Genomic DNA, 180,190 nt, shown 5'->3' with positions numbered 1-180,190 from the left:
CAACACAAGAGAAGATTGATTCCCGCTTTCGCGGGAAAGAAAGGTCCCACCCGAGAGGTGGGGCACAAAGAGGTTTCGATGTACAGTTGCCGTCACCACGCGTTGCGCCGATTGGCGGCACGCTGTTTTCTACTCATAGCCAATATATTGCCTCTTTCGTTTACATACTCGCTCGCCCCCTCCACCTCCACAGTTCTTGTGGTCTTTTTGCAATTGCCTCCCCCTTGCTTTTTTCGCATCGGAGCCTTACTTTGGACTGCAATTGGGAGATACAAAGCTATTACCGCGCGAGCGGGAGGAGCCATGCCGCGACCGAACAACCCGACTTGCTCACAAGCCGATCCGCATGGGGGGATATTCTGACTGTGGCTAGCCAACTCCATTCGCGCGTCAGATCCAAGACTCGAAACCGATAACAAGCTAGCGAACACCTTGGTCGTAACGCTTGATGATTTAATGAAGTGAAGATATGCCACGAGTAAAGAAAGAGAAAAAGAACAACAACGAGCGGTTCGAGAAGACGCTCTTCAAGGCGGCCGACAAACTCCGTAAGAACATGGACGCCGCCGAGTACAAGCATATCGTCCTTGGGCTGATCTTTCTGAAGTACATCAGCGACTCGTTCGAGGCCCTGCACGCCAAACTCGAAACGGAAGAAGCCAGGAATGAAGGGGCCGATCCGGAAGCTAAAGACGAATACACGGGTGAAAACGTCTTCTGGGTACCACAGATCGCCCGGTGGTCGTACCTCCACTCCCGCGCTAAACAACCCACTATTGGCAAGGATGTCGACAATGCGATGGAGGCCCTCGAAAAGGAGAATCCCACACTCAAGGGAGTTCTACCGAAGGTTTTTGCCCGTCCCAATCTAGATAAGGCTTCGCTTGGCGGGCTGATCGACCTGATCGGTAATATCGCATTGGGTGACGAGGCCTCGAAGAGCAAAGACCTGTTGGGGCGCGTGTATGAGTATTTCCTCGGCGAGTTTGCCTCCCTCGAAGGCAAGAAGGGCGGCCAGTTCTATACCCCGAAGTCGATAGTCCAGACGATGGTCGAGATGATTGCGCCGTACAAGGGCCGTGTCTATGATCCCTGTTGCGGTTCCGGCGGCATGTTCGTCATGAGCGAGAAATTTGTCAAAGAGCATCGGGGCAAGATCGACGATATCTCAGTTTACGGTCAAGAAAGCAACCAGACGACCTACCACCTGTGCCGGATGAATCTGGCCATTCGTGGTATCGACGGCTCGCAGGTTAAATGGAATAACGAAGGATCATTCCTCAGAGATGCCCATCCGGACTTGAAAGCAGATTTTATTCTGGCTAATCCACCGTTCAACGACAGCGACTGGAGCGGCGAACTGCTTCGCAAGGACGCTCGCTGGAAGTACGGCGTCCCTCCGACCAGCAACGCTAACTACGCCTGGATGCAACACATGGTCTACCACTTGTCGCCGAAGGGGATCATGGGGTTGGTACTGGCTAACGGGTCGCTTTCGTCCAACACCTCGAGCGAGGGTGATATGAGGAAGAACATTGTCGAGGCCGACCTGGTTGATTGCATCGTGGCTCTCCCAAAACAATTGTTTTACAACACCGGCATACCGGCCTGCCTGTGGTTTCTGTCCCGCAAGAAGGCGGGCAACGGAGACCGCAAGCGTCAGGGCGAGATGTTGTTCATTGACGCCGGGGATGTTGGGCACATGATCGACCGCACCCACCGTGTCTTTACCGATGAAGATATCGCCCGCATTGCCGGCACTTACCATGAGTGGCGCAATAAAAGCGGCAAGTACGAAGACGTAAAGGGTTTCTGCAAGTCGGCCACGCTGGATGAGGTCCAGAAGCACAAGTACGTGCTGACTCCGGGCCGTTATGTCGGTGTCCCAGATGGTGTCGATGACGGCGTGCCTTTCGATGAGAAGATGAAGAAGCTGACCGGCGAATTGACGGCCCAACTGGAAGAAGAACAGCGGCTGAATGCGGAGATGAAGAAACAGCTCAAGAAAGTTGGATATGATTTACGATAATAAATATTCCGTTGTCTTTACTATCAATTATGAGGGGGGAAATAACTATGGCTAAGAAGAAAGCTGTACAACCCGCGCGCTCTAATAACGAAATTCGCCAGCTACTACTCCAGTATTTCTACGACCGCAACAAGAATGCAACGAGTAGCATGGGCAAGAAAGGTTCCGCGATAAAGATCAGCGATGTCAAGGCGGAATTGAAAGCCCAACACATGCTTTCTCAACAAGAGGTGCAGAGCAATTTAACCTACCTTATCAGTCAGGGCTGGGTGGAAGAAAAGGAAGTGGAAAAACAGTTCCAGTCAAAGAGAGGGACGATGATACCCTCTACCACTACGTTTTATCAAATCACTGCTGCAGGTATCGACAAGATTGAGGGGCCGGGTGAGTTCACAAGATCGACGTTTCACGGCATTAAAATCGAAGCAACTGGTCAGAACATCATTACGCTTGGTGACGGGAATCAGATCAATGCCCAGTTTAGTGACTTGGGACAAGCGCTCGCCGACCTTCGAGACGCAATAACCAACTCAGATGCACCTGATGCTGAAAAGATCGGCTATGCTGCGGATATTCAGACCATTCAGACGCAACTGGCTAAACCTGAACCAAACTCGGGCATAATTCAAGCCGCTTGGACGGCGGTGAAAAGTGCGGCCGCCATAGGCGGTTGCGCGTCGCTGGTTAGCAAAGTTGGAGAGCTTATACAGGGCTTTATCTCATGATGGTAATGCGATGAATCAAAAATGGCAACAATGTGAATGGGGAGATATTGCCACACTCGAGTATGGTAAGTCACTTCGTGACTATCGTGCTCAGCAGGGCAGGTATCGTGTTTACGGAACGAATGGTCCGATCGGTTGGCATGATAAAGCGCTTTGCACTCACCCCGGCATTGTTGTCGGTCGCAAAGGTGCCTATCGCGGGATCCACTACTCCCCCGAGCCGTTCTTTGTCATAGATACGGCATTCTATCTTGAACCTAAGCAAGCATTCGACTTGCGCTGGGCGTATTACTGTCTGCTTACGTATGACATCAACAATATGGATAGCGGATCAGCTATTCCGTCCACGAGTCGGGAATCCTTCTATCAGTTGCCAGTTCTATTACCTTCGCTTCCGGAGCAGAAGGCGATTGCGGCGGTGCTGTCGTCGCTGGACGACAAGATCGAGTTGCTCCGCAGGCAGAACGAAACCCTTGAGAAGATCGCCCAGGCCATCTTCAAAGAGTGGTTTGTCGAGTTTAACTTCCCGGACAAGAACGGCAAGCCCTACAAGGCCAGCGGCGGCAAGATGACCGACTCCGAACTTGGACGAATCCCGGCTGGCTGGCGAGTGGGACCGATAGGCGATTCCGTTAAGTGTGTCGGCGGCTCCACCCCGAGTACCAAGAATCCCGATTTCTGGAATGGTGGGGCTATTCCGTTCTTGACTCCGAAGGACCTATCGCAGTTATCGGTCCCAGTTGTTATGGGCGCTGAGAGGTGTGTAAATGAATTGGGTGCAAGTCAAATTAGTTCGGGAGTATTGCCTGCGGATACTATTGTGATGTCATCCAGGGCACCAATCGGATATCTGGCCGTTGCTACCATTCCATTAGTAATAAATCAAGGGATCATAGGAATGATCTGCAATGGAGCGTTTCCGCAATCATACGTCTATGGTTGGGTACAACAGAATATGAGGCGCATCAAAGCCAGTGCAGGTGGCAGTACATTTGATGAGATCAACAAGTCCAGTTTCCGGGCACTAAACGCGGTCGTGCCCGATACACACGTCTTATTGGAACACGCTACCATAACAAAGCCGCTTACGTTGAAGCTGGCTACGAATGCCAGGCAAACCGCAATCCTTGCCAAGCTGCGCGATTCACTGCTTCCGAAACTGATGAGCGGGGAAATAAGAGTTGGGGTGGCATAAATCTATGGCTAAATCCACACTGATCAAAGTAAAAGTCACAAATGCTAAATCCTTCGGCAAGCTAGGTGATATTGAAGTTTATCTGACACCCGAACTTAAGAAGGAACTAAGCAAGACCAAGTCAAAGCGAAGCGGTGACACGCTGCTCTCTTTGTTTGAGCGTGGTATGGCATTAAGGGGGTTCAAGCATCTATATGAGAAGATCAGAGAAAAAGACAGAGTCATCAAGATCGTTTTTACTCATGATGACCAAAGCAGTAAGACGACAAAGCAGATTACTATAAGTTATAAGAAATACAGGGAAGCCACTAGTTCTCGGTTTTTCGCAATTTACCGAGAGACAGGATTGGACGGTGCAAGTTTCTTCCTGAATCAGAACTTCCCAAAGGATTACCAATATGATAAAGCCAGAGTTTCTGATAAGGATTTAAGAAAGATAGGAAAGCAATTACCGGAGGTATTGAAAGAACTATCCCAAAAGGAAAAGAACAAGAAAGCAATAATCCAAGAGACCCAGAATGTCATCAAGGACTTAAAGACCAAGGAGACCGTGCTCAAGAAAGATGTAGCCCAGCTTGAGCAGCTGCAAAGGCAGTCGAATATCTTTGTATTTCAGCAGAAACTGAAGGAATGCATGGACAGAATGGGCAGGAAATACAAAGAGACGGCCGGGAAGAATTCATGGCAGAGTTGGATATATGCGAACAACTGGATGTTCGGTGTCAATTACCAATCAGCCATCGAGAAGCAGAAGATTAACATTACCGGCAGCATGCCGGACTATTTGTTCCCTACCATCGATGGCTTTCTTGACATACTTGAGATAAAGCTCCCTTCGCATAGCGTAATCGAAGATGACGCATCTCACCCCGGTTCGTATCGATGGTCTACGGAAGCCAACAAAGCAATTGGCCAAGTCGTAAACTACCTCAACGATATTGAGTTGTATCAGCTACAGCTGAAGGAAGAGATCAAAGACAAGTATGGTCTTGAACTGCACATTATCAAGCCGAGGGCTTACATTCTGATTGGAAACAAGAGCAACTGGAAGTCACAAAAGCTGAAAGCTCTGCGGAAACTTAACTACTCGCTACACGGTATTGAGGTGCTGACCTATACGGATTTGATGCAACGTGGTAGCGAGATTGTGGCAATCTATAACAGAGATTTATCTGAAGACGAATGACAAGTAAGATATCAGAAGACGCGGTCGAACAACTCGCAATAGAACTCCTCGAAGAGCAGGGGTATTCCTACCTGTCCCCTGAAGAGTGGGAAACCGAGCGAGGCGATTCATCCGTTGTGATACTTCGGCAAAGACTAAAGGCGTCCATCGACCGGCTGAATCCGGCGGTACCCGACGAGGCACGCGAGCAAGCTCTGAAGATGGTTGCTAATCTGCCCACGCAGAACCTCGTCGAGAACAACGAGGCGTTCCACGCCATGCTCACAAATGGCGTCGATGTCGAATATCTCGCCGAGAGCGGCGTCAAAGGTGATAAGGTGTGGCTGGTGGATTTCGCCGATCCGGCGGACAACGACTTGGTCGTCTGTAATCAGTTTACGGTTATGCAGGGCACGGCCCACAAGAGACCGGACGTGGTCCTGATGGTAAACGGCCTGCCGCTGGTTGTGATCGAACTCAAGAACCCAGCCGATGAGAACGCCACCGTCAAGAAAGCTTTCAGACAGCTTCAGAACTACAAGGATGCCATCGGTAATCTGTTTCATTACAACGGCATTCTGGTGGCGTCTGACGGACTGGACGCTAAGGCCGGTTCCCTGACGGCGGATTGGTCGCGCTTCATGACATGGAAGACATCGGATGGTAGCCAGGAAGACGCGAAAACGGTCCCACAGTTGGAGACCATTATCAAGGGGATGCTTCGCCCGGACGTCCTGCTCGATCTTATCAAGCAATTTACCGTATTCGAGAAGACCAAGCGCGAGGATCCCAAGTCCGGCTTGACCGTGATTGAAACCGCCAAGAAGATCGCCGCCTATCACCAGTACTATGCGGTGAAGAAGGCGGTTGCCTCGACTAAAACAGCGGCGAGTGACTCCGGCAGTAGAAAGGGTGGCGTTGTTTGGCACACTCAGGGTAGCGGCAAGTCGCTTTCGATGGTTTTCTATTCCGGCCTCGTAGTCCTCGAATTGGACAACCCAACGGTCGTGGTTATCACCGACCGAAACGACCTTGACGACCAACTTTTCGACACTTTTGCCGGATGTAAACAGTTACTCCGCCAGGACCCCGTACAGGCCGAAAATCGCGAGCACCTGAAGAAGCTGCTGAAGGTCGCTGGAGGAGGCATCGTCTTTACGACTATCCAGAAATTCTCTCCCGAGGGCGACTCGGAGCAGTTCGACCAGTTATCCGACCGTAAGAACATCGTAGTGATAGCCGACGAAGCCCACCGGAGTCAGTACGGTTTCGGGGCGAAGACCGTAGTACGCGGAGACGACGCCTACACGACCTACGGTTTTGCGAAGTATCTCAGGGACGCTATACCAAACGCGACGTTTATCGGCTTCACCGGTACGCCCATCGAGAAGGAAGACAAGTCCACTCCAGCCGTTTTCGGCGAGTACGTGGACGTGTACGATATTGCCCAGGCGGTCAGGGATGGCGCGACTGTCCGGATTTATTATGAATCCCGCTTGGCCAAAATCCATTTGAAAGAGCAAGAGAAAGAACAGCTTGATGCCGAGGTCGAGGCCATCACTGAAAACGAGGAATCGACCGCCAAGGAAAAAGCTAAGGCCAAGTGGACTCAGCTTGAGGCAATTGTCGGTCACCCCGACCGGTTAAAGACGGTCGCCAAGGACATCATCAAGCACTTCGAAGATCGTCAGCAGGTATTCGAGGGCAAGGCGATGATCGTCGCAATGAGTCGAAGGATTGCGGTCGCCCTGTACGAAGAAATCGTGGCTTTGCGCCCCGACTGGCACGACGGCGATAAGCGCAAGGGTGCGGTGAAGGTGATAATGACCTCGAATTCGAGCGACTCCGCCTCTTGGCAGCCTCACCACACGACCAAGGAAGACCGCAAAGCGATTTCCGAGCGGTTCAAGGACCCGGAAGACGGACTGAAGCTGGTCATAGTCCGGGATATGTGGCTAACCGGATTCGACGTGCCCTGTTTGCACACGATGTACGTCGATAAACCAATGCGCGGCCATAATCTGATGCAGGCTATCGCTCGCGTCAATAGGGTATTCAAGGATAAGCCGGGCGGGTTGATCGTCGACTATATCGGCATCGCATCGGAACTCAAGCAAGCTATCGCAACCTATACTGAGAGCGGCGGCCAGGGTGCGCCAACGCTGGACATCGACGAAGCTATAGCGACGATGCTTGAGAAATACGAAATCGTCTGTCAGTTGTTCAACGGTTTCGATTTCAAGCGGTACCATTCTGCTGATACCAAGCAGAAGATGACTATTATTCTTGAAGCTCAGGAGCATATTCTCGGACTGCCGGACGGCAAAGACAGGTTTATCCGACAGGTTTTGCTGTTATCCAAGGCGTTTGCGCTTTCGGTCCCGCATGAAAAGGCAATGGCAATCAAGGACGATGTTGGATTCTTCCAAACGGTCAAAGCACGCCTCACGAAATTCGAGCGAACAGGCCGCGGCAAGTCGGATGAGGAAATCGACACGGCTATTCGGCAGATTGTAGATAGAGCGGTCGTTTCGGAAGGTGTGATCGATGTATTCGACGCCGCCGGTATCAAGCGGCCGGATATCGCGATCCTATCCGATGAATTCCTTGAAGAGATCAAGGGAATGAAACGCCGTAACTTGGCGTTTGAGCTACTCAAGAAGATACTTGCGGACGAAATCAGGATTCGCTCGAAGCGGAACATGCTTCAAGGGAAGAAGCTGTCTGAGATGCTCGAAAATGCGATCCGGAAGTATCAGAATAACCTCTTGTCCGCCGCGCAGGTAATCGAGGAACTGATCGAACTGGCGAAACACATTAAAGCTGAAGACGAGCGCGGGAACAAACTGAATCTGACGGAAGACGAGATCGCTTTTTACGACGCACTGGCCAATAACCAGAGCGCACGGGATGTATTGGGTGATGAGACGCTAAGAGAACTGGCCCGTATTCTTGTCGAGAAGGTGCGGAGTAACGCTTCAATCGACTGGACTATCAAGGAGAGCGTTCAGGCGAAACTTCGAACTATAGTAAAGAGAACACTAAGAAAGTTTGGCTACCCACCAGACCAACAGCTCTTGGCCACAGAGAATATCCTGAAACAGGCAGAGTTGTTCGCTGGGGATTGGGCGGCTTAGGGCTGGCGGTCCGGCATTGCCCAAGATTTCCCCGAACCGCATTGCTCGTGCTCTCCCCCCTCTTCACATTCCATACATGTTCCATGTAAGAACCGTCGCGAGTCGGTCCTATAGGTCAGTGTCAGGACCGCGAGGGTCCTGACCCACTCCCGGTTGAAAAACGAAAAGCGTAAAACGAACCCATTTCGCCACAACCGCCATGACACAAGATGGTTACAAGGATATCGCAAACGCCAAATGTGGATAACCAATCGTCGAAATCCCCTGCCCGCCGAAGGCCTGGTGCCCCACCCCTCGGGTGGGATTCGCGAAGGGGGCAGTGTCAGGTTGCTTGCAACCTGACCTCCCAAGACTGCCGCACACGAAGAATACCGCGGGATCACGGGGATCCCGCGCTACGGCATGACTTTTAAGAGACGGATCGTAAGAACGGGGAATCTGTCCTCTGGCCACCTCTCTCGGAATCAATGTCCCGCTCAAGCGGAAACAAATACCGGGGCATCATCGGACCGTCGGCGGGCTCGTTGAAACGGCAACTCGTTTCAAATTGCAACACCTGAAACAACAACGAGTTACAAGACTCAAAAAAGCTGCTCAATTCCTGCACAGTTTGGCATCGTGCTTGCAATACTGAGAATCGGACGACCAGGATCAAAAATGTGACAAGGAGGTCACTTACTATGATCAGTCTCAATGCCTTTGACCACGTGCACTCGAGCGACCTGACGGCGATTGTCGCCCGCTCGGTGATGGCGCGGAAGTCGATGGTCATGCCTTATGCTGATTTCACCGACATGGTTTGTGAGTTACTGATGCTGTTCGCCTCTCCCGAGGCGCATCTGGTTGCAGCCGGACCGATTCCGTCTCAGACAGCCCAGGCCGCCGACCGAGCCGGGATGGAACTGATCGAACAGTCCGGTCATTCACCGTTTGTCGGGGAAGCCGCCACCGTTATCGCCGGTCTGCAAAGCAAACACGATATTATTTATGTGGGCAATCCGAATCGCATTACCGGGGCGAATTTCTCTCTCAGCGATATCGAGGAACTGACGGCAGCGGTACCCAACGGTCTGCTGATCCTGGACGAATACTACTACGATTATTTCGGTATCACCGGCTATCCGCTGGTCGACATGTCGCGCAACGTGGTGATTCTTCGTTCTTTCACGGCGGCTTATCCGCGCCGCAACACCGAGGCGGGATATATCATCACCTCGCCGAATCTGCTCGGAGAAATCCAGCAATCTTTCGAGAGTCGCGGTTTGTCTCAAGCGGAGCGGCGGTTCATTGTCGACAGCATGATCAACCACGAAGCCACCGCCGGGAGGTTGTACCAGCTTCACCAGGAGTCGTTGCGGTTGTCGACCCGATTCGCCCGGATAGGAGTCCAGTGTCGAATTTGTGCTTCGGATTTCCTGCTTATGCGGGTGGCCGATCCGACCGCCGTTCTCGAAACTCTGGCGCCGTTGAAATTGCCGTTGCAAAGCCTGGCGGTTTATCCCCGGTTAAGGAAATATCTCCGCTATGAGGTTCAGGAGCAGGCGACCAACGATTCTCTGCTTCAGGCCGTCGCGAATCTCCCGGAAAATATTCTCCTGGCCGAAGGGATCGACTGTCAAAAGGCCAGGATGAATCGGCCGGGAGAAGGCTTACCCGTGCCCGAGCCGCCTGACGAAGAGGACGAATAATAAACCCTGATAGAAGCCATGATGCACCACCTCTGCATATCGACTGTTGTCTGCCGGGCGCTCTTTACAAGTCCCGGTAAAGCCAACCGGATGCAGGTCGATAATTCTAGACAAGGTCAAAAGGTGGTGCTAACCGATATCCGCAAAGAGTCCTTGCTGCCCGCAAGGAGTTCGTTGTGGTTTGTCCAGACTGATTTAGCATGAACAGCAACGTCAAGAAGATCATTCTCATGCTTACCGGCCAGGTCGGCTCGGCCCTCCTGTCGGCGGTGTCGTTGGCAGTAGTGCTGACTCTGACCGGTCGGCTCGGCTTGTATCTCTGGGGGATGATCGGCGCTTTGGTTGTTCTGCGAATTCTCAACCAGATCCTCCGTAAACCGCGTCCGGTTTTGATTACCCATTCAATCGCCATGCGCTCTCGTCGGGTGATCGAAAACGAATTGCTGATAACGGCCGGATTCATGGCGACGATCTATCTGGTCGGTTGGCCGATTGATCGTTTTACTCTCGGCCTTTTTGCGGCGGTCAATATAACGTTGAACCTGCTGTTGATGCTCGGCGCTCGATTGTTTCTCTCAATCATGGGCGAACGCGCTCGAACATCCTGGAAAACCGGTTACGAGAAACAGGCGCTGGTGATCGGGACCGGCCCGCGAGCTCGTAAAGCAGCCGATATGGTTCTCGATTCACCCGAAATGCAAACGCTCCTGATCGGTTTCATCGATCCGCGCAACAAGGGACTCTGGCGTTATCGCGATGTCCCGTTCCTCGGCAAGCTCGATGCTCTCCGAGAGATTATTGCCACCTGCCAGATCGACGCGATCCTGATTGCGGTGGAACCGGACGATCTCAAATATGTCCAGCCCGCCTTCGATGTTGCCGAACAGATGGGAGTGACGATCTGTTTCATGCCTGAAATGTTCGGCCCCAAACTGGCCCGGGTCCGGCCCGGTTTTCTCAAGGGTCTCCCGATTCTCATGTATCGCGCTGTCCCGGAATGCCGGACACGGCTGTTCGTGAAAGGACTGATGGATCGAATCGGCGCTTTGGTGGGAGTCATTCTTTCGGCGCCGTTGATGCTCGCTGCCGCGATCGCTATCAAGCTCGACTCGCGCGGGCCGGTGCTGTTCAAACAGGTGCGCTCCGGTCTTAACGGCAAGCCGTTTAGTTTTTACAAATTCCGCACGATGGTCTGCAATGCCGAAGACCTCAAAGAAGAACTTAAAGAGCACAATGAGATGTCCGGCCCGGTATTCAAGATCAAGGATGATCCTCGGATTACCCGGGTCGGACGGATTCTTCGTAAATACTCGATTGACGAATTCCCGCAGTTTTTCAACGTTCTCAAGGGCGACATGTCGCTGGTCGGCCCGCGCCCGCCGCTGCCTAAGGAAGTGGCCGAGTACGAGCCCTGGCAGCATCGCAAGCTCTCGGTGCGTCCCGGTGTGACCTGTCTCTGGCAGATCAACGGCCGTAACAAGATCGACTTCGAGGACTGGATGAAACTCGATCTGGAATATATCGATAATTGGTCGCTCTGGCAGGATGCCAAGATTCTGGCTCGAACGGTACCGGCGGTGCTTAAAACCGATGGTGCTTCATAGGAGAATATATGTCCCGGAACTTTCTCAAGAAGATCCTCATCGCGCTGGTCTTTTTAGCGCTTTAGGGATTATTCTTAACGACCTGATCACTTAACCACCCCGTGATCTCACGTACAGCCTGATTGGATTATTCGCTTGTTGCCGGGCCTGTCTCTGTTGGAGGAAGTGGTATTTTCAATACTCCTCAACGGAAGCGATACGAGGCCGTGCCGGGGAATTCCCATTCCGGTGTCTTTAACACCGAACCATAATCAGTAGAATACCAGGGGGACAGGTTATCGTCCTCACCGTTCCTGAGGACGTGCAGGTCTTGTGCGGGAGTGAATCCCTGCACGAGCAGGAATAGTCGACCGTGATCGGCGGTGTCGATAGGTTGCGCTACATCTACTACGATCACCACGTGCCCCGGGAATCCTCCCTCGATAAACATATCTCCGGGCTGGATTTGGTTTTGGTCGGACACGCGCTTCAGTTCCCGGCTCAATGAGTATGATCCGGCATAGCTGTATACCGTGGTCAGGTATTTCTGAAATGAATCGTATGAGGAATCGATAGCGGCGGTTTTTGACCAGGTCACTTCGTTGCCGTTTATCTTCGGTCGGTAACCGTTGATCCAACGGCGAAAGGATGCCGTATCGCCGGAAGTGAAATTAAAATGGATGCGGTCGAACTCACCTTGTTGATAAAGATACTCGGCCCGCAGGCGGATCGCGGCATCGGCGCATTGCAACAGGTCCTTATCGCCGATATTCATGTCGATCACACGGTGTGCTACCCGGGGATTATACTTGGGCAGGCCATTGTACATCCGGACAAGGGTTCCCTTCTTTCGTAACGGCAGCCCGCGTAGCCAGGCGGCAAAGCTATTCGGCTCGACCTCGGAGCGAACGAATCCTTCCGGTGGTTTGATCTCTGAGGCAATGGTCTGTGTGCTGTCGTAATTATCGAGCCATTGGTATTTGCATGCTACGACGGAGGCAGCCATGAACAAGTAAAACACGATAACTGTGAAACAGCGTAAGCCCATATCAATTCCGACATCCTGTTCGGATGAAATGTTAATATCACGCCCATGAAAGGACAGGGGTGATTCGTTCTCTTACAAGGACTAAAAGTACCGGAAACTAACGGTTCCGTCGGGTTGAATCTTCAGACGCAGAGTGATTGGCTCGCCGTAGTTGAAATCAGCCGGTATCATGTAGCTTTTGATAACGGGATCTATCTTATCGCGATCGACATAACCGGGTTTTGGATTTGCAAAGACGCGGATCCCCACCACCAGGCTGTCGTCGGACGGAATATCGATCCGACCTGTCAGCAGGGTGTCTTTAACCTGTTTCTCAGTCGGGAAACCGCGGTGATCGAATTTGATATCCTGCTCGGAAAGATTGTTATGGGAAAAATCGAGCGTGTCCTGACCGGTTGCCAGACGCACGGTGACATCGCAGCCCTTGATCGCGATATTGGTTCCCTCGGGATGTTTGTCGTAGTCGCGGCGGTAGAAACAAGAGGGAATTTCAATTTCATAGTCGAGGGGGACTGCTTTGATCGCCTCCCGGGGATTCCCGGATGCCAGATCGGCGAATGAGGCCTGCACTATCGTCACCTGACCCGGTTCGACCGATACCACGGTATCATACATCATGCTCCCAAGCTGTAACACGACCTGATGCAGTCCGGCGGCGACATTGTCCAGTGTTACCGGGGTACGGGGCTCGACCGAGTCGCGGTCGAGGTAGATTTTTGCATCGGGGAAATCGGATATCAGGGTCAGGGAGCCATACTGCTGAAAAACGGTCAGTTTGCCGGGTGGTTCGACGGAAAGTTGGTTGAGGCTGACGAAATCAACCTGCTGACGGGTAACCTCACCGGCAGTTATGGCGACGGTCACCGTTTCAGGACGGTAATGATCCATCGAAAGCATGAGTCGATGTGACCCGGCAGAGAGAGTGCAGAGCGCCGGGGTCATGTACGCGGTTTCGGCTGCGCCATCTATGACCAGCTTGGCGCCGGGCGGTTGTGAGGCGACATAGAGAAATCCCCAGTCCTGCGGAGCGGCACCAAGACCGGTCGCAAGCAGAATCACCGTTGCCCAACAGGCCATTTTTATCCAAACATTCATCGCCGGGAAGAAATGTCGACCGGGACCGGCATTCAACAAAAAAGAGGCGCCGCTGGCGTCCCGAAATTAAACATCCCGGCCGGATAATCCGGTCGGGATGTTCTTCTTACGCTTCAAACAGGATCAAATATCCCTGTAGGGGGGACAAGTTTTTACTTATGCTGGTCCTCATGCAGTTCGCTGATATCCTCGGCCAGCTCGATTTTGTTCTCATTGACCTGCCGCTTAACGACACTGACGTAATCGCCCAGCAGACGGAATCGATTCGAAAACGAGGTTCCGCGATTGATGCTCGAAAAGAGCCGCTTCTTTGCCTGATACAGGTCTCTGATTCGATGGAGATCGGCACGGTCATCGACCGCGTCACGATGGTCGTCAACGCGCGTGTAACGTGACTCCTGGGGATCGCTCTGTTCCTGGTTGGAGGCGGTCTTCTCTTGCTGTGCCTGTTCCAATTGCTTCTGAGAATATGCCAGGTCGGCTTCGATAATCACCTGGATCTGGGTCATATACTGGCGAGCGAGTTTTTCCTCGTTCTTGAGATTGGCGTCGTGCCAGAGATCTATTGCGTGCTCCAGAGCCTGAAGCGTCCGTTGGTTTTGATCTAGAATTTTGCCGTCTTTTTTTAGCTCTTGCCGATCCTGTTTCTTTTCAGCCGCTTTGGAGCCGGCCAGGGCCGTTACCGACAGACCCAACAGGACTACGAGAATCCCGACAAAAAGGACTCGCCGAATCATAATTACTCCTTTCGAAGCAGTCGTTTCATCTTGCCTGCCATATACCGGATCAAATTTCTTGCCGGACGCAAACTGCTTATACGGCAGCATGTTAACTGTGACAGCCCGGTCGGTAAGGTATGGGATATAGCCAACAGTCAATAGGTCATAGACGGCTGTCGGCAAGACCGACCTGGTTTATATCACGTTAGCAATGAAAGGCTAGTGCGAGGAAGATCCTCCCTGTCGGGTGCGTGTATCCTGGAGCATCTGAAGCATCTGAAATCCCATGGTGGAATCGACGCTGAAAAGTCGTGTAAGAATGGAATCCGATGCCGCGAGATCGTTGAGCATACCGCGGCAAACGCCGAGGCCTATAAATGAAGGGTAGTAATCAGGATAATCTATGGCAATCGATTCAAACCAACCGGCGGCATCGCTGAACTCACCGCGGTTGAAAAGGATCATGGCGAGGGCTTGTTTACAGTCACGCTGGTTGGGATCGATGTCGAGAGAGCGTTGGAAACTCTCGACGGCATCATCGGTCTTACCGAGTTTGCGCTGCACGGTTCCAAGGCGATAATATAGTTCGGCGTCCGTCTTCTTCTTTTCAAGAGCCTTGTTGTAATAGTACAAAGCGCTGTCGTTTATTTCCGCCGCCGCGAAGCAGTTCCCCAGCAGATAAGCAATGATGGGTTTCTCCGGCTCAAGCGGAAATGCTCTCTGGAGCAGAGGGATCGCTTTACCGACCTGGCCCAGTTTAAGATACTCCTGTCCCATATTGGTCATGAGCAGGGCGTTGGCGGTATCGATCTGATAGGCTTGCTGATAAAACTCGAGGGCGCGGGTCGATTGCCCCAGGTTCGAGTAAAGGGCGCCGAGGTTATTGCAGATATCTTTATCCTTGGGATTGATCTGGTAGGCCTTCTCGAACAGTTTACGGCCATCTTCGGCTTTCCCGATATTGATCGCCGAGACCGCCAGCATTTTGATCGCCTCGTAGGAAGTCGGGTCGTATCCGAGAACTTTCTGCAGAGATTCATACGCTTGTTCGTAATGGCGTTTTTTAAACTGATCACGACCCTGGTTAAGATAGAATTTAAGGGAATCCGTATTCTGCGTGAAACCGGAAGCGGCAATAAGCAGCAACAATCCAGTCAGTAAAATCGATCTCATGTTCTTCTTACCTTTATAAAGTCTGATTCGTTCGCGTGTAATTTGCGCTTTTTCAGGTTTTTTCCAATAAAAAAGACGACCCGCCGGTCGACGGGCCGCCGGCTCTCCAGGGAGAGCGTGAAAAAAGAGGAAGCCTCCTGTCATCCGTGACAGAAGGTTATTTAGCGCTGCCGCCGCGGCGGATGATCGTTGACCATGCCGAACGACAGGTATTCCAATTCCATTGCCATATTCTCGTTACGAACATGGATATCCGGTGGGACTTTCAGGTTAATAGGGGCGAAATTGAGAATAGCCTTAACTCCTCCCGCCACGACGTCATCGACAATGTACTGAGCCACGGTAGCGGGAACAGCGATTATCACCATCTCGATTTGATCTTCCTGCAACTCAGTTACGAGATCCTTGATATCCGAAACGATGATCCCCTTGTGATTCGACCCGATCTTGCGCTGATCGTTGTCGAACAATTTCACGATATGAAAACCCTGCCGGATGAATTCTTTGTAACTTACCAGCGCTGAGCCGATATTGCCGATACCGATCAGAGCGACGCGCCAGATGCGATCGATGCCGAGAATCTCGGCGATTTTCGCTTTCAGTTCTTTGACCGGATATCCGAGGCCGCGGGTGCCGAATGACCCGAAAAACGACAGATCCTTGCGCACTTGAGCGGGAGTGAGTTTTTCACGCTTGGCCAGCTCTTTGGAGGAGACGGTCTCGAAATCTTCCTTCTCCAGCAGCGACAAAGCCCGATAATAAAGCGACAACCGATGGATCGTTGATTCGGAAATGCGCTTCTTGGGTATTGGGGCCGGACGGCCGTCCATCTATTCACCTCAGAAAATAATAGTCATAGTCAAATATGTGAAATGCTTCACAAGTCGATTATACCCAGCGGCTAAAATCATGTCAAGGAAAAATATGTCGCGAGCGTTTTGGGTAAACATTTAACTTGTTGAACTACAATCTATTGTCAATTGCCAATAAGCACTACTCGTGTCTTTTTTGCCGGTTTCTGAAAAACCCTGATGATCCGTTGTGAAATATCCGGGTTCCCCTCAACTGTCGGCTTGGCAGTCTATTTAGTGCCAAATGTAACAAGCGCATCGGCTCGAAGTTGACTCTTGTGAAAAATCAAACTTAATTGAAATGTGACTTCGAACAACGGCATTAGCCCTCGTGGTATCGTCATCACCGGCGCACCGGCTTCGGGTAAGAGCTTGTTCCTTAAGAGACTGATGCTTGAGCCTTGTTGTGAGGATTTTGTTTTCATCGGTGAAATCGCACGCCGCCTGCTTGAGGATAATCCCTCATACAGACAGAACTGGGGAGAATTCCATAACGAGGTGTATCGTCTTCAAGTCGAAGCAGAGAAAGCGGCTGAGGGGAATATCTTCGTTTCTGATCGCGGTACGGTCGATGCCTTTTCGTTTCATCCTGAGACGGCCGCTCAAATGGGAACGAGTATTGAAACCGAGTATGAAAGATATTTTGCGGTAATACAGTTAGGCAGCTCCGCGGTTTTGGGGCAACCTTACTATCGAACCGATGAAATCCGGACTGAGACGGAAGCTGAAGCACTGGCGTTCGAGCTGGCCACTACTCGGGTGTGGAAGGCCCATCCCCGGTATTATTATGTACCCGCTGAGATCGACATCGAAAAGAAATACCGGACATTTCTTGTAATAATAGAGAAGATCATTCTTGAGTTGACGGAGGGACGGCAAAATCGATAGCGACCGCTACAATAAAGATGCAGGTTGGTAATTGACAAACCGTAACAAAACTCCGTCCATATAAGTAATATACCGCTTTCAGGAGGACTTGATAAATGACCGCAAGAAGCTGGACTGTTATTCTGTCTGCGATACTGCTGTTGGTCGGCGCAGTTCATGCCGAGTCGACGTTCAAGAAAGAGTTCGACGACAATTACGACCAAATCAACCGTGATCTGCTCAATCATACCGGCCAGCGGGCCGAGATCGCCGATTTCGTTTACCAGAAAGATCTGGCGACGATCACTTTCAAGAAAGGATCGATTCACCTGCTGCGCTATGTCAACGACCGACCGACTACGGCCATTTTCATCGGTCAGGGGCATATCGATGTCGCGGTGCCTTCACACTCCGAACGAATGACGCTGCTGAGTGCCTCCGGCGACAGCACGGTCAGTCAGGATTTCGAAACCTGTTTCATTCGCTTCGCCGACAACCTCGATCTCAAGCTTGAAGAACTTTTTGCCTTTGAGCCAAAAGAGCTCTCCTGGAAGGAATTTAACGTTGGAGCCAAGAAGCCTCAGGGAGAGGTGTTCTTCAAACCGAAGATGACCCATACTTACGATAATTATTTCCAACTATTGCGATCCTGTTATGAACGAGCGGACGATGGTTATTTCTTCGTAGATTTCAATCGCTACATATACACTTTCGATCCCAATCGGCCGGAAGAGTCAATCATATCCTATGAATGGCACGGCGGTGATCTGGATGCTTTCGAGGCTTGTCGCATACCGCGGGCCGAGAGGAACAACTACGATGACTTGGGGCTTTCGCACATGAACTATCCGACCACAGCCCTTAGTCGTTCGGGTGTGATCAATATCGCCGGACTCGACGGTAAGAGCCTGGATTCGGCGCGGGTGGATTTCGAGGTACAGATCGACCGCGACAGCCTCCGTTTCATTTCGCTTTTCCTGCATAATAACCTCAAGCTGGATTCGCTCTATGCGAACGGCGTCTCGATAGATTTCAAGCGTCGCAACGATTTCGATTTTACGGGAGTGGTATTACCGGAGTACGCTCACAAGGGAGATGTAGTCAAATTCACATTGTTCTACCATGGAAACGACTTCGACCAGCTGCTGCCCTGGGTGGAAAATCCGATACCGACGACTATCGATCTCTCGTTTGTGACACCACGAGGTTACAATTATTTCATTCCCGGAAAAGAAGAGGTGGTTGAGACAAGCGCAGGACAGCAGTTCCGAGTAGCGCCGACAGACCTGTATGATCGCCTGGATTTCGAATGCTTCGCCTCCGGTGTCGACACCATAAGCGTGGTATCGGAATCGGGAGCCGCGATCGACTTTTTGGACTGGGAATTGATGGATAAGAAATACTCGGACTGCTATATCCCCGACGAAGTATATCAACCGTCGGTAGTCAGCGCGGTTGATTACATGGTGACCACTTTCGGGCCTCGTCTCTGGTCGTCTCATTTCTGGGTAAGTGCTTCGGGTAATTTCGATATGCCGGGCATCCTGACCGTGCCGCAGATTTCATGTGTTTCCGAGGGACAGATGGCGGCGTTCGGCGGAGTCGATATGCTGTCGGGACGGGCGGCGGCGGGGCAATGGTTTGCTGCGACGCTTCAATATGCCTCCAATAGAGATAAGTGGATTCTGGAATCAATGCCGGAGTATGTGGGGATCATGTATATCCAGGACAAACTGGGGGCAGCGGCCTATTCCAACCTTATCAATCGCCGAGATTCATTGTACTTTGTCGAGGAACGCGGTGAAGAAGTGCCTCTTTCCGCAGGGGATCGGGTTTCGGTAACCCAGCGGACGAACAAAGGGCTGTGGGTGTTTCACATGTTGCGCGGAATGATGACCGATCTGGAGAGTTTCTCGGATCGACCCTTCCGCAGTTTTCTCCACCAGGTGTCATCGATCGCAGGAATGCAGCCGATCGACGTCGCGATGATGATGCAACTGGCTGAAAAGCAGTATGGGCAATCGCTCGACTGGTTTGCCCGGGAATGGATCTACGATTTCCGAATACCGGAGTTCGATGTTTCTTACTCCGTTAACAAGGCGGGCGATCAATGGATGGTCACCGGCACGGTCGAGATCAAAGGCGTTGCGGATGAATTCAAAATGCCGGTGGTGATCCAGGTGGTGAACCAGGCCGGCGGAGCGCTGGCGTTCGTCCGGGAAGAGATAACCGGCCCGAAGGACAGCTTCGAGTTAGGACCGTATCAGTTCGAGCCGGACAAGATCGTATTCGGTGAATTCTACAGCGTCTTGGGACATATCAATACGAACAAGAAATAGTTCCCCTGTCCCCGAACTCGAACCAATCAGATAAAAACAGGCAGGTCCAAAAAAGGGCCTGCCTGTTTTTTTATGAGTCACTATTGCAATGATATATTAGAGATTTGTCCGAACCGTCTCCTTAACGCAGATCGCGGATCTTCTGGATGTCTTCGATTTTACCGAGCATGATCAGAATATCCTCGGCACGGATGATGTAATCAGCCGAAGGTACCAGGCGGAACGCCTCGGTGCCGGAGTCCTTGATAGCGATGACATGAACGTTGTACTTGTGCCGAAGGTTGAGGTCCTTGAGTGTTTTCCCGAGAAACTCCGCAGGCGGACCGACCTGAATCAGCTCGAAATCCTTTGACAGCGGAATGAAATCGAGAATGTTGGGCATCGAAAGGGAATGAGCGATACGCAGAGCCACGTCGCGCTCCGGATGAATCACCTCAGTAGCGCCGAGCCGTTGCAGAATAGTGGCATGGTCGTCGTTGATCGCCTTGATCATGATCCTTTTGACACCCAGTTCGACCAGGTACTGGCAAAGGAGAATACTCACCGCGATATTGGTGCCGGTGGAGACAATGACTCCGTCCATACGCTCGAGACCGAGTGCCTGGAGCGCTTCCTTATCGGTGGAATCCATCACGAGCGCCTCGCTGGAATAAGGATCGATCGCCTGAACCCGAGAAGGATCGGCGTCAATCGCTACCACCTCGTTGTGGTCTTCGTACAGCGCCTTGGCGACATGGAAGCCGAATTTGCCCAAACCTATTACAGCGAATTTTTTCATCCTCTATCTCCGGTTAACCGATCATAACGTTTTCTTCGGAATAGACCTTGCCGCGCAGAACCCCCGCAGCTCCCACTATAATGTAGGAGAACGACAGTACGCCGAGTCGGCCGATCAGCATCAGCAGCATGATCATGATTTTGCCGAAACCGTTCAGGTCGGCAGTGACCCCCATCGACAATCCCACCGTACCGAAAGCCGACACGGTCTCGAACAAATAAGCAAGGAACGGATTATGGTGATCCTGCACGCCGGGGGCATCGCTGGCGTTGCCGATCAGGACCACGAACAGGACCAGCCCGATGATGGCCAGCGAAAGAACGATCAACGAGATACTGCGCGTGACCGTCTCCTGCGGGATGCTTTTGTGAAACATGTTTACCCGTTTCTTGTGGTAAATACGGCTGACGGTAAAGACGGCCAAAACGGCCAGGGTGGTGGTTTTTACGCCGCCGCCGCAGGAGCCGGGGGAAGCCCCGAAGAACATCAGAAACATCATCATGGCCAGAGTGGCTTCGCTGAGCGAGCCGATATCGACCGAATTGAATCCGGCGGTACGACAGGTGATCGACTGAAACAGAGGAATCAGCAGTCGTTTGAACCAGGAGCTTTCCTCGGCGATTATATTCCATTCCAATACCCCGAACAGAACAGCGCCGATGACAATCAATACGGCCGAGGTAACCAGCACGGTTTTTGTCTGCACCGCCAGTTTAGGACGGCGGACCGATTTGTCCCGGCTCCAGCAGTAAAGATTGTAAACCACCGGGAAGCCGATACCGCCTACCACGATAAGCAGGCTGAGTGTTCCGGTTATCAGCAGGCTGTCGTTGTAGCGAACGAGCGAATCCGAAAAAAGTGAAAAACCGGCGTTACAAAAAGCCGATACCGAATGAAAGACAGACTGATAGATCGCCTCACCGACCGGATAATCGGCGATAAAACCGGGGAAAAGCAGAGCGGCGCCGACCAGTTCGCTCAACAGTGAAAACAGGATCACCGTCCAGACCAGGCCATAAATATCCTGACGCGGCTTATGCGAAAGAAGGTCCTGCATCAGCATGCGATTCTTGAACGATATGTCCCGTCCGATCAGGTTGAACAACGCCACCGAAATGGTCATGACGCCCAGTCCGCCTACCTGGATCAGGATAAGTATTACAACCTGTCCGAAAGTGGTGAAATACGAGCCGGTATCGACCACGATCAATCCCGTGACACAGACCGCCGAAGTGGCCGTGAAGAGAGCGTCGACAAAACCGATCGAACCTGTACGGGTAGCAATCGGCAGAGCCAGTAATACTGCTCCCGCGGCAATCGCGGCCAGGAACGACAGGCCCAGCAAAGCTGCAGGATGCATCTTGAACCAGGGTCGGCCACTGACCGGCTGTGATGTTTGATCGAGGGACATAAAAAAGTCTTCTTTCTAATCAAAGGATACAAACGAGTAACGAAAAAGTTGAATCAAGTTTTTACAGCTTCGAGAGACCTGTTGAAAAGATCATGCCGAGCTTGTTATATCATTATGGAGGGAGTCTGCATCAAATACCCGGGATGAAAGAGTGTCCGGGATAAAATGAGGATGAAGGGGAAACTCTAAATGACTTAGCGGCGCATGGAGGCTTTGTAAAGCTGTCGCTCGATTGACAACGCCCCCTGATTGGCGATGGAGGTCATCGAACGCAAAGTCTCATCGTGGATCGGCGTATCTTTATCCGGTCGATCGGCGATAATGACGTATTGGACTTCATCAAAAACCTTGATTGGGATGGCGGCAAAGGCTTTGGTCTCGAGTCGCTCGGCTTCTTCCTGGGAGATGATCTGCCGGTATATTTCACGGGCGTCGGAGTCGACCGTCAACGGTTTGCCTTTTTCGCACAAGTGTTTGAACAGCCCCTGGTCGACCGGGAAACTCAACTGCTGAACGGCGTCCTGTGATTCCAGTCCGAATCCTACCCGTCCGTTGAACGCCGCTTTCTTTTTGTCAAAAGCAAAAATCAGTACTCGGCCCATCTGAAGACCTCTGAATACCGTTTCACAGAGGATCTGGAGGATTTCGTCGATCGTTTTCGCTTCCAGCAGGGCGGTCGTGGTGTTCTGAAGGAAGGCCAGTTGTACTTCTTTATTGGTAAGCTGTTGCCTGATATCATCGGCGCCTTCCTCGACCGATATCGAAGCTCGCTCGAATTCCTTTTCGATATTAATATCGAGGTCGCCGGCTATCTCGGCAATCTGCTCACGGCAGATTTCCACCAGTTCGACCATGCTCTGCTGCGACACCCCGATCAATTGATTAGCCGTGTTGGTTATCTGGGTGTATGCCTCGGAATCCGGTTTGGAACCGGCCATCATGTGGGCGTAGAGTCGATCGGACAAGAAGACCAGGTCGACAATCAGTTTGGACGATTTTTCATCGGGACGTAAACCAAGACGATGGTGCTCGGTGATAGATGCGATGAGTGTTTCCGGAAGATTCCATTTCCGGGCCACCAGGCCACCCGCTTCCATGTGGTTCATGCCCAGGAGGATCTTCTCGGTTTTATGCACATTGGGAGCTTCGAGTTCTTCCTTGCCGACCGAGCCGTAGTCGTCCGGGAACAGACCGGCAAGAATCACCTGACCGATATCGTGCATGAAACCGGCGATAAAGGCGGCTTCGATGAGTTCCTTTTGACCGATTCTCTCGGCCAGGTATTTGGCAATCACACCACAGGCTACCGACCGTGTCCAGAAAGCGGTGATGTCGAAATTGGTGTTCTTGGTCAGGTTGTTCACGACACCGTAAACCGACATGCTAATAGCGATATTGCGCACTGCCCGGAAACCCATGAGGACAATGGCGTGAGTTACGGTGGTTACCCGTCCGGCAAAATCACCGTAATAAGGAGAATTGGCCATGCGGAGAATCCGGCTGGTGAGCTGATGGTCGCTCAGGATACAGTTAGCCAGATCCGCCACGTTCGATTTCGGATCCTCGGATATCTGTCTTATTTTGACAATAATCTGAGGAATCGAAGGCAGCGAAGTGAACTTCTCAAGCCGCTGATTTATGTCCTGTGTTGCAGAGCTAGCCATCATTCCTCGAAAATTTTAATCTCGGCCTGGTAATGGTTCTCGATAGAGGTCATCAAGTTGTCTATAGTCGACTCGTCGAGACCAAGCGCCCTGGCCGCTTCCGTATCGGCGAAATTATCGGGACGCCAGTCGGCAAAACCGATACCCAGTCCCTTGGCCATGTAATTGGCCAGGAGAATTACCTGTGAGGGTGGTGCAACCTGATCTTCCGAGATCGGCGGCGGGTCATGGTGCATCTGAATGGCGGCACACAAATTATCCGGGAAAGACCACTTCTCAAGGAGCAAAGATGCCACGTCACAGTGGGTGAAGCTGTATTCGCGAGCCTCGATGTCATAGATGCGAATCTGCTCATCGATCGCCTGCTCAATCAATTGCGCATAGGCGTCCGGGAATTTCTGCAGAAGCACCAGTTTGCCAATGTCGTGCATCAGCGCCGCAATGAAAATTTCATCCTTGTTGGGATGTTTGATATGAGCTGCGATCTGCCGGGCTGCCACCGCGGTCGAGAACGAATGCTCCCAGAGAGCTTTACTGATCTGGTCTGCCTGCCCCTTCTGGAACATGGTGTGAGCCGACGAGGCGATGACCATTGACCGCACGGTGAAGAATCCCAGTACCATGATCGCCTCGCGCAAGGTGGTAACTTCTTTGGAGCGGCCGTAGTAGGACGAATTGGAGAGTTTCAACACCCGGGCCGTAAGCGACTGGTCGCTTGAAAGCAGCCGGGAGACATCCGCTACCTTGGCATCGAGGTTGGAGGTCAGCCCCATGACGGCGCTGACGGTAGCCGGTGATGCCGGCAGATCCCCGATGGTTGATATCAGACGGTCTACGGATGATTTGGTTGAAGTCTCTTTTTCCATACCTTTTTCGATCAATAGCACACCCTTTGCTATCCTGTATTGTCGGCAAACAAGCACATTTCGTTAGAGTCCGGCAAAGAAACAATGAGTGAAAAATGATGATAAGGAACCGATACAGCTTCATGCCCCCGGATCGCCATTCCGATTCGTCTGATACGGCCCGGTTGAGGATCCGGACCGGAAAAACTAGGGAAACTCAAGACGATGTCGATAATTATGTTAGCGGTATCGATGAAGAGTCGATCAAGGCTCTTCGGCCGGATATACAGCTTGGCTTCTGGCGCGGATTATGGTGGCCGGAATGAAAGGGACTGTTACGAGGCCTGATCAAATAGTGAACAGGTTTGCTTTGTATCGGATTAGTAATTTGCAGGGCATACGCAATATGAATCATAATAAATGCACTTCCAAACCGGTCCTTCGGACCTTATTAAAAGTCTGTTAGGAAGGGTTAATGTGCTGATACTGAACAGCTTGTAAGGGAGAAAATTTTTCTTATTTCCTATTGACAGAAAAGGACCTTAACCGTATATTGGGCTCGGACGTTAGGTGAGTTGACACAACAACACGGCTCTTGAAGGGGTCGTATCTTTCCGATTCCGAGCATAAACTTTCAAGTACTTCATTCCTGGACTGACCCAAGGTTGGCTAAAGGAATTACAAACAGACTGCTTTGACAAGAACGCCAGTTAACGTGACGGTCTGAAGGAAACTTCCTCCGCTCGCTCCCCCTCTTGGTTGCGACTTTATGGGGCGCGGTTGGAGAGTCCGTTTCTAAGGAGAGTATCTTATTGATATACGGCTAAGGGACACTGCCTTGAGAGACATTGAACCTGAAGCTGAATTAGGAGGAAAGGATGGCTCCTGACATCCGCTCTCCGAGGTTATCTCACCTCGTGATATTGTTTGCTGCTCTTGCCTTTATGTTGGTCGTCCCCGAGACCAATGCTCAACAGCCGAATCTGGTCGTCCGGGTAGGCGATACTACCGCTGCGCCAGGCGCCTTAAATACTGTAATTAGTGTTTATTTAACGAATTACAGGGATGAGGTAGCCGGTTTTAACCTCTGGTTGCAGTTGGATCGACCGGATATCATGATTTTCCAGACAGATATTGATTCCGTTGTGGATACCACCCGCTGGTTATGTAATAGCTGGGATGGGGATAGTTGTACCGACTCGGTATTCGTATACGGCGATACACTGTTTTTCCTTTGCCAGGAATGGGATCAACAGACTTGGGAATGTATTGATTCCACCCTGGTTCCGGCTGATTCAACCTGGGACTTCTTCCATGAGGCGGAGTGGGATTTCTCGCACATTGACACCACTGAGGTGTTGATCGGCAGCTATGATGTATCCGGGACTTTAATTGAGGACTGGGAATGGGTTGAAGCTCGCTCACTGTCGGGGTATGGAACAGATTTGAACATTGCGGGTATTGCCGATTTACCGAATCCGCCAACGATTAGTCCGATTCAACCGCAGCAGGGCGGCGTCCTGATCAAGCTGCTGGCCGATGTTTATGATATTCCCGACACCACGACCGACCGAACCGTGAATATCATGATCCAGTCGGACTATCTGGCGCACTTCAACTTCTCGCGTCCGGATGGTTCCTCGATCGGTATCGTGACTCAGGAAGTCCCTGATACGAATTGCTGGATTTGCACGGCCTGGGCCGGTGATGTCTGCTTGAACTGGAAACGGGTTTCGCTGCCGCCGGGCGGCGGGTGTGACTCGACCTCAATCGAGATGGACACGGTAGCGGTTCTGGACTTTGATTCAGTTTGGTTGTTCGATGGCTCACTGACGGTCGATGAAGCTGTCTGCGGCGACATGAACGGTTCCGGAGCCGGTCCGGATATTGCCGATTTGGTTTATCTGGTGGCTTATATGTTCACCGGTGGTCCGGGAATTGAACCGATCTGGGTGGCGGACGTAAACTGCAGCGGAGCTGGTCCGGATATTACCGATCTGGTCTACCTGGTGGCTTATATGTTCCAGCAAGGACCGTGGTGCGGCTGTCAGTAAATTGTACTTAAGGTGTTGTGAAATAAGAAAATAAACATAAAAAGAAACGGTTGCCCCGGCACAGGCCAGGGGCGACCAAAACCGTAAACCCCCAAACGGAAGAAAGGAGAGCGTGAAAAAAGAGGGATTTTAACACGCGCTCAAATGAAAAGACCTGACACAGATTCATTCGATTATCGCCTGGCGGACCTGGGATTTGTTGGCTCTCATTCCGGGAACCTTACCATGCGAGATCCTGAGGGGGATGAACAAATGAATTTGCGTTATGTCACATCTCAGACAATTGCTAACGAAGTAATTAGGAGACTAAAATGAAACGCATTCCATTGCTTATCGCTTTGGTCTTGACCTTTTCATTTGGGCTGGCCTATGCACAGGGTGGCTCCGTAACTGTTGACCACATCACCACTACCTGGGTTGACAATTCAACTCCGCCAGAATATGGCGTTGCTGGTGCTACGTACTTGGCCCCTGGCGATGTTACCTATTTCATCCGCTACACCAATGCTACTGGTGACTATGTCAAAGGTATGACCAACGGTTTTGTCGTCAATGGTCCGGCTTCTTTCACTCCGGCTACTGGCGCTGAACTCGAACTCACCGGCGGTGGCTTTCTGTCCGGTTTGTTCGACTTAGTTCACACTGTTGGCACCGTCTCTTCTGACGGTACCGGCGACGACCAGGTTACCTTCAGCTATTCAGTTATGACATTGCCCGGTATTGCTGATGGCTTTGATGAGATCATCGGCGCCATCTACACCGGCTGCGACACTGATGGTGAAACCCTGTGTCTCGACTCGATGTACTACCCGCCGTCAGGTCTCTGGCTGTGGGCTCCGGGCGGCGTCCCGGAATGGGATGGTCCGTACTGCTACACGATTCACCCGATTCCGAACCTGCCTCCCGAATTCACCAACTGCCCGGGCACTGCCTACACTGGTTCGCACTGCTCCGTGGTTAGCTACACCTTCACAGCTACTGACGAAGAAAGCGATCCTTTCACTTTCTCCGTCACTGATGGTGTTGGTACGATCAACGCTGCCTCCGGCGCCTGGAGCTATGCTCCGTCGCTGGCCGACGTGGGTGCCTCGCTGTATGTCGAAGTTATGGTGACTGATGCTTATCATGACGCGACTACCGCCAATCACTGCACCTACGACCTGGCTTTCACGAACATCGGTCCGTCCTTCACGGGCGGCTGCGGCACCACCTACTTCTCCGGTGCTGACATGGCTACGACCGTTGCCGTTACCGCCGCTGATGGCGATTGCGACCCGGTTACGATCACCTTTGTCGGTATCCTCCCGGTTCCGGTTGGAACGGTTGTCGGTACTGGTGCTTCGGTTATCTTCACACCGAACATCGTTGACACTGGTGTTGTTTACACTCTGACCTTTGAAGCCACCGATGGCGTCGACGCTGCCACCTGTGAGGCTTATGTCGACGTTAAGGGTGAAACCAACTTCGAGATCATGATCGAGAAGAACCATGGCGACGATTACTATCCTTATGGTGTAATCCAGGGCCAGCACGCTTTCGTGGATGTTACCATGAATGCCGGTTCCGAGATCCCGGCTGGTTTTGACCTGTTGATGGCCTATGACGCCTCGGCTCTGACCTTCCAGACTGCCGTGGCCGGTGCTGCGTTCTACGATGGTGGCTGTGGCTGGGAATACTTCAGCTATCGCTACGGTCCCGACGGCAACTGCGGCAACGCCTGCCCGAGCGGCATGATTCGCGTAGTCGGTATTGCCGAGACCAACAATGGCGCCAACCATCCGTCCTGCTTGAAGCCGAGCCTCCCGGCCGTCATGTTCACTCTGGACTTCCTGGTCACCAACGACCGGACTTTCGAGTGTCAGTTCGTGCCGATCCGGTTCTACTGGATGGATTGCGGCGACAACTCCCTGGCTTACTACCCGCTGACCGCTCAGGACAGCGTTGTTCAGGGTATTGAGAATTCGGTTTGGAACTACTACGGTGGTTACGATCCGGACGTGTACACTGAAGTCACTTCTACTCCGTACTTCCCCGGCTACTTTGGTGCCCCGGACGACTGCATGAACCCGGTCGAGGGCAAGCCGGATCCGAAGCGGATCATCGACTTCTACAACGGTGGTATTGACATCATCTGTGCCGACGACATCGACGCTCGCGGCGACATCAACCTGAACGGTGAGTCGAACGAAATCGCTGACGCGGTTCTTCTCAGCAACTACTTCATTCAGGGCCTGGATGTCTTCAAAGTCAATATCGACGGTCAGATTGCCGCTACCGACGTCAACGCTGACGGTCTGACTCTGTCGGTTGCCGACCTGGTCTACCTGATCCGTGTGATCGTTGGCGATGCCGAGCCCTACGACAAGCTGAGCACTGTTAATGTCAACTACACCATCGACAACGGTGTGGTGGCTGTCGATCGCGAGATGGGCGGCGCCTTCCTGACCGTAGCCGGCGATGTTACCCCGACTCTGTTGGCCGACAACATGGAACTGAAGTATGCCTCTGACGGCGACGTCACCCGCATCCTCGTTTCCTCGCTGAACGGCAACACCTTCAACGGTGAGTTCGTGGACGTCAACGGCCAGGTCCTGTCGATCGAGTTGGCTTCGGCTAACGGTTCGGTTGCTAACCTGACTCAGATGCCGACCAGCTTCAGCCTGGCTCAGAACTACCCGAACCCGTTCAACCCGACCACCACGATTGGCTTCTCGATGAAGGAAGCCGGTCAGTATGAACTGGCCATTTACAACGTGACTGGTCAGAAGGTTGCCACCTTTGCGGGTACCGCCGAGGCCGGTAACTTCACCATTGAATGGGATGCTTCCAACGAAGCCAGTGGTGTTTACTTCTACAAGTTCTCGACCAACAACTTCACCGACACCAAGAAGATGGTGCTCTTGAAGTAATTAAGCTGGATTGAGGCTTATAAACTCCGGAGAGGTTAATCCCTCTCCGGGGGATTATTAAAAGGAGAAAACATAAGATAAGTCGATAACGAGCAGAACGAACCGACAGCGAAAATAGCAGGAATAAAAAGCGATGACCGGGTACGAAGGATAGGGCTAAAACTCCTTGCCAAATGGTCATCTTTTTTTATCTTATGATGATAGCTGTAATCTTGAGAGAGCCTGAAACAGCAACATGTTGCAAAATTGCATAGAGATCAAGTCGGCTGCAAAAAAGTTACAACCTTCTTCGCCATACGCCGCGCTGGATACTACAAGGGGACAATTATCGTCCGACCGCTAAGCGCAAAGTGATTTTGTCATCGGGACTTCAAGTCCCAGCGTTACATACCGTTAAAAGGAATTGACGGAAACATAATCGACGGCTTTTGATGATTCCAGCCCGATTTGGACAAAGTGGCTTGAATTACAAAATGTCTGCAAATGGGTCCGGTTATTGCTCGAAGACAGTGTGGCATGAACTCTCTAGACCAACAAACCTCTGTTCAAAAACAGAGCAGGGAGATATCTCGACCGTTTCGGTTGGTCCAGAGAGTGCATCCGCAGGTGGCGGTAAAAAAAGCACTGCCCCCGGTGTCTTACAGTCGTGAAATATATCCAGCGGCGTTCCGGATGAGAACGTCGGTGATAATAGATATGCTCCGTTGGAGCAGAACGGGTCAGATTATAATTCGTTTTCCGGAGGTATATTGATGAGATCTCTGAAGATTCCCCTTGTAGCGGTGATCTTTGTGGTTTTGGCGGCCGGCGCGGTCATGGCCGATTCCAACGCCCTGATGTGCAATAGCATTACCGAGTCATCTGAGGACACAATCAAGGTAGAGACGTTTATCGGGCGACCGGGCGATACGGTTTGGCTGCCGATCATGATTGCCTCGGACTCGATCGTGTCCGGTTTCAAGGCCCTGATTCGTTACGAAGACGACCTTATGACGCCGGCGCTCGATCCGAATGACCCTACGTACGTTCTGTATGAACTGGTAGGGCGTTTTGCCGATGCCCAGTCCGGTCTGGAGGACGATATTTTCTCGGCTGCGATTTCACAGAACCCGTTCGACTCCGGCGCCATCGTAGCCGGATTCAATATCGGTTTCGGAGAGAATCTCGTTACCATGGATCCCGGCTCCGGAGTGGTTTTCCGTCTGGCTTTCGTCTCCAACGCATCGATGCAACAGAACGATCTGGCCGCTTTCTGGTTCCATCAGGTCAACGAGTTCTGGTTGGATACGCTGGGCGAAATTCATTATGCCGACTGTCGTCGCTCCGAGGTCAGTCTGGATTTTAACAATACCTCAGATTCGACGACGGTGGTTCATTACCCGACGATGATTGACGGTTATTTCCGGGTGGATACGGCCCCGGCACCGATTATCGAGGATTATTATGCCTCTCCCGATACGGTTCCGGTCAGTAATACTTTCTCGCTGAACTGGGCGGTTCAAAACGCCGATTGGGTCAAGACTTCCGGCCCCAACATTACTACCGACAGCACCACCAGTGTAACGGGAATGAGAGTGGTGCAGGCGCCTTCGACCGAGGGTGATTATCAATACATCATCGTTGCCGGTAACGAATGGGCGACGGCTGAAGACACCACGATTCTCACTGTAGGCAGTGGAGGTGGAGGCGGAGGTGATGAAAACGCGCCTACTATCTCAGTGAACTCGGCCTATTCGGTCGATGTCGGAACGACGCTGACGTTCACCGTTTCTTCTACCGATGCCAACGGCGACGTAATTACGCTGGAGGCAACCAGCCTTCCGGCCAACGCCACCTTTACGACCGTTACCGGGACTTCGCCGGTATCTTCAGTGTTCAGTTTTACCCCGACCATAGCCCAGGCGGGCAATGTATCAGCCAGTTTCAAGGCTACCGACGCCGGGGGGTTGTATTCGAGTCGAACGGTCAGTATCGTGGTCAATGAACCGGAGTACGACCGGCTCTTTACCTCGTCGGTGTACGGGGCGGCGGTAGGCGGCGTGCCGAGCAAACAGGGGCTGACGCTTCCGATCAACCTGGTGACCTCACAGACTGTCTACGGTGTCCAGTTTGATTTTCTCTACGACTCCGAAAACTTTGAGGTAACCGACGTTTCAGTCACGGAAAATACTGCCGAATATGTGGTATATGAGGATATTGGCGCCAATCCCGGGATCGTACGGTTTGTCACGTTCGGGATGGGCAATCAATCGATAGGATCCGACGGAACGGATATTTTGAATCTTGAAATAGCGATCGATGAGAACGCTCTGCCGGGACTTTACCCGGTCTATATCGAGGAAGGCTGGGAGTCGATTGACCCTGATCCGCAGTCATCTTCGCTGCAGTTGGTGTCCGATTCGGGTCTGCTGCAGGTTGATGCTTTCGGCGATGTCAACCTCGACACGAGAATTAACGTGGCCGATTTGGTCAGTATCGTCGGTTGTATCATCGGTGATTATACCTTCAACGAGCGAAGGATGGATATTGCCGATATCATAACCGATTCGGAAATCGATGTGTTCGATCTGGTCGCGGTGGTTAACCTGATCTACGATATCGAGGTATCGCCGACTCCGGGATATTTCGACGAATCGAAGTTTGCCACGATCAGTCTGGATTACGACGATATGTTCAGCGGCGCCGAGGATGTCATGACCGTTCGTTCGGAACTCCCCACCGACATCGCCGGTGTGGAGCTGGAGATACAGTATGATCCTTATTCGGTAGAACTCGGAGCGCCCACGTTGAGTGATGATATCTCCGGAATGGCTCTTACTTCTCGCGATGACGGCAACGGTGTCATGAAAGCGCTGGTTTATTTCACCAACCCGTATCGAGTCGATGATCAGATCGGTGCGGGAACGGTCAATATGCTTCAGGTGCCGATCAAGGCTCGCAGCGATATCGAAGCGGGTGATCTATCCAAGGTGTCCCTGCATCGGGCGTTGCTGTCAACTTCGAATTCAATGGCGGTCAAGGTCGAAGGAATCGACACTCCTCTGCCGGGTTCATTCGTGTTGAGCCAGAACTATCCGAATCCGTTCAACCCGACGACCACGATCCAGTTCTCGATCGATGGCTCCTCCGGCGGTAGTAATGTGAAACTCGATGTTTACAATATATTAGGGCAAAACGTGAAAACACTGATAGACGAGGTAATGTCGGCAGGACATCACCAGGTAACCTGGGATGGCTCCGATCACCACGGGAAAAGGGTTGCCTCGGGTGTCTACCTGTACAAACTCACGGTTGGACAGGACAGCCAAACCAAGAAGATGTTGCTGCTTAAGTAGCTCCGGGAGGTATGCGGATAATGTATAGCAAAACCCTGACATTTATCGTTGCGTTACTCCTGCTGTCGGCCGGAACGGCGCTGGCGCAAACAGCCGCTCCGGAACTTTCTCCAATCGGAGCGCAGACAGTGAACGAGAACAGCAACCTCAATTTCGGAGTGTCGGCTTCGGATGCCGATGCAACCATTCCGACTCTTACGACATCAACGTTGCCTACCGGTGCAAGTTTCACCGATAACGGTGACGGCACCGGGACGTTCGACTGGACGCCCGGATTCTCCGATGCCGGCGATCACGAAGTGCGCTTTTACGCCAATGACGTTGTCACGTCTGATGTCGATTCAGAAATAGTGATTATTACGGTCAATGACGTGAATCAGGCCCCGGTCCTGGCGGCGATTGGCGCGCGCTCGACTGATGAGGGCGTGAACCTGAACTTCACGGTTTCGGCCTCTGACGCCGACGGGACGACACCCACGTTGAGTGCCACGAATCTCCCGACCGGTGCGAGCTTTACCGATAACGGTGACGGAACGGCGACCTTTGACTGGACTCCGACCTTCACCGATGCCGGTCCTTATAGTGTGACGTTTACGGCAAGCGATGGTTCGCTCACTGATGATGAGATTGTTGCTATTACAGTCAACGATGTGAATCAAGCCCCGGTCCTGGCGGCGATTGGCGCTCGCTCGACTGATGAGGGCGTGAACCTGAACTTCACGGTTTCGGCTTCTGACGCCGACGGGACGACACCCACCTTGAGTGCCACGAACCTTCCAACCGGTGCGAGTTTTACTGATAACGGTGACGGAACGGGGACCTTCGACTGGACGCCGACCTTCACCGATGCCGGTCCTTATAGTGTGACATTTACAGCTTCAGACGGCAGCCTGACCGATGATGAGATCGTTGCGATAACGGTCAATGACGTGAATCAGGCTCCGGTTCTGGCGGCGATTGGTGCGCGCTCGACCGATGAGGGCGTGAACCTGAACTTCACGGTATCGGCTTCTGACGCCGACGGAACGACTCCCACCCTGAGTGCTACGAATCTCCCGACCGGTGCGAGCTTTACCGATAACGGTGACGGAACGGGGACCTTCGACTGGACGCCGACCTTCACCGATGCCGGTCCTTATAGTGTGACGTTTACAGCTTCAGACGGCAGTCTGACCGATGATGAGATCGTTGCGATAACGGTCAATGACGTGAATCAGGCCCCGGTCCTGGCGGCGATTGGCGCGCGCTCGACCGATGAGGGCGTGAACCTGAACTTCACGGTATCGGCTTCTGACGCCGACGGGACGACACCCACGTTGAGTGCTACAAATCTCCCGACCGGTGCGAGCTTTACTGATAATGGCGACGGCACCGGGACTTTTGACTGGACCCCCGGCTACACTGACGCCGGATCGTACGATGTTACCTTCACTGCGAGCGATGGTTCGCTCACTGATGATGAGATTGTTGCTATTACAGTCAACGACGTGAATCAGGCTCCGGTTCTGGCGGCGATTGGCGCTCGCTCGACCGATGAGGGCGTGAACCTGAACTTCACGGTTTCGGCTTCTGACGCCGACGGGACGACACCCACCTTGAGTGCCACGAACCTTCCAACCGGTGCGAGTTTTACTGATAACGGTGACGGAACGGGGACCTTCGACTGGACGCCGACCTTCACCGATGCCGGTCCTTATAGTGTGACATTTACAGCTTCAGACGGCAGTCTGACTGATGATGAGATTGTTGCTATTACGGTCAACGACGTGAATCAGGCCCCGGTTCTGGCGGCGATTGGTGCGCGCTCGACCGATGAGGGTGTGAACCTGAACTTCACGGTTTCGGCTTCTGACGCCGACGGGACGACACCCACGTTGAGTGCCACGAATCTCCCGACCGGTGCGAGCTTTACTGATAATGGCGACGGCACCGGGACTTTTGACTGGACCCCCGGCTACACTGACGCCGGATCGTACGATGTTACCTTCACTGCAAGCGATGGTTCGCTCACTGATGATGAGATCGTTGCGATAACGGTCAATGACGTGAATCAGGCTCCGGTCCTGGCGGCGATTGGCGCTCAGTCAACTACTGAAGATGTTAATCTGAACTTCAATATCTCAGCTACCGATGCTGATGGAACTATCCCGAGCTTCACGGCTGACAACCTTCCGACCGGCGCGACCTTCACCGATAACGGTGACGGAACGGCCACCTTCGACTGGACTCCCGGCTACACTGACGCTGGATCGTACGATGTTACCTTCACTGCGAGCGATGGTTCGCTGACAGATGATGAAGTCGTCACGATTACAGTCAATGACGCCGGTAACCAGGCCCCGGTCCTGGCGGCGATTGGCGCGCGCTCGACCGATGAGGGCGTGAACCTGAACTTCACGGTATCGGCTTCTGACGCCGACGGAACGACTCCCACCCTGAGTGCTACGAATCTCCCGACCGGTGCGAGCTTTACCGATAACGGTGACGGAACGGCGACCTTTGACTGGACTCCGACCTTCACCGATGCCGGTCCTTATAGTGTGACGTTTACGGCAAGCGATGGTTCGCTCACTGATGATGAGATTGTTGCTATTACAGTCAACGATGTGAATCAAGCCCCGGTCCTGGCGGCGATTGGCGCTCGCTCGACTGATGAGGGCGTGAACCTGAACTTCACGGTTTCGGCTTCTGACGCCGACGGGACGACACCCACCTTGAGTGCCACGAACCTTCCAACCGGTGCGAGTTTTACTGATAACGGTGACGGAACGGGGACCTTCGACTGGACGCCGACCTTCACCGATGCCGGTCCTTATAGTGTGACATTTACAGCTTCAGACGGCAGCCTGACTGATGATGAGATCGTTGCGATTACGGTCAATGACGTGAATCAGGCCCCGGTCCTGGCGGCGATTGGCGCTCGCTCGACCGATGAGGGCGTGAACCTGAGCTTCACGGTTTCGGCCTCTGACGCCGACGGGACGACACCCACGTTGAGTGCCACGAATCTTCCTACCGGTGCGAGCTTTACTGATAACGGTGACGGAACGGGGACTTTTGACTGGACGCCGACCTTCGCCGATGCCGGTCCTTATAGTGTGACATTTACAGCTTCAGACGGCAGCCTGACAGATGATGAAGTCGTCACGATTACGGTCAATGATGTGAACCAGGCTCCGGTCCTGGCGGCTATTGGGGCTCAGTCAACTACTGAAGATGTCAATCTGAACTTCAATATCTCAGCGACTGATGCTGATGGAACGACGCCGAGCTTAACGGCTGATAATCTCCCGACGGGTGCTACTTTCACCGATAATGGCGACGGCACAGGGACATTCGACTGGACACCGGGTTACACTGACGCTGGTAGTTATGATGTTACCTTCACCGCGAGCGATGGTTCGCTGACTGATGATGAAGTTGTAACGATTACAGTCAACGATGCCGGTAACCAGGCTCCGGTTCTGGCGGCGATTGGCGCTCAGTCGGTAACTGAAGCAGTCAATCTGAACTTCAATATCTCAGCTACTGATGCCGATGGAACTACCCCGAGCTTCACGGCTGACAATCTTCCGATCGGCGCGACGTTTACTGATAACGGCGACGGCACTGGAACTTTCGACTGGACTCCCGGCTACACTGACGCCGGTAGTTATGATGTCACCTTCACTGCTTCAGACGGCAGTCTGACTGATGATGAAGTAGTCACGATTACGGTCAATGACGCCGGTAACCAGGCTCCGGTCCTGGCGGCGATTGGCGCTCAGTCAACTACTGAAGATGTCAATCTGAACTTCAATATCTCAGCCACCGATGCTGATGGAACTACCCCGAGCTTCACGGCCGATAATCTCCCGACCGGTGCGACCTTCACCGATAACGGTGACGGTACCGGGACTTTCGACTGGACACCGGGTTACACTGACGCCGGTAGTTATGATGTTACCTTCACCGCTTCAGACGGCAGTCTGACTGATGATGAAATCGTCACGATTACGGTCAATGATGCCGGTAACCAGGCTCCGGTTCTGGCGGCGATCGGGGCTCAGTCAACTACTGAAGATGTCAATCTGAACTTCAATATCTCGGCGACCGATGCTGATGGAACTACGCCGAGCTTCACGGCTGACAACCTTCCGACCGGCGCGACGTTTACCGATAACGGTGACGGTACCGGGACCTTCGACTGGACTCCCGGCTACACTGACGCCGGTAGTTATGATGTTACCTTCACTGCTTCAGACGGCAGTTTGACGGATGATGAAGTCGTCACGATTACAGTCAGTGACGCCGGTAACCAGGCCCCGGTCCTGGCGGCGATTGGCGCTCAGTCTACTACTGAAGATGTCAATCTGAACTTCAATATCTCAGCCACCGATGCTGATGGAACTACCCCGAGCTTCACGGCTGACAATCTTCCGACCGGCGCGACGTTTACCGATAACGGTGACGGCACCGGGACCTTTGACTGGACTCCCGGCTACACTGACGCCGGTAGTTATGATGTTACCTTCACTGCTTCAGATGGCAGTTTGACGGATGATGAAGTCGTAACGATTACGGTTAATGATGCCGGTAACCAGGCTCCGGTCCTGGCAGCTATCGGAGCTCAGTCAATTACTGAAGATGTCAATCTGAACTTCAATATCTCAGCGACTGATGCTGATGGAACTACCCCGAGCTTCACGGCCGATAATCTCCCGACCGGCGCGACGTTTACCGATAACGGTGACGGCACAGCGACCTTCGACTGGACTCCCGGTTACACTGACGCCGGTAGTTATGATGTTACCTTCACCGCTTCAGACGGCAGTCTGACTGATGATGAAATCGTCACGATTACGGTCAATGATGCCGGTAATCAGGCCCCGGTCCTGGCAGCTATCGGTGCTCAATCAACTACTGAAGATGTCAATCTGAACTTCAATATCTCGGCCACTGATGCTGATGGAACGACGCCGAGTTTCACGGCTGACAATCTTCCGACCGGCGCGAGCTTTACCGATAACGGTGACGGAACGGCGACCTTCGACTGGACCCCCGGCTACACTGACGCCGGTAGTTATGATGTTACCTTCACTGCTTCAGACGGTAGTCTGACTGATGATGAAGTCGTCACGATTACGGTTAACGATGCCGGTAACCAGGCTCCGGTCCTGGCGGCGATTGGCGCTCAGTCAACTACTGAAGATGTCAATCTGAACTTCAATATCTCAGCCACCGATGCTGATGGAACTACCCCGAGCTTCACGGCTGATAATCTCCCGACCGGTGCTACTTTCACCGATAACGGTGACGGAACGGGGACCTTTGACTGGACCCCCGGCTACACTGACGCCGGTAGTTATGATGTCACCTTCACTGCCTCGGACGGAAGTCTGACTGATGATGAAGTCGTCACGATTACGGTTAACGATGCCGGTAACCAGGCTCCGGTCCTGGCGGCGATTGGCGCTCAGTCAACTACTGAAGATGTCAATCTGAACTTCAATATCTCAGCCACCGATGCTGATGGAACGACGCCGAGCTTTACGGCCGACAATCTCCCGACCGGTGCGAGCTTCACTGATAATGGTGACGGTACCGGGACTTTCGACTGGACACCCGGCTACACTGACGCCGGTAGTTATGATGTCACCTTCACTGCCTCGGACGGAAGTCTGACCGATGATGAAGTTGTCACGATTACGGTCAATGATGCCGGTAACCAGGCTCCGGTCCTGGCGGCGATTGGCGCTCAGTCAACTACTGAAGATGTCAATCTGAACTTCAATATCTCAGCCACCGATGCTGATGGAACGACGCCGAGCTTTACGGCCGACAATCTCCCGACCGGTGCTACTTTCACCGATAACGGTGACGGTACCGGGACTTTCGACTGGACTCCCGGCTACACTGACGCCGGATCGTACGATGTTACCTTCACGGCCTCAGACGGAACCGCTACAGACGATGAAGTAGTCACGATTACGGTCAATGATGCCGGTAACCAGGCTCCGGTCCTGGCAGCGATTGGCTCGCAGCTTGTGGTCGAGGCAATCAATCTTAACTTCACAATTTCAGCCACTGACCCGGATGCTACGATTCCGAGCTTCACGGCTGACAACCTTCCGACCGGAGCTACTTTCACCGATAACGGTGACGGCACCGGGACCTTTGACTGGACTCCCGGCTACACTGACGCCGGATCGTACGATGTTACCTTCACAGCTTCAGACGGAAGTCTGACTGATGATGAAGTGGTCACGATTACGGTTAATGATGCCGGTAACCAGGCTCCGGTCCTGGCGGCGATTGGCGCTCAGTCAACTACTGAAGATGTCAATCTGAACTTCAATATCTCAGCCACCGATGCTGATGGAACGACGCCGAGCTTCACGGCTGACAATCTTCCGACCGGCGCGACGTTTACCGATAACGGTGACGGCACCGCCACCTTCGACTGGACTCCCGGTTACACTGACGCCGGTAGTTATGATGTCACCTTCACGGCCTCAGACGGAACCGCTACAGACGATGAAGTAGTCACGATTACGGTCAACGACGCCGGTAATCAGGTCCCGGTCCTGGCGGCGATTGGGGCTCAGTCTACTACCGAGAATATCCTGTTGAACTTCGCGATCTCGGCCACTGACCCGGATGCTACGATTCCGACGCTGACCGCTACGAATCTCCCGACCGGCGCTACTTTCACTGATAATGGCGACGGCACCGGGACTTTCGACTGGACTCCGGCTTTTGGTGATGCCGGGACTTATAATGTCACTTTTACCGCCTCCGACGGTGAATTAACAATCGATGAGATCGTTGAAATAACGGTGCTTGACAACCAGGCGCCGGTCCTCGATGAGATCGGCTCACAATTCGTAGTTGAAGGCGCGACGCTGTCGTTGCCGACTTCGGCCAGCGATCCCGACGGCACTATTCCGGTTCTAACCGTCTCAGCGTTGCCTTCCGGGGCGACTTATACCGACAACGGCGACGGCACCGGCCTGTTCGAGTGGATTACCGATCCGACTATGGGTGGTGTCTATACGATTACTTTCTATGCCTCCGACGGTGAACTTGAGGACTTCGAGGATGTGGTCATCTCGGTATCCGAAAGCGGTAACCATCCACCGACCATTACCGCGATCGACGACACCACGGTGTTTGAGAACGGTACGCTGGCTGTCGCCGTTACGGCTGAAGATATCGATGCCGATCCGCTCGCGTTGAGTGTCAGCACCCATCTTCAGAATTACACTTTCGTTGACAACGGCGACGGTACCGGTTTGTTGACTTACACCCCGGACTACTTCGATGCCGGACTTGACACGGTCAAGATTTACGCGACAGAGCTGGGTTCACAGGGTCTGGTGGCGCTTGAGATATTCTCAATTACCACGGTTGATGTCAACCAGCCTCCGGTAATCGATTCCGTCGGTCCGTTTACGGTCGATGTCGATGATGTTCTTGAATTCGAAATTGTCGCGACCGATTCGGACGAGGATTCCACGGCGGTGGTGTTTCTGTCCATTGTTGGCAGTCTTCCGACCAACGCCTCTTTCGTCGACAACGGCGATAATACCGGAAGTTTCAGTTTCACCCCTGAATACGGTCAGGAAGGGGACTACACGATTACGTTCCTGGCCATCGATCAGGGCTCGCCTCAGCTCAGCTCGACTCGGGCGGTAGATATTACGGTTAACGGCATTAACATCCCGCCGGTGCTCGACTCGATCGGTACTCAGAAACTGTACGAGGGTGAGACTCTGCTGTTGAACCTTAGTGCTACCGATATTGACGGCACCGAACCGCCGACCTTCAGTACCGACACTCTGTATGAGAACATGAGCCTGGTCGACAACGGCGACGGTACCGCGGTCTTCACTTTCACGCCGTCGTTCCTTCAGGCTGGTCTTTATTCAATCAAGTTCCGGGCATTCGACGGCCATGATTACGACCGCGAGGTGGTTCTGATCCAGGTTCGCGAAGCCGGTAATCAGGCGCCCTATTTCGATCAGATCCCGGCAGGTCTCCAGGTTGTTGAGGGAACAGTCCTCACCGATGTAGTGTATGCCGTTGATCCCGAACTCGGTACGATCTCGATCTCCCTGGTCGATGGTACCGTTCCGAATAATTTCTACCTGATAGATAACGGCGACGGTTCGGCCGGATTCCAGTTCAGTCCGGATTACACCCAGCAGGGTGTCTATGATATCGGGCTGGAGGTGACCGACGGTGAATTATCTTCACAGTCTACATTGTCGATCGAGGTGGTCGACGCCGGTAACCAGGACCCGGTGCTTGATCCGATCGGTGATAAGACCGTTGATGAGCATGTCGCGTTGACTTTTTCGATAACCACCAGTGATCCGGACGGTGATTACCCGGTGATTACATCCTCGACCTTGCCGGGTACGGCCACGCTGGTTGACAACGGCAATGGTACGGCTAATTTCGCCTGGACACCGACCTACGATGACGCCGGTGAGTACCCGGTGACATTCTATGCTACCGATGCCGCCGAGCCATCGGATGTTGTATCGGAGGAGATTACTATCACGGTGGTAGATATTAACCGTGCGCCGTGGTACTTCATGTCGCCGTTCCAGCAGGATACCCTCCAGGAATCAGAGACCTTGACTTATGAAATATCCGCCTGGGACGATGACGGCACGCTTCCGGATATCGTAGTGACTCTCGACGGAACCGACACTCTGGCTACCAATATGGAATTCACCTCGACGATCAACGGCACGAATCGTGAGGGTACGCTGACCTTCTCGCCCGATTACACTCAGGGAGACAACGATCCTGACTTCTATTATGTCCGCTTCAGTGTACACGATGAGATGAACTACGAGTTGACCCGTTCAGAAGTGGTGACGTTCCGCGTGTACGATAAAAACGAGCCGCCGCATATAACGGTCAATGATCCGGGTCCGATCACGATCAATGAGGGAGGCTCGGTTGACAACCTGGCGGCGCTGGCGGAGGACAACGACGGTACCGTAACGCTGACCGTTGACGGTCTTCCGGACAGCAACTATACGTTGTCACAACCGGCCACCTATGCGCTTGTTTTCAACTTCTTCCCGGATTATAACCAGGCCGGTACTTACCAATTGCGTTATATCGCTGTTGATAACGACGGCGCTGCTGATACGTTGTTCGTAGATATTATCGTCCTCGAAGCAGGCAACCAGTCTCCATACTGGGAAGAGTACCTGCCCTCTACGGTCACTGTATATGTCGATCAAACCTTTGATACGACGCTGGTGGCAATTGATCCCGAAGGTCTGCCGGTGACGCTTACGATGGATGTATCAATACCGAACGCCAATTTTGTTGTCACGGACAACACCGGTGTGTTCAGCATCACCGCTGATCCGACTCAGAACGGCGAAAGCTACCCGGTCACTTTCACCGTAACCGATTCCGAGTCGGCCACTGATGTGATGACAACCACTTTTGTGGTGGCAACCTACTTGCGGGGTGATACCGACGGTAACCTCAAGTTCACCATTAACGATGTTATCTACTTGGCTGCCTATATGTTCCGGCAGGGAACAGCGCCGGCACCGCTGGAGTCTGCCGATGCCGATGCGAGCGGGCAGGTGGATGTCTCGGATATTGCGTACATGGTGAATTTCCTCTATCATTCCGGTCCTCGCCCACCGCAATAATTGCGACGCTTCCGGGTTTGTTTTTAAGAATGCGAAAAGGCCGCTGAAAAGCGGCCTTTTTTTACGTAATTTAATATAGGACGGGAACTTGCAGGTGGAACATTTTGCCTAGTGTTTCCCAAAAAGTCTTGACAACTCCACTCTGCTACATTATACTGATTTAGCCTGAGCCTGTGTAGACAGGCTTAGCATTCACGGTCTTACGTTCTGTCTCGCCTGATGAGTGTGGCAAATCATTAGGCATAATGGGAACCGATGGCTATAACCGGAACCCGGAATTAAGAAGTAAACGAAGAACGTTTCTTGGCTATTTTATTGAACGCTTGCATTTCAATCTACAGTGATTTTTGGGATGTTTCAACCCGGAACAAGACAACCTATTTGCCGCGTATGTCGGCTAAGTGACGAGAGGAGGTGCATCCAGGAACAGACGAGTAAGAATTTTACGGTTGCGTTTTTCTTGGTTCGAAATTTCTGCAGACAAGAACCGCTCAATGCGACGGAGCGGTAAACTGGTCTGTCTTTGAACCCAAAGGAATAAGTTGGGAACTTGTTAACCTTTCGAAAGGAGCTATTGAATGAGGAGATTTTCAGTACTGTTGGTACTCTCCTTGCTGGTGGTAGCCTTCATGGCCATGTCGGTTACTGCTGCTAAGGCCCCGAATACGTCGCGCGTAAAGAATCCGTTGCTTCTGAAGCAGACGGAGTATGCGTTCCCGAATGAGAACGACTATACGCGGACTACTCGCATGACGGCCGACGAACAGTCTTCGGCCCTGGGCCAGGTTAGCGCTGCTACGGCCTCCCCGGGCGTTGCCATTGGTGACACCTGGTATGATTATCAGCACAACGGCAGAATGACCCGTATGGTTGACTGGGGTACCAGCGCCGGTGAGGGTTTCATTGTCCACTTCCTGTGGATGTATCTGCCGGGTCCGGTTATGGAAAATCGTGAATATTGCTACAATGCTTATATCGCCGACGACGGTGCTTTTGTGGACCCGACTGGTGTCCAGGCGACCGGCGACTACGGTGGCTATGTGGCTTTGGATGTGACTAACGACAACCGTGCTGTTGCCGGCGGTCATAACAACCAGGGTGCCGGCATTCAGTGCCACACTTACTGGGATTATTCACCTGCTTTCGCGTTCTTCGGCAGTGGTTCCCGCGTTGAGGATTCTACCTCGGCCTGGGCTACCGGTCAGAACTTTCAGGTCGACTCCCTGAAGTCGATCATTTGGCCGTCGATGGTCTACCAGGAAGTTCCCGGTCAGACCCCGGTCCTGCACCTGTTTGCTCAGGTGTCCGAGCCGGACGCCGCCGACCCGCAGGCGATCGTTTACTTCCGTAAGGTTGGTGTCGATGCTGCCAACGCTTACGATTATCCGCCGTACGTCGTTGACACTGTCTTCGACATCGCTCAGGATGTTTGCGCTTCCTCGACCACCGGTAAAGTTGCCCTGGTCTGGATCGGCAACCGTCCGGACGACGGTGACTGTGACACCTGCTCCTCGAACGATGGTCAGCAGTATGTCCAGTGGGATAACGATATTTACTATCAGACTTCCGATGACTATGGTGTCACCTTCAACAATCGCGTCAACCTGACGATGAACGTTGATGGTGTTGACGGCTATCGTCCGTACACCGACCTGCAGTCATTGATCGACAGCGACGACTACCTGCACATCGTGTGGAGTGCTCGTTTCTGGCCGGCCGACGCCAACTCTGGCGGAAGTGCCGGTTTGTATCGCTGCCGCATGTTCCACTGGGGTGAAAACCTCGGTACCGGCGGCTTTAGCGGCGGTTCTGCCCTTATCCGTACCGCTGCCAACCTGGAATGGGATCAGACGACCTGTACTCCGGGCGCCTGGCAGCTCCAGGGTTCCAAGATGAGCATCTCTGAATGTGATGGTAAGTTCTACTACCTTTATGTTCAGTACAACGACATCCCGGCCGGCATCGAAGATGACTGCTCGGCTCGTGGTATTGACCAGTCCGACATCACCGGTGCTGCCAACGGCGAACTGTACGTGGTTGTTTCCGATGACGGTGGTCTGACCTGGGATAAGGCTCGTGACATCACCAACTCCCGTACCCCCGACTGTGACTCCGCGACCGGTGTCAACGGTGCCTGCGACTCCGACAACTGGCCGTCAATGGCCCGTTTCGGTACCAACCAGACCGGCGCCTACGGTTTCCCGTCAGGCGTTGTGGTTGACCCGTCTGGTTCCTACACTGGTGATTACTACCTCGACATTCAGTACATTCACGACCTTGATCCAGGCGGAGTTGTACAGGATGAAGGTACTTGGCAGTTGGCTGACGTTATGTGGATGCGTCTGGCCTGCGTTGAGCCGATCCCGGTGGCTCTGCTCAACACCTCGATCACTCAGATCGACTTCCCGGCTTACACCAAGCACGGTATTCCGCTCGATACTCCGCTGGTTCTGGAGAACTCCGGTAATACCGACATGAACGGTACTTTTGCCGTTACCGAGACGGTTGGTCCGGTCAGTGGCTGGTTGACTTCTAGCTTCACCGGCGCCGTTACGGTTCCTTCCGGTCAGAACAACACCGTTTCCGGTACTGTTACCCTGAACGCCGGCGGCGCAGTCAACGCTCCTGGTACTATTGTGTACCTCGAGGGTGAACTGAGCATCACCGGTAACCAGGAAGATTCCCCGACCATTATCCCGGTCAGCTTCTGGGTTGCGGATACGGTCATTTCTCCTGAATGGGATACTATCAGCACTGGTTGCTTCTCGCTGGCCGTTGCCTCTAACGGTAACTTCGGTCTGCAGGGCGAAGGTGGTGTGAACCTTGACTTCTTCAACTACGGTGACTGCGACTACGTGGATGCCGGTGTAACCGACTCAGTCCCGGGCGATGCCTCGGTTTATCTGTTTGACGGTTCCCCGATCATCTGCTGGCTGGATGAGACCGACACCGTTCGTTGTAACTACTCGATGTTTGGCGAAGGCTACCTGTCCGATCACGGCTTCTTCCCGATGGGACACGTCGAGCCGACCAACATGGGTGATTATGACCTGTATCAGTCTTCATTCGTCACTCGTGACACCGGCATCATGCTCGAGAAGAACTGGATTGCCCCGCATGAAGGCGACTCCTGTGAGTTCATGATCGAGCACCTCAAGATCTATGTGGTCGACGGTGAAACTCACGCCGGCCTCGCGATCGGTGAAGGTATGGACTGGGATATCCCGTCTGACTCCGGTTCCTGGAACCGCAGCGGCTTCGATACCGGCCGCAAGCTGATCTATCAGATCGGTTCCGAGATTGAGGACTCTCTGGGCGATGCTCTTGAGTGCCAGGAAAACGATCTGCGCTATGGTGGTATGGCTCTCATCGCTGTACTCGAAAACAGCACCATGAACAATACCTACCGTAACGCTTACACCATGGACAACTCCACGCAGGTTTACGATTTCGGTTATTTCGCGGATGACTCGCTGTGGAAGTACATGGGCGACAACCTTGGCTTCACGGCCTCCGACTCGGTTGATGCCGACCTGCACATGGTCTGGACCTTCCGGTGGGATTACACCCTTACCCCGACCGACACTCTCGAAGTCTACAAGCTGTTCACGACTTCCAAGGACGGCGAAGCTGACTTCTTAGCCAGAGTCGATAAGGGTATGGTTTGGTCTGAGAATAACCTCGGCCTCACCTTTGGTTGCTGCCAGGTCGTTGGCGATATCAACCATTCCGGCGCCGGTCCCGACATTTCGGACCTGGTCTACCTCGTGACTTACATGTTCTCGGGTGGTCCTGAGCCGCCGTGTATTGAAGAGGCTGATATCAATGGTTCCGGTTCCGGTCCGGATATTTCCGACCTGGTTTACCTGGTAACCTACATGTTCTCGAGCGGTCCTGCTCCGGCAGACTGTCTGTAAGGCTTGAATTATAAAGGGATCCGAAAGGATTCCCTGGCAATAAGCCTGAGGCCGTTTCCACCTAAGTGGAGACGGCCTCTTTTTTGTTTGGAAAATCCCCGTAAGTTACTATATTGTAAACGAGTCATACCGCCGAGGGCCGCCTGAATCAGTCGGTTCTCACTTTAGTTCCTACACGGCAGGCATTTGGGCAGAGAGCCTGATATCGGTTGCAGACGTGCAGTCCAGTGGATTTCGCAATCCTGTTGTTAATGAATGAGTCAAAAAAGCCATGCCTTGTCGAGTTAGGCTAAATTACTGACAGACTTTGACGTAAATAGATAGTAAGGACATACGAGAGCTAATATCTTTATAGAATTGGAGAGCATGTGATGCAAATGATGGGCAAGGCTTTCCTCGCTGCCGTATTCTTGGCTGCGCTGACCCTGATTTTTGCCGGATCGGCTACAGCAGTGGTAGTTGAGGGAGCGGATCAACCGGAACCTCATATCATGCCCGGGCTGGTTACGGTCGTTCTTGAGGATGACGTAAACGTTGCCAGTCTAAGCACTTCTTTTGGTCTGGCCAGTTTTGCTGTACCGACCCTCGATGATGTCATGGCTAAATATCAGGTTAGTCAGGCACGCAGCATTTTCCCCTGGGAGAAGGAGCGTCCCGATAAGAACTCCAATAAGGTGGATTTTACTCGGTATTACGAGTTGAAGTTCCCCGAGAACATCGACCTCAATGAGGTGATCGATGCTCTCATGCAGAATCCGCATATTCGTCAGGCTGAGCCGGTCTGGGCCATGCCGCTGGCGAAAGATCCTAATGATCCGTCATGGACCAGTCAGTACCACATTGTCAGCACCAATATGAATCTCCGAGGCGCCTGGGACATTGAGACCGGTTCTGATTCAATTATCTTCGCCATAGTTGATTCCGGTGTTGGTTATTTGCACCCCGACTTGACCGACAACATTTGGGTCAATCCCGGTGAAGATGTGGACGGCGACCATGTTGTTTATGATACCGATGATCTGAACGGTATCGACGATGACGGCAACGGAGTTGTCGACGATCTGATCGGTTACGATTTCTTCACGGGATTCACCGGCATTACGGTTCATCCCCTTGAGGACGGCGGTACCCCCGATCCGGATCCGATAGACTTCAACGGTCACGGTACGCATTGTGCCGGTATTGCGGCCGCAGCTACCAACAACGGCGTCAATGTTTCCTCCATGGCCGGAGGCTGGTTCGGTGGTCATCGATCATTCCGGGGCATTCGCATCATGTGTCTGAGAGTTGGCGCCAGCGCCAGCGACGGCAGCGGTTATGTTAACTCGAACAATTGTGGCTCAGCTATCCAGTACGCTGCCCGTAACGGCGCTAAGATAGTATCCTGCTCCTGGGGCTCTTCGAGCACCACAACTATGAACGCAGCTATGACTTTAGTTGACTCCGCCGATGTGACTATCTGCCATGCCGCCGGAAACGATAACTGCAACTGCCCGGATTACCTTGATTATGATCCGAGCGGTATCGAAGTTCTTTCAGTGGCTTCGGTTGGTAGTGGCGATGTGAAGTCCAGTTTCTCCAATTACGGTGTCTGGGTGGATGTTTCGGCCTTTGGTGAATCTATCCTTTCGACCTACACCTATGGTGCTTCGCACACGAACACTGTCGCAACCCAGGGTGGCACCTCGATGGCATGCCCGATGGTGGCTGGTCTGGCGGGTCTCATTCGTTCGACAATGCCTTCGCTGACCAAATCTCAGGTGGACTCTCTGATCGAGAGTACGGCCGATGATATCTATGGAGTAAATCCGAGCTATGACCAGCTCCTTGGCTCCGGTCGTATCGATGCCTACAACGCCTTGGCCGATCTCGGCAATGCCAAATTCAGCGCTGATTACACTGAGGGTCAAGCTCCGCTAACCGTTAATTTCACCGACCTTTCTCCCAACTCACCGACTTCCTGGGAGTGGACTTTCAGCGATGGAGGCAGTTCGTACGATCAGAATCCGGTTCACACCTTCAACGATCCCGGCATCTATGATGTCTCGCTGGTTGTAGACGATGCTTCGCTCCTTGGTCCCGGTGAAGAACATCTGAAAAACTACGTCTGGGTAACGGCCGACACTGCTCATATGGACTCGATCGTGGCCGCCAAGGGTGAACATATCATGCTTCCGCTAAATCTGACCAACACGGTTCAGATCAAGGAAATCCAGCTCAATTTCGATATGACTAACTCCATGGGCATCACCTTTGATTCTTTCTCCGTGGTCGGAACACGAACGGAGTATTTCAATTATGTCCAGAAGAACGTTGAACTGAGCAATCAATACTACGGTATTCTCTTCCGCACGGATGCCACCGGAGCCGGTTCGAATTATCTCCAGCCGGGAAGCGGACCAATCGCGAATCTCTATTTCTATGTCAGTCCGAGCGCCTCGGCTGGCGTGCTGGAGATCGACACGCTCAAGCTGGGTTCCAAAGTTCCGCGTATGACCACGATCTGGGGTGACTACTACCCGGTCAATATCGCCGGTAAGATTGTCGTTCCGTCCTGCCTGCGCGGCGATATGAACTGCGACGGCGCCATAGCGATCGATGACCTTGTTTTCATGGTTGCCTACATGTTCAGCGGCGGCCCGGCCCCCGATCCGTTCTACGTGATCGACGTCAACGGCTCGGGCGGATTGCCGAACATCGAAGATCTGGTTTATCTGGTCGACTACATGTTTAATGGCGGACCACAGCCACCGGCGTGAGCCGAGTAACATGCTTCGAATAATCGAAGGCGGATCGTTTACGATCCGCCTTTTTTGTTTCCAAAGGCTTGATTTTTATTGACTCGTATATAGGGTGCTCGTATAATTTAGGAACGTGTGGAGTGTGTACTTCATCGGATGCGGGTGTATGCCTGTAGCATCGTAAGGAGGTGTTTTTAGTAAAGGGAACTTGCTAATTTTGATGGCATCTTAAACATTGGAAGACAACAAAACGTTTTTTATAAGAAGATAGGAGTTTCGAGATCTTATGAAGAAAATGCTAATTGTTTTACTTGGACTTATGGTCCTTTCCGGAGTTTCGGCGTTCGGTCAGAGTATCACCCTTGATCAGGTGGTTGCAGAAACAGCCAGCCCCACTTCGACCGACTCTCTCAAGACCGGTCAGGAAGTAGTTTTCTATATCAGGTTTACCAACAGTACTACTGAAGCCATCTCTGGAACAACCAACGGATTTCGCTTTTATTCTGAAAACGGCGCTGAATGGTCGGACGTGTCCGGGGATACACTTGGGACGCTGACGAAAACTATGATGGACGGCGGTCTGTTCATAGACGATACTACTCGTGTCACTGGCAACGCCTCCGACACGGTTGGTTTCAGTACTTTCAAAATGTTTGGATCAGGTATGGCCGTTGGCTTTGATGATAGAGTAATAACGTTGACGATTGGCCCATTGGATATCTCCAACCACGGAAAAACGATCTGTCTCGACTCAAGTTACTATCCGCCTTCGGGTCTCTGGAAATGGGCGACATCTGTTGACTATTTCCCGACATGGGATGGCCCGCATTGTTATACTATTATTGATCCGCTCAATATATCTGATCGCCCCGGCTCAGGTCTTCCGGAAGCCTGGTCACTTGGTCAGAACTACCCGAACCCGTTCAACTCTTCGACCCAGATTCAGTTCGACGTGAAATCTCGCGCCAACGTATCACTGGTCGTTTACAACGTTTTGGGACAGCAGGTCGCGACTCTGGTCGATGAGACCATGGCGGCCGGTTCCTACACGGTTGACTGGGACGGCTATTCCGACGGCGGCAGTTCGGTCTCTTCGGGCATTTATTTCTATCGCCTGCAGACCGACAACTTCGTTGACACCAAGAAAATGGTATTGATGAAGTAACCTGTTGGTTACGATAGATTATCAAGCCCCCGGCGCTCTTGCCGGGGGCTTTTTATTGTCGAATCTTCGTGATTCCGGCGAGTGTGACAATGACCGTGAGACAAAAGGGAATGTTGAAGAGGCACACCTCCCGGACATTCAGTAAGACACAACTGCAATGCGGGCGACGCAAGGCCGCCCACTACACGAGATCAAAACTTTCATCCGTACAGTGACGGGATTTAGTCTCTGCCGAGTCCGTGCCGGGTCTATTATGTGCCGGGTGTGGTGTTCGTTGGGCTGTGTTTGTAACCGGCAGTCCTACAGTTGGTTAGGTGAATAATGTTGACTTTATAGGGTGATTATGGTATTATGAAAGACTGAAAAAAGCCCTGAAAAACATTAAGTTGTTGATAGATAAGGCGTTATATGTTAGGTGTTATAGGCAATAAGTTCTCTATCGGTAAGGAAACCTATCATCCGTTTTCGGCGGAACTGCACTACTTCCGGATCGACAAACGCTATTGGTCGATCTGTTTTGAGCGGATCAAGCGTGCCGGATTCCGGATCATTTCCACCGCCGTGCCATGGAATGTTCACCAGGACGCCTCAAAGCATGTGGACTTTAGCGGATTTTCCGATCCAAAGAAGGATCTTGTTGTATTTTTAGAGCTGGCCCGCGAGTTCGGCTTCAAGGTGATTCTTCGTCCCGGTCCCTGGGTTTGGGGGCAGCTTGAATATGGTGGCCTGCCTAAGTACTTGTTCAACGACATTAAGCTGCTGGCGCGTGACTGTAATGGACAGGAGCAGAAGTTCGAGAACGACCACGGCGTGGAAACCGGGTATCTTCCAAGTTATTTACACAAGACCTTCCAGTTCCATCTCAAGACTTTTTTCCGCAATTTCATTGAGGTGACCAAGAATTACGTTCACCCGCGCGGTCCGGTGTTCATGGTGGAGCTTGATTATGAAACATCGTTCGGACGGCGCCTGGATCCAGGTTCAGCCGATTACAACCCCGATGTTGTAGCAGAGTATTATCCGCGGTTTCTTGAGGATCTCTACGAAGATATCAAGAAACTCAACGCTGTTTACCGTGAGAAAAATGAGACTTTCGATACGGTAGAACCGCCGCGTAAGTTTACGGATTTGGAGCAGAAGGATTTCTGCAAGGTGCTCGACTGGATGCGTTTCCGGGAGTATATGCTCCGTGAGTATCTGGAGATACTGGAAGACGTTTTTACGTCCTATACGGTTGAGCCGCTGATTTATCGTTCGCTCTATTTCCAGCCGGGGGATATCCTTCCAGCCTTCAACCTTGTTCCTGATGACCGTCAACCGTTCCTAGGAGCCAATGTATTCCCGGATCAGGGGAATTATTTCGATCTTAGCGTTCGGGCGCGGTTTCTTAAGGCCGAGTACGGATTTGCTTTCGCGACGTCGTTCGTGTCAGGCGCAGCGGCGGCCGATGCCAAGCGCGAGCAGCTTATCGCGCCGGTAACCAACAACAGTCGGCGGTTCTATCTGGCAGCAGCGTTATCCTCCGGTTTCAAGGGACTGAATCATTACATGTTCGTTGATCGTGACCATTGGTACGGTGCTCCGCTTCATAACGATGGAACGATTTCAGACGGTTATGATGTTGCTTCTAAGTTTAACCAGGCTATTACCGAAGTCGGTCTCGAGGAGATGGACACTAAGTCGGATATCGCCGTAGTTGGATCACGCCTTTACTATTGGCTGCGCGGATTGTCTCATGAGAAAATCATGCCGTATTTGCCCCAGTTACTTAACGGATCCACGGTTGGTTTCTGTCGTGACCTGATGCGCCTTAAGCTAAGTTACGGTATTCGCGAGAATCGTGATTGGGAGTCGATCAAGAACTACCGTCTTGTATTCGTACCAACCTCGGAAGTTATGCCCGAGGCGGACCAGGAAGCTATAGTCGAGTTAGCCAAAGCCGGTTGCACGGTGGTGCTTTGCGGTTTGATGCCTCGTTATGACGAGTATTTCAGAGACTGTCAAACCCTGGCCAACCATTTCAGGATCAGGACAACGGTTGATTATCATATCAACACCGTCTCTCATAAGAACGGCGAATTCCCCTGTAATGTCTACGGTTCAATCCGCTCCGGTGATGAGTCGAAGGTTAAGAAACTTTGTAAGGCCGGCTCCAAAGTAGTTGGTGTTTGTTCCTCGCGTTTCAAAGGACAACTTTTCCTGTTCAGCTTCGACATTGCCTCAGGCGGCAACCATCAGAAACTGGCTTTCCTCGAATCGGTGCTGGAGAGTACCGGAGTGGTATCATATCTGTATTGCAGTGATCCTTCGGTCGATATCTCCTTCCATGTGGGCGAGAAGAAGAGTCTTCTGTTCGTGGTGGCGCCGCCGCCCGGACAACTGTCCGATGGTTTCGAGTCCGGCAACAAGGATGTCATCATAAAGGCGGATCTCAAAGCGGCCGGTATGAAAGCGGCCAAGGTCAAACTGACCAACTTGTTCGACGGCGAGAACGCTGTTCCGATCAAGACTACCGCCAAGGATTTGAAGGGAGGCATTCAGCTCAATGTCACTTTCCCGGACGGTCATATCTATCTTGTCGAAAGACGACCGTAACAGAGTCAATCTCAGTTCCAAGCTCATAATAGCATCGATAGTGACCGTCGCCGTTCTGGCGACGGTCGCCTTTGCCTTTTTCGGATGCTCCGGTGTCGGCGTTTCGCATCTTCATGAGAACGGGGTGGTGGCGACATCATCGCCGGTGGCGACACGTATCGGACTTCAGGTGCTGCAGCAAGGTGGAAACGCTTTCGATGCCGCCGTAGCGGTTGGCTTTGCCCTGGCGGTGGCTTACCCGGAAGCGGGTAATATCGGCGGCGGGGGATTCGCGCTGGTCTATGAGGCGGAATCGGGACAAGTTCGAGCGCTTGATTTCCGCGAGACCGCCCCGGCTGCGGCTACGGAAAAGATGTACCAGACACCTAAAGGGGATGTGATTCCAAATGCTTCCACACTTGGGGCTAAAGCTGCCGGTGTGCCCGGTACGGTCGCCGGTTTGCATGTTCTCTGGAAGGAGTATGGAAGTCGCACCTGGGAAGAGCTGGTTACCCTGGCCGCGGAATTGGCTGATTCCGGATTGATTGTGGATAATCATCTGGCGGCTTCCCTGGATGATTATCAAGATAGCCTCACAACTTTCACTTCGACTGCGGCAATCTTCGCCCCCGGAGGTCGGATACTTAAAGCTGGAGACAGGCTTGTTCAGACCGATTTGGCCAATACCCTATCGGCAATTGCAACCGATGGTCCCGATGGCTTCTACAGCGGGGAGACAGCTCAAAGGATCATTGACTGCATGAAGGAGCACGGCGGGATCATCTCTGCTGAGGATCTGACCGGTTATCAACCGGTGTGGCGCGAGCCGTTGAGCTTCGATTTCGGCCCGCTGAAAGTGTACTCGATGCCGCCGCCGTCATCGGGTGGAATATGTCTGGGACAGATATTGAAACTGCTTGAGCCTTATGATTTTTCGGTATACTCCGCTACTTCTCCGGAGTATATCCATCTTTTCTGTGAGGCGGCCAAGCTGGCTTACGCTGATCGGTCGGAGCATTTAGGTGATCCGGAGTTTTGGACGGTACCGGACAAACTGCTGGACAAGAACTACCTTGACAGCCGTCGCAGACTGATCGATTCCACCCAGGCGCGTCCATCGGATCAGGTTCGTCCCGGTATCTTTGGCAGTGAATCCGACCAGACCACCCATTTCAGCATTCTTGACGCCGACGGCAACATCGTCTCCATGACCTACACGATTAACACTACGTTCGGCTCTAAATTGGTGGTAGACGGCGCCGGATTTCTGCTCAACAACGAGATGGATGACTTCTCGATAAAACCGGGTGAACCGAATGTATTCGGTCTGGTCGGCGGCGAAGCGAACAAAATCGAACCGGGCAAGCGAATGTTGTCGTCAATGTCGCCGACGATCGTGTTCCGTTCCGGCAAGCCCTGTCTGGTATTGGGATCGCCGGGTGGGTCCAAGATCATCACGACGGTGGCACAGACGATTATTAACATCGAACGTTTTGGAATGTCGCTGCAGGAAGCGGTCGATCAACCTCGTTACCATCATCAATGGCTGCCTGATATTGTCTACCTTGAGGAAGGCAAGTTTTCCATTCAGACCAAGCAGGGTCTGATCGGAATGGGGCACGTTATCAAGGAACGAACGCCGTTCGGTGATGTACAGGCGATCATGATCCGGAGTGACGGCCTTTATGAGGGAGCTTCCGATCCGCGCGAAAACGGGCTGGCGCTGGGATACTAGTTTTCTTTAAGCCGTAACTAAATCTATGGAAGCGGTGTCGTATTCGGCACTGCTTCTTTTTCTGCTTTAATCCCGATCATTCAGGGGAGGAGTTGTTATCGGTCTGGTTGGAGAGCGGTTCGTTTGTCGGTAAGGTAACGGTCTGGCGACAATGGCGAATGCCGAGCACTATTCCTCCGGCCCCGAGAACGGAGAAGATCAGGTAGATGGCGGTCCCGATGTACGGAATCCAGCTAAGCAACGCAATCACGACCAGGCCCAGCAGGAGCGGTAGTTTTCCGATGGGGGATGGTTCTTTTCTGGCCAGGCGCATCAGGAGGCAACCCAATACCGGAGCGAAAGCGATTGTGCCGAGGTAGCAGAGCGCGCCGGAGAAAAGACCGGCGAAAGTGGATATTGGCAACATAAGAATCGATACGACCAGCAGCATAGCGCCAATCACAGCCATTTCTCCCGACAGCATGACCAGCCCGATGATTAAAAGCATCAACGAGGTGAACAGCGCTAAAAGCGAGAGGATTCCAACCAGCACAGTCAGTAAACCGACTGCAACGGCAATGGTGGGACGAGTACGAAGTTGTTTGGTTGTTTCTTCGGCATAGCGCCCGAAGAGGAAGATGATGATCAAGCCGAGCAGAAAAGAAGCCAGAATCCGGGAGATTTCAATCAAACTATTTTTCAGGCCGGCTGTTGGAGAAGATTCTTCTTCGAGTTTTTCTTCTTTGCCGGGCAATTGCCAGACGATGTCGCCAAGCACGACTACACCCCCGGCGGTGTCGATTTCCATCTGATGTTCGCAGGTGTAGGTCAGGTTGCCTTTGATGACGGCCGGTGGTGCAATCACCAGTCTTTTCGCTTCGACTTTGACATCACCATCAATCGTGCCGGTGATATGCACATTTTCAGCCTCGGCCTTCAAGTTGCCCATGAGTCGTCCGGCGAAATCGAATTTGTATCCCGAAGCGACTAAATCGCGTCGAATAACTGCGCGGCTGCCGACGCGAGTTTCAAAACCGACCAGAAGCAGCGAACGACCAATGTATCCCTCGATCTCAGCTTGATAAGCAAATGCCCGCAGAGAGCCATCGACCCGGCCTCCCTGACGGTAATTATAAGCGCAGATGTTCTCCGACGCCGCTACTTCTCCGTTGGAGTTGACGGTGTTGGAGAAACAACAGAAATCACCGCCGATGTAACCGTCGACCGTGACAGTGTTGCCGGAAGCGTATAAGTCTCCCTCGATCCGATGGAGATTAGTAATGTGGACTTCGTCGCCGTGTTCGAATACCGCTGCTCCGGCTGCTCCGGTGAGCAGCAGAATCATGATCCCAATAATGACAAGACCGGTTGAGCGAAAATGGTGAGCGGTGTAAGGCAACTTAGAGTCCTCCTAATGACAGATACGTGTTGACTTGTCCTAAGTTACCGGAATAATACGATGAGCCAACCATGATGCCAATGAAAAAAGAGCTTTTAGTTTGGTGCCTGCAATCTCCAACGTCGGCAAGACTCTCAACTGATTGTAGAATTAAATGATTCGACGGATCCGGCCAGAGGCGGTACAACAGCAAGTGATTGAGTCTGCTATGTTATTGTCGGACAGGAAAGTATGCGGACAATTGGGGAACATATATAGATATCGGAACTGAGGTAGGCCGATTCTAAATCAGCCTGAAACATTCATAATTTGTATCTGGCAACCTCACTCGCATGAGCTATTTCTGTAAATCGTTTGGGTACAATAAACAAACTCAAGTATCAGCCGATAAAAAGAGAAGTAGCATGGGAACGTTTTAATGAAACTCTTTTTAGATCGCCATAAAACTCTCCTGCCGAGGATTGATACGATCTATCTGCTGGCGCGAATAATCGTGCTGGTAGGGATTGCCTGGTTTACTCTGGTAGGTAATTATGAGGAAAATGGGAGGATTTTCTTTTATGCCGCGCTGGGGACGTTCGTGCTACATCTTGGTTTTTTCTACTGGGCGATGAAGGGACATTTCGATATCAAGCTGGCATATCTTTCCTCGGTCATATACGATCTTCTGCTCATCCCGACAATTATCCTTTATACCGGCGGCTATCAATCATCCTTTTTCCTGTTGTTTTATCTGACTATAGCTATTGCCGCTTATGTGCTTACCCTTTGGTTCGCCTCGGTCGTAACTTTGCTGGTCTGCGGAGCCTATATTGCGGTAATTTTCCCCGATCTGAATATGTCGCTTTCGTTTGATGTCGCTCTTCGCGTCGGGCTCATGGTCGTAAGTTTTCTGACTATTCATTATGCCTCGGATTATATGCGTCGGTCCGAGAAACGACTCCTGAAGCTGTTCAACACCTTGAACATGCGAACGTCTGAGTTGGAAAAATCTCAGGCTTTAATCGAGATGATTTATGAAAACACCCGTATTCTTGCCTCGATTCTTGATGCCAACGGTGTTGTCAAAGAAGTAGCCCGGATCATGGGAGACGTGCTGGAATATGAGTGTTACAGCATGATCATCCATGACAAGGGGAAGGACTGTATATATCGGATCAGAGCCCAGGGGAACCGCCCGAACTTCCAACTCAAACGAGTACCGGAGGAGGGCATGGGACTGGTTGCCAAGATCTGCGAGCTGGGTGAATCGGTGCGTCTCAAGGATGTTCGTCAGCGCAACGATTACAAGCCGCTTTCAGAAACGGCGCGTTCCGTGATGATTGTCCCGCTGGTTACACACGGAGCTATTAAGGGTGTGCTTACGACGGAGTCTGATGAAATCGATGCCTTCGGCGACAAGGATGTGCAGCTTCTTTCGGTGGTAGCGCGATCGGCAGCGTTGGCTCTGGACAACGCCGAACTGCATCGTAAGACCGAGGAACTCACTATCATTGATGAATTGACGCAGGCGTACAACTACCGTTATTTCGTACAAAAGCTTGAAGAAGAACAGCGGCGTGCCGTTCGTTACGACCTGCCGTTGTCATTGGTAATGGTGGATATCGACTGGTTCAAACGTCTGAACGATACGTTCGGTCATGAACACGGTAATAAAGTTCTGTCTACCTTGTCCGGGATTATTAAACAGTGTATTCGTGATGTAGATATATTCGCCCGCTATGGCGGTGAAGAGTTTGTGATTATTCTACCGCAAACACCCCTGGCTGAGGCAACCCAGATTGGCGAGCGCATCCGAGCTCAGGTTGAAGCCGCCGGTATTGATCTGGGAGCCAAAGAACCGGTGCATATCACCGTCTCTGTCGGTGTCAGTTCATATCCCGAGAACGGCAAGTCACATGAGGAGCTGATCTCAATCGCCGACAAGGCTCTCTACAGAGCGAAGGACGAGGGAAGGAATCTGGTATGTGTAATGTAGTAAGAGGAAATAACTCCATACAGCGGAGGGGATACTTTGAATGACCTGATTTCGCGACTTGGCCAGCTCTTTGTGGTTGGTTTCGCCGGTGAGCAGCCACCGGTGGACTTGCTGAATTTTCTGGCTGAGGAGAGGATTGGGGGCGTTATCTTATTCGGTGAAAGCTGTTCCAGCCTGCAACTGGTACGCGAAAACATCGAACAGATCCGGGAGGCTCTCCAGGGAGCCCGGTCGCCGTTCATTGCGATTGACCAGGAAGGCGGCCGTGTCAGCCGTATCAAAGGTGCTCCGGCTCAGATTCAGGCAGCATCGGAATACGGCAACAGCCTGGGACTGGAAAAGTTTGAAGAGGATTACCGTCGCTCAGCGGTATATCTCGAATCGCTTGGTTTTAATCTTAACCTGGCGCCGGTGGCTGATATCGGGTTTAACCCGAACAATAACTGTCTCCAGGGGCGCACTTTTGCCGACAGCCCGGAGAAAGTGGAGCCATTCGTTCGCAAGGCCGTACAACTGTCCCGTATTGCCGGATTGATATCTTGTCTCAAACATTTCCCGGGTCTGGGGGCGGCGGAGATCGATCCTCATCTGGGGATCGCCGAAGCTTCCTACGACGAGTTGATCTGGCAACAACGGGAGATGCTTCCGTTCCAGGCCGGGCTTGAAGCCGGAGCCGACCTGGTCATGAGTACGCATGTTCGTATCGACGGATTCGGTGATGAAATAGCCACCGCCAACGGTGAGATGATTCAAACGCTTCTGCGCGATCAACTCGCTTTCGATGGTCCGCTCATCACCGATGACCTGACTATGAAAGGGGCTGCCGGTCTTGGACCGTATGGTGAACGAGCAGTCAAGGCGTTCATGGCCGGGCATGATATGTTGCTGTTCGGACCTAATCATGAAGCATCTATGGAGGCATTCGATTTCTTCGAGAATGCCGTTCGTCATGGGGAAATCCCTGTCGAGCGGATTAAGCGCTCTCTGGAAAGAGTGGCATCGGTCAAGTTGAAGCTGGACAGTACGGTTATTCGCTAGTTAATAATCGCCATGTTGCCGACCAGACTCACAGACAGGAAACGACTCAACGTCGTCGGCCTGAATTCAGGGACATCGGCTGACGGTTTAGATCTGGCAGCCATGGCGATTGACCGGCGCCGTATCAGTTTCATTGCCGGGACTAAACGGAAATTTCCGTCTGAGTTGCGGCGGATGATTCATCGCATTGCCGACGGCAAGAATGTCGCTCTGGATGAACTGGTATATCTGGACAACTACCTTGGGGATTTTATCGGTCGCGCCGCAGCAGGATTCATCAAGCGACTGGCCGGCAAGGGAACCACGGTTCATCTTATAGCCTCGCACGGTCAAACGGTGCGACACCTTCCGACCGGAGGTAACTATTTGGGTCGGCTGTTTCGCGGTTCACTCCAAATCGGCTCACTGGATATGATCGCCGCCCGGACCGGTCTGCCGGTGGTCGGTGATTTCCGCCAGGCGGATATCGCCGCCGGGGGTGAGGGAGCACCGATTACCACAGCCGCGATGGGACGATTGTTTAGCTCTAAGACGGAACCGCGACTGATCGTCAACATTGGCGGTATGTCTAATTTCTTTTATTTTCCCGAATCCCCCGGAGGGAAAATTAAGCTCAAAGCGGCCGACTGTGGACCCGGTAACGCCCTGCTGGATTTACTGGCCCAAATGTTGTTCGATCAGCCTTTCGACCGAGGCGGCCGACTGGCTGAGCGGGGTAAACTATCGCAACGATTATTGGCGCTGTTGCTGGGGCAATCGTTTTATTCGGCGCGGGAGCGTTCTACCGGTCGTGAGCAGTTCGGTCTGGAACTGGCACGAACGATCGTCAACCAGGGGAAACGACTCAAACTCAGCCGGTATGATATAATGCGTACAGCGGCGGAATTGACCACCCTGAGTATCGCTTCAGCCGTCTGGCCGCTGGTGAAGAAGGATCTATTCCTCGACAAATTGTATTTGACCGGAGGCGGGCGGAACAACAGATTCTTTGTCAAAAGACTTCAATATCACTTGCCGGACTTGCAGGTAGAGAAAATAGACAGCTTGGGAATTGACGGAGACCTGGTTGAGGCCGCGTGTTTTGCACTACTGGGGGAGAGTTGTTTGCGATCAGAGCCGACTCGACTACCGGGTGGACCGACACGCTCACCGGTGCTGGGCCATTTCGTACAACCTCCGTCGGAGACAGGGAGTCGTAAAAGAAAGTGATGATCGAAAAATTGGCCAAACCGATTAAATGGACGGCTCGCCTTGGAACCGGCCTGTTGTTGATAGTGCTGGTTTTTTCCTGTGCTACCGTTCCCGGCCTGCGTGATGAGACCGGGGGAACTTATATCCGTGTTCCGTTCGTGCGAGTTCTTCTGGAGGATTCCCAGCCGAATGCCACGATAAGCGGTGACGGCCAGTTCGCGGTGGAATGTCTGCAGGACGGTGTCCAATCGGTTTATTACTCGACACGCCCGGTAAAAGTTACGGTTTACAGCGGCCGGCTCGATGTGGAAAACGACCGTGGCCAGGTACTGGCTTCCAGACAGGATGAAATCAATCTTATACCGCGTGGTTCCGGGAATCTGCTTCGTCTTGACAAAGAGCGTTATCGCGGTTTGATCAAAACACTCCCCGCCGGGCAGAATGTTAAGGTTATCAACGTGCTCTATGTGGAAGATTACCTCTATGGCGTAGTACCGCCGGAGATCGGCCCGCGTGAAGAAAGCGAACTGGAGGCGATCAAGGCTCAGGCGGTGGCCGCCCGGACCTATACGATTTCACATCTGCAACAATACCCCAACGAACCGTATGACCTGAAAAACACCATTATCGACCAGGTATACAATGGTGTCGAGGCGGAGAACCGGTTAGTTGACCGGGCTGTCAATGAAACCGCCGGGCAGGTTATGACTTACGAGGGTAAGTTCATTGATGCTTATTATCATTCCACCTGTGGCGGGATGACCGACGCCATTTCAGCGGTCTGGGACCGTAAAGAAATTCCCTATCTCAAGGCGGTGTCCGACAGCGGGGCATGTTCCTGGTCCAAGTATTACACCTGGAAAGAGGTTTTCACGGAAAAGCAACTTCGTGGACGGTTAGAGCAGTATCTGTCGTCGGATCGCGGTCGCGACATGGTAATCGGTAAGGTAAACGATATCAAGATCATGGAGCGTACCCCCGGCGGCCGGGTAGCGAAGCTCATGGTTCGCACCGATAACGATGTCTACCGTTTCCAGAAAGACCGGATCCGCTGGGTTATCGGTCGGACCTCCAACCCGGATCTGATTCTTCCCTCCGGCCGATTCGACGTGGATATCGAGCGTGATCCCCTGGGCAATCTGGTCTCCGTTACTTTTAACGGTCGGGGTTACGGCCATGGTGTGGGGATGTGTCAGTGCGGGGCTATCGGCCTGGCGCGTGATGGTTGGTCTTATGATCGTATCCTGAAACATTATTACACCGGTGTCGAAATCACCAAGCCGTATTAAGCGGCGATGTTTTTATTGCATTCCATTCGAGCGCCTCGAATCTTATGGACAATGAAGCGAGTTATTATCATTCTGCTCGTTGTGCTGTTTTCTGCCTCGGTCGGCGCCGTGGAACACAGGTTCTATCTCGGCGCTCAGGGCGGGGTGATTAGAATCGACGGCGGCGACGAAGGCCTCTTCCCGTACCAGTCCGACATGGGCTTCATGTTGGGTTATCGTATCGACGATCATTGGTCCGCGGAACTGGGGCTAGGTTTCAATTCCATCTACAACGATACCACTTACGGTTCATCGTTGCAGTTCGGTATCGACAAGAATCACGCCGACCGGGTGTACAAAGTCACCCGGGTATACGTGACGGTCGGTCGCCTCTTGTTCAATCCGGTTAACAAGTTCAATCTGAGACTGGCCGGCGGCGGCGGTCTGGCGTTATGGAAGGTGAAAGATGCCGAAGCGGATACGTTGATTCGTGTAATGGGAACCCGCGAACAACTGGTGGATTATCAGGCTTCGGAAGTAATGGCTTCAATACAAGCACAGTTGAAATATCGTCTCTCCAACCGCTTCGATTTCGGCTGGAATTTCCAATACGACTATCTCACCGGGCTCGGGGTAGAGTTTGCTCCGGAAACCAAGAGCCGTCGACATCGGACTATCCTGAGCAGCATGATTTCACTGACGTTCTCGTTCGGTCGGCGATCCGAATGGCGTTCCTCCACTAACTGGGCCGCTCGTCCCGTGTCATGGGAGCAACCGGTTAAGGTCGACGAGGACGACAGCGACGGTGACGGGGTGCCCAACGGTCGTGATGACTGCCCCGACACCAGAGCCGGAGTGATCGTGGATCGGCGCGGCTGTCCGATCGATCTTGATATGGACGGTATCCCGGACGGTCTCGATGACTGCCCGCAAACCGACCTCAAAGCACGCGGCGCCGTTGATATTCACGGTTGTCCGGTCGACTCCGACTATGACGGTGTTCCCGATTACCGCGATAATTGTCCGTTTAACCCGGTCGGTGCGGCGGTGGACGCCTCCGGATGTCCGCTCGACTCGGACGGTGACGGTGTTCCGGACGGTCTCGATGACTGTCCGAACAGTCTTTTTGGAATCAAGGTCGATCACAACGGCTGTATCGATCTGTCGATGCTGGACAAACCGATGGTGTTGAATATCGACTACGTACCCGGTTCGTTCGAAGTCGATCCCCATAATCGTGAACGACTGAAAGAACTGGCTCGCTTGCTCGTCTTTGTATCCGACGTGAAACTTGAAATCAGCGGCTACACCGACAACATCGGAACGGCCACGGCCAACAAGCAGCTTTCCGAGAAACGGGCGCGTCGCGTACGTGACTATCTCGTCTCGCTGGGCGTGGAAACGGATCGTATCAAAGTGTTTGGCAAGGGTGAAGTGGATTTCGTGGCTTCCAATCAAACCGCAGCCGGACGAGCTCAGAATCGTCGGGTCGAAATAGTATTTTACCGATAGGATAATTGGTTGTGATGTTCAACCATTTTAACGAACGACGTCACCATAAGTTCGCACTGGTGATTTTCCTGCCGACGGAACTGGAAGGAATGATTGCTCATTTACGCGAGAAATACGATCCCCTTTATAACCTGGTAAATCCCCACATTACGGTTGTTTTTCCCTTTGAATCACAACGAACGCTAGAAGAACTGGTGGCAGCGCTCGGCTCCGAACTGACTCTGGAAACGAGATTTCATCTTGATCTGGATTCGATCGGAGATTTTTATCCGACGGCACCGGTTATTTACTGGGAAGTAAAAACTTCCGAGCGCCTGTCGCAATTATACTATCGACTTTATTCCCGACTCGGTCTGGCGGTTCCGTTTTCCGACTATAGACCGCATGTAACGGTCGCTCGTGAGATTTCACATCATCGAATTATGTTCGTCAAAGACAAGATTGTCGACTACCTTCCAACCGAATCGTTCGAGGTCAAAACGATCGATCTCATCACCGCCCTCCCGGAAAGTAAATGGGTCTCGGTGCGAACTTTTACTCTCCTCGGCAACGGTTCCGAATAAATAAAAAAAGGCGACCTGAAAGTCGCCTTCTTCAACGGTATCGGAAAAAAAGGCTTATTTGCCTTCCTCGGTGTTCATCACATGAACCTGGGTTTTGCGCTTAGCAAAATCGAACGGCACGAAATGCGGATTGCCTTCCTTGGTATGGCAGCGAACACAGTTTTCTTCTTTCGGATAAATCAAACCGGCTTCGATAGCCATACCTTTGTATGTCTCAGGATCAGCGGCCCATTTGCTCTTGTTCATGATTTTGGGTGATTTGAAGTCGCTGCCCGGACCGTGACAAGCCTCACATTCGACGTTGTTGATGACAGTACCGTCGGCCATTACGCCGGTCATGTGGCATTTTACGCATTCCGGTTTTTTCTGGTCTTCGGCGGAGAGTTTCTCAAACGCCTTGGCGTGACCGGTCTCGGCCCAGCTTTCATACTGAGCTTTGTGGCACAGTTTACACTTACCGGCGCCTACGTACTCGTGTTTGGGAGTTTCTTTTTTCTCGGCTTGTTTGGCTTCCTCGGAGAAGACCATGCCGGTTAACATCAGGCAGGCCAAGGCCAGTAGAATACCTAAAATACCCAGTTTTCTCATACATCCACCCTTCTCATTGGCTTGTCCGTTATACAGCCCCGTTTTTTAAGTTGAACCACCTTTTTTCCATCGGGCGAAAATAGTGAAACGCAACCCGATTCATCGTGAAGTTATGACAATGATGAAAATCAGTCAAGCACTTTACCGGGCTTAAATCGTTTGCCGTGCATGGTGTTGTGTTCCGTATAAAACCGCTTGCAATTTATGCACAAAACCGGTAGTTTTGAGTCGGTAAATTATGAAAGTTCTTATTATTACTCAGCATTTTCCGCCTGAGAGAGGGGCGGTACGCCGTTTATTTGAATTTGCACGATACTTCGTGCAGAACGGTATCGATGTGTCCGTCATGACGGCTATCCCGAACTATCCGGATGGCATCGTTCCGGAGAAGTATCGAGGCAAGTTTTTCTATGCCGAGGAAATGGACGGCATTAAGGTCTACCGCAGTTGGGTTCTTCCGGCCGCGAACAGCCAGCCAACCAAACGTATGGTAGGTTTTATTACCTTCCTTGTTTCGGTATTGATCAACCAATTCAAGCTGAAGCAGCAATTCGACCTGGTGCTGGCTTCCACACCGCCGGTGACGTCTCCGGTGATCGGCTGGATGCTGAGTAAAATCCGTCGTTGCAAGTTCGTGATCGAAGTCCGTGATTTACAGCCGGAGTCGGGTGAAGATTTCGGCAATCTGAAAGGCTCGATATTTACCCGAATGATCCGTTGGGTCATGCATAAACTCTACCGTAAAGCAGACCGGATCGTTTCGGTAACAGACGGCATCTCGCGCTACATGGATGAAGTAGTGGGAATCTCCCGCGCTAATATCGCCACGATTAAGTCGGGCGTCGGTAAAGAGTTTATCGATTCCGACTCCAACGGTATCCGCCGTCGTTTTGGCTGGGAAGAGAAATTTCTCGTCCTTTATTCCGGTACGCTCGGTTGGGTGCGTCCTCTGGAGACGGTTATCGAAGCTGCTCGGCAGTTGGTGGATCAGCCTAATATCCATTTCGCCTTTATAGGTGACGGTCAGAAGCGTGAAGCGCTCCAGCAGATGGTATCCGAATACGGTCTCAAGAACGTCAGTTTCATCGGACTTCAACCACTGGAAACGATTCCCTATTTTCTGAAGGCGGCCGATGTTCTGATCGAGAGCCTCAAAGAAGTCAACGTGGCCAAGATGGCTTTCCCGTCGAAGATGTTCGAGTATATGGCTTCGGGGCGACCGATCGTGTTCGGTTCTCGTCGCGGTGAGGCAATCGATGAATTGCGTCTGGCCGGCGGCGCCCTTACTTATGCCTCCGAGTCGCCCGAAGAGCTGGCGCAATTGGTTCTGAAAATGTACTCCGGTGAGATCGAAACCGACCAGCTCGGCGCGAAGTATCGCCTGCATATCATCAACCACCATCGGCGTGAGATGTGGGCCGGCCAATATCTGAACTTCCTCGAGAACGTCTGATCTTTCGTTTTCCCGCTATTATTATTGGTGACACTCTTTCTGTTAAATCCGGGGAGAAAGCCGTGCAATTTCCTCAGACAATGGATCTGACCGGTCTAATAAAAGAGAGTCCCATAAGGCGTTTGTTTCACGGCGGTTTTTTGTTATATTGGCACCGGGTGCTGATCTCTCGTATCAGCGTCCGGAGCATTGAGAATGAAGAGAGACACATTTATCTTATAATCGGAGATCGCTTGTGGAAGACCTGATCTATCTGGACAACGCGGCGACCTCCTGGCCCAAACCTGCCAAAGTCTACGAGTTCATGGTGGAATTCTACCGGTCATGCGGTGTGAATCCCGGACGGAGCGGCTTTGACAAGGCAATCGAGGCCGGGAACATTTTGGAGGATCTGAGGGGACGGCTCACGCGCTTTTTCGGCGGTGATGAAGCCACCCCCGAAAGATGTTGTTTTGGTTACAACGCTACCGATGCCCTCAACCTGATCATTCAGGGATCCCTCACAACCGGTGACCATGTCGTGGCCACCAATGTCGAACATAATTCCGTAATCAGACCGATCAATCATCTTGTCCGCGACCGCGGTGTCGAAGCGACTTTCGTTCCGTTCAACAGTGATGGCTTTGTCGAACCGGATGAGATCAAGAAAGCTATTCGACCCAACACGAAACTGGTTATCGTTAATCACGGCTCTAATGTGATCGGGACGATTCAACCGGTTGCTGAGATCGGTTATATCTGCAGGGAGCTTGGTGTACGGTTTGCCGTTGACGCTTCCCAGACAGCCGGGGTAGTACCGATCAACATGCGTGAGATGAACATCGATGTACTGGCGTTCACCGGGCACAAGTCGTTGCTGGGTTGTACCGGCATCGGCGGTGTAGTGGTGCGCAACGGTGTCGAGTTGCGTCATACTCGCGCCGGGGGCACCGGAGTACGCAGTGCATATCCGTACCATCTCGATGAATATCCTTATCGGCTCGAATACGGCACGCCCAACATGGTCGGCGTTGCCTCGCTCTGGGCCGCCCAGGATTGGATCAATGAATACGGCGGCACCGAGAGAATTTTCGCAGAAGAACATCGTCTCGCCTCTAAACTTGTCCGTGAGTTGAAGGAAGTTGAGGGAGTTACGGTTTATTGCTGTGACAGTATGGATAACCATCTGTCTACCGTTACGATCAATGTCGACGGTCTCGAGGCCGGTGATGTCGGCATCATGCTCGACGTAGATTTCAATATCGCCACCCGTACCGGTTTGCATTGTGCGCCATTGGTGCATCAGCAACTCGGCACCATGAAAATCCACGGCGGAACACGTTTCTCAATAGGAGCTTTTAACACTGAGGAACATATCGATCATGCAGTGGAGGCGGTGACGGAAATCGCCAAGCGTGCAAAAGAAATGAAAAATGTAGGGAGCGCCTCGAAATAGCGCCGCCCGACGAAGGACAATGTAAACGGTCGGATGGAGAATCGTCCGACCGTTTTTTTAATAGGTGTTTGACAAATAAGAAAGGCCACTCTCGATAGAGAGTGGCCTTTTCGATTGGATATAACGACGGTGCTTAATAGGTACAGATGTCCAAAGCGGGGCCGCCCTGGAACATGTAAGCCACGAGGTAAACGAGGTCCTCGATGGTGTACAGGGGATTGCCGTCGTTGTTGATATCAGCCGCCTCGGCGCACATCGGAGCCGGACCACCCTGGAACATGTAGGAGACCAGGTAGATCAGGTCTTCGATCGTAATCAGAGTGCCGCCGTCATCGTTGATGTCACCACGGGTGATACAGCAGCAGGCATCGCCGATGCCGTCGCTGTTGTAGTCGGCCTGGTCCTCGTTGTCGACGGTAATGCAGTTATCGCAGGCATCGCCGTACGAGTCGCCGTCGGAGTTGGTCTGATCGAGATTGGAGTGAGACGGGCAGTTGTCACAGACATCACCGACATTGTCCAGATCGAGGTCTTCCTGTCCCGGGTTGGCAATGGTCGGACAGTTGTCGGTTTCATCCGGAATACCGTCTTCATCAGCATCGGGCAGCGGAGCCGTCAGTGTGGTATAGTTGAGATAGATGGAGCTGTCCGGATCTTTATAGGTCTGGTATTCCCAGGCCACTATATTACCGAATTCGGAAACATCGATACTGCGAAGTGCTCCATGCACGAAGTAATCAGAACCGAAAGTACCTACGTTCGGTCCGGCGATAACTTCTTCGGTACCCCAGGTAGCGCCGCCGTCCTCGGTTATGATCGAGAACAACGAGTCACCGCGAGTGAAGGCTACGATAAATGTTTCACCATAAACCCAGGCAACATCGGGATACATTTCATCGCCCTCGGTGGCTATGACCGTCGATGTAACCAGATTGCCAAGACCCGAATCGGAGGCGTGGAAACAAACCAGGTCGAAGTCGGAAGGTGTTCCGGTGCTGGTTGACCAGTATTCACTGACGATAAGAACATTACCACCATTGGCGTCAACAGCCGGGTGCTGAACGTTATCGCCGTTCTCCACACCGGGGCTGAGCAGGAAGCCGGCCTCGATGCTGTCGGGATCCTGTGAGTTATAGAACGGGTCCATACGGCAGAAGATCTTCCAGACGGTGTCGGTCGGGTCGTACCAGTCGTACACGGCGTAGGAACGACCGGTCTCATTGTCGATGTCGGCGCGGGTCATTTGACAGCCGTCGGCCTGGCTTCCGTTAAGCGTGTCATACCAACTGATGGTAGCCCAGCCGGAACCGGCAGTAGTGTCGAATGGATACAGCAACATGGGGATGTCGACATAGCTACTGGGGGTGTAGCTGTTAACCATGGAGATTACCCCGAACTTGCTTTCATCCGGGAAGTAAAAATAAGGGTAGTTGTTATCACAGGCAATATCGGCCATTTTCGCGTCGGTCAAACCATACTGACTCCAGTTCCAATAAGTACCGGAAACCGTGCTCATGTCGCCCGGATTCGAGACGAACATACGGTAGGTATTACCTGAACCGGACAGCACTTCGGTAGCGTAGAACAAAGTGTCCTCACCCCAGTATTCAACGGAACCGAAGAGACGTACACCGGAGTAATAAATAGCGCCGCCCCAGGTGTCGCCGTTGTCGATCGAACCCTGCCAGTAAAGGGCGGTGTCGTCCTGACCGGTGTATTTGAAACCGAGGACGAGATTATCGGTGCCGCTGCTGGCAATGGCCGGGGAGATACTAATCGGGATGACCGGTTCACGGGCATCCATCTCGACTACATAGGTACCTTCCTGAGATTCACGGCCGTCAATCACGAAATAATAAGTATGACCGGCCGGAATGGTTACGTCGTAGAGAGCTGAGCGCGGTAGTGAGCAGGTGTTGTCGAACTGGTTGCAGTCCCAGAGCGTCGTCTCGTCATCCTGGTAGATCCAGATGTAGGTCATGTAATCGGATTCACAGGTAATGAAATCGACCACCAGATCAACGGCCGGAGTGTACTGATAAACGACATCGGCGGCGGTGCTGGTAGCGTTCTGAGTCGGGCAAACTTCCTGATAATCATCGGTATAACCGACTGTCGTGCCGGTATCGATGAACGGAAAGCCCGGAATCACCGTAGCTGTTGAGATGTCGTCACCACCCTGAAGGGTGGAAGTAACGAACTTGTCAGGAATGTCATTTTGCGGAACCGGGGCGCTAAAATCCCAGTCCTGAGCACGAACCGAAATGGTCCGAGGCGTGTCTTTGATTTCCTGGGCGGTGGCACGACCTGAGGGGGGAGTGCCGGCGCTGACTCCGATTGCGGAGATCAACAAAGCCAGGATGGCCAAGAGAACTACTGAGCGCTCAATTCTCATGGTTTTCTCCATTCTCTAATCTGTTAATTTGCGGACAATCCAAACGCAACATAATCCTACCCGGGGGGTTTTTTGGGGCTGGGATCGGTGGCGTTGAGATTGCCTCCAAAAAAGTTGTATCTTTGGCGGCTCTAAATATGTATGTACACTCGCTAATATAACAGAAAAGTGTTGTTTGTCAACGACTTTGGAAGATGTAAGAATACTGTTAAGACAACTAATGACTCTCAACACCTTTTGTAATCAGGCTAAGTTACTCTCCAGCAAGCAGAATCCGAAAAAAGCAGTTTTTGCGCCGATTCGTTTTTTAAGGATTGTCTGCTACAAAAAAACGCCCCGACCATCGGTCGGGACGTTACGCGCAGTCCGCCTGGGAAGGCGGTTCAGCTAGTTACTAATAGACACAGGCGTCAGGAGCCGTGCCGCCCTGGAACATATAAGCCACGAGGTAAACAAGGTCCTCGATGGTGTACAGGGGATTGCCGTCGTTGTTGATATCAGCCGCCTCGGCGCACATCGGAGCCGGACCACCCTGGAACATGTAGGAGACCAGGTAGATCAGGTCTTCGATCGTAATCAGAGTGCCGCCGTCATCGTTGATGTCACCACGGGTGATACAGCAGCAGGCATCGCCGATGCCGTCGCTGTTGTAGTCGGCCTGGTCCTCGTTGTCGACGGTAATGCAGTTATCGCAGGCATCGCCGTACGAGTCGCCGTCGGAGTTGGTCTGATCGAGATTGGAGTGAGACGGGCAGTTGTCACAGACATCACCGACATTGTCCAGATCGAGGTCTTCCTGTCCCGGGTTGGCAATGGTCGGACAGTTGTCGATTTCGTCCGGTACTCCATCGTCGTCGGCGTCCGGAACCGGCGCCGCGAGGTCCATCCAGTTGATCAGGATAGTACTGTCGGGGTCTTTGTACTGCTGATAGGACCAGATCAGCTTGCGGCCTTTGTCGACCAGATCGAAGCTGCGGTATTCACCGACAACATAATATTCCTGTGGAAACAGGTCGACATTGGGCCCCACGACCGGCGTCGGTTCTTCCCAGGTAACACCCGCATCTTCGGTCGTTACCGAGAACAAGGAGTCACCGCGCCAGAAAACGGCAATGAAAGTGTTACCGAAGACATGAGCTATCTCAGGGTAACGTTCATCACCGTCGGTGACAATTACATCCGATGAGACCAGACCGGCCACGCTGCTGTCGGAGGCGTGCAGGCAGATAATGTCATGGTCGGATTCGACGCCGGAAGTGGTGCTGTAGTATTCGGCCAGAATGAGTACGTTTCCGTTATAGGCGGCCACCGCCGGATTGACCAGATTTTCACCCGGATCGCCCGCGCTGTATGACCACATTCCCTCAATCCCGTCGGGATCGGCCGAGTTGTAGAACGGGAATTGCCAGATCAGGAGATTCCAGGAGGTGTCGGCAGGATGATACCAGTCGTAGAGAGAATAGGAACGGCCGGTCTGCGGATCGATGTCGGTTTTAGTGGTGGCGCAGCCATTGGTGGAATAATCTCCGATCGAATCGATGAAACTCAACGTTGCCCAACCGGGACCGGCTGTGGTGTCCTTGGGGTAGAAAAGCATCGGGCCGTCGGTGATTCCTCCCGGGGCATAGCTGTTGACCATAGAGATCACGCCGAAACGGCCGGAGTCGGGGAAATGCACCAGCGGATAATTGTTGTTTACTCCGATATCGACCATGCGTTGATCGTCGACACCGTATTGAGTCCAGTTCCAGTAACTGAAATCGTAAGAGCCGCTCGGATCGATTGGATTCTTGACATGAACAAGATTGGTGTTGCCGGAACCGATTTCGAGATGAGTGCCGTAGAACATCGTATCCTCCCCCCAGTACTTGATGGTGGGATAATCCCATAAACCGCTCAAGTACACGGCGCTGGAAAAGCTGCCGCCGTCGTCGTCGGAGCCCTGCCAGTAGAGGGCGGTGTCGTCCTGCCCGGTATAGGAGAACGCCAGCACGAGATTATCGTTGCCGCCGTCGCCCAGAGCCGGATGTTCGTTCAGCGTAATGACCGGTTCGCGGGCGTCCATCTCGACTACATAAGTTCCTTCCTGTTCAGCGCGACCGTCGATCACGAAATAATAGGTGTGACCGGCCGGAATGGTTACGTCGTAGAGAGCTGAGCGTGGTAGTGAGCAATTGTTGTCGAACTGGTTGCAGTCCCAGAGCGTAGTCTCGTCATCCTGGTAGATCCAGATGTAGGTCATGTATTCGGACTCACAGGTGATAAAATCAACCACCAGGTCCTCGGTCGGCGTGTAGGAATAGACGACATCGGCTGCCGTGCTGGCTGTGTTCTGGGGCGGACAGATTTCCTGATAGTCGTCGGTATACCCGACCGTCGTGCCGGTGTCGACGAACGGGAAACCGGGGATGGTGGTGGCGGAGGCAATGTCGTCGCCTCCCTGAAGAGTTGAAGTGTAAATTTTGTCGGTGGGTTCAGCGCCGGTTTTCATAGCTGTCAGCGGCATCTCACCGACTTGAGCCGGAAGACTGAAGCTCCTGGTTTTTATTACGGCCTTCTCACCGGATACGGTCGTTGCTCCGGCAACAGCCGCAAGCAGCAAGAGCAGTCCTATCAAAAGGCCGGTGGTATTGATAAGTCTGGGTCTCATCATATCTTCTCCGTTTTAGGGTCTTTATCAGGCACGAATATATTCCTGGTTCGTTTTGCGGCGGGCGATGATGAGGTGGGGGAGGGGGTAATTCTTTGGTCGATAAGCCTCCTTATAGTTTGTCGGTTTACTCTCTGTTATTCAAGGTTTGCTCACCTATGTACTGCAGGTCGTAATTCACCATTCGGTTCGACACCCGGAGCGATCGAAGACTGTCGCGATCCACTCGATAGACAAACCCTCGGACTACGCAGGCGATACCCTGCGCACGGATAGTCTGATGCAACGGGTGCCGGTCTCGTACCGGTCAGGGCGTACCTCACCGTTGGCGGTATAAAAACCGGTGAGAAGAGAATAATTCTGGGCGGTTTTTTGAATCGATGCGTATCGAAAATCGACACTGAAGCTCGGATGGAATCCTGGCGGGAAAACCGAGCGCCGACCGGATGTCTCCGGCCGCAGTGCTTTGTCTGTTCTGATACAGAAGACGAACGAAAACGGCAAATGTTCATTATTCGATCTAGAATTCGTTTCGTTCAACAAAATCGGGAAGAAATTCGTTATTACCGTGTAACCCCCTCAAAAGGAACAAACCAGAGATTGACGCCGCGTCCGATACGGCACTTTCGGCCGGCAGCCTTTTGAAAGGAGGTTCGCTATGCGTCCCCGTAAAGTTCTCACCGTCCTCACCCTCATGTTTCTCACGACAGCCGTCGCCATGATTATCCAGGCCGCCGATACCGGACAGATCAAGGGTAAAATAACCGACAAAGATACCGGCGATCCGATTATCGGTGCTTCCGTTCTAGTGCTCGGTACGAAGTATGGCGCCATGACCGGGATAGATGGAACTTATCTGATTAAACGTGTCCCCCCGGGCATTCACACCTTGCGGATTTCCAACCTGGATCATAATACCCTTGAAATCTCGGATATAAGAATTGTGGCTGATTCCGCTATCGAGGTCAATGCCGTTTTGGAGAAGAAGATCGGCGATATCGGCAAGACGATCAAGGTGGTCTGCGATCAGGACATGATTGACAAATTTCAGGTTTCCAATCAAGTCGTGATTACCGCGGACGCCATCAAGATACAGCCGGTGACTTCGGTCGATGAACTGCTGGAGACATCCGGGAAGGTGGAGGAGAATAAGAAAGACAAGGAAACATTCATTCGTGGCGGCCGCGCCGGTGAGGTGACTAACGGAGTAGCCGTGCCCGTCGGTGATCCTCTTGGAGGAATCAACTATAGTGCTGTCGCAAGTCCGCAATGTGCCCCTTCACCGCAGCCCTATCCGCCGGCCCACGGCGGCAACGCGATCGTCAACGGCAAGCCGTTCGATGCCATGTTCTTCGAGAACTACGGCGTAAATCCGTTCGTCGACACCGAGGACGACCACCTTTCGACTTTCGCTATCGACGTCGATGATGCCTCTTATGTCCTCGCCCGCTCCTATCTCGAACGCGGGGCGCTGCCGGACAAGGATGCCGTGCGCACCGAAGAGTTCGTCAATCATTTCGATTACAACTACGATTCTCCGGAAGAAGAAGCTTTCTCGGTCAATATCGAAGGCGCTCCCAGCCGTTTCGGGCAGAATTGCAGCCTGGTGAAGATCGGCATCAAAGGGCGAGAGGTCCGTCCGGAAAACCGCAAGCCGGCTAATCTCGTGTTCGTGGTCGATATCTCCGGCTCGATGGCTCGGGAAGACCGTCTCGGTCTTGTTCGTAAGGCGCTGCGTTTGCTGGTCGATGAACTCACTTACGAGGATAAGGTCGGGATCGTGGTTTATGGTTCGAATGGTATGGAATGGCTGCCGCCGACTTCGCTTCATGAAAGAAATCTGATCATTAACGCCATTGAGATGATGCACAGCGGCGGCTCCACCAACGCCGAAGAGGGAATTCGGCTCGGTTATAATATGGCCGACCGTATGTTCCGGCAGGGGTATATCAACCGTGTGATCCTCTGCTCCGACGGCGTGGCCAATGTCGGCCAGACCGGCCCGGACGATATTTTGAAGATGATTAAAATGTACGCCGACAAAGGTATTACTCTCACCACGGTCGGATTCGGCATGGGCAACTACAACGACGTTCTCATGGAGAAGCTCGGCAACAAAGGGAACGGTTTTTACGCCTACGTGGATAATCTCCAGGAAGCTCGCGGCATTTTCGTCGACAACCTGACCGGGACGCTGCAGGTGATCGCCCGCGACGTGAAGATTCAGGTCGATTTCGATCCGCGGGCGGTGCGTTCTTATCGCCTGCTCGGGTATGAGAATCGCGACGTAGCCGACAACAAATTCCGTGACGACAAGGAGGACGGCGGTGAAATCGGCAGCGGGCACGAGGTCACGGCGCTGTACGAGGTGAAGCTCCAGCATGCGGAGCGGCCGGTCGACCGCATCGGTACCGTCTACGTGCGCTACAAGGACCCGGATTCCGACAGGGTGACCGAAGTGGCAAAGGCCGTTAACACCGGCGGGTTCGCTTCAACGTTCAGCCGAGCCTCGGATGATCTCAAGCTGGCGGCGGCGGCGGCGGAGTTCGCCGAGATCCTGCGCAAGTCCTACTGGGCTAAGGAATCGAGTTTGGCGGATGTTATGGACGTGGTCAAGGGGATCGCGGTCGAGAGCGAGTCGAGCGAGGTGATCGAGCTGATGTCTCTGATCAACAAAGCTCAGCAGTTCGATGAGCAGTTGACGCAGCGGTAATACCTCCCAGCGCAGTAAAGGGCCGGTGATCCCGGCCCTTTTTTTGTGGGGAGAGCTTCTACTTAAGCATTTGTCAAAGAATCACCGATCCTCGGGCGGTAAATGTCTCTTCGGTTCCTATATCTACGAAGTCTCCGCCTCAGGTTTCATCAGCCGTTTTTGTCCGAAGCGAGTGTGAGTAAAATCCCGCAAGGCAGAGAGAATTCGAGATATCTCCGGTCGTCCGATCAATAAAAGTCCAACTCATACAACAGCTTATGAGATTTAATGAGGTAGAGGACAAGTTTTACATCAAAAAATGTAAATAAATTCATTTAATAATGAACTTTTTTAATATCTAACCGTAATGTAAATAAAGATTGGTGATAACTCGGGAGAAAAACATGAACAAAGACTGGCGAGAGCTAACAAAACTTACCGATGGACAGAAGCTCATCGTGGAACGCATACGAATGGAGAGCTCCGGTATCTCCATTGAGGGCTCGTTTGAACTTCCCGAGCTGGCGGCGCTCTCGGCCGAGGACCAGGTGTTCGTGGCGGCATTTGTCAAGAGTCACGGATCGATCAAGCAAATGGAGAAGTATTTCGGGGTGAGTTACCCGACCGTCAAAAACCGGCTTAACCGAATCGGCGAAATGCTGACTTTCGTCCAGATCGAGTCGGATCCCGATGAGCCGGTTCTTATAGATAAAATACCGGACCTGAACCGGGAGACCAAAGAGTCGATTCTGGAGGATCTGGAGGACGGTGAAATAGATTTCGACGAGGCAATGAGAAGACTTAATGATAAGAGGTGATGCTGTGAGTGAAGAGAAACACAAAATACTCCAGATGCTTTCCGATGGAAAGATCACTGTCGAACAGGCGGAAAAGCTCCTGAAGGCGGTGGATGTAGCCGATCAGACCGGCTGGATCAGAGACGATCCGGTGCGCGAGCCGGGCAGTAAACCCCGCTGGCTGCGGGTGCAGGTGGAGGGACATAAGAAAGACGATGAAGATGACGACCATGGCTGCCGCCGTCGCCGCCACGAACATGTTAACATCCGGGTACCGCTCAGTCTGGTTCGAGCCGGCGTTAAGCTAGGATCGCTTATGCCCGGGAAATCGACGACCAGGATCAACCATGCCTTGAGCGAACACGGGATCGAACTGGATATTGAACACCTCGACCCGAAATCGCTCGAGGAGTTGATCGATGCCCTCGCCGACACCAGCATCGACGTCCAGGACGGTGAAGAGAAAGTCAGAATTTTCGTAGAGTAATCACCGGGCAAAAGCTCCGGTGCATCGAAAAACAGGGTCATTCGCGGCGGAATGACCCTGTTTTGATTTGGGTGATAATCAGAAGGTCAACTGCAGTTGACTACGAATTTCATAATCGTCGGTGGAGCCTTCGGAATCGTAATTACGAAGCCAGCCGAAATCGGTCTGGAGCTTGCAGATGTGTTCGTCGATGTAAACGTTCAGACCGATAGTAGCCTGGCGCTGACTGCGCAGGATAGTGCGTTCTTCGTCATCGGCCAGGGCCTTGTTCACAGCGCCGCGGTAAAAATTATCAGAGGCATCGGCCGCCGCGAATCGGGCCGCCAACTCCCAGCGTTGATCGATCCGATACGCCGCCTGAAGCAGACCGCCGTAAAGAATCGGATCATGGTCGTTGCCCTCATAGATCTCACCGGTTGCGCCATAGCCGATTGCCGACAACGCCCAACCGGAGTATTTAACCAGCAGTTCGGGCGCCAGTCGAAGACGGCAATCGTAGTAGGGATCGGGGTCCATATCCCAGGCAAAGCTGACCGCGGTCATGTAACGCAATCCGGTCCGAGAAGCATCGGTGTCGGATCCTACATTGATGTTGCCGTGATGATGGGCCAGGTGAACGAACAGTTCCGGATGGAACTCCGGGCCGGCGGCCGATTCGGTAAGGTCGGAGGGATTGGTACGAGGCAGGTCATATACCAGCGATGTTCCGATGGCATGACTGGCGCGGGCGTTGACGCCGGAGCCGAACATCACCACGTAAGAGAACGGGGCCGGTTTGGTGAAGCCGTTATGAATAGCGAGACCGCGCTGTCGTTCGGCGCCGAACCAGCGTGTTAACACCGACCAGTCGACGAATGTCAGACTTTGAAACGACTGCAGGCGATAACGCGTGAATGGAGTTTTGAATTGGCCGATACGAAAACGAAGGTTCTTGCGGTAACTGTAGTCACTGTACAGATCAAGCAACTCCAATGATCCGGATACGGTGCTCAACTGTAACCGGAAAGTGAGATGTTTTTTGGGCAATCCGACTGCAATCGCAGGACGCACCCGGCGTAATTCCATAGTGAAGCGGTCATCATAACCGTCGTCGCCGCGAAGATCGTCCGCGATATACTTCAACTGTACCTGGGTGGCCAGATGGAACTCCAGGTAGCTCGAGTCGGCTCCGGTGATCCGGAACGGTCCAACCGCTGCCGTACTTTGCCCGGCAATTGACAACAGCGCGGCTAGAGCGATAATGATCATTAGCACATTTTTGTTCATATCTCCTCAACCTTTCTCAAAAGGCCGAATGGTTCAAGTCCTTGGTCGCCAAATCTGGACTTCTCACCTCAAAATAGCAAGCACGTTCTTACGGTTTTAGCGATTATTATTCAAGAGGATTAGTCTTTCAATAGTGTCCGTTTGTGCGTTATATAGACTTATGCGTGATCCTGCATTTTACCGGTATCGTTTGGGCGTACGTCTGGCTCATGCCGCGACTGTGCTGCTTCTCGGTCCGCTCTATCTGACGGGTATCCGACTCGGTTCGATTATGGGCGAACAGCCGACGCTCGAACCGGGATCGTTGTTCGACCGGCTGGCGCCGACCGGGGACATATTCGCCTGGCATGCCGCGTTCGGGTATATTCTGACGGCGGTTGGAATTTTCTACTTCGCGCATTTGCTGCTGACCGATCAACTTCGACGATTGACGAATATCTTCACCCATCTCCGCTATAAACTCGGCAAGAAGCTATTTTATCTGACCATGCTGTTTCTTGGGGCAACCGCCGTACTCAGCGGGATTACGCTGCAATTAGGATTGTTCAGCGCTCCGGATGGTTTTGTCCTGATGCACTGGCTGCACCGATACAGTGCCGGGATTCTCCTGCTGATGACAATAGCGCACATTGTCGAGACGATCGCCAACAAAGAGTCGCGGGTGAACTCGATCTTTTTCGATCCGGTATTTCCCGGATTCGTGCAAACGCGGGCCTTGGTTTTATCCGGGATTCTGGGCTTGACTATCCTGGTCGGTCTGTTCATGATCCCGTCGACATACAGTCGACTGACCCTCAAAAACATACCGGGTATAGTTGAGATCGATGGAATCGTCAATGAGCCGCAATGGGCTGAGGCCGACTCGGTGACGATCGGATTGATCGGGGGCGCCAATTTTGAGTCTTCGGCCTCAATGGCGACGGTTAAGGCGTTTGTCGACCATGCCAACCTGTATCTGTTGCTGACCTACAGCGATCCGGACTATTCCTCGAATCGTCACCTGATCAAGACCGACACCGGCTGGATCGTTCAAAAAAGTGCCTATCTGAACCTTTTCGATGAGTCGATCTATTGGGAAGATCAGGTTGCTTTGTCTTTATCGCGCGATGCGGGTGGTTGTGCCGCCACGTGTCACATCGGCAACAAGGGTGCATACGGCAATCATGATGCTGTCGATGACACCCTCGACCTGTGGGTCTGGCAGGCGGTCGGGACTAATCCGGTGGCGCAGGCGGACGATCGTTTCATGGCGATGGCAACGGATTCGAACAGCAACGGTATCTTCGTGGACAATCCTGCGGCCGGATCAACTCATTCCAACTTGAACGAAGATTGGCGGCAGCCATATTTACTCGATCTTACCACCAACAAACACAGTTGGCTGCGGGTAGATTCGTATAATGCCGTTCCTTATTTCTCCGGAGGCGACTCTTTGCCCGTTGGGGCAATCCAGCCGGCGGTCCTGGTAGGTGAATTGCACGGAGATCGCGGAGATATTCGAGCGTTCGGGCGCTGGCACGATAATATCTGGACGATCGAGATGCGGCGGCGGCTCCGGACCGGTTCGCCGCACGACCTTGAAATAAACGACCCGATCCGACTCAACGTAGCGTTGTTCGACAACGCCCGCAAGAAGCATGCCTTTCATCTTCAGGCTATCCGTCTGGATTTAGAACAATAAAAACAAGGAGCGGTCTTACGACCGCACCCTGTTAATGTCCCCCTGCGTTTTGGGATTGTTGACAAACTTCAATCGCGGCGGAGACAAGCCCCGCCGCTACGCGTTTGAGAGCCATAACCTCGCGTAGCGGGCAGCCTTATGTCGCCCGCATTATAGTTGTGCCCAACTAAATATCAGAACGTATGGCTTTCTCAACACTCCCGTTTGTTAGAGTCAGGCAATTCCCCCGGCGCGATTTCGACGGACTACCCAGACTGCTGCGCCCAGCAGCAGGAGCACGAGGGTAATCAACGCCCAGGTAGACATTGAAGGAACGGCTACCTGACCGTATTCCGGAGCCGGCAGCTCGCCCGCTACGAATTCCACTCCTTCATAGTCCTCGACCTCACCCCAGTCGTATGCTCCGCCCGGAGCAGCCGGGCGCGGCGCATGCGACCAGTAAAGACGAATGCGGACGTTATAGGTTCCCGGTGCGCCACCGGCCGCTCCAAGAACCGCGTCGTCATGGGTGTCGGTGCCACCCCAGGTTTTGGGAGAACCGTTCCAACCCAGGCCAACTCGCTCGGACGGTTCGAAGGTCAGGTTGTTGTTCCAGTCCACCCACGCTTCGACGAACTCACGAGTACCGAGCGGAAAAGCCCCCGGGTGCGCGGAGTATGACGTGGTAATTCCAAACCGGATCTGTACCGCGCCGTTGGTTGGATCGATCACCGCACTGATGAGACCGTCGTCATCCGGTCCATCATCAGTAACGTTTACCCCGGCTTCCTGGTCGACAGTCGCTCCCAGCCACTCATAGTGCTGATAGAGATGACTGGCTGTCGGCAAGAACGGAGAATCGCTCCAGTCGGATTCCTGATCGTCGATATTCCAGTTGACGGTGTTGGGGTCATCGTGTTTGAGAGTGCATTGGCGTTCGGGCGGCACCTTGCCGTCGTCGGCCATAACGCTTATGGCCACGAAAGCCATCAGCGAAGCTAGAATGAACAGCCCTAGTAGTTTCTTTGACATCAGTCCATACCTCTTCAGTAAATGACTCAATGGTGTCTCGTCCGGCCGGCCCGGCATCTCCGAAGGTTACAGGAACTCCTCGAAGCAGCGACAGGCATAACCGGCTGTTTCAAATGCCTCGTGTGACAATTGAGGATCATAGAAGACGGAGCAAAAAGCTCTGCCTAAGACACCCGAACATGTGAGCCTGTCATTAATGAAGGGAACGACATCGCATCAATATGCGTTTGCCCTTCGCATATTCTGCGGTGCGTCGTTATACCCTGATGACAGGTCTCAACTTCAAGGACAATTGGGTTTGACGTGATACCGATACGATGATGTCGTACGATGGAGAATAGCATCATGCGACAATCCCGGCTGCGGGCGTCCCTGCGACGACAGACAGCGAGATTTTGCTAATTATCCGAACCGTCACGCCGACAACGTAAGGTTCCGATCATGATTGTCACACCAAGCTATAGGACAATAGCTAAAAAGCCTCTCCATGTTGCATGACTGAAAACGTAGATCCGTTATATGCAAACTACTGATGCCGGACTGTTTTGTCAAGCACTTTGGCCGGGTCGGTTACAGGTTCAGCGCTCCGTGGTGCGGAGCAGTTTCAAGTGGGCGAAGATAGGGCCCTGATTGCACACGGCTTCGAGTAATTCGTGAAACTGCCGGGTATGGAGTGTCTGATTATGCCGGGCTTCGGCGGCTTCATCTTCGAAAGACATCAGGTGGACGAAGGAATTGTCATCCTCTCCCTGAAACGACTCATAAAGCAAACAATCAGGTTCGTTATCTCTTACTGCATCGATAAACCGGCCAATCGCTTCCCTGACTTCTGCCAGTTTATTCGGTTTGACTATGAAGGTCGCCATGACGTGAACCATTCCCTGCTCCTTATGAAGTCTCAGCGGTCGGCCGAGACGATGGCTACGACCCGGGTTTACTCATTGTTATTTATTGAGCTGCTTGCGCATTATCAATCTCGTCGGTGAAGGCTGGGCTACCTTTTTGAACCCGGCCTTGCGGAAGGCACTTGCGGTACCGGTGTATAGAAATGCGTCAGCCCATTTATTTTTCGGTTCGTTGGGGTATCCTTCGATTATTGCAACTCCCTGCGAAGCGGCATATTCGGATGCGGCGCCCAGCATCTGTGTACCGACACCCTGATCTCGACGACTTTTCTTTACATATAGACAGACAATCGACCAGACCGGTTGATCGTCGATCGGCTTAAGAGTCCGTGAGCGCATCAGTCTTGAATACCGCTCGCGTGGTCCTACGCTGCACCAGGCGACCGGTTCGTCGCCGTCGTAAGCCAGCAGGCCGGGAATCTCACCGGAGAGGATGATTTTTTTAATCGCTCGTTTATTGGCTGTCCCTTTGTTCTGTTTATATTCCTTGCCGGTTTGACGCCAAAACATACACCAGCATCCGGCGCAGGCGCCGCGCTGACCGAATAATGTTTCAAAATCTTTCCACCGGTCGGCTGTTACAGGTTCAAAGGTGAGCTGCATATCCTCGCGTACCCCTGTTGGTTAGGCTTCCTCTAATACGAATAGTACGGAAGCTCAAGGCGGGCAGGCAACAACTATCTTGGCGACCGTTCGGCTCAGAGAATCGATGGAAATGAAACAACTGTTAATTCGATTCGTAATAAAGAACCCAGACGCGCAGTAGTAAACCAACTGGAGCATAAAATATGATAAAGAAGTTGATTCTGAGTGTTTTGGCCCTTACGGTCGTTGCCCTGGTGGCTTTTTTTGCCATAGACGGTTCAGCCTCAAAAGGCGGGGAGAGTAAAACTTTTGCGGTAAGCCGTGGTTCGATTATCGACAAGGCTGTGGCCGTGGGGCAGATAGAACCTCGCAAGGAGATCGAGATCAAATCGAAAAACGGCGGTATCGTCCGCCAGATCTTTGCCGAGGTGGGCGATGTCGTCAAGGCCGGGGATCCTCTCTTTGACATCGCTCCCGATCCTACACCGCTGGAATTCGCCGAAGCCAACCGGCAGGTCGAGTTGTATCAGGTGGCTTACGACAATGCTGCTCGCGAGTACAAACGCTTCGAGGCGCTGGCCGACAAACAACTGGTTTCACACCAGGAATTTGAGGATAAAAAAGCCGTATATGATGAAGCCGAGTTACGCCTGAAATTATCGCGCGAAAAACTGGCTCTGATCGAATCGGGTAAAACCACCATCGCCGATCGCCAGGTAAGCAATATCATCCATGCTCCAACCGCCGGTATGGTTTTGAGCCGGTCGGTCGAGGAAGGTGATCCGGTCGTACCGTTGACTTCCTACCAGGAAGGAACCCAGCTCATGACGCTGGCTAAAATGGATGATCTGATCTTTCGGGGTAATGTCGATGAAATCGACGTCGGCAAACTGCACGAGGGCATGGGCACCGATATTGAAATAGGCGCTATGCCGCAGAACCAGTTAACCGGTATGCTCGCGAGAATCTCGCCAAAAGCTCATCAGGACCAGGGCTCGACGCTGTTCGAGGTCGAGGTGCAGTTGGATGAACTGACCTCCAAGCTGCTGCGTGCCGGGTATAGTGCCACAGCTTCCATTATCATCAACAAGGCGGAAGATATCCTGCTGGTACCGGAACGGCTGATCCATTTCGATGACTCCGTGGCGACGGTCGAAGTACAGGATACGCTCGGAGTGATTACGACCCGCGAGATCGAATGCGGTCTCTCCGACGGCATCAATATGGAGGTGATTGCCGGTCTGGATGAGGGAGATCTGGTCGTCGAGCGCCCGCCGCGTGAAATAACCGCCGACTGATCGAAAGAGTGAGTAACACGATATGGTCCCCCTGCTGTCCATAAAGCAATTCCTCAACGATATGCGTCGCCAGAAATTGCGAACTCTGCTCACGGTGTTCGGTGTCTTCTGGGGCACCGCCGCAATCGTGCTTCTGTTTGCCTTTGGCGATGGGATGAAAACCGCTCAGTTGAAATCACAGAAGGGACTCGGGGATAACATCGCCATCATCTGGCCGGGTATAACCGGCAAGGAGTTCAAGGGGCTTCCGCGAGGGCGTCGAATTCACTTCACGGCTGATGACGTAGAAATGATCAAGGTACGCTCAGAGACCATCAAGAGTATCTCGCCGGAGTTCACCCGGTGGGGGGTATCGGTCAAATACGGCAAGAACCAGTTCAAACGACAGCTAATCGGTATCTGGCCGGAGTTCAATGAGATGCGTAATATCATTCCGCAGATGGGCTCGCGGTTCATTAACGATCTCGATATCGCCAAGCGCCGCCGCGTGGTGTTTATCGGCAACCGTCTCGCCGATGACCTGTTCGGCAGCGAAGAAGCGGTGGGCAAAACGATTCTTGTCGATGGTACGCCTTTCGTTGTGATCGGGGTGATGAAGGAGAAGGATCAGGACAGCTCTTACAGCGGGCGGGACCATTCCAAGCTGATCATTCCGGTTACGACCTTCCGTACCATGTTCTCCAACCGTTATCCCAACAATCTGGTGGTACAGGCTAAGGATGATCATGTTTCTTCCGAATCGGTTGATGAAATCTATGAGATGCTGGGAAGCCGCTATAAATTTGACCCGACCGATCGAGAGGCTCTCATGGTGTGGGATGTCACCCAGGGCTTCGAGTTCCTGAAGATATTCTTTACCGCTTTTCAATGGTTCCTCACCGGGATCGGTATTGCCACCCTGATTACCGGCGGTATCGGGGTGTCGAACATCATGAATGTGGTGCTCGAAGAACGAACCAAGGAAATCGGCATCAAGATGGCCCTGGGGGCACGGCGGAGCACGATTCTGGCGCAGTTCATTCTGGAAACGCTGACCATCACGGGGGTGGGCGGCATCGCCGGATTTCTGTTCGCCTGGGGTATTGTCGCGTTGGTGCCGTTGTTTAACATCGGTGAATTGGTGGGTGAGCCGACCGTGGATCTGACCGTGGGGTTGATTGCCACGGTGCTGATCGGTATTGTCGGTTTTACAGCCGGTATTTTTCCTGCCCGGCGGGCAGCCCGGCTGGAACCGGTAAAAGCTCTCAAGCTGTATTAGGACAGATATGAATCCGACCGTAATGTACAATGTCTTCGTTCGCGATTTTCGCAAGCAGCGCAAACGTATCCTGCTGACTCTTATCGCCCTTGCCTGGGGTACTATCAGTATTATGCTGCTGCTGGGATTCGGAGAGGGGATTTACGAGCAGATGATGACCAACCGTAAGGGCCTGGGAGAGAATATCGTCATCATCTGGCCGGGTAACACAACGATTCCCTACCAGGGATTACCCAAGGGACGCGGGATACATTTCTACCCGGAAGACCTGGAATATCTACGGGCAACCGTACCGGGGATCAAGGACATCGGGGCCGAATATCAGCGCTGGAGCGTTGAGTTGGTCAACGGGACCACTGTCAAGTCGGAACTGATCGCCGGGATCACTCCCAACTTCACCACAATGCGGAACCATATCGCGCAAATGGGCGGGCGTATGATCAACCAGAGCGACTGCGACAACAAGCGCCGTACGGCCTTCCTCGGGTACCGCATTGCAGAGGACCTGTTCCCCGGCGAGAACCCGATCGGCAAGCAGTTTCTGTTGCAGGGACTTCCGTTCACGGTGGTGGGAATCGAAATTGAAAAGCAGCAAATGAACATGTACAGTGGACCGGATGCCGACAAGGTTTCGATACCCTGGACGACCTTCAAGGCAATTTTCGGCGATCCCTGGCTGGATGATATAATTTATCAGCCTGTGGACCCGGCGAACGTCAAGGAGGTACAGCGGCAGGTCTATGAGGTTCTGGGAGCGAAATACCGTTTCGATCCCAATGACGAAGAAACCCTGGGGGTATGGGATACCGTTTCCGGGACCAAAGAATTCGACAACATAATGCTTGGTATTCAGGTGTTCCTTGGCATAATCGGCGGATTGACATTGCTCATCGCCGGGGTGGGAGTGGCCAACATCATGTATGTTTCCATTCGGGAGCGTACCCGCGAGATTGGCATCAAAATGGCCGTGGGGGCACGACGTTCGGTCATTCTTTTTCAATTCCTGATCGAGGCGCTGATGATCACTTTCCTCGGCGGCATCGGCGGGATGAGTATCAGTTACATTTTAACCGAGGGATTCAAACGAGTGCCGATCGAGTCGGATGTCCTGACCTTCATGGGGCGCCCTACTATTTCGCTCGAAATTGGTATCATCGTGACGGTTATTCTCGGTGTCATGGGCATCCTGGCCGGATTCTTCCCGGCCCTGCGGGCGGCATCGGTCAGCCCGGTGGAATCATTGCGATACGAGTAACGACAGCAGGCTGGAGTTAAACTATGGTTGAAATGAAACAGGTTCGCAAAGCATACACGACCGGCAAGGTCACGTTCGAGGCACTCAAGGGGATCGACCTGACTGTCGAGGATAACGAGCTGGTGGCGGTGGTGGGGCCGTCGGGATCGGGCAAGTCGACGTTAATGAATCTGATGGGCTGTCTGGATACGCCAACCGACGGTGAATACCTGCTGGATGGAAAGCCGGTCAATAAGATGACCTCGAATCAACTGGCCGATATCCGCAACACCAGGATAGGTTTCGTTTTTCAGGCGTTCAATCTGTTGCCTTACGCGACCGCCTATGAAAACGTCGAAGTTCCTCTTTTATTCGCCCGGGTCAATGCTAAGAAACGACGTGAGCGGATCACCGAGCTGCTCGCGCGAGTGGGACTGGCCGACAAAATGGCCAATAAGCCGACCGAGATGTCCGGCGGCGAAATGCAGCGAGTGGCAATCGCCCGCGCCCTGGCCAACGAACCTGATCTGATTCTGGCCGATGAGCCGACCGGCAACCTCGATTCCAAGTCCGGCGGGGCGATCATTGACATTTTTCATGAGCTGCATGCCGCGGGCAAGACGATCGTTATGATTACTCACGACATGAACATCGCCAACAGCGCCCAGCGGACGGTCAAGCTCAAGGACGGCCTGATCCAGTGCAACGGCAACCTCGTCGCCGCGTAGCTTTCTTTTTATCAACGAATTATCTGCAGACGATTGTAGGGCAGGTCTCCCCGAGACTTGCCCTACAGGCTGCGAGGCCTGAGTTACGGCATCAGTCATTCCCCCGAATTGGATGGGCCATATACGCTTGGAGCGAAATGGGTTCGTTTTGTGCTTTTTGTTTTTGCGTTCCACGTCTTCTCCCGGTGACGGTTTTCGGCGGCCGGTTCGAAGAGAGACCCGGCCGGTACTTCAGGGTTCGGTAAACGTGTTACGCCGAATAGTTGCCTCGGGGTTGTTGAGAATGTCTCTGCGGGGCAGGCGGATGACAGCGGCCGGGACCTCGGGCGTCCCGGCCGTTGGACTATTCCTGGCCGGCATCAGGTGAAAGTGCACCCTCCTGAGGCAGGGTTATTGCGATACGACCTCTGCCGGTTTCGCTGTCAACGACCACCCGCAGATGAGAGAATTCGCCCCCGTAGCCATGCGCGTGGACAATCCACGAAGGCGCAGTGCCCAAGTGGAAGTGTTTGTGCACAACATATCGGACCGAGACCCAACTCGCGGCCGGGATCGAGCAATCCCATATCGAGTCCATGACGCTCAACATATTCAACTTAGGCATCTCCTCGGGATAGCCGAGATACTCCTCGCCGCTGATGTCCGTCATCTGCTTCTCCGCCTGATCCCGGGGGCACTCTCTTACGGCGGAGCGATCCAGCCCGGTGTCCAAAACTAGAGCCTTGATGAATTGCCCCGTGGTAGAGTCGATGTAGATATCAACGTCTTTAGGGTGAGCCTTCTCAACGCTGTCGGGAGTGCCGCTCAGATCAAGGATCATGTCGTGAATTGATACAAGCCACATCGGTCGCGGCGACTTGGCCAAAGTCACGAAAGGCGCCGTCGAGTCGGACATTTCGACGCGATGCACGCTAACCTGCGCATCGCCTTTCTTGAGGCCTTCAATCTCCGAGAAACCTGTATAGGCAGCAGCCTTCTCCAGGGCCATCTCAGCCGAAGTGACAGGTTTGAGAGAGTCGGGCCGTGGAGCCTGGCTAGTCTGAGCATAAGCCGTCCCGACGAGGACCAAAGCAGCCACAATGATAGCGAACGTCTTCACGAACATACGCGTTTTTGCCATTCGCAAACTCCCGCCTTCCTGACGAAGATTTTCTTCCCGCGTCACAATATAGACGAAGGGGGGTGGCGAATCAACCAATGAAATCAGCCCTCTTTGTCGCCGCAAGCCCCTGGCCATAACCGACCTCCGATCACAGGACATTATCAGATGATTCCAGGGTGTCGGGTTTCTCCGTTCGCGGGGCGATGCCCCCGCTCACTCCGGACGCCCGACCTACGACTTCCGGGCACATTTCGTCACGTCAGCCCCCCCGACAAACAACAACGGCGCGTTGCCGAAACAACGCGCCGCTACGCTCATCCTTAAGCAGTGTCCGTCGTCCGATGACGGTTCTAGAACACAGCCCAAGGGGGCTACCGCTTTTTCTCCAGTCCCGGACCTTTGCGATCCCATCTCACCTGTTAACGCCAAACCGAGGTTGAAGTTACTTCGTATTCGGCGTCGCCTGCCGCTCGGAAAGTACTTATCCCGAACTCATCACAAGCAGTACCTCAAACCGTTTCCGGTCTGCGCACGATAGCCCTGATGTCGCATCCCGGTCATTTAACCGGAATTACGTTTTTTATCCGACCGTGAAAGGACGGGCACGGTCGATTATAAGAAAGACCCCGTAAGGCCTCTCTTAATTTTTAGCTGCAACCACTCGTGGCGCCGCAGGTGTCACATTTCAGGCAAGTGCCGTTGCGGACCATCGTGAACTGGCCGCACTCACTGCACATGTCGCCTTCGTAACCCTTCAGTCGCGCGGCGCGGATGGCCTGGTGGAGTCGTTGTCCTTCCTGGTCAATTGTAGTGCTCTGTGCGCTGACATACTCAAGCACCTTCTTCGTCCTCGCAGATTGCGTCGCTGCAATCGAATTCTCCACCTGCTTACCATGACCGTCTCCTCCATGATTGCCGTTGGCTCCATTGCCGTTTCCGTTGCCATTGCCGTTACCGTTCCCACGGCCGTGTCCGTCACCGCTGTGACTTCCCGGGAAGAGGTGATCGCTGTGGATATCGCCGGCTTTGCGACTGCCGTCGGTAACCTGTCCGGTAATGGCCGCGCTGGCCGGTTCCTCGCCTTCCCATTCCGTGGAGTCCTCGGGAGTACCGAGAGTGTCGCCGCGCAGGTCCTCGTCGGAGACATGGGCCAGATCGTTGCGACCGAGGTAAGTAATAGCCAGTTCGCGGAAAATATAGTCAATGATTGAAGTTGCCCGTTTGATGTTGCGATGTCCCTGTACCAGGCCGTTCGGCTCGAAGCGGGTAAACAGGAAAGCATCGGCGAATTCTTCGAGCGGCACACCGTGCTGCAGGCCGAGTGAGACAGCGATCGCGAAACTGTTCATGAGCGATCGGAACGCGGCGCCTTCACGGTGCATATCGAGGAAAATTTCACCCAGCGTGCCGTCGGAATACTCACCGGTCCGAATGTAGACCTTGTGTCCGCCGACCATGGCTTTCTGGGTGTATCCGCCGCGGCGATAGGGAATCTTGCGCCGCTTGGCGATGTAACGATAGACGACTCGCCGCGCCATCTTCTCGGCGGCGGTGGAAACGGTCATCTCATGATCGTCTTCTTCTTCATCGTCGGTCAGGAGCGATGCCGTCAACGGCTGGCTCAGTTTCGAACCGTCGCGATACAGCGCCACGGCTTTGTTCATCGTCTCCCAGGCGAGACGATACGCTCCCTTGACATCCTGCAGGGTCGACTCCGCGGGCATATTGATCGTCTTGGAGATAGCGCCCGAGATAAACGGCTGCGAGGCGGCCATCATGCGAATGTGCCCCTCGACCCGGATCAAACGCTTCCCTTTCCGACCGCAGCGCGAGGCACAGTCGAATACCGGCAGATGTTCTTCCTTGAGGTGCGGCGCGCCCTCGAGCGTCATGGCGCCGCAGCAGAACTCGTTGGCCAGATCGATCTGCTCGCGAGTGAAACCGAGCTCTTTTATGAGATCGAAATCCCAGGAATTGATCATCTCTTTGGAGAAGCCGAGAGTCTGTTCGATGAATTCGTCACCGAGATCATTGCGGTTGAAAGCGAACGAAATGTCAAAGGCGTTGGCTAATTGTCTCTCGACCTTGTTCAGTTCCTCGTCGGTGAAACCTTTCGCCTGGAGCGACTCATGGTTGATATACGGAGCGCCTTTGAGAGTTTTATGGCCGGTGGCGTAGAGGGTGATGTCCTTGATTTCCTCGGTGCCGTAACCGAGCCGCTTAAGAGCCTCGGGGACGGAGGCGTTGATGATCTTGAAATAACCGCCGCCGGCGAGTTTCTTAAATTTCACCAGGGCGAAATCCGGCTCGATCCCGGTGGTGTCGCAGTCCATGACCAGACCGATCGTGCCGGTCGGCGCGACAACCGAAACCTGGGCGTTGCGATAACCGTAAATCTCGCCCATCTCCTGAGCCTGATCCCAGACTGAGCGAGCTGCACGGACAACTTCATCCGGCAGGTAGTTCGGATTGATTCCGGTCGGTTTGACCGTCAGATCTTCGTATTCAGAGCGATCGGCGTTGTAGGCCGCCCGGCGGTGATTGCGCACTACCCGCAACATGACATCACGATTGCGATAGAAAGTCGGGAACGGCCCCAGTTCCTTGGCCAGTTCGGCCGAAGTAACATAAGCCTGCCCCGTCAGGATAGCGCTCAGAGCGCCGCACCAGGCGAATCCTTCGGAGGAATCGTAGGGGATGCCCATCCGCATCAACAGCGAGCCAAGATTGGCATAGCCGAGACCGAGCGTGCGATAATCGAAACTGCGCTGAGCAACCTTAGCCGATGGATACGACGCCATCAGGACTGATATTTCCAGCGTCATGGTCCATAAACGACAGGCATGCAAAAGCCCCTCGACATCGTAATGTCCGTCTTTAAGCAGAAACTTGCCGAGATTGATCGAGGCCAGGTTGCAGGCGGTGTCGTCGAGGAACATGTACTCGGAGCAGGGATTGGAGGCGGTAATGCGACCGTCGGCCGGACAGGTATGCCACTCGTTGATAGTGGTGTCGAACTGTACGCCGGGATCGGCGCAGGCCCAGGCAGAATGACAGATGCGCTCCCAGAGCTCCTCGGCCGAAACGGTTTCGGCTACGGCGCCGTCGGTGCGACGAATCAACTGCCAGTCACCCTTTTCCTTCAGGCGCTCGAAAAACTCGTTGGGGACGCGAACGGAGTTATTGGAGTTCTGCCCGGACACCGTGGCGTATGCCTCGCCTTCCCAGTTGGTGTCCAGATCGATAAACTCGATTTCGCGCACACCCTGTTCGACCAGTTCGAGAATGCGTTTGATGTACTGAGGCGGGACACAGTAATGGCGTGCTTCTCTGAGAGCCTGCTTCAGTTTGGTGTTCTTGGCCGGATCGGTTTCAATGACAGGTTCCTGGCCGTTTTGGTTCACCCGGGCTGCCTCGAAAATGTCCTTGAGCTGACGGCGGATAATTTTGGAGCCGGCCACCATCGCGGCAACCTTCTGTTCCTCGACCACCTTCCAGCTAATGAACTCCCTGATGTCCGGATGGTCCAGATCAAGACAGACCATCTTGGCGGCGCGACGAGTGGTGCCGCCCGATTTGATCGCTCCGGCGGCCCGGTCGCCGATTTTCAAAAACGACATCAGGCCGGAAGACTGCCCTCCGCCCGAGAGCGGTTCCTTGGATCCGCGCAGACGGGAAAAATTGGTTCCGGTGCCGGAGCCGTATTTAAATAAACGTGCTTCGCGTACCCAGAGATCCATAATGCCGCCCGGGTTGACGAGGTCATCGCCCACCGACTGAATAAAACAGGCGTGCGGTTGTGGATGCTGGTAAGCGTTCTGAGCTTCGGTCAGGGTGTGCGTCGACGGATCGACGTAGAAATGGCCGTTCGCCACGCCGTCGATACCGTAAGCGAAGTGCAGACCGGTGTTGAACCATTGAGGAGAGTTTGGCGCCGCGATTTGGCTGGCCAGCATGTAGCACATTTCGTCGTAGTAGATACGGGCGTCTTCGGGGGAATCGAAGTATCCATACTTCTCACCCCAATATCGCCAGCATCCGGCCAACCGATGGAACACCTGGCGGGCGTCGGTTTCGCCCCCGAGGATCGGCTTTCCGTCCGAATCAACCTTGATTTTGCCTTGCTCGTCTTTCTGAGGGACTCCGGCCTTGCGGAAATACTTCTGGGCCAGAATGTCAACGGCCACTTGCGACCAGCTCTCAGGAACGTTGATGTTGTCCGCTTTGAAAACAACCGTGCCGTCCGGATTGCGGATCTCAGAACTACGCTTGACAAAGTTGATACGGGTGTATGCGGTTTCTCCTTCACGCGTAAAATAACGCTGAAACTTCAAGGATGTACCTCCTGTACTATCGAACAGGCAAAGCGACCCCTGGCGGTAGCTGCACTACTAAACTGAGGCTCCGCTTGCCGTTTTTTCCAATAAAATCACATAAATCCGGTAAGCAGTCAGACGACTGCGTAAATATCTCCCTGTATTTCGGACAGCGGCCACAAGATATTGTGTTTGAATCCCATTTCCATACCAAAAATAGTGTTTATTTTTTGTTTTTCATAGCTTGTTGGTATTCAGTATAGTAGCTTAAAACAGGGTGCCTGGTGTTGTTCTGAATGTGGCATTCTCAGTCGGAATTGAAAAAACTAATGAGCGTAATCTAATGTCAAACAATGTGTTGCTGGGAAGTGAGTTCTTAACGCAATCTTAATATGACATTGTCAACATTATTGTATTATGTTATGCATTGAATATCAATAACTTATGAGTATTTTCACACAGCTCAACAAGGTTGTCCACACGCGGTGTGGATAAGCTCACCTGGATTGCTCTTGTAAATTGTTGTATTTCAAATCGTAATGCTCGTTTTTTATGTCGAAAGAGGGGAAATTAATGGTGTGATAGCGGAAAAATAGGGGACGGGGTGTGACGCGATTATTGCGGATGTCTCATGATATGTCAAAGGTGATTACCAACCACTCCGGAGATAAGAGACAAGTGCTGATGGAGTTTGATCTTAGAGCAATTTCCTGGACGTCAACATTAAAGTTTTTTTGAATAAGACTAAGTTTTTCGCTTGACAATATACAGTTAATTATTACATTGCTGTTGCAATCGGAAAGTGTTACTCTTTCTGTGGATTACCTAATATCGTCCACCCAGGCAGGATTACCACCTGCTTGGGTTTTTTTTTGAGCTAGTTTTATCGGGAGTAATAAAACCAGGTTCCGGGGAATTCTTCCGGTTGAGATCTGCAGGGTGTCTTTTATTCCGGCTTGAACTATAGCTTTGAGATAGGTAATCCTTAGCTATGGTAGCACTGCGCGGAAAATGATTTTATGGGCATACGACTTTTCAACAAGCTATGAGATCGGCCACCGGGGAGGGACCCATCGCAAGTTGTCGGTTTGGTCTTAGTAGTTGTGTGTGCCGATGACCAGTTCCTTGTCGAAATTCTGTTTGACCAGGTTCTTGATCAGGTCGAAATCCAGCGGACATTTTCCGGTCTTACTGGCTTTGACTACACAAGTACCGAGGTGAATAACGTCAAAGTCGCGATCCAGCATCGTCGCGATTTCTTTCATCAGGGTCAGCTTGGGCATGATCAATCCGGGGCAATCGCCGCAGTTGCCCAGCGCCACCAGCTCGAGGTCATCGTCGTAACGGGCGAACTCCCCATCTTTGAGACTGATCGCCTTCAGGCATTTCGCACAAGCGATACAAAGCTGATCCTGGACTCGTTTGCAACCGATAATCGCGATTTTTGTCATTGTTCACTCCTTACCGTAGATGGGTACAATGAAGATCGTTTTGTCTCAGTTTAGAACAGAGTCGGGGTGAGGGCAAGTTTGAATGAACGAAATGATATGTCACAAAAGATAACGGGCCGCGCCCGAAGGCCGCGACCCGCTTGTAATCCATAGGGAGGATAATCGAGTGCCAAAGCTCGATTCACGCAGGGTAACTCACTCTCCTATGGTAAGGCTAGAGTCAGAAGACTGATTTTCAGGGTGTCTCCATCGAGCGCATAACCTTTGACCGCGACATAATCGCCAACCGCCAGATCGCAGAAAGTCAGGCTGTTGCCGTCGCTGTCGAGAATAACGGCGCCGGGACAGATCCAACCGATCCATGCCTGGTTCTCGAAAGTAACTATCCGAGTCTCGTTATCTGTCGATGCCAGGTAGTCGCTGAACTCGAGGCACTGACATACCGCGTCACCGCAATTAGTCAGTTTAATCATGCCGGCGAGCAGGCTGGTTGCATCGATCTGCCAGGCACGCAGTTCAATTACGTCGCCCTCTTTCAGATCGGTAATGGTCAACAACGTATCGTTGCGCACTACTCGGTAGCCGTTTCCTTCTCCGGTAGCCATACCTGAAGTGTTTTCCTGTTTCAGAGGGCTGCCGTCGACTATACTACTAGTCACTCCCCAGATGACCGTGTTCTCATCCACATTCACGGTCTCAGTGAGGCTGCTGACGGTCAAAGTTCCGGCGGCGTAGTCGATCGTAGTAATAGTATCACGGATCGCAATATCAAAACCAAGCGGACCGCCGGCAGGTTCCAGATCAATAACAGCGCTGGTGAGTTCGGTGGTGGGAGAAATAGACTGATCCCCGGAACAGCCTAAGCCAAACAACACCATTAATAGGGTTACCAAACCGAACATACAATACTTCATCCAACGTCTCCTTACGGGTTTGGTAAAGAGGTTGCATACCGAAATCAGATTAAACTCGCCTTTGATTCAGGCGACTTTACCCTGGCTGACCCTCTTTATGAAGTCGGGTTTCTTTTTGTTACAGGTTATTACAGGGTTTATTCCCACCTCCGATGTGTTAACCCAAAATAGTCCTGCAACGCTCCTTACGTTTAGTTTTACATCAGTCCGTGGAGTTAATAACTCCGCATTTCCAAGGGATAGAGAAGCCACCATGCTGTTTTAATACTAGATGATTTATAGGAATATAATTGTAAAATCCCCCCTGATCGTGGAAGGGAAAACCCTGACTACCCGGTTAGGTCCGGTTCTACTGAGTTTTTAGTGATATCAACAAATTTGGAACCTGAGGCGGTCACCGGTGGTTCTTCTGCCAAACCTGAAAAAGGGGCGTTATGATACAACAACAAATAGAACACAGAGTACCGCTTACCATAAAGATCGAACCACTGCCGAAACAGCGTATGCCGGAATGGATTAAAGTCCAGGCCAAAGCCTCACCCAACTATTCCCGGGTTAAAAATATCCTCGAGGAACACAAACTACACAGTGTCTGCCAGGAGGCGGCCTGTCCCAACATACGCGAGTGTTTCGGCGAAGGAACCGCGACGTTCATGATCCTTGGCAATCATTGCACACGCGGTTGCCGGTTTTGCAACGTCAAGACGGCTGTGCCGCTCGGTCTGGATCGCGATGAACCCCGCCGCCTGGCCGAGGTGGTGGCCAAACTGAACCTGAAACAAGTGGTGGTGACTTCGGTCACCCGCGATGACCTCCCCGACGGCGGCGCCGAGATATTCGCCGACACAATTCACGAACTGCGCCGTCGTGATCCGAAGATGAAGGTCGAAGTGTTAATCCCCGATTTGCAGGGAAACGCCGAAGCGGTCGATATCGTGCTGGCGGCCCGGCCTGATGTGTTCGCCCACAACGTCGAGACGGTCGGTCGACTCTATCGCCGAGTACGTCCGGGGGCCGAACAGGAGCGCTCGCTCGATATCCTCCGGCAGGCGGATCGTTATGCCGCGCGACCGGTGGTTAAAACCGGTTTCATGGTCGGGCTGGGAGAACGGCGCGAGGAAATCGAGGAGTTGCTGCGGCAGATTCTCGATACCGGCTGTGAGATCGTCACGGTCGGGCAATACTTGCGACCTTCGGGTGTACATTTGCCGGTCGAACGATTCGTGCATCCGGACGAGTTCAAGGAGATCGCCGCCTACGGTCACGAGATCGGTTTCAAGCATGTCGAGGCGGGTCCGCTGGTTCGGTCGTCTTATAAGGCGTTCAGCCAGTCGAAAGATATCATCGAAGCGAAAGAATCACTGTTGGAGAAAAAGAAAAATGTCTGAAACAGTGCGAGTGGTCCGTCGCTGGGAACCGGCGCGGCACAAAATGGCGATTCAGGTGGAGCGACCGCAGGGATTCGTTTATAAAGCGGGACAAAACGCCGATCTTCGGTTACCGCAGATAGCAACCGATGATCAGTTCGACGGCAGCCGGAGTCTTTCTATCGCCAGTGCTCCTTGTGAAGAACTGCTGACTTTTGCGGTGCGTGACCGCGAGTCGATATATAAGAAGGCGTTCAAATCACTCAGGGAGGGGGACCGGGTTACGGTCGACGGTCCTTTCGGGACGTTCGGCGACAAACTCAATTACGATGAGCCGGTGGTTTTTTTGGCAGGGGGAATCGGTATCACCCCGATCCTCAGTTTGATTCGCCAGATGGCTCATGAGGACAAAACACCGCCGACCTGGCTGTTTTATTCCAATCGGACGCCGGATCAAGCAGCCTTTCTGGACGAACTGAAGCAATTGCACGATGAAACCGATTGGTTCACGCTGGTGCCGACGGTAACGCGTGTCGACCGCTCTGAGTTGGACGGTTCGTTCGAGCACGGCCGGATCGACGCCGCGATGTTGAAGCGGCATCTACCGGAAGGAATCGATCCGCAGTTTTATCTATGTGGTTCTACCGATATGGTCTGGGGAGTACTGGCGGAACTGGACAAAATCGCCCAGCGCAGCCGGGTGCATATCGAGGATTTCACCGGGTTCGAGTGAGGAGGAGGGTATCGCTCCTACAACCTAAATCATGGCGTCAGCAATGTACGTGGGCGGCAGACGGCCTCATCTGCCTCATATTGCAATTCATTGGCAGTCCTTGTAGGGTATGTCTCTCCGAGACCTGCCGCATCTTCATCTCATCTACGATCCATGGCACGTCTCGGAGAGACGTGCCCTACAATGTCAGGTTGCAAGCATGTACAGTATCATGAGATCCTTTACAAGTTGTGTCAGGACATCCTTTACATATTGACGGTATGTATGGCTTCCATGTTAGGAGCATGCCGTAGGGCGAATCAATGAAAAGGAGCAGGCACAGGAGCAGACCAGGAGGTCTGCCGCCCACCTAGAATTCCCCACCCAAGATTGGGTGCGCCACACGGAGCTACAGGGGCGGAGACAGTCATTGGGCGTAGTCGCCGGACGGCATTGGCAAAACAGCCCGGGATCGCGGGGATCCCGGGCTACGAAATAGACTTGTTTTCTAGCAGATCTCAGGGAGTCCTGATCTACGAGTACGGAGAGTATTCTTTGTGAACAACGGTTTATCGAGCAAGCGATAATCGACTCAGGCGTCGCGGCCGTGGCACTTTTTGTATTTCAAGCCGGAGCCACAGGGACAAGGATCATTGCGACCGACCTTGGGTTGTTCGCGTTTGAAAGTACGATCCTGCTTACCGGCCTTGGAAGCGGCAGCCATCGGATTGGAACCGGTCGGACCACCCTGTGGTGTTACTCCGCCCGGAGCCGGGGGCGGCGGCGTTCCGGTCATGCCCATGCCGGTCGAATCTTTTTTGGTGGCAACCATGTCACTGCGGCGTTCGGCGCGAGATTTCTCGGGCATGTTGACGCGCAGTTTGAACACCAACCCGACAATCTCCTTGTCGACCGTATCGACCATGTTCTGGAAGATGGTGAACCCTTCCTTCTTGTAGATGTCGATCGGTTTGCCCATTTGCCCGTGGTAAGCGCGCAGACCGATACCGGCGCGGAGTTCTTCCATCTCGGCCAAATGATCGCGCCAATGGCGGTCGATCGTCGACAATACGGCGTAGCGTTCGAGTTGGCGCATGATCTCTTCGCCGTACAAAGCCTCCTTCTGACCGTAGAAATCCATCACCGCGCCGAGTATCCGCTCCTTGAGCGACTCGCGCGACATACTGATGATGTCTTCCGGTGAGAATTGGAGATTCAGCAGATATATCTGGCGTAGTTCGTCAACCAGGCCGGGCATGTTCCATTCTTCGGGATGCTGGTCCTCGGTGCAGTAGGTATCGAGCAGGAGTTGCAGGATATCCTCGATCAACTCGACCACTTCTTCCTTGATTGAGGGCCGCTCCAGCGCCGCCAGGCGGCGTTCGTAGATCCACTTGCGCTGGACATTCATGACGTCGTCATATTCGAGGGTGTGTTTGCGGATGGCGTAGTTCTGGGCCTCGACCTTCTTCTGCGCACGTTCGATCGCCTTGGTCACCATGGCATGAGTGATGACTTCGCCCTCTTCAACGCCGAGCCGGTCCATGATGCCGCCGAGGCGGTCACCGCCGAAGAGGCGCATCAGATCGTCCTCAAGCGAGAGGAAAAACAACGATGAACCGGGGTCCCCCTGACGACCGGCGCGGCCGCGCAGCTGGCGGTCGATCCGGCGGGATTCGTGCCGCTCGGTGCCGACGATATGCAGGCCGCCCACCTCGCGAACACCCGAACCGAGTTTGATATCGGTACCACGACCGGCCATGTTGGTGGCGATTGTAACCGCTCCCGCTTCACCGGCGTGGGCCACTATTTCCGCTTCACTCTGGTGATGTTTGGCGTTGAGGACATTGTGGCCGATGCCGGCTCGTTTGAGCATGCGCGATAACGTCTCGGATACCTCGACCGATACCGTACCAACGAGCACCGGGCGTCCTTCCTTGTGTTTCGTCTCGATTTCGTTGATAACCGCGGTGTATTTCTCGTGGCGCGTTCGATAAATGCGATCCTCCATATCATCGCGGATTACCGGTACGTTGGTCGGGATAACCATGACATCCATCTTGTAGATGTCGAAAAACTCCTGCGCTTCGGTTTCGGCGGTACCGGTCATACCGGACAGCTTGTCGTACATACGGAAGTAGTTCTGGAGGGTGATCGTGGCCAGGGTTTGCGATTCGGCCTCGATAGTAACTCCTTCTTTGGCCTCGATCGACTGATGGAGACCGTCGGAATAACGTCGTCCGGGAAGAATACGGCCGGTAAACTGATCGACGATCATTACTTTGCCGTCCTGGATGACATACTCGACATCTTTCTCGTAGAGCGAGTATGCCCGCAGAAGCTGATTGATGGCATGCACTTTCTCGGACCGTTCGGAGTGTATCTGGTACACCTCGTCGGTCTTTTGCTTGCGTTGCTCGTCATCGAGTGATTTGTCGCCGTCGATCTCCGACAGCATGGTCGATATGTCGGGGATTTCGAACAGCTTCTGCTCCTGCGGCGACAAGAGTGCTTGCCCCTGGTCGGTCAGCACGATGGTATGCTCACGCTCGTCGATGTAGTAGTACAGACGATCATCGATCTCGTGCAGCTTTTTATCGCGCATGAACTGCGCCTCAACGTCGTTCATGAGCTGTTTCATGCCGGTCTGGTTTAACAGTTTCATGAGGCGCTTGTTCTTGGGGGCGCCGCGGTTGGCGGCGAGGATATTGATACCGGCTTCAAACTCGCCCTTGCCGTCGTCCTGTTCGAGCAAGTGCTCGGCTTTGGTGAGCATGTCGTTGACGAGTTGGTTTTGCTTGGAAACGACCCGCTTGACGGTATCCTTCATTTCACGATAGCGGTCATTCACGGAGGACTCGACTTGCCCGGAAATGATCAGCGGAGTACGAGCCTCGTCGATCAAAATCGAGTCGACCTCGTCGATAATGGCGTAGTTATAATTGCGATGAACGCGGTCTTCGGCGGTTTGAGCCATATTGTCGCGCAGGTAGTCAAAACCGAACTCGTTGGCGGTGCCGAAGGTGATGTCGGCTTTGTACATCTCACGCCGTTCGGCGTTGGTCATCTGGTTCTGAATCACGCCCACGGTCAGGCCGAGGTATTCGTATATCCGGCCCATCCATTCGCGGTCACGACGGGCAAGGTAATCGTTTACCGTGACGACATGGACACCTTTGCTCGAGAGGGCGTTGAGGTAAACCGGCATGGTGGCGACCAGCGTCTTACCTTCACCGGTGGCCATCTCGGCAATTTTCCCCTCATGCAGGGCAAGCCCGCCGATCAACTGCACGTCGAACGGCACCATGTTCCATTCGGTCTCGATCCCGGCTACGTCCCAGGATACTCCGACATGGCGGCGACAGGCTTCTTTGACCACCGCAAACGCCTCGGTGGCGATATCATCGAGCGTCTCACCGGCTTCGAGCCGTTGCCGGAATTCATCGGTTTTAGCCTTTAGTTCGTCCTCGGACAGGTCGGCCAGGCGGGCGAAATGTTCGTTTATTTCTTCTACGAGCGGCAGCATTTTCTTGACGGCACGCTCGTGGGCAGTTCCGAAAATCTTTGTTACTAAATTCCACATATCTCTTATAGCGTTTAACCTTCGTATTTATTCAACATACTAAATTCAAACAAACGCCGCAAATGCTGCTTTACCCCGGTATTCAGGTCGCAACAGGATAATGCCGGCAGGGCTTTGATTGACAGTTTCTTACTTTAAGTTATATTGATATGACCGATATTTCAGGATAGTGTCTCTGATCCTGACAAGTATCGAGGAATTACAGCGTAAGGTTGACACGACCGAACGTAAGATGAAACCTAGTACCCGCCCCGGAGTTGTATGAAAATGAAAAGTTATCTTCGTGTACGCTGTCTTCCGACGGCAGTATATGCAATGTTAATAGCAATCATTGCCGTTACCGTGGCTTTTGCCGACACCAATCCTCCCAATCTTAAGACCGTAACAAACAACAACATCCCTATCACGCATTGGGCCGATCCAGGCGGATCACAACCAATGACCTATGCCGACTACCGGGCCGATCACCCTGCTTCCGGTTCTTTCTCGTTCAATCTGATTACGACCGCTCAACCATTGTCTCGAATACGTGATGCCGTCAAGTTTACGATCGTAATTAACAGCGATTTGCTTTCCCAGGTTACCCCGGCGATTGACCAATATGTTATGGACCTGACCGGTGAGGGGTATGAGGTAGAGGTATACTCCAGCATTGGCGGTAATCCCGAGGACCTTCGCGCGGCGCTGTATAGCCGTTATCAGGCGGGTATGGCGGGGTGCGTTTTTATCGGTGATTTACCTGTAGCCTGGTATGAAACCGATTTTGGTGATCCGCCAAGTCATGCCGAGTTTCCAACGGACTTGTTTTACATGGATCTTGACGGAGTCTATGAAGACCTGGATGTGGACGATATCTACGATTCACACACCGGTGATGTCGCTCCTGAAATCTGGATGGGGCGGTTGACTGCCTCGCCTCTCACTTATTACGGCAATTCCGAAGCGGAGCTAATAACCCGGTATTTCTATAAAGATCATCGTTATCGCTCCGACTGTCTGCCGGTCAACAACCGGGCTTTAGTTTATGTTGAGGACGACTGGTTTGACTGGTCCGATTCATGGGACCTGGATGTTGGTCTGGCCTACAACCAGAGGACGTTCGTGAAGGATAAGTACGTAACCTTCGCACCGGATTATGAGAGTCGGCTTGATGACAACTACGAACTGGTGGAAGTATGTGTTCATTCCTGGTCGGGCGGTCATCAGTTCAAAAATCCGATACCGCAGTACAGCTACACGTATTTCTACGAGTTGCACAACGATATTCATCCGGTTGGTCATTTCTACAACTTATTTGCCTGTTCCAACGCTCTGTACACCGCGACCGACTATATGTCTGGTTGGTATATTTTTGGCCCTGACTACGGTCTGGCGGCGGTAGGCAGCAGCAAATCAGGATCGATGCTGGAATTCGATGATTTTTACGGTCCGTTGGGTGACGGTAAGGTAATCGGTGAGGCTTTTTACGACTGGTTTGCCGCCCGAGCCGCCGGAGGATTTGACGAATCGGAAATTACCTGGCATTACGGCATGACCCTCAACGGTGATCCGACCCTGAAAACACAGTCTCTTGGCTCAACTGATTTGCTGACTTATGACAACGGCGCCGCTTATGTTCTTAATTTGCCGGGTGGAGACTGGACGAGTTATGCGATGAGATTCACCGCGGAAGAGGATATAACGCTCGGTCGGGTAATAGCTTTGGGATCGTTCCCGGACAGTGCTGCCGGTATTGTCTATGTTTATCACAGCGACGGGACAAATCCAACCGATGTCATTGACTCGGTTCTGGTAAGCGGCGGGGATATCTCCTCAGTTGATTTTTCTAGCCGCTCAATTTCCTTCAGTACCGGTGAAGAATTCCATATTGCCTATAAACATCAACTGGCCAATCCGACCGACTCATTCCAGGTCTATATGGACGATGGAAGCGGCGCCGAAGATCGCACTAGTATTCTTGACAACGGCGTCTGGCGCAGGATGACCGATATCTACAGTTTGCCTTACAATCTGTGTGTCCATGTCGAGGTAATCACGGCGCCGGAGCCGTCAATTGAGATTACGACCGACAGCCTTGATGATATCGATGCCGGTCGAGAGGTTGATATCGAGTTGTTGCTGGAAGGCGGCACGCCACCGTTTGTCTGGAGCTTGACGGCCGGGGCATTGCCCGACGGCCTGACGCTCGATAGTTCATCCGGAAAGCTCTCCGGTACTTGCAGTGAAATGGGTCATTCTTATTTTTCGATCAGAGTCGATGACAACTCCTCGCCGTCGTTGTATGATGTGCAGCATCTGGATTTGATCGTTCTTCAGCCGTGTGGTGATGTCGACGGCAACGGGCAGGGACCCGATATCGCCGATTTGGTCTATCTGGTCACTTTCATGTTCCAATCCGGTCCGGAACCACCGGATATGAGTCTGGTCGATATTGACGGTTCCGGAACCGGTCCGGATATCGCCGATCTGGTCTATCTGGTTACCTACATGTTCCAATCCGGTCCGCCGCCTCTGTGCAGCCGCTGAGCATTGGAATCCGATTCGTAGAATAGTATCAATTGACTCTAAAGCTGTCGCCGCCCCCTCCGAAATAGGAGATAGGGGCGGCGTTTGGTTTAATATGCCGGGGGATTGATTGTTTCCGGACCCGGTCAAGCAGAGAGTTTTGCTGCCCTGAACAGAAGGGCTATCTATTGGAATTGACCGGTCGTGATATGCGGCATCTCGACGAACGTATCGTTGAGCTTCGCCAGCAGGCAAGCACCCTGGTACGTTTGGCGCTGGGTGATCTGGACCAACTGGCCCGGTCGATTTTGATCGTGGCCTCATCGGCGCTTCAAGCGGATCGGGCGGTACTTCATATAACGGATGCAAAATACGACATCGACCGTCTCTGGCATTACGGCCTTTCAGAGGCTGAGGCAGAGAAGGTTGACTCTTTCCGGTTGGTTTTAAGGGGATTGCCGTTGTTGGGCGGCACCAGCTTGCTAGAGCTAAGTCAAGCCGACCATGAAGCCTTCCACAGACTCGAAACGATAGGCATCAGCGATAAAATTCTAACGACCCACATGATCGGTCCCTCGGCCGGACTTGACGGCCTTCTGGTTCTATCGCGAGACGATAAAACAGTCGAATACGACGAGATCGACCTGGTTGTATTGGATGTCCTTTCCTCGATTTCAGCGGGAGCCCTGGTCAACTGCCTTCAGCAGAACCAGTTAACTGATTTGGTGAATAGCCAGAAAGACCTGGTATCGACCTCCCGGGCCAGATCGGAGCAACTTCAGCGAGAATTGCTGGAGCGCCGTCGGATTGAACAGGAACTGCAACAGGCAGCAGCTTTCGCCCGTTATAATCCCTCGCCGGTTATGCGAACCGACCGGAGTGGTATGGTACTTGATGCCAATCCACAGGCGAAGAGGGTGTTTGGTGATGATCCCGTCGGTCAGTCGCTGTATGATATATTCGTCCATCTTAACCGTAATCGAATCGAACGCCTGACCGAGAACGAGCGCTATCAATTCGAACATTTAATCGGCACCGCCACTTTCCTGTTTACGGTCAGACTCGATGTCGTGTCCGATTCGTTCCTGCTGTTCGGCACCGAGATAACCGACCGCAAAATCGCCGAGCGCGTTTTACAGGCGCAGGAGGAACGGTCGCGTAAGCTGCTCGATACCGTACAAGCCGGGCTGGCGGTAGTCGACATGACCAGCCATGAAATTATCGAGGCCAACCGCCTCGGCATACAGCTACTCGGGGGGCAGAAGAATATAATAGTAGGCAGCCCGTATAGTAAGCATTTCGGTCGACTCGACGGTCTCGATATCGCGATGGGAGCGCAGGGGAAAGATGCTCAGCCGGTCGAGGCTTTTCTGATCGATCTCAACGGACGTGAAACACCTATTCTTCTCACCGTCACCAGTGTCGATTTCTCTTCTGAGATATTCCTGCTTTTAAGTTTCGTGGACATCACGAATCTGAAACGAGCGGAAGAAATCAAGGCGTCTCAGTTCAAGATTTTTCAAGCGGCCGTGACTACTACCAACATGGAAGAACTGCTGGGAACGATTCATCAGATTCTTTACACGTTGATGGATGCCGCCAATCTTTATATCGCTCTTTACGATAACGAATCGGGGCTGTACAGCTTCCCGTATTGTGTCGATGAATATGATCCGGTTGGACCGGATCCGGTCGATCTCACGGGAAGTCTCACGGAGTATGTCCGGCGTACGGCACAGCCGGTTCTGGTAAACGAAGAATCCATGAAAAGGCTTAAAGAGTCGGGCGAGATTACCCAGGTAGGGCAGGCTTCCCCGATATGGCTGGGAGCACCGCTGACTGTCAGTGACGAGGTTATCGGTGTCATCGCAGTACAGGATTATCACGATCCGGAGCGATATACTCATGCCGATATGGAGATTCTGTCGTTCGTTTCCGGGAATGTCGCCATGGCCATCGAACGCCTAAGGTCACAGCAACAGCAGCATAGGCTGGAAGAAAAACTCCTGAAAGCGGAGAAAATGGAATCGCTCGGCATGCTGGCGGGTGGTGTGGCTCATGATCTTAACAATATGCTCGGACCCCTGGTCGGCTATCCGGAGTTAATACTGCGCAAGCTCGAAAAGGATAATCCGATTCGCAAACAGATAGAGCGAATTCAACGTTCGGCAGTTGATGCTGCCGAGGTAATACAGGACCTGCTCACATTGGCTCGTCGCGGTCGCTACGAAATGAAGTCGTTGAATCTCAATGAGGTAGTTGAAAATTATCTTGATTCGCCGTCGTATCTCAAGCTTTCCGAGCAACGTAACGAAGTCCGTTTAGAAAACTCACTTGATCCGGCTATCGGTTTGATTAACGGCTCAGCACCACATTTAGCCAAGGTAGTGATGAATCTTATCGTCAATGCCTATGATGCAATGCCGGACGGAGGCAATCTTCGGGTCAGCACTTCCGTGGAACATCTAAGCAAGGCTGCGGGAGTCAGTGAACAGATTGAGCCGGGTGACTATGTCGTTCTACGAGTGAAAGATACCGGCAGCGGCATCCCCGAGGATGCGATCGGGAAAATTTTTGAACCGTATTTTTCCAAGAAAGCTATGGGCGCCTCGGGCAGCGGTATCGGATTGGCAGTAGTCTATGGGATCCTGAAAGATCATCATGGCAGTTATGATATCATTTCTGAAGTCGATGTGGGAACGGAGTTCGTATTATACTTCCCACTGACTGAAATGCCCAGGCAAGCTGAAAAAGCGGATGATGATATTCAGGGTGGAGATGAGACCATCCTGATCGTCGATGATGTTGAAGAAGTACGGGAAATGGCCTGTGCACTTCTGGAAATGCTTGGCTATATAACCGTCCCGATGGAAAACGGACATAAAGCTCTTGATTACCTGAAGAATAACAAGGTTGATCTGGTGGTTTTAGATATGATCATGGAGCCTGATTTCGATGGCCTGGACACCCTCCGTGAAATTGTCAAACACTGTCCCGATCAGAAATCTCTGATTGTGTCCGGTTACTCTGCCACAGAGCGAGTTCAGGCAGCTTTAGAGTTGGGAGCCGGCGGCTATGTGAAGAAGCCCTTTACCGTGGAAGCGATTGGTGCCGCCGTTAGAAAAGTGCTTGATAAGACCGTGACAGAGAAGGCTGTTTCTATGTGACGACAGCAACGGTACACAACAGATTTGATAATAAAAAGGTGCGGCCAGAGGGGACCGCACCTTTTGTTTTTACAACTTTTATTCCAGGTTTATCGATGCGTATTGGATGATCAATTTATTACGGTTTTTACAGATTGAGTGTGACTCTTTCCGCATCGAAGTCATTTATAATTGTTTGAGCCAAGTAAAGGGCTTGTGGAAATCCACAAATGGCTGTAAATCTGGGCCAGACGGGCATAAAACAGGGCATGAAACGTCAGTTTTCTCTTGACTAAATGGAGAAAACTTAGATATTTTAGACTAGCCCTCGTCTAGGTACAATCAGGGGTCCCCCCCCGGATTATACCTAGGCTGGCAGAGAGGAAAACCGACTATACGTCATGTACAATCCAAATTGTAGTACTTACATATAACCAACCGTTGGCCTTAAACTTATAAGGAGACGCTTATGAGGTGATCCCTTTCCGACTTGCATTGAGGTAATTTAATGTACAGTGCGAGAAACATAGTTATTCACGCAGGGTAACTTACTTTCAATCCATCGGGGGATATGGCCTTTCTTTATGGCCTTCGGTTCCCTCGATAGGGAGGTTTTGAATGGCAAATCTCAGAACGACGATCAAAATCCTTGTCGCCTTGGCGATGTTCGGTGGTTTGTGTATTGCCGTAGTAGGCGATATTGGCACCACCAGCGTACAACCGGTCGGAATGGCCGATGACGGCGCCAACTGGGCTCTCAAGGAGCAACTTGCGCCGGTTCATACGGAACCCGGCGAAGACAACCAGGGTATTGATGATCCTTTCAATCCGCCTGCTGAGGAAATCGCTGCTAAGGAAGCGGAGATGCTCCTCCTCACTAAGGCTCATCGTTATGGTTTGAGTGATCGTGTCAGCCCGGTGCAAAGCTCTCCCGGCATGACTTACGATCCGTTGACTCGGGTGGATCTTCTCTATGAAGGTTTTGAAGACGGCTTGGTACCGCCGACCACCTGGACGACCGTTGTCAACAATGCTTTCACCTGGGAAGTGTCGACCTCGTCACCGTACGAAGGCACTTACTATGCCACGTGCTATTATGACGAAGACTACACCGGCAATCAGGATGAATGGCTGATCACCCCGGCTGTCGATCTGACCACCGATGGTGTCACCTGGTATCTCGATTTCTGGTGGAACGGCAGCTATTACTGGTCTGTCGATCCTTATGCGAACTGCTCTCTCACCGTTTACATCTCCACCGATGGCGGTTCCAACTGGGACTTCCTGTGGGATAATAACCAGGTTGGGGAGTTCACTAACTGGACCTGGTACGAGCAGCAGATAGATCTTACCTCGTACAACACCGCGACGGCGGCTCAGTTCGCTTTTGTATATACCGGATACGACGGCGCTCAGTTCAGCATTGACGCTGTTTCGATCAACGACGCCGCTCCGCCGGTCGGTCGTTGCTGCTACGGTACCGATTTCCTCACCTGTGAGGATCTGACCGAAGCCGCCTGTGGCGAACTTAGCGGCCATTGGAGCGCCGGTCTTAACTGCACCGACAATCCATGTCCGACCGTTCCGGAAAACGACGAGCCGGAAGGCGCTATCACGATCGAGCCGCCGGCAACCGTTACCGGTTCCACTGCAGCCGCCACGATCGACTGCGAAGGCGTTCTGGATTGGGAAGCGATCTGGTATCGTTTTGATGCTCCGTATGGCGAGAACGAAGTCCACATCGACTACTGCGGCACCGTGGGTGATATCTACACGGTTGGCGTTGTAGTTTATGAAGAAGCTCTTCCGCTCGACTGCGAAGCTTATATCATTGCCGACGACTATGAGTTTGTCGACTGCGGCGATGGTTACGAGAACCCGAACATGACCTTCAACCGTCTGCCGGGTCCCGCGACTTACCTGTTCCCGGTCTATACCGATGACGGCAATAAGACCGGCATGGACTTCCAGTTCAGCATCACGTTGAGCGAAGCCGAACCGCTTCCTCCGGGTGCGAGCTGCGAAGATCCTTACACCCTCAGCTTCGGTCTGGCTGATCTGCCGACAACTATCTCGGGTATGACCACCTGCGGTATGGAGAACGTCTATGAGAACTCCTGCCTCGGCTACTACGATGGTGGCGAGGACTGGATTCTTGAGTTCACCCTTACCGATGATGCCAACCTGAAGATCACGCTTGACCCGAAGGGGACTACCTATAGCGGCATGTTGGTTGCCGATGCCTGTGGTGATGTCGATCCCTGCATCGACTACATTACCGGTTCCAGCGGTGATCCGAAGTCGATTACCGGCCTGGTGCTGACGGCCGGCACTTATTACCTGATGGTCGACACCTGGCCGACCCCCGACTGCATCGATGAATTCGACGTTACCTTTGATGTAATGCCGGAAGGCGGTGCGGGTGACAACTGTGAAGACCCGATTTCAGTCAAGCTGCCGGACGACATGACCGGTGGTGACGGTTCACAGTATGTCGATGTTAACTTCACCTGCGGTCGTGTGAACGACTACGAGAACACCTGTCTCGGTTACTACGACGGTGGTGAGGATATTATTTACATGCTCGACGTCGGCACGGAGATGGCCTTCAACTTCCTGATGACTACCTCCACGACCTGGACCGGCATGATGATTGCCGATGCCTGCGGTGATGTCGAGACATGTGTCGCTTATGTTACCGGTTCTTCCAGTGACAAGGGAATCTACAACCAGACACTGTCACCGGGTATCTACTATCTCATGCTGGATACCTATCCGTCTCCTGACTGTATCGATGAGTTCACCCTGACGATCGAAGAAGCGGTCATCGTGGAGAGCAACGATTCCTGGGAGTACTGTGAATCGATCGGCGATGTGGACTCGCTGCCTTTCACCACTACCGATGCTACTCCGGACGGTCCGCTGTCCTGCCAGACGGCACCGAATAAGTGGTTCTGCTATACGGCCACCTGCGATGGTCAGGTGACTGTCAGTCTGTGCGGTTCCAGCTACGACACTAAGCTGGCCGTCTATGAAGGCTTCGATCCATTAACCGGCACTCAGGTTGGCTGCAATGACGATGCCTGCAGTCTGCAGTCTGAGATTACCGGTATTCCTTGCGCGGTAGGCGACAACTTCATCATTGAAGTCGGCGGCTACAGCACCAACACCGGTGACGGTATTCTCACCGTGTATTGCACCCCGTGTGAAGCTCCGGAGAACGACAACTGTGAAGATGTCACTCCGGTCGTTCTTGCGGACGGTGTACCGGTCACCTTCTACGGCGACAACACCTGTGCTACCAACCAGTGTGCTTCGTTCGAGGGTGGTCATGTCTGGGAAGCCTTCACGATCGAAACCATGGCCGACGTGACGCTGGATTACTGCGGCACTTCGCCGGCCTTCGGCAACGTTTGGCTGAACCTGGCCATCGGTTGCCCGTGTGCCGACTTCACCACTGCCGGTACTTATAATACCGACGACTGCGGTGACGGCAATATCACGATCGTTTGGGAGAGCCTCGAAGCCGGCACCTACTACTACCCGGTTTTGCTCGATCCCGACTACGACGCTGAAGGTCCGTACACCATCACCGTGGTGGCGGGTGCTCCTTCGACATTCTCGACCAATCCGACTTCAATCGACTTCGGTCTCCAGGCTCCCGGCTCGACCGGTAACACTGACCTGACGTTGATGGCGGTTGGTAACTTCGATATTAACTACTCAATTTCTTATCTGTACGGCTCCAAGGGTCGCGGAACGTTGCCTTACACCGATCTCGACACCCAGGGTAAGCCGAAACCGGAATTCGAAGGTCCGGAAAACATTCCGATGACGCAGCAGGGTGGCGATGATATCTCCACCGCCTATGTGATCGGCAGCATTCCGTTCTACGATGAAGGCAGCACTGAAGGTTACACCGATGACTATGAAGAGGTTTGCCCGTACTCCTCGACATCTCCTGATGTCGTCTACGAGTACACACCGGCTACCGACATCGTCGTCACGATCGACCTCTGTGCCTCCGGTTACGACACGAAGTTGTTCCTTTATGAAAACGCCGTAACTCAGGATGATCCGTTTGCCTGTGACGATGACGGCTGCTCCGGTAGCACCTATCGCTCGATACTCGAGAATCTGGCGCTCACGGCAGGTAATACCTATTACATCATCATTGATGGTTACGGTGGCGATTATGGTGATTACGTCCTCGATATTTACGAATACGAGGAACCGGATCCGTTTGCGTGTCCCGAAGGCGCCGGCACCGAAGCTGAAGCTTGCGGCGACGACACCAACGGCGGCTGCAACATGGATACCCCGGCGTTCGAGCCGATCGAATGCGGCACGACCATCTGCGGTACCGTTTGGGCTGACGGCAGCACCCGTGACACCGACTGGTATCTGCTGACCCTTTACAGCACCGTGACAGTGACTCTTAACGCCAGCGCGAACTACCCGTTCATCGTTGGTTTCGTAGACACTGCCGACTGCTCCCTGGCTTCTGCTCTTGATCCGTATTCAAGTGGTAGTGCCGACGATGTCGTGGCCGTTTCCCGCGAAGCCGGCCCCGGTATCTACTATGTCTTCGTAAGCGCCAGTGTTTACGAGGGTTATCCGTGCGGCACCACTAACGACTACTGGTTGAACGTTGACTGCCCGCCTGGACCGGTGCTCTGGCTGAGTGCTTCTCCTGAAGTAGGCACTATTCCGGCCAACGGCTCCACTCCTATCACGGTCAGCTACGATGCCGCTGAGCTCGATGAGGGCATCTACACGGCCGACCTGGTATTCACGCACGACGGCGTCAAGGGTACGACAGTTAGCACTGTTCCGGTTACTTTGGAAATCGGTCAGTCGGAACTGGATACAGTTTCCTGCTCCCCGGCTATCTGCAACGTCTTCATGGAGAATGCTGTCGAACCGCAAACGGGATATATCTATATTTCCGATGAGTTCGATGCCTCCTACGGTGTTGCCGATATCGATCCGACCACCTGTGTTATCAACGGCTCGATCGTCCCGACCGAATACGAAGTCGGTGTCTATCCGGGCTTCAACGGTGACGTGTTGCGCCTCGGCTTTGATCTGGCAGCCTTCTCCTACTACTACTCCGGTGGTGGCCTGGTTTGGGATTGCACCGAGGAAACCTATACCGTTACCGGTGATTACTACAGCAGTGGTTCTTTCTCGGTTAGCGATGTCATCCAGTACTGTGGTCACATTTCCGGTGACTTGAACATCGACGGCAGTGTTGATATCACTGACCTCATCCTGCTGGTCGACTACATGTTCAACGGCGGCGCTGCACCGCAGTACCAGGAATTGGCTGATGTAAACGGCAGCGGTGGTCCGGCGGATATTTCCGACCTGGTCCACTGGGTTTCCTGGGCATTCCAGGGCGGCCCGGCGCTTCAGCATCCGTAATGAACTGAGTTACAATAAGCACCTTGAAACCCGTCGGCTTCGGCCGACGGGTTTTTTTATGATCGTGATGTTTTGTATTGCTAACCTGCTTTCCAGGAAGTAAAATTATTATAACGGTACAGGCATGTGGCCAATGACACCAATTTCGAGGAAGCCGGTTAGACGGCTTTGGTTGTGTCTCGATATTGACCAGGTTGTTGCTATGACTGTACTGCTTCTCTGATGGACACGGCTACGCTGGTTGTCTAAGATTCAAGCGACACCATTATGATTTCGCTGAGGGTATGGTACGTTTTTAGACGGTTTTCTTCTTAGGAAGAAGCCTATCATTTAAGTGGGGAGCTACATCATGAACTGCACGCCTGATTCCGATGGACCGTTTCGTCCGGACAGGGAGCAAGCATCCGCAAGAGACCTGATTCAACGAGGTTTTGATGCGTTTGACCGTCTTCCCGTCATGGTTTTTGAGGTCGATCGCGCCGGTAACCTGACCGACGCCAATCAATACTGGTTACACGTTCTGGGGTACGAAAGAACCGAGGTTATAGATCGGTCATTACGTGATTTCGTGGCCGATGATTCATCTGGTCAGACTCTTCGTCTTTTACTAACTCTTAATCAGGAAGTCGAAGCTATCCGGGAGATTCCCGTCAGATTCGTTCGATCCGATGAATCCGTGATCGAGACAATGGTGTCGGCTATCGAGCTGGGTGACCGCGATCGGGCGGTTTGTATGGCTCAAGCAATAACCTCCCGATCTTATGCCGAAACCATGCAGGCTACGTTGGTTAGTATTTGTCGCGCTGCCAACGGCAACGCCGGAATCGTTTCCTTCTTCGATACGGTCCGTCATCAGATGTCTCACCTAATGGATTCGAGTAGTTTCTATATAGCTCTGCAAGATGAGACTTCCGGTGAATTCACCATTCCATATTGTTATGATCGCGGCATTGCCTGTCACGATAAGGGCCTTGAGCCAGGTGTCGCTGAACTCGATCGGCTCGTGATCAACGATGCCGCCCCCAGACTCGTCGATCGTGATGCGTATCGTGACCTGTTGGAGAAGGGGCATATTGTCACCCCGGCGGAGCCGACTTTTTGTTCCTGGATGGCTGTCCCATTACTCATCAGGCAGGATTTTATCGGTTTGGTCGGTATGTCTACTTACTTGCCGGGGGAATCCTTTACTGAACATCACCTGCAGTATTTAAGCTATGTTGCCGAGCATATCGCTTGCGCAGTCGATCGTATCAAGCGGGAGGAGTGCCTACGACAAAGTGAAGAAAAGTACCGTTTAATTTTCGAACGTGCCGTATCGGTGATTGCCCTGGTTGATCCGGACGGCACGATTGTCGACTGCAATACTCGCGTAAAAGAGATAGCCGGATATAATCGTGAAGAATTGATTGGACAGCCGATGTCTCGGATCGTTCATCCCGATTACCTTCGTCGCGCTGAATCTTCGCTTCAGGATGTATTGACCAAAGGAGCTAACAAGGGCTGCGACTTCAAGATGGTGCATCGAGATGGCCATGAACTCGACGTTGTAGTTTATTCGTCCGGTCTGACGGATGCCGGAGGTGATTATTTCCGGTCTATTTGCGTAATTGACGATATAACCGGTCGGATGGCGACGGAGGAAGCGCTGCGAGCCAGCGAGGAGACAAACCGGGCGTTGTTCCAGGGTTGTGGTGACGCTATTGCCATCAGTGATCTTAACGACAATTTCATTGCCATGAATCCGGCCATGGAGAAGTTGTTCGGTTTTCAACCCGATGAACTCCTCGGTCACACCTTTCCCGGTCTGGACAAAATCGACACGGGGAAGTTTAAGGCATGGGTAAAATCGTGTCGAAAGGGTGAACCGGTTTCCAACTATGAAACGGTCCGACCCCATAAATCAGGACAACTCATCCCGGTAAGTATCACCGTATCACCGGTGATGAATCCGGATGGAACATTACGGGCGTTGTCGTTCTTTTACCGTGATTTATCGATGCGTCGCAAGACCGAACTCAAACTGGCTGAAATGCAGCAACTCAAGTCGCTGGCCCTGCTCGCCGGTGGAATCGCTCATGATTTCAACAACATCATGACGGCCATTCTCGGGAATATCAACCTGGCCATGCTCGACGTAGACGACAATAATGAAGCTTACGATCGTCTGCGGGATGCCGAAGCTGCCCTGGTGCGGGCTCAAAGTCTCACTCATCAGTTGCTGACCTTCTCGAAGGGGGGAGCGCCGATTCGAACGACGGCTGCGATTCCTGAGATAATTGCCGATTCAGCCGGATTTGCCCTGACCGGCTCTCGCACACGATGTGAATTTGACTTCGCTGCCGACCTGAGACCGGTCGAGGTGGATCGCGGTCAATTCAGTCAAGTGATCCATAATCTGATTATCAACGCCGATCAGGCTATGCCCGGGGGAGGCGTGGTCAGGATCAGAGCCGCCAACATCGAGGTCGGGCCCGGGCAGATCGATGATATCGCTCCGGGGCAATACATTCGTATTTCCATCTCAGACCAGGGTTCCGGTATTCCCAAAGAATACCTTAAGAGAGTATTCGAGCCATTTTTCACGACTAAGCAGACCGGCAACGGTCTTGGTCTGGCGACCTCGTTCTCGATAATCAAGCGTCATGACGGTCATATCGACATCGAATCGCAAGTCGGACAGGGTACAACATTCAACATATATCTGCCGGCTTCAAGAGGTGGTGCTCTGAGTGAAGCGATGGACAAATCCGAGGAATGTATTTCGACGGCATCAGGGCGTGCACTGGTAATGGATGATGAAGAAGCAGTACGCAAGGTCGCAGGATCGGTTTTATCGAGGATGGGATTTAAAACCGATCTTGTCGATGATGGTCGGAAAGCGGTGGAACAGTATACGGAAACACTGGCTTCAGGGCAGTGTTATGATATTGTAATTCTGGATTTAACCGTACCCGGTGGTATGGGCGCCGAAGAAACGATCAAGCAATTAAAGGAAATAGATCCGGATGTCCGGGCAGTTGTGGCTTCGGGTTATACCAACGATACGTGTTTGATCGACCATGAAAAATACGGTTTCGCTGATTATATCATCAAACCTTTTCGTGTTCAGGAACTAAAGAGAATTGCGCTCAAAGTCGTTGCCGGGAACGCCAGCCGAAGTTGAGGTAAACGTTGAAAAACATCCGCACACCATTGTTTTACCAGGGAGGCAGATCTTCCGGAGGACTATAGCAGCGAACTCCTGAAAACAGTTTATAGCAGAACGAACATTCAGTAATAATGATTCAATAAACGACACGGACGAGTTCTGGCCGACTTTCACATTGACATCCGGAAGTTGTCAACCTACTATAGAGAGAGGTCAGTAACTCTAAGACACCCTAGGAGATACCGCACTATGCGGTTGGCATCATGAGTCCAAGACCCAAAGAGTTCAATCCCGATAAAGCCTTAGACGCCGCTATGAAACTCTTCTGGCGCAAAGGCTATGAAGCGACCTCGATCCAGGATTTGGTCGAGGCGATGAATATCAATCGATTCAGTCTCTATGATACGTTTGGCGACAAGCACCAGCTATACATGGCTGCATGTGATCGCTATCGGCGGTGGATGGACGAACGAATGCTTTCGTCACTCACCGAAGCTGCGTCCGGTCTCGATGGTCTTCGGAGTTTTTTTAATAAGCTCGAAGGTCACTACTCTTCACGGATGGGGCGGCGAGGCTGTTTTATTGTTAATTCCATAGTGGAAAGGGCGCAAGTTGATCGCCAGATAGCCAGGTGCAGTCAGGAGTTTATCTGTCAACTTGAGGCAGCTCTGGAGCACTGTCTGGTTATGGCCGTTGAAGCGAAAGAGATCAGCCCGTCGGAAACGCCGCATGAACTGGCTCAGCACCTCGCCGGGATCGTCCAGGGGATTGGTGTGGTAGGTAAGGCGTTTCCCGATATCAACCGCGTCAGGACCATGATCCGCTTCGCTCTTCGGATAATCGAATAGCGTCTACTTTTCTCATTAATCTTTTTCGATGTAATATCGTAGCCAATCAGGGCCAGGGTATTGCCGTTTTCATGTAAAGAAAAGCCAAAGAGCTATATGTACTGTGTCTGAAGCAACCTGTCCGGTGCGAAGCCAGATTCCAAACGGGTGGAATTATCACAGGGTAAGTTGCCCGTCAAAGACCAGGGCGGAGCCTAACATGATAACGGTAAAGATCTTACAAAAAAGAGAGTATGAGTTATTACCCTGATGAGACTAATTGAGAAAATCCTTCCGTACAGAAAAGACAAGCGACACTTCTACAAATTTCCAGGCTTCGACTCCACGTAGCAGGCGAATCTCGCGTCGTCCGATTGATTCTTCAATATATCTGACTGATTTAGATGCATTTATGGATGTCATGTCAGATCGACTTGCTTATAGCCAACTGTAACCAATTGCGCAACGGTAATGCAGGGTTGTTAGTCAATTCATCGCAAGGAATGCCGATAACAAGGAGAAAAGAGGAAGAATATCAGAAAGGGCTCCGATGCCTGATACGATTGATGAAAAGACAGCCACCAGAAATGATGACGCGATTGAGAATGTAATATCAGCAGTGGGTGAATTGCCTGCGTCACCGGCTATTGTAAGCTCTGTCATGGGTCTGACATCTGATCTCGATTCCAATGTAACAGACATCTCAAGAGTTCTATCCTCAGACCAGTCGCTTACGGCCAAGGTTCTGAAACTTTCCAATTCATCGTTTTACGGTCGTTCCAAGGGTGTACGGACGCTTCAGGAGGCGGTGCTGATTCTGGGATTTTTCACCGTCCGTTCACTGGTCGTGGCCACTTCGACTCACAGTATGTACATGAAAGACGATGAATACGGGCTGAAAAAGAAGCTCTGGCAACATTCGTTATCGTCGGCAGTTACGGCTCGCCAACTGGCGGAGCGAATCGGTTATGACGATGGGGATGAGTTGTTCATTGCGGCTTTGCTGCATGATATCGGCAAGCTGGTAATGATGCAGAAGATGTCCAAGCAGTATGAAGAAATCGTTGTCCGTGTTCAGGATGAACAACGTGAATTTTACGATGTGGAACATGAGGTTTTCGGTTTCTCGCATGATCAGGTAGCGAAGGTATTGCTTGAGAGTTGGTCGTTCCCGGAAAGTATCATCGAGAGTGTTTGTTGGCATCATCAACTTCCTCCCATCGAGGAAGGGATTCCCGTCCCAGGGGCATATTTAATCAATTTGAGCAACTCTGTGGCTAAAAGTTTTGGCGTAGGTTTCAACAATCCGGTACCGGAGAACATAGCTGATCTGGAATCGGCACGGGTGTTCGGTCTTAACGAAGATGATATAAATGAAATTGCCGCCAGAGCGTTCGAGCAATACCAGTCAGAAGTGGGGATATTCGAGGAAGCATGACTCATGCTATTCCGCAGGAGATGCAGGCCAGGCTTGGGAAGTTTTCGAAGCTGCCTTCGGTGCCCCAGATCGTGGTCAAGATTCGACAGGTATCCGAGGATCCCAAAGCCTCTGCCGCCGACCTGGCCAATTGCATTCTTTCCGATCATCAATTGACAACCCGCATTCTCCGCACGGCAAACTCGACCTATTACGGTTCGTTTGCCGGGAAGATCAACACCGTCACACACGCCATCGTGTTGGTTGGTTTTCGCGCGGTGCATAATATCGCGATTTCGATGGCGGTTTACGAGGTGGTGAACCATGTCTCCGACAAGACGTCGTTTGACCGGGTTGGATTCTGGACTCGCTCGCTCGCCTCGGGAGTGATAGCGAAATATATCGCTCACGAAATACGGCAGGAAAAACTGATCGAGGTGGCTTTCATTGCCGGTTTCCTGCATGATATCGGTCAGGCGGTGCTGGCGGCGTTGTACCCGGAAAAATACGAGAAGATATCGCAACTGAATCCCGATTCCTCCAACGTCTGGGAAACCGAGCGGGTGATTATCGGTACCGACCACTGTGAAGTCGGCGGCTATATGGCCGAAAAATGGAATCTGCCGCGCGGACTGGTCCGAGCTATCAAGGATCACCATCGCACCGATCTCATGCCGGAGGAGCGTTCGAGTCATCTGGTGGTCGATTTAGTTTACCTGTCCGATTTAATTCGACCGTTCGTTATGGCTTCGGCCGATCCCGAATCAGCCGAATATCGTGAAGTGATTGCCAAAGCTCGCCGGTTGGTCAATATATCCGATGAAGCTATGGTGAACCTGTTGGTAGAATGCCGCAGGCAGGTAGCGGAAATAGCTCAGGATCTTCAGATCGACATTCAAAGCGAACTGGAACCCAATGCCAACACCAACGCCATCCTTGCCGAAATGCAACAGCAGCTTACGGCTCAGGACGTACAACTGGCCTTTCTGCGTAATGCCACCGGCGCTTTGCTTGAAGCCAGAAAGCAGGATGAGATTCTTCAGGTTGTATGTGAAGCCGTATATCGAGGGCTCCAAATGGGACGGGTGGCGGTATTCGAATATGATCCCCGGAAATCGCTGTTCACCGGCAATGTCGGATTCGGTTTCGAATCGCAGCAGACCGTCCAGGCGTTGCAGTTCACGGCCCGGGAAGGATTTTTCCAGCAAATCCTGAACGAGGGCCGTCCATTGTTTTATGATGGAGAGGGATCAACCGTCCCGGTTACGTCGGATGAGTTGAAGCGTTTGAACAGCAACGAGTTCATTGCCGTACCGATAACCATTCTCGACGAAGTCAGATTCGTAGTTTTTATCGATGCCACCGAACCGCATCTGCCCGTCGACGACAACCTCCTTGCTTCGATTATGTCGTTGGCCAACCAGGCGGCGGTAGTCCTGGAACGAAATCTTCTCAGAGCCAAACTCGGTCGGTCATAACGGCACTGGCCATCCTGAGCTGGATCAACACGAATCCAATTATACAATCTGAAGGAGGGGATGCGGACCAGCTGCAATCGATTGGAAATTCGTTTCCACTTCGAATAATGCAACCTCAACCAGAGTAATCCGTATTGACAGATGGGTAAAAGGCTCAGGGTGCTTGACACCCGGGATTAGAAGGGGACAAAGCCATGTTAAAAACTCTTGGGTTGATGTTCGCAGGTTTGATTCTGATCGGCCTCCTGTGCAGCGGCGGATTAGGACTGATCGGCGGCATTATAGGCGGGGTGGCAGGGATCATCGGTGGTCTCATCGCCGGTATCTTCGGGATCATAGCGGGTGTGCTCGGCGCTGTGGCCGGTATCCTGGGAGCACTGTTCGCCGTTTTTCTGCCGGTATTGATTGTTGTTGCCGTGATTGTCGGCGGACTCAAACTTCTGACCGGAATCTGATCCACAACCGACATCTTTCTTATTCGAGCGGTTTCAACCGCAATCGTTGGACTATGTCCGGTTCGCTCTATCAATTGACTTGTCACATTCACTTTCTCTCTCTACATTTGGCCTCATAGAAACGGAAGCATGCAGGGAAAAGGTTCATTGCAACCTTGACTTGACAGCGCAATCCGGACGGGGACAGATCAACACACCTATTAAAGGACTGGCCGATGGCTGATAAATACATTTTCACGATGCTTCGCCTGAATAAGTTCTACGGGCAGAAGCAGGTGCTTAGGGACATCAACCTCTGTTTTTATCCGGGAGCCAAAATCGGAATCGTGGGTGAAAACGGCTCAGGCAAGTCAACGGTGTTGAAAATCATGGCCGGGCTCGATGATAATTTCCAGGGGCAGGCGTTTATCACGCCGGGATATCGAGCCGGAATCGTACAGCAGGAACCGGTGCTCGACGACAGCCTGACGGTCAAGCAAACCATCAGTCTTGCGTTCGGTGAATTGTCACGGATGCTCGATGAATACAACCAGCTCGCCGAGAGTATGGCTGAACCAATGGACGACGACGCCATGCAGAAAGCGATGGATCGCATGGGCGAGCTTCAGGACAAGCTCGATACCGCCGATGCCTGGAATCTTGATCAGATGATCAACAAGGCTTCCGATGCGCTCTGTTTGCCCGATGACGATCGCATTGTCGGCACTCTCTCCGGGGGCGAGCGACGACGCGTGGCCCTTTGCAAAGCCCTCCTGGAGAAGCCCGACCTGCTGTTGCTCGATGAGCCGACCAACCATCTCGATGCCGAGACGGTGGTCTGGCTTGAGGAACAGCTCAAGGAATACCCCGGGACGGTTATTATAGTTACTCACGACCGCTATTTTCTCGATAACATCACGCGCTGGATTCTGGAGCTGGACGGCGGTCACGGTGTCCCGTGGGAGGGTAATTACAGTTCCTGGCTGGAGCAGAAGCTGGCCAAACTGGCCGAGCAGGAAAAAGACGACAGCGCCCGGGCCAAAGCTCTTCAACGCGAGCTGCAATGGATCAAGATGAGCAATAAAGATCGCCATCAGATGGCGCGTTCGCGTATTGCCGAATACGAGCAGTTGGTGGCGCGGGAATCAGCGGCCGGTAAGCGGGATGAAGCGGTAATCCGCATAGCACCCGGCCCGCCGCTCGGGGACAAAGTGATCGAGGTCAGGGACCTGTTCAAGAAGTACGACAAAGCGGAGCTTATTAAAGAGGCCGAATTCTCAGTTCCCAAGTCGGCCGTAGTGGGGCTGGTTGGACCCAATGGAACCGGCAAGACCACTTTACTGCGCATGCTGATCGGTGAAGAGCAGCCTGATAACGGCCAGATCGATTTGGGCAGCACGGTTCAGTTCGGGTATGTCGATCAGGAACGCACCGGATTGTCCGGCGATACCCCGCTGGTCGAGGCCATCGCCGACGGTGCTTCAGAGATACCGGTCGGTACTCGAACCGTGCCGGTGCGGCAATATCTGTCCTGGTTCGGATTCCGTGGGGCGGATCAACAGAAAAAGGTGAGTGATTTTTCGGGTGGTGAGCGCAACCGCTGCAACCTGGCTCGTACCCTCAAGCTCGGAGGGAACGTATTATTGCTCGATGAGCCAACCAACGATCTCGATGTCAACACCTTGCGGATGCTTGAGGAAGCGATTCATCATTTCAGCGGCTGCGTTTTGGTGGTCAGCCACGACCGGTTTTTCCTTGACCGCATCTGCACGCATCTGCTCGTGTTCGAGGGAGAAGGAAAAGTCCGCTGGTTCGAGGGCAATTTCCAGCAGTATGAGAAATGGCGGATGGATAACCTTGGCGATAAACTGTACGAAAATCGCCGTCTGCGTTACCGCCGCCTGACCTGATCGGTAATCCGGATTGACCCGGAACATAGGGGCTTGTTGAAGAAGTCATACACCTGGTCATTCAGTAAGACACAACTGTAATGCGGGCGACTCAAGGCCGCCTGCTACGCGAGATTAAGGTTCTTTAACGCGTAACGGCGAGGCTTGTCTCCGTCGTAGAAGAGGTTTTTCAACAATCCCTTAGTGAGAGTGGTTGAGAGGAGAAAGTATGGCCGAGGACAAACAGGACAAAATCGAATGGTCGAAGGGACGCCATCGTGAGGCACTGATCCAGCAGCGCAAGTTCATGTGGCCGGAGGATTCGGTTGAAAAGCTGGCCGCCTGGTTCGAGTTGAGCCCCGGCATGATATTGGCGGACATTGGTTGCGGTCTTGGCTATATCGGATTGACTTATTTCAAATTCTTCGGACAAGGCGGGGAGTATCTCGGTATCGACAACAACGAGACTCTTCTGCATGAGGCCGAGGAAATCTCGAAAGACTGGGCAATCGGCGGCACGGCTCGATTCATGAAAGCCGATGCCTGCTCGCTACCGTTGGCGGATGAGTCGGTCGATGTGGCCGCTTGTCAGACTTTGTTGATGCATCTGCCCGAACCGGAGCGGGCGCTGAAGGAGATGATCCGGATCGTGAAGCCGGGCGGGTTGATAATCTGTTTCGAACCGGACAATCTCTCGAATATGCTGATAGAGGGGAACAACTCCTTCCCGGAGCAACCGCTCGAGGTAAAGCTGTTCTTGCGTAAGATTTCCTTTTTGACCTACGAGGGACGAAAAAAACTCAGCAAGGGAGATCTTCAAATTGGGTCGAAAATCCCTCTTATAATGTCGCAACTTGGCTTGACCGATATCGGCATTCGCAACTGTGATCGGGTGGGGATGGTTATCCCGCCGTACGAGGGAGAGGAACAGCAACATCGAATTAAGAACATTCGGCAGCACATGGGAAGGGAACACCATGAGGAGGAGCTGGCCGAGATGGAGGCGGAGTTCGAGGCGGGCGGCGGTGATCCTGAAGAATTCCGGCGGTATCGTGAAATCGTGGAGGAGATTCGCTGCGTGGCCAGGGAACAGCTAGATCGGGACGAGTTCTGGGCAGTCATGCCACCGTTGTTCTACGCTATCAAAGGGCGGAAGGCGAGTAGTAGATAGCTCCTATGAACCTCCTTGCCTTTGAGCCGTACTACGGGGGGAGCCATCAGGCCTTTATCGACGGCTGGATCAAACACAGCCAACACAACTTCACCCTGCTCACGCTTCCGGCCACGAAATGGAAATGGCGCATGCGCCATGCTGCCATCACACTGGCCGAACAAGCAGCGCATCTAGTCGATCAGGGCGCCAAGTTCGACCTGATTTTCTGCACCGACATGATCAATTTAGCCGAACTCAAAGGTCTCCTGCCGCCGTTGTTACAGCAGGTCCCGACCCTGCTGTATTTCCACGAAAACCAACTCACCTATCCGGACCCGAATTCTTCGGAGAAAGATTTTCATTTCGGTTTTACCAACATCGTAAGTGGTATCGCCGCCGATGCGATCTGGTTCAACTCGGAATTTCATCGACGGGTGTTTCTCGATGCCGCCGCAGCGTTCGTACGGCGCATGCCCGACTGTGAGCCGACTAGACCGGTGGCACAACTTGAAACCAGGGCAGCGATTCAGTCGCCGGGTATCGAACCGCTCAATCCACCGCCGAAACGCATTCCCGGACCGTTGCGGATTCTCTGGGCCGCCCGCTGGGAACACGACAAAAACCCCGCTCTTTTTCTTCAAGCCATGGAGAGGCTCAGGAAGGCCGATACACCTTTCCGCCTCAACGTAATCGGGCAGACGTTCGAAAGTCAGCCGGAGGTGTTTGAACAAATCCGGGAGAAGCTGGCCGATCACATTGATCACTGGGGATTTATCGAATCACGCCGGGAGTACGAACAAATTCTGGCCGAATCGGATGTTTTCGTATCTACCGCCAATCATGAATTTTTCGGGATCGCTGCGGTGGAAGCAATCGCCGCCGGTTGCATCCCGCTTCTACCGAATCGACTGGCTTATCCGGAACTGCTGGTTGATTTGTCCGAAACGGAGCGAGCCTTCTGTCTTTATGATGGCTCAAGCGAACAGTTGACCGAACGTCTGAAACAATTGGCTGAAGTCAAAACCAACGATATAAACCTACCGCTTAATGCCGCACGTCTCTCAGAGATAATGAGACGATTCTCCTGGTCCCGACGCGCTTCCGAAATGGATGCCGCACTTGAATTTTTACAACGCTGACAACAGCTTTTTTCTGCGTGCCATCATAATGCAGTACAATCAGTTAGCTGTAGGGCCGGAACGTTTGTTCAGGTTTGACTAGTTGTAACCGATAACTAGGTTAAGGACAAAGGGAGCTAGAAAATGTCGACCGATAACAGCGATCCGGATATACCCCGGCGGCTGGCAATCCATCGGGGACCAGAGAACGAAATTCACTCGCGGCAGAGCGCAAGTTCCAGCCGCATTCTTAAAATTCTGCTCATTGAAGACGAAGAATCCCATGCTGCGCTGGCGCTTGAGGGATTTGCCGTTCAATCCGAACGTTTTCAAGTTGAAGTAGTCTCCAGTCTGGCGCAGGCGAGATCATCCCTGACCGAGTTCAATCCCGATCTGGTGATTTGTGATCTGATGCTTCCCGATGGCCGCGCCACTGATTTTTTGTCCGGTTCCGATATAGCCTATCGCTTGCCGGTTGTGGTGATGACCAGTCAGGGAACCGAACAGGCAGCGGTTGAGATCCTGAAACTCGGCGCGATTAACTATGTGGTGAAATCGGTTGCCACTCTGACCGGTCTTTACCGTGTAGCCGACGATGCTATGCAGGAGTGGAATACCAAATTCGTATGTCGCGGTCCGGCCGGAGGGCACATTGACTGTGCTCTTAAGGGACAAATGGATCGCTTGCGTCAGGATGTTCAGATGACTCGCGGTGAACTTCAGACACAGCGACTGATCAACCGTTCGCTGCAACAGCAGGTGGTGCACCTGCGAACAACGCTGGAACTGGCAAATCTGGCGGCAGCCTGGATCGATTCCGACGGCCAGGTCGTGTTCGTGAGCGATAAAATGCTTGATCGGCTCGGTCCGGAAGTCGACGCCGCCAGAATCAGTGATGTCGAGAATCTAAGCCCGGATCTGAACCTCATGCACTGGCCCGATCAATGGGAGAAGTTACGTCATTACCGCATCCTGGCGGTCAAACTGACGCTGGGGAGTCGTAAGGAGAAAGTATCGGCGACGGCATCGCTAATTTCGACTGAGTTGGGAGAGTTCTGTTTCCTTCAAATAACCGACCGTCCAACTGTTCTTGAGGAACAACCAGCGATATCCGGCGGACGAGTAGTTGCGGTGGAAACAAACTGACGTCAAAGAACCAGTTATGGAAGCCGCTCCCGGTGCTGACGTTAATTAATGAACTCTTCACACGGCGAAGATAAAACTATCGCCGCTTCGCGTTTCATCTCTCTATTCCTGCTTAATGAGTGCTCGCAGCGTGTTCATCGTACATCCCAATCCGGAAATCCTGAAATAGCAACTCATTGTCCGACGGACAAGGGCGATGTCCGAAGGATTTATTATTTTGAATCGTATTCACACCTCTTATTGTCTGTTTTTATACGATAGTGTATTATTGAACGAAAGATATATAGGCGGCATGAACGGAGCGAAATGGACAAACTCAGAGAGCTTCTGGATAAATATGATTCCCTCGATCAGGCGGCTCATAAGGAAGCAGCAGCCGAGATACTAGCACGGGCCGAAAGTCTTATTGCCAAAGGAGCCGATCAGGTCGATCCGGATCTCTGGCATTATTATCTCGATGTTACCGGGCGGCATGTTTTTGTCGATTGTTTGTCGGAACGTGAGGCGCGGTATCGCTGGGCCGAAACGACTTTCAAAGCCATCGCCGCTTCGAATTACGGACCGCTTCAGATGTTCGAACAACGGGTGCGCCGTCATCCGGATCATACGCTTTTCCAGGACATGTCCACCCAGCCTCCGGCTATGCTCAGTTATAAGCTGATTGCCGATCGGTTGCGTTCGATTGCCTCGGCCCTTTATCATATCACTCCCGAGCCAAGAGTAGCGATTTTTTCGGAGAATTGTGTCGACGGCGCCTGCACCGATTTGGCCTGCTTGTTCTATGATATTCTGGTAACGCCGATCAATGTTCATACCGACCCGGAGTCGCTGGCCTGGATGTTCGATCTGCTGAAGATCAACATCGTCGTAACCGACGGCGAGATACGTTATCAACGTCTGCTCAAGGCTCGCGCCAAATGTAACGATAGCTTCAAGATCCTGACTATGACACCCAACACCGGTATGTCTGAGGCACAGTCGCTGACCGAAGCCACCCTGGCTGTCGCTCCCAGTGAGGGGCGTGAACTGCTCAAAAATCGCCGGCGTCGACCGCTCGATGAAGTTGCCACGGTGATGTTCACTTCCGGCAGCACCGGTCGTCCCAAGGGTGTTTCGTTTTCGCTCTATAATCTGATTACCAAGCGTTTCGCGCGCAGCGCCGCATTACCGCAAGTGGGAGACAATGAAGTTCTTCTTTGTTATCTGCCGTTGTTTCATACTTTCGGGCGGTTTTTCGAGATGATGGGGGCGATCTATTGGAGTGGAACTTATGTCTTCCCCGGCAATCCGTCTTCGGAAACACTCATGGCGCTGCTCAAACAGGTCAATCCGACCGGTTTGATCTCGGTCCCTATCCGCTGGGTTCAGATTCACGAACGATGCGAACAACACATGTCCTCGGCTACCTCACTCGAGGGGCAGAACGATCTTTTCCGTGAAGTAGTGGGAGGCCGCCTTCGCTGGGGGCTTTCTGCCGCCGGGTATCTGGCTCCGGCCGTGTTCAAGTTTTTCAATCGTTATGGGGTGAGTCTCTGCAGCGGTTTCGGTATGACCGAAGCGACCGGCGGCATCACCATGACTCCCCCCGGCGATATTCCGGATAACTCGATAGGCATCCCACTGCCGGGAGTCAAAGCACGCCTGAGCAAAAAAGGGGAGTTGAGCATAGCCGGGCCGTATATCGCTCGTTATTACGACGATGCTCCGGTGGGAGGGACGATACCGATCGATCCGAAACCGGAGGATGAGCCCTGGATTGCGACCGGAGACCTTTTCCATCGGCTGGAAAACGGCCATTATGAAATTGTCGATCGCCTCAAGGATATCTACAAGAACAGTCGGGGACAAACGATTGCGCCACGCAAAGTCGAAAAGAAACTCGAGGGAGTAGCCGGAGTCAAAAGGTCGTTTCTGGTGGGGGATGCTCGCGAGTTCAACGTGCTGTTGATCGTTCCCGATCTCGCGGACCCGGTGGTGGTTGGATTCCAGGACCAGGTTGCCCTGCGCGACTATTATCATCAGATCGTGACCAATGCCAACACCGATCTGGCGCCGTTCGAGCGGGTGATTAATTTTGCCGTACTCGATCGCGATTTCGATGTCGATAAGGAAGAACTTACCCCCAAAGGCTCGTTCCGCCGGAAAGTGATCGAGAAAAATTTCGAGACGGTGATCGGCGAGCTGTATCAAAGCAAGTATGTTGAGCTGTACTGGCAGGGTTACACGATTCGTATTCCGCGCTGGTTCCACCGGGACATCAGCGTGCTGGAGGATGACATCATTGTCGACAGCGAAGGGCTTACCGCAGCAGGACGTCCGGTCGGACTGCGGCTGGCCAAGACGGCTGAAAATCGGGTGGTTATCGGAGATCTCAGCTATGAGCTTACGGGGCGGATGATTGATCTCGGTCTCATGGCGCGACAACCGCTGCTCTGGATCGGAAATCCTTCTTTGATTGCGTTCGGACCCTGTCGCGAAGGATGGGACCTGCCGCCGGAGCCGTTCTCCGGACAGGTGCAAATACCCGATCGTGCGGAGATTTCGGCAGAATCGCTCCTGAATCTCCCGTCGCGACCGGTGCGTGATCAGGAACTGGCGGTGGTCAACCAATTGATTCTCCAGGCGCAGTTCGGGCCGGTCGAATCGGCTTCATGGGCTGTAACCAATCTCGGTCGAGCGCTGGAGGAGTCGGACGAGCGAGTGGCGCGGGTGATCCGTCGTCGTCTCGAAGGCCTCGCTTATCATCCGGAATTCAAGATCAGATCGCTGGCTTATCGCACGCTGTTGCTGGATGAACCTTCTCCCGACTACGGCCGGGTGTTGCCTTCATTCATTGAATCCGGACTGGCTTTCCTCGACGAGGACTCGATCCGCGAGGTGGCTCAATCGAACTTGAAGCATCGTCGCCTCCAGGCGTTGCGTCAGCGCATGTATACTTATCGCACACAACTGACCTGGCCGGCATCCGAGGTAACCCGCCACCAATTCGAGCACATGCTGGCTCTGCTGGCCAACTTCGCGCGGGTTCATCCGGAATACTACAACACCGCTCGCGCTGAACTGGCCGGATGGATTCTTCATAAGGACGATCCCAGACTGGCCACCTTTGCCGAGGTCTGTTTTGCCGAATTGTCGCACGACTACGAAAAACAACTGCTGAAAAAACTCCCCAGTTTCTCGGAAGAAGTCTGGGATGCGAAAATAGAGTTCGGTGAAGAACTCACGGCCTCAGAGAAATACGTATTGCGCCAGGTGCTGGTAGGAACCGGTTTTCTCGAAGAGTCGATCATTCTGGCGTTCGATGAACACGAGTTCGATCTGGGAGATGTGCCCGACAAGGGGATCTGGATATCGCGAATTATATCGCGGCGTCATTATCTCCGCTATCGGGTGAGTGTCAACGCCTCAAGCGGCAAGCATTACGATCTGCAGTTGATCATCAACGAAGATGTCACCGATGCCCGCGTGCTCGAAACGATCTACTGGTTGATGTCAATCTCAAGCTATCCATACGGTTCTCCGGTGCTGCCGCGCCTGGGATGCTGTCGTCTCGAATTGAATGCCCGCTCGCTGGTTTATCAGGGCGAGTTGACCGTTTGGGAGAAGATTCGTGAGTTGTCATCGCAGGAACACCGCACTGATCATCAGAGCGGCCGCTGGCGCAAACTTTTCATCGAGGCGCTTGGTACGTATTTCAAAGGTTGGCTGGTCAGCGGACGGAGGATCGTGACGGGTGCGGTTACTCCGGAAAATGTCATGGTGCCGGAACAGGATTTTCGCCAGGGAGCGGCAGTGCAGTCGATAACCGGCTGGCGGCCCTATGAGAATACACTTTCGCTGATCCGTCCGATGGTCCAGAATTTCTTCCGTCGCACCGAGGCGCATTATCCCTGGTATCGCTCGATCCTGAATACCGATTGGATTTTCGATGCCTGTGTGGAGAAGCTGGGTCTGGAGGAAGGGCAGAAATTTTTGACACAACTGCGCGAGGACCTGCACCGCGAGGTGCTGTCGCACGATCAGGATAACTTCTGCAAGAGGCTTGATGATTACCTGATCAAGCTATCATCGGTTTATTATGTATCGTTGCCGCTTCAAAACGCGATTGATCGTTACCATGAATGGGATAAAATCAATCCAAGCGCCTCACCTCAGGCCCGCGAGCAGATTACTATCGAGCTGTTACGGTTGTATCGGCTGGATCGCCTTCCCGAGATTGCTCGCTATCATCTCTATCGACACACTTATTTTGCCAAGGCCGAAGGCAATGTTCGGGAGGCTTTCGATACTCTCCTGCGCAAAATGTTCAAGAAAACGACCACCCCCGCAATTCAATTGATTGAGTTGTCTGATTTACAATCGACGATTGAAGATCTTTTCGATCGACAAGTTTTCAGCCAGTTGATTTTCCCGAAAGCCCAGAAGACGCGTCAGATGGATATCCTGACGGTCGGCGATTCCGAGCATAAGCATGTTATTCTACGCACCAGTTATGCCGATCAACACGGCGAGGTGTACACCTTCCGCGAACCGATCGAACCGGCCGAGATTGGCCAGCTTTATCGGTTATTTTTCAAAGAAGGTTATCCCAAGACCGTCACCGAGCGAGATCGGTTTTTGGTTGTGGCCGATGCTCAGGAGCAACTGGTCGGCGGGCTTTGCTATCGTTTTGAGGGAGACGATGTGGTCCACCTCGATGGTTCAGTGATCGCTCCGCCGGTGATGGGGCGGGGAATCGGCTCGGCGTTGGTGGAAGATTTTTGTAACCGCATGGCCAACCAGGGTATGCGGGTGGTCAAGACGCATTTCTTCCTGAGAAGATTTTACATGTCACGCGGTTTTGTCGTCGACAAACGCTGGGGTGCGCTGGTGCGATTCCTCAAGCCCTCTGAGGAAGCGGAGTAGATTAATCGCACGGCAAGTCCATCTTTGGACCTGCCGTGAAATCGCATCAGTTGTTCTCGATCGTGACTGTGTAGTGCACCATGTCCTCTCCACCTATCTTGTCAACTAGCTCCCAGGCCTTGGTGTTGGACAAGCCGGTCGGAATCATTGCCATGGCGTTGTCGGTAATGGTCACGGATTCCAGCACATAGCCGGTAGCCGAGTTGGGAAGCAAGCCCCAGAGGCCCTCGACACTCGTCAGTCGCCAGCAGTTGGTGATGCGAAGACTCCCTTCGACGAAATCCAGTTGAGCCAGAGCGTCAACATTGTCCAGGTGTTGGAGCAATTGCAGATAGAGATTGCCGCCGACATGGGTGACGGCGTCTAGCCCCTCGAGACTCCTTAATGAGTCACAACTTTCGATGTACAGGTTGGCGCCGACGGTAGTAACGAATTCCAGGGCCGAGATATCGGACAACTCGTCGCAGTTTTCGATTTGAAGGCTGCCGTCAACGATCTGAAGCGTGCCGAGGCCGTCGAGACTCTCCAGCGAATTGTTATCGATCATGAAGAAGCCGCCGACCGAACTCAACATGCTCAATCCGGTCAAGTCGGTCAGTGCGCCACAGTCCTCGATCTCGAAACTCCAGCCGACCGTTTGCAGGTTTTCCAAACCATGGAGGTCCTCGAGACCGTCACAGTTTCTTATAATGGCATGTTCTTCGACCGACCGGATGTTCAGGCCGACAAGCGTGGTCAACAAGCTCTGATAAGAGATGGTCAAGGATTTGGCGCTCGAAATTCCCTCCAGACCGACAAGGCTCGTGAGCAACGCGTTCGATTTGATCGTCAGACCGTACGCCGCTCCGGATATGCCGCCAAGGCCGAGCAGGCTGGTCAGGGAGTCGTTGTCGTAAATGTAGAGACTGCCGTAGCTGCTGTAACCGCTGGGATTCAGGGTTGTGAGTGAGAACAGGCTATCGACATTCTGCAGAGACGGATTCCGCTGGATAACGATCGAACCGGCTGACTCCAACGAAGGCAGAGCGACCATGCGTAGTGAATCACATTCCTCTATCTTCAGTAAACAGTCAATCGAGCTAAGGTTTGGTATGCTGACATGGACTATGTTGTGTTCGACGGAAGGGTAGTCCCTGATGTACAGTGTGCCGTCAATCGTCAATAGGTTGGGAAGCGAGACCGTGTCGGGAGCGCAGGTCCAGATCTCGAGTTCGCCGTCAATTGAGGTGTAATCCTGGAAATCAGCCAGGGTCGCGCTGTCCTTGATGGCATAGTCGCCCTCGTACACGTTGCCGCCGGTGCTGACGGTACCGACAATGCCGTAGCTGGAAAAACTGTTTACCGGTGCGCTTACGTAATTACTGTCGGTACAAACGGAATAACCGGCAACCGGTGACCAGGCGTTGTTGACAATCTTACACAGGCGAAGACTGCTTTCGTCGACGCCGGAGGGAAGATTACTCTCGCTGTATTTGATGGATATGGTGATCGGAGTAAGAAACTGCTGGCCGTCAGGCGAGAAATCGTAACAGGACCCCGGGACATAACCGTCATCAGCCGGGTAACTACTTTCGACTTCGACCGCGACTTCTATCGCGGAATCGACCGCGTTCCGGGGAAAGTTCAATCCCACAGCTCCGCTTACGAAGGTGAAAACGCCGCCGGCAGTGTCGACCGTGGTGCCGACTGTGCTATCGTCCCCGCCGTCGTTGGATGAAGATACGGAGTCGTCACCGCAGCCCCAGAATGGTATGAATAGTAATGCTGTTACCAGTACTAAGGTGAGAAATCTAGTGCTCATGATAGTCCCTGTATAAATCTTATGGGTCTGTAATTTACAATGCTATGGTAGTAAGTAAGTCTTATTATGGGAGGGTAACACGGTATCGTCAAGGGATTTGTGGGAAATGATGTATAAAAGGCATGACTTTGTGTTCCATTTTTGCAAATAAACGCGATATCCTCTACGAGAGAGTGTTCGCATAGCGAGCAGCCTTGTGTTGCCCGCATTACAGACATGTTTTGCTGAACATGTGTGCGTGCGGCCTTTTCAACAGTCCCCTCCGCCGGGATTACTTTTTTTTCGTGGTACAATTATACAAAGAAACGGAGGCAGACCGGAAGGTCTGCCTCCACGTACCAACATCCCGCCCGTCCATGGGTGAGAAGCTCGGGGATACTCGGACTTCAGCCGTTGGGGCCGATCATATTCTCCGGGGAAAGCAACTCATCGAGTTTTTCTTTCGATAACAGTCCCCGTTCGAGCACGAGTTCATACAACGACCGGTTCGTTTCCAGCGCCTCTTTAGCGAGTGAGCTACATGTCTCATATCCAAGCACGGGCGAGAGGTTCGTTACGAGACCGACACTGTTCTCGACCATCCGGCGGCAGCGCTGTTCGTTGGCGGTGATGCCGTCGACACAGCGGTTTTTGAGCGTGATCATCCCGTTTCGGAGCATCTCGATCGACTCGAAAATAGACTGGGCAATCACCGGTTCCATGACGTTCAGTTCGAGCTGGCCCGCCTCGGCGGCGAGGGTTACGGTGAGATCGTTACCGATCACCTTGAAAGCGATCTGGTTAACGACTTCCGGTATAACCGGATTGACCTTACCAGGCATAATCGAAGAACCGGGTTGCATCGCCGGTAAATTAATCTCGTTGATACCGGCCCGGGGTCCGCTGGAAAGCAATCGCAGATCGTTCGATATTTTGGAGAGCTTGACCGCCAACCGCTTGGTGGCCGATGAATACATAACGAAAGCGCCGGTGTCGGAAGTTGCCTCGACCAGGTTTCTGGCCAGGGAGACCTCGAGGCCGGTGATTTTGCGCAGATGGCTTATCACATGAGCCGAATAGCGGGGATCGGCGTTGATGCCGGTACCGATGGCGGTGCCTCCCATGTTTACTTCTAGGAAAAGATCCGCGTTGAATTGCAGACGGTTGATTTCTTCCTCGAGGGTCGTGGCCCAGGATTCGAATTCCTGTCCCAGGGTCATCGGCACGGCGTCCTGTAACTGGGTGCGGCCCATTTTTATCACACGGGCAAACTCGCGGCCCTTGGCTCGGAATGACTCGGCCAGATCCTTAAGAACCTCAAGCAACTTCCGATTGGCGTTAATCAAAGCGATTTTGAGAGCCGTGGGGTAAGCGTCGTTAGTGGATTGGGACAGGTTGACGTGGTTGTTGGGATGACAGTATTCGTATTCGCCTTTCTCGTGCCCGAGAATTTCGAGGGCGATGTTGGCAATTACCTCGTTGGCGTTCATGTTGGTCGAGGTTCCGGCGCCGCCCTGGATCATGTCGACTACGAAATGGGTATGAAATTGTCCGTTGATGATCTTGGTGCCGGCCTTGACGATTGCATCGGCGATATCATCCGGCAGCAGGCGAAGGTCGCGGTTGGCCTCGGCGGCGGCAATTTTTACCATCGCCAGGGCGTTAATCACGTCCGGGAACTGAGCCAGCGATATCCCGCTGATCGGAAAATTCTCCATGGCCCGCAACGTCTGCACGCCGTAATAGAATTCGTGAGGAACATCGCGATAACCGAGCAGGTCATGTTCCTCGCGAGTACGCCCGGAGATATACTGTGCTCCGGCGCTGGCGACGCGGGTCGCGGCCTGGCGCATCCGCCGGGCAATGACCCGAGCGACGCGCGAGAGTAACTTGGTGGCAATAGACGGATAATCGGCGGTGAGTTGTTCGAACTGCTTGCGCGAAAGGACCAGCAAGCGACTCGGCAACACGGCCCGGGCCGATGTTGAGTGGGGGTAGTCGTCCATGAGGACACCCTCGCCGAGGAAGTCGAACCGACTGAACGTCGCCAGCCGTTTTTCCTCTCCCAGGGCAGTGGTGGTGAACAATTCCACGCTGCCGTCCTCGATCAAGTGCAGGAAGCGACGCGGTGCATGTTGCTCGAAAAGAAGTTGGTTGGCTTCCAGAAGACGCGATTCCAGAAGTTGGACGATCAACTCCAGCTCCTCGTTGTCGAGGTCTTTGAACAGTTCTATTCGCTGGAGGAATTCTACCTTGGTTAAACGATCCATTATCACTATCCCGTTTCCGAAGTTCAATCATAGCCCGGCCTTTTATCCGAACCCATCGCCACTACAATACACAATCGAATCCAATCTGAAAAGAAAAACCCCTTGCCAGGCGGACTTAACGAGGATTTGTTATTCAGAAACAAAGGATGAGGATGACGCTATGCGTGCTATGATATTGAAAGAACCGGGACAGCGTCTGGAACCGGCCAACCTGCCGATTCCCGAGCCGGAGCCCGGACAGGTACGGGTAAAGGTCAATGTCTGCGGTGTCTGTCGCACCGACCTGCATGTAGTCGACGGTGAGTTGACCGAACCGAAACTGCCGATCGTCCCGGGACACCAGATTGTCGGGATTGTCGACAAGATGGGCGAAGGGGTGGATGAATTCGCCGTGGGGGATAAAGTAGGTATTCCCTGGCTGGGCGGTAGTTGCGGAACGTGCGATTTCTGTCGCGCCGGTGACGAGAATCTCTGCGACAAATCCAAATACACCGGCTATCAAATAGACGGCGGTTTTGCCGAATACTGTCTTGTCGACCGCCGTTTTGCTTTTCCGATTCCTTCGGGCTACCCCGATCTGCAGGCTGCCCCGCTTCTCTGCGCCGGGTTGATCGGGTATCGCGCCCTGCGTATGGCCGGAGAAGCCAAACGGATCGGCTTCTACGGTTTCGGAGCAGCGGCCCATATTTTAAGTCAGGTTTGTGTCTGGCAGGGGCGTGAGGTTTATGCTTTCGTACGGCACGGTGATGACTCCTCCAAAGAATTCGCGCGTCATCTCGGCGCGGTTTGGACCGGTTATTCGGATGAGCCCTCGCCGGTCGAGCTTGATGCGACCATTATTTTTGCCCCGGTCGGGGAACTGGTCCCGGCTTCGTTACGAGCCGTGCGTAAAGGGGGGATCGTGGTCTGCGCCGGGATTTATATGTCGGATATCCCGTCATTTCCGTACTCGATTCTCTGGGGCGAACGTTCGATCAAATCGGTGGCCAATCTGACTCGTCGCGACGGCGAAGAGTTCCTTGCGCTTGCGCCGAAAGTGCCGGTCAAGACCGAAGTGACCGCCTATCCGCTGGCCAAGGCTAACGAGGCGCTCGATGATCTCCGACACGGACGGTTCAACGGCGCGGCGGTGGTAGTGGTGGATGAGAAGGCAACGTAGGTTTTACTCCTCGTATTGTACATCCACAATCGTGTTGCGCGGGAAGATGTAAGGGAGGCCCTCGCCGTTGCCCCGGGTCGGGGTAACGACCAGGTACGACTCCGACTCGAATATCGCCAGGATTTCTTCAGTCGGCGCTCCCGGCTCCATACCGGAGCAGTATTGTCCCACCGCGATATGGATTGTCGGAAGGCCGTGAAAGGGAGGATTGGCAGTGATCGAGCGCACGACCTTATCCCTGATCGGGCGTCCGAACATTTTCTTAAGGTAATCGATCAGTTCTTGTCGATGCGATGGTTCCATGGCCGGAAGATAACGACTTGTGGCCATGTATGTCAATCAACCAGATAGGTTGCGCGAACGCAGGGGAGAATGTAGTTTACATTACGATTGTCCGTGCCGAGATGTCATTCCCGCGAGGGCGTGAATCCATCTTACGTAGGTCAGGTTGCTTGCAACCTGACATCGTAGGGCAGGTCTCTCTCTCCGAGACCTGCCGAAGAGGAACGGGATCAGTCGATGATGTAAGGTGTCGGGTTTCTATGCTCGTGGGGCTTCGCCCGCACTCGCTCCGGAACCCGACCTACAAGGCTCAGTATCTGGGACATCCCTTGGTGATGTCATACCGGCGGAGGCCGGTATCCAGCCGTGGGGCATGTCTCCCCGAGACGTGTCTGGGAATTGCGATATGGGGCAGACCGGGAGGTCTGCCGCCCACAAGAATGAAGATGGACCCCTGCTTTCGCAGGGGAGACGTAACGCGGACGGTTGGTTTTGTTCCGGATATCCCACCCGAGGGGTGGGGCACCGAGACGTCTGCCGCCCACGAAAATTTCCACCTGAGGGGTGGGGCACCGGGCGTGGGTCAGGTTGCTTGCAACCTGACATTGTAGGGCACGTCTCCCCGAGACGTGCCAAGGGATCGTTGATGAGATGAAGATCATTACCGACAGCATCGATTTCAGCCGGACAATAACACCGACTGTGTTGGAATGGACAAAAACCGACAAGCAGAATATCGGTAACCTTCCTTCCGAGTTGATCAATGCTGTTTACACGGACAATATCGATCTATTATACGGTGAAACCAACGGCCTTTTTGATCGGCTGTTGCTGGTCGAGTCGGCCGGACGTTCACATTATGACATCCTGATCGAGCTGGCGCGCGCAAATGTTGCGTTGCCGGATATGACCCTCTGTCTGGCGGGTGAGGGGGCGGGTTTCCACGGATTCAAAGGCCGCTCCTGGGTTTCTCCCCCCGGCAATATCTATTTATGCGTTCATTTCGCACCTAATCGTCCGATTGAGAATTTTGGTGTTGGCTTTATGATCCTGGCGGCGGTAGCGGTGGTTCAAGCTATCGACCGAGTGGATGATCTCCGGGGCAGAGCGGGCATCAAATGGGTCAATGATATCCTTATCGATAACGCTAAAATCTGCGGCGTGCTGGCGCATTGCCTGACCGAGGGAGACACGGTCACCAACGCCATCCTTGGCATCGGACTCAATGTCGGTACCACGCCGACTGTGAAACCGAATCTGTTCGTGCCGCGTACCGCATCATTGCACGATTTTGTATCAGCGTCCGCAGACACAAGTCAAGCTATTGTATTACAAAATCTTATCGGAGCAATTGCGGGGGGCTACCACATTCTTCTCGAAGATGGTTATCGATCGCTGTTGCGTTTCTATCGTGAACGTTCGTTGATTCTGGGGCGCGATGTCGCGGTGTACAGCGACCGCACCGGCGATAATGATACATTGCTGGTAGAAGGTATTGTCGAGGCAATCGGCGACAATTTGGAGCTTTATTTCAAACATCGGCCGACATCGGTCAACTCGGGCAGATTATTGCTTAAAAGTTGACAAAGAGACTTGAATCCCGAGCGTTTATTCAGTATATTATATTATCAACTAGTCGGTTAGACGCGCAAGCGTCGGCATCATGCACATATAGACATAATAATAAAGACCACTAGCCCGTCAGGACCAACGTGGCCTGGCCCCGGAGAACTCAATATGGGATCATTGGAGCTGTTTGTTATTTGTGCCTCTGCGCTCGCCGCAGTATTCCTGTTGTTAGCAGTTCTGGCTTTGCTCATGCGCAGCATCATTTTGATATTTCCCCAGAAACCTGCTATTACCACCGACACCGCTTTAATCGCCGCGGTAGCCTCGGTTGTGACCGCTATGTACCCCGGAACACAAGTCACAAGTGTTGAGGAGATATAATGATTTTTCTTGAGAAGAAGAAAACCATTCGGGTGATGTTCACCCCGTTCCGCGACGGACTCCAAAGCTCGTTTGGCGGCAAGGTTCGATTGAATGACATTCTTCCGGCCATGAAATTTTCAGCCGAGTGCGGCATTCGCCATTTCGAATTCGGCGGCGGCGCCCGCTATCAGGCTCCCCTTATGTATCTCGGCGAGGATCCTTTCGAAGACATGCAGGCTATGCGCGATGCGGTCGGCCCCGAATGCGATCTGCAGATTCTTACCCGTTCCGTATCCGGTGTGACGCTGACCACCCAGTCGCTCGACGCCCTGAATCTTCAGGCTAAGCTAATGAGGAAGTACGGCACCACCTGGGATCGCAATTTCGACTATATGAACGATGTCAATAACCTGATCGAGACCGGCAAACCGATTATTGAGGCCGGGATGCATCATCAGGTTTGTATCGCCCTGATGGGCCTTCCGTTCGATTCCGATACCGTTCACACGGCGGAGTTTTACATAAACATCGGTAAAAAGCTGCTCGAAAGCGGCATGAAAATCGACAGTATCTGTCTCAAGGACGCATCCGGAACGACCGACCCGAAAACCATCTACGATACGGCGGTCGGTCTCAAAAAGATCATGCCGCCGGAGATGATTCTCTGGCAACACACTCACGACACGGCATCGACGGCGGTCTCCTGTTACATGGCCGGTATTGCGGGTGGTGTCGACGGGGTTGACCTTTCGGTCCGTCCGATGGCTTCCGGTACCGTGCAGCCTGACGTCCGCTCCATGGCTCACGGTCTCAAGGGAACCGGGGCGACGCTTGATATTGATGTAAAAAAAATTGGCGATATTGAGCGTATGTTGACCGATGCGATGGCTGATTACGATTTTAATCCGACCACGACTACGGCCGATGCCCGCGTTTTAGGTTTTCCAATGCCGGGCGGGGCAATCGGTCCGAACGTGCACATGATGGTCAAGGCCGGCATTCTCGATAAATACTCCGATGTCCTCGCCGAATTCCCGGTGGTGGTGGAAGCCGGCGGTGCCTGGACATCGGTAACCCCCGGCTCGCAGCAGTATTGGTTGCAGGCATTCAACAATGTGTTGTACGGACGCTGGGAAAAGATCGACGCCGGTTACGGTAAGGCGGTGCTGGGTTATTTTGGCAAGACACCTTTGCCGCCGGATCCGAAGGTGATCGAAGCTGCCGCTAAACAACTCAATTTACAACCGTTCGACGGTGACCCGCTCGAAGCGGCGCCCGATTCTCTCTCGGCCGCTAAAAAGGCACTCGAAGAATTCGGCCTCCCGGTTAACGACAAGAACATCTTCCTCGTGGCCGGACAAATGGTCCCGGGCAAAAAGATCGAGGTAAACGAGGGGATCCGCTTCCTGACCGGCAAGGCCAAAATTGATATCCCGCTGAAATCGATCAAGGCCGAGAAGGAGGCCGAGGCAGCTCCGACTTCGGCAGCGGCACCGGTTGCAGCTTCGGCTGTGTCGGGTCGAGTCGTGACTCAGTGCACGGTGGAAGAAAACGGTTCCCGCCGTGTCTTCAGCATTACCGTCGAACCGATCAGTGTCGGTGATGCCATCCCGACGGCGACTCCGGCTGCGGTGGCGGCTCCTTCCACCAATGGCGGCACCCCTGTCCATTCCAGTTTTGCCGGATCGGTCGAAGTGGTGGATATCGTTGTCAAAGTAGGTGACCAGGTCACAAAGGGCAAAGTCGTGGCGGCTGTAGAAGCGATGAAAGCCAAACATGATATCAAAGCTCCCTGTGATGGTACTGTCAGTACGATCCTTGTCAAGATAGGAGATGAAATCGATTCGTCGCAACCGATCATGACCATCTCGTAAGGGAGTATCAGATATGGAGAACCTCGTTCAACTGATTCACCAGTCCGGCTTCGCCAATCTGACTCTCGGCAATTGGGTCATGTTTGCGGTAGCCGGCATACTGATTTACCTGGCCATTACCAAACAATACGAGCCGTTGCTGTTGATTCCGATCGGTTTCGGTATCATTCTGGCCAATCTGCCACTTGGCGGGATGGGATCTTACGACGACGGAATCATCGCTTTGATCTATAACGCCGGCATCAAAACCGAACTATTACCACCGATCATTTTCATGGGAGTAGGGGTCCTTACCGATTTTCGCCCACTTCTCGGTCGGCCGCTCACCTTTCTTCTTGGAGCGGCCGCACAATTGGGAATTTTTGTGGCGGCGCTCGGAGCGGCTATGTTTCTCGGTTTTACACCGAAGGAAGCAGCGGCAATCGGCATTATCGGCGGCGCCGACGGCCCAACCTCAATTTTTCTCGCCAGCAAGCTGGCTCCCGATCTGCTGGGGCCGATCGCCGTAGCGGCATACAGCTATATGTCGCTGGTGCCGATTATTCAACCGCCGATCATGCGTCTGCTGACCACTAAAAAAGAGCGCTATATCGACATGCCGCAGGCGATTCCGGTCTCCCGTACGGCTGTGGTCCTGTTCCCGATCGTTACTGGGATTGTGGCCTCGCTCGCCATTCCCTCAAGCGCTCCGCTCATCGGAATGCTGATGTTCGGGAATTTGATCAGGGTCAGCGGTGTGACGGAACGTTTACGTAAAACGGCCGGTGGGGCTTTGATCGATATCGTCACAATCTTCCTGGGGCTGACGGTTGGCGCCACGATGAATGCGGTGCATTTCATCACGTATAAGACGCTTTTGATCCTCGTCCTGGGGGCAGTGGCGTTTTCGTTTAGTACCGCCGGTGGGATTGTTTTCGCCAAACTTCTCAATCTATTTCTCCCGCACAATAAGAAGATCAATCCGTGTATCGGTGCGGCCGGGGTGTCGGCGGTGCCGATGTCTGCCCGAGTGGTACAGAAGTTCGTCTCCGACGAAACGGATGGTGAAGTCAATCCGTTGATGCCCGCTATGGGACCGAACGTAGCGGGTGTGATCGGATCGGCGGTCGCGGCGGGTGTGTTTTTGAGTTTATTGGGGTAAGGACGATTACAATCGAATTCATTAAGGCAGGAGCAGCGGCTTCTGCCTTTTTCAATGGATTTTCTCTATTGTCGTTTGCGCACGACAAAGCGCAACGAGGTCCAGGTGTCGTCGAAACGACAAATCTTGTGGTCAACCAGATCGTTGGCCATCAGGTGCTTGCGTACCGCCGCCTGAGTCAGGTCGGACTCTATCCCGCTGTTTTTCTTCGGCCAGATCATCCACAATCCGCCCCGTTCGGCTAAGTGCGACACGATCTTGGGAAGACGTCGTTCAATTTCTGAGAGTCTCGTAACGAACCAGAAAATCTGGTCGGCTTTTCCTTGAGGCCGGTGGTGGACCGTCACATTGTCGGGCAGCTTACCCAACTTCGATGAGTATCCTTCGGGAGCCCCCACAAGCAATATGTTTGTTCCCGGTCGAATCTGGACTTTGTCGGCGAGCGAGCGATTCTCATAAGCGGCCATGATCGAATCCGGCACATGCACTTCGGTCGGCTGGTGCTTAAGGGCGCGGCGAATCGCAGCTGGAGCCTCGTCCCAAGAACAGTATGTCGCGTCGGGCAGAAGCTTCTTGATAAGTTCCACCTTCTCCGGCGCACCACCCGCATAGATTAAAGGCACCAGCCTTGTTGTCTTGAACTTGCGGAGAGAAATCCCGATGTCCCGTCCGGATGAAGGCAGCCGGGTCAGGTCGATCAGGATCACCGTGGGCGGATCAGTCCGCAATGCTTTAAAAGTGGCGCTCGTAAAAGGCTCGAAGACGATCCTGAGGCCGGTCGTTTTGAGATCGTGGACGCGATCGAGCGCCTCAGCTTCGTTGAAGTGTATTAGGAATAATTTTTTCATTTCAATCCAATTTACTTCCAAAACAGTCCGGGGCAATCACAATATACTACGTGACCGTCAGGCTGATGCTTGCACTATTAATAACGACTGCTTTGACCCGATTGTCTCATTGATTGGTGGTAATATCAATAACTCCAAGGCTGGTCTTCCTTATGATGGCAGATAAGCTACTATCGGCAGAGAGGTTAATTCGATAGAAGACTCTGTCGTAAAATCGCGGCAGGTTTTTTATTCGTTTCCGTTTTTTTCAACGTTTGCCCCTGAATCGTTTTGGGTATATTGATGATCAAATGGATGAAAGAGAATTAGTCCAGAAAGCTCAGGCCGGAGATTTTACGGCTTTCATGCAGCTTGTCGATGCCCATAAAGGCAAGGTGTATGGACTGGCTCGTAAACTGGCCGGGAGCGAAGAAGATGCTGAGGATATCGTGCAGGATACATTGTTGAAAGCGATTGATAAAATCGACCAGTTCCGAGGAGACGCCTCTTTCGGCACCTGGCTTTACAGCATCGCTCTCAACGAGGCGCGACGGTTATATGCCAGATCGCAGCGGATGGAACTCCAGCCGGTCGATGAGTACCTGCCGTCGTCGCGCAAAGAAGATCACAACAGCTTTGAGATGTTCGATTGGCGTGACCCGCACCAACTGCTTGAGGATGCCGAAATCCGGCGTTTGGTCGATGAAGCCCTGGCGGAGTTGCCCTACAAATACCGTGAGGTGTTTCTGCTGCGCTATGTCGAAGAACTGTCGGTCAAAGAGGTTGCTGAACTGACCGGCCAGTCGGTGGCTTCAGCCAAGTCCCGAATTTTAAGGGCTCGTTTAGCCATGCGCGATTATCTCAGTAAAGCCTTCGAGGTGGAATATGACAAAAGGCTGTCCTGATTACATTAATGAACTTAACGATTACCTGGACGGTGCAATCGATCCCGAGTTGTGCGCCGAAATAGAAGCGCACATAGGGCAGTGCAACAACTGCCGGATCATGGTGGATTCGATGCGTCAGACCGTCAGGCTGTGCCGTGAAGGCACTCCCGAGGAACTCCCCGAAAAGCTCTCTGCCCGGCTCAATGATTTACTGCGGCAGCGTTGGGAGAAGAAGTTCGGCAAGACCAAGTAGTCTCAGATAATAATTCAGGTTACAAAAACAGGCCGATCTCGTTCAGGGTCGGCCTGTGTCGTTAAAGCGAATCAACTACTTAGAAACCATCGTAATCAGCGTAACCACCGCACCGGTCGGATCCTGGATGATCAGAAAACGCCCGACCTTCGGAATATCGGCCGGGCCATGAATGATTTTGCCTCCCAGCTTCTCACTTCTTTCGGCCAACTCATCGACATTATCCACGGCGATATAACCCATCCAGTGTGACGGCACAGCCGTAGCGTCCGGCGGCATGGCCATTAATCCGGCAGCCACGGTATTACCTGCCTTGAAAACGGTATATTCCATGGTCTCGGAATCTTTCCGCTCAGCCTGCCAGCCCAGCAGTTCGGTGTAAAACCTGGTTGAGGCGGGGACATCGGTCGAGACAGCCTCGTACCAGCAGAAAGTCCCGTGGGGGTATTTGTTTTCAGCCATTATGTTACTCCTTCTCTGCGATAATTATGTACTTTTTGGGTTGGTATTTAAGTGTATACGTCAGATGAGCGTAGAAGTCAATCACATCGAAAAAAAGTGAAACCGGTCGGCAGGGGAGACGTCCGAGATTTTAACGCTAGTCCGTGTTGTTGTTTGAACCGGGACGATGGTCGCCTAAGAACGCCCCGATATCCTTCCACATAGCCGAATTGACTTCATGACCGACACCAGGATAGAGCCGGAATTCAGCGTGACACCCGACTTCGGTGTAGATATTACGGGCCTTGTCCCAGCGCGCGATTGGCGTTGGACCGAACAGGGCCAGGACCAACTCGCGATCCTGCTCGTCGAAGCCGTCGTCGTACATCACGGCGTCGTTGTCGTCCTGATCGCCGAAGAAAAGCAGTTGTGGTACCTGGCGATATTGTAGCAGATCGAACGGCTGTCCGGTAAGGGAATCAAGATCGGCCCGGCCAACCGGAAAGCGGAGCAACTTCCCCTCGTATTCCGTAATCGGGGCAATTGGCCAGCCGCCGGGAGAGCCGATCGCCGCTGCCGCCACAGTCTGAGGATGCAGCAGCACGAAGCGATTCACGAACATACCGGCGGCGGAGAAGCCGTACATAAGCACTTTGTCGCACACCGGGATAGAGTCGCTGACCAGCCGTTTGCGGGCGTCGGCGATCATGGCCTGCAACTGTATATCGAGGCGGGCAAGTGTTGTGTCGTCACAGGTGAGAACATCGCGATCAAGCGCCTGAGTGTAGATTTGCCAGTCGGTTTTGGGGCGAGGGAAGCAGGGGCGAAGCAGGATCATTCCCCACTTGTCGGCCCGGTCGCGATCGAGGCGAATTCTTCGAAACGAAGCGGAATCATGCACGCGGAAATCGTCGTCGATATAGCCGGTGTTATTCGGTTCGACTAGTATCGCGGCGCTGTCAAAGCCATTGAGAGGATCGGACGGGACATATAGGTAATAGGGCCAGTAGAAAGCGTCCCCCGCTTCCGGCGTGATACGATGAATTGCGCAGCAGCTATCATCACCGGCTGTCGCGAGACTCGCGGCCAGAATCAACAGCAACATGATGGACAATCTTAGCAGGAGACTCACGGTTGATCGCACCTCTTTCCGAAGTAGAGTGTTGAAAAACCTCTTTTACGGCGGAGACAAGCCCCGCCGCTACGCGTTAAAGAATCCTAACCTCGCGTAGCGGGCGGCCTTGTGTCGCCCGCCATTATGGGTGTAGTTTGCAGAATATCCGCGCGTAAGACTTTTTCAACAACCTCCGAGCCTGGAGTTCGTCCGGTATCCGACCGCCCGTTTGCGAACGATATCGGACCTCCCGCCGGGATTATTTCAGATCGCCGGTCGTCCTGTCTGACTGGCTCCCGCTCGAATATATCGATAAATCCGGGCACGCCGTCGAGGACGATACCGGCGATATCAGCATCATTGTAGTTCATATATTATGTCAGCTCCGGTCGTACTTACCCGGACCGGCCTATATCTCCCGGTGAACATGAAGGTGGTTTTATCTACGAAAAAAACAGGTCGGGGTTCGGTTGGTGAAGCGCTACTAAACGGCACAATGAGAGCGACCGAAACCCGATCCTGCTGTAATCAGAAAGACGCCATTACCGTCAGAATCTTGCTATCGGAGCTAAAATGGGCCGCCGGACCCGATTTTTAATAGATTGAACGACAATATCTTATGTCAGCGAACTATCTTTTTAGCGCCGTTTTGAATCGTTTTTAGCTTCAGCCTATCTAATCGGTTAAAGTGTTTTCAAAAAAGCTTAAACGAGGTGTTAGCATGAAGCAAGGACTTACTAATTTCGCAATCAAACATCCCTGGTGGGTAATCGGTATTGCCGTGGTCATTACGGCGTTCTTTGCCACACAGTTTCCGAAGATCAAGATCGACACCGATCCGGAAAACATGCTGGCCGCCGATGAGCCCGTCCGGGTGTTTGAACATGAAATGAAAGAAACCTTCGGCATCAGCGATTTCCTGGCTGTCGGGGTCGTGTCAAACACGTCAGCCTTTACCCCCGAAATCCTCAATCGTATCTACAAGATAACAGCGGAAATAGAGGATATCGAAGGGGTCATGGTTGACGATATAATGGCTCCTTCGACGGTCGACGACATCAAACAGGGCGCCGGTGGAACGCTGGTAATACAAACCCTGATGGACGGTGAAATCGAGACTCAGGAGCAGGCCGATTATATCCTTTCCCGGATCAACGCCAACCCGATTCTCAAGGGGAAGCTGGCAAGTGAAGACGGGAAGGTTGTTGCTATTTTCGTCCCGCTCGAATCGAAAGATATGTCGCACCGAATCGCCGGTGAGATCAAGGCGATCACCGAAAAATACGCCGGTGACGTCGAGTATCATATCGCCGGTTTGCCGATGGCAGAGGATTCCTTCGGCGCTGAGATGTTTGCCCAGATGGCCTACTCCGCACCGGCGGCACTCCTTATTATTTTCCTCCTCCTGCTCATGTTCTTCAAGAAGATGAAGATTATTATCGCTCCGATGGTGGTCGCGATGATGTCGGTGATCTGGTCCATGGGTTTGTTGATCATGACCGGGCACACGGTCCACATCATGTCCTCGATGATTCCCATCTTCCTGATTCCTATAGCGGTGCTGAACTCGATCCACATTATATCCGAGTTCCACGATCATTATAAGAAGTACAAGCACAAGGATACCACGATTCGCCATGCCATCAGTGAGCTGTTCATGCCGATGCTGTTCACCTCGCTTACGACTATTGCCGGTTTCATTTCACTGGCCCTGACGCCGATCCCGCCGGTGCAGGTGTTTGGTATTTTCGTAGCCTTCGGCATCATGGTGGCCTGGTTTCTGTCGCTCATGCTCAATCCCGCGATTGGCATCCTGATCTCTACCAAAACACTTCGAGACTTCGGCAAAACCGAGGAAAGCGGCGGCGTGCTGGCTTCGATCATGCACGGATTCCGCGATTTCTCATACAAGCATGCCAAGGGAATCATTTATGGATCATTGGTGGTGGTAGTGGTGGCGGCTGTTGGTCTCTCGATGATCCAGGTCAACGACAATCCGGTGAAGTGGTTCAAAAAATCACACCCCATCCGCATAGCCGATATGGTCATGAATCAGCACCTGGCCGGTACCTATATGAACTACCTCGTGGTCGAGGGTGACGAAGACGACCAGATGAAAGATCCTGAGGTGCAGAACTACATGGTTGCTCTCCAGAGGGAACTGGAAAAAGAGCCCATTGTCGGCTCGGTCACCGGTATTCCGGATATCGTTAAAAAAGTCCGCTACGAATTGTTTGACGCCGATTCCGCCGAAGCCCGTATTCCGGACAGCAAGACGGAAGTCGGTCAGTTGCTTTTCCTGTTCGAGATGTCGGGCGGTGATCCCGACGACCTGTTCAAGATGGTCACGCCGGAATACGACCAGGCTAATCTCTGGGTCCAGCTCAAGAACGGCGACAATCAGGCGGTTTCTGAAGTAGTTCATCGCGCCGATAAGTTTATCGCCGAGCACACTCCGCCGGCGGGCATTACTTTCCGCTGGGCCGGTCTGCCGTACATCAATATCGTCTGGCAGGAACAGATGGTAACCGGTATGCGCAGTTCCCTGATCGGTTCCTATTTCGTGGTGTTCATTATGATGATCTTCCTCTTCCGCTCGTTGCGCTGGGGTTTGATCTCGATGTTGCCGCTGACGATCACGATCATGGCCATCTATGCCCTGATCGGTTACATCGGCAAGCCGTACGATATGCCAATCGCCGTGCTCTCATCGCTGACGCTGGGGCTATCAATCGACTTCGCGATTCATTTCATTCAGCGTCTGCGCATGATTCACGCCCGGACACAGGATTTCAAGGAATCCTACCATGAGATATTCGAGGGCGCCGGTCAGGCAATCAGCCGCAACGTTTTGGTTATTGCCATTGGCTTCATCCCGATGATGTTCTCCAGTCTCGTACCGTACATCACGGTCGGATCGTTCTTCCTGGCTATTATGGTGGTCTCCGGCCTGGTAACCATGCTGCTGCTGCCGGCCATTACGCGGTTGTTCCATAAGTCGCTGCTGCCGGTGTCCGCACCCATTAATGAAGAACATCACGCGAAAATAGAGCACTCCGCCTGAGCGGATAAAATTAGAAAAACGTTGATGGATATATAAGGAGAAGAAAAATGAAGACTTTGACTTACACTCTGATTCTGGCTCTCGCGAGCCTCACGCTTTTCGCAAGTTTTTCTCACGCTCAGGATCCCAACGAGATCATGAAGAAATCGCATCTGGCTTATTACTACGCCGGCGACGACGGTCTCTCCGAGGTCAACATGGTCATCGTTGATAAGCGCGGCAAGGAACGCACTAAGGAATTCACGATGCTTCGCATGGACCAGTCCGAAGGCGGCCCGCAGATGTATTACACGTATTTCAAGAAGCCCTCGGATGTCTCCCGGCTGACCTTCATGGTTCACAAGGTGCCGGACGGCAACGACATGCGCTGGATTTATGTGCCGTCGGTCGACCTGGTAAAGCCGATCAGCGCCGATGATAAAAACTCCAGTTTCGTCGGCAGCAACTTCAGCTACGAGGATGTCTCCGGTCGCCATTGGAGCGAGGACAACCATACTCTGCTCGGCGATTCCACCATCGGCGATCGTCCGGTCTGGGTAATCGAGTCGAAGCCGAAATCAGAAGGCGACAGTTTTGGCCATAAGGTTTCTTATATCGACAAGGAAAACTACCTGCCGCTCATGGAAAACTACTACGACGACAAGGATCGTCTGGAGCGTGTATTCCGGTCGGAGAAAATCGACACGGTCGACAATATCGTGACCATGACCTCCCGCTCGATGGAGAATGTGCAAAAAGGCGGCAAGACCACGATCTCGTTCTCCAGTATCCAGTACAACGTCGGTTTGGACGCTGATGTCTTTACCGAGCGCTATCTCAAGAATCCGCCGAGGAAATACATCCACTAACGAGGACCGAGGGTAACGATATGAAGACTTCAATCAAACTGACTATAGCAGGACTGCTGTTTCTCGCAGCAGTCCCGATACGGGCCGAAGTTTACATGGATGGCTTTTTGCAGGGGCTTTACGGCGCCCGTCTGGACGAGAACAATCCAACCGCCACCGAACAGACCGCTTCGGAAACCCGCTTGCAGCTCCGACTGGAGCATATCGGAGAAGTTGGCGAGTTTTTCGGACGCGTCGATTTCACCTATGATGACGCCGACAGTGCCGGAACCGATCTGGAATTACGCGAGGGCTATATGAAGTTCCGTCTCGGCAGCTCGCTTGATTTCAAGGTTGGTCGTCAGATCATCACCTGGGGAACCGGTGACTTGATTTTTATCAACGATGTTTTCGCTAAAGACTATCGGTCCTTTTTTGTGGGGCGCGATGACCAGTATCTCAAGGCTCCGCAAAATGCCATTCGGACCGATTTCTATCCGGGACAGTTGGGCTCGATATCCTTTGTTTGGACACCTCGTTTCGAGCCCAACCGTCTTCCCACCGGTCGCAAGTTGAGCTATTACAACGGGCAGACAATTGTCGGTGAAGGTTACTATTTCGATGTCCCTGCCCCGGATGCCAAGTTCGAAAACGGTGAGTTCGCTTTCCGCTATTCTCGCCAGGTGGGGAATTTCACCTCGGCCCTGTATTTCTACAAGGGTTTCTATAAGAATCCGCGCGGGGTAAAAATAATCGCCACGGAAGAGGGCAGCACGATGATGCCGTTCTATCCTGAATTGAATGTCTATGGGGCCTCGGTACGCGGACCGCTGTTGGGAGGTATTCTCTGGCTCGAAGGCGGTTACTTCGATTCCCGACAGGACCGTCATGGTGACGATCCGTTGATTCCAAACTCTTCGGCCACCGGAATGATCGGTTTCGAGCGCCAGGTCGCCCGTAATCTGACTATCAACGGGCAGTGGCAGGTCGATTACATGACCGACTACGATAAATTCGAGGCTGAAATGGCCGGTTCGGGCATGTATGTGCGCGATGAAGTCCGACATCTGTTAACCAGTCGTATTACCAGGCTGTTGATGCGTGAGAACCTGACTCTTTCCGGATTCATCTTCTACTCACCAAGCGATGAGGACTGGTATCTGCGGACTTCAGCCGCCTATAAATACTCCGACGAATTGGAACTGGCCGTGGGCGCCAACGTTTTCGATGGTAGTCATGAATCGACCGATTACGGCCAATTTCAGAAGAACGACAACGTCTATCTGAAAATGACCTACGGATTCTAAAATCAGATTGGGTATTTGCTGAATCGGGGCCGTGGGGGCTGGCCCCGATATCTTTTTTTCAGGAGTGAATAAGATGACTTTAGAAAGATCCATAAGACTAGTAGCCGGGGGCGTGATCCTTCTGTCGCTGGCTTTATACTATTTCATATCTCCATACTGGTTGTTACTAACGGCTTTCGTTGGACTGAACCTGTTTCAATCTTCGTTGACCCGGTTCTGCCCGGCTGAGTTCGTTCTCGGTCGATGGTTTTTTTCTGATAGCCCGAATATCCGGTAGTAATTGAGGATAATCTAATTTGGATAAAAAAAGCAGCGCGGAGTCCGTTAGACGGGCTCCGCGCGCTGTGCAGCAAGAGGATAAAAATCCGAGGGCTCGTTGTGACCTGTCATGTCGGTAGGATAAGCTCTCTGCGTCTACGAGTCACTGTGAGTCCGGCTTGATCCGTGGGCTGGATCAGCGGTCGAAGTTGAACAGCGTCGACGGGGAACCTAGCCCTTCCCCGCCGACACCTACAAGTTGGTACTCCGTACTCTTTAGCCCCCTTCGTGGTCACCCCCTTTTTCGAAAGAACAGCTCTCAAAGCCCCCCTTTATGAAGAACTGCCTTCCAGCGGAAATGACTGCCGCCGGTAAGAGTCGGACAACCCCCCATTTTGGCTGCGATTCCCCTTTGGACGTCCTTGTCTCTCCTGGTTCACCGGTCTGGTCATGTCTGCTGAAATTTTTCACGAGAATCCTCTTCTTCGGTGACTCTCTGTCCCTAAACTACATTCCTAACCTCTAATAATCTCTTCGGTATCAATTTGAATCATTCAATGGGTTAGATATAGCTATGAATTGGCTATATTGACTAGCCAAATTCTCACTTTATCGAGCCAATTAAACTTCGATGGGATGTTAAGAATCTCTACCAGCCTGTTATACTGAACGGCTGGTTAACTTCTGTCTTGTATGGAACGGAGATAAGTAGGCAGATTGTCGGACTGCTTAAGCAACCCGAGTTTTTTACGGATTTGTTTACGCTGGTTGTGAACGGTGTGTATCGAGGTATTGAGCATTGAGGCTATCTCTTTACTGGAGAGACCGCTTCGGATTAAATTGCATATCTCCAGTTCGCGGGGGGAGAGGTTGTTATAACGTCGCTCCACGGTGTTCATGAACGGAGAAGCTATTTCCGTAAGGAAATTTTCGAGCAAGGTAACGTATTTTGTCTGAGTTGAATCGACCCGGTCGTGCAGTTTCCGCACCAATGGCATAACTACCCGGTCGATGTTGGTTTTAATCTGGCTCTTGACGCGATCGATCTCCTGTTCGATTTGCGAAAGGACTTCTTTCAGAGCAACATTCTTTTCGGTCAAAGCGAGTCGTTCCGTTGCAAGGGCTTCGTTGGTGTCGGTGAGAACCGCTTCAGTCCGTTTCTGTTCGGTGATGTCGGTAACGACAGCAAAAGAACCGATAAAATTGCCGTTTGAATCGAAAATAGGTTGAGGGGAGACAATGGCGGGCAAAGGCTCCCCGGTACGAGTCCGCCATTCTACTTCGTAAGGATGAAGGCCTCCCTCTTTGCCCTGAGCGATCTTCTCGTAGTATACCGACTGACCAGGAGCATCCATGAACTCGGTGATCGAGTTCCCGATCAATTGCGGCGGAGTATAACCCAGCATTTCACAGAAACAGCGATTGACGAAAGTAACGCGGCAGTTTTCATCGAACGCGGCCATGCCCTCACTCATCGTCTCCACCAGCAGGCGGTACCTTTTTTCGGACTCCCGTAAGGCATCCGTTACTTGAAACCTTTCGGTGATTCGCCAGAGATCGGCCACGAGTTCTTTAAGGAATTCCGTATCACTGCGATCGTAGTCGGATCCCTTGTTGGCAACTCCGATCATTGCCACCGGCCGGTCATCGAGAATCAACGGTACGCCAAGATGTCTTTCAATTGGGTGGTGATCACCGGGATAATGGCGTTTGAGCAAGTCGGCATCAGTATGGTCATTGACCATCACCGGTTTACAACACTCGAGCGGATCAGCCCAGAAATCAGCCGACATGAGCGAACAAACCAACTGTCGGTTTCCGATGAGCGACTCCGACTCCGAAGGGTGAATCCAGGCAGGGATGTCAATCTCGGTACCACGTTTGTTCAACACGGCAATAAATCCCACCTGGCTGTCGGTGCTTTCGACCGCAACAGCGAGAGCTTGTTGATAAATTTCATGCAGCGACTGGCTCGCACATCGGTTGAAATTCAACAGGGCTTCAACACGACCGGGTCTTTTTACACCGCTCTCGTTGCGTTTCATCACAAGGCGAGAACCGGAAGCGGTTGGTTTAGTACGGTTTTGTTTTGCCGTGACGGGGCGATCGGTCCCGAGTGGGAACTCACTCGTAAATACATCCAGAAGATCATGCATCCCGCGCCGATCAGGTTCGGTCTGAGATTCAATACGGTGGGTTTTATCTGCTATTTTTTTATCCGTCGCAACAGTCATGGCTGTCCCTGTCGTATTGCGGGTTGTGGAGTCACTCTATCGGGCCGAGTGGCTATCACTCTCTTCTGTAATTGATATCGGCCGACCTGTGCAATTTCTATACAGGTCGGCCAAAGAAATCAGTTCAGTGGGACTGTGGGATGGATTGAATGTCCCGGGATGGCTTGGGACGATACAGGAAATGAAGCGATACGGTTACGATTACCAGCAGAATAGCTGTCAACCAGCCTGCCTCAAAACCGAAGGTTCCGCCGGTGAGGGAGTCGTAACTCGGATTGAATTCGAGAGTCATAACACCGGGAGTGGTAAGGCCGCTCACCGGGGAGCCGTAGATCGCTCCCTGAAAATAATTCCAGGCCAGGTGGAGTCCAATCGGGAACCAGAGATTCCGGCGATGGATGTAATATATGCCCAGAACGAAACCGGCCATGATGATATTCGCTAAAGCCGCAGCGCCGAAACTGGGATTGAACATGTGCGCAAGGGAAAACACAAGACCGGTCAGAGCCAAAGCCACGTATTTATTGAATGACTGCATCAGGTTGTTGAGCAGATAACCCCGGACTATAATCTCTTCCTGAGCGGCGGCAAAGAACAAGGAAGGAATCATTACCAACAAACTGGTCAGAGGGAAATTGATTTCAGTAACTTCGATAGCGCCTATGGACCATAGAATCAGGAAAATGGCTGAAATCATTCCGAATCCCCAGAGAAGTCCTGCGAACAAGTCTTTGAGGTATGGTGACTTAAGTGAGAATCCGAGAGATAAAACACTCTGCCGATCAACGAACCGGCGCATCAAAGCGGTAACGCCAAGCAAGACGGCAAGTTGAAAGGCGTTAATAAGAATGCCTGCCGATGAACTTATTGCGGCGATTTCATCCTCTGCGGACCAAATGTCGAAAAACAAGGCTGTTACAGCGCCGATACCGAGACTGACAATCACCAGGACTACGATAAAGAGTAAAGCCCGTAGCCAGCCCCAGGGAATCAACGGCGATGGTGAAGAAGGGGATTCAACTGCTTGGTAAGTGGGCTGGTTTTCCGTCATATTATCTCCAGGTTTAGCTTTGTTATCCTTGAAATTCAGTATGGTAGTAGGTACGAGTAAGGTCAACTTTTTGTTGCCGGAAGGATTTTATACGGACCCGAAACTTTTCTGTAAAACTATTGCAATTGCGCGGCTTACGGCTAAATTGCGGAATCGGCTCAGAAACCAAACCGGTCTCAAACCGTATTATTAGGTGAGGAACGACCGGTTGGAATGTTTGTCTGACCGGCAAAAAGTAAGAGCACTAAATGGATTGTTACCAAGACCGATTTATTCCTGACCGGCGCTCTGCAGGTGCTGGGGCAGAGGATCCCTGGGATGGCTCCAGGTTCGGATCGTGCCGGTCGTTGGCTGTTGTCGCCGAACAACCGCTCCATCGCTGGTTATGGCTGGCAATCGGTCTCATAGCTCTGTTGTTGTTTGGACAAAACGTTAACGCACGTGACTCGCGACGTTCATCGGTTGCCGTTGGCTGGAGTGAAGTGGGTGATCTCGACGCCGACGCCAAGTATCTTACTGAAGACTACCTCGAATTACTCGAACAACTTCGGCATATCACTCTGGAATATCAGGAATACTTTACGGAGCTGGATGTTAAGCAGGCCAATGATTATGTTCGCCTCCTCTCCGATTTCTACCAGGTCATTAACGATACGAACGAATATCGTGATCACAACAATCTCTATCAACGACTGCAACTATTACAACAGCACCTTGAAGAAAAACAGGAAGCCGCTGCCGATTCCGATGTTAACGCTTCTGAATACAGCGAGAGAATAACCGACCTCCGGGAGTATCAAGCATCACTCAAGGAACAGTTGGCTGATGTCAGGTCCGAGATAAGAGAGATTAGAAAGCGCAGTCACTCCGAGGATGAGGACAGCCGGGTAGTCGATGACCGCATCGACGATCTGGAGCAGGAGGTTGATGAGATAAGGCGTGATTTGACCAAAGCCGCGGCCAAGATCAAAGTACTGCAAAATCAACAAGAGACCGCCGGACCCAGTCCGCACCTGAGTCGTCTCAGTCACAGCCTTCAACAGGAACTGACCGTAATATCCGATTTGCTCGAAGACGAAGTTATCACGCGTCTTGACGAAAACGACGAGTATCGGGATGCCATCGACCAGTATGTTAAGCTGGCCATTGAAGCCGCCAAACAAGCCTCGAGCATGGATCTGCAGAAATACATCGTATTCAATAAGGAGGCTCTCGGTCGGTGGAAGGTTGAGTTGAAGGGGCTCGAAGAACTGAACGATGTATATATGCTTCTCGCCGACAGCCTCGGAAGTTTCACTGTTCCCGAGGCCCCTGCCGTTCCGGCCTGGACGATTCCTTCCGATGTCGATGAACCCGAAGTAGTCGTGTTGACACCAATGCCGCCGGTCCTGCCGACCGTGCCGGGTACTAATTTCTACCTGCTGGAATCCGACAAACGCGCCGTCAAACGACGGTTGGTTGATAGTATCGATGTTCCCTCAACCGATATTCCGATCTATGTCGTTATGCCCTCGGCTAATCTCAAAGTGGCCGGGTGGTCGGAAAACAGAGTTGTAGCTGAATGTGAGTATGTCGTTCGCGCCGACAGCAAAACGAAGTCGGAGAAGATATCCTCCAATATCGATCTGCGCTTGTTCGAGAAAGGGAAAGCAGTTTACGTTGAGTCCGTTATGCCGACTATCGGCGATGCCAGTGATATAGAGCTGGCGGGAACGGTTACTATCATGATCCCGAAGACCAATCCCGTGGTGCTCAACAACAGCTTTGGCATGGTGTCGGTTGCCGACTTGCACCGTGGGGTAAAGCTCTCTTCACGCAATTCGACGGTTAATCTTCAGGATCTCTCCGGTGATATTGATATCACCAGTACTATGGGGTCGGTCTTCCTGACCGGCATAAGCGGCAACCTCGATATTTCCAACGGCTATGGCACCATGTTGATAACCGATTGTCAGGCCGATATGAAAATCTCCAACGAATACGCCGCCATGAATATAAAGGGCTGTGGAGGTAAGGCGCTGGTGGAAACCAGCGGTCATACTACCGTCACAGGTTTCGTTGGTGATGTCAATATCACCGGTAATGCGTGTCCGATCAATATCTCCGACATAAAAGGTGTTGTCGAAGCCCGCACTTCTTTCCAGCCGCTCGATATCAAGGATGTAAGCGGGACAATTACGGCGGATAACGTATATTCATCGATAAATCTCGTAGATATCGAAGGTCGTCTAACGGCCTCTGTCTCACATGGTGATCTGCTGGTTGATGAAGCCCCGGGACCGATGGACCTCCGAGGAGATCATGGGGAGATCAGTTTTAGAATTCCCCGGAATTATGCCGGGAATTCGAATATCGCCATGGACCGGGGAAGCGTACATTTATTGGTGTATCGTTCGGCTGATCTTTATGTAGTTGCCAATACTGCCGGAGGTGAGCTTAAAACCGATCTGGAAGTAGAGAAGTCAGACAACGATCCCGATGACGGTTACAAAGTGAAGATAGGTCGCGGTACGCATAAGCTAAATATCACCGGCGAAAACGTCGATGTGGCGATAGACCGGAAATAGATACCGGATTATTTTTACGAACATCAGGTAAGGGGAACAACCGCAGATTCTTCGGCTTTGGCTAATTCTGCCAGGCGTTTTTTGACTTTCTGATCGATGTCTATGATGTAGGTATCATCGTGATAGACAGTTGTCTTGATCTGTGACAGTTCCTTGAGTTCGCACATGACCGTGGAGATGGTGTTGACGCGGTCGATGATAATATCCATAGCCCTGGCAATATCCCCGTCGGGATCGAGTCCCCGATCCTTCTCGATTTTTACCTCGATCAACTGTGCCCGTCCCAGGATCGTAGCGGCGGCGTTGTTGATGTAATGGTTGAACGTCGCCGATATGGTCTTAAGCGATTCCAACGCTGCTTTTTCAAGCTGAGCCCGCGCCGCCTCACGCTGCATGCGCTGGTTTTCGCGCAGCAGATTTTCGACCGACAGATAATGATCGTAGATAATAGCGTTCGCTTCCATGAGAATCTCTTCCTGAGAGCCGATGTCGATCTCGAGGAACTGAGCTTCCTGAAGTGTACGCGGGATGAGTTCCTGTTCGATATCCCGAGCCTTTTCGGGATTGATCTCAAGCAGATTGATCAGGGCTTCCTTGCGTGTCAGGTCCATGGTCAATTCAGGTCGACCCCGTGCAATGGTGAAGTTGGACATCATATTTGCCAGCGCGACAATCTGTGAAGCGATCAGATCGGAATCTTTCTCCTGGGCAACGATCTCACTGTGGTGATATCCCACGGCCTGGCAAATCACCGACGGCAACTGCCATTGTTCGAGCAGAAACTGACCGACACGAGCATGATCGGTGCCCCAGATTCCCTCTTCCAGATCACAGAGTCTCTCGCCCGATTCAACCTGACGCCAGATACGCTCGAACTTTTCGGGAAAGGATTTTTCCAGTACGAGGATACCGATATCGTGGAGCAGGCCGCAGACAAACGGCTCCTCCGGGTGAGGATACCGAACGGCCTCGGCAATCGCTCGGCTGGCCAGAGCTACCTGAAGTGAATGTCGCCAGAAACGGGCTCGCTCAACCGTGAATTGCCAGGCGCCGGTCATATCGTAGATGGAAGTGGACAGGGTAAGTGCCGTTATCGCTCTGATCCCGAGAGTTACTACCGCCTGTGTGACGGTAGTTACCCCCCGACCGCCGTAAAACGGCGAGTTTACGATTCTGAGCACTTTGGCGGTGAGGGCCGGATCACGCATCAACACCTTGGCCAGGTCCTGGGCGGAGCTTCGTTCGTCCTTTACTACCCGCAGGACTTCAGCCAGAGTTTGCGGCAGAGAGGATAGTTCTTTGTGATCGTTGAGAATCTGCTTGAAGATGTCCTGACTCATTTACCTGCCTTCCCGGGTATGGTGCCTCATCTATTAGTGTATCGGATAGTATCGATCTCCGATTGAGGTATGATGACGGGATTTCAGGCAGGGAAGAAGCTGTCGGCAAAGGCTGTTCAGCGGTTGAGCTTGTTCTCTAGTCGCTTGCGGCGTTCCCGAGTCTGTTCCTGCTGGCATTGAGTCAGTTGATCCTGGTCAGCCGCCCGATTGGTGTGTTCGAGGGCCAGGTCGAGTTGCCCGGCGCGATGCTCGTAGTATTTGGCCAGCTCGATATTGGCTGCCCAGGCCTGTCTATTTTTCTTATTCGCCAGGCTCTGCCATAGTTCCACCGCTCGTTTCCAATCGCCGACTCGTTTGAATCCCAGGGCATGATAGAGAACCATATCATCTTCCGGTTGATGCCCCGAAGCTTGTTCGATCCGGTCGTAGAGCCGCGTAACCAACTCGTTATCCTTGCGTCGTCCGTAGACTCGTGCCAGAGAATGGATATCCTCTGGTTCGCAAAGATCGGAACCTTCGGATTCAAATATCTCCGCCAGATGAACGGCCAGGAAAGCCAGGCTGACTATATCCAGTCGATTGTGTTCCAGCACCGATTCCATTTGGTCCAGTTTTTCCTCGCTGAGCCAGTCGAAATAAATAGAGGGAATCAGAAATCCGGGTATATCATCCTCACGATAGAAACCGAAAATCTCCCGTTCTATATTGGTAAGGCTGCAATCCGACAGCCGACGCCGGTATAATCTGCGGCCGGCATGAAGCAGGTCCAGATGACCGCCGATCGGCACCTTGCGAGCTACCCGGTTGACAATCATCCGATCCTGAACGATAGGCAGATCGAATGCTCTACCGTTGTAGCTGACGACAACTCGCGGCTCGGTCAACTCTTCCAGGAGCGCTTCGAGCATGGCTGCCTCGTCGGAATAGTCGGGAATGACATACTGTCGAACCTCAAAGCCGCCGTCGACAAAACCGCCGCAGCCGATTAGGAACGGCACCACTCCCGCCCCTCCGAGACCGGTAGTTTCGGTATCGAAAAAGAGCAGGTCTCGTAGGCGTACTTCGCCCGGTTCATCCAGAGGTGTAAAGGCCGACATTGGCAAGGTGCGGTCGCCGATAAGATCGGCCAGGAGATGATCGCCGTGCCGGTAATTACCGGGGTAGAGCCTGCGTACCAGACAATATCCCCCGGCGTGATGGTCGATTATTTTACCGCCGAGACGTTCGGCCAGAGTTCGATAGCGGCGCGGATGTTTGCTTTCTTTATCGGCGGGACTTTTTGCCCCGCCGATCAGGCTCGAAAAACGATTGAGCTTCTCATTTAGGTTACTCGAGGTCATTCTTGGCAGCCGCCAGCGCCGAGCGCATTTTCAGCAGAACCAACCGGTCGGTCTCACGTTCGAACATCAGATGCTGATAACTGCAATGGTCTTCCGGGTCGGCGGTCAGGAGCGCTACGGCGGCGTGAGCTCGGCGATTGGGTTGTTCCGATTTAGTTTGCAGGTACAGCAAATCCAGCGCCTTCTCATGGCCGAATTGCCCCAGGATATAACAACCGAGATCTCCGACAAACGGAGTTTCGGATTTGAGAGAATCGGCCAGAACCTGAGTCACCATAACCGTGTCCATACGAAGCAACGAATGGACTGCCGACCAGCGAGCTCCGTAAAAATCATCTCCAAGCACATGTACCAATTTAGCCGCAGCCTGTTCCAAATCCATCTTGCCGCAACCGACCGCAGCGGATTTGCGCACCTGGCCGATCTCATCGTCCAGCGCGGCAATTATCACGTTCGAGGCGGAGACACTACCGATTTTACCGAGAGCACCGACGGCCTGGTCACGTACCTGCCAGCACTTGCTCGAACATACTTCCATTAAAGGCTCTACTGCGGTGCTATCCTTTATATCACCCAGTGCTCCGCAAACCCGCTGGACAATCAGATCATCCGGTCGTTTAAGAGCCCGGACCAGATAAGGAACAGCCGGGGAGCCGATCCGCTGAAAGATATGAATCACCGCCCAGCGTTCCCGAGCCGATTTGACCAGGAATTTATCGATCAAGAGCGGTACGACTTCTTCGCCCATAGCGGCGATGGAGTCCTTGGCCGGTTCCACGAGATCCTGGTGCAGTACCGATCCCGATCCGGCAAGAACGAACAATGAATCGAACTTCCGCTTAAATTCGCTGTCCTGGGCCGATATCGACCGGCTCGAAATCAAGATAGCCGACAGCGTAATCAGGAAAATCACATTTTTGAATTTCATTGTCCGTCCTCCGTGCTGTCGGGCGGATTCAATTCAATATCCATGCCGCCGCCCCATTTCGAGTCGGTTCTCCAGTAATAGTTATCCTGACCGTTCCCCCAGTATTGGTCCTTCCCGCCCAGATCGATGAAAAGACCAATCGAGCCGAAATCCCGTCGCGGATTGCCGTACCCCTGAGTATTGTCTTTCTTGTGAACGAAATAGCGGTCGTCTCCTTCGACATCGATCAGCACTCCGGCGCCGTTGGCCGATCCGGCTCCCTGCGAAAGATCGTAAGCGGTATAAGTATCGTTGCCGTGTCGATCCAGAATCATGCCGCAGGAATAGTCATGGCCGCAACCGTGCATGAGTCCTTTGCCGAAATAGACGTCGTTGCCTTCCTCGTTGATCAAAAGACCGAGGGTCATGTGTGTTGCCGCTCCCTGAGCGTATTGAAACGACTGATAGTTGTCATGACCGGTAGAATCATAAATCAGCCCCAGGGACCACCAATACGAGGCGGCCTGGGCGAAAATATCGGAATAAAGGTTGTCGTTTCCGTTGATGTCGATAATGGCGCCTATCCCTCCCGACATCCAGGGCCTCAGACCATAACCGAAACCCTGAGAGAGCGACAGGTAATGATCTTCATAACGGAGGACATCCTTGTATTTTCCGCCGGCGTAATAAGTGTCGGAGCCGTCTCGCTCGAAAATTACGCCGATACCGCGAATGAATCCGAATCCCTGTGAATAAAGGGCTGCGTTGTATATGTCTCGTCCGTCCTCATCTACCAGCATTCCCAGACCGAAACTGGCCGCTCCCTGTACGTGAGTGTCGCCGTCGTAGCGGTCGTCACCGGCGCCGTCCCAGACCACCCCGAGGCCGAAGAAACCGGAGCCGATAGCAAACGACCGCCCCTGGTATACATCGTTACCCTCGTAGTCGAGCAACAACCCGACCGACATGCACCCGGAGCCGAGGCAGAAATCACTCCCGGCGCGATAGACGTCGTTGCCGCTGAAATCAATAATAATGACCGGGTGGGGGTGGGCCGGATCGTAGGTCAGGTCATAGATATCGTTGCCGCCGAAATCCAGAATAAAGGTATAATCACCGCTGTAGTAATCGTTGCCGGGACCGCCGATTTTCCAGCCTTTCTGCATCCCAAGATAAGATTCACGATCGGCATCATCCGGTAAATAACCCGTACCCCGAAGAATCTCCTCCATGAAGATACGGTCGTAACCTACCCGTTTGAGAAGCATCCCGGAAGACATGGCTGCATCCCGGAGACAGTCGATTCCGGCTCGAAGCAGAGGGTCCATGTCGATTTTCCCGCCGAACTCGACAAACTGCTCGGTGTAGGCTTCCTCGGCTTTCTCGGCGGAGTCGCTTTGCTGAGGTGAGTAAAATTCTTCCTCGACCCGGGTGACCAGTAATTCCTTGAATTCCTTGTAGAGGAAGCGGCGTTCCTCGGCAGAAAGTCGCGCCAGAGAAACCTCTGTCGATTTAGGGAGAATCACATCGATGTAGGTAGCCATACGGGTCAGGAGCTGATTCAGTTCGAACTCGGTGTAGAACAGGTTATAAGTTCGTTTGAGTTCATCAACTCCCGCCTGATAGGGGGGATTACGGTCGATTTGATGTTCGCCCTGAAGATCACCAAAAAGCACCGAGGCCAGAATCTCCGGTTGATTCTTAACGGCACTGCTTTTAAGTCCTTCGAGATATGGAACCATGTCCAGCGGTCGGGCCATGAGATCGGCTACTATCTTGAGACGGAATGAATCCGGCTCGGTGTAATCGGAGCGATAGCCGATATCGTCCGGTTTGAGTGAAAGATACTCGGAAAGATTCTCCAGTCCGAACCGTTCCGGTGAGAGATTAGCGCTCTCCTGAGCTGTAATCGTGCCCGCCATAAGCAGACAGAACAAGGGAATGTAGTAGAGGGTTTTCATGCAGGATATGTAACTCTACCAATACCTGATTTTCAAGCATAATTCATCAGTGAAAACAGGCAAAAAAAAGACGCCCGCTCGGGCGGGCGTCGTGGGAGACTTGTACGGCTGCTACGTTACGGACGGACGTAGTCGCCGTTGTCGGTGTCGGTGACGTCATCGTAGGCGCACCAGAGTTCACCGGTCTCAGTCATCTGCCAGGTATCGGTGTTACCGTCGCCATCGATATCCCAGGTAGCCTCAGCCGCAAAATCCTGTTCCGGATCGGCGCAGGTTACGACATAAGAGTACTTATGACCTTCCGGCAACTCGATCCCGAGAGCGCGGAAGTCGTCGGCATCATCAGCGGCACAAGCCAGATACTCACCATTGGCCTGGCGCTCAGTGCGCTCCATGGTGTAGATCTGCTTCAGGATACCCTTGGCCTCGGACTGCTTCGACTTGGTCGTCGCCTGCATAAAACGAGGAATAGCCAGGGCAGCCAAAATACCGATGATCACGACAACGATCATCAACTCGATCAGTGTGAAACCCTTGCGATTGTGCATTCTGTTAAACATCTCATCCTCCTGTCAGGAATACTGTAGTTTCAGGTCGTTGTTTCTTTTCATTTCTGTCGGCTGTTTTTGCAAAGAGTATACCGAAACCGGTGAACTGATTTTGCACATCGTGAGATGCCTGTAACCACTTGTTGCGCAATCCATAAATCCCGATCCCCGGTGAACTGTGGGACGTTGCCCTCATGGATTATAGTAGTCCATTTACGGTTGACGGTTTGCATTTCGCAAAAAACCTCGCAGAATGCAAAGCTCCCGGCCAATTCTATGGGATCGTGAATAATGCCCAACAGGCAAAAAAAAGACGCCCGCTCGGGCGGGCGTCTTGGGAGACTTGTACGGCTGCTACATTACGGACGGACGTAGTCGCCGTTGTCGGTGTCGGTGACGTCATCGTAGGCGCACCAGAGTTCACCGGTCTCAGTCATCTGCCAGGTATCGGTGTTACCGTCGCCATCGATATCCCAGGTAGCCTCAGCCGCAAAATCCTGTTCCGGATCGGCGCAGGTTACGACATAAGAGTACTTATGACCTTCCGGCAACTCGATCCCGAGAGCGCGGAAGTCGTCGGCATCATCAGCGGCACAAGCCAGATACTCACCGTTGGCCTGGCGCTCAGTACGCTCCATGGTATAAATCTGCTTCAGGAGACCCTTAGCTTCGGACTGCTTAGCCTTGGTCGTTGCCTGCATAAACCGCGGAATGGCCAGAGAGGCTAAAATACCGATGATCACGACAACGATCATCAGCTCGATCAATGTAAAACCCTTGCGGTTGTGAATCTTTGAGAACATCCGTTCCTCCAGTCAGGACACTTCCATAAAAAAATAATTTAGGACGTTATTGTTACTGTCCTGAAATCGGCAAAGCGCATACCAATCGATATCCGCAGAAAACAGGTTAATGCTCAATCAAATAGCTCGTTGGGCGACATTGAGTAGGAGAGAAACTGGTAAGATCGACAACAACACACTGGTAAACGGCGATCGTCCGAAGTCATGCAATTTGCGAGAATCCTTGCGAAATGCAACGGTTTTAGCGATGTGGGTGGCTTTGAGAAAAGATCGTGGAAAACAAAAACGGCGTCCCAGGGGACGCCGTTATAATCTTTCGTAGAATACCTCAAGGTCGTGCCGTAACGACGTCGTTTACATCGTCCTGATCATTGTGTAAAACGCCGTTATCGTCGATTGACCAGATGTCCATGAAGTCGTCGTCGTCGATATTACCGGTGCCGATAGCCAGGAAACCGCCTTCACCATCGTCTTCAATGGTGTAGGCATAGCGAGCCGGAGCCATGATTTCTATCCAGATAGGAGCGAACCTTTCGGAATTTTCGGGGCTGGCCGGAAGCGCTTGATAGAAGTACTCGGAAGTAGGCGACTGTTGCATATACGTCCGTTCGTTCACATAAACCTGTTTCAGGATCGCCTTGCATTCCGACTGTTTGGTTTTAACTGAAGCCGCCATAAAACGCGGTACGGCCAGGGCGGCCAGGATACCGATGATCACCACAACGATCATCAATTCTATCAAAGTAAATCCCTGCTGACGTGTCTCTCTGCTAACCATTGTATCCTCGATTCTCTCCACTTTTTTTCTCATCTTCCCCAATTCTCTGCAAACCGTGTTCCGTTTTGTTGTGCAAGCTGTCCACAACACCCCGTTCACGGATTAGTCAGACTTATCCTTGTCGGACATATCGTTCTTTCCCGAACGAGTTTCTTTAAGTCCGTAGCGATCGAGTTTCCGATACAATGTTGAGGCGTCGATCCCGAGGATCTTGGCCGCCTTGGTTTTCTTACCGTCGGTCTGACTCATTACATAATGTATATATGCTTTTTCTATCGATTCCAGGGTAGGTGTGGCCGGTTCCGCCTCGGACACGATTCCGATCGGAGTTTGTTCGCGAAGTTTGTCGGGCAGATCCGTGGGCTCGATTGACTCACTCCGGTTGAGCAAAACCGCCCGCTCGATCGTATTTTCCAGCTCGCGGACATTTCCCGGCCAACCGTAATTCTGCAGCAACTGGGCCGCTTCCTCGGAGATAGCCTTGATCGGTCCCTGAGCCTTCTCACAGTAACGACGAACGAAATGCTCACTCAACAGGAGAATATCGCTGGTTCGTTCGCGAAGCGGCGGAATAAACAGCGGAATTACGTTCAACCGATAGAACAAATCCTCGCGGAAACGCCCCAGCTTGACATCCTCTTCGAGATCGGCATTCGTTGCGGCGATCAGACGGACATCGACATCAATCGGCTTGGTGCTGCCGACCGGCGTCACTTTCTTTTCTTCGAGCACCCGCAGCAGTTTAATCTGAATAGCCGGTGAAGTTGTACCGACTTCGTCCAGGAAAAACGTCCCGCAGTTGGCGGCCTGCAAGAGACCTTCCTTGTCCTTGATCGCTCCGGTGAATGATCCTTTTTTATGACCGAACAACTCCGATTCCAAAAGACTCTCCGGCAGAGCGCCGCAGTTGATCGTCACGAACGGTCCGCCGCAACGCGGCGAATGATGATGAATCGCCTTGGCCATCAGATCCTTACCGGTGCCGGACTCTCCCCGAATAAGAATAGTGGAATCGGATGAGGCCACACGCCGAGCCAGTTTCTTCAGGCGAACGATCGGATCGCTGGTGCCGATGAAGCTGTCGAAAGCATTATCGCCCTGAAGCTGTCGCTTGAGATCCTGATTCTCCTTTATAAGAGCACGGCGATTGATGATCTTCTCGATGACGAGTTTGATCTCATCGACTTTGAACGGCTTGGTGATATAATCCGCAGCTCCCTGTTTCATCGCTTCGATAGCGCTGTCAACCGAGGCATAAGCGGTCATGACCACCAGTTCCTGATCCCCTTTGAACGATTTCACTTCGCGAAGAACATCGATCCCGGACATTTCCGGCATGTTGAGGTCGGCGATGACCAGGTCGAAGTTTCGTTCACGCAGCAGGTCAACGCCTCGCATCGGGGAATCGGTCGTTTCTACTTTATAGCCTTCCTTGGCCAGCATGATTTCCATGAAATTGCACATCGACTCTTCATCGTCGATCACGAGTATCCTGGGTGGCATACAACTCCCTTACAGGCAGGTATTTACCTTCGGACTATCCTGATATCTTATTCGGCACAAACCCTTTTGGCTCCATAACGAGCGGAGCGATTGCTCATGAAATAAACAGGCATTGACCACCTCGATTGAGGTCGCTTATATTGAGGCAAGTCGACCGGATCGACGTAACTTCATGAACGGGAACCGAAAAAGGGCACAGGCGTTTCGATCAACGAGGCTGTCTATAAGCGAAATCAAAGGACTATAATGGAGAAATTGAACCATCGTGATCGTCTGATGACCGTCCTGGCAGGGGAAAAGCCGGACCGGTTCGCGGTTTCTTTCTGGCGCCACTTCTTTGATATGGAACACCATGCCTCGGGACTCATGGAGGCTATGGTGGCATTTCAGAAAAAATTCGATTGGGATTTCATGAAGATTAATCCTCGGGCCGATTACCATTCCGAGCCGTGGGGACTGAAACTGCACTTCTCTTATGATTCCTTCGAAAAACACAAGAAGAGTAATTTCCCTATCCGAGGCATCGAGGACTGGGAAAAAATAAAACCGCAACCGCTGGACAGCCCGGCCCTGGCGGAACACCTGTACGCTGTTTCTTTGATCCGTCGCGCGGTTGGTCCGGAACTGCCTCTATTAATGACGGTTTTTTCACCTTTGTCGGTAGCGGGGAGACTTCTTGAAAATCGCAACGACTTGATCGAGCACTTGCGGCAGGAGCCGGAGTTGATCGAATCCGCCCTGGAGGCGATCACGGTCACCTTCGTGCGTTTTGCCGAAGAGTTGCGTAATGCCGGAGCCGACGGTCTTTTCTTTGCCACCACTCATTGGGCTTCACGGACCATGATTACCTGGGAGGAGTACCGGCGTTTCGGGACTCCGTTCGACCTCAGGGTGATCGAGGCGGCCGGTGAGGACGCTATCAACCTGCTCCATGTCTGTGATCCCGAGAATTATCTTAAAGAACTCGCTGAAATCGACTACCACAGCCGGATGTACAACTGGGACGCCGATCACCCGACCAATCTCCCGCTGGATCGAGCCTACGACTTGCTCAAGGGCAAGGCGATTGTCGGCGGCGGTGATTATACCGGCTGGTTGTTGTGTGCCCGTCCCGATGAAGCCGCTGCAAAAATCCGGTCAATTATGGCGGCTCATGATCCCAGCCGTCTCATCATCGGTCCCGGTTGTGCCGTACTGCCGGCGACACCGATGGAGAACCTTCGTGCCGTCAGGGAGGCGATTTGAACGACAGCAACCTTCATGGCCTGGCGACCGCTGTCGCTGACGCCGTCGCCGATCAAAACGACGAGGAATCGATCCTGCGTCGCGCGGTTGAGGTAATCGACGCCTTTTCCGAGGATTTCGACTGGACCGGATTCTATATGGTGCGCGGCGATCATCTCGAGGTCGGGCCGTACATTGGACCGGTAACACAACATACTCGAATCGGATTCAACCGGGGTCTTTGCGGCGCGGCGGCCTCTCAGAAAAAAAGTATCATTGTCAACGACACCGGGGCTGATTCCCGTTTCCTGGCCTGTTCGCTCGGGACTCGCTCGGAAATCGTCGTACCGTTGATGGATGGCGACCTTTGTCTCGGTGAGATTGATATTGACTCCGATCAGTCCGATTTTTTCACCGAAGAGCATCGCCGAATGCTCGAACTGGTGGCCGTGGTTGTTGTCCGGCGTCTGAAAGAGATCAAAACTATCGGCGGTTAAACGCCGTATAGGATAAGATGAATAGGAGAAGCGCTATGTTCTGGGGTTTGTTACTGGTTTTGTTGGGGATCCTTATGCTGCTGGATCAGTTCAACATCATCCGAGGGGATATGTGGGACTATTTCTGGCCGCTGGCGATAATCGCGCTGGGTATCTCCATGGTTTTCAAGAACAAGAAGACCGTTATTAAATCGGATGAGTAGACCGAGCTTTTATTTCGATCCCGACGGCCGCGGATTGGAGGTATTTCTGGGGCGGATAGAAGCCCGCCTCATGGAGCTGGCCTTCGAACGCGGTGAATTGACGGTTAAACAAGCACTGGCGGTTTGGCCCGAGAAACCGAGTCCGGCTTATACCACCGTTATGACCGTCCTGGTGCGCCTGACCCGCAAGGGTTTGCTGGAGCGCAAGAAACGAAGCCGCAGCTTTGTCTATGCTCCGAAGGTGACCCGCAACGAATTCCTGCGGGATCGAGTCAACCGCATCCGCACCTGCCTCAAGGCGAATTTCAGCAAATAGACCCGCGCCCTCGGGCGTTTCTGCCCGACAGCGCTTTGCATCTGGTCATGTAGCGCAGGTTCCTTGGAACCTGCGATCTTGCTTATGTTTTGCCCTCTGCAACCGCGGAATCTGTTCTTTCTGAATTTCGCAAAATAACCCGCGAAGAACCCAACCGTGTTGGTGGGCGGCAGACGTCTCGTCTGCCCCTTGATGACGGCCCTTAACGATGTCTCGAACAACGTCACCCCGGGGAGTACCATCCAAAGCGTTCCCCCTCGATTGGTATCAAACCACTCACTTCGATTGAGAACTAACGTCCTCCGGCCGATAACACCGATATGAGGATGTTGTTATTTATCGCGATTACCATGCTGATCTGCGCCCCGGTTCAGGGAAACCAGATCCTGGAACTGGCCGATGAATTGCGCCTGCCGCTGCCGACCGGTTGGACGGTCGACTCCGCCGGTGTCGGTTATCCTTATCGACTGACCAGCCCCGACAGCAGCTCCGAGATGCTCATCTTCAAGTCACTGATCGCCGAGGATCTGGCCGTAACCAGTCGCGAGGATTTTCGACTTTCGGTCGATTCGATCATCGAGAGTGTTATCATGCAACTGCCTCAGGCGGAATTGCTGACCAACCACGGTTACAGCGAGGGAGGGCGTGCCTGGTTCGTGCTCGAATTCGTGACGACCGATACGATAATTTCACTCAGCCTCTGGCACCGGCTTCAGGGTACGCTGTACCGTTGCCCCGACGGCGACCAACTCATGTATACCCTTTGGGGACGAAGACCGATCACGGTAGCCTCCGACATCGGGGAGAGTTTCAGGGTCATGCAGGACGGTCTGGCTTATCGGGGACCGGTTATGAACGATGTATTTTCATCACCGATAAGGTTCAGCAACTGGCATTTCGTGGCGTTGTTCGTTGTCCTGTTGATGCTTTTATGGCTCAGAAAACGAGACCAACAAAAAGTGGAGTTTTCGAATCAGGAAAATATCTGGCGCTGTGAATGCGGTCGGTTGAATCACATCGACAACAAGACCTGTCGCCGTTGCGGGCGGAGCCGAACCGGCGCTCCTGTCATTTAGATTTGGATTTCTCTTCCAACTCGATCAATACGCCGCCGGCTGAGGCGGGATGGACAAACGCAATTTTCCCTCCCTCAGCGCCGATTCGCGGTGTTTCATCGATCAGACGCGCTCCGGAGGCTTTGAGCTCAGCCAGCCGGTTTTCGATATCATCGACGTAAATACAAATATGATGTAATCCCTCACCGCGTTTTTCGATGAACTTCGCGATCGGACTGTCGGGAGAAGTAGGTTCCAGCAGCTCGATCCGGGTACCCTTGCCGCCCGGCTCGTACATTGCCACCCGCACTTTCTGGTCCGGCACTTCAACGACATGGGAGGCGTCACAGCCGAGGATCAGACGATATTGCGGATCAGCCTCCGAAAGACGCCGCACGGCGATACCTATATGGGAAAGCACGTCCTACCAGTCTTCCTGTGAATCCTTGATGGATTGGCGGACCCATTCATCGTATTCGCGTTGGTGAAGCAGATCAGAAACATACGGCTTGCGCCAGCCGCCGTTGTACTTGAACATCTCCATAGGCATGGGGGACTTCTGGCTCGAGCCGTCGGGTGACAGGAGTACAAAGTCGGTAAGTAACGAGGCGGTGTCGGCGCTGATCGTGATCGACAGAATCTCGACACCGATCAGCGAATCGACATTGGCCCAGGTTATTTCGCCGCGCTTGAGATACTTGTCGATCGTTTCACGCTCGTGCAGATAGGGGAATTCGTTTTCCCAGAGACCGGTCTTGTCGTCGTAAGCCATACGCACCAGGGCGTCTTCGAGCGCAACCCGGATATCTTCCCAGTCCTGGGGATGTTCTCCTTCCGGCAGGCGGACATACGGCACCGGACGCGATGCTTGCGTTTCCGAAACGATCGGTTGGCTCGTTTCTACGGAGGTTTGATCCTTACCGCAACCGCCCATGAGCAGCGCTGCTATGATGATTATCGCACTAAAGGTTCTCACGGTATTCACCCCATTGTTGACGGAACCGATCGGAGATTTCTCCAACCGTCACATAGTTTTCCACCGCTTCGATCACGAGCGGCATCAGATTTTCATTGCCGGCAGCCGCTTCTCCCAGACGGTCAAGACAGGTTTTGACCTTATTCTGATCGCGTGCCGCCTTGAGCTTTTTCAGGTTTTCAACCTGCCTCTTTTCGACCTCCGGGTCAACTTTCAACACTTCGGGAATGTCGAGTTTCTCCGAAGTGAACTCGTTGACGCCGACCACCACGCGGGTTCCGGTCTCGATTTGTTTCTGATGTTCATACGCCGCGTACGCCAACTCGTTCCGATAATAACCCGATTGCACGCATTTAACGGCGCCGCCGAGAGCATCGATACGATCCAGAATCTCCTGGGCTTTCTGCCGCATTTTCTCCGTCAACGACTCGACGTAATACGAACCGCCGAGCGGATCGGCGGAAAGGGCTACGCCGGACTCATAAGCCAGCAACTGCTGAGTGCGCAGAGCGATTTCAGCCGATTTCTCGGTCGGGAGACCGAGCGCTTCGTCGTATGAGTTGGTGTGCAGCGACTGGGTGCCACCCAGCACCGCCGCCAGGGCCTGAATTGCCGTACGGACGATGTTGTTCTCCGGCTGCTGGGCCGTGAGGGTGGAGCCGCCTGTCTGAGTATGAAAGCGGAGCAGCATCGACTTGGGATTCTTTGCCTTGAAACGGTTTTTAACAATCCCCGCCCAGAGAACACGCGCCGCGCGAAACTTGGCCACTTCCTCGAACAGGTCGTTGTGAGAGGCGAAGAAAAACGACAAGCGCGGGGCAAAATCATCAATATCGAGTCCCGCCTTGATCGCGGTCTCACAATAGGCGATGGCGTCGGAGAGGGTAAAGGCAATCTCCTGGGCCGCCGTGGAACCGGCTTCGCGGATATGATAGCCGGAAATGCTGATCGTGTTGTATTTCGGTAAATGCTCGTTGGTGTAGGCGAACAGGTCGGTGATGAGTCGCATCGAGGGCACCGGCGGGAAAATATGCGTGCCGCGAGCGATGAACTCCTTCAAGATGTCGTTTTGCACCGTTCCCATCAATTGACTCGGTTCGACTCCCTGTTTCTTGCCGACCGCGATGTACATCGCCAGGAGAATCATGGCGGTGGCGTTGATGGTCATCGAGGTCGAGACCTGGTCCAGGGGAATCTGGTCGAACAGCACCTCCATGTCGGCGATGGAGTCGATTGCCACACCGGTGCGTCCCACCTCGCCGCGTGCCATGGGATGATCCGAGTCATACCCGATCTGTGTCGCCAGGTCGAATGCTACCGAAAGGCCGGTCTGGCCTCTTTCGAGCAGATAGCGAAAACGCCGGTTGGTTTCGACGGCCGTGCCGAATCCGGCGTACTGGCGCATGGTCCAGAAACGACCGCGATACATGTTCGGATAAACGCCGCGCAGGTATGGATATTTACCCGGGCGGTCGTCACCTAAATCCGACGGTAGGTCGGCTTTTACGGCCACTGTTGGAATTTCTATTCCGGAACCGTTTTTCTTGATTTGATCGCTCAAACTTCAAACTCCACGAGAGCGTCACCCTTCTCGACCGAATCTCCCACCTTGGCCGGAATTTCCGTAATTACGACATCGGCCGGAGCTTTGATGACGTTTTCCATTTTCATGGCCTCGATGATTATCAGCGGCTGACCCTTCTTGATCCGGTCGCCGGGGGAGACCTTTACTTCCAGCACCAGGCCGGGCATCGGCGCCTTGAGTACCGATTCGATGGCCGGCCCCGAGGAAATCCCGGCGGTTTTACGCAGTTGCGCCAGGCTGAAATCTTCAACGTCGAGCTGGATGTCGCGACCTTGCATGAAAACCATACGCGAGTTGCCGAGGCAGTTGGAGCGGATATCCACCTCATGCGAAAAATCGTCGATTAACAGCAGGCGACGGGTTTCATCCAGGTCGTATGCCTGCACGATGGCTTGTTCACCGTTGATTACGACTTCATATCGAAGTTGCTGATATTCGATCTCGATATCGTACTCGCGGCCGTCTACCGTAACCAGATAATGCGCCATCAGTCGGTTCCTCCCATTCCGCGCAGGTGCGCTTTACGATGAACGACTTTCCACTTCGATGCCTCCTGGTCGGTCAGCGATGCGATTTTACGCTCACGGCTGAATTTATCCAGCGCTGCGGCGATGGCGGCCGAGCGGGCCAGGTAGTCGTTGATGCGAGTGTAATCGTTGTCGGGATACTCTTCGGCCAGGAACGAAGTCGAAAGATCTCCGGCGGTAAATTTGACATTGTCCATGATCGTCTGATGGAATCCAATCGTAGTCTCAACGCCGGATACGCGATACTCCCGCAGCGCCCGCTTCATGCGGTCGATAGCCTCTTCGCGATTCTGTCCCCAGGTGCATAGCTTGGCGATCATCGGATCGTAATAAATCGGAATCTCATTGGATGTCACCACCCCGCTGTCGACTCGCACGCCTGGTCCGGCCGGGATGCGGTAATTCGTCAGACGTCCGGTGGACGGAACGAAACCGTTCTGAGGATCCTCGGCGTAGATACGACATTCGATAGCGTGGCCTTTCATGACCACATCTTCCTGCCGGAAAGACAGCGGCCGATCCTCTGCGATTGCTATCTGCTCCCGGACCAGATCCAGCCCGGTTACCAGTTCCGTGACGGGATGTTCGACCTGAAGACGAGTGTTGACTTCGAGGAAGAAAAACTCCAAATCCCGGCTGACCATGAACTCACAGGTCCCGGCGCCGATATAGCCGGTCTGGCGTGCGATACTGACCGCCGCCGCTCCCATCCGCTCCCGCAATTCGGGTGTCATGACCGGCGACGGAGCCTCCTCGATAACTTTCTGATGACGTCGCTGGATTGAGCACTCACGTTCTCCCAGGTGCAGGTAATGACCATGCCGGTCGCACAGGATCTGAATTTCAATATGCCGGGGGCGTTTGAGATAACGCTCAATAAACACCCGACCGTCGCCGAAAGCATTTTTTGCCTCGCTCGAAGCCCGCTGGAGTCCCTCGGCGAATTCATCGGGGGTTTCGACCACCCGCATTCCTTTGCCGCCGCCGCCCGCTGCGGCTTTGATCAGGATCGGGTAGCCTACCTTTTCCGCCTCGGCCGCGGCCGAAGCGAGATCATCCTGTTCGATCGTCGCACCGGGCACCACCGGCAGTCCGGCCTTCATGGCCGCCTCGCGAGCCTGCAATTTATCACCGAGCAGGGTGATCGTTTCCGGCTTCGGACCGATGAAAATGATCCCCTCGTCTTCGCAGCGTTGAGCAAAGGCCGCATTCTCGGCAAGGAAACCATAACCGGGATGAATCGCATCCGCTCCGGAGCGTTTGGCCGCGTCGATAATTTTATCGTGTACGAGATAGCTCTCGCTCGACGGGGACGGACCGATATGGTAAGCCTGGTCCGCCAGCCGCACGTGGAAAGCGGTGCGGTCGGTGTCGGAGAAAACCGCTACCGATTTGATCTTGAGATCACGGCAGGCGCGAACGATGCGAATGGCAATTTCACCGCGATTGGCGATAAGTATCTTTTTGATCTTCTGACTCATAAACTCCGGACCGGTTACAAGGGAATGTTGCCGTGTTTTTTGGGCGGATTCGAATCGCTTTTGGTCTCAAGCATCTGGAACGCTCGAATCAAACGCGGCCGTGTGGTTTTCGGCTCGATCACATCATCGACATAACCGCGCCCGGCGGCAATATAAGGATGCGCGAACATTTCGGTAAACTCATCGGTCTTTTTCTGAAGTTCCGCTCCGGGATTCGAAGCGGCCGCAATATCTTTTTTGAAGATGATTTCCGCCGCTCCCTTGGGGCCCATCACCGCGATTTCGGCGGTTGGCCAGGCATAGTTCATGTCGCCGCGAACGTGTTTGGAATTCATCACGTCGTATGCCCCGCCGTAGGCCTTGCGGGTGATCACGGTCACTTTCGGTACGGTCGCTTCACAATAGGCATAGAGTAGTTTCGCGCCGTGTTTGATAATCCCGCCGTGTTCCTGGTCGGTGCCGGGCAGGAAGCCGGGGACATCCTCGAAGGTCAGTAGCGGAATGTTGAAAGCATCGCAGAAACGAATGAACCGTGCCCCTTTGAGCGATGAGCTGATATCGAGAACACCCGCCATAACGGCCGGCTGGTTGGCGATCACACCGATCGAACGACCGCCAAGATGCGCGAATCCGACCACGATACTCGGGGCATAGTCGGCGTGCACTTCAAAAAACGAACCGCCGTCGACAATACGCTCGATGACGTCTTTGATGTCGTAAGGCTGATTTGGATTATCGGGGACAATGCTGTTCAACTCCTCGTCCTGGCGCTCGAAAGCGTCAGTGCATTCGACCCGGGGAGGATCCTCGAGATTGTTTTGAGGGATGTAACGCAGGAGTTGTTTGAGTTTGGCAACCGCATCGGCCTCGTTCTCACAGGCCCAATGAGCCACGCCGGATTTGGAGGCATGGGTGTCCGCCCCGCCCAGTTCCTCGGAGGTTACTTCCTCGTGCGTTACGGTTTTGACCACGTTGGGCCCGGTCACGAACATATACGAGGTCCCCTTGGTCATGAGGATGAAATCGGTAATCGCCGGGCTATACACGGCGCCGCCCGCGCAGGGGCCGAGAACGACTGAGATTTGTGGTACCACTCCCGAGGCGAGCGTGTTGAGCAGAAAAATATCGGCATAGCCGCCGAGCGACACCACTCCCTCCTGAATGCGGGCACCGCCGGAATCGTTGAGACCGATCACCGGAGCGCCGACTTTCATCGCCATTTTCATGATCTTGCAGATTTTTTCGGCGTGCGCCTCGGAAAGCGAGCCGCCGAAGACGGTGAAATCCTGCGAGAAGAGAAACACCTTGCGACCGTTGATCGCACCGCATCCGGTTACGACACCGTCACCGAGAAATTTCTGCTGATCCAGACCGAAATCCGAAGAACGATGAACGACGAACGGATCGAATTCCTCGAAGGAGTTTTCATCGACCAGGAGTTCGATCCGCTCGCGAGCGGTCAGTTTGCCCTTGGCGTGCTGGGCGTCTATTCGTTTTTGTCCGCCGCCGAGCTTGCTCTCGGCGCGTAGTTTTTCGAGGCGGTCCAATTTGTCCTGGTGTGACACGTATCCTATCCTGTCTTATGCGTTAGTCACCTGTGACCGGTTCGATTTTTAGGCCGTCGCCGCGGTCGGTTATCCGAGCCAGCGGGTAATTGACGTCGTGGTCGAAAGCCATGACGACGTTGTGATTCACGATCCTCGGCAGCGTGGCGCGTTTGATGCGCATCGTTTCGACCGGGTAAAGGTCGGTGCCGGGAACGTAAGGAACCTTGAGATGAGCCGTAGTGCAATAGATGTCGGCGTAATAGAAAACCGAGGTGTCGCCCGATGTGATTTCGAGCGCGTAATGTCCCCTGGTGTGCCCGCCGGTAAACAGCGCCCGGATGCCGGGGAAAAGTTGACTGTCACACTCGACGAAATGTACCTGCCCGCTTCGTTTGAGTGCTTTTAGTCGTTCCGGAATATAAACGGCGGCGGTGCGTTCGTCCGGCGTCATGGCCAGATCGAATTCGGTGCGACTGAGGTAATAAAGGGCGTTAGGGAAACGCGGTACGAACTCCTCCTTTATTTTCTTAACCGCCCCGGCGGCATGGTCGGTATGAAGATGGGTCAACAGCACGTAATCGATATCCTCCGGATTAAGACCGAGCCTCGCCAGACCTGCTTCCAGTTGTGACTCGCCCCTGGTGCCGTAGATCTTCTTCTCTTTGTCCGAAAGGCTGTCGCCGAGCCCGGCGTCGAACAGCATGTTCTTGCCGTGAGCTTTGAGAACGAACAAATTGGTGACCATCGGGATGAGGTTGTCCTCGTCCGCTTCGATCAACCGCTGCCAGATTTTCTTAGGAATGACGCCGAACATGGCACCTCCGTCGAGCTTGAAACGTTGCTCGACGAAGGTGTTGATTGTAAACTCGCCGAACCTCATCAGTGTCCGATGACGTTGCCGGCAATAACCAGGCGCTGGACCTCCGAGGTGCCTTCGTAGATCTCCAGCACGCGCTGGTCGCGATACAGTTTTTCGATCTGCGAGAACTCGCCGATATAACCGTAACCGGCGTGAATCTGCATAGCGCGATCAACGCAGAAATTGGCCGTTTCGGAGCAGTACAACTTGGCCATGGCCGCGAGCACACTGAATTTCTCGCCGCGATCCTGCATGCCGACCGCTTTGTAGCAGAGGCCGCGAGCCGCTTCGAGACGAACCGCCATGTCGGCGATCATCCACTGAATCGCCTGGAGCTTGGCGATCGGAGCGCCGAACGCGATACGTTTCTTGGAGTATGCGACCGACTCATCGAGCGCCCGCTGCGCAATACCGACACCCTGCGCAGCCACGCCGATACGGGCCGAGTCGAGCGTCATCATGGCATAACGGAAGCCTTTGCCGAACTCGCCCATCAGGTTCTCCCTGGGGGCTTTGACGTCGGTCAGGTGAATCCCGCCGGTGGTCGCGGCGCGCATGCCCATCTTGTTCTTCAACGTACGGGCCTTCCAGCCCGGCTGGTCGGTCTCGACCAGGATCGCGGAGAGCTTGGGCTGATCCTTGACCTTGCAGAACACCACGCCCAGGTCGGCCGCGTCGCCGTGCATGATGAAAATCTTCTCGCCGTTGAGCACGAAACCGTCGCCGGTCTCGACCGCTTCGGTCTTCTGGTTGGCGGCGTCGGAGCCGGCTTCCGGTTCGGTCAGCACAAACGCCGGAACGATTTCACCGGCGGCGCACTTCGGCACGTATTTCTTTTTCTGTTCTTCGTTGCCGAAATTGATAATCGGGGCGGTAGCCAGTTCGGCTACGGCGCACAGTAGGCCCACGCCGGCATCGTGATAACAGAGCTCTTCGACCAGCGTAATATACTCCAGGTGCGACTTGCCCTGGCCGCCCAGTTCCTTGGGCATGCAATAGCCGATAAATCCGGCCTGGCCGATTTTACGATAAAGTTCGCGCGGGAATTTGCGCGGTTCGGGCATGCGATCCAGCTCTTCGGAAATCGGATAAATTTCCTTTTCAGCAAACGCTTTTACCTCGTCCCTGACCGCCTGCTGGCGGGGATCGATATTCTTTTCCATGATACCTCCAAAAGGGTCCTATGCTTGTAAGTTGTCGTTTTTTTTCTTCTATGTTCGTTTTATTCGGCTTGAGTGTCGTGCCAATCCGCGTAGGGGGCGTTGGCGGCGGAGTCAAGCCCCGCCGCTACGCGTTCTGGATTTCCAACCTCGCGTAGGGGGCGGCCTTGTGTCGCCCCGACCGAATCAGCCCTTTTTGGCCGCCACCGCCTGGCGCAAAAACTCGATCGCCTCTTCGGTCGGAGCGCCGGGCGTGAACACCTTGGCTATACCGAGCTTTTCCAACTCCGCCTTGTCTTCCTCGGGGATAATGCCGCCGCCGAACAAAATGATATCGCCGGCATCGCGCGACTTGAGCTCGTCGAGGATGGCGGGGAAGAGGGTCATGTGCGCCCCGGAGAGGATCGACACGCCGACCGCGTCGACATCCTCCTGAATCGCCGCGTCGACGATCATCTGCGGCGTCTGGCGCAGGCCGGTGTAGATCACCTCGAACCCGGCGTCGCGGAACGCCGCCGCGATCACTTTGATGCCGCGGTCGTGGCCGTCGAGACCCGGTTTAGCCAGCAAAACTCTGATTTTTTCTGCCATTGTCTCTATCCGAAATTCCTATTCTTAATCTTCTTATCAACCTCGTCGGGTTTCTGCGCTCGCTCGTCGGCGACTTCGCTCACTCTGGAACCCGACCTACGAGGATAAGAGCAGCCCCTTACGACGCCACCATGGCCGACGGCGGCTCCACGTACTCGCCCCACTCCTCACGCAGGACATCGCACATCTCACCCAGACTCGTATAAACCCGGCTGCACTCAAGGATCGCCTCGAACGTGTTGCCGTCCCCCTTCGCCACTTGGCGCAGGTTTTCCAGTGTCTGTTTGACTTTCTCGTTGTCGCGCTCAGCCCGAATCTTCTTCACGAAGGTGCATTGCTCCTGCTCGACCTCGCGGTCGATGCGAAGAATCGGGATGTCGACTTCCTCGTCCTCATCGACGTAGTCGTTGACACCGACTATTATCCGCTGTTTTTCTTCGATCTCCTGCTGGAAGGCGTACGCGGCCTTGGCGATCTCACGCTGCAAATACCCTTCCTCGATGCACGGCACCACGCCGCCGCGCCGATCGATTTCTTCGAAATACTTCTCGGCTTCGGCTTCCATCTGGTCGGTCAGCGCCTCGACGAAATACGAACCGCCGAGCGGGTCGACCGTGTTCGGCACGCCGGTTTCATGGGCGATAATCTGTTGCGTCCGCAGGGCGATCTTGACCGCTTTCTCCGACGGCAGCGCCAGCGTTTCATCCATCGAGTTGGTGTGCAGCGACTGCGTTCCGCCCAGCACGCCGGACATCGCCTGCAGGGCGACGCGGACGATGTTGTTCTCCGGCTGTTGCGCCGTGAGCGAGCAACCGGCCGTCTGGGTGTGGAAGCGGAGCAGCCAGGAGCGTGGGTTCTTGGCGCCGTACTTGTTCTTCATCCGCTTGGCGTAGATGCGGCGCGCGGCGCGGTATTTGGCAATCTCTTCGAAGAAATCGCTGTGGGCGTTGAAGAAGAACGACAGGCGCGGCGCGAACTCATCCACATCCTGTCCCGCCTTGATCGCCGACTCGATGTACTGGAAGCCGTCGGCCAGGGTAAAGGCCAGCTCCTGCACGGCGGTTGCTCCCGCCTCGCGGATGTGATAACCGCTGATGGAAATCGTGTTCCACTGCGGGACGTTTTTCGAGCAGTAATCCATCATATCCGTGATCAACCGAATCGACGGCCACGGCGGATAGATGAACTCTTTCTGCGCGATGTATTCTTTCAGGATATCGTTCTGCAGCGTACCCCGAACCTTATCGAACGGTACTCCCTGCTTCTCGGCGACGCACAGATACATAGCCAGTAAAATCGAAGCAGGGGAGTTGATGGTCATCGAGGTCGAAACCTGACTCAGATCGATTTTGTCGAAAATTATCTCCATGTCGGCCAAAGTGTCGACCGCCACACCGCATTTGCCCACTTCACCGAGTGAACGAGTATGATCCGAATCGTAACCCATCAGCGTCGGCAGGTCGAACGCGGTCGAAAGACCGGTGCCGCCGGCTTTGAGCAGATAGTGAAAACGTTCGTTGGTCTGGCGAGGTGTCCCCATACCGGCGAACTGACGCATCGTCCAGAGCCGCGTGCGGTACATGGTATGATGCACGCCGCGCGTGTAGGGATATTCGCCCGGAAGACCGATATGGTCCCAGAAATAATTTTCATTGTCCGCGCCGGCGATTTTGTCGGGGCCGTAGAGCTCGTCAATATCGACGCCGGATACGGTGAAAAAACGAGGTTTTGATTTTTTATGACGCGTCTTCTCGGCGATCTTGTCCCAGTCGACGAGGCGTGCTTTCAGCTTGTCTAAAAAAGATTTAACAAACACGATATATCTCCGTTTTGTGAAACAGCTTCAATAATAACCAATACGGGCTTTTTGCGCAAGCCGGGGGATATAAAATCGACATCAGATACAACAGGTCAATCGCATGGAACTCAAGGGGTTGACGCAGGTGGCCGGTTTATTACAGGATAGAACGGCTCGGCTTTGTGGTCGTTCGGTGCTTTGAATCGTACCGGTGTGGTGATATGTCGTCCGTTTTTATAATTCGTTTGACCGATTCTCTGACAATTCCCGACGGCGACAAATCACACCGCTACACGATAAACGACACCTCGCGGGCGACCTCGTATCGCCCGGTGGTGGATGCTCTGATTTGATGGCATGAGAACGGCGGATGTCTCGGTCCCGATTACTCAATCACACGCGAAGCGTTCGTAGAGCTGTTCGCTCACCTGGTATGGGTCGGCTTTTCCATGGCAGACATCGTCGATAATTTTATCAAGACCAACATCGGCTGCTACCCGATCGAGAAACTCGCGCTGGAAACGATGCGAAAGAATGTTAAGGATCATACGGCGCAACCGTGAACGGCGGTGCTGATCCAGCTTCCCGGTAACCGTAGCGTATTCCACGAAGGCATCGATCTTCTCCATGAGTTGATCGATCCCTTTGTTGTAGACCGCTTCGGTTGACACTACCGGGACTTTCCAGTCTCCTTCCGCCGGTTTACGCAGTTTGAATGTCTGCCTTAAGTCGTTTACCACCGATTCCGCACCGGGCCGGTCGGCTTTGTTGACGACCATGATTTGGGCGATTTCCATCAATCCGGCTTTAAGCGTCTGGACCGCGTCACCCGATTCCGGCACAACCGCTACGACCGTGACATCGCAGGTATCGACGATGTCCAGTTCGATTTGTCCCACACCGACCGTCTCGATCAACACCACGTTGAAGCCAAAGGCATCGAGTACGACCGTTACATTATTGGTGGCTTGTGAAAGACCGCCGCTGGCGCCACGGGTGGCCATCGAACGAAAATAAACCGAACCGTCGGAGGGAAATTCATTCATGCGAACCCGGTCACCGAGCAAGGCACCGCCGGTGAACGGTGAGGAGGGATCGATTGCGACGATACCGATTCGTTGGCCGCGTGCCAGAAAAGCATGGGCCAGGCAGTTGACCAGAGTCGATTTACCGGCCCCGGGTGGGCCGGTAATTCCTATCTTGAGCGTCTTACCGGCTTTTCGATAAAGAGCGCCGAGCAGTTCGCGGTACCCTTCGTCGCTGTCCTCGATACGAGAAATCACCCGAGAGAGCGCGCGGATATCACCGGCTTCAAATCGCTGAAGCAGTTCCATAACTCTCTCAGGCCGGCATGCAACCGGCGGTCAGCTTGATATCCTTCAGGCGGATCTGCTTTCTTGTCACATCGTTGTAGGTGTTGTATTCCACCACGTAGACGATGTCGATCAGGCAACCCTCGGCTGAAATTTGCCGGGCCCAGTCGCCGAAACCGAATCCGATCACGTCGAACACGGCGTGCCCTTTGCGAACGCGCATTTTAAGATGGTTGTTGCCGACCGTATACGGCTGTCCGACCACCTCGCAGTTGCGAGTCAAAAAGACCGGTCGCATGTTTTGCGGACCGAACGGCGAGAACGACTCGATCGCATCCATGAAATCATCGTCGATATCACTCAGTTCTATTTCCAGATCGATATTCAGTTTCGGGGCGATATCTTCGAGGGTAAGGTTTTCCTGAGAGACTTCTTTGAACCTTTCACGGAAATCTTCGATCTTGTCCTGCTCGATCGAAAGCCCGGCGGCATATTTATGACCGCCGTATTTGATCAGCAGATGCTCGCATTTCTTCAGCGCCTCACACAGGTGGAAACCGGGAATGGATCGTGCGGAACCTTTACCTTCGCCGTCGTTGATCGAAATCATGATCGTCGGCAAATGGTATCGCTCGACGATGCGACTGGCAACGATCCCGATCACTCCCTGATGCCAGCCTTCGCCGGCGAGCACGATCGCCTTGTCATGGTTGAGATCGACCTGCTCATCGATCTGATGCAGCGCCACGCGCAGGGTATCCTCGTCGATCTGTTTGCGGCGTTTATTCTCGGTGTCGAGTTTGCGGGCAATCTCGGCCGCTACGCGTTCATCGCGGGTCGACAGCAAACGGATGGCCTGTCCGGCATCTCCCAAACGTCCGAGGGCGTTAATACGCGGAGCGAGAATGAACACCACCTGTCCGGTGCTGATATCCTTGCCCATCAGCCCGGAGACGAAAGTCAACGACTTCAGCCCCGGTTTGGTAGTGCGAGCGATTTGTTTGATCCCGAATTTGGTGAATACCCGGTTCTCACCGACCAGTGGAACGATATCGGCCGCCGTGCCAAGGGCCACCAGGTCCAGATGTTCATCCAGCTCGCGCTCATCCTGTTGCAATGAGCGGTAAAGGGCCTGAGCCAGTTTGAACGCCACCCCGACGCCGGACAGTTCGTCCTCGTAGGTGCACTCCGGTTGCTTTGGATTAACCACCGCTGTGGCTGCCGGAACCGTTACGCCCGGTTCATGATGGTCGGTGATGATCACGTCCATCCCGAGCGAACGAGCGTATTGGATTTCCTCGACCGCAGTGATGCCGGTATCGACGGTGATGATCAGGGTGACACCCTTCTCGTGTGATTCATCGATTCCCTGCTTGGACAGGCCGTATCCCTCAAGCAGGCGGTTGGGCAGGTAGAAACCGACCTGGCCGCCGAGCTTGTTGAGGACCATGTAGAGCAGGGAAGTGGCCGTGATTCCATCGACATCGTAGTCGCCGTAGATCACCATCTTCTCGTTGTTCCAGAGAGCCTTGGTGATACGTTCTACCGCTTCTTTCATGCCGACCATGGAGAACGGGTCTTTGAGATCACTGAGTTTGGGATCGAGGAATTTTTCAATTCGCTCGGGTTCGTCTATTCCCCGATTGATTAGAATCCTTACCGCTGCCGTGGGGAGATCGGTTTCCCGAGCGATAGCGGTTACCTGGTCGAGATCGACCTTTTCCGGTAAGACCCATTTGGCTTGAGCTGTTTTCTGCGTCCAGCTCATGTCTGCCTCCAAACTTAGGAGGCCTGGAAAGTAGGATAGTAAGCCGAGTTCTGTAATCCGTGTGCACGGATCAGCAGCCATTTATCTTGTCGCCCGGTTACCCGGCCGATCTGCGCGGCCCACCCGGGAATAATTACGGAGCGGATCAACTCCTCTTCCCCTATTTGGCCTTGCTCCGGGCGGGGTTTACCCACCACCGACATTACTGCCGGTGGTCGTGGTCTCTTACACCACGATTTCACCCTTACCCGCGTGAGCGGGCGGTATAGTTTCTGCGGCACTTTCCGTCGGATCACTCCGCCCCGGTGTTACCGGGCGCCCTGAATCCTTGGAGCTCGGACTTTCCTCACTTTAATTTGCGTTAAAGCGCGACTGCTTCTCCTACTTTCGCAAGCCTACGATTATATATTACAAAACACAAACATCCTGAATCAGTGTGGGTCGATTTTTAGAACATACGCCGATAATTAGGCGCTTCTTTTGTGATCGACACCGAATGCGGGTGCGATTCAATCACGCCCGCTGAAGTGATTCTGACCATCGTTGCCTTTTCGGTGAACTCGGTCAGATTGGCGGCGCCGCACAAACCCATGCCGGCCTGAAGACCGCCGATGAGTTGGTGCACCGAGTCTTTAAGAGGACCCTTGAACGGCAGCCGTCCCTCGACTCCTTCCGGAACCAGCTTGGAGGTTTCATCCTCTTTGCTCTGGAAGTAGCGGTCGGCCGAACCTTTCTTCATGGCTCCGAGTGATCCCATGCCGCGATAAACTTTGAACGAGCGACCCTCGAACAGGATCGTTTCGCCGGGAGATTCCTCAACCCCGGCAAAAAGTGAACCGATCATAACGGCGCTCGCACCCAGAGCCAGCGCTTTGGCAACATCGCCGGAATAGCGAATGCCGCCGTCGGCAATGATCGGTATGTTGACTTTGGCGGCGGCCTCGACGGCGTTCATGATTGCCGTTACCTGCGGTACGCCGGCGCCGGTCACGACTCGCGT

Annotated in this window: 118 protein-coding genes and 1 other RNA gene (1 of these 119 only partly in view); 67 read left to right on the top strand and 52 right to left on the bottom strand. The window is 53.0% G+C overall.

Annotation, left to right across the window (positions count from 1 at the left end; genetic code table 11):
• Positions 1 to 469 precede the first annotated feature (469 nt).
• The 7 genes from PLF13_03135 (at position 470) to PLF13_03105 (ending at position 11,543) form a co-directional block, all read left to right on the top strand.
• Positions 470 to 2,029, top strand: a complete 1,560-nt coding sequence (locus PLF13_03135) for a class I SAM-dependent DNA methyltransferase (GenBank protein HOP06265.1) — start codon at positions 470 to 472, stop codon at positions 2,027 to 2,029.
• 47 nt (positions 2,030 to 2,076) lie between these two features.
• Positions 2,077 to 2,754, top strand: a complete 678-nt coding sequence (locus PLF13_03130) for a hypothetical protein (GenBank protein ID HOP06264.1) — start codon at positions 2,077 to 2,079, stop codon at positions 2,752 to 2,754.
• Positions 2,755 to 2,764: 10 nt separating this feature from the next.
• The gene (locus PLF13_03125; GenBank protein HOP06263.1) at positions 2,765 to 3,949 is read left to right on the top strand and encodes a restriction endonuclease subunit S; all 1,185 of its coding nucleotides are present in this window, start codon (positions 2,765 to 2,767) and stop codon (positions 3,947 to 3,949) included.
• A 4-nt stretch (positions 3,950 to 3,953) separates the two neighbouring features.
• Positions 3,954 to 5,135: a DUF4263 domain-containing protein gene (locus tag PLF13_03120; GenBank protein ID HOP06262.1), complete on the top strand. Its 1,182-nt coding sequence runs from the start codon at positions 3,954 to 3,956 to the stop codon at positions 5,133 to 5,135.
• Positions 5,132 to 8,251, top strand: a complete 3,120-nt coding sequence (locus PLF13_03115; GenBank protein ID HOP06261.1) for a type I restriction endonuclease subunit R — start codon at positions 5,132 to 5,134, stop codon at positions 8,249 to 8,251. The genes PLF13_03120 and PLF13_03115 overlap by 4 nt, the downstream gene beginning before the upstream one ends.
• A 680-nt stretch (positions 8,252 to 8,931) precedes the next feature.
• On the top strand, positions 8,932 to 9,939 hold the full coding sequence (locus PLF13_03110) for an aminotransferase class I/II-fold pyridoxal phosphate-dependent enzyme (GenBank protein ID HOP06260.1): 1,008 nt from the start codon (positions 8,932 to 8,934) through the stop codon (positions 9,937 to 9,939).
• A gap of 200 nt (positions 9,940 to 10,139) precedes the next feature.
• Positions 10,140 to 11,543 (top strand): sugar transferase, encoded by a 1,404-nt coding sequence (locus PLF13_03105; protein HOP06259.1) that lies wholly within the window; start codon positions 10,140 to 10,142, stop codon positions 11,541 to 11,543.
• 184 nt (positions 11,544 to 11,727) lie between these two features.
• Here the strand turns inward: PLF13_03105 and PLF13_03100 are convergent, their stop codons facing one another.
• From PLF13_03100 to PLF13_03080, 5 genes are all read right to left on the bottom strand, one after another.
• Entirely contained in the window at positions 11,728 to 12,570 is an 843-nt protein-coding gene (locus PLF13_03100) for a DUF4846 domain-containing protein (GenBank protein HOP06258.1), read from the bottom strand.
• 81 nt (positions 12,571 to 12,651) lie between these two features.
• Positions 12,652 to 13,647, bottom strand: coding sequence for a PEGA domain-containing protein (locus tag PLF13_03095; protein HOP06257.1), 996 nt, complete (start codon positions 13,645 to 13,647; stop codon positions 12,652 to 12,654).
• Positions 13,648 to 13,817: 170 nt separating this feature from the next.
• Positions 13,818 to 14,402 (bottom strand): hypothetical protein, encoded by a 585-nt coding sequence (locus PLF13_03090; GenBank protein HOP06256.1) that lies wholly within the window; start codon positions 14,400 to 14,402, stop codon positions 13,818 to 13,820.
• Between the two features lie 201 nt (positions 14,403 to 14,603).
• Positions 14,604 to 15,557 carry a tetratricopeptide repeat protein gene (locus PLF13_03085; GenBank protein ID HOP06255.1) on the bottom strand — a complete coding sequence of 318 codons (954 nt, stop codon included), beginning with the start codon at positions 15,555 to 15,557 and terminating at the stop codon, positions 14,604 to 14,606.
• Positions 15,558 to 15,718: 161 nt separating this feature from the next.
• A complete protein-coding gene (locus PLF13_03080) occupies positions 15,719 to 16,387 on the bottom strand; it encodes a redox-sensing transcriptional repressor Rex (protein ID HOP06254.1) in 669 nt (222 codons plus the stop codon).
• Positions 16,388 to 16,711: 324 nt separating this feature from the next.
• Here PLF13_03080 and PLF13_03075 point away from each other — a divergent pair, with 324 nt between their 5' ends.
• Both PLF13_03075 and PLF13_03070 read left to right on the top strand, forming a co-directional pair.
• Complete coding sequence (locus PLF13_03075; protein ID HOP06253.1) at positions 16,712 to 17,296, top strand: AAA family ATPase; 585 nt, start codon at positions 16,712 to 16,714, stop codon at positions 17,294 to 17,296.
• 95 nt (positions 17,297 to 17,391) lie between these two features.
• Positions 17,392 to 19,614, top strand: coding sequence for a hypothetical protein (locus PLF13_03070; GenBank protein ID HOP06252.1), 2,223 nt, complete (start codon positions 17,392 to 17,394; stop codon positions 19,612 to 19,614).
• 121 nt (positions 19,615 to 19,735) lie between these two features.
• Here the strand turns inward: PLF13_03070 and PLF13_03065 are convergent, their stop codons facing one another.
• The 4 genes from PLF13_03065 to PLF13_03050 all read right to left on the bottom strand — a co-directional run bounded on the left by PLF13_03065 (position 19,736) and on the right by PLF13_03050 (position 24,354).
• Entirely contained in the window at positions 19,736 to 20,392 is a 657-nt protein-coding gene (locus PLF13_03065) for a TrkA family potassium uptake protein (protein ID HOP06251.1), read from the bottom strand.
• 13 nt (positions 20,393 to 20,405) lie between these two features.
• A complete protein-coding gene (locus PLF13_03060; GenBank protein HOP06250.1) occupies positions 20,406 to 21,803 on the bottom strand; it encodes a TrkH family potassium uptake protein in 1,398 nt (465 codons plus the stop codon).
• Between the two features lie 194 nt (positions 21,804 to 21,997).
• Positions 21,998 to 23,467 (bottom strand): HDOD domain-containing protein, encoded by a 1,470-nt coding sequence (locus PLF13_03055; GenBank protein ID HOP06249.1) that lies wholly within the window; start codon positions 23,465 to 23,467, stop codon positions 21,998 to 22,000.
• Complete coding sequence (locus PLF13_03050; protein ID HOP06248.1) at positions 23,467 to 24,354, bottom strand: HDOD domain-containing protein; 888 nt, start codon at positions 24,352 to 24,354, stop codon at positions 23,467 to 23,469. The genes PLF13_03055 and PLF13_03050 overlap by 1 nt, the downstream gene beginning before the upstream one ends.
• 836 nt (positions 24,355 to 25,190) lie before the next feature.
• Between PLF13_03050 and PLF13_03045 the strand changes: the two genes are divergently transcribed.
• The 9 genes from PLF13_03045 (at position 25,191) to ggt (ending at position 54,413) form a co-directional block, all read left to right on the top strand.
• The gene (locus PLF13_03045) at positions 25,191 to 26,366 is read left to right on the top strand and encodes a hypothetical protein (protein HOP06247.1); all 1,176 of its coding nucleotides are present in this window, start codon (positions 25,191 to 25,193) and stop codon (positions 26,364 to 26,366) included.
• A 311-nt stretch (positions 26,367 to 26,677) separates the two neighbouring features.
• Positions 26,678 to 29,275, top strand: coding sequence for a T9SS type A sorting domain-containing protein (locus tag PLF13_03040; protein HOP06246.1), 2,598 nt, complete (start codon positions 26,678 to 26,680; stop codon positions 29,273 to 29,275).
• A gap of 752 nt (positions 29,276 to 30,027) precedes the next feature.
• A complete protein-coding gene (locus PLF13_03035) occupies positions 30,028 to 32,610 on the top strand; it encodes a cohesin domain-containing protein (protein ID HOP06245.1) in 2,583 nt (860 codons plus the stop codon).
• Positions 32,611 to 32,630: 20 nt separating this feature from the next.
• Positions 32,631 to 42,281, top strand: coding sequence for an Ig-like domain-containing protein (locus tag PLF13_03030; protein ID HOP06244.1), 9,651 nt, complete (start codon positions 32,631 to 32,633; stop codon positions 42,279 to 42,281).
• 578 nt (positions 42,282 to 42,859) lie between these two features.
• Positions 42,860 to 46,198: a hypothetical protein gene (locus PLF13_03025; protein ID HOP06243.1), complete on the top strand. Its 3,339-nt coding sequence runs from the start codon at positions 42,860 to 42,862 to the stop codon at positions 46,196 to 46,198.
• 377 nt (positions 46,199 to 46,575) lie between these two features.
• Positions 46,576 to 48,957 (top strand): S8 family serine peptidase, encoded by a 2,382-nt coding sequence (locus PLF13_03020; protein ID HOP06242.1) that lies wholly within the window; start codon positions 46,576 to 46,578, stop codon positions 48,955 to 48,957.
• Positions 48,958 to 49,225: 268 nt separating this feature from the next.
• Positions 49,226 to 50,104 (top strand): T9SS type A sorting domain-containing protein, encoded by an 879-nt coding sequence (locus PLF13_03015; protein HOP06241.1) that lies wholly within the window; start codon positions 49,226 to 49,228, stop codon positions 50,102 to 50,104.
• 408 nt (positions 50,105 to 50,512) lie between these two features.
• Positions 50,513 to 52,699: a beta-galactosidase gene (locus PLF13_03010; protein HOP06240.1), complete on the top strand. Its 2,187-nt coding sequence runs from the start codon at positions 50,513 to 50,515 to the stop codon at positions 52,697 to 52,699.
• Positions 52,680 to 54,413 (top strand): gamma-glutamyltransferase, encoded by a 1,734-nt coding sequence (gene ggt, locus PLF13_03005; protein HOP06239.1) that lies wholly within the window; start codon positions 52,680 to 52,682, stop codon positions 54,411 to 54,413. The genes PLF13_03010 and ggt overlap by 20 nt, the downstream gene beginning before the upstream one ends.
• Positions 54,414 to 54,489: 76 nt before the next feature.
• On the opposite strand, the gene PLF13_03000 is transcribed toward ggt, so the two are convergent.
• The gene (locus tag PLF13_03000; protein HOP06238.1) at positions 54,490 to 55,791 is read right to left on the bottom strand and encodes a polymer-forming cytoskeletal protein; all 1,302 of its coding nucleotides are present in this window, start codon (positions 55,789 to 55,791) and stop codon (positions 54,490 to 54,492) included.
• A gap of 418 nt (positions 55,792 to 56,209) precedes the next feature.
• Between PLF13_03000 and PLF13_02995 the strand changes: the two genes are divergently transcribed.
• From PLF13_02995 to PLF13_02970, 6 genes are read left to right on the top strand one after another with little or no spacing between them, the layout of a single operon-like run.
• Positions 56,210 to 57,769, top strand: coding sequence for a sensor domain-containing diguanylate cyclase (locus tag PLF13_02995; GenBank protein ID HOP06237.1), 1,560 nt, complete (start codon positions 56,210 to 56,212; stop codon positions 57,767 to 57,769).
• Positions 57,770 to 57,805: 36 nt separating this feature from the next.
• A complete protein-coding gene (locus tag PLF13_02990) occupies positions 57,806 to 58,807 on the top strand; it encodes a glycoside hydrolase family 3 N-terminal domain-containing protein (GenBank protein ID HOP06236.1) in 1,002 nt (333 codons plus the stop codon).
• Between the two features lie 12 nt (positions 58,808 to 58,819).
• Complete coding sequence (locus tag PLF13_02985) at positions 58,820 to 60,016, top strand: anhydro-N-acetylmuramic acid kinase (GenBank protein ID HOP06235.1); 1,197 nt, start codon at positions 58,820 to 58,822, stop codon at positions 60,014 to 60,016.
• Entirely contained in the window at positions 60,016 to 61,287 is a 1,272-nt protein-coding gene (locus tag PLF13_02980; protein ID HOP06234.1) for a SpoIID/LytB domain-containing protein, read from the top strand. The genes PLF13_02985 and PLF13_02980 overlap by 1 nt, the downstream gene beginning before the upstream one ends.
• Before the next feature lie 51 nt (positions 61,288 to 61,338).
• The gene (locus PLF13_02975; protein ID HOP06233.1) at positions 61,339 to 62,778 is read left to right on the top strand and encodes an OmpA family protein; all 1,440 of its coding nucleotides are present in this window, start codon (positions 61,339 to 61,341) and stop codon (positions 62,776 to 62,778) included.
• Positions 62,779 to 62,792: 14 nt separating this feature from the next.
• Positions 62,793 to 63,341: a 2'-5' RNA ligase family protein gene (locus tag PLF13_02970; GenBank protein HOP06232.1), complete on the top strand. Its 549-nt coding sequence runs from the start codon at positions 62,793 to 62,795 to the stop codon at positions 63,339 to 63,341.
• Between the two features lie 54 nt (positions 63,342 to 63,395).
• Here the strand turns inward: PLF13_02970 and PLF13_02965 are convergent, their stop codons facing one another.
• Complete coding sequence (locus PLF13_02965; GenBank protein ID HOP06231.1) at positions 63,396 to 63,929, bottom strand: multiheme c-type cytochrome; 534 nt, start codon at positions 63,927 to 63,929, stop codon at positions 63,396 to 63,398.
• 238 nt (positions 63,930 to 64,167) lie between these two features.
• On the opposite strand from PLF13_02965, the gene PLF13_02960 reads away from it, so the two are divergent.
• Both PLF13_02960 and PLF13_02955 read left to right on the top strand, forming a co-directional pair.
• Positions 64,168 to 65,382: a glycosyltransferase family 4 protein gene (locus PLF13_02960; GenBank protein ID HOP06230.1), complete on the top strand. Its 1,215-nt coding sequence runs from the start codon at positions 64,168 to 64,170 to the stop codon at positions 65,380 to 65,382.
• Between the two features lie 235 nt (positions 65,383 to 65,617).
• Positions 65,618 to 66,817, top strand: a complete 1,200-nt coding sequence (locus PLF13_02955) for an aminotransferase class V-fold PLP-dependent enzyme (protein ID HOP06229.1) — start codon at positions 65,618 to 65,620, stop codon at positions 66,815 to 66,817.
• 133 nt (positions 66,818 to 66,950) lie between these two features.
• Here PLF13_02955 and PLF13_02950 read toward each other — a convergent pair whose 3' ends face one another.
• Together PLF13_02950 and PLF13_02945 are read right to left on the bottom strand one after the other, a co-directional pair.
• Positions 66,951 to 69,212, bottom strand: a complete 2,262-nt coding sequence (locus tag PLF13_02950) for a thrombospondin type 3 repeat-containing protein (GenBank protein ID HOP06228.1) — start codon at positions 69,210 to 69,212, stop codon at positions 66,951 to 66,953.
• A gap of 394 nt (positions 69,213 to 69,606) precedes the next feature.
• On the bottom strand, positions 69,607 to 71,865 hold the full coding sequence (locus tag PLF13_02945; GenBank protein HOP06227.1) for a thrombospondin type 3 repeat-containing protein: 2,259 nt from the start codon (positions 71,863 to 71,865) through the stop codon (positions 69,607 to 69,609).
• 655 nt (positions 71,866 to 72,520) lie between these two features.
• On the opposite strand from PLF13_02945, the gene PLF13_02940 reads away from it, so the two are divergent.
• The 3 genes from PLF13_02940 to PLF13_02930 all read left to right on the top strand — a co-directional run bounded on the left by PLF13_02940 (position 72,521) and on the right by PLF13_02930 (position 75,838).
• On the top strand, positions 72,521 to 74,575 hold the full coding sequence (locus tag PLF13_02940) for a von Willebrand factor type A domain-containing protein (GenBank protein HOP06226.1): 2,055 nt from the start codon (positions 72,521 to 72,523) through the stop codon (positions 74,573 to 74,575).
• 383 nt (positions 74,576 to 74,958) lie between these two features.
• Positions 74,959 to 75,372, top strand: a complete 414-nt coding sequence (locus tag PLF13_02935) for a DUF2089 domain-containing protein (protein HOP06225.1) — start codon at positions 74,959 to 74,961, stop codon at positions 75,370 to 75,372.
• A 4-nt stretch (positions 75,373 to 75,376) separates the two neighbouring features.
• Positions 75,377 to 75,838: a hypothetical protein gene (locus tag PLF13_02930; GenBank protein HOP06224.1), complete on the top strand. Its 462-nt coding sequence runs from the start codon at positions 75,377 to 75,379 to the stop codon at positions 75,836 to 75,838.
• Between the two features lie 78 nt (positions 75,839 to 75,916).
• Here PLF13_02930 and PLF13_02925 read toward each other — a convergent pair whose 3' ends face one another.
• The gene (locus PLF13_02925; GenBank protein HOP06223.1) at positions 75,917 to 77,104 is read right to left on the bottom strand and encodes a porin; all 1,188 of its coding nucleotides are present in this window, start codon (positions 77,102 to 77,104) and stop codon (positions 75,917 to 75,919) included.
• A 160-nt stretch (positions 77,105 to 77,264) separates the two neighbouring features.
• Here PLF13_02925 and PLF13_02920 point away from each other — a divergent pair, with 160 nt between their 5' ends.
• Entirely contained in the window at positions 77,265 to 78,785 is a 1,521-nt protein-coding gene (locus tag PLF13_02920) for an ethylbenzene dehydrogenase-related protein (GenBank protein HOP06222.1), read from the top strand.
• A 213-nt stretch (positions 78,786 to 78,998) separates the two neighbouring features.
• On the opposite strand, the gene PLF13_02915 is transcribed toward PLF13_02920, so the two are convergent.
• The 3 genes from PLF13_02915 to PLF13_02905 form a co-directional block, all read right to left on the bottom strand.
• The gene (locus PLF13_02915; GenBank protein ID HOP06221.1) at positions 78,999 to 79,796 is read right to left on the bottom strand and encodes an IPTL-CTERM sorting domain-containing protein; all 798 of its coding nucleotides are present in this window, start codon (positions 79,794 to 79,796) and stop codon (positions 78,999 to 79,001) included.
• Positions 79,797 to 80,374: 578 nt separating this feature from the next.
• Positions 80,375 to 80,674, bottom strand: coding sequence for an antibiotic biosynthesis monooxygenase (locus PLF13_02910; GenBank protein HOP06220.1), 300 nt, complete (start codon positions 80,672 to 80,674; stop codon positions 80,375 to 80,377).
• Positions 80,675 to 80,740: 66 nt separating this feature from the next.
• Positions 80,741 to 81,211, bottom strand: coding sequence for a GNAT family N-acetyltransferase (locus tag PLF13_02905; GenBank protein ID HOP06219.1), 471 nt, complete (start codon positions 81,209 to 81,211; stop codon positions 80,741 to 80,743).
• 278 nt (positions 81,212 to 81,489) lie between these two features.
• Here PLF13_02905 and PLF13_02900 point away from each other — a divergent pair, with 278 nt between their 5' ends.
• The 4 genes from PLF13_02900 to PLF13_02885 are packed head-to-tail and all read left to right on the top strand — an operon-like array spanning position 81,490 to position 85,804.
• The gene (locus PLF13_02900) at positions 81,490 to 82,584 is read left to right on the top strand and encodes an efflux RND transporter periplasmic adaptor subunit (GenBank protein ID HOP06218.1); all 1,095 of its coding nucleotides are present in this window, start codon (positions 81,490 to 81,492) and stop codon (positions 82,582 to 82,584) included.
• 22 nt (positions 82,585 to 82,606) lie between these two features.
• Positions 82,607 to 83,842, top strand: coding sequence for an ABC transporter permease (locus tag PLF13_02895; protein HOP06217.1), 1,236 nt, complete (start codon positions 82,607 to 82,609; stop codon positions 83,840 to 83,842).
• 7 nt (positions 83,843 to 83,849) lie between these two features.
• The gene (locus PLF13_02890) at positions 83,850 to 85,097 is read left to right on the top strand and encodes an ABC transporter permease (protein HOP06216.1); all 1,248 of its coding nucleotides are present in this window, start codon (positions 83,850 to 83,852) and stop codon (positions 85,095 to 85,097) included.
• Between the two features lie 23 nt (positions 85,098 to 85,120).
• Positions 85,121 to 85,804 carry an ABC transporter ATP-binding protein gene (locus tag PLF13_02885; protein HOP06215.1) on the top strand — a complete coding sequence of 228 codons (684 nt, stop codon included), beginning with the start codon at positions 85,121 to 85,123 and terminating at the stop codon, positions 85,802 to 85,804.
• A gap of 343 nt (positions 85,805 to 86,147) precedes the next feature.
• On the opposite strand, the gene PLF13_02880 is transcribed toward PLF13_02885, so the two are convergent.
• The 4 genes from PLF13_02880 to PLF13_02865 all read right to left on the bottom strand — a co-directional run bounded on the left by PLF13_02880 (position 86,148) and on the right by PLF13_02865 (position 93,587).
• A complete protein-coding gene (locus PLF13_02880) occupies positions 86,148 to 86,924 on the bottom strand; it encodes a hypothetical protein (GenBank protein ID HOP06214.1) in 777 nt (258 codons plus the stop codon).
• Between the two features lie 629 nt (positions 86,925 to 87,553).
• A complete protein-coding gene (locus tag PLF13_02875) occupies positions 87,554 to 91,240 on the bottom strand; it encodes a vitamin B12-dependent ribonucleotide reductase (GenBank protein ID HOP06213.1) in 3,687 nt (1,228 codons plus the stop codon).
• 1,076 nt (positions 91,241 to 92,316) lie between these two features.
• Positions 92,317 to 92,673, bottom strand: a complete 357-nt coding sequence (locus PLF13_02870; protein ID HOP06212.1) for a CGGC domain-containing protein — start codon at positions 92,671 to 92,673, stop codon at positions 92,317 to 92,319.
• Positions 92,674 to 92,876: 203 nt separating this feature from the next.
• On the bottom strand, positions 92,877 to 93,587 hold the full coding sequence (locus tag PLF13_02865; protein HOP06211.1) for a hypothetical protein: 711 nt from the start codon (positions 93,585 to 93,587) through the stop codon (positions 92,877 to 92,879).
• 434 nt (positions 93,588 to 94,021) lie between these two features.
• Here PLF13_02865 and lipA point away from each other — a divergent pair, with 434 nt between their 5' ends.
• Together lipA and PLF13_02855 are read left to right on the top strand one after the other, a co-directional pair.
• Positions 94,022 to 94,975: a lipoyl synthase gene (gene lipA, locus PLF13_02860; protein ID HOP06210.1), complete on the top strand. Its 954-nt coding sequence runs from the start codon at positions 94,022 to 94,024 to the stop codon at positions 94,973 to 94,975.
• Positions 94,968 to 95,687: an FAD-dependent oxidoreductase gene (locus PLF13_02855; GenBank protein HOP06209.1), complete on the top strand. Its 720-nt coding sequence runs from the start codon at positions 94,968 to 94,970 to the stop codon at positions 95,685 to 95,687. Before lipA ends, PLF13_02855 begins: the two co-directional genes overlap by 8 nt.
• Positions 95,688 to 96,258: 571 nt before the next feature.
• On the opposite strand, the gene secA is transcribed toward PLF13_02855, so the two are convergent.
• Positions 96,259 to 99,249, bottom strand: coding sequence for a preprotein translocase subunit SecA (gene secA / locus PLF13_02850; protein HOP06208.1), 2,991 nt, complete (start codon positions 99,247 to 99,249; stop codon positions 96,259 to 96,261).
• A 315-nt stretch (positions 99,250 to 99,564) separates the two neighbouring features.
• Here secA and PLF13_02845 point away from each other — a divergent pair, with 315 nt between their 5' ends.
• The 13 genes from PLF13_02845 (at position 99,565) to PLF13_02785 (ending at position 127,842) form a co-directional block, all read left to right on the top strand.
• Complete coding sequence (locus PLF13_02845; GenBank protein ID HOP06207.1) at positions 99,565 to 101,775, top strand: putative Ig domain-containing protein; 2,211 nt, start codon at positions 99,565 to 99,567, stop codon at positions 101,773 to 101,775.
• Positions 101,776 to 101,963: 188 nt separating this feature from the next.
• Positions 101,964 to 104,921: a response regulator gene (locus PLF13_02840; protein ID HOP06206.1), complete on the top strand. Its 2,958-nt coding sequence runs from the start codon at positions 101,964 to 101,966 to the stop codon at positions 104,919 to 104,921.
• A gap of 597 nt (positions 104,922 to 105,518) precedes the next feature.
• Positions 105,519 to 110,327 carry a choice-of-anchor J domain-containing protein gene (locus tag PLF13_02835; protein ID HOP06205.1) on the top strand — a complete coding sequence of 1,603 codons (4,809 nt, stop codon included), beginning with the start codon at positions 105,519 to 105,521 and terminating at the stop codon, positions 110,325 to 110,327.
• 349 nt (positions 110,328 to 110,676) lie between these two features.
• Positions 110,677 to 113,490 (top strand): PAS domain S-box protein, encoded by a 2,814-nt coding sequence (locus tag PLF13_02830; protein HOP06204.1) that lies wholly within the window; start codon positions 110,677 to 110,679, stop codon positions 113,488 to 113,490.
• Between the two features lie 248 nt (positions 113,491 to 113,738).
• A complete protein-coding gene (locus tag PLF13_02825; GenBank protein ID HOP06203.1) occupies positions 113,739 to 114,323 on the top strand; it encodes a TetR/AcrR family transcriptional regulator in 585 nt (194 codons plus the stop codon).
• A 529-nt stretch (positions 114,324 to 114,852) separates the two neighbouring features.
• Positions 114,853 to 115,740, top strand: a complete 888-nt coding sequence (locus tag PLF13_02820; protein HOP06202.1) for an HDOD domain-containing protein — start codon at positions 114,853 to 114,855, stop codon at positions 115,738 to 115,740.
• On the top strand, positions 115,737 to 117,197 hold the full coding sequence (locus tag PLF13_02815; protein ID HOP06201.1) for an HDOD domain-containing protein: 1,461 nt from the start codon (positions 115,737 to 115,739) through the stop codon (positions 117,195 to 117,197). Before PLF13_02820 ends, PLF13_02815 begins: the two co-directional genes overlap by 4 nt.
• 194 nt (positions 117,198 to 117,391) lie before the next feature.
• Positions 117,392 to 117,652 carry a hypothetical protein gene (locus PLF13_02810; protein HOP06200.1) on the top strand — a complete coding sequence of 87 codons (261 nt, stop codon included), beginning with the start codon at positions 117,392 to 117,394 and terminating at the stop codon, positions 117,650 to 117,652.
• Between the two features lie 215 nt (positions 117,653 to 117,867).
• On the top strand, positions 117,868 to 119,541 hold the full coding sequence (gene ettA / locus PLF13_02805; GenBank protein ID HOP06199.1) for an energy-dependent translational throttle protein EttA: 1,674 nt from the start codon (positions 117,868 to 117,870) through the stop codon (positions 119,539 to 119,541).
• 208 nt (positions 119,542 to 119,749) lie between these two features.
• Positions 119,750 to 120,691 carry a methyltransferase domain-containing protein gene (locus PLF13_02800; protein HOP06198.1) on the top strand — a complete coding sequence of 314 codons (942 nt, stop codon included), beginning with the start codon at positions 119,750 to 119,752 and terminating at the stop codon, positions 120,689 to 120,691.
• A 5-nt stretch (positions 120,692 to 120,696) separates the two neighbouring features.
• The gene (locus tag PLF13_02795) at positions 120,697 to 121,812 is read left to right on the top strand and encodes a DUF3524 domain-containing protein (protein HOP06197.1); all 1,116 of its coding nucleotides are present in this window, start codon (positions 120,697 to 120,699) and stop codon (positions 121,810 to 121,812) included.
• A gap of 123 nt (positions 121,813 to 121,935) precedes the next feature.
• On the top strand, positions 121,936 to 122,937 hold the full coding sequence (locus tag PLF13_02790) for a response regulator (GenBank protein HOP06196.1): 1,002 nt from the start codon (positions 121,936 to 121,938) through the stop codon (positions 122,935 to 122,937).
• Between the two features lie 306 nt (positions 122,938 to 123,243).
• The gene (locus PLF13_02785; GenBank protein HOP06195.1) at positions 123,244 to 127,842 is read left to right on the top strand and encodes a GNAT family N-acetyltransferase; all 4,599 of its coding nucleotides are present in this window, start codon (positions 123,244 to 123,246) and stop codon (positions 127,840 to 127,842) included.
• A 46-nt stretch (positions 127,843 to 127,888) separates the two neighbouring features.
• Here PLF13_02785 and PLF13_02780 read toward each other — a convergent pair whose 3' ends face one another.
• A complete protein-coding gene (locus PLF13_02780) occupies positions 127,889 to 129,643 on the bottom strand; it encodes a hypothetical protein (GenBank protein HOP06194.1) in 1,755 nt (584 codons plus the stop codon).
• Positions 129,644 to 130,029: 386 nt separating this feature from the next.
• A complete protein-coding gene (gene aspA, locus PLF13_02775; GenBank protein HOP06193.1) occupies positions 130,030 to 131,892 on the bottom strand; it encodes an aspartate ammonia-lyase in 1,863 nt (620 codons plus the stop codon).
• A 160-nt stretch (positions 131,893 to 132,052) separates the two neighbouring features.
• On the opposite strand from aspA, the gene PLF13_02770 reads away from it, so the two are divergent.
• Positions 132,053 to 133,051: a zinc-dependent alcohol dehydrogenase family protein gene (locus PLF13_02770; protein HOP06192.1), complete on the top strand. Its 999-nt coding sequence runs from the start codon at positions 132,053 to 132,055 to the stop codon at positions 133,049 to 133,051.
• 3 nt (positions 133,052 to 133,054) lie between these two features.
• On the opposite strand, the gene PLF13_02765 is transcribed toward PLF13_02770, so the two are convergent.
• Complete coding sequence (locus PLF13_02765) at positions 133,055 to 133,381, bottom strand: hypothetical protein (GenBank protein ID HOP06191.1); 327 nt, start codon at positions 133,379 to 133,381, stop codon at positions 133,055 to 133,057.
• Positions 133,382 to 133,984: 603 nt separating this feature from the next.
• Here PLF13_02765 and PLF13_02760 point away from each other — a divergent pair.
• From PLF13_02760 to PLF13_02745, 4 genes are all read left to right on the top strand, one after another.
• Positions 133,985 to 134,917, top strand: a complete 933-nt coding sequence (locus PLF13_02760) for a biotin--[acetyl-CoA-carboxylase] ligase (GenBank protein ID HOP06190.1) — start codon at positions 133,985 to 133,987, stop codon at positions 134,915 to 134,917.
• 153 nt (positions 134,918 to 135,070) lie between these two features.
• Positions 135,071 to 135,283, top strand: coding sequence for a hypothetical protein (locus PLF13_02755; protein HOP06189.1), 213 nt, complete (start codon positions 135,071 to 135,073; stop codon positions 135,281 to 135,283).
• A complete protein-coding gene (locus tag PLF13_02750; protein ID HOP06188.1) occupies positions 135,283 to 137,139 on the top strand; it encodes a biotin attachment protein in 1,857 nt (618 codons plus the stop codon). The genes PLF13_02755 and PLF13_02750 overlap by 1 nt, the downstream gene beginning before the upstream one ends.
• 13 nt (positions 137,140 to 137,152) lie before the next feature.
• Positions 137,153 to 138,280 (top strand): sodium ion-translocating decarboxylase subunit beta, encoded by a 1,128-nt coding sequence (locus tag PLF13_02745; GenBank protein ID HOP06187.1) that lies wholly within the window; start codon positions 137,153 to 137,155, stop codon positions 138,278 to 138,280.
• Positions 138,281 to 138,345: 65 nt separating this feature from the next.
• Here the strand turns inward: PLF13_02745 and PLF13_02740 are convergent, their stop codons facing one another.
• Positions 138,346 to 139,128, bottom strand: coding sequence for a hypothetical protein (locus PLF13_02740; protein HOP06186.1), 783 nt, complete (start codon positions 139,126 to 139,128; stop codon positions 138,346 to 138,348).
• Positions 139,129 to 139,418: 290 nt separating this feature from the next.
• Here PLF13_02740 and PLF13_02735 point away from each other — a divergent pair, with 290 nt between their 5' ends.
• Positions 139,419 to 140,012, top strand: a complete 594-nt coding sequence (locus PLF13_02735) for a sigma-70 family RNA polymerase sigma factor (protein ID HOP06185.1) — start codon at positions 139,419 to 139,421, stop codon at positions 140,010 to 140,012.
• Positions 139,993 to 140,247 (top strand): zf-HC2 domain-containing protein, encoded by a 255-nt coding sequence (locus tag PLF13_02730; GenBank protein ID HOP06184.1) that lies wholly within the window; start codon positions 139,993 to 139,995, stop codon positions 140,245 to 140,247. The genes PLF13_02735 and PLF13_02730 overlap by 20 nt, the downstream gene beginning before the upstream one ends.
• A 75-nt stretch (positions 140,248 to 140,322) precedes the next feature.
• On the opposite strand, the gene PLF13_02725 is transcribed toward PLF13_02730, so the two are convergent.
• Together PLF13_02725 and PLF13_02720 are read right to left on the bottom strand one after the other, a co-directional pair.
• Positions 140,323 to 140,709 (bottom strand): VOC family protein, encoded by a 387-nt coding sequence (locus PLF13_02725; protein HOP06183.1) that lies wholly within the window; start codon positions 140,707 to 140,709, stop codon positions 140,323 to 140,325.
• A 136-nt stretch (positions 140,710 to 140,845) separates the two neighbouring features.
• Complete coding sequence (locus tag PLF13_02720) at positions 140,846 to 141,793, bottom strand: hypothetical protein (GenBank protein HOP06182.1); 948 nt, start codon at positions 141,791 to 141,793, stop codon at positions 140,846 to 140,848.
• 730 nt (positions 141,794 to 142,523) lie between these two features.
• Between PLF13_02720 and PLF13_02715 the strand changes: the two genes are divergently transcribed.
• From PLF13_02715 to PLF13_02700, 4 genes are all read left to right on the top strand, one after another.
• Complete coding sequence (locus tag PLF13_02715) at positions 142,524 to 144,866, top strand: efflux RND transporter permease subunit (GenBank protein ID HOP06181.1); 2,343 nt, start codon at positions 142,524 to 142,526, stop codon at positions 144,864 to 144,866.
• Between the two features lie 47 nt (positions 144,867 to 144,913).
• Entirely contained in the window at positions 144,914 to 145,714 is an 801-nt protein-coding gene (locus tag PLF13_02710; protein HOP06180.1) for an outer membrane lipoprotein-sorting protein, read from the top strand.
• Positions 145,715 to 145,734: 20 nt separating this feature from the next.
• Entirely contained in the window at positions 145,735 to 147,000 is a 1,266-nt protein-coding gene (locus tag PLF13_02705; protein HOP06179.1) for a hypothetical protein, read from the top strand.
• 73 nt (positions 147,001 to 147,073) lie between these two features.
• Entirely contained in the window at positions 147,074 to 147,277 is a 204-nt protein-coding gene (locus PLF13_02700; protein ID HOP06178.1) for a DUF2892 domain-containing protein, read from the top strand.
• A 658-nt stretch (positions 147,278 to 147,935) separates the two neighbouring features.
• On the opposite strand, the gene PLF13_02695 is transcribed toward PLF13_02700, so the two are convergent.
• Both PLF13_02695 and PLF13_02690 read right to left on the bottom strand, forming a co-directional pair.
• Positions 147,936 to 149,492 carry a PAS domain S-box protein gene (locus PLF13_02695; GenBank protein ID HOP06177.1) on the bottom strand — a complete coding sequence of 519 codons (1,557 nt, stop codon included), beginning with the start codon at positions 149,490 to 149,492 and terminating at the stop codon, positions 147,936 to 147,938.
• A 124-nt stretch (positions 149,493 to 149,616) separates the two neighbouring features.
• Entirely contained in the window at positions 149,617 to 150,543 is a 927-nt protein-coding gene (locus PLF13_02690) for a type II CAAX endopeptidase family protein (GenBank protein ID HOP06176.1), read from the bottom strand.
• A 347-nt stretch (positions 150,544 to 150,890) separates the two neighbouring features.
• Here PLF13_02690 and PLF13_02685 point away from each other — a divergent pair, with 347 nt between their 5' ends.
• A complete protein-coding gene (locus tag PLF13_02685; protein HOP06175.1) occupies positions 150,891 to 153,110 on the top strand; it encodes a hypothetical protein in 2,220 nt (739 codons plus the stop codon).
• Positions 153,111 to 153,133: 23 nt separating this feature from the next.
• Here PLF13_02685 and PLF13_02680 read toward each other — a convergent pair whose 3' ends face one another.
• From PLF13_02680 to PLF13_02645, 8 genes are all read right to left on the bottom strand, one after another.
• Entirely contained in the window at positions 153,134 to 154,450 is a 1,317-nt protein-coding gene (locus PLF13_02680; GenBank protein HOP06174.1) for an HDOD domain-containing protein, read from the bottom strand.
• Between the two features lie 116 nt (positions 154,451 to 154,566).
• Positions 154,567 to 155,790 (bottom strand): ribonuclease H-like domain-containing protein, encoded by a 1,224-nt coding sequence (locus tag PLF13_02675; protein ID HOP06173.1) that lies wholly within the window; start codon positions 155,788 to 155,790, stop codon positions 154,567 to 154,569.
• Positions 155,777 to 156,718: a HEAT repeat domain-containing protein gene (locus PLF13_02670; GenBank protein HOP06172.1), complete on the bottom strand. Its 942-nt coding sequence runs from the start codon at positions 156,716 to 156,718 to the stop codon at positions 155,777 to 155,779. Before PLF13_02670 ends, PLF13_02675 begins: the two co-directional genes overlap by 14 nt.
• Positions 156,715 to 158,658, bottom strand: coding sequence for a hypothetical protein (locus PLF13_02665; GenBank protein HOP06171.1), 1,944 nt, complete (start codon positions 158,656 to 158,658; stop codon positions 156,715 to 156,717). Before PLF13_02665 ends, PLF13_02670 begins: the two co-directional genes overlap by 4 nt.
• Positions 158,659 to 158,774: 116 nt before the next feature.
• The gene (locus tag PLF13_02660; GenBank protein HOP06170.1) at positions 158,775 to 159,218 is read right to left on the bottom strand and encodes a prepilin-type N-terminal cleavage/methylation domain-containing protein; all 444 of its coding nucleotides are present in this window, start codon (positions 159,216 to 159,218) and stop codon (positions 158,775 to 158,777) included.
• A 347-nt stretch (positions 159,219 to 159,565) separates the two neighbouring features.
• Positions 159,566 to 160,009 (bottom strand): prepilin-type N-terminal cleavage/methylation domain-containing protein, encoded by a 444-nt coding sequence (locus PLF13_02655; protein ID HOP06169.1) that lies wholly within the window; start codon positions 160,007 to 160,009, stop codon positions 159,566 to 159,568.
• A gap of 328 nt (positions 160,010 to 160,337) precedes the next feature.
• Positions 160,338 to 160,820 (bottom strand): prepilin-type N-terminal cleavage/methylation domain-containing protein, encoded by a 483-nt coding sequence (locus tag PLF13_02650; GenBank protein ID HOP06168.1) that lies wholly within the window; start codon positions 160,818 to 160,820, stop codon positions 160,338 to 160,340.
• Positions 160,821 to 160,889: 69 nt separating this feature from the next.
• Positions 160,890 to 162,290: a sigma-54 dependent transcriptional regulator gene (locus PLF13_02645; protein HOP06167.1), complete on the bottom strand. Its 1,401-nt coding sequence runs from the start codon at positions 162,288 to 162,290 to the stop codon at positions 160,890 to 160,892.
• Positions 162,291 to 162,536: 246 nt separating this feature from the next.
• Between PLF13_02645 and PLF13_02640 the strand changes: the two genes are divergently transcribed.
• The 5 genes from PLF13_02640 to PLF13_02620 all read left to right on the top strand — a co-directional run bounded on the left by PLF13_02640 (position 162,537) and on the right by PLF13_02620 (position 165,606).
• Positions 162,537 to 163,535, top strand: a complete 999-nt coding sequence (locus PLF13_02640; GenBank protein HOP06166.1) for a uroporphyrinogen decarboxylase family protein — start codon at positions 162,537 to 162,539, stop codon at positions 163,533 to 163,535.
• Positions 163,532 to 164,011: a GAF domain-containing protein gene (locus PLF13_02635; GenBank protein ID HOP06165.1), complete on the top strand. Its 480-nt coding sequence runs from the start codon at positions 163,532 to 163,534 to the stop codon at positions 164,009 to 164,011. The genes PLF13_02640 and PLF13_02635 overlap by 4 nt, the downstream gene beginning before the upstream one ends.
• 17 nt (positions 164,012 to 164,028) lie before the next feature.
• Complete coding sequence (locus PLF13_02630) at positions 164,029 to 164,214, top strand: DUF5668 domain-containing protein (protein ID HOP06164.1); 186 nt, start codon at positions 164,029 to 164,031, stop codon at positions 164,212 to 164,214.
• A complete protein-coding gene (locus PLF13_02625; GenBank protein HOP06163.1) occupies positions 164,207 to 164,530 on the top strand; it encodes a BlaI/MecI/CopY family transcriptional regulator in 324 nt (107 codons plus the stop codon). The genes PLF13_02630 and PLF13_02625 overlap by 8 nt, the downstream gene beginning before the upstream one ends.
• Positions 164,531 to 164,856: 326 nt before the next feature.
• Positions 164,857 to 165,606 carry a hypothetical protein gene (locus PLF13_02620; protein HOP06162.1) on the top strand — a complete coding sequence of 250 codons (750 nt, stop codon included), beginning with the start codon at positions 164,857 to 164,859 and terminating at the stop codon, positions 165,604 to 165,606.
• On the opposite strand, the gene mce is transcribed toward PLF13_02620, so the two are convergent.
• The 10 genes from mce to PLF13_02570 all read right to left on the bottom strand — a co-directional run bounded on the left by mce (position 165,599) and on the right by PLF13_02570 (position 176,070).
• Positions 165,599 to 166,006 carry a methylmalonyl-CoA epimerase gene (gene mce, locus PLF13_02615; GenBank protein ID HOP06161.1) on the bottom strand — a complete coding sequence of 136 codons (408 nt, stop codon included), beginning with the start codon at positions 166,004 to 166,006 and terminating at the stop codon, positions 165,599 to 165,601. The two genes, PLF13_02620 and mce, sit on opposite strands and share 8 nt — an antisense overlap.
• 3 nt (positions 166,007 to 166,009) lie before the next feature.
• Positions 166,010 to 166,561, bottom strand: coding sequence for a hypothetical protein (locus PLF13_02610; protein HOP06160.1), 552 nt, complete (start codon positions 166,559 to 166,561; stop codon positions 166,010 to 166,012).
• Positions 166,548 to 168,074 carry a methylmalonyl-CoA mutase family protein gene (locus PLF13_02605; GenBank protein HOP06159.1) on the bottom strand — a complete coding sequence of 509 codons (1,527 nt, stop codon included), beginning with the start codon at positions 168,072 to 168,074 and terminating at the stop codon, positions 166,548 to 166,550. Before PLF13_02605 ends, PLF13_02610 begins: the two co-directional genes overlap by 14 nt.
• Before the next feature lie 44 nt (positions 168,075 to 168,118).
• Positions 168,119 to 168,634, bottom strand: a complete 516-nt coding sequence (locus PLF13_02600; GenBank protein ID HOP06158.1) for a biotin/lipoyl-binding protein — start codon at positions 168,632 to 168,634, stop codon at positions 168,119 to 168,121.
• Positions 168,634 to 170,154 carry an acetyl-CoA carboxylase biotin carboxylase subunit gene (gene accC / locus PLF13_02595; GenBank protein HOP06157.1) on the bottom strand — a complete coding sequence of 507 codons (1,521 nt, stop codon included), beginning with the start codon at positions 170,152 to 170,154 and terminating at the stop codon, positions 168,634 to 168,636. The genes PLF13_02600 and accC overlap by 1 nt, the downstream gene beginning before the upstream one ends.
• A 14-nt stretch (positions 170,155 to 170,168) precedes the next feature.
• Positions 170,169 to 171,719 carry an acyl-CoA carboxylase subunit beta gene (locus PLF13_02590; protein ID HOP06156.1) on the bottom strand — a complete coding sequence of 517 codons (1,551 nt, stop codon included), beginning with the start codon at positions 171,717 to 171,719 and terminating at the stop codon, positions 170,169 to 170,171.
• 22 nt (positions 171,720 to 171,741) lie between these two features.
• Complete coding sequence (locus tag PLF13_02585; GenBank protein HOP06155.1) at positions 171,742 to 172,581, bottom strand: MBL fold metallo-hydrolase; 840 nt, start codon at positions 172,579 to 172,581, stop codon at positions 171,742 to 171,744.
• Positions 172,581 to 173,723 carry an acyl-CoA dehydrogenase family protein gene (locus tag PLF13_02580; GenBank protein HOP06154.1) on the bottom strand — a complete coding sequence of 381 codons (1,143 nt, stop codon included), beginning with the start codon at positions 173,721 to 173,723 and terminating at the stop codon, positions 172,581 to 172,583. The genes PLF13_02585 and PLF13_02580 overlap by 1 nt, the downstream gene beginning before the upstream one ends.
• Before the next feature lie 183 nt (positions 173,724 to 173,906).
• The gene (locus tag PLF13_02575) at positions 173,907 to 174,311 is read right to left on the bottom strand and encodes a cobalamin B12-binding domain-containing protein (protein ID HOP06153.1); all 405 of its coding nucleotides are present in this window, start codon (positions 174,309 to 174,311) and stop codon (positions 173,907 to 173,909) included.
• A 118-nt stretch (positions 174,312 to 174,429) separates the two neighbouring features.
• Positions 174,430 to 176,070, bottom strand: coding sequence for a methylmalonyl-CoA mutase family protein (locus PLF13_02570; protein HOP06152.1), 1,641 nt, complete (start codon positions 176,068 to 176,070; stop codon positions 174,430 to 174,432).
• Between the two features lie 260 nt (positions 176,071 to 176,330).
• Here PLF13_02570 and PLF13_02565 point away from each other — a divergent pair, with 260 nt between their 5' ends.
• Positions 176,331 to 176,462: a hypothetical protein gene (locus PLF13_02565; GenBank protein ID HOP06151.1), complete on the top strand. Its 132-nt coding sequence runs from the start codon at positions 176,331 to 176,333 to the stop codon at positions 176,460 to 176,462.
• Positions 176,463 to 176,498: 36 nt separating this feature from the next.
• On the opposite strand, the gene meaB is transcribed toward PLF13_02565, so the two are convergent.
• The 4 genes from meaB to guaB form a co-directional block, all read right to left on the bottom strand.
• On the bottom strand, positions 176,499 to 177,443 hold the full coding sequence (gene meaB, locus PLF13_02560) for a methylmalonyl Co-A mutase-associated GTPase MeaB (protein ID HOP06150.1): 945 nt from the start codon (positions 177,441 to 177,443) through the stop codon (positions 176,499 to 176,501).
• A 7-nt stretch (positions 177,444 to 177,450) separates the two neighbouring features.
• On the bottom strand, positions 177,451 to 179,190 hold the full coding sequence (gene recJ, locus PLF13_02555) for a single-stranded-DNA-specific exonuclease RecJ (GenBank protein HOP06149.1): 1,740 nt from the start codon (positions 179,188 to 179,190) through the stop codon (positions 177,451 to 177,453).
• A gap of 23 nt (positions 179,191 to 179,213) precedes the next feature.
• An RNA gene (gene rnpB, locus PLF13_02550) (RNase P RNA component class A) lies at positions 179,214 to 179,578 on the bottom strand.
• 60 nt (positions 179,579 to 179,638) lie between these two features.
• On the bottom strand, positions 179,639 to 180,190 hold the final stretch of the coding sequence (gene guaB / locus PLF13_02545) for an IMP dehydrogenase (protein HOP06148.1). 915 nt of this gene lie beyond the right edge of the window; 552 of the gene's 1,467 nt are visible here — the last part of the coding sequence; the start codon falls outside the window, past its right edge; it ends in the stop codon at positions 179,639 to 179,641.

This window comes from Candidatus Zixiibacteriota bacterium (assembly GCA_035380245.1).
Lineage (GTDB): Bacteria > Zixibacteria > MSB-5A5 > GN15 > FEB-12 > DAOSXA01.
The sequence above is the reverse complement of the archived record's forward strand: the minus strand, read 5'-3'. Positions and strand labels throughout refer to the sequence as shown.

Coding starts and splice junctions, on each gene's coding strand:
- PLF13_02765 (HOP06191.1), bottom strand. CDS start 133,381: ATGGCCACAAGTCGTTATCTTCCGGCCATGGAACCATCGCATCGACAA.
- PLF13_02830 (HOP06204.1), top strand. CDS start 110,677: ATGAACTGCACGCCTGATTCCGATGGACCGTTTCGTCCGGACAGGGAG.
- PLF13_02580 (HOP06154.1), bottom strand. CDS start 173,723: ATGGAAAAGAATATCGATCCCCGCCAGCAGGCGGTCAGGGACGAGGTA.
- ettA (HOP06199.1), top strand. CDS start 117,868: ATGGCTGATAAATACATTTTCACGATGCTTCGCCTGAATAAGTTCTAC.
- PLF13_02735 (HOP06185.1), top strand. CDS start 139,419: ATGGATGAAAGAGAATTAGTCCAGAAAGCTCAGGCCGGAGATTTTACG.
- PLF13_03010 (HOP06240.1), top strand. CDS start 50,513: ATGTTAGGTGTTATAGGCAATAAGTTCTCTATCGGTAAGGAAACCTAT.
- PLF13_02970 (HOP06232.1), top strand. CDS start 62,793: ATGTTCAACCATTTTAACGAACGACGTCACCATAAGTTCGCACTGGTG.
- PLF13_03060 (HOP06250.1), bottom strand. CDS start 21,803: ATGTCCCTCGATCAAACATCACAGCCGGTCAGTGGCCGACCCTGGTTC.
- PLF13_02950 (HOP06228.1), bottom strand. CDS start 69,212: ATGAGAATTGAGCGCTCAGTAGTTCTCTTGGCCATCCTGGCTTTGTTG.
- PLF13_03035 (HOP06245.1), top strand. CDS start 30,028: ATGAGATCTCTGAAGATTCCCCTTGTAGCGGTGATCTTTGTGGTTTTG.
- PLF13_02700 (HOP06178.1), top strand. CDS start 147,074: ATGACTTTAGAAAGATCCATAAGACTAGTAGCCGGGGGCGTGATCCTT.
- PLF13_02925 (HOP06223.1), bottom strand. CDS start 77,104: ATGAACAAAAATGTGCTAATGATCATTATCGCTCTAGCCGCGCTGTTG.
- lipA (HOP06210.1), top strand. CDS start 94,022: ATGATACAACAACAAATAGAACACAGAGTACCGCTTACCATAAAGATC.
- PLF13_03130 (HOP06264.1), top strand. CDS start 2,077: ATGGCTAAGAAGAAAGCTGTACAACCCGCGCGCTCTAATAACGAAATT.
- PLF13_03120 (HOP06262.1), top strand. CDS start 3,954: ATGGCTAAATCCACACTGATCAAAGTAAAAGTCACAAATGCTAAATCC.
- PLF13_02670 (HOP06172.1), bottom strand. CDS start 156,718: ATGAAATTCAAAAATGTGATTTTCCTGATTACGCTGTCGGCTATCTTG.
- PLF13_03110 (HOP06260.1), top strand. CDS start 8,932: ATGATCAGTCTCAATGCCTTTGACCACGTGCACTCGAGCGACCTGACG.
- PLF13_02705 (HOP06179.1), top strand. CDS start 145,735: ATGAAGACTTCAATCAAACTGACTATAGCAGGACTGCTGTTTCTCGCA.
- PLF13_02660 (HOP06170.1), bottom strand. CDS start 159,218: ATGTTTAACAGAATGCACAATCGCAAGGGTTTCACACTGATCGAGTTG.
- PLF13_02680 (HOP06174.1), bottom strand. CDS start 154,450: ATGAGTCAGGACATCTTCAAGCAGATTCTCAACGATCACAAAGAACTA.
- PLF13_03020 (HOP06242.1), top strand. CDS start 46,576: ATGATGGGCAAGGCTTTCCTCGCTGCCGTATTCTTGGCTGCGCTGACC.
- PLF13_02980 (HOP06234.1), top strand. CDS start 60,016: ATGATCGAAAAATTGGCCAAACCGATTAAATGGACGGCTCGCCTTGGA.
- PLF13_03105 (HOP06259.1), top strand. CDS start 10,140: ATGAACAGCAACGTCAAGAAGATCATTCTCATGCTTACCGGCCAGGTC.
- PLF13_02780 (HOP06194.1), bottom strand. CDS start 129,643: ATGAGCACTAGATTTCTCACCTTAGTACTGGTAACAGCATTACTATTC.
- PLF13_02945 (HOP06227.1), bottom strand. CDS start 71,865: ATGATGAGACCCAGACTTATCAATACCACCGGCCTTTTGATAGGACTG.
- PLF13_02880 (HOP06214.1), bottom strand. CDS start 86,924: ATGGCAAAAACGCGTATGTTCGTGAAGACGTTCGCTATCATTGTGGCT.
- PLF13_03080 (HOP06254.1), bottom strand. CDS start 16,387: ATGGACGGCCGTCCGGCCCCAATACCCAAGAAGCGCATTTCCGAATCA.
- PLF13_02985 (HOP06235.1), top strand. CDS start 58,820: ATGTTGCCGACCAGACTCACAGACAGGAAACGACTCAACGTCGTCGGC.
- recJ (HOP06149.1), bottom strand. CDS start 179,190: ATGAGCTGGACGCAGAAAACAGCTCAAGCCAAATGGGTCTTACCGGAA.
- PLF13_02760 (HOP06190.1), top strand. CDS start 133,985: ATGAAGATCATTACCGACAGCATCGATTTCAGCCGGACAATAACACCG.
- PLF13_02790 (HOP06196.1), top strand. CDS start 121,936: ATGTCGACCGATAACAGCGATCCGGATATACCCCGGCGGCTGGCAATC.
- PLF13_02920 (HOP06222.1), top strand. CDS start 77,265: ATGCGTGATCCTGCATTTTACCGGTATCGTTTGGGCGTACGTCTGGCT.
- PLF13_03115 (HOP06261.1), top strand. CDS start 5,132: ATGACAAGTAAGATATCAGAAGACGCGGTCGAACAACTCGCAATAGAA.
- PLF13_03015 (HOP06241.1), top strand. CDS start 49,226: ATGAAGAAAATGCTAATTGTTTTACTTGGACTTATGGTCCTTTCCGGA.
- PLF13_02650 (HOP06168.1), bottom strand. CDS start 160,820: ATGAGAAAAAAAGTGGAGAGAATCGAGGATACAATGGTTAGCAGAGAG.
- PLF13_02810 (HOP06200.1), top strand. CDS start 117,392: ATGTTAAAAACTCTTGGGTTGATGTTCGCAGGTTTGATTCTGATCGGC.
- PLF13_02645 (HOP06167.1), bottom strand. CDS start 162,290: ATGCCACCCAGGATACTCGTGATCGACGATGAAGAGTCGATGTGCAAT.
- PLF13_03085 (HOP06255.1), bottom strand. CDS start 15,557: ATGAGATCGATTTTACTGACTGGATTGTTGCTGCTTATTGCCGCTTCC.
- accC (HOP06157.1), bottom strand. CDS start 170,154: ATGAGTCAGAAGATCAAAAAGATACTTATCGCCAATCGCGGTGAAATT.
- PLF13_02910 (HOP06220.1), bottom strand. CDS start 80,674: ATGGTTCACGTCATGGCGACCTTCATAGTCAAACCGAATAAACTGGCA.
- PLF13_02960 (HOP06230.1), top strand. CDS start 64,168: ATGAAAGTTCTTATTATTACTCAGCATTTTCCGCCTGAGAGAGGGGCG.
- PLF13_03135 (HOP06265.1), top strand. CDS start 470: ATGCCACGAGTAAAGAAAGAGAAAAAGAACAACAACGAGCGGTTCGAG.
- PLF13_02715 (HOP06181.1), top strand. CDS start 142,524: ATGAAGCAAGGACTTACTAATTTCGCAATCAAACATCCCTGGTGGGTA.
- PLF13_02565 (HOP06151.1), top strand. CDS start 176,331: ATGTCGTCCGTTTTTATAATTCGTTTGACCGATTCTCTGACAATTCCC.
- secA (HOP06208.1), bottom strand. CDS start 99,249: ATGTGGAATTTAGTAACAAAGATTTTCGGAACTGCCCACGAGCGTGCC.
- PLF13_02720 (HOP06182.1), bottom strand. CDS start 141,793: ATGTTGCTGTTGATTCTGGCCGCGAGTCTCGCGACAGCCGGTGATGAT.
- PLF13_02995 (HOP06237.1), top strand. CDS start 56,210: ATGAAACTCTTTTTAGATCGCCATAAAACTCTCCTGCCGAGGATTGAT.
- PLF13_02690 (HOP06176.1), bottom strand. CDS start 150,543: ATGACGGAAAACCAGCCCACTTACCAAGCAGTTGAATCCCCTTCTTCA.
- PLF13_03045 (HOP06247.1), top strand. CDS start 25,191: ATGGCTCCTGACATCCGCTCTCCGAGGTTATCTCACCTCGTGATATTG.
- PLF13_02905 (HOP06219.1), bottom strand. CDS start 81,211: ATGTTTTGGCGTCAAACCGGCAAGGAATATAAACAGAACAAAGGGACA.
- aspA (HOP06193.1), bottom strand. CDS start 131,892: ATGGATCGTTTAACCAAGGTAGAATTCCTCCAGCGAATAGAACTGTTC.
- PLF13_02935 (HOP06225.1), top strand. CDS start 74,959: ATGAACAAAGACTGGCGAGAGCTAACAAAACTTACCGATGGACAGAAG.
- PLF13_02825 (HOP06203.1), top strand. CDS start 113,739: ATGAGTCCAAGACCCAAAGAGTTCAATCCCGATAAAGCCTTAGACGCC.
- PLF13_02870 (HOP06212.1), bottom strand. CDS start 92,673: ATGACAAAAATCGCGATTATCGGTTGCAAACGAGTCCAGGATCAGCTT.
- PLF13_02840 (HOP06206.1), top strand. CDS start 101,964: ATGCGGCATCTCGACGAACGTATCGTTGAGCTTCGCCAGCAGGCAAGC.
- PLF13_02795 (HOP06197.1), top strand. CDS start 120,697: ATGAACCTCCTTGCCTTTGAGCCGTACTACGGGGGGAGCCATCAGGCC.
- PLF13_02965 (HOP06231.1), bottom strand. CDS start 63,929: ATGAGAAAACTGGGTATTTTAGGTATTCTACTGGCCTTGGCCTGCCTG.
- PLF13_03065 (HOP06251.1), bottom strand. CDS start 20,392: ATGAAAAAATTCGCTGTAATAGGTTTGGGCAAATTCGGCTTCCATGTC.
- PLF13_02770 (HOP06192.1), top strand. CDS start 132,053: ATGCGTGCTATGATATTGAAAGAACCGGGACAGCGTCTGGAACCGGCC.
- PLF13_03125 (HOP06263.1), top strand. CDS start 2,765: ATGAATCAAAAATGGCAACAATGTGAATGGGGAGATATTGCCACACTC.
- PLF13_02675 (HOP06173.1), bottom strand. CDS start 155,790: ATGACCTCGAGTAACCTAAATGAGAAGCTCAATCGTTTTTCGAGCCTG.
- PLF13_02855 (HOP06209.1), top strand. CDS start 94,968: ATGTCTGAAACAGTGCGAGTGGTCCGTCGCTGGGAACCGGCGCGGCAC.
- PLF13_02655 (HOP06169.1), bottom strand. CDS start 160,009: ATGTTCTCAAAGATTCACAACCGCAAGGGTTTTACATTGATCGAGCTG.
- PLF13_02745 (HOP06187.1), top strand. CDS start 137,153: ATGGAGAACCTCGTTCAACTGATTCACCAGTCCGGCTTCGCCAATCTG.
- PLF13_02695 (HOP06177.1), bottom strand. CDS start 149,492: ATGACTGTTGCGACGGATAAAAAAATAGCAGATAAAACCCACCGTATT.
- PLF13_03100 (HOP06258.1), bottom strand. CDS start 12,570: ATGGGCTTACGCTGTTTCACAGTTATCGTGTTTTACTTGTTCATGGCT.
- PLF13_02975 (HOP06233.1), top strand. CDS start 61,339: ATGAAGCGAGTTATTATCATTCTGCTCGTTGTGCTGTTTTCTGCCTCG.
- PLF13_02820 (HOP06202.1), top strand. CDS start 114,853: ATGCCTGATACGATTGATGAAAAGACAGCCACCAGAAATGATGACGCG.
- PLF13_02630 (HOP06164.1), top strand. CDS start 164,029: ATGAATAGGAGAAGCGCTATGTTCTGGGGTTTGTTACTGGTTTTGTTG.
- meaB (HOP06150.1), bottom strand. CDS start 177,443: ATGGAACTGCTTCAGCGATTTGAAGCCGGTGATATCCGCGCGCTCTCT.
- PLF13_02835 (HOP06205.1), top strand. CDS start 105,519: ATGGCAAATCTCAGAACGACGATCAAAATCCTTGTCGCCTTGGCGATG.
- PLF13_02895 (HOP06217.1), top strand. CDS start 82,607: ATGGTCCCCCTGCTGTCCATAAAGCAATTCCTCAACGATATGCGTCGC.
- PLF13_02600 (HOP06158.1), bottom strand. CDS start 168,634: ATGGCGCATTATCTGGTTACGGTAGACGGCCGCGAGTACGATATCGAG.
- PLF13_03030 (HOP06244.1), top strand. CDS start 32,631: ATGTATAGCAAAACCCTGACATTTATCGTTGCGTTACTCCTGCTGTCG.
- PLF13_02785 (HOP06195.1), top strand. CDS start 123,244: ATGGACAAACTCAGAGAGCTTCTGGATAAATATGATTCCCTCGATCAG.
- PLF13_02625 (HOP06163.1), top strand. CDS start 164,207: ATGAGTAGACCGAGCTTTTATTTCGATCCCGACGGCCGCGGATTGGAG.
- PLF13_02740 (HOP06186.1), bottom strand. CDS start 139,128: ATGAAAAAATTATTCCTAATACACTTCAACGAAGCTGAGGCGCTCGAT.
- PLF13_03040 (HOP06246.1), top strand. CDS start 26,678: ATGAAACGCATTCCATTGCTTATCGCTTTGGTCTTGACCTTTTCATTT.
- PLF13_02915 (HOP06221.1), bottom strand. CDS start 79,796: ATGTCAAAGAAACTACTAGGGCTGTTCATTCTAGCTTCGCTGATGGCT.
- PLF13_02750 (HOP06188.1), top strand. CDS start 135,283: ATGATTTTTCTTGAGAAGAAGAAAACCATTCGGGTGATGTTCACCCCG.
- PLF13_03070 (HOP06252.1), top strand. CDS start 17,392: ATGACCGCAAGAAGCTGGACTGTTATTCTGTCTGCGATACTGCTGTTG.
- PLF13_02575 (HOP06153.1), bottom strand. CDS start 174,311: ATGGCAGAAAAAATCAGAGTTTTGCTGGCTAAACCGGGTCTCGACGGC.
- PLF13_02900 (HOP06218.1), top strand. CDS start 81,490: ATGATAAAGAAGTTGATTCTGAGTGTTTTGGCCCTTACGGTCGTTGCC.
- PLF13_02890 (HOP06216.1), top strand. CDS start 83,850: ATGAATCCGACCGTAATGTACAATGTCTTCGTTCGCGATTTTCGCAAG.
- PLF13_02845 (HOP06207.1), top strand. CDS start 99,565: ATGTTAATAGCAATCATTGCCGTTACCGTGGCTTTTGCCGACACCAAT.
- PLF13_03090 (HOP06256.1), bottom strand. CDS start 14,402: ATGATTCGGCGAGTCCTTTTTGTCGGGATTCTCGTAGTCCTGTTGGGT.
- PLF13_02940 (HOP06226.1), top strand. CDS start 72,521: ATGCGTCCCCGTAAAGTTCTCACCGTCCTCACCCTCATGTTTCTCACG.
- PLF13_02730 (HOP06184.1), top strand. CDS start 139,993: ATGACAAAAGGCTGTCCTGATTACATTAATGAACTTAACGATTACCTG.
- PLF13_02885 (HOP06215.1), top strand. CDS start 85,121: ATGGTTGAAATGAAACAGGTTCGCAAAGCATACACGACCGGCAAGGTC.
- PLF13_02665 (HOP06171.1), bottom strand. CDS start 158,658: ATGAAAACCCTCTACTACATTCCCTTGTTCTGTCTGCTTATGGCGGGC.
- PLF13_03055 (HOP06249.1), bottom strand. CDS start 23,467: ATGGCTAGCTCTGCAACACAGGACATAAATCAGCGGCTTGAGAAGTTC.
- PLF13_02620 (HOP06162.1), top strand. CDS start 164,857: ATGTTGTTATTTATCGCGATTACCATGCTGATCTGCGCCCCGGTTCAG.
- PLF13_02725 (HOP06183.1), bottom strand. CDS start 140,709: ATGGCTGAAAACAAATACCCCCACGGGACTTTCTGCTGGTACGAGGCT.
- PLF13_02800 (HOP06198.1), top strand. CDS start 119,750: ATGGCCGAGGACAAACAGGACAAAATCGAATGGTCGAAGGGACGCCAT.
- PLF13_02815 (HOP06201.1), top strand. CDS start 115,737: ATGACTCATGCTATTCCGCAGGAGATGCAGGCCAGGCTTGGGAAGTTT.
- PLF13_02710 (HOP06180.1), top strand. CDS start 144,914: ATGAAGACTTTGACTTACACTCTGATTCTGGCTCTCGCGAGCCTCACG.
- PLF13_02585 (HOP06155.1), bottom strand. CDS start 172,581: ATGAGGTTCGGCGAGTTTACAATCAACACCTTCGTCGAGCAACGTTTC.
- PLF13_02755 (HOP06189.1), top strand. CDS start 135,071: ATGGGATCATTGGAGCTGTTTGTTATTTGTGCCTCTGCGCTCGCCGCA.
- PLF13_02865 (HOP06211.1), bottom strand. CDS start 93,587: ATGAAGTATTGTATGTTCGGTTTGGTAACCCTATTAATGGTGTTGTTT.
- PLF13_03025 (HOP06243.1), top strand. CDS start 42,860: ATGAGGAGATTTTCAGTACTGTTGGTACTCTCCTTGCTGGTGGTAGCC.
- PLF13_03095 (HOP06257.1), bottom strand. CDS start 13,647: ATGGCCTGTTGGGCAACGGTGATTCTGCTTGCGACCGGTCTTGGTGCC.
- PLF13_02640 (HOP06166.1), top strand. CDS start 162,537: ATGGAGAAATTGAACCATCGTGATCGTCTGATGACCGTCCTGGCAGGG.